Source organism: Massilia aerilata, assembly GCF_042656905.1.
GTDB lineage: Bacteria > Pseudomonadota > Gammaproteobacteria > Burkholderiales > Burkholderiaceae_D > Telluria > Telluria aerilata.
The window spans coordinates 283267-508010 of the sequence record NZ_JBHSMZ010000006.1; the positions used below are offsets into that span (position 1 = coordinate 283267).

General features: G+C 66.8%; 188 protein-coding genes, 4 tRNA genes and 6 pseudogenes (2 of these 198 only partly in view). 79 read left to right on the plus strand and 119 right to left on the minus strand.

What is annotated here, in order from left to right:
• From pheT to ACFPO9_RS10435, 7 genes are all read right to left on the minus strand, one after another.
• Positions 1-1484, minus strand: partial view of a phenylalanine--tRNA ligase subunit beta gene (gene pheT / locus ACFPO9_RS10405; protein ID WP_379770282.1) — the 5' portion only. It extends 943 nt beyond the left edge of the window; 1484 of the gene's 2427 nt are visible here — the first part of the coding sequence; the start codon lies at positions 1482-1484; its stop codon lies beyond the left edge, outside the window.
• Between the two features lie 158 nt (positions 1485-1642).
• The gene (gene pheS / locus ACFPO9_RS10410) at positions 1643-2662 is read right to left on the minus strand and encodes a phenylalanine--tRNA ligase subunit alpha (RefSeq protein ID WP_379770284.1); all 1020 of its coding nucleotides are present in this window, start codon (positions 2660-2662) and stop codon (positions 1643-1645) included.
• A gap of 140 nt (positions 2663-2802) precedes the next feature.
• Positions 2803-3162: a 50S ribosomal protein L20 gene (rplT, locus tag ACFPO9_RS10415; protein ID WP_047826396.1), complete on the minus strand. Its 360-nt coding sequence runs from the start codon at positions 3160-3162 to the stop codon at positions 2803-2805.
• Between the two features lie 23 nt (positions 3163-3185).
• On the minus strand, positions 3186-3386 hold the full coding sequence (gene rpmI, locus ACFPO9_RS10420) for a 50S ribosomal protein L35 (RefSeq protein ID WP_036228503.1): 201 nt from the start codon (positions 3384-3386) through the stop codon (positions 3186-3188).
• Between the two features lie 330 nt (positions 3387-3716).
• Entirely contained in the window at positions 3717-4268 is a 552-nt protein-coding gene (gene infC / locus ACFPO9_RS10425) for a translation initiation factor IF-3 (protein WP_379771008.1), read from the minus strand.
• 22 nt (positions 4269-4290) lie between these two features.
• Complete coding sequence (gene thrS, locus ACFPO9_RS10430) at positions 4291-6201, minus strand: threonine--tRNA ligase (protein ID WP_379771011.1); 1911 nt, start codon at positions 6199-6201, stop codon at positions 4291-4293.
• Positions 6202-6428: 227 nt separating this feature from the next.
• Positions 6429-6505 (minus strand) — tRNA-Val (locus ACFPO9_RS10435).
• Between the two features lie 149 nt (positions 6506-6654).
• Here ACFPO9_RS10435 and ACFPO9_RS10440 point away from each other — a divergent pair.
• The 3 genes from ACFPO9_RS10440 (at position 6655) to ACFPO9_RS10450 (ending at position 9242) form a co-directional block, all read left to right on the plus strand.
• The gene (locus ACFPO9_RS10440; RefSeq protein ID WP_379770287.1) at positions 6655-7572 is read left to right on the plus strand and encodes a cation diffusion facilitator family transporter; all 918 of its coding nucleotides are present in this window, start codon (positions 6655-6657) and stop codon (positions 7570-7572) included.
• A gap of 78 nt (positions 7573-7650) precedes the next feature.
• A complete protein-coding gene (locus ACFPO9_RS10445) occupies positions 7651-8631 on the plus strand; it encodes an NAD(P)/FAD-dependent oxidoreductase (protein WP_379770290.1) in 981 nt (326 codons plus the stop codon).
• An 11-nt stretch (positions 8632-8642) separates the two neighbouring features.
• Entirely contained in the window at positions 8643-9242 is a 600-nt protein-coding gene (locus tag ACFPO9_RS10450; RefSeq protein ID WP_379770292.1) for a hypothetical protein, read from the plus strand.
• 10 nt (positions 9243-9252) lie between these two features.
• On the opposite strand, the gene ACFPO9_RS10455 is transcribed toward ACFPO9_RS10450, so the two are convergent.
• Genes ACFPO9_RS10455 through ACFPO9_RS10480 form a run of 6 tightly spaced genes read right to left on the minus strand, consistent with a single transcriptional unit; the run spans position 9253 to position 15172 of the window.
• Complete coding sequence (locus ACFPO9_RS10455) at positions 9253-9879, minus strand: hypothetical protein (protein ID WP_379770294.1); 627 nt, start codon at positions 9877-9879, stop codon at positions 9253-9255.
• Complete coding sequence (locus ACFPO9_RS10460) at positions 9876-10817, minus strand: MlaD family protein (protein ID WP_379770297.1); 942 nt, start codon at positions 10815-10817, stop codon at positions 9876-9878. Before ACFPO9_RS10460 ends, ACFPO9_RS10455 begins: the two co-directional genes overlap by 4 nt.
• A 13-nt stretch (positions 10818-10830) precedes the next feature.
• On the minus strand, positions 10831-11634 hold the full coding sequence (locus ACFPO9_RS10465) for an MlaE family ABC transporter permease (RefSeq protein ID WP_379770299.1): 804 nt from the start codon (positions 11632-11634) through the stop codon (positions 10831-10833).
• Between the two features lie 13 nt (positions 11635-11647).
• Complete coding sequence (locus ACFPO9_RS10470; RefSeq protein WP_379770301.1) at positions 11648-13894, minus strand: RelA/SpoT family protein; 2247 nt, start codon at positions 13892-13894, stop codon at positions 11648-11650.
• Between the two features lie 5 nt (positions 13895-13899).
• Positions 13900-14250: a RidA family protein gene (locus ACFPO9_RS10475; protein WP_379770303.1), complete on the minus strand. Its 351-nt coding sequence runs from the start codon at positions 14248-14250 to the stop codon at positions 13900-13902.
• Between the two features lie 43 nt (positions 14251-14293).
• Positions 14294-15172, minus strand: coding sequence for an alpha/beta fold hydrolase (locus ACFPO9_RS10480; protein ID WP_379770305.1), 879 nt, complete (start codon positions 15170-15172; stop codon positions 14294-14296).
• A 147-nt stretch (positions 15173-15319) separates the two neighbouring features.
• Here ACFPO9_RS10480 and ACFPO9_RS10485 point away from each other — a divergent pair, with 147 nt between their 5' ends.
• Both ACFPO9_RS10485 and ACFPO9_RS10490 read left to right on the plus strand, forming a co-directional pair.
• Positions 15320-16114 carry a 3-hydroxybutyrate dehydrogenase gene (locus ACFPO9_RS10485; RefSeq protein ID WP_379771014.1) on the plus strand — a complete coding sequence of 265 codons (795 nt, stop codon included), beginning with the start codon at positions 15320-15322 and terminating at the stop codon, positions 16112-16114.
• A 3-nt stretch (positions 16115-16117) separates the two neighbouring features.
• Positions 16118-16498 carry a hypothetical protein gene (locus tag ACFPO9_RS10490; protein ID WP_379770307.1) on the plus strand — a complete coding sequence of 127 codons (381 nt, stop codon included), beginning with the start codon at positions 16118-16120 and terminating at the stop codon, positions 16496-16498.
• Here ACFPO9_RS10490 and ACFPO9_RS10495 read toward each other — a convergent pair.
• Positions 16495-17058 (minus strand): hypothetical protein, encoded by a 564-nt coding sequence (locus ACFPO9_RS10495; protein WP_379770309.1) that lies wholly within the window; start codon positions 17056-17058, stop codon positions 16495-16497. The genes ACFPO9_RS10490 and ACFPO9_RS10495 overlap by 4 nt on opposite strands.
• A 106-nt stretch (positions 17059-17164) precedes the next feature.
• Here ACFPO9_RS10495 and ACFPO9_RS10500 point away from each other — a divergent pair, with 106 nt between their 5' ends.
• The 3 genes from ACFPO9_RS10500 to ACFPO9_RS10510 all read left to right on the plus strand — a co-directional run bounded on the left by ACFPO9_RS10500 (position 17165) and on the right by ACFPO9_RS10510 (position 20947).
• Positions 17165-18472 (plus strand): metal-dependent hydrolase family protein, encoded by a 1308-nt coding sequence (locus ACFPO9_RS10500; RefSeq protein WP_379770312.1) that lies wholly within the window; start codon positions 17165-17167, stop codon positions 18470-18472.
• Positions 18473-18598: 126 nt separating this feature from the next.
• Complete coding sequence (locus ACFPO9_RS10505; protein WP_379770315.1) at positions 18599-19900, plus strand: dicarboxylate/amino acid:cation symporter; 1302 nt, start codon at positions 18599-18601, stop codon at positions 19898-19900.
• Positions 19901-19975: 75 nt separating this feature from the next.
• Positions 19976-20947 (plus strand): HDOD domain-containing protein, encoded by a 972-nt coding sequence (locus tag ACFPO9_RS10510; RefSeq protein WP_379770317.1) that lies wholly within the window; start codon positions 19976-19978, stop codon positions 20945-20947.
• A gap of 4 nt (positions 20948-20951) precedes the next feature.
• Here the strand turns inward: ACFPO9_RS10510 and ACFPO9_RS10515 are convergent, their stop codons facing one another.
• Together ACFPO9_RS10515 and ACFPO9_RS10520 are read right to left on the minus strand one after the other, a co-directional pair.
• The gene (locus ACFPO9_RS10515) at positions 20952-21752 is read right to left on the minus strand and encodes an SIMPL domain-containing protein (RefSeq protein WP_379770319.1); all 801 of its coding nucleotides are present in this window, start codon (positions 21750-21752) and stop codon (positions 20952-20954) included.
• Positions 21753-21773: 21 nt separating this feature from the next.
• A complete protein-coding gene (locus ACFPO9_RS10520; RefSeq protein WP_379770322.1) occupies positions 21774-24152 on the minus strand; it encodes an ABC transporter permease in 2379 nt (792 codons plus the stop codon).
• Between the two features lie 149 nt (positions 24153-24301).
• Here ACFPO9_RS10520 and ACFPO9_RS10525 point away from each other — a divergent pair, with 149 nt between their 5' ends.
• On the plus strand, positions 24302-24688 hold the full coding sequence (locus ACFPO9_RS10525) for a BlaI/MecI/CopY family transcriptional regulator (RefSeq protein WP_379770324.1): 387 nt from the start codon (positions 24302-24304) through the stop codon (positions 24686-24688).
• Positions 24685-25959, plus strand: coding sequence for a TonB family protein (locus ACFPO9_RS10530; protein WP_379770326.1), 1275 nt, complete (start codon positions 24685-24687; stop codon positions 25957-25959). Before ACFPO9_RS10525 ends, ACFPO9_RS10530 begins: the two co-directional genes overlap by 4 nt.
• 43 nt (positions 25960-26002) lie before the next feature.
• Here ACFPO9_RS10530 and ACFPO9_RS10535 read toward each other — a convergent pair whose 3' ends face one another.
• Entirely contained in the window at positions 26003-26653 is a 651-nt protein-coding gene (locus ACFPO9_RS10535) for a CoA transferase subunit B (RefSeq protein WP_379770328.1), read from the minus strand.
• An 18-nt stretch (positions 26654-26671) separates the two neighbouring features.
• Entirely contained in the window at positions 26672-27370 is a 699-nt protein-coding gene (locus ACFPO9_RS10540; protein WP_379770330.1) for a CoA transferase subunit A, read from the minus strand.
• Between the two features lie 97 nt (positions 27371-27467).
• On the opposite strand from ACFPO9_RS10540, the gene ACFPO9_RS10545 reads away from it, so the two are divergent.
• Positions 27468-28028 carry a LuxR C-terminal-related transcriptional regulator gene (locus ACFPO9_RS10545; protein ID WP_379770332.1) on the plus strand — a complete coding sequence of 187 codons (561 nt, stop codon included), beginning with the start codon at positions 27468-27470 and terminating at the stop codon, positions 28026-28028.
• Positions 28029-28032: 4 nt separating this feature from the next.
• Here the strand turns inward: ACFPO9_RS10545 and ACFPO9_RS10550 are convergent, their stop codons facing one another.
• The 4 genes from ACFPO9_RS10550 to ACFPO9_RS10565 form a co-directional block, all read right to left on the minus strand.
• Positions 28033-28530: a hypothetical protein gene (locus ACFPO9_RS10550; RefSeq protein ID WP_379770335.1), complete on the minus strand. Its 498-nt coding sequence runs from the start codon at positions 28528-28530 to the stop codon at positions 28033-28035.
• 71 nt (positions 28531-28601) lie between these two features.
• Positions 28602-29009 carry an acyl-CoA thioesterase gene (locus ACFPO9_RS10555; protein WP_379770337.1) on the minus strand — a complete coding sequence of 136 codons (408 nt, stop codon included), beginning with the start codon at positions 29007-29009 and terminating at the stop codon, positions 28602-28604.
• Positions 29010-29080: 71 nt separating this feature from the next.
• Positions 29081-29827 carry an alpha/beta fold hydrolase gene (locus ACFPO9_RS10560; RefSeq protein WP_379770339.1) on the minus strand — a complete coding sequence of 249 codons (747 nt, stop codon included), beginning with the start codon at positions 29825-29827 and terminating at the stop codon, positions 29081-29083.
• On the minus strand, positions 29824-30564 hold the full coding sequence (locus tag ACFPO9_RS10565) for an SDR family oxidoreductase (RefSeq protein WP_379771016.1): 741 nt from the start codon (positions 30562-30564) through the stop codon (positions 29824-29826). The genes ACFPO9_RS10560 and ACFPO9_RS10565 overlap by 4 nt, the downstream gene beginning before the upstream one ends.
• A 223-nt stretch (positions 30565-30787) precedes the next feature.
• Here ACFPO9_RS10565 and ACFPO9_RS10570 point away from each other — a divergent pair, with 223 nt between their 5' ends.
• Positions 30788-32464: an electron transfer flavoprotein-ubiquinone oxidoreductase gene (locus ACFPO9_RS10570; protein ID WP_379770342.1), complete on the plus strand. Its 1677-nt coding sequence runs from the start codon at positions 30788-30790 to the stop codon at positions 32462-32464.
• Between the two features lies 1 nt (position 32465).
• Here ACFPO9_RS10570 and ACFPO9_RS10575 read toward each other — a convergent pair whose 3' ends face one another.
• From ACFPO9_RS10575 to ACFPO9_RS10610, 8 genes are all read right to left on the minus strand, one after another.
• Positions 32466-34550, minus strand: coding sequence for a putative bifunctional diguanylate cyclase/phosphodiesterase (locus tag ACFPO9_RS10575; protein WP_379770344.1), 2085 nt, complete (start codon positions 34548-34550; stop codon positions 32466-32468).
• 99 nt (positions 34551-34649) lie between these two features.
• On the minus strand, positions 34650-35321 hold the full coding sequence (locus ACFPO9_RS10580; protein WP_379770347.1) for an amino acid ABC transporter permease: 672 nt from the start codon (positions 35319-35321) through the stop codon (positions 34650-34652).
• Between the two features lie 13 nt (positions 35322-35334).
• Complete coding sequence (locus ACFPO9_RS10585; RefSeq protein WP_379770349.1) at positions 35335-36141, minus strand: transporter substrate-binding domain-containing protein; 807 nt, start codon at positions 36139-36141, stop codon at positions 35335-35337.
• Between the two features lie 74 nt (positions 36142-36215).
• On the minus strand, positions 36216-36629 hold the full coding sequence (locus ACFPO9_RS10590; RefSeq protein ID WP_379770351.1) for a hypothetical protein: 414 nt from the start codon (positions 36627-36629) through the stop codon (positions 36216-36218).
• Between the two features lie 77 nt (positions 36630-36706).
• The gene (locus ACFPO9_RS10595) at positions 36707-37162 is read right to left on the minus strand and encodes a metallophosphoesterase family protein (protein WP_379770353.1); all 456 of its coding nucleotides are present in this window, start codon (positions 37160-37162) and stop codon (positions 36707-36709) included.
• A gap of 28 nt (positions 37163-37190) precedes the next feature.
• Positions 37191-37481, minus strand: coding sequence for a DUF378 domain-containing protein (locus ACFPO9_RS10600; RefSeq protein WP_379770356.1), 291 nt, complete (start codon positions 37479-37481; stop codon positions 37191-37193).
• An 82-nt stretch (positions 37482-37563) separates the two neighbouring features.
• Positions 37564-38220: a YcbK family protein gene (locus ACFPO9_RS10605; RefSeq protein WP_379770358.1), complete on the minus strand. Its 657-nt coding sequence runs from the start codon at positions 38218-38220 to the stop codon at positions 37564-37566.
• A gap of 114 nt (positions 38221-38334) precedes the next feature.
• Positions 38335-38853 carry a GNAT family N-acetyltransferase gene (locus ACFPO9_RS10610; RefSeq protein WP_379770360.1) on the minus strand — a complete coding sequence of 173 codons (519 nt, stop codon included), beginning with the start codon at positions 38851-38853 and terminating at the stop codon, positions 38335-38337.
• Between the two features lie 185 nt (positions 38854-39038).
• On the opposite strand from ACFPO9_RS10610, the gene ACFPO9_RS10615 reads away from it, so the two are divergent.
• Complete coding sequence (locus ACFPO9_RS10615) at positions 39039-40055, plus strand: sulfate ABC transporter substrate-binding protein (RefSeq protein WP_379770362.1); 1017 nt, start codon at positions 39039-39041, stop codon at positions 40053-40055.
• Positions 40056-40388: 333 nt separating this feature from the next.
• Complete coding sequence (locus ACFPO9_RS10620) at positions 40389-41351, plus strand: serine hydrolase (RefSeq protein ID WP_379770364.1); 963 nt, start codon at positions 40389-40391, stop codon at positions 41349-41351.
• An 82-nt stretch (positions 41352-41433) separates the two neighbouring features.
• Here ACFPO9_RS10620 and motA read toward each other — a convergent pair whose 3' ends face one another.
• The 5 genes from motA to ACFPO9_RS10645 all read right to left on the minus strand — a co-directional run bounded on the left by motA (position 41434) and on the right by ACFPO9_RS10645 (position 54568).
• Entirely contained in the window at positions 41434-42294 is an 861-nt protein-coding gene (motA, locus tag ACFPO9_RS10625) for a flagellar motor stator protein MotA (RefSeq protein ID WP_379770367.1), read from the minus strand.
• A gap of 113 nt (positions 42295-42407) precedes the next feature.
• Complete coding sequence (recD, locus tag ACFPO9_RS10630) at positions 42408-44366, minus strand: exodeoxyribonuclease V subunit alpha (RefSeq protein WP_379770369.1); 1959 nt, start codon at positions 44364-44366, stop codon at positions 42408-42410.
• A gap of 10 nt (positions 44367-44376) precedes the next feature.
• Complete coding sequence (gene recB, locus ACFPO9_RS10635) at positions 44377-48039, minus strand: exodeoxyribonuclease V subunit beta (protein ID WP_379770372.1); 3663 nt, start codon at positions 48037-48039, stop codon at positions 44377-44379.
• Entirely contained in the window at positions 48036-51467 is a 3432-nt protein-coding gene (gene recC / locus ACFPO9_RS10640; RefSeq protein WP_379770375.1) for an exodeoxyribonuclease V subunit gamma, read from the minus strand. Before recC ends, recB begins: the two co-directional genes overlap by 4 nt.
• A 71-nt stretch (positions 51468-51538) precedes the next feature.
• Complete coding sequence (locus tag ACFPO9_RS10645; protein WP_379770377.1) at positions 51539-54568, minus strand: CHASE domain-containing protein; 3030 nt, start codon at positions 54566-54568, stop codon at positions 51539-51541.
• A gap of 54 nt (positions 54569-54622) precedes the next feature.
• Between ACFPO9_RS10645 and ACFPO9_RS10650 the strand changes: the two genes are divergently transcribed.
• The gene (locus ACFPO9_RS10650; protein ID WP_379770379.1) at positions 54623-56692 is read left to right on the plus strand and encodes a prolyl oligopeptidase family serine peptidase; all 2070 of its coding nucleotides are present in this window, start codon (positions 54623-54625) and stop codon (positions 56690-56692) included.
• Between the two features lie 100 nt (positions 56693-56792).
• Complete coding sequence (locus tag ACFPO9_RS10655; protein WP_379770381.1) at positions 56793-57116, plus strand: helix-turn-helix domain-containing protein; 324 nt, start codon at positions 56793-56795, stop codon at positions 57114-57116.
• Here ACFPO9_RS10655 and ACFPO9_RS10660 read toward each other — a convergent pair.
• The gene (locus ACFPO9_RS10660) at positions 57091-57822 is read right to left on the minus strand and encodes a helix-turn-helix transcriptional regulator (RefSeq protein WP_379770383.1); all 732 of its coding nucleotides are present in this window, start codon (positions 57820-57822) and stop codon (positions 57091-57093) included. The genes ACFPO9_RS10655 and ACFPO9_RS10660 overlap by 26 nt on opposite strands.
• A gap of 378 nt (positions 57823-58200) precedes the next feature.
• Here ACFPO9_RS10660 and ACFPO9_RS10665 point away from each other — a divergent pair, with 378 nt between their 5' ends.
• Both ACFPO9_RS10665 and ACFPO9_RS10670 read left to right on the plus strand, forming a co-directional pair.
• A complete protein-coding gene (locus ACFPO9_RS10665; RefSeq protein ID WP_379770385.1) occupies positions 58201-63123 on the plus strand; it encodes a response regulator in 4923 nt (1640 codons plus the stop codon).
• Positions 63124-63145: 22 nt separating this feature from the next.
• Positions 63146-64000: a CheR family methyltransferase gene (locus tag ACFPO9_RS10670; RefSeq protein WP_379770387.1), complete on the plus strand. Its 855-nt coding sequence runs from the start codon at positions 63146-63148 to the stop codon at positions 63998-64000.
• Positions 64001-64116: 116 nt separating this feature from the next.
• Here ACFPO9_RS10670 and ACFPO9_RS10675 read toward each other — a convergent pair whose 3' ends face one another.
• On the minus strand, positions 64117-64740 hold the full coding sequence (locus ACFPO9_RS10675; RefSeq protein ID WP_379770390.1) for a glutathione S-transferase family protein: 624 nt from the start codon (positions 64738-64740) through the stop codon (positions 64117-64119).
• Positions 64741-64829: 89 nt separating this feature from the next.
• Here ACFPO9_RS10675 and ACFPO9_RS10680 point away from each other — a divergent pair, with 89 nt between their 5' ends.
• Positions 64830-67487, plus strand: coding sequence for a M1 family metallopeptidase (locus tag ACFPO9_RS10680; RefSeq protein WP_379770392.1), 2658 nt, complete (start codon positions 64830-64832; stop codon positions 67485-67487).
• Here ACFPO9_RS10680 and glpD read toward each other — a convergent pair whose 3' ends face one another.
• Positions 67488-69092 carry a glycerol-3-phosphate dehydrogenase gene (gene glpD / locus ACFPO9_RS10685; RefSeq protein WP_379770395.1) on the minus strand — a complete coding sequence of 535 codons (1605 nt, stop codon included), beginning with the start codon at positions 69090-69092 and terminating at the stop codon, positions 67488-67490.
• A gap of 84 nt (positions 69093-69176) precedes the next feature.
• On the opposite strand from glpD, the gene ACFPO9_RS10690 reads away from it, so the two are divergent.
• Positions 69177-69812: a phosphohydrolase gene (locus ACFPO9_RS10690; protein ID WP_379770397.1), complete on the plus strand. Its 636-nt coding sequence runs from the start codon at positions 69177-69179 to the stop codon at positions 69810-69812.
• 445 nt (positions 69813-70257) lie between these two features.
• Here ACFPO9_RS10690 and ACFPO9_RS10695 read toward each other — a convergent pair whose 3' ends face one another.
• Positions 70258-72351: an ATP-dependent helicase gene (locus ACFPO9_RS10695; RefSeq protein WP_379770399.1), complete on the minus strand. Its 2094-nt coding sequence runs from the start codon at positions 72349-72351 to the stop codon at positions 70258-70260.
• 18 nt (positions 72352-72369) lie between these two features.
• Here ACFPO9_RS10695 and ACFPO9_RS10700 point away from each other — a divergent pair, with 18 nt between their 5' ends.
• Positions 72370-72648 (plus strand): hypothetical protein, encoded by a 279-nt coding sequence (locus ACFPO9_RS10700; protein WP_379770401.1) that lies wholly within the window; start codon positions 72370-72372, stop codon positions 72646-72648.
• Between the two features lie 4 nt (positions 72649-72652).
• Here ACFPO9_RS10700 and ACFPO9_RS10705 read toward each other — a convergent pair whose 3' ends face one another.
• A complete protein-coding gene (locus ACFPO9_RS10705) occupies positions 72653-72841 on the minus strand; it encodes a hypothetical protein (protein WP_379770403.1) in 189 nt (62 codons plus the stop codon).
• A 131-nt stretch (positions 72842-72972) separates the two neighbouring features.
• Between ACFPO9_RS10705 and ACFPO9_RS10710 the strand changes: the two genes are divergently transcribed.
• The 11 genes from ACFPO9_RS10710 (at position 72973) to ACFPO9_RS10760 (ending at position 83578) form a co-directional block, all read left to right on the plus strand.
• A complete protein-coding gene (locus ACFPO9_RS10710; protein ID WP_230020996.1) occupies positions 72973-73149 on the plus strand; it encodes a hypothetical protein in 177 nt (58 codons plus the stop codon).
• A 45-nt stretch (positions 73150-73194) separates the two neighbouring features.
• On the plus strand, positions 73195-73788 hold the full coding sequence (locus tag ACFPO9_RS10715; RefSeq protein WP_379770406.1) for a chromate transporter: 594 nt from the start codon (positions 73195-73197) through the stop codon (positions 73786-73788).
• The gene (locus ACFPO9_RS10720) at positions 73785-74372 is read left to right on the plus strand and encodes a chromate transporter (protein ID WP_379770408.1); all 588 of its coding nucleotides are present in this window, start codon (positions 73785-73787) and stop codon (positions 74370-74372) included. The genes ACFPO9_RS10715 and ACFPO9_RS10720 overlap by 4 nt, the downstream gene beginning before the upstream one ends.
• Positions 74373-74406: 34 nt before the next feature.
• The gene (gene fghA / locus ACFPO9_RS10725; RefSeq protein WP_379770410.1) at positions 74407-75264 is read left to right on the plus strand and encodes an S-formylglutathione hydrolase; all 858 of its coding nucleotides are present in this window, start codon (positions 74407-74409) and stop codon (positions 75262-75264) included.
• A 155-nt stretch (positions 75265-75419) separates the two neighbouring features.
• Complete coding sequence (locus tag ACFPO9_RS10730) at positions 75420-75890, plus strand: Hsp20/alpha crystallin family protein (RefSeq protein WP_379770412.1); 471 nt, start codon at positions 75420-75422, stop codon at positions 75888-75890.
• Between the two features lie 17 nt (positions 75891-75907).
• Complete coding sequence (locus ACFPO9_RS10735) at positions 75908-76648, plus strand: phosphoribosyltransferase (RefSeq protein WP_379770414.1); 741 nt, start codon at positions 75908-75910, stop codon at positions 76646-76648.
• Entirely contained in the window at positions 76599-77846 is a 1248-nt protein-coding gene (locus tag ACFPO9_RS10740; RefSeq protein WP_379770416.1) for an SRPBCC family protein, read from the plus strand. Before ACFPO9_RS10735 ends, ACFPO9_RS10740 begins: the two co-directional genes overlap by 50 nt.
• A gap of 5 nt (positions 77847-77851) precedes the next feature.
• Entirely contained in the window at positions 77852-79180 is a 1329-nt protein-coding gene (locus tag ACFPO9_RS10745) for an erythromycin esterase family protein (RefSeq protein WP_379770418.1), read from the plus strand.
• A gap of 99 nt (positions 79181-79279) precedes the next feature.
• The gene (locus tag ACFPO9_RS10750; protein ID WP_379770421.1) at positions 79280-79777 is read left to right on the plus strand and encodes a (2Fe-2S)-binding protein; all 498 of its coding nucleotides are present in this window, start codon (positions 79280-79282) and stop codon (positions 79775-79777) included.
• Positions 79774-82056 carry a xanthine dehydrogenase family protein molybdopterin-binding subunit gene (locus tag ACFPO9_RS10755; RefSeq protein ID WP_379770423.1) on the plus strand — a complete coding sequence of 761 codons (2283 nt, stop codon included), beginning with the start codon at positions 79774-79776 and terminating at the stop codon, positions 82054-82056. The genes ACFPO9_RS10750 and ACFPO9_RS10755 overlap by 4 nt, the downstream gene beginning before the upstream one ends.
• 7 nt (positions 82057-82063) lie before the next feature.
• The gene (locus ACFPO9_RS10760; protein ID WP_379770425.1) at positions 82064-83578 is read left to right on the plus strand and encodes a tetratricopeptide repeat protein; all 1515 of its coding nucleotides are present in this window, start codon (positions 82064-82066) and stop codon (positions 83576-83578) included.
• A 1-nt stretch (position 83579) separates the two neighbouring features.
• On the opposite strand, the gene ACFPO9_RS10765 is transcribed toward ACFPO9_RS10760, so the two are convergent.
• From ACFPO9_RS10765 to ACFPO9_RS10775, 3 genes are all read right to left on the minus strand, one after another.
• Positions 83580-85613, minus strand: coding sequence for an alpha/beta hydrolase family protein (locus tag ACFPO9_RS10765; RefSeq protein ID WP_379770428.1), 2034 nt, complete (start codon positions 85611-85613; stop codon positions 83580-83582).
• Positions 85614-85685: 72 nt separating this feature from the next.
• Positions 85686-86291, minus strand: a complete 606-nt coding sequence (locus tag ACFPO9_RS10770) for an isochorismatase family protein (protein ID WP_379770430.1) — start codon at positions 86289-86291, stop codon at positions 85686-85688.
• A gap of 31 nt (positions 86292-86322) precedes the next feature.
• Entirely contained in the window at positions 86323-86655 is a 333-nt protein-coding gene (locus ACFPO9_RS10775) for a hypothetical protein (protein ID WP_379770432.1), read from the minus strand.
• A gap of 213 nt (positions 86656-86868) precedes the next feature.
• Here ACFPO9_RS10775 and ACFPO9_RS10780 point away from each other — a divergent pair, with 213 nt between their 5' ends.
• The 4 genes from ACFPO9_RS10780 to ACFPO9_RS10795 all read left to right on the plus strand — a co-directional run bounded on the left by ACFPO9_RS10780 (position 86869) and on the right by ACFPO9_RS10795 (position 93820).
• Positions 86869-88020: a pyridoxal phosphate-dependent aminotransferase gene (locus tag ACFPO9_RS10780; RefSeq protein WP_379770434.1), complete on the plus strand. Its 1152-nt coding sequence runs from the start codon at positions 86869-86871 to the stop codon at positions 88018-88020.
• Between the two features lie 71 nt (positions 88021-88091).
• Positions 88092-90278: a hybrid sensor histidine kinase/response regulator gene (locus tag ACFPO9_RS10785; protein WP_379770437.1), complete on the plus strand. Its 2187-nt coding sequence runs from the start codon at positions 88092-88094 to the stop codon at positions 90276-90278.
• A 90-nt stretch (positions 90279-90368) separates the two neighbouring features.
• Complete coding sequence (locus ACFPO9_RS10790) at positions 90369-92108, plus strand: vWA domain-containing protein (protein WP_379770439.1); 1740 nt, start codon at positions 90369-90371, stop codon at positions 92106-92108.
• A 74-nt stretch (positions 92109-92182) separates the two neighbouring features.
• The gene (locus tag ACFPO9_RS10795; RefSeq protein WP_379770442.1) at positions 92183-93820 is read left to right on the plus strand and encodes a Na+/H+ antiporter; all 1638 of its coding nucleotides are present in this window, start codon (positions 92183-92185) and stop codon (positions 93818-93820) included.
• A gap of 374 nt (positions 93821-94194) precedes the next feature.
• Here ACFPO9_RS10795 and ACFPO9_RS10800 read toward each other — a convergent pair whose 3' ends face one another.
• Positions 94195-94470 carry a hypothetical protein gene (locus tag ACFPO9_RS10800; protein WP_379770444.1) on the minus strand — a complete coding sequence of 92 codons (276 nt, stop codon included), beginning with the start codon at positions 94468-94470 and terminating at the stop codon, positions 94195-94197.
• A 504-nt stretch (positions 94471-94974) separates the two neighbouring features.
• Between ACFPO9_RS10800 and ACFPO9_RS10805 the strand changes: the two genes are divergently transcribed.
• Positions 94975-96120 (plus strand): DNA topoisomerase IB, encoded by a 1146-nt coding sequence (locus ACFPO9_RS10805; protein ID WP_379770447.1) that lies wholly within the window; start codon positions 94975-94977, stop codon positions 96118-96120.
• Between the two features lie 27 nt (positions 96121-96147).
• The gene (locus ACFPO9_RS10810) at positions 96148-97200 is read left to right on the plus strand and encodes an L-dopachrome tautomerase-related protein (protein WP_379770450.1); all 1053 of its coding nucleotides are present in this window, start codon (positions 96148-96150) and stop codon (positions 97198-97200) included.
• Here ACFPO9_RS10810 and ACFPO9_RS10815 read toward each other — a convergent pair whose 3' ends face one another.
• Positions 97201-97356 carry a hypothetical protein gene (locus ACFPO9_RS10815; RefSeq protein WP_379770452.1) on the minus strand — a complete coding sequence of 52 codons (156 nt, stop codon included), beginning with the start codon at positions 97354-97356 and terminating at the stop codon, positions 97201-97203.
• Between the two features lie 152 nt (positions 97357-97508).
• Between ACFPO9_RS10815 and ACFPO9_RS10820 the strand changes: the two genes are divergently transcribed.
• Complete coding sequence (locus tag ACFPO9_RS10820; protein ID WP_379770454.1) at positions 97509-98396, plus strand: AEC family transporter; 888 nt, start codon at positions 97509-97511, stop codon at positions 98394-98396.
• Here the strand turns inward: ACFPO9_RS10820 and ACFPO9_RS10825 are convergent.
• Both ACFPO9_RS10825 and ACFPO9_RS10830 read right to left on the minus strand, forming a co-directional pair.
• Positions 98382-99275, minus strand: a complete 894-nt coding sequence (locus ACFPO9_RS10825) for a pyridoxamine 5'-phosphate oxidase family protein (RefSeq protein WP_379770456.1) — start codon at positions 99273-99275, stop codon at positions 98382-98384. The genes ACFPO9_RS10820 and ACFPO9_RS10825 overlap by 15 nt on opposite strands.
• Positions 99276-99282: 7 nt before the next feature.
• A complete protein-coding gene (locus tag ACFPO9_RS10830) occupies positions 99283-99891 on the minus strand; it encodes a glutathione S-transferase family protein (protein ID WP_379770458.1) in 609 nt (202 codons plus the stop codon).
• 100 nt (positions 99892-99991) lie between these two features.
• On the opposite strand from ACFPO9_RS10830, the gene ACFPO9_RS10835 reads away from it, so the two are divergent.
• A complete protein-coding gene (locus tag ACFPO9_RS10835; RefSeq protein WP_379770460.1) occupies positions 99992-100885 on the plus strand; it encodes a LysR family transcriptional regulator in 894 nt (297 codons plus the stop codon).
• Here ACFPO9_RS10835 and ACFPO9_RS10840 read toward each other — a convergent pair.
• The 4 genes from ACFPO9_RS10840 to ACFPO9_RS10855 all read right to left on the minus strand — a co-directional run bounded on the left by ACFPO9_RS10840 (position 100878) and on the right by ACFPO9_RS10855 (position 105016).
• Complete coding sequence (locus ACFPO9_RS10840) at positions 100878-101828, minus strand: DMT family transporter (RefSeq protein WP_379770462.1); 951 nt, start codon at positions 101826-101828, stop codon at positions 100878-100880. The two genes, ACFPO9_RS10835 and ACFPO9_RS10840, sit on opposite strands and share 8 nt — an antisense overlap.
• Positions 101829-101896: 68 nt before the next feature.
• Positions 101897-102811 (minus strand): hypothetical protein, encoded by a 915-nt coding sequence (locus tag ACFPO9_RS10845; protein WP_379770465.1) that lies wholly within the window; start codon positions 102809-102811, stop codon positions 101897-101899.
• On the minus strand, positions 102808-103554 hold the full coding sequence (locus ACFPO9_RS10850; RefSeq protein WP_379770467.1) for a helix-turn-helix transcriptional regulator: 747 nt from the start codon (positions 103552-103554) through the stop codon (positions 102808-102810). The genes ACFPO9_RS10845 and ACFPO9_RS10850 overlap by 4 nt, the downstream gene beginning before the upstream one ends.
• Before the next feature lie 73 nt (positions 103555-103627).
• On the minus strand, positions 103628-105016 hold the full coding sequence (locus ACFPO9_RS10855; protein ID WP_379770469.1) for an FAD-binding oxidoreductase: 1389 nt from the start codon (positions 105014-105016) through the stop codon (positions 103628-103630).
• A gap of 122 nt (positions 105017-105138) precedes the next feature.
• Between ACFPO9_RS10855 and ACFPO9_RS10860 the strand changes: the two genes are divergently transcribed.
• The gene (locus tag ACFPO9_RS10860) at positions 105139-105672 is read left to right on the plus strand and encodes a hypothetical protein (RefSeq protein WP_379770472.1); all 534 of its coding nucleotides are present in this window, start codon (positions 105139-105141) and stop codon (positions 105670-105672) included.
• A 16-nt stretch (positions 105673-105688) separates the two neighbouring features.
• On the opposite strand, the gene ACFPO9_RS10865 is transcribed toward ACFPO9_RS10860, so the two are convergent.
• Genes ACFPO9_RS10865 through ACFPO9_RS10875 form a run of 3 tightly spaced genes read right to left on the minus strand, consistent with a single transcriptional unit; the run spans position 105689 to position 108101 of the window.
• Positions 105689-106435 (minus strand): SDR family NAD(P)-dependent oxidoreductase, encoded by a 747-nt coding sequence (locus ACFPO9_RS10865; protein ID WP_379770474.1) that lies wholly within the window; start codon positions 106433-106435, stop codon positions 105689-105691.
• Entirely contained in the window at positions 106432-107619 is a 1188-nt protein-coding gene (pncB, locus tag ACFPO9_RS10870) for a nicotinate phosphoribosyltransferase (protein ID WP_379770477.1), read from the minus strand. Before pncB ends, ACFPO9_RS10865 begins: the two co-directional genes overlap by 4 nt.
• Positions 107616-108101 carry an SET domain-containing protein gene (locus ACFPO9_RS10875; RefSeq protein WP_379770479.1) on the minus strand — a complete coding sequence of 162 codons (486 nt, stop codon included), beginning with the start codon at positions 108099-108101 and terminating at the stop codon, positions 107616-107618. Before ACFPO9_RS10875 ends, pncB begins: the two co-directional genes overlap by 4 nt.
• 200 nt (positions 108102-108301) lie before the next feature.
• Here ACFPO9_RS10875 and ACFPO9_RS10880 point away from each other — a divergent pair, with 200 nt between their 5' ends.
• Together ACFPO9_RS10880 and ACFPO9_RS10885 are read left to right on the plus strand one after the other, a co-directional pair.
• On the plus strand, positions 108302-109708 hold the full coding sequence (locus ACFPO9_RS10880) for a selenium-binding protein SBP56-related protein (RefSeq protein WP_379770483.1): 1407 nt from the start codon (positions 108302-108304) through the stop codon (positions 109706-109708).
• A 17-nt stretch (positions 109709-109725) separates the two neighbouring features.
• Positions 109726-110343: pseudogene (locus ACFPO9_RS10885) on the plus strand (hypothetical protein).
• A gap of 49 nt (positions 110344-110392) precedes the next feature.
• Here ACFPO9_RS10885 and ACFPO9_RS10890 read toward each other — a convergent pair.
• From ACFPO9_RS10890 to ACFPO9_RS10965, 16 genes are all read right to left on the minus strand, one after another.
• Positions 110393-110953, minus strand: coding sequence for a septal ring lytic transglycosylase RlpA family protein (locus tag ACFPO9_RS10890; RefSeq protein ID WP_379770485.1), 561 nt, complete (start codon positions 110951-110953; stop codon positions 110393-110395).
• Between the two features lie 66 nt (positions 110954-111019).
• Complete coding sequence (locus tag ACFPO9_RS10895; protein WP_379770488.1) at positions 111020-112702, minus strand: AMP-binding protein; 1683 nt, start codon at positions 112700-112702, stop codon at positions 111020-111022.
• Positions 112703-112805: 103 nt separating this feature from the next.
• A complete protein-coding gene (locus tag ACFPO9_RS10900; RefSeq protein ID WP_379770490.1) occupies positions 112806-114470 on the minus strand; it encodes a 4Fe-4S binding protein in 1665 nt (554 codons plus the stop codon).
• Positions 114467-114985: a DUF3306 domain-containing protein gene (locus tag ACFPO9_RS10905; protein WP_379770492.1), complete on the minus strand. Its 519-nt coding sequence runs from the start codon at positions 114983-114985 to the stop codon at positions 114467-114469. The genes ACFPO9_RS10900 and ACFPO9_RS10905 overlap by 4 nt, the downstream gene beginning before the upstream one ends.
• Before the next feature lie 7 nt (positions 114986-114992).
• A complete protein-coding gene (locus ACFPO9_RS10910) occupies positions 114993-115433 on the minus strand; it encodes a DUF3305 domain-containing protein (protein ID WP_379770494.1) in 441 nt (146 codons plus the stop codon).
• Between the two features lie 13 nt (positions 115434-115446).
• Complete coding sequence (locus tag ACFPO9_RS10915) at positions 115447-115980, minus strand: hypothetical protein (protein ID WP_379770496.1); 534 nt, start codon at positions 115978-115980, stop codon at positions 115447-115449.
• 19 nt (positions 115981-115999) lie between these two features.
• Complete coding sequence (locus ACFPO9_RS10920) at positions 116000-116449, minus strand: hypothetical protein (protein WP_379770498.1); 450 nt, start codon at positions 116447-116449, stop codon at positions 116000-116002.
• Positions 116446-117543, minus strand: coding sequence for a formate dehydrogenase subunit gamma (locus ACFPO9_RS10925; RefSeq protein WP_379770500.1), 1098 nt, complete (start codon positions 117541-117543; stop codon positions 116446-116448). The genes ACFPO9_RS10920 and ACFPO9_RS10925 overlap by 4 nt, the downstream gene beginning before the upstream one ends.
• Before the next feature lie 10 nt (positions 117544-117553).
• Positions 117554-117766, minus strand: coding sequence for a hypothetical protein (locus ACFPO9_RS10930; RefSeq protein ID WP_379770502.1), 213 nt, complete (start codon positions 117764-117766; stop codon positions 117554-117556).
• Positions 117763-118446 (minus strand): formate dehydrogenase FDH3 subunit beta, encoded by a 684-nt coding sequence (gene fdh3B, locus ACFPO9_RS10935; RefSeq protein WP_379770504.1) that lies wholly within the window; start codon positions 118444-118446, stop codon positions 117763-117765. Before fdh3B ends, ACFPO9_RS10930 begins: the two co-directional genes overlap by 4 nt.
• 43 nt (positions 118447-118489) lie before the next feature.
• Positions 118490-121324 (minus strand): formate dehydrogenase subunit alpha, encoded by a 2835-nt coding sequence (locus tag ACFPO9_RS10940; protein WP_379770506.1) that lies wholly within the window; start codon positions 121322-121324, stop codon positions 118490-118492.
• Between the two features lie 17 nt (positions 121325-121341).
• On the minus strand, positions 121342-121548 hold the full coding sequence (locus tag ACFPO9_RS10945) for a formate dehydrogenase (RefSeq protein WP_379770508.1): 207 nt from the start codon (positions 121546-121548) through the stop codon (positions 121342-121344).
• Between the two features lie 7 nt (positions 121549-121555).
• Positions 121556-122212 (minus strand): TorD/DmsD family molecular chaperone, encoded by a 657-nt coding sequence (locus tag ACFPO9_RS10950; protein WP_379770510.1) that lies wholly within the window; start codon positions 122210-122212, stop codon positions 121556-121558.
• Between the two features lie 93 nt (positions 122213-122305).
• Positions 122306-122428: a DUF2474 domain-containing protein gene (locus tag ACFPO9_RS10955; RefSeq protein WP_379770512.1), complete on the minus strand. Its 123-nt coding sequence runs from the start codon at positions 122426-122428 to the stop codon at positions 122306-122308.
• On the minus strand, positions 122428-123435 hold the full coding sequence (cydB, locus tag ACFPO9_RS10960) for a cytochrome d ubiquinol oxidase subunit II (RefSeq protein ID WP_379771018.1): 1008 nt from the start codon (positions 123433-123435) through the stop codon (positions 122428-122430). Before cydB ends, ACFPO9_RS10955 begins: the two co-directional genes overlap by 1 nt.
• A gap of 2 nt (positions 123436-123437) precedes the next feature.
• On the minus strand, positions 123438-124865 hold the full coding sequence (locus ACFPO9_RS10965; protein ID WP_379770514.1) for a cytochrome ubiquinol oxidase subunit I: 1428 nt from the start codon (positions 124863-124865) through the stop codon (positions 123438-123440).
• Between the two features lie 198 nt (positions 124866-125063).
• Here ACFPO9_RS10965 and fnr point away from each other — a divergent pair, with 198 nt between their 5' ends.
• The gene (gene fnr / locus ACFPO9_RS10970) at positions 125064-125834 is read left to right on the plus strand and encodes a fumarate/nitrate reduction transcriptional regulator Fnr (protein WP_379770517.1); all 771 of its coding nucleotides are present in this window, start codon (positions 125064-125066) and stop codon (positions 125832-125834) included.
• On the opposite strand, the gene udk is transcribed toward fnr, so the two are convergent.
• Complete coding sequence (gene udk, locus ACFPO9_RS10975; protein ID WP_379770520.1) at positions 125835-126491, minus strand: uridine kinase; 657 nt, start codon at positions 126489-126491, stop codon at positions 125835-125837.
• A gap of 177 nt (positions 126492-126668) precedes the next feature.
• Between udk and ACFPO9_RS10980 the strand changes: the two genes are divergently transcribed.
• Positions 126669-126944 (plus strand): hypothetical protein, encoded by a 276-nt coding sequence (locus ACFPO9_RS10980; RefSeq protein WP_379770522.1) that lies wholly within the window; start codon positions 126669-126671, stop codon positions 126942-126944.
• A gap of 198 nt (positions 126945-127142) precedes the next feature.
• Here ACFPO9_RS10980 and ACFPO9_RS10985 read toward each other — a convergent pair whose 3' ends face one another.
• Positions 127143-130724 carry a M1 family aminopeptidase gene (locus ACFPO9_RS10985; protein ID WP_379770525.1) on the minus strand — a complete coding sequence of 1194 codons (3582 nt, stop codon included), beginning with the start codon at positions 130722-130724 and terminating at the stop codon, positions 127143-127145.
• Between the two features lie 9 nt (positions 130725-130733).
• Positions 130734-131654 (minus strand): ABC transporter ATP-binding protein, encoded by a 921-nt coding sequence (locus ACFPO9_RS10990; protein ID WP_379770527.1) that lies wholly within the window; start codon positions 131652-131654, stop codon positions 130734-130736.
• Positions 131655-131863: 209 nt separating this feature from the next.
• On the opposite strand from ACFPO9_RS10990, the gene ACFPO9_RS10995 reads away from it, so the two are divergent.
• Positions 131864-132181, plus strand: a complete 318-nt coding sequence (locus ACFPO9_RS10995) for an EthD family reductase (RefSeq protein WP_379770530.1) — start codon at positions 131864-131866, stop codon at positions 132179-132181.
• 18 nt (positions 132182-132199) lie between these two features.
• Here the strand turns inward: ACFPO9_RS10995 and ACFPO9_RS11000 are convergent, their stop codons facing one another.
• The 7 genes from ACFPO9_RS11000 to ccoN all read right to left on the minus strand — a co-directional run bounded on the left by ACFPO9_RS11000 (position 132200) and on the right by ccoN (position 137930).
• On the minus strand, positions 132200-132736 hold the full coding sequence (locus ACFPO9_RS11000) for a pyridoxamine 5'-phosphate oxidase family protein (RefSeq protein WP_379770533.1): 537 nt from the start codon (positions 132734-132736) through the stop codon (positions 132200-132202).
• Positions 132737-132830: 94 nt separating this feature from the next.
• Positions 132831-133343, minus strand: a complete 513-nt coding sequence (locus ACFPO9_RS11005; RefSeq protein WP_379770535.1) for a FixH family protein — start codon at positions 133341-133343, stop codon at positions 132831-132833.
• Between the two features lie 10 nt (positions 133344-133353).
• A complete protein-coding gene (ccoG, locus tag ACFPO9_RS11010; protein ID WP_379770538.1) occupies positions 133354-134742 on the minus strand; it encodes a cytochrome c oxidase accessory protein CcoG in 1389 nt (462 codons plus the stop codon).
• The gene (gene ccoP, locus ACFPO9_RS11015; protein ID WP_379770540.1) at positions 134739-135662 is read right to left on the minus strand and encodes a cytochrome-c oxidase, cbb3-type subunit III; all 924 of its coding nucleotides are present in this window, start codon (positions 135660-135662) and stop codon (positions 134739-134741) included. Before ccoP ends, ccoG begins: the two co-directional genes overlap by 4 nt.
• The gene (locus tag ACFPO9_RS11020) at positions 135655-135822 is read right to left on the minus strand and encodes a cbb3-type cytochrome oxidase subunit 3 (protein ID WP_379770542.1); all 168 of its coding nucleotides are present in this window, start codon (positions 135820-135822) and stop codon (positions 135655-135657) included. Before ACFPO9_RS11020 ends, ccoP begins: the two co-directional genes overlap by 8 nt.
• Position 135823: 1 nt before the next feature.
• Positions 135824-136441, minus strand: a complete 618-nt coding sequence (ccoO, locus tag ACFPO9_RS11025) for a cytochrome-c oxidase, cbb3-type subunit II (RefSeq protein WP_379770545.1) — start codon at positions 136439-136441, stop codon at positions 135824-135826.
• Positions 136442-136472: 31 nt separating this feature from the next.
• Positions 136473-137930 carry a cytochrome-c oxidase, cbb3-type subunit I gene (gene ccoN / locus ACFPO9_RS11030; RefSeq protein ID WP_379770547.1) on the minus strand — a complete coding sequence of 486 codons (1458 nt, stop codon included), beginning with the start codon at positions 137928-137930 and terminating at the stop codon, positions 136473-136475.
• Between the two features lie 177 nt (positions 137931-138107).
• Between ccoN and ACFPO9_RS11035 the strand changes: the two genes are divergently transcribed.
• A complete protein-coding gene (locus ACFPO9_RS11035) occupies positions 138108-138506 on the plus strand; it encodes a TraR/DksA family transcriptional regulator (protein WP_379770549.1) in 399 nt (132 codons plus the stop codon).
• A 215-nt stretch (positions 138507-138721) separates the two neighbouring features.
• Here the strand turns inward: ACFPO9_RS11035 and ccoS are convergent, their stop codons facing one another.
• The 4 genes from ccoS to hemN are packed head-to-tail and all read right to left on the minus strand — an operon-like array spanning position 138722 to position 143472.
• Positions 138722-138862, minus strand: coding sequence for a cbb3-type cytochrome oxidase assembly protein CcoS (gene ccoS / locus ACFPO9_RS11040; RefSeq protein WP_379770551.1), 141 nt, complete (start codon positions 138860-138862; stop codon positions 138722-138724).
• Complete coding sequence (locus tag ACFPO9_RS11045; RefSeq protein WP_379770553.1) at positions 138862-141264, minus strand: heavy metal translocating P-type ATPase; 2403 nt, start codon at positions 141262-141264, stop codon at positions 138862-138864. Before ACFPO9_RS11045 ends, ccoS begins: the two co-directional genes overlap by 1 nt.
• Positions 141261-142040: a sulfite exporter TauE/SafE family protein gene (locus tag ACFPO9_RS11050; RefSeq protein ID WP_379770555.1), complete on the minus strand. Its 780-nt coding sequence runs from the start codon at positions 142038-142040 to the stop codon at positions 141261-141263. Before ACFPO9_RS11050 ends, ACFPO9_RS11045 begins: the two co-directional genes overlap by 4 nt.
• A gap of 1 nt (position 142041) precedes the next feature.
• Complete coding sequence (hemN, locus tag ACFPO9_RS11055) at positions 142042-143472, minus strand: oxygen-independent coproporphyrinogen III oxidase (protein WP_379770558.1); 1431 nt, start codon at positions 143470-143472, stop codon at positions 142042-142044.
• A gap of 161 nt (positions 143473-143633) precedes the next feature.
• Here hemN and ACFPO9_RS11060 point away from each other — a divergent pair, with 161 nt between their 5' ends.
• Positions 143634-143984, plus strand: coding sequence for an MmcQ/YjbR family DNA-binding protein (locus ACFPO9_RS11060; RefSeq protein WP_379770561.1), 351 nt, complete (start codon positions 143634-143636; stop codon positions 143982-143984).
• Here the strand turns inward: ACFPO9_RS11060 and ACFPO9_RS11065 are convergent.
• Positions 143981-145528 carry a methyl-accepting chemotaxis protein gene (locus ACFPO9_RS11065; protein WP_379770563.1) on the minus strand — a complete coding sequence of 516 codons (1548 nt, stop codon included), beginning with the start codon at positions 145526-145528 and terminating at the stop codon, positions 143981-143983. The genes ACFPO9_RS11060 and ACFPO9_RS11065 overlap by 4 nt on opposite strands.
• A gap of 210 nt (positions 145529-145738) precedes the next feature.
• Here ACFPO9_RS11065 and ACFPO9_RS11070 point away from each other — a divergent pair, with 210 nt between their 5' ends.
• The 3 genes from ACFPO9_RS11070 (at position 145739) to ACFPO9_RS11080 (ending at position 151726) form a co-directional block, all read left to right on the plus strand.
• On the plus strand, positions 145739-149764 hold the full coding sequence (locus tag ACFPO9_RS11070; protein WP_379770566.1) for a Pls/PosA family non-ribosomal peptide synthetase: 4026 nt from the start codon (positions 145739-145741) through the stop codon (positions 149762-149764).
• A 139-nt stretch (positions 149765-149903) separates the two neighbouring features.
• Positions 149904-150431, plus strand: coding sequence for a 4'-phosphopantetheinyl transferase family protein (locus ACFPO9_RS11075; protein ID WP_379770568.1), 528 nt, complete (start codon positions 149904-149906; stop codon positions 150429-150431).
• Between the two features lie 35 nt (positions 150432-150466).
• Positions 150467-151726, plus strand: a complete 1260-nt coding sequence (locus ACFPO9_RS11080; protein ID WP_379770570.1) for a metal-dependent hydrolase — start codon at positions 150467-150469, stop codon at positions 151724-151726.
• Positions 151727-151767: 41 nt separating this feature from the next.
• Here the strand turns inward: ACFPO9_RS11080 and ACFPO9_RS11085 are convergent, their stop codons facing one another.
• The 5 genes from ACFPO9_RS11085 to ACFPO9_RS11105 form a co-directional block, all read right to left on the minus strand.
• Complete coding sequence (locus ACFPO9_RS11085) at positions 151768-152781, minus strand: LacI family DNA-binding transcriptional regulator (RefSeq protein ID WP_379770572.1); 1014 nt, start codon at positions 152779-152781, stop codon at positions 151768-151770.
• Positions 152782-152848: 67 nt separating this feature from the next.
• Entirely contained in the window at positions 152849-154294 is a 1446-nt protein-coding gene (locus ACFPO9_RS11090; protein WP_379770575.1) for a glycoside hydrolase family 30 protein, read from the minus strand.
• A gap of 22 nt (positions 154295-154316) precedes the next feature.
• Positions 154317-157028: a TonB-dependent receptor gene (locus ACFPO9_RS11095; protein ID WP_379770577.1), complete on the minus strand. Its 2712-nt coding sequence runs from the start codon at positions 157026-157028 to the stop codon at positions 154317-154319.
• A 277-nt stretch (positions 157029-157305) separates the two neighbouring features.
• Complete coding sequence (locus ACFPO9_RS11100; protein WP_379770579.1) at positions 157306-158772, minus strand: glycoside hydrolase family 30 protein; 1467 nt, start codon at positions 158770-158772, stop codon at positions 157306-157308.
• Between the two features lie 148 nt (positions 158773-158920).
• Positions 158921-158991: transfer RNA gene (locus ACFPO9_RS11105), tRNA-Cys, on the minus strand.
• 79 nt (positions 158992-159070) lie between these two features.
• Between ACFPO9_RS11105 and ACFPO9_RS11110 the strand changes: the two genes are divergently transcribed.
• Positions 159071-159472, plus strand: a complete 402-nt coding sequence (locus tag ACFPO9_RS11110; RefSeq protein WP_379770582.1) for a hypothetical protein — start codon at positions 159071-159073, stop codon at positions 159470-159472.
• A 13-nt stretch (positions 159473-159485) separates the two neighbouring features.
• Here the strand turns inward: ACFPO9_RS11110 and ACFPO9_RS11115 are convergent, their stop codons facing one another.
• Positions 159486-160565, minus strand: a complete 1080-nt coding sequence (locus ACFPO9_RS11115) for a DJ-1/PfpI family protein (RefSeq protein ID WP_379770584.1) — start codon at positions 160563-160565, stop codon at positions 159486-159488.
• 99 nt (positions 160566-160664) lie between these two features.
• The gene (locus ACFPO9_RS11120; RefSeq protein WP_379770586.1) at positions 160665-161783 is read right to left on the minus strand and encodes a GlxA family transcriptional regulator; all 1119 of its coding nucleotides are present in this window, start codon (positions 161781-161783) and stop codon (positions 160665-160667) included.
• 41 nt (positions 161784-161824) lie between these two features.
• Here ACFPO9_RS11120 and ACFPO9_RS11125 point away from each other — a divergent pair, with 41 nt between their 5' ends.
• Both ACFPO9_RS11125 and ACFPO9_RS11130 read left to right on the plus strand, forming a co-directional pair.
• Positions 161825-162283 carry a FixH family protein gene (locus tag ACFPO9_RS11125; RefSeq protein ID WP_379770588.1) on the plus strand — a complete coding sequence of 153 codons (459 nt, stop codon included), beginning with the start codon at positions 161825-161827 and terminating at the stop codon, positions 162281-162283.
• On the plus strand, positions 162280-163524 hold the full coding sequence (locus ACFPO9_RS11130; RefSeq protein ID WP_379770590.1) for a cytochrome-c peroxidase: 1245 nt from the start codon (positions 162280-162282) through the stop codon (positions 163522-163524). The genes ACFPO9_RS11125 and ACFPO9_RS11130 overlap by 4 nt, the downstream gene beginning before the upstream one ends.
• Here ACFPO9_RS11130 and ACFPO9_RS11135 read toward each other — a convergent pair.
• Complete coding sequence (locus ACFPO9_RS11135; protein ID WP_379770592.1) at positions 163517-163768, minus strand: hypothetical protein; 252 nt, start codon at positions 163766-163768, stop codon at positions 163517-163519. The two genes, ACFPO9_RS11130 and ACFPO9_RS11135, sit on opposite strands and share 8 nt — an antisense overlap.
• A 125-nt stretch (positions 163769-163893) precedes the next feature.
• Here ACFPO9_RS11135 and ACFPO9_RS11140 point away from each other — a divergent pair, with 125 nt between their 5' ends.
• Positions 163894-166062: an FUSC family protein gene (locus tag ACFPO9_RS11140; protein ID WP_379770594.1), complete on the plus strand. Its 2169-nt coding sequence runs from the start codon at positions 163894-163896 to the stop codon at positions 166060-166062.
• 107 nt (positions 166063-166169) lie between these two features.
• Here the strand turns inward: ACFPO9_RS11140 and ACFPO9_RS11145 are convergent, their stop codons facing one another.
• Positions 166170-166571, minus strand: coding sequence for a response regulator (locus ACFPO9_RS11145; protein ID WP_379770596.1), 402 nt, complete (start codon positions 166569-166571; stop codon positions 166170-166172).
• A 153-nt stretch (positions 166572-166724) separates the two neighbouring features.
• A complete protein-coding gene (locus ACFPO9_RS11150) occupies positions 166725-166889 on the minus strand; it encodes a hypothetical protein (protein ID WP_230021207.1) in 165 nt (54 codons plus the stop codon).
• A 201-nt stretch (positions 166890-167090) separates the two neighbouring features.
• Between ACFPO9_RS11150 and ACFPO9_RS11155 the strand changes: the two genes are divergently transcribed.
• The 3 genes from ACFPO9_RS11155 (at position 167091) to ACFPO9_RS11165 (ending at position 168908) form a co-directional block, all read left to right on the plus strand.
• Positions 167091-167543 carry a response regulator gene (locus tag ACFPO9_RS11155; protein ID WP_379770599.1) on the plus strand — a complete coding sequence of 151 codons (453 nt, stop codon included), beginning with the start codon at positions 167091-167093 and terminating at the stop codon, positions 167541-167543.
• A gap of 85 nt (positions 167544-167628) precedes the next feature.
• The gene (locus ACFPO9_RS11160) at positions 167629-168213 is read left to right on the plus strand and encodes a sigma-70 family RNA polymerase sigma factor (RefSeq protein WP_379770601.1); all 585 of its coding nucleotides are present in this window, start codon (positions 167629-167631) and stop codon (positions 168211-168213) included.
• Positions 168210-168908, plus strand: coding sequence for an anti-sigma factor (locus ACFPO9_RS11165; protein WP_379770604.1), 699 nt, complete (start codon positions 168210-168212; stop codon positions 168906-168908). The genes ACFPO9_RS11160 and ACFPO9_RS11165 overlap by 4 nt, the downstream gene beginning before the upstream one ends.
• Before the next feature lie 18 nt (positions 168909-168926).
• On the opposite strand, the gene ACFPO9_RS11170 is transcribed toward ACFPO9_RS11165, so the two are convergent.
• The 4 genes from ACFPO9_RS11170 to ACFPO9_RS11185 are packed head-to-tail and all read right to left on the minus strand — an operon-like array spanning position 168927 to position 173045.
• Positions 168927-170048, minus strand: coding sequence for a HupE/UreJ family protein (locus ACFPO9_RS11170; RefSeq protein WP_379771020.1), 1122 nt, complete (start codon positions 170046-170048; stop codon positions 168927-168929).
• A 14-nt stretch (positions 170049-170062) separates the two neighbouring features.
• Positions 170063-171244 carry a tetratricopeptide repeat protein gene (locus ACFPO9_RS11175; RefSeq protein WP_379770606.1) on the minus strand — a complete coding sequence of 394 codons (1182 nt, stop codon included), beginning with the start codon at positions 171242-171244 and terminating at the stop codon, positions 170063-170065.
• A gap of 4 nt (positions 171245-171248) precedes the next feature.
• On the minus strand, positions 171249-171533 hold the full coding sequence (locus tag ACFPO9_RS11180; protein WP_379770609.1) for a hypothetical protein: 285 nt from the start codon (positions 171531-171533) through the stop codon (positions 171249-171251).
• A 15-nt stretch (positions 171534-171548) separates the two neighbouring features.
• Entirely contained in the window at positions 171549-173045 is a 1497-nt protein-coding gene (locus tag ACFPO9_RS11185) for a DUF4331 domain-containing protein (RefSeq protein ID WP_379770611.1), read from the minus strand.
• A 274-nt stretch (positions 173046-173319) separates the two neighbouring features.
• On the opposite strand from ACFPO9_RS11185, the gene ACFPO9_RS11190 reads away from it, so the two are divergent.
• Together ACFPO9_RS11190 and ACFPO9_RS11195 are read left to right on the plus strand one after the other, a co-directional pair.
• A complete protein-coding gene (locus ACFPO9_RS11190; protein ID WP_379770613.1) occupies positions 173320-174276 on the plus strand; it encodes an IS1595 family transposase in 957 nt (318 codons plus the stop codon).
• Between the two features lie 82 nt (positions 174277-174358).
• Positions 174359-174925, plus strand: a complete 567-nt coding sequence (locus ACFPO9_RS11195; protein WP_379770615.1) for a fasciclin domain-containing protein — start codon at positions 174359-174361, stop codon at positions 174923-174925.
• Positions 174926-174960: 35 nt separating this feature from the next.
• On the opposite strand, the gene ACFPO9_RS11200 is transcribed toward ACFPO9_RS11195, so the two are convergent.
• The 4 genes from ACFPO9_RS11200 to ggpS form a co-directional block, all read right to left on the minus strand.
• On the minus strand, positions 174961-175575 hold the full coding sequence (locus ACFPO9_RS11200) for a hypothetical protein (protein WP_379770617.1): 615 nt from the start codon (positions 175573-175575) through the stop codon (positions 174961-174963).
• Between the two features lie 31 nt (positions 175576-175606).
• Positions 175607-178087: a sensor domain-containing protein gene (locus ACFPO9_RS11205; protein WP_379770619.1), complete on the minus strand. Its 2481-nt coding sequence runs from the start codon at positions 178085-178087 to the stop codon at positions 175607-175609.
• Between the two features lie 86 nt (positions 178088-178173).
• A complete protein-coding gene (locus tag ACFPO9_RS11210) occupies positions 178174-179238 on the minus strand; it encodes a mechanosensitive ion channel family protein (protein ID WP_379770621.1) in 1065 nt (354 codons plus the stop codon).
• A gap of 12 nt (positions 179239-179250) precedes the next feature.
• Positions 179251-181554, minus strand: a complete 2304-nt coding sequence (gene ggpS / locus ACFPO9_RS11215; protein ID WP_379770623.1) for a glucosylglycerol-phosphate synthase — start codon at positions 181552-181554, stop codon at positions 179251-179253.
• Positions 181555-181907: 353 nt separating this feature from the next.
• Here ggpS and ACFPO9_RS11220 point away from each other — a divergent pair, with 353 nt between their 5' ends.
• From ACFPO9_RS11220 to ACFPO9_RS11240, 5 genes are read left to right on the plus strand one after another with little or no spacing between them, the layout of a single operon-like run.
• Positions 181908-182978: a hypothetical protein gene (locus ACFPO9_RS11220; RefSeq protein WP_379770626.1), complete on the plus strand. Its 1071-nt coding sequence runs from the start codon at positions 181908-181910 to the stop codon at positions 182976-182978.
• Positions 182971-184176, plus strand: coding sequence for a cation:proton antiporter domain-containing protein (locus ACFPO9_RS11225; RefSeq protein ID WP_379770628.1), 1206 nt, complete (start codon positions 182971-182973; stop codon positions 184174-184176). Before ACFPO9_RS11220 ends, ACFPO9_RS11225 begins: the two co-directional genes overlap by 8 nt.
• Positions 184173-185390 (plus strand): YbdK family carboxylate-amine ligase, encoded by a 1218-nt coding sequence (locus ACFPO9_RS11230; RefSeq protein WP_379770631.1) that lies wholly within the window; start codon positions 184173-184175, stop codon positions 185388-185390. Before ACFPO9_RS11225 ends, ACFPO9_RS11230 begins: the two co-directional genes overlap by 4 nt.
• Complete coding sequence (locus tag ACFPO9_RS11235; RefSeq protein ID WP_379770634.1) at positions 185387-186049, plus strand: response regulator transcription factor; 663 nt, start codon at positions 185387-185389, stop codon at positions 186047-186049. Before ACFPO9_RS11230 ends, ACFPO9_RS11235 begins: the two co-directional genes overlap by 4 nt.
• The gene (locus tag ACFPO9_RS11240) at positions 186025-187368 is read left to right on the plus strand and encodes an ATP-binding protein (RefSeq protein WP_379770637.1); all 1344 of its coding nucleotides are present in this window, start codon (positions 186025-186027) and stop codon (positions 187366-187368) included. The genes ACFPO9_RS11235 and ACFPO9_RS11240 overlap by 25 nt, the downstream gene beginning before the upstream one ends.
• 22 nt (positions 187369-187390) lie before the next feature.
• Here ACFPO9_RS11240 and ACFPO9_RS11245 read toward each other — a convergent pair whose 3' ends face one another.
• From ACFPO9_RS11245 to ACFPO9_RS11285, 9 genes and pseudogenes are all read right to left on the minus strand, one after another.
• Entirely contained in the window at positions 187391-188779 is a 1389-nt protein-coding gene (locus ACFPO9_RS11245) for an efflux transporter outer membrane subunit (protein ID WP_379770639.1), read from the minus strand.
• Positions 188780-188787: 8 nt separating this feature from the next.
• Positions 188788-190002, minus strand: a complete 1215-nt coding sequence (locus tag ACFPO9_RS11250) for an efflux RND transporter periplasmic adaptor subunit (RefSeq protein WP_379770641.1) — start codon at positions 190000-190002, stop codon at positions 188788-188790.
• A 437-nt stretch (positions 190003-190439) separates the two neighbouring features.
• Positions 190440-191039: a plasmid pRiA4b ORF-3 family protein gene (locus ACFPO9_RS11255; protein ID WP_379770643.1), complete on the minus strand. Its 600-nt coding sequence runs from the start codon at positions 191037-191039 to the stop codon at positions 190440-190442.
• 44 nt (positions 191040-191083) lie between these two features.
• Positions 191084-191767, minus strand: a pseudogene (tnpC, locus tag ACFPO9_RS11260) (IS66 family transposase); the annotation flags it as partial.
• 38 nt (positions 191768-191805) lie between these two features.
• Positions 191806-191886, minus strand: a pseudogene (locus ACFPO9_RS11265) (hypothetical protein); the annotation flags it as partial.
• Between the two features lie 80 nt (positions 191887-191966).
• Positions 191967-192230, minus strand: a pseudogene (gene tnpB / locus ACFPO9_RS11270) (IS66 family insertion sequence element accessory protein TnpB); the annotation flags it as partial.
• Positions 192227-192544: pseudogene (gene tnpA, locus ACFPO9_RS11275) on the minus strand (IS66-like element accessory protein TnpA); the annotation flags it as partial. The pseudogenes tnpB and tnpA, both read right to left, overlap by 4 nt.
• A gap of 245 nt (positions 192545-192789) precedes the next feature.
• Positions 192790-192911: transfer RNA gene (locus ACFPO9_RS11280), tRNA-Ser, on the minus strand.
• Between the two features lie 176 nt (positions 192912-193087).
• The gene (locus ACFPO9_RS11285; RefSeq protein WP_379770648.1) at positions 193088-195781 is read right to left on the minus strand and encodes a putative bifunctional diguanylate cyclase/phosphodiesterase; all 2694 of its coding nucleotides are present in this window, start codon (positions 195779-195781) and stop codon (positions 193088-193090) included.
• Positions 195782-195987: 206 nt separating this feature from the next.
• Between ACFPO9_RS11285 and ACFPO9_RS11290 the strand changes: the two genes are divergently transcribed.
• The 5 genes and pseudogenes from ACFPO9_RS11290 (at position 195988) to ACFPO9_RS11310 (ending at position 203977) form a co-directional block, all read left to right on the plus strand.
• Complete coding sequence (locus tag ACFPO9_RS11290) at positions 195988-197187, plus strand: efflux RND transporter periplasmic adaptor subunit (RefSeq protein WP_379770650.1); 1200 nt, start codon at positions 195988-195990, stop codon at positions 197185-197187.
• A gap of 12 nt (positions 197188-197199) precedes the next feature.
• Positions 197200-200378: pseudogene (locus ACFPO9_RS11295) on the plus strand (efflux RND transporter permease subunit).
• On the plus strand, positions 200365-201825 hold the full coding sequence (locus tag ACFPO9_RS11300; RefSeq protein ID WP_379770653.1) for an efflux transporter outer membrane subunit: 1461 nt from the start codon (positions 200365-200367) through the stop codon (positions 201823-201825). The pseudogene ACFPO9_RS11295 and the gene ACFPO9_RS11300 overlap by 14 nt, the downstream one beginning before the upstream one ends.
• A gap of 66 nt (positions 201826-201891) precedes the next feature.
• Positions 201892-202569: a winged helix-turn-helix domain-containing protein gene (locus ACFPO9_RS11305; protein WP_379770656.1), complete on the plus strand. Its 678-nt coding sequence runs from the start codon at positions 201892-201894 to the stop codon at positions 202567-202569.
• Positions 202562-203977, plus strand: coding sequence for a sensor histidine kinase (locus tag ACFPO9_RS11310; protein ID WP_379770659.1), 1416 nt, complete (start codon positions 202562-202564; stop codon positions 203975-203977). The genes ACFPO9_RS11305 and ACFPO9_RS11310 overlap by 8 nt, the downstream gene beginning before the upstream one ends.
• Positions 203978-204301: 324 nt before the next feature.
• On the opposite strand, the gene ACFPO9_RS11315 is transcribed toward ACFPO9_RS11310, so the two are convergent.
• Positions 204302-204398 (minus strand) — tRNA-Ser (locus tag ACFPO9_RS11315).
• A gap of 286 nt (positions 204399-204684) precedes the next feature.
• Here ACFPO9_RS11315 and ACFPO9_RS11320 point away from each other — a divergent pair.
• Positions 204685-204951 carry a hypothetical protein gene (locus ACFPO9_RS11320; protein WP_379771034.1) on the plus strand — a complete coding sequence of 89 codons (267 nt, stop codon included), beginning with the start codon at positions 204685-204687 and terminating at the stop codon, positions 204949-204951.
• Positions 204952-205214: 263 nt separating this feature from the next.
• Here ACFPO9_RS11320 and ACFPO9_RS11325 read toward each other — a convergent pair whose 3' ends face one another.
• From ACFPO9_RS11325 to ACFPO9_RS11340, 4 genes are read right to left on the minus strand one after another with little or no spacing between them, the layout of a single operon-like run.
• Positions 205215-206612, minus strand: coding sequence for a heavy metal sensor histidine kinase (locus tag ACFPO9_RS11325; RefSeq protein WP_379770661.1), 1398 nt, complete (start codon positions 206610-206612; stop codon positions 205215-205217).
• 4 nt (positions 206613-206616) lie between these two features.
• Complete coding sequence (locus ACFPO9_RS11330; protein WP_379770663.1) at positions 206617-207306, minus strand: heavy metal response regulator transcription factor; 690 nt, start codon at positions 207304-207306, stop codon at positions 206617-206619.
• Positions 207303-210392, minus strand: coding sequence for an efflux RND transporter permease subunit (locus tag ACFPO9_RS11335; RefSeq protein ID WP_379770666.1), 3090 nt, complete (start codon positions 210390-210392; stop codon positions 207303-207305). The genes ACFPO9_RS11330 and ACFPO9_RS11335 overlap by 4 nt, the downstream gene beginning before the upstream one ends.
• Positions 210389-211465 carry an efflux RND transporter periplasmic adaptor subunit gene (locus tag ACFPO9_RS11340; protein ID WP_379770668.1) on the minus strand — a complete coding sequence of 359 codons (1077 nt, stop codon included), beginning with the start codon at positions 211463-211465 and terminating at the stop codon, positions 210389-210391. Before ACFPO9_RS11340 ends, ACFPO9_RS11335 begins: the two co-directional genes overlap by 4 nt.
• A 288-nt stretch (positions 211466-211753) precedes the next feature.
• Between ACFPO9_RS11340 and ACFPO9_RS11345 the strand changes: the two genes are divergently transcribed.
• Together ACFPO9_RS11345 and ACFPO9_RS11350 are read left to right on the plus strand one after the other, a co-directional pair.
• Positions 211754-212410 (plus strand): DedA family protein, encoded by a 657-nt coding sequence (locus tag ACFPO9_RS11345; protein WP_379770670.1) that lies wholly within the window; start codon positions 211754-211756, stop codon positions 212408-212410.
• A gap of 65 nt (positions 212411-212475) precedes the next feature.
• Positions 212476-213069 carry a phosphatase PAP2 family protein gene (locus ACFPO9_RS11350; RefSeq protein WP_379770673.1) on the plus strand — a complete coding sequence of 198 codons (594 nt, stop codon included), beginning with the start codon at positions 212476-212478 and terminating at the stop codon, positions 213067-213069.
• A gap of 44 nt (positions 213070-213113) precedes the next feature.
• Here ACFPO9_RS11350 and ACFPO9_RS11355 read toward each other — a convergent pair whose 3' ends face one another.
• The gene (locus tag ACFPO9_RS11355; protein ID WP_379770675.1) at positions 213114-213500 is read right to left on the minus strand and encodes a hypothetical protein; all 387 of its coding nucleotides are present in this window, start codon (positions 213498-213500) and stop codon (positions 213114-213116) included.
• 141 nt (positions 213501-213641) lie between these two features.
• Positions 213642-214019 (minus strand): PepSY domain-containing protein, encoded by a 378-nt coding sequence (locus tag ACFPO9_RS11360; RefSeq protein ID WP_379770677.1) that lies wholly within the window; start codon positions 214017-214019, stop codon positions 213642-213644.
• A gap of 286 nt (positions 214020-214305) precedes the next feature.
• Between ACFPO9_RS11360 and ACFPO9_RS11365 the strand changes: the two genes are divergently transcribed.
• From ACFPO9_RS11365 to ACFPO9_RS11390, 6 genes are all read left to right on the plus strand, one after another.
• Complete coding sequence (locus ACFPO9_RS11365; protein ID WP_379770679.1) at positions 214306-215676, plus strand: TolC family protein; 1371 nt, start codon at positions 214306-214308, stop codon at positions 215674-215676.
• On the plus strand, positions 215673-216752 hold the full coding sequence (locus ACFPO9_RS11370; RefSeq protein WP_379770681.1) for an efflux RND transporter periplasmic adaptor subunit: 1080 nt from the start codon (positions 215673-215675) through the stop codon (positions 216750-216752). Before ACFPO9_RS11365 ends, ACFPO9_RS11370 begins: the two co-directional genes overlap by 4 nt.
• On the plus strand, positions 216749-219811 hold the full coding sequence (locus tag ACFPO9_RS11375; RefSeq protein ID WP_379770684.1) for an efflux RND transporter permease subunit: 3063 nt from the start codon (positions 216749-216751) through the stop codon (positions 219809-219811). The genes ACFPO9_RS11370 and ACFPO9_RS11375 overlap by 4 nt, the downstream gene beginning before the upstream one ends.
• 495 nt (positions 219812-220306) lie before the next feature.
• Complete coding sequence (locus ACFPO9_RS11380; protein WP_379770687.1) at positions 220307-222688, plus strand: hybrid sensor histidine kinase/response regulator; 2382 nt, start codon at positions 220307-220309, stop codon at positions 222686-222688.
• A 160-nt stretch (positions 222689-222848) separates the two neighbouring features.
• Positions 222849-223307, plus strand: coding sequence for a bacteriohemerythrin (locus tag ACFPO9_RS11385; RefSeq protein WP_379770689.1), 459 nt, complete (start codon positions 222849-222851; stop codon positions 223305-223307).
• 80 nt (positions 223308-223387) lie between these two features.
• Positions 223388-224744: the 5' portion of an aromatic ring-hydroxylating dioxygenase subunit alpha gene (locus tag ACFPO9_RS11390; protein WP_379770692.1), read on the plus strand. The gene runs 44 nt beyond the window's last position; 1357 of the gene's 1401 nt are visible here — the first part of the coding sequence; it begins with the start codon at positions 223388-223390; the stop codon falls past the right edge of the window.

The window sequence follows — 224744 nt, forward strand, 5'->3', positions numbered from 1 at the left end:
GGCTCGATCAGCATGGCGGACGGCGCCACCGGCGGCAAGGCCGGGATGTTCTCGAAGCCGTAGACGCGCGCGACTTCCTCGATCAGGTCTTCCTCGATCTCGATGTCGAAACGGTAGGAGGGCGCGGTGACCGTGAAGCGGCCGGCCTCGCGCTCGAACGGCAGGCCGAGGCGGGTGAAGATGTCGGCGACGGTGTCGTCGTCGATCGCCACGCCGATCACCTTTTGCGCGCGCGCGGTGCGGAGCAGGACCGGCTGGCGCTGCGGCAGGTTCACGACCTGGTCGTCGACCGGTCCGACTTTCGTCGACGGCGTGCCGCAGATCTCGACGATCAGCGCGGTGATGCGCTCGATGCGCTCCACGGTACCGGCATAGTCGACGCCGCGCTCGTAGCGGTGCGACGCATCGGTCGAGAAATTGAAGCGGCGCGCGCGGCCCTGGATGGCGCCCGGCCACCAGAAGGCGGCTTCCAGGTAGATGTCGGTGGTGTCCAGCGTGACGGCGGTCGAATCGCCGCCCATGATGCCGGCCAGCGACTCGAGCTGCTTCTCGTCGGCGATCACGCCGACCCATTCGTCCACTTCGATCGTGTTGCCGTTCAGGAGCTTGAGCGTTTCGCCCTTGCGGCCCCAGCGCACATCGATGCTGCCATGAATTTTGGACAGATCGAACACGTGCGAAGGCTGGCCCATTTCCAGCATGACGTAGTTGGAGATGTCGACCAGGGCCGACACCGAGCGCTGGCCGCTGCGTTCCAGGCGGCGCTTCATCCACTCCGGGGTGGCGGCGCGCGCGTTCAGGCCGCGGATCACGCGGCCGCTGAAACGGCCGCACAGGTCCGGCGCCGAGACTTTGACCGGCAGGATCTCGTCCAGGTTGACGGCGACGATGCGCGCGGCCGGCTGGCTCAGCGGCGCACCGGTCAGGGCCGACACTTCGCGCGCCACGCCCAGCACCGACAGGCAGTCGGCCTTGTTCGGGGTCAGCTTGATGGTGAACTTCTGGTCGTTCAGGCCCAGGTAGTCGCGGATGTTCTGGCCGACCGGCGCATCTTCCGGCAGCTCCATCAGGCCGCTGCTCTCTTCCGAGATTTTCAGTTCCCTGGCCGAGCACATCATGCCCTGCGACTCGACGCCGCGCAGCTTGCCGATCTTGATTTCGAAGGGCTTGCCATCGGCGCCAGGCGGCAGCACGGCGCCGGCCTTGGCGCAAATCGCCTTCATGCCCGCGCGCACATTCGGCGCGCCGCAGACGATGTTCAACAGGGTGCCCGTGCCGACGTCGACCTGGCAGACGTTCAGGCGGTCCGCGTTCGGGTGCTTGGCGACTTCCTTGACTTCGGCGACCACGACGTTCGAGAACGGCGGCGCGACCGCTTCCACCTCTTCGACTTCGAGGCCGGACATGGTGAGCAGGTGGGCCAGTTCGTCCGAATTCATCTTCGGATCGACCATGGAACGGAGCCAGTTTTCGGAGAATTGCATGTTGTTTTGCCCTTTGGCTGATCTTGAGTTTTCTTCTCAAATGGCCTCAGAAACCGTAGCGAGCAGGGCTCAGTTTCGTTCGAGAAGCGCAGCCGTACTTGAGTACGGCGAGCATCACAGGACGGAAATGTGCCCGCGCAGCAGGTTTATGAGGCCATTTAGTTGAACTGTTTCAGGAAACGGAGGTCGCCTTCGTAGAACAGGCGAAGATCGTTGATCCCGTAACGTAGCATGGTCAGGCGCTCGAGGCCGGAGCCGAACGCGAAGCCGATGTATTTTTCCGGGTCGAGGCCGAAGTTGCGCACCACGATCGGGTGCACCTGGCCGGCGCCCGAGACTTCCAGCCAGCGGCCCTTCAGGGGCCCGGAGCCGAAGGCGATGTCGATCTCGGCCGAAGGTTCGGTGAACGGGAAGTAGGAAGGACGGAAGCGCACCTGCAGGTCGTCGGTCTCGAAGAAGGCCTTCACGAAGTTCAGGTACACGCCCTTCAGATCGGCGAAGCTGATGTCCTCGCCGATCCACAGGCCTTCGACCTGGTGGAACATCGGCGAGTGGGTGGCGTCGCTGTCGACGCGGTAGGTGCGGCCCGGCGCGATCACCTTGATCGGCGGCGTGTGGGTGCGGGCGTAGCGCACCTGCATCGGGCTGGTGTGGGTGCGCAGCAGCAGCGGTTTGCCGGTGCTGTCCTCGCCCTCGATGTAGAAGGTGTCCTGCATCGAACGCGCCGGGTGGTTTTCCGGGCTGTTCAGTGCCGTGAAATTGGTCCAGTCGGTCTCGATTTCCGGGCCGTCGGCGACGTCGAAGCCGATCGAGCGGAAGATCTGTTCGACCCGCTCCCAGCTGCGCATGACCGGGTGGATGCCCCCCAGGGAGCGGCCGCGGCCCGGCATGGTGACGTCGATGCTTTCCGCATTCAGGCGCGCCATCAGCTGGACGTTCGCAAGATCTTCGCGGCGGGCCGTCAGCGCCTGTTCGATTTTTTCTTTGGCGGCGTTGATCAGGGCGCCCTGCGCCTTGCGCTGGTCCGGGTCGAGCTTGCCGAGGCCCTTCATCAGTTCGGTCACCTGGCCGGTCTTGCCCAGGTATTTCGCTTTTGCGTTTTCCAGCGCGGCAGCGTCTTGTGCGGCGCCGAAATCAGATTGGGCCGAGACGACGAGTTCTTCCAGCGACGAGTTCATGCTTGTTCTTTTCCTGTTTTGAATGGCGGGGAACGCCAGAATCAAAAACGGGGCATCGGTCCTTCAACCTTTGCCCCGTCCTTTGTGCGCCGCCGGCTTTGCAACCGGGCGACGCTGTACTTCTGCGTGCTAACTGCTGATTAGGCAGCCAGCTTGGTCTTGACGGTGTTCACGATAGCGGCAAATGCCGGCTTGTCGTTCACAGCCATGTCGGCCAGGACTTTACGGTCCAGTTCAATCGCGGCTTTCTTCAGGCCGTTCATGAAGGCGCTGTAGGTCATGCCGTGCGAACGCGAAGCCGCGTTGATACGGGTGATCCACAGTGCGCGGAAAACGCGCTTCTTGTTGCGGCGGTCGCGGTATGCGTACTGGCCAGCGCGCATGACTGCTTGCTTGGCAATACGGAATACTTTACTGCGGCGGCCACGATAGCCTTTGGCAAGTTCAAGAACCTTCTTGTGACGGGCACGTGCAGTAACCCCACGTTTTACTCGAGGCATAGTAGCTCCTTAGTGATGTGAGATTAGACGGCCGACGGCATCATGCGGTAGACGCTCTGGACGTCCGACGCATTGATGTTACGGGTGCCACGCAGCTGGCGCTTGTTCTTGGTGGTCTTCTTGGTCAGGATGTGACGCTTGAACGCCATACCCGATTTGACGGTACCACCCGGACGCACGCGAAAACGCTTCTTCGCGGAGCTTTTGGTTTTCATTTTCGGCATAGTCATCTGCCCTCTTAGAGGCAGCCTCATATGTAACAGGATTGCAGGTGGCAGCAACGCTGCTCTTGGATGCCTGCTTTCACTTGTTTCTGCAGCAGAAGCGAGTCCACTACAGTCTTGCATTCCCGCATCAATTGAGACGGGAACCGCAGATTATACCACAGGATTATCGGATCGTGGGCACGGGGTGCCCACCCTACAACGGGATTTCGTAGGGCGGGCACCCCGTGCCCGCGTTCGCGATCGGCAAAAACGAAATAGGCCAGGCCCGGGCCGCAGGCGCACCTGGGGCCCGGGCCTGGCCCGGCTGGTCTCACGGCGAAGGACGAATTATTTCTTCTTCTTCGGCGCGACGACCATGATCATCTGGCGGCCTTCCATTTTCGGGAACTGCTCGACCTGGCCATACGGCTCCAGGTCGGTGCGCAGGCGCTCGAGCATGCGGGCGCCGATGTCCTGGTGGGCCATCTCGCGGCCGCGGAAGCGCAGCGTGATCTTGGTCTTGTCGCCTTCCTCGAGGAACTTCACCAGATTGCGCAGCTTGATGGTGTAGTCGCCCTCGTCCGTACCCGGACGGAACTTGACTTCCTTGACCTGAATGATCTTCTGCTTCAGCTTCGCTTCGTGCGCGCGCTTCTGTTCCGAATACTTGAACTTGCCGTAGTCCATCAGGCGGCAGACCGGCGGAGTCGCATTCGGGGCGATTTCCACCAGATCGACGTTCGCTTCTTCAGCCAGACGAAACGCTTCGGCCAGGCTCACAATGCCCAGCGGCTCGTTTTCCACCCCGCTCAGACGCATTTCGGGATGGGTGATTTCGCCATTGATGCGATGTGACGACTTGTCAGTAGCTATGGTGTTTCCTTTTAAAGTGTGTTTGATCGGGCCGTCTCAAGGCGCAGAGTTACTTCGCCTTGGTTGCTACCTCGCCTTGGAGGCGTTCCAGCAGCGCATCGACGGACATGACGCCCAGGTCGACATTGCCACGCGCGCGAACGGCCACAGTGTTGGCATCCCGCTCTTTATCACCGACAACTAAGATGTACGGCAGTTTTTGGACGGAGTGCTCCCGGATTTTATAGGTAATCTTCTCGTTCCGCAAATCAGCGTGAACACGCAAGCCCGCCGCCTTCAGACGCGCTTCGACTTCTTTCACATAGGAAGCTTGCGCGTCGGAAATATTCAGGATGGCAACCTGCACCGGCGCCAGCCACAGCGGCAGCGCGCCGGCATAGTTCTCGATCAGGATACCGATGAAACGCTCCATCGAGCCGACGATCGCCCGGTGCAGCATGACCGGCACCTTGCGGGTATTGTCTTCGGCCACGTATTCGGCGCCCAGGCGGCCCGGCATCGAGAAGTCGACCTGCATGGTGCCAACCTGCCACGGACGGCCGAGGCTATCCTTCAGGTGATACTCGATCTTCGGGCCGTAGAAGGCGCCCTCGCCCGGCAGCTCGGTCCACTCCACGCCGCAGGCGCGCAACGCCGAACGCAGCGCGTCTTCCGCTTCGTCCCACACTTCGTCGCTGCCGATGCGGCTGTCCGGACGCAGGGCCAGCTTGACGTCGATGTTGTTGAAGCCAAAATCGTCGTACACCTGCATCGCCTGCGCATGGAAGGCGGTCACTTCGGCTTCGATCTGCTCTTCGGTGCAGAAGATGTGGCCGTCGTCCTGGGTGAAGCCGCGCACCCGCATGATGCCGTGCAGCGCGCCCGAAGATTCGTTACGGTGGCACTGGCCGAATTCGCCGTAGCGCAGCGGCAGGTCGCGGTAGCTCTTCATGCCCGAGTTATAGATCTGCACATGGCCCGGGCAGTTCATCGGCTTGAGCGCGTAGGAACGGTTCTCCGACTCGGTGGTGAACATGTTCTCGCGATAGTTGTCCCAGTGGCCGGTCTTCTGCCACAGGGTCACGTCCAGGATCTGCGGCGCCTTCACTTCGTCGTAGCCGTTCACCTGGTATTTCTTGCGCATGTACTGCTCGACCTGCTGCCACACGGTCCAGCCTTTCGGGTGCCAGAAGATCAGGCCCGGGGCCTCCTCCTGGAAGTGGAACAGGTCGAGCTGCTTGCCGATCTTGCGGTGGTCGCGCTTTTCCGCTTCTTCGAGCATGTGCAGGTACTGCTCCTGGTCTTCCTTCCTGGCCCAGGCGGTGCCGTAGACACGCTGCAGCATCTCGTTCTTCGAGTCGCCGCGCCAGTAGGCGCCCGCCAGCTTCATCAGCTTGAAGACCTTCAGCTTGCCGGTCGAGGGCACGTGCGGGCCGCGGCACAGGTCGGTGAAACCGCCCTGGGCGTACAGCGAGACGTCTTCGCCCGCCGGAATCGAGGCGATGATCTCGGCCTTGTAGGCTTCGCCGATCGACTTGAAATAGGCGACGGCTTCGTCGCGCGGCAGCACCTTGCGGCTGACCGGCTCGTCCTTCCTGGCCAGTTCCGCCATCTTCTTTTCGATCGCGGCCAGGTCGTCCGGGGTGAACGGGCGCTTGTACGAGAAGTCGTAATAGAAGCCGTTCTCGATGACCGGGCCGATGGTGACCTGGGCGTCCGGGAACAGTTCCTTGACGGCGTGGGCCAGCAGGTGGGCGGTCGAGTGGCGGATCACCTCCAGGCCGTCCGCATCCTTGTCGGTGACGATGGCCAGCTCCGCGTCATTCTCGATCAGGAAGGAGGTGTCGACCACCTTGCCGTCGACCTTGCCGGCCAGGGCGGCCTTGGCCAGGCTCGGGGCGATACTCGACGCCACCTGGGCCACGGTGACCGGGCCTTCGAATTGACGGCTGGAGCCGTCCGGAAGTCGCACATTCAGCATCATGATCTCCAATCGGCGCCGGTTGCGCCCGTTAAGATTAGTAAAATTGAAACGTAAAGCATCTGGACGAAAAAAAACGCGCACCAGGCGCGTTTTCATGTAGTGTCGTCGAGCTTTTTAAAGGCAAAAGCACACCATACCGCGTCTAGCGATTCCCCCACAACATCGTTGTAGTTCGCGGTGTCATAACCGTCGGTGCCTTTCTCGCTCTTATATCTGAAGTATTCTGGTGGGCGGTGCAGAATTCGAATCTGCGACCCCTTGGATGTCGACCAAGTATTCTAACCAGCTGAACTAACCGCCCGTGTGCAAGCATTATAGGGGCATGTCGGCAATTGTGCAAGGCAGCACGCAGGGTGGACGCGCGGCGCCCGACACGATGCATGGGAAACGGTGGGCAGGGCGTGCCCACCCTACTATACTGCCGCCTGTTCATCATCCACTATCGCGCACATGTCCAAGCACGCCTCCTCCGCCCACCTGCACGCCCACCTCGACGGCGATGCCCGCCACGGCCACGTCATCGAAGGGCGCAGCCAGGCCGCGATGGGATTCGCGCTGGGGCTGACCCTGCTGTTCGCGCTGATCGAAGTGGTGACCGGCTTCATGTCGAATTCTCTGGCCCTGATCTCGGACGCCGGCCACATGGTGACGGACGCCGCCGCCCTCGGCCTGGCGCTGATGGCCCAGCTGATCGCGCGCCGCCCGCCGTCGAGCCGCCACTCCTTCGGCTTCGTGCGCGCCGAGGCGCTGGCGGCCTTCGTCAACAGCCTGGCGATGCTGCTGCTGGTGTGCTGGATCGTCTACGAGGCGGCGCAGCGCCTGCTCAAGCCCGAATCCGTGCAAGGCGGCACCGTGTTCGTGGTCGCCGCCATCGGCGCCTGCATCAATATCCTGGTGGCCTGGGTGCTGACGCGCGGCGAGCAGAGCATCAACACCCGCGCCGCCCTGGTCAACGTGCTGGGCGACCTGCTCGGCTCGGTGGCCGCGATCGCCGCCGGCGCCATCATCCACTTCACGGGCTGGGTGCGGATCGACCCCATCCTGTCGATCTTCGTGTCGATGCTGATCCTGAAATCGACCATCGGCGTGCTGCGCGAGTCCTACCACTTCCTGATGGAGGGCGTACCGGAGCAGATCGATTACCTGGGCGTCGGCGCCGACCTGGCCGCCGTGCCGGGCGTGCTGTCGGTGCACGACCTGCATGTGTGGGACATGTCGCCGGGCGAACCGGCGCTGATCGGCCACCTGGAAATCGCCGACCTGAACGCCTGGCCGGAGGTGCTGCGCGCCGTGAAGCAGATGCTGCTCGACAAACACTCCATCGACCATGTGACGCTGCAGCCGGAAATCTCTCACGATCATTGCTAGGCGTGTCAGCGCCCTCCCACCCTGTGTCGGGGCGCGCGCCGATAGGACATCGTGGATGGGTATGTCGATAATCAGCACATGCCCAATCAAGAACAAGTTTACGACACCCTCATCGTCGGCGGCGGCCCCGGCGGCCTGACCGCCGCCATGTACCTGCGCCGCTTCACCCGCAGCGTCGCCCTGGTCGACAAGGGCAACAGCCGCCTGCGCCTGATCCCCGTTTCGCACAACTACCCCGGCTTTCCGGAAGGCGTGCCGGGCAACGTCCTGCTCGGCAACCTGACCGTGCAGCTGGAACGCTATGGCGGCGCCGTGATGCCGGGCGAGATCCTCGACCTGCGCCTCGAGGACGGCCTGTTCGTGGCCGACTACGCCGCCGAGGATGCGCCGGAAGGCGAGCTCACGCAGCTGCGCGCCCATACCGTGATCCTGGCCACCGGCGTGGCCGACGCCGGCCTGCCGATCGAGAGCTGGCGCGAAGCGATCGCCTTCGGCTCGCTGCGCCTGTGTCCCGTCTGCGACGGCTTCGACGTGATGGACAAACGCATCGCCGTCGCCACCGCCGAAACGAATCCGGTCGGCCACGCCCTTTTCATGCGCACCTTCAGCGAGGACGTCACCCTGTTCGAGCGCGGTTCGCCGTCGATGCTCGACGACGAGGACAAGCGCCGCCTCGACGCCGCCGGCGTGCGCCTGGTCGAATCGCCGCTGCTGTCGGTGACCCTGGACGCGTCCATGAAACCGGTCATGCACACCGAGGATGGCGAGGAATACCCGGCCGACGTGTTCTACCCGATGCTGGGCGAGAAAGCCCGCTCGGGCCTGGCCGCGAAACTGGGCGCGCGCACCGCGCAGTGCGAGGAGCTGGTGGTGGACGAGCACTACGCCACTTCGGTGCCCGGCCTGTACGCGATCGGCGACGTGGTGGTCGGCCTGAACCAGATCGCGGTGGCGACCGGCGGCGCGGCGCGGGCGGCGGTGCGGATCCACAACCAGCTGCCGCCCGCGCTGCGTCAAGCGCCGCCGCGGCCGGCGCAGGCCGGCTGGACCGCGAGCTGAGAAAGGCTTCCGTGCCCGGATCGATCCTGGTGTCGATCCTGGCGCGCCTCGCGCCGCTGTTCGCGTCCGGCGTGCCCTGGTGTGAATTCATGCGGCTCGGCTACTATAATGACTTGCCATTCCGGCATGATCACCGAGACGAGCCCATGAAGAATTTCCTGCTGTTCGCCTGCGCGGCGCTGTCCGCCGGCGCCGCCGCCGCCGACGACGCCGCCATCCTCAAATGCCGCGCCCTGCCCGACACCGCCAGCCGGCTCGCCTGCTACGACGCGATGCCGGTCGGCGCCGCCCCCGCTTCGGCGCCTGCGGCGGCCCTTGCTCCCGCCGCGGCGCCCGAGCAGAACTTCGGCCTGCGCCCGGTGGTCAAGAAGCAGAAAGACGCGGAGCCGGACGCGATCCGCAGCAGCGTGGTCGGCCGCTTCGACGGCTGGGCGCCGGGCACGATCTTCACCCTGGCCAACGGCCAGGCCTGGAAAGTCACCGACGACGCCGACGCCGTGCTGCCCATCATGCAGAACCCGAAAGTGGAGATCACGCGCGGACTGCTCGGCGCCTATTTCCTGCAGGTCGAGGGCCACGCCAACAGCGCACGGGTGGCGCGGATCAGGTAAGGCCGGCGCCTCAGTTCTCCGACGCCAGCGCGATGCGGCGCCTGATCTGCTGCGCCGCCGCCGCATCGCCGGCGGCCTGCGCGCGCTGCGCCTGCACCCCGAGCCAGGCCAGCAGCGGCCTGCGCCAGCCCTGGTTCGAGGCCGTGTCGACGGCGTTCGCGATGTCGGCCGGCGTAATTTTCCCCGCTTTCATCAAGGCCCCTGCCGCCACCAGGCGCGCCAGCGGGTCCTGGACGCCGGCCAGGCCGCCGGCGGCGAGCACCGCGCGGTGCTGCTCCGGCAGCAGGGCCGCATTCAACCCCTGCCACTGGCCCGCCAGATAAGCCGCGTAGGCCTGCTGGGCCGGGGTGGCGTCGGGCGCCAGCGCCGTATAGCCCGGGCAGTCGTAGACCAGGCTTGCCACGCGCGCGGCGCAGCGCACCAGCTCCACCTGCGCCACATTCTCGAAGCGCCCGGTGCTGGCGGTCTCGCGGCGGGCGCGCGCGAACTCGGCGTCGGCGGCCGCGCTGTCGCCGTGCAGCCAGGCGTCCGTGAAGCCGTCGAGGGCGCTCCTGGCGTTCGGCTGCCAGTCGGGCGGCTGGGGCTTGCTGGCGCAGCCGGCCAGTATCATCGCGAGCAAGAATGCGGACTTCTTCATGGCAGCTTGATCTCCTCATCGCGCTTGAACGGCCATTTGCGGTTGATCTCGTCGACCAGCCGGTTCACCTTGCGCAGGCTGGCGTCCACCTCGCCGCGCAGCCGGCCCAGGTCCTGGGTCGCGACCTTGGCGTTGGCGCCCACCGCCTGCGCCTCCACCAGCACCGCGTCGACCTTCTGCAGCGTTCCGCGGGCGTCAAGCAGCACGCCGTTCAGCTGCCGCACCGCGGCCTGGGTGTCGTCCATCACGCCGTTCTTGCCGAACACCCGCTTGTCGGTCTTGGCCAGAATGGTGTCGACGCGCTGCAGGGTCTGCAGCAGCTTCTTCGCTTCCTGGTCGCCGCCCAGGGCCGTGCCCAGCACCCCGTACTTGCCGGTCAGGCGGCCGCTCAGGGTCTCGACGTTGCCGAGGGTGTTGGCGATCGCCGAGCCCTCCTGCGTCATGTTCTGCAGGTTTTCCAGCAGCGTGCGCGCGGTGGCCAGCAGGCGCGGGATCTCGGCGGCGGCGTCGCCGCGCAGCACCGGCCGGCTGGCCTTGTCCGGCAGCGGCGGGTCGCTCAGAATGCCGCTGTAGGCGCGCAAATGGGTCTGGCCGACCACGCTGCTCTCGAGCGTGAAGACGCTGGTGGTGCGCAGCCACTTGGCGTCCGCGGTCGGGATATCGACCAGGATGTTGACCTTGGCGTCCTTGCCCAGATCGACCTGGCGCACGCGCCCGATCGGGAAGCCGGCGAACGTCATGTCCATGCCGGGGATTACGCCTTCGGAATTGTCGGTCACCAGCACCAGCTGCTGGGTGGGCTCGAACACACCGCGCGCATACATCACGTACAGGAAGAAGCCGGCGATCAGCGCGCCGATCACGATCAGCAGGATCACCGCCTTCGCTTCGACGTGCTTTGGCTCGTTGGGATGGTTGTCCGGGACGGTATCCGCCATGCGCAGTCCTTCGTTAGATATATTTGACGGCCAGCGAACTGGCCTCGATCAGCAGCAGCACGAACAGCAGGCGCAGCGCGCCCGGCTGCACGTTCGAGCGGTAGCGGCGCCGCTGGCGCAGCATGTCCAGGATCGCGGCGCTCGGGATCACGGCCACGGCCAGCCCGAACAGCACGGTCTTGAACACGAAGCCCAGAGTCACGGTGGGGTCGAACACGCGGCCCACGGTGCGGGTGTAGTCGCTCAGGCCCCAGGGCGACAGGCCATACACGTTCAGGTAGGCCAGCACCAGCACGATCACGGTGCTGACCATGGCCAGGCTCAGCACCGAAAAGGCGTTCGCGATCACCTGCGGCACCAGGTCGCGGCGCACGCGGCGCAGGGCCGCCTCGGCGGCATCGCCGGGCGCCACGCCTTCGGCCGCCAGGCCCATCGCATTGGCGTCGAAGGCCATGCCGGCGCGCAGGGCAGCGAACATCGCCGCCGACAGCGGGATCAGCTCCAGCACCAGCACCCGCACCATCATCTCCAGCGCGTAGCGCGACAGGCCGTAGCTCTGCGCCGTCACCAGCACGATGCGGATGATGACGAGGCTGATGAGCGCCGTCAGCAGCGTGAACCAGGGCAGCACCGCCCAGGTGCCGGCGTAGATGTAGCGCGAGGTCGCCAGCCGGTTGCCGCGGTGCCAGGTGGACGGCGACATCGCCATCACCAGCGCCACCGCGCCCAGGTGCAGCATCGCCCACCAGCTGTGCAGATAGCGGACGATGCGGACGCCCCAGTCGCGCGGCTTCAGGTAGATGAGCGAGGTGATCATGCACCCGGCCGCATCATGTTCGCCGTGCTTCCTGCACGCCGGAGACTTCACCGATCGCCGACAAGGCCTTCTGCAGCTGCGCGGTCGACCCGATCTCCGCCGTGAACACCATGCGCGCATGGCCCTTGGCGCTTTGCGTGTTCACGCCGATCACGTTGATCTTCTCGCGCGTGAGCACCTCGGAGATGTCGCGCAGCAGGCCCTGGCGGTCGGAGGCCAGGATGAAGATGTCGATCGGATAGACGGTTTCCTTGTCGGCGCGGCCCCAGTCGGTCTCGATCACGCGTTCCGGCGCCTTGGAGGCCATCTCGCCGAAGTTCTTGCAGCTGGCGCGGTGGATGGACACGCCCTTGCCGCGCGTGACGAAGCCGATGATGGGGTCCGGCGGCGCCGGCTTGCAGCACTTGGCCAGCATGGTCAGCATGCCTTCGCTGCCCACCACCAGCACGCCCGACTTGGCGCCCTGCTCCACGCTGGAGGCGCGGCTCTTGTTGACCACCGCCGCGTCTTCCGGCTGCGCGGCCTCGCTCGGGTCGTGCAGCGCGGCCTCGACGTGGCGCAGGCTGAACTTCTCCTTGCCGACCGCGATGAACAGGTCGTCCACCTTGGCGAAGCCGAGCTTGTGCGCCAGGGCCTCCAGGTTGACCGCGGTCTTCCCTTCGCGCTGCAGCGACTTTTCCACCAGCGCCCGCCCGTGCGCCAGGGTCTCGGCCAGTTCCTGCGCATGGAACCAGGCGCGGATCTTGGTGCGGGTCCGGCTCGAGACCGTGTAGCCGGGGCTCAGCCAGTCGCGCGACGGACCGGCGCTGCCGGGCGCGCCCTTGGCGGTGATGATCTCGCAGGTCTGGCCGTTCTTCAGCGCCGTGTTCAGCGGCACCATCACGCCGTCGATCCTGGCGCCGCGGCAGCGGTGTCCGACCTCGCTGTGCAAGTGGTAGGCGAAGTCGATCGGGGTCGCGCCCTGCGGCAGTTCGAGCACGCGCGCCTGCGGCGTCAGCACGAAGATGCGGTCGTCGAGCGTCGTGGACTTGAGCTTCTCGACCCACTCGCGCTGCTTTTCCTCGTCGCCGGCGCCGGTCACGGCATCGGCCACCTCGCTCTTCCAGGCCAGCAGCTGGCGCAGCCAGGCGATCTTCTCGTCGTACTGCTGGCTCTTGAAATTGGAGCCGCCCTCTTCCTTGTAGCGCCAGTGCGCGGCCACGCCGTACTCGGCGAAATTGTGCATCTCCTGGGTGCGGATCTGGACTTCGAGCGGGCGGCCGTCGTCGGCGGTGACGACCGTGTGCAGCGACTGGTAGCCGTTCGGCTTCGGCCGCGAAATATAGTCGTCGAATTCCTTGGGGATCGGGGTCCAGATGTTGTGGACCAGGCCCAGCACCGTGTAGCAGGTCTTGGCATCGGCGACGATCACGCGGAAGGCGCGCACGTCGTACAGCGCGGTGAAATCGAGCTCCTTGCCGCGCATCTTCTTCCAGATGCTGTAGATGTGCTTGGGCCGGCCGCTGACCTCGGCCTTGATGCCGGCCGCGGCAAGCTCCTTCTGCAGGCGCTCGATCGACGATTGCACGAAGCTCTCGCGCAGCATGCGCTTCTCTTCGAGCATCTTGGCGATGCGCTTGTAGGTCTCGGGCTCCATCATCCGGAACGACAAATCTTCCAGTTCCCACTTCAGCTGGAAGATCCCGAGACGGTTGGCCAAGGGCGCGTACAGGTCCAGCACCTCGCTGCCGTAGTTGCGGGTCATCTCGTCGAAGCGCTTGGTCTCGGCGAAATAACGCAGGGTGGTGACGCAGGAGGCCAGGCGCACCAGCACCACGCGCATGTCGCTGGCCATCGCCAGCAGCATCTTGCGCAAGGTTTCCACTTGGGCCATCGCCTGCTGGGCGGCGTTCTTGCCGCGTCCAACCGGCGCCTGGCTTGCGGTCAGGTCGCGCAGGCGGATCAGCTGGTGCACGCCATGCACCAGGTCGGCCACTTCCTTGCCGAAGCGGTCTTCGAGCGTCTCGGCGATGAGCGGCTCGACCAGGCACAACTCGAACAGCAGGCCGGCGATGCGGGTCTCGGCGTCGGAGCGCAGCAGCGCGAGCGTGACCGCCACCCCGAGCGAAAACTCGAAGGCGCTCTGGCCCGAGGAACCATGACGCTCGCCGTAGGAGACCTGGGCAAAATCCAGCGCCGCCTGCACCCGCGCCAGGTCTTCCGGCCCGAGGCCGTGGACCAGCTGGGTGGTGGCGTCGCCGAGTGCGGCAATCGAAACCATACGGCTTAAGGGAGCGCGGCCACGATCACGATCTCCACCAGGCAGGCGGGATTCGCCAGCTTCGCTTCGACGGTGGCGCGCGGCGGCGTGTGGCCCTGGGCGACCCAGCCGTCCCAGACCTCGTTCATGCCCGGGAAGTGCTCCATGCTCGAGATATAGATCTGGCAGCTGAGGATGCGGGTCTTGTCGCTGCCGACTTCCGCCAGCAGGCGGTCGACGTGGCCCAGCACTTCGCGGGTCTGGCCGGCGATGCCCTGGGTGGTGTCCTCGGCGATCTGGCCGGCCAGGTAGACGGTGCCGTTGTGGATGGCGGTTTCGGACAGGCGCTTGCCTACGTGCAGACGTTTGATTTCCATGATTATTTGCTCACTTGGGTTCCCGCCTGCGCGGGAACGACGTTTACGTTAATAAAAAATCCCTGACGATCGCGATCTGGTGCGCATGCATCAGGGTCGGCGCGTGGCCGACGCCGGGGATCTCGGCCAGCTGCGGCTTCGGTCCCCGCCTCGTCATCTCTTCGGCCGTCGCGCGCGACAGCAGGTCGGACAGTTCGCCGCGGATCAGCAGGGTCGGACAGCGGATCGCGTCGAAGGCGCCCCACAGCGCGGCCTGGTCCTGCCCGGCGCGCTCGGGCGTGATCGCGGCGAAAGGCTTGGCCAGGCCGAGGTCGTAGTGACGCACCCAGGCGCCGCCGGGCTCCTGCACCAGCACGTCGCTGGCCAGCTTGTGCCATTCCTCGTCGCTGTGCGGGCCAAACGAGCTTGACACCTCCTTCACGAAGCGCGCGCCTTCCTCGAAGCTGGCGAAGCGCACGTCCTGGCCGATGTACTCGCCGATGCGGGCCAGCGCGGCGCCGTCCAGCACCGGGCCGATATCGTTCAGCACCAGGCGGCGGATCGGGCTGCCCTCGAGCGAGGCCAGGATCATGCCGATCAGGCCGCCCATCGAGGTGCCGACCCAGTGCACCGTGCCGTCGTCGCGGTTGGCCGTCGCGCGCGCGATCAAGGTCACCATGTCGGCCACGTATTGCGGCACCACGTACAGATGCGGGTCGCGCAGGCGTTCGGAACGGCCGCGCCCGACCACGTCCGGGCAGACCACGCGGTAGCGGTCGCTCAGGGCGCGCGCCAGCGCATCGAAATCGTCGGCCACGCGGGTGACGCCGTGCACGCACACCAGCACGTTCGCATTCCCGGGATCGCCCCACTCCTTGTAGGCCATGCGATGCAGGCCGGCCGGCGAACTGCATTGCACGCTCTTCAGCCTCGGTTCGACCATGCCACCTCCTCCTCGATCATCGCGTCTTGAACGGCCGCCAACATTTTAACCGGCGGAGCGATTAGAATTCTACCAAGTCCGGCCGCTTCAGACCGACACAGCTTTCAATTCCCAACTTCTGACGATGAGGTAGTAATGAATTCCACCATGCAGTCAGCAATACTTCGCGGCAAGACCGCTCTCGTAACCGGCTCGACCTCGGGCATCGGCCTCGGCATCGCCCGCGCGCTGGCCGAACAGGGCGCGAACATCGTGTTCAACGGCTTCGGCGACGCCCAGCAGATCGAGAAGCTGTACACCGACATCGGCCAGGAATTCGGCGTGCGCACCGCTTACCACAATGCCGACATGTCCAGGCCGGACCAGATCGAGGCCATGATGGCCTTCGCGTCCGACAAGTTCGGCGGCGTCGACATCCTGGTCAACAACGCCGGCATCCAGCACGTCGCCAAGGTCGAGGACTTCCCGGCCGAGAAGTGGGACGCCATCCTCGCCATCAACCTGACTTCGGCCTTCCACACCAGCCGCCTGGCCCTGCCCGGCATGCAGCGGAAGAACTGGGGCCGCATCATCAACCTGGCCTCGGTGCACGGCCTGGTCGGATCCGCCGGCAAGTCGGCCTATGTCGCGGCCAAGCACGGGCTGGTCGGCTTCACCAAGGTCACCGCGCTGGAGAACGCCCATACCGGCGTCACCTGCAACGCGATCTGTCCGGGCTGGGTATTGACCCCGCTGGTGCAGAAGCAGGTCGACGACCGCGCGGCGCGCGACGGCATGAGCAACGAGCAGGCCAAGAAGGCCCTGCTGAGCGAGAAGCAGCCGTCCGGCGAATTCGTCACCCCGGAAGAACTGGGCGCGCTGGCCGTGTTCTTCTGCTCGCCGGCCGCCGACCAGGTGCGCGGCGTGGCCTGGAACATGGATGGCGGCTGGGCCGCGCAGTAAGGCATGACGCAGCGCCTCGACGAACAGGCATTGCAGGACGCCTGCCTGGACCTGGCCCGGGTCGTGCTGGCCGCTGGCCACGCACAGGTCTCGAACGACATCCTCGAGACCCTGGCCGACCGCTTCCACCGCGAAGTCGTCGACTTCGCCCCCGGCATCGCGCGCGCCGGCCGCGATCCGAACCTGCTGACGCGCGCCGTCCATTACATCATCGACGCGCATGCGCTGCCGCTGATGGGCACCGACATGACGTGGTTCCGGCAGGCGCTGGTGTGCCTGGTGGAGCTGGCGGCGCCGGGGATTGCGCTGTCCGACAAGGGCGGCGCCTTCCTGCGCGACGTGCAGCTGGGGGTCGAACAGTCGCTGGGGGACCTGGAGGGCTAGCGCGCCGGCGCTTCGGTCTTGCCCATCTCCTCGATCGCCTGCCGGTACTGGCGGGAGGCCTTGAGCCTGTCCATGTAGCGGATGCCGCGGCGCTTGTCCATGCCGATGTCGTAGGTCAGGCTGCCGCGCGCGCCGCAGTGGGTCCAGCAGCTCGACTCGCCCTGCGGACCGTCGCGATCGGTCAGGACCAGCTTGTCTTTCTCGATGCCGGCCCGGAGCACGCAGGGGACGTGGCCCTGGAGCGGCGGCTCGGGATCACGATAGACGAACTTTCCGCCCTCGAAGCGCGCCATGCCTGAAATCTGGCACTGGTGGCCGTTATAGAATTCGAGGTCGGCGCGCACGTAGATGTGGTCCGCGTCGAAAGGCACGATTTCTATCACGTCTTCCGCCTGATAAGGTTCATCCGCTTTGCCGGGCACGACCACCCCGCTCATGAAGCGGTGCTTGTAGACGCCCGCCATTTTGTCCATCAATTGCTGCGCCTCCTGCGCGGCCGCCACGGACGATAGCGCGCCCACGGCGCAGAGTGCGAATACGATGCGGTTCAGTGTCTTCATGGTCCGATAGCATACGCCTGCGCGCGGCCCGAAAGCTCGCCAATTCTCACCCGGGCTCCGCTATGATGAGGTCTTTCCAATGCACAATTACAAGAGGAAGACACCCATGCGGATCCGCCCCAGGCAGCTCGCCCTTTCCATCTTTACGGCCCTCGCCGCCCTTGCCGGCACGCAGGCCCAGGCCGCGCCGCAAGCGCCCGATCCGCGCCCGGTCCTGATCACAGCCGACAAGGTCTGGACCGGCGACGGCGCCGCGCACCAGGGCTGGAGCGTGCTGGTGGCCCAGGGCCGCATCCAGGCCGTCGGCCCGGCGGACAAGATGACGGTCCCAAGCGACGCCGAGCGCATCGCCCTGCCCGGCAAGACCCTGATCCCCGGCCTGATCGACCTGCACTCGCACGTGCTGCTGCACCCGTATAACGAAACCACCTGGGACGACCAGGTGATCAAGGAAGCCCCGGCCTACCGCATCGCGCTGGCCGTGCGCCACGCGGCCGACACCTTGCAGGCCGGTTTCACCACCCTGCGCGACCTCGGCACCGAAGGCGTCGACTACGCCGACGTCGGCATCAAGCGCGCCATCGAGGAAGGCCAGGTGCCGGGCCCGCGCCTGCTGGTCGCCACCCGCGCGATCGTCGCCACCGCCAGCTATGGCCCGGCCGAGCGCAGCTACCGCCCGGACATGGAGATTCCCTATGGCGCCCAGCAGGCCACCGGCGTCGACGAAGTAACGAAAGCCGTGCGCGAGCAGGCCTCGCACGGCGCCGACTGGATCAAGTTCTACGCCGACTACCGCACCGGCATCGACGGCAGCACCCGCCCCACTTTCACGCTGGAAGAGATGAAGGCGATGGTGGCGGCCGCCCATGTCACGGGACGCAAGGTGGCGGCCCACGCCAGCAGCGACGACGCGATCCGCCTGGCCGTGCTGGCGGGCGTCGATACGATCGAGCATGGCTACGGCGCCAGCGAAGCCACGTTCAGGCTGATGATCGAGCGCCGCACGGCCTATGTGCCGACCTTGACGGCGCCGGAAGCGGTCGGCGAATACTTCCAGAAGCATGTGCGCGGCGCTACGCCGACCCCGGGCATGCAGGAAGCGGCGCGCGCCTTCCGCCTGGCGCACAAGCTTGGCGTGATCATCGGCAACGGCAGCGACGTCGGCGTCTTCACCCACGGCACCAACGAGCGCGAGCTGGAGTGGATGGTGCGCCTGGGCATGACGCCGACGGAAGCCTTGCGCGCCGCCACCACGGTTGCCGCCGGCATCCTCGGCAAGAAGGACCTGGGCGCGCTGCAGCCGGGCAGCCTGGCCGACGTGGTCGCGGTGGACGGCGACCCGACCGCCGACATCGCGGCGCTGCGAAAAGTGGGCTTCGTGATGAAGAACGGCGCCGTGTACAAGCGGAACTGAGCGCCCCCTGACATTCAGGAAGCGTAGGATGGGTTATGCGTGCCGGCGTTGCGGTTTTCCACAATAGTCCGCCCAGATATTTTCAGTAATGATGACGGCACTATCATTTACTCATGAAGCCCGATCATGAAAAAACCATTCTATAAAGTACTGTATATCCAGGTCCTGTTCGCGATTATCGCCGGCGTCCTGCTGGGCATCTTCGATCCGGGCCTGGCCACCGCGATGAAGCCTCTGGGAGACGGCTTCGTCAAGCTGATCAAGATGATCATCGCCCCGGTGATCTTCTGTACCGTGGTCGCCGGTATTGCCGGCATGCAGGACATGAAGAAGGTCGGGCGCGTCGGCGGCAAGGCCCTGATCTACTTCGAGATCGTGTCGACCTTCGCGCTGGCGATCGGCCTGCTGGTCGCCAACCTGATCAAGCCGGGCGCCGGCTTCAACGTCAACCCGGCCACCATCGACACCCACTCGATCGCCCAGTACACCGACAAGACCAAGGCGCTGACCACGACCGACTTCCTGATGAACATCATCCCGAACACCTTCGTGGATGCGTTCGCCAAGGGCGAGATCCTGCAGGTGCTGCTGATCGCGATCCTGTGCGGCTTCGCGCTGTCGATGATGGGCGAGCGCGGCCGTCCGATCACCCGCGGCATCGAAGCCCTGTCGCACATGATCTTCGGCGTGGTGAACATCATCATGAAGGCGGCCCCGATCGGCGCTTTCGGTGCGATGGCCTTTACTATCGGCAAGTTCGGCGTGAAATCGCTGATCCCGCTGGCTTCGCTGGTCGGGTCCTTCTACCTGACCTGCGCGGTCTTCGTGATCGGCGTGCTGGGCCTGATCGCCTGGAAAACCGGCTTCTCGATCTTCCGCTACCTCGCCTACATCAAGGAAGAGCTGCTGATCGTGCTGGGCACCAGCTCGTCGGAAAGCGCGCTGCCGGCCATCATGCGCAAGCTCGAAAAACTGGGCTGCCCGAAATCGGTGGTGGGCCTGGTGGTTCCGACCGGCTACTCGTTCAACCTGGACGGCACCAACATCTACATGACCATGGCCGCCCTGTTCGTGGCCCAGGCCACCAACACCGACCTGACCCTGACCCAGGAGCTGACCATCCTGCTGGTGGCCATGCTGACCTCGAAGGGCGCGTCCGGCATCACCGGCGCCGGCTTCATCACCCTGGCGGCGACCCTGGCCGTGGTGCCGACCATCCCGGTGGCGGGCATGACCCTGATCCTGGGCATCGACAAGTTCATGAGCGAGTGCCGCGCCCTGACCAACATCATCGGCAACGGCGTCGCCACCATCGTCGTGTCGAAGTGGGAAGGCGAGCTGGACAAGGAGCGCCTGACCGCGGAACTGATGAACCCGACCACCGACGACGGTTCGCTGCGCACCCAGGCAATGCACGAGACCGCCTGATTCCTTTCGGATCAAGCATCCTCATGCAGACGCCGGGTTCGCCCGGCGTCTTTTTTTGCGGTTAGAATCCACCTTATGAAGAATTGGATCAACCGCTTGCGTGGCAATGCAGACAATACCCCCGCCACGCCGGCCGGCCCCCAGGCCGCCACAGCCGACGAGCAGGCCGCCGGCCTCGCCGCCGAGATCGAGTCCACCTATTACCGCTGGCTGACGGCGGCGCGCGCTTACACCGCCCCGGCCGAGGTCGAGACCCGCATCCTCGACGAAGTCCGGATCCTGGGCCTGCAGCCGGGCGAAGCCGCCGGCCTGGTGCCGCGCGTGCCCGAAGCGATTCCCGAACTGCTGGCCAGCCTGAACGACGGGGACGCCTCCATCGCCGAACTGGCGCGCCAGGTGGCGCAGGACGTGGTGCTGGTGGCGGAAGTCATCCGCGAAGCCAACAGCGCCTATTACCGCCCGATCGCCCCCGTCAAGAACGTCGAGGCCGCCATCATGATGCTCGGCCAGAACGGCTTGCGCATGCTGCTGGCGCGGGTCGCCTTCCGCCCCCTCATCAATATGCAGGCCGGCGGCTTCGCGCGCGAGGCCGCGCCCCAGGTCTGGAACCAGTCGGTCAGCTGCGCCCTCGCCGCCAGCCTGATGGCGCCGGGCCTGAGCACCGGCGTGTTCGAGGCCTACCTGGCCGGCCTGATGCAGAACGTCGGCCTGGTGGTGGCCTTCCGCCTGGCCGACCGCGTCTGCGACGATGGCCGCATCCCCGGCGCAAGCGGCTTCGGCGCCCGCCTGCTGGCCGGCAGCCGCCAGCTGTCCGCCGCCATCGCGGTGCACTGGAACTTCCCGCAAGAAGTCGCCCAGGCCATCGCCCAGGCCGGCGAACCGGGTGCGAACCGCCTGGCCGAAGCCCTGGCCCTGGGCGACCGCATCGCCAAGCTGCGCCTGCTGATCGACGCCGGGCTGCTGGCCGAGGACGACAGCCTGGTGACCGAGGGCCTGGACAACGTCCAGCGGCGCTGCCTGGGCAAGCTGGCCAAGCTGGAAGGCTGAGCGCTCAGGGCTTGTGCGCCGGACGCAGCTTTGCCGGCGCCGCGTTCTCGAGACGGTACACGACGTCCACCGACTGACCGAGCTTGAGCGCCTGCACCGCCAGGAAGGTGTCGCGGTCGATCTCGTCCGCGCGCTGGTTGCCGGTGCGGCGGCCGCCACGCGGCGCCTTGAACTCTTCGCGCTCCAGGCCGAGGCGGGTGCCGAGCTTCTTGAGCGCATCGGTCGTCATCGCCATGGCCGGACCGAGGCGGCGCCCGGAAGCCGCGGCCATCACTTCGGCACGGCGGCGCGCGTCCATGACCGCCTCGGTGACGAGTTCATCGTTGACCTTGTCCATCGTGCTGAGATCGAAGTCCGCGGCGAAACTGTCCACATTCGGCTTGCCCAGCACGCCGCCCGCGAGGCGCGGCCAGTTGGCGACATTGCGCACGTTGATCTTCACGGCGGCGCTCAGTTCGTACAGCGCCGCGCCATCCGGAGCGCGTTCCTTGCGCACGCCCTGGCGCACATCGCTCACCACCATGTCCTCCGGGTCGACGCTCAGTTCCTGCATCAGGGCGCGGACCTCGGCCACCCTGGCTTCGATCACGGCGCGCGCGGCAGCCGGATCGGCGTCCGCCGCGATGATCTGGAAGTCGAGCGCGGCGATGTCCGGCATTTCGACCCTGAACGAGTTGCCGATCACGTGCACGAAGGGATAGTCGGGAATGGTCGAGGCCGCGGCGGGGGCCGCCGGCAAGGCCAGCACGGCAGCGGCGAGGAAACCCGCGACGAGGATAGGCAGCAAAGGCTTCAGTTTCAGCATGAATACTCCATCAGTGAGAAATCATTGATCGCGCAAGGCCAGGGCCGGCGGCATCCGCATCGCCGCCACCGCCTGGCGCACGCAGCCGGCCAGCGCCACCGCGCCGACACCAAGGCAGGCCAGCACCAGCGGCCACCAGCCCATCGGCGCGCGCTCGACGAAGCCGGCCAGGTAGCGCTCGGTCCACAGCCAGGCCGGCGCCAGCGCCAGCAGCGCACCCGCGGCCAGGAGCGCCAGCCATTCGCGCGCGACGAGCAGGCCGATGTGGCGCGGCGTGGCGCCATGCAGCTTGCGCAGCACGAATTCGCGGGCGCGACGGCGGATCGTGTAGCTCGACAATACGTAGATGCCGAAGCAGGCCAGCGCGGTCGCCACCACGCTGGCCAGGGCCAGCAGCCTGGCCTGGCGCAGGTCGTCGGCGTAATTCGCGGCGAAGACGCCGGCCGCGCTTTCGACATTCGGGGCGTCGTTCGGGAAGTGGCGCATCCACAGCGCTTCGAGGGCGGCGCGCGCTTCCGGCAGCGGGCCGTGCACGCGCACCGTCAGCACGCCACCGCCCTCGTTCTGCAGGTACATGATCGGCCCGGGCTTCTCGCGCAAGGTAGTGAAGCGCAGGTCCGGGGCGATGCCGACCACCCGCTTGTCCTTGTCGACGATCTGGCCGACCGCCGCTTCCGGCGTGGCGAAGCCGAGCGCATAGGCGGCGCGCGCATTCAGCACCACGCCCTCCTCGCCCTCGCGCGAAAACAGCCGGCCGGCCAGCGGGTGCAGGCCGAAAACCTGGAAGAAGTTGGCGCCGACCTCCTTGCCCTCGATGGGGACGGTGCTGCCATCGCGCATCCTCACGCCAAGGGTGATCGTGACATCGTCGTGCCCGACCGCTTCCGACATCGCAGTCACGCCCTCGACCACGGGCAGGCGCGCCAGCTCGGCCTGGAAGGCATGCGCCGCGGCCCCCAGGCGCTCGCCGCGCTGGCCCGGCAGCTGCAGCACCAGCTGGGACGCGGGATCGAAACCCGGATCGGCCTGGCTCGCATAGTGCGCCTGCCACCACACGGACAGGCTGGCGGCCACCAGCCCGATCGCGGCCGCGAACTGCGCCACCGTCAGGATGCGGCGCAGGCGCATGCCTTCCAGGGTCTCGCCGTCGCGCCCGCCGAGCGCCGCGCTGGCCGGCACGCGCGCCGCCAGCCAGGCCGGATACAGGCCGGACAGCAAGCCGGTCCCGATGCCGATCGCGGCCATGAGAGCCCAGGCCCCTGGCCCGAAGGCGGCAGCCAGGGGCACCGCGACCAGCTCGGAAAACAGGGGCATGCTCAGCCAGGCCAGCAGCGCGCCGAGCAGGGTCGAGCCGGCGCCCACCAGCAGCGCCTCGGCCGCGAACTGGCCGGCCAGGCCGGCGCCGGAGATGCCGAGCGTCTTGCGCACCGCGATCTCGCGCCGGCGCGCGGCGGTCCGCACCGCCGCCAGGTTCACGTAATTGGTGGCGGCCAGCACCAGGATCAGCAGGCCGAGCAGGGCCAGGCCGCCGATCGCCGCCGGGTTGCCGTTGCCTGCGGCGCTGCCGCCGGCCGCCAGGTCCTCATCGAAATAGATGTTCGATAGCGGCGTCACGCCGATATTCGTCAAGGGCTTCGGCCGCCCCTCCTTGAGCGATGCCGGCAGGCTGGCGTCGCGCTCGGCGGCCACCGTGTTTTCCAGCGCCGCCTGCAGTTGCGCTGCCGTGACGCCCGGGGCCGGCCGCAGGTAGAGGCTCTCGCGCCGGGACCAGGCGTCCTGAGTGGACTTGGGCGCCGGATCCCAGCTGTGCCCGCCCTTGCCGAGCAGTGCGCCGAAGGCCGGACTGGTATTCGCCGGCAGTTCGTCGACGATGGCGCGCACGACGAAGGGTTTGCCGGCGATCGTCAGCACCTTGCCGAGCGCGTCAAGCGTGCCGAACAGGCGCTCGGCTTCGCCGCGGCCCAGCACCAGGGCGTCGGGGCGGGCCAGCGCGGCGTCGGCGTCGCCGGCGATGGCCCGCAGGCCGAAGAAGTTCAGGTAGTTCGCGTCCACCACGGACACCTTGAGCTGCACGAAACGCTCCTGGACCCGTGCGCCGACCTGCTGCGACCGGGCGCTGGTCGCCGCGCTCGCCAGCCCGGCCGCGACCGCCCTCCCCGCCAGCGGCGCCGGGCCGCTCGGCCCCCAGCTCGCGCGCGGGAAGAGGTTGCGGCGCTCCTTGACCACATAGATGCCGTCGGCGCCGGCGATGGCGTCGTTGTAGGTCCAGGCATAGCGGACCAGCCCGAACAACAGGAAGCAGGCGGCCAGCGCCACCGCCAGGCCCAGTACCGCGACGGCGGAATAGACGGGCTCGCGGGCCAGCAGGCGCCATGCGAGGCGCATGTTTCGTAACTTCATCGGCATCCTCGAAGATGTAGACAATGATGTCTATGCTATGCCGGTCGCGCCCGTTCAAGCAATAGCAATTCGATAAATATTTTTGTAGACAGGGCAATCTAGAAGGGCTAGTCTACGCGTGCGCATATCCAGCTTTACGAGGAACCGTCATGGCCAAATCCCCCGCCCCTTCCAAGCCGACCCCGGCCGAACTCGACCTGCTGCAGGTGCTGTGGCCGCTGGGCTCGGGCACGGCGCGCCAGGTCCACGACGAAATTCTCAAAACCCGCCCCGACGTGACTTACGCCACCGTGCTGCGCCTGATGCAGATCATGCATGCCAAGGGTTTGCTGATCCGTGACGAGAGCGAACGGTCTCACGTGTATGCACCGGCCCAGGCCCAGGAATCACTGCAGACCAAGCTGCTGAAGGACCTGGTGCAGCGCGCCTTTTCCGGTTCGGCCAAGGCCCTGGTGCTGGCCGCGCTCAAGAGCGGCATCTCGAAAAAGGAGCGGGAGGAAATCGAAGAACTGCTGAAGGGCGAGGACAAGCAATGAGCGCCCCGGCCCTGATCGCCGCACTCGGCTGGACCCTGGTCCATTTCGTCTGGCAGGGCGCCCTGCTCGGCTGCATCGTGGCCGTGCTGCTGACGGCCCTGCGCAATGCGCGGCCTGAAACGCGCTATGCGGTGGCCTGTGCCGGCCTGCTGCTCTGCCTGGCCTGGCCGGCCGTCGACCTGGCGCTGCTGCTGCAGTCCGGCACGGGCGCCGAGAGCGGCAAGCTGTTCCGTAGCGCCGGCGGCGCCATGGCAGCCGTGCAGGATGCATCCGGGATGCTGCCCTGGCTGGGCCGCAATCTCGGCTGGATCGTGGCCTTGTGGGCGGGCTGTGCCGGTGCGCTGAGCCTGCGCATGGCGGTCGGCCTGCTGTGGATCGGCCGCGCCGCGCGCATCCAGGCCCGCGATCCGGCCTGGCAGGCGCGCCTGTCGCGCCTGGCCGAACGCTGCGGCCTCGGCCGCGAAGTACGGCTGCGCGTGGTCGACGGCCTGGCCAGCCCGATCACCGCCGGCTGGTGGCGCCCCGTGGTGCTGGTGCCGGCCAGCCTGGTCGCCGGCATGCCGCCGCATCTGCTCGAGGCCCTGCTGGCCCACGAGCTCGGCCACGTACGCCGCCACGACTACCTGGTCAACCTGCTGCAGAACGTGATCGAGACCCTGCTGTTCTACCACCCGGCCGTGTGGTGGCTGTCGCGCCGCATCCGCGCCGAGCGCGAGCAGATCGCCGACGACTTCGCCGCCCGCCACCTGGGCGAACCGCGCCGCCTGGCGCTGGCCCTGTCGGAACTGGAAAAGCTGCAGTTTTCCAGCCACCACCTGGCGCAAGCCGCGAACGGCGGCGACCTGATGGGCCGCATCCGCCGCCTGCTGCAGCCAAGCGTGCAGGCCCTGAACTGGAAGGCGGCGATCCCGGTGCTGGGGCTGGCCGTGGTCTGCGCCGCCAGCGCGCACGCGCCGGTGAGCCGTGTTACGTCGCCCGTGCATCCCGCTGGCGTCAAGCGGCAGGCAGTCGTCGATTTCGGCAGCTGCCGCAAGCCGGAGTATCCGAAAGCCGACCTCGCCGCGGGGCATGTAGGCACGACGACGCTCGGCTTCATGCTCGACGAGCACGGCAAGGTCCTCGAGGCTTTCATCAAGAAGTCGAGCGGCCACGCTGGCCTGGACGAGGCCGCGCGCGGCGCCCTGGCCCTATGCAAGTTCCGTCCGGCGCTCGACAAGGGCGTGCCGGTCCGGACCGTGGTGCCTGTCCAATACGTCTGGACGCTGGAATAAGAAAAGCCGCCTGTCACGGCGGCTTTTCTCGGATCGCGCTTGCTTAGAGCGTGGAGACGTCCAGCTCGGCGGTAGTCGCTTCGACCACCTGCTCCTTGGTTACGCCCGGCGCCAGCTCGACCAGCTTGAGGCCGGTGTCGGTGACGTCGATCACGCCCAGGTCGGTGATGATGCGGTCGACCACGCCCACGCCGGTCAGCGGCAGGTCGCACTTCTTGAGGATCTTGTGGCTGGTCGAGCCGTCCTTGGCGGTGGCGACGTGCTCCATCAGCACCACCACGCGCTTGACGCCGGCCACCAGGTCCATCGCGCCGCCCATGCCCTTGACCATTTTGCCCGGGATCATCCAATTGGCCAGGTCACCCTTTTCCGAGACCTGCATCGCGCCCAGGATCGCCAGGTTGATCTTGCCGCCGCGGATCATGCCGAAGGAATCGGCCGAGCTGAAGTAGGCGGCGCCCGGCAGCGCCGTCACGGTCTGCTTGCCGGCGTTGATCAGGTCGGCGTCGACTTCCGCATCAAGCGGGAAGGGGCCGATGCCCAGCAAGCCGTTTTCCGACTGCAGGAAGACTTCGACGTCCTTCGGGACGTAGTTCGCCACCAGGGTCGGCAGGCCGATGCCCAGGTTCACATAGAAACCGTCCTGCAGTTCCTTTGCCGCGCGCGCGGCCATTTCATCACGAGTCCATGCCATGTCGTCTGTCTCCTGGTCTTAGGCTGCGCGCACGGTGCGCTGTTCGATGCGCTTTTCCGGCGTCGGGTTGTGAACGATGCGGTGCACGAAGATGCTCGGCAGGTGCACCTGGTCCGGATCGATCTCGCCGGTCTCGACCAGCTGTTCCACCTCGACGATGCAGATCTTGCCGGCGGTGGCGACGTTCGGGTTGAAGTTGCGCGAAGTCTTGCGGAACACCAGGTTGCCTGCGCGGTCGGCCTTCCAGGCCTTGACCAGGGCGACGTCCGGGTTCAGCGCGCGTTCCATCACATACATGTCGCCGTCGAATTCGCGGGTCTCCTTGCCGTCGGCGACGATGGTGCCGTAGCCGGTCTTGGTGAAGAAGGCCGGGATGCCGGCGCCGCCGGCGCGCAGCTTCTCGGCCAGCGTGCCCTGGGGCGTGAATTCCAGCTCGAGCTCGCCGGCCAGGTACTGGCGCGCGAACTCCTTGTTCTCGCCGACGTAGGACGCGATCATCTTCTTGATCTGGCGCGTGGCGAGCAGCTGGCCGAGGCCGAAGTCGTCGACGCCGGCATTGTTCGAGATGGCGGTCAGGTCCTTGACGCCGGAATCGCGCAGCGCGCCGATCAGCGCCTCCGGAATACCGCACAGGCCGAAGCCGCCCACGGCGATGGTCTGGCCGTCCTGGACGACGCCTTCGAGTGCGGACCGCGCATCTGGATAAACTTTATTCATACCCGTCCCTTTAGTAAGTGATCTGTACAGCAGAGTAGAATTCGAGAATAGAATAGCGCCCTGCAAAGCACAATACCGTAGAAATACCGCCCCATAAATGAGCGCATCATACGCCATCGATTACGAGATGATTTTCCAGCATGCGCCGGTCGGCATGTGCATCTCCGTCAACCGCATCATCCAGGCCTGCAACCACGCGCTGGCGGACATGTTCGGCTACGACTGCGCCCACCTGGACGGCAAGTCCTTCGAGGTGCTCTACCCCACCGAGGACGAGTTCCTGCGCACCGGCGACCGCATCGTGCCCATCATGAATGCGAAAGGCCGCTACTCCGACGAGCGCATCATGCGCCGCGCCAGCGGCGAACTGTTCTGGTGCCACGTGACCGGCCGCGCGCTCGATGCGAAAGAACCGCTGGGCGCCGGCGTCTGGACCTTCGAGGATGTGAGCGAGAAGCGCCCGGTGACGGCCGCGCTGACCCCGCGCGAACGCGAGATCGCGGCCCTGCTGGTCGAGGGCAAGACCAGCAAGGTGATCGCGCGCGAGACCGACCTGTCGCCGCGCACGGTGGAGATGCACCGGGCCAGGCTGATGAAGAAGTTTTCGGCCTCGACTTCGTCGGAGCTGGTGCACAAGCTGGTGGGGGTGGCGCGCTAGCGGCTCAGCGTTTTACGCCCAGGCGCGCCAGCACTTCATCGAGATCGACGAGATCGGCGTCGCCCGGCCTGGACGCTGCCGCACCCTTGAATTTCCATAGCCGCCTGGGATCGATGACTTGCTTGCCATCGCGTTCGATGACGGCCGCCCAGCCGACCCTGCCCTCTTCTTCGATGACCAGGACCGGCCCGCGGACTGCCGCGAAGAAAGGCCCGAATTCACCGCTGCGCGCCTTGAATTGCCGCGCCGCGTCGGATTCGCCCGCCAGAACCTGGTCGACCTTGAAGTCCATGGTCTCGCAGGCGCCGTTGCGCGACATGCACACGGCCCGCGATCCGTCGGCACGTTCGATCACCATCTGCGGACAGATGAGCGGGCAGTTCGGCATGCCCGAAGGCTCCAGCGTCAGGCGCTGGACATGGCCCAGGAGCAGCTGGGCCTCGGCCAAGGCCAGCGGAGATGCGCCGAGCAGGAGCGCGGCAAGCAAGACGGATTTCATCATCGGCGTTGTCCCTCGTTGTCGTGACACGCCATGCTACCCGAGCCGGGCAGCCTGAAAATCCGCGAATTGTTTCAAGCCTCCACGGCCGGTAGCTGGCTGCGGATGCGTTCCGGCAGCGCCACCGATTTCTCGGCCTGGAAATCGATCCACACGACCTTACCGCCGCCATGGGCATACACGGTCTCGGCCTTGCCATCCCCGTCCACCAGGCTGATCTCGTGCGTGACCTCGAAGCTCGATCGCCCCGGCGCGCCGGCATAGGTGCGGACCTCGATCTCGCCGGGATACTTGAGCTGCTTGATGAAGGTGCAGTAGGCGGTGACGATCACCGGGCCCTGCCCTTTGGCGTCGAACTTGCCGTTCAGGTCTTCCAGGAAGGCGATGCGGCCGGTTTCCATGTAGCGGAAATAGATGGTGTTGTTGACGTGGCCGAGCACGTCCATGTCGCCCCAGCGGATGGCCTGGCGCATGGTGTGCATTAACTTCCGGTTTGACTTCTCGATGTTCATCGTTGCCTGCTTCTGTTGAAAAAAACAGGCATTGTATGCTCTCAGCCGGGAGAATGCCCCCGTACGATGCCATCGACGATGCCGCAGAAGGCCGCCGGATCCTCGAGCATCATCAGGTGCCCGGCCTTCGGCTGCACCATGCTCCGCGCGGCCAGCGCCAACACCCATTCGGGGATGTCCCAGCCGGCTGCGGACAGCTCGCCGCCCAGCAGGTAGAGCGGCACGCCGCTGCCCAGCACGCGCCGCACGCCCTCCAGATACGAAGGCGAGCCGGTCACCTCCAGCACAGAGCGCGCCATCGCCTGGATGGTCGTATAGGGCTGGTTTTCCAGGATCTCGCGCGCCATGGCGATGCGCTCGTCGCTGGCTTCGATGCCGGTCCGCTCCAGCCAGCCCGCCGGATCGTCCTCCATGGCGCCGTACTCGAAGGCCCAGTCGGCCTCCGGCATGGCCGCGATGCGCGAGCACCAGAACGCATCCTTCAAGGTGAAATTGCCTTCCACGCTGATCAATCCGCGCACCAGCTCCGGCGCCTGTTCCGCCGCCAGCATCATGACCGCGCCGCCGACACTGTGGCCGAGCAGCCAGGCCGGCTCGCCGACTTCCTCGCGCAGCACGCGCGCGACTTCCTCGGCCTGCGCAAGGAGGTCGATGCCCAGGTCCACGCTGCGCTTCGCGCCATAGCCGAGCAGGTCCGGCGTGCGCAGGTCCAGTCCGGGCAGATACGCTTTCGGGTCGTAGTAGCTGCCGGAACCCAGCAGCCCGTGGACCATGACCAGCGCGCTCATTGAGCGGTCATGCCATCGTCGGCGGTGATGATGGTGCCGTTGATGAAGTGGGCTTCCTCGGCCGCCAGCAGCAGGAGCAGGCCGTCGAGGTCTTCCGGCTTGCCGATGCGGCGGCGCGGCAGCATCTCGATCAGCTTCTTGCCCTGCTCGGTATCGAAGTAATCCTCGTTCATCTCGGTGGCGATGTAGCCGGGGCAGATGGCGTTGACGTTGATGCCGTAGCGGCCCCACTCGACCGCCATGGCCTTGGTCATCTGGATCACGCCGGCCTTGCTCATGCAGTAGACGCCGATCTGCGGCAGCACGCGCAAGCCCGCCACCGAGGCGATGTTGACGATGCGGTGCTGCTTTTTCGGATCGCCCTTGGCGCGCTGGATCATGCGCTTGGCGCACTGCTGGGCCATGAAGAAGGCGCCGCGCAGGTTGGTGTCCATGATGTAGTTGTAGTCGTCCTCGGTGACGTCCAGCAGGCGCTGGGTGGTCGACACGCCCGAGTTGTTGACGAGGATGTCGATCGGGCCCGCCTCGGTCTCGGCATGGGCGATCGCCGCCTTGATGCTGGCGAGGTCGGTGACGTCCAGCGCCACCACGTGGGCGGCGCCGCCATCCGCTTCGATCTCCGCGCGCAATTCCTTCAGGCGCTCGATGCGGCGCGAGGCCAGCACCACCTGCGCCCCGGCCCCGGCCAGGGCCTTCGCGAAGCGCGCGCCGAGTCCGCTGGACGCGCCTGTCACCATTGCGATCTTGCCTTCGAAATTGACTTCTATGCCCACGTTTTCGCTCCCTTACTCAGTCTCACCGAACTATATTCTGTTGCGACGACATAATGATTACATACTTCACCCATTTCGCCGCGATTAGATTGCCGCATCTAATATCTGCCCTACAATAGCGCGCTGCGTTGCAATCATGAGCAAAAAAGTGCACACTCGTGCTTAAATTTTCTAACACAACTAAAACATGACTCAGCCCAACTCCCTCATCGAACAATACGGTCCGCGCGAAGCGATGGAATACGACGTCGTCATCGTCGGTGGTGGCCCCGCTGGCTTATCGAGCGCGATCCGCCTGAAGCAGCTGGCGGCGGAGCAAGGCCGCGAGGTCTCGGTCTGCGTTCTCGAAAAAGGCGGCGAGCTGGGTGCGCACATCCTGTCGGGCGCGGTCATGGATCCGCGCGCGCTGGACGAACTGTTCCCGAACTGGAAGGAACTCGGCGCCCCCTTGAATACCGCCGTCACCGAAGACCGCGTGCTGTTCCTGACCGAGACCAAGGCCTATCAGACCCCGAACTTCATGGTGCCGAAGGCCCTGACCAATCACGGCAACTACGTGATCTCGCTGGCCAACGTGGTGCGCTGGCTGGGCCAGCAGGCCGAAGCGCTGGGCGTGGAAATCTTCCCCGGCTTCCCGGCCGCCGAAGTCCTGTACAACGACGACGGTTCCGTCAAGGGTGTCGCCACCGGCAACATGGGTGTGAACCGCCACGGCGAGCCGACCGACGCGTTCCAGCTGGGCATGGAACTGCACGCGAAATACACGCTGTTCGCCGAAGGCTGCCGCGGCCACCTGGGCAAGCAGCTGATCGCCAGGTATGCGCTGGACAAGGGCAAGGACCCGCAGACCTACGGCATCGGCATCAAGGAGCTGTGGGAGATCGACCCAGCCCTGCACAAGCCGGGCCTGGTGGTCCACACCGCCGGCTGGCCGCTGGATTCCAGCACCTACGGCGGCTCCTTCATGTACCACCTCGAGAACAACCTGGTCGCGGTCGGTTTCGTGGTCGGCCTGGCCTACCAGAACCCCTACCTGTCGCCCTACGAGGAATTCCAGCGTTATAAGACGCACCCGGAAATCCGCAAGTTCTTCGAAGGCGGCAAGCGCATCTCCTACGGCGCGCGCGCGATCACCGCTGGCGGCCTGCAGTCGCTGCCGAAGACCGTGTTCCCGGGCGGCGCCCTGGTCGGCGACGACGCCGGCTTCCTGAACGTCAGCCGCATCAAGGGCAGCCACGCCGCCATCAAGACCGGCATGCTGGCCGCCGACGCCGCCTTTGCCGCACTCGGCGAAGGCCGCCAGCACGACGAGCTGGCGAGCTTCCCGGCCGCCTTCGAGCAATCCTGGCTGCACGAAGAACTGCACGTGGCGCGCAACTTCAAGCCGTGGATGAGCAAGGGCCTCTACCTGGGCACGCTGATGACCGGCATCGACCAGATCCTGTTCAAGGGCAAGGCGCCCTGGACCCTGCACCACAAGCACGCCGACCACGAATGCCTGCGCCCGGCGTCCGAGTTCAAGCCCATCGTGTACCCGAAGCCGGACGGCAAGCTGACCTTCGACCGCCTGTCCTCGGTGTTCATCTCGAACACCAACCACGCGGAAGACCAGCCGGTGCACCTGACGCTGAAGAACCCGGCCATCCCGACCGAGATCAACCTGCCGAAGTACGCCGGCCCGGAACAGCGCTACTGCCCGGCGGGCGTGTACGAGTTCGTGAAGACGGACGAAGGCAAGGACCGCCTGCAGATCAACGCGCAGAACTGCGTGCACTGCAAGACCTGCGACATCAAGGACCCGACGCAGAACATCGTGTGGGTCACGCCGGAGGGCGGCGGCGGGCCGAATTACCCGAATATGTAATTCAGCCGGTGCGGCGCAGGGCGAGCTTTTCCAGCGCCTGCGCCGTCATCGGATGCCCGAACATGTAACCCTGCGCATAATCGCAGCCGGCATCCGCCAGCAGCGCGCGCTGCGCCGCCGTCTCCACCCCCTCCGCCACCACCTTCAGCCCCAGCTTGTGCGCCATGGCGACGATCGCCTCGTACAGCGCCAGCTCCCCGCCCTCGCCGTCCAGCGTCTGCGCCAGCGAGGGGTCGATCTTCACGAAGTCGATGTCGTAGCGTTTTAAATGCGACAGCGAAGCGTAGCCGGTGCCGAAGTGGTCCAGCGCCACCTGCAGGCCCAGCATGCGGTATTGCGCCAGCCGCCCCAGTAGCGCATCGGCGCCGCCCTGCAGCGCGCCTTCGCTGATCTCGACCACGATGCTTTGCGGCGGCAGCGCCATCTCGCGCAGGTAGTCGAGCCAGCCCTGGTACTGGCCGCCGTCGCGCCGGAACTGCACCGGCGACTTGTTCACGCTCACCTGGAAATCCGCGGCGATGCTGCGCTGCCAGCACTGGACCTGGCGCGCCGCCTCGCGGAATACCCAATCGCCGATCTCGACGATCATGCCGCTCGATTCCGCGAACGGGATGAACTGGGCCGGGGCCAGCAGGCCGCGGGTCGGATGGCGCCAGCGCAGCAGGGCCTCGGCCTTGTGCACGGCCCCCGTGCGCAGCGAGACGATGGGCTGGTACAGGATCTCGAACTGCTGCTGGGCGATGGCCTCGCGCAGGTCGCTTGCGATCACCTGGCGCGCCAGCGCCGCTTCCTGCAGGTCCTGGGTGAAGTAGCTGTAGCGGTTGCGGCCGGCGTTCTTCGATGCGTACATGGCCTGGTCGGCGTGCGACAGCAGGTCCGGCAGCTCGCGCGCATCGGCCGGATACAGGGCGATGCCGACCGAGGCCGAGATCTCGGCTAATTCTCCTGCTAAGTCGAACGGCCGCGCCAGCGCATCGACGATGGACTGGGCGATGCGGTCGACGCTGCCGACCCGCTCCAGCCCGGACAGGATCACGGTGAACTCGTCGCCGCCCAGCCGCGCCAGGGTGTCGGTGGCGCGCACGCAGGCCTTCACGCGGCGCGCGGCCTCGGCCAGCAGGGTGTCGCCGACGGCGTGGCCGAGGCGGTCGTTGACTTCCTTGAAGTGATCGAGGTCGATGTACAGCAGGGCCACGAAGGTGGCGCCGCGGTCGGCCTTGCGCATCTCCTGGGCCAGGCGGTCGCGGAACATGTGGCGGTTCGGCAGGCCGGTCAGCTCGTCGAAGTTCGCCTGGTGCCAGATCCGCTCGGCCGAGGCGCGCTGGCGCGTGATGTCGGTCACCAGGGCCAGCGTGCCGACATAATTCCCGGCGACGTCGAAGATGGGCGTGGTGGCGGCGCTGGTCCAGAGTTCGCTGCCGTCGCTGCGGATGAACTTGAGTTCGACGCGCTCGCCGCGCGCATGCTGGCGCCGCACGTCGTGGGTCTCGAAGCGCGCGCGTCCCTCCTCGTCCATGAAGCGTACCAGCGGCTGCTCGAGCAGACCCTCGATCTCGCAGCCCAGCAGGGCCGCCATCTTCGGATTGACGAAGGTGATGAAGCCGAGCGCGTCGATCTCCCAGATGCCTTCGTCGGCGCAGTGGACGATGCGGCGGAAGCGTTCCTCGGAGCGTTCGAGCGCAGCCAGCTTGCCGTCGACAGGCTCGACCACGATGCGGCAGGCCTGGCCGCTGCCGTCGGCGCTGGCCAGCAGCACCACCGGGCCGGGCGCGCCATGGTCGGCGCAGGTCATCTCGATGCGCTGGCGGCGCGGCGCGCGGCTGTTGATGGCGGCTTCGAAGAAGATGTCGAACTCTTCGCGCCAGTTGCGCCGCACGAAATCGCGGAAGCGGTGCCCGCCGGCCGTGCCGCGCGGCACGCCGATCAGCTGGGCGCCGGCCACGTTCGCCTGCAGGATGCGGCCGTCGAAGGCCACCACGAAATAGCCGACCGGGGCCAGCAGGTAGAGTTCGTTGAAATGCGCCTGCTCCTGCTCGTGGCGCAGGCGCTCGGGGCTGACGCCGCTGTCGAGCTGTTGCACGTCCATGTCCATCTCACCTCGCTTGGCTTGGTTGAGTTGCCCGGATTCTATTGCTTTTTAGAAAAGCCTAGCATGGCGCAAAGACCTTGTCGATCCACTGAAGTTTTAGTGTTGCTGATGCGCCCGATTCAGGCGCCGCTCGGCGCGGCGCTGCAGGCCTTCGAAGAACAGGCTGAGTATCCAGTAGATGATGGCCGCTGCGACGTAGAGCGGCAATGGACGGAATGTGACGGAGATCAATTCTTTGGTGACAAGCATGAGCTCGGTCATGGTGATCACCGAGACCAGCGAGGTGTCCTTGATCAGGCTGATCAGGGTATTGCTCATCGACGGCACCGCCACCCGCAGCGCCTGCGGCAGCACCACGTGGCCGAGGGTCTGGCCCCAGCCCAGGCCGAGGCTGTAGGCGGCCCGCCACTGACCCTGGGCGATGGCCAGGATGGCGCCGCGCAGGCTTTCGGAAAGGTAGGCGCCGGCGTTCAGCGACAGGGTCAGCACACCCGCCGTCACCGGCGTGAATTCGATGCCGATGCTGGGCAGGCCGTAATAGACGACGAACAGCTGCACCAGCAGCGGGGTGCCGCGGAAGGCGCTGACGTAGACCGCCGCCGGCCAGCGCAGCAGCGCCCAGGGCGAGACCCGCATCAGGGCCGCCGGCACGCCCAGCACCAGGCCGCCCAGCATGGCCGCGACCGCCAATGACAGGGTCAGGCCGGCGCCGCGCAGCATGACCGGCGCGGACTCGCGCAGCAAGTCCAGCAGTTCCTGGAATTCCATCTGGACTTGGGGCTTAAGGCGCGCGGGTGGCGTCGACGCCGAACCACTTCAGGGAAGCGGCCTTCAGGCTGCCGTCGGCGCGGACTTCTTCGAGCGCCTTGTCGACCGCGGCGCGGAATTTCGGATTCCCTTTCTGGAAGGCGACGGCGGTGCGCTCGACCGCGCCCACGCGCGCGCCGGCGCGGATCGGCAGCTGCGAGGATTTCAGCAGGTAGCCGACCATCAGGCTGTCGTTCAGGGCGGCGTCGATGCGGCCGAAGGCGAGGTCCTGCAGGTTTTCAGGCGCCGCCGGGTAGCTCTTCACCTCGACGCCCGGCATGGCCTTGGCCTGCTGCTCGAACACGCTGCCCTGCCCGACCCCGACCTTCTTGCCCTTCAGGTCTTCCAGCTTTTTGTAGTCGATGCGCTCGTTGCGGCGCACGATCAGTTGCGGCGTCGAATAGGTATAGGGGGTGGAGAAATCGAAGGCCTGCTCGCGCTTGGGCGTGACGTTGACCTGGCTGATGATGACGTCGTACTTGCCGGCGCCCAGCCCGGCCAGGATCGAGGCCCACTCGGTGGTCACGAAGTCCGGCTTCAGGCCGAGCCTGGCCGCCACCAGCCTGGCGACGTCGACGTCGTAGCCGGTCAATTGGCCGGTCTTCGGGTCCTTGAAGTTGAAGGGCGGGTAGGTTCCCTCGAGGGCGATGCGCAGCGTGCCGCGGGCCTTGGCGTTGTCCAGCAGGTCGGCGGCATGGGCAGGCAGCGCCAGCATGGCGGCGGCCACGGCGGCGCCGGCCAGAATCTTCCTGCGGAAATTGTTAGGGGAACCCTTTTGCATCGCATTCCTTTCAAGCAGCAGAGCCTGATTTATAACCGAAAACACGATCATGCGAAAAGGGAATTATTCGCTTATCAATATAGCCTGCGGCTATGCTTGAAATTGTGGCCGGTGACGATCAGTGTGCTCTCGACCAGGGTCGACAGGCCCAGCAGCAGCTGCACCAGCTTGTCTTCCGGCAGTATCCAGACCTGGCCGGCCGGCTGCTCGGCATGCGTGGCGGCCATGATCAGGGGCGCGATCCAGCCGGCATCCGGCTCGACGTCGAGCAGCACGGCGTCGCCGGTGGTCTGCAGATAGACGTCGCCGCCCGGCGCCAGCGTGAAGCGGACGCCGACCCCGGTTTCCTGGGGGCCGATCATTTCCTGCATGGTGCGGTTGTGCGCATCGATCCAGAGTTCGACGTCCTGCGGGGTCTCCAGCGGGGTCCAGGGCACGGGGCGGAAACGGGGGCGCTCGGCGCTGTCCCTGGTCGAATCTTGGCTCATGAGGCTAACGGGTCTGATAATGGGATGGCAAGGCCGCACATGCTAAGCCATGGATGCCAGGGGGCGCAAGCACGGGTTCATGCGAGCGTCACCAGCCGCGCCGCGACCTGCCCGTTGTCGATGATGAGCTCGCCCGCCGCGATCGGCAGACTGAAACGTCGCCGCCCGGCGCTGCCGGGGTTCACGTACAGCACCCCGCCGCGCTCCACGCAGGCCGGCTTGTGCGAATGCCCGGATACCACCACCCGCAGGCCGGCCGCCGGCGGGTCGAGGTCCAGTTCCTTAAGGTCATGGATCACGTAGACCGGCACGCCGCCGGGCGCGATGCGGGCGGTAGCCGGGATGCTCTTCGCCCACGCGGCGCTATCGTTGTTCCCGCGCACCACGGTCAGGGGCGCGATCGCGGCCAGGCGCTCGAGGATCTCCGGGTTGCCGATGTCGCCGCCATGCACGATGTGGTCGCTGCCGGCCAGGAAATCCAGGGCTTCCGGGCGCAGCAGGCCGTGCGTATCCGAGATCAGTCCGATCCGCATGGCCCGCCGTGGCGTGTCGGCCGCCAACTCAAGCCGGCGTCCGGTGCCGGCCGATCCTGGTGGCCATCCAGATCGAGTACAGCGCGGAAATGCCGACCAGCACATAGACCAGGCGGGTGGCCGGGCTGCCGGCGCCGAACAGGCTGGCGACGACGTCGACGTCGAACAGGCCGACCATCGCCCAGTTCAGGCCGCCGATGATCAGCAGGGCCATGGCGATGTAGTCGACTGCGGACATCGCCGTCTGCCCTTCGCGCACGGTCGCCCGCCGCTCGGGCAGGTGCCGCCGTTCCATGGTGGGTGCGTTCATGGTTGCCATCGTGTCCTCCTTCGGAAAGTTTGACAGGCAAGCCACGATAGCAAAAATGGGCGCGGGCGTGCGCCGCCTAGCCGCTGAGGAATCAACCCTTCCAGGTACGGTTCAGGCCGGTATCGGCGTGTATCCAGCCGCCTTTCGGGCCGGAGCGGTAATAGAAGCCGACCCCGCCCTGGCGGAAGCTGCGCACCAGGCCGCCCAGCACTTCCTCGGTCAGCCCGGCGATGCGGATATCGGCCGCCTTGCCGGACATGTGCAGGGACTGGCGCGCGGCCGGTACGCCCTGCTCGATCAAGCGCTTGTTGGAATCCGGGGTGCGGTAGCCGGACAGGATCTCGAGCGGCTTGTCGAGACCGTAGCGCGCGACGAAGGCCTGGGAAGCCCACAGGGTCTCGATCAGCTTGGGATCGATGGCCATGCTGGCCTTGCCGTTCACGTCGCGCAGCAAATGGCACAGTTCCTGGTAGGCCGAGTCGATGACTTCGCCATCCTTCCAGTACAGCACTCTGGTGCGCTCGCCGCTGGCCGGACGCACCACGGACAGGGTGCGCGGCTTGACCCAGAAGTCGAGGTCGACCACCTGGGCGTCGAACAGGTCGGGAGGCGGGGCGATGTCGGTGTCGGGTTTCGCCTGGCTGGAAGTGCCGCGCGCAGCCGCGCCGGCGTCGATCAGCGGCGTTGCGACCAGCCCGAGTGCGGTAAGGCGCAAGCCGTGGTGAAGGAAATCTCTGCGGGAAGCCATAACAAACTCATCATTGGAACCCGCCTACTATATCTCAATAGATACCAGGAAAGAAGATGAGCACGTGTTAGCGAATGTTTCATGCAACACGGCGGAATTGATGCGGATTCCGGCTTATTTGCCGCTGCAGCTGCAATAACGCTTGCTGGCCGGCACTTCGACGGCATTCAGCTGCTTCCACAGGAAATCGCACTCGAGGCCGAAGCAGGCTTTATCCTTGCCGGCATTCACATAGCCGAGCCGCTCGAAAAAGCCGCTGCTCGAAGCCGGGCAGTGCATGTGCAGCTTGGCGATGTCCCAGGAGCGGGCGCGCGCTTCGACGGCCTGTACCATGGCGCGGCCTATGCCCTGCTGCAGTTGCCCCGGCATCACGTAGCACAGCGCCAGCTTGCCGGCCTGGGTCAGCAGCGCCATGCCGGCCAGTTGCTGGCCGTCGACCGCGACCACGGCGAAATTGCTGGGCGAGGAAAACCAGGTCGTGACGTTCTGCAGCGTCTTGTTGCTCAGCCAGGCCTGGAGGATGTCGGTACGCGCGCCGTGGTCGGCGGCGCAGCCTTCTTCGATCGAACGGCGCAGCAGCGCGCATGCTTCCGGCGCGTCGTTCGGTGTTGCCTGGCGGATGTCAATACCCATGTACGGTCGGTCTAAAAGCGGTGGTTCGGCAGGCCGGACTATAACCCAAAGCGTGCATTCGTGCTGCCCAGCCATGCGGTGGGCATGGACCGTCTAAGCATATGATGAAAATGTCCTTTTGTTCCGATATTTCTTCGTAGATGATGGCCCTGGTTTCCACAGGTCTCTACAAGGAAGAACAAACAATGGTCCGAACCCAATCTCCGCTGCGCCGCCACCTGCTGGCGCTTACCCTGGCGCTCGGCGCCGCCCTCCCCTTCGCCGCGCAGGCCGCCGAAGTCGAGCTGCTGAACGTCTCCTACGACGTCGCGCGCGAGCTGTACAAGGACGTGAACCCGGCCTTCGTCGCCGAATGGAAGAAAAGCACCGGCGAGACCGTCGTCATCAAGCAGTCGCACGGCGGCTCCAGCAAGCAGGCGCGCGCCGTCGCCGATGGCCTGGAAGCCTCGGTGGTGACCCTGAACCAGGCCAACGACATCGACATGCTGGCCGACCGCGGCCTGGTCGCCAAGGACTGGAGCAAGAAATTCCCGAACAACGCCTCGCCCTATTATTCGACCATGGTGTTCCTGGTCCGCAAGGGCAACCCGAAGGGCATCCATGACTGGGCCGACCTGGCCAAGGCCGGCGTCAAGGTCGTGATCCCGAACCCGAAGACCGCGGGCAATGGCCGCTACACCTACCTGGCGGCCTGGGGCTCGGTGCTCAAGAAAGGCGGCAACGAAGCCCAGGCGCGCGAGCTGGTCGGCAAGATCTTCAAGAACGTGCCGGTGCTGGACGCCGGCGGTCGCGCCGCCACCACCACCTTCACCCAGCGCCAGATCGGCGACGCCCTGGTGACCTTCGAGAACGAAGTCAACCTGGTGCGCGCCGAGTTCGGCGACAACTTCGAGGTGGTCTACCCGTCGATTTCCGTGCTGGCTGAAACCCCGGTGGCGATCATCGACAAGGTGGTCGACCGCAAGGGCACGCGCAAGCAGGCCACCGGCTACCTGAACTTCCTGTACTCGGAAGCCGGCCAGGCGATCGGCGCCAAGCACTACCTGCGGGTGCGCAGCGAGAAAGTCATGAAACAGTTCGCGGCCAATTACAAGCCGGTCCAGCTGTTCACGGTCGACGATGTATTCGGCGGCTGGCGCGCGGCGCAGAAACGCCATTTCGACGATGGCGGCGAATTCGACAAGATCTACCTGCCGAAATGAAGCTTCGTTAATAATGAATTGCAATAAGACTGTATAGATATACAGGATTTGCCACCAGAAAATAAAGCTGAGTCGCTTTTTAGAGATTTCTTTTAGAAAAATTTCAATTTTCCGTTCACAAATAAGGCCTTGCGATCACGCGAGGCCTTTTTTTCTTGTAGAATCTTTCCGTTGGTATTTGATTTTCCCCCGATGACATTGATCTATGTCATTGCATCGGTATTCTGCCAATAAATAGTTCCCATATAGCTGGCCGCTATTGGTCTAACTGAACGATTTGATGCTCCGCCGCCGTTCGGCGCCCGACCATTTAAACGTACCCCACACATACAAATGATCAAAAAATTCCTCGCTGCCGTGCTGATGACGATTTCCAGCGCGGCCGCCCTCGCCGTGCCTTTCGGATCGCAGTCGGTGCTGGTCGTCGAAGACGATACCGGCAAGGTCCTGTTCGAAAAGAACTCGGCCGCCGTCGTGCCCATCGCCTCGCTAACCAAACTGATGACCGCCATGGTCGTGCTCGATGCCCACCAGGACATGAACGAGCCGATCGAGATCGAAAAGCAGGACGTCGACATGCTCAAGCACAGCACCTCGCGGGTCCCGGTCGGCGCGACCATCCCGCGCCGCGACGTGCTGCAACTGGCCCTGATGTCCTCGGACAACCGCGCCGCCGCCGCCCTCGGCCGCACCTACCCGGGCGGCATGGACGCTTTCCGCATCGCCGTGAAGCGCAAGATCGCCGCGCTGGGCATGACCCAGACCGTGATCGAGGAACCGACCGGCCTGAGCCCGCATAACAAGTCGTCCGCGACCGACCTGGTCAAGATGGCGACCGCGGCCTCGAACTATGCCGAGATCACCCGTATCACGACCTCGTCGAGCGACCTCATCAACATCAAGGGCCGCGACGTCGAATACCACAACACCAACCGCCTGGTCGGCGCCAAGGGCTGGGACATCGGCCTGTCGAAGACCGGCTACACCCAGGAAGCGGGCCGCTGCCTGATCATGCGCATCAAGGCGGCCGGCAAGAACGCCACCCTGGTGCTGCTGAACGCCGGCGCCTCCTCGGTGCGCATCCTGGATGCCCTGAACATCCGCCGCCACGTGCTGGGCGACGCCGCCCCGGCCGCCACCAGCCCGGTGCGCGCACGCGTCAGCTCGCGCATCAAGGCCGCCGTCGGCGGTCCGCGCATCAAGGCTTCGGCCGGCGGCGCCCGCGTCAAGGCTTCGAGCGGCCGCACCAGCCGCTTCAAGCATGCGCCGGTGACGCGTCATCGCCGTCACCGCTGACCGGCTTCCCGGCCGATCGATCGGCCGGACACAAAAAAACCGCGACGGCACGCCTCGCGGTTTTTTTACGTCTGGCAAAAAATCAGCGTGCCTTGAGTTGCCGCACATGCCCTTCCAGCTCGGCGAAGCTCGGCCTTTCGGTGGCCGAGATGACCTTGCGCCCGAACTCGACCGCGATGGTCGGCGCATAGCCGTTCATGCTGGCCAGCAGCGTCACTTTCACGCACTGCAAGGCCTTGACCACTTCCTGGTGGCGGCGGTGCAGCAGGCTGGCGAGCGGCGCCACCAGTCCATAGGACAGCAGGATGCCGAGGAAGGTGCCGACCAGGGCCGCCGCGATCAGGCTGCCCAGCTCGGCCGGCGGCCGGCCGATCGAGCCCATGGTGTGGACCACGCCCATCACCGCGGCGACGATGCCGAAGGCCGGCATGCCGTCGGCCAGCTTGTGGATCGCCTGCACCGGGATGTCCGAGTCTTCCTGGTAGGTCTCGATCTCGCAGTCCATCAGGTTTTCCAGCTGGTAGGCATTCATGGTGCCGGATACCAGCAGGCGCAGGTAGTCGGTGATGAAGTCGAGCAGGTGGTCATCCGTCAGCACCAGGCGGTACCTGCCGAAGAGCGGACTTTCATAGGGCGCGTCGATATCGTCCTCGAGCGACATCAGGCCTTCGCGCCGCACCTTGGTCAGCACGTCGAACATCAGCGCCATCAGCGACATGTAGAGCTCGCGTGTGTAGCGCGAGCCGTGGAACAGCGTCGGGATGCTGTGCCAGGTCAGGGAGATCGCCTTGCGGTCGTTGGCGATCACGAAGGCGCCCATGGCGCCGCCGAAGATCATCAGCAGCTCATACGGCTGGAACAGCGCGGCCAGGTGCCCGTCCTGCAGCACGAAGCCGCCGAACACGGCCAGCATCACGACCGAAAAACCGACAAAGATCAACATGGCGCAGGCTCCAGAGTTCCCAGACTGCAACTTTAACATTGTTGCCATCAGGAAAGCAAAGACTGGCGCAAATTATCGTTTGCCCGTCGTTCCCGCGCAGGCGGGAACGACGCTTACTTCTCGATCATCCCTCGAAGCCCACTCGCCCTGTGCGTCCGCTTGCCGATCGCTTCGCCCAACACCCCCGGCACCGGCGTCAGCAAGGTAAACTCGCGGCTGGCCCGCGTGATCCCGGTGTACACCAGCTCGCGCGCCAGCACCGCCCCGCCCTCTTTCGGCAGCGCCAGCACCGTGTGCGCGAATTCCGAGCCCTGGGATTTGTGGACCGTCATCGCGTAGGCCGTCTCCACGTGGCGCAGGCGCGTGGCCAGCACGCTGCGCACCTTGTCGCCCTCCAGGAAGTACACGCGCAGCGAGCCGGCACGCGCCGGGTCGGCCAGGGTCAGGCCGATGTCGCCGTTGAAGACATTGGTCGAATAATCGTTGCGGGTCACCATGACCGGGCGGCCGACATACCAGTCGCCGCTGCGGCGGATCAGGCCGACGCCGTCGAGGCGCTGCTCGATCGCCGTGTTCAGGCCCTCGACGCCCCACTCGCCCTCGCGCACGGCGCACAGGATGCGGAAGGCCTCGAAACGCTGCAGCACCATGCGCACCCAGTCCTCGTGCGCGCCCGCCGGCCCTTCGCCCAGCAAACGCAGGTAGGGCCGGTAGCCTTCCAGCGCCAGCGCGATCGCGTGCTGCTGCTGGGCGTGCTCGATCCAGCGCAGCGCGTGGGCGACTTCGACGCCCAGGACGCCGCGCTCGCGCAGCACCGCGGTCGCGGCCTCGACGTCGCCGGCGTTGACGGCCAGCGCCAGCTGCCCGATCGGGCCGCCGAAGCGCCGGCTGTGGCGCAGCATGACGGTCTGCTGGGCCAGCGCGCCGCCTTCGTGCACGTACGCGGCCGGGATGTCTTCGCCGCTGGCCTCGCGCACGTAGTCGACCGTGGCGGCATTGTAATTGCCGGCCTGGGCGTCGGCGCACAGATCGCCCAGCACCGCGCCCGCCTCCACCGAGGCCAGCTGGTCCTTGTCGCCCAGCAGGATCAGGGTCGCGCCAGGCGGCAGCGCATCCAGCAGCGAGGCCATCATCTCCAGGTGGACCATCGAGGCTTCGTCGACGATCAGCACGTCGACGTCGAGCGGATTGCCGCGGTGGTGGGCAAAAGCACGGCTGTCCGGGCGCGCGCCCAGCAGGCTGTGCAGGGTGCGGGCGGCGCCCATGCGCGCGGTCAGCTCGCGCAGCGGCAACTGGTCGCCGACCTTGTCCGCCAGTTCGTTCAAGGCCTTGTCGATCGACTGCTTCAGGCGCGCGGCCGCCTTGCCGGTGGGCGCGGCCAGGGCGATGCGCTGGCGGGCGGCGTCCCGCGAGGTCGCGAACAGCAGCGCCAGCAGGCGCGCCACGGTATAGGTCTTGCCGGTGCCGGGGCCGCCGGTGATGATCGCCATCCTGCCGCGCAGGGCGATGGCGCAGGCCAGCTTTTGCCAGTCTGGTTTTTCCGCAGCGCGCTGCGAGGCGAACAGCCGGTCCAGCCATTCGCGCACGACGGGAACGTCGACCGGCTGGTGCTTGCCGGCGCGCTCGCGGACGCTGGTTGCGACCACGGTCTCGTCGCGCCAGTAGCGGCGCAGGTAGAGGCGGCCGTCGTCGCCATCGCCGTCCAGCACCAGCGGCTGGCCGTAATCGAGGTCGCCGACGCGCCACACCTGCTCGCAGCCGCCCAGCTGGGTGATCCAGGCTTTCGCATTCTTCGGCAGTGGCTTGATGGCGGCGGCCAGCTCGGTCCACTCTTCCGCGGGCAGGCCGAGCAGGCCGGCGGTGTCGGCGGCCAGGTCGGCCAGCAGCAGGCAGCTGTGGCCGCGCCCTTCGAGCTCGGACAGCACCAGGGAGGCCAGCAGCAGCGGCCCCGGCGCCGGCCCGAGCGAGGCCATGAAGCGGGCGAAGGCGCCGGACAGGCGGCGCAACTCGCCGGCCTCGGTCAGGCGCTCCACCTCGAGCCAGAAGATATCGATCCTGTCGGGGTCCAGCATATCAGTGTGTTTATTGGTCATTCGCCAGCAGCCCATCGAGTCCGTCGAGCAGGACCATGTCCGGCTCGATCAGGTAGCAGCCGCGCGTGGACGCGTTGCCGATCCCGCGCAGGAACAGGAACACGGCGCCGCCCAGCTGTTCCGCCGGGTCGTAAGCCTCGCCCAGGCGCGCGCGCAGCAGCCGGTGCAGAGCCAGCAGATAGATCGCGCCCTGGATGTCGTAGCGGTGCTCGGCCATCGCCGCCGCCATCGCCGGCCCGGTATAGGCGGCGTCGCCATACCCCAGCGCGTTCGACTTGTAGTCCAGCACCCAGTAGCGGCCCTGGCATTCGAACACCAGGTCCGTAAAACCTTTCAGCATGCCGTGCAGCTGGCGTTCCGGCAGGGTCGGACGCGGCGTATCGCCCAGCAGGCGCCGGCGGCACAGGCGGTCCAGCGCGCCCACATCCAGGCCGTGGCTGGGGAACCAGAACTCCATCTCCGGCAGCACTTCCTCGAGGTCCGACAGCGCGCACCCTACCGGTGGCAGCGGCTCGCTCACCAGCGCGTCGAGCCAGGCAATGGCGTCGTCCACGCGCTTGCCCCAGCCGGCCCGCTGGATGCGCTGGATGCGGCGCGGATAAACGTCGTCATCGTCCATTCGGCTGAAGCCTTCCTGCGCCATCCACTCCAGCTGCTCGTGCAGGAAGTTGCCGGGCGTGGCGCCGCGCGGGAAGCGGTGCCAGGGCGCGTCGTCGGCCTTCTGGACCTCGACCGTGCCCGGCTCCTCTTCTTCCAGCAGATTCTCTTCCTGCGGCCGGGTCGGCGCCGCCACCGTGTGGCGGGTCAGCGAGGTAAACGAGCCGACCGCCCAGTTGCGCTCGAACTGGCCGGCAAAGGACGGGGCCTCGACCAGCTCCGGACGCACGTCGGCGCGGACCAGCCGCGTGCAGCCGTCCGGCGCGTCCAGCGTGTGCAGCTCGATCGCATCCAGGCCGCCGCGCAAGGCTTCCCAGCGCGCCTGCATGGCGCTGGCCGGCACCGGTTCGCCGCCGGTCAGCAGATAGCCCAGCGCCGATTCGTGCAGCCGGTTCTCGCCATTGCGGCCGGCAGCCACCGCCGCCACGCCCAGCCACAGGAAATGCCGCGCGCGCGTCAGCGCCACGTAGAGCAGGCGCAAATCCTCCTCGATGCGGGCGCGGTCGACGGCCTTCAGCGCATCCTCGCTCAGGCCGAGGTCGATGCGCCGCTCGCCGTCCTCGTGCACGTACTCGAAGAAGGCGCGGTTGCGGCGGTCGGTCTTGCGCGCGGTGACGGCGAAGGGTAAATACACCAGCGGGTATTCCAGGCCTTTCGACTTGTGCACCGTGACCACCTTGACCAGCTCGGCGTCGCTTTCCAGGCGCAGCACCCGTTCGTCGCCGCCCTCGCCCAGTCCCTCGACCTGCTCGGCGAACCAGCGGATCAGGGCCTGTTCGCCATCCAGCTCGCGGCTGGCTTCCTGCAGCAGCTCGGCCAGGTGCAGCAAATTCGTCAGGCGGCGCTCGCCGCCGCTGGCGCCCAGCAGTTTGGCCGGCAGTCCCAGTTCGTGGATGAAGCGGCGCAGCATCGCCAGCACGCCCTGGCGCTGCCAGGTCTGGTGCAGGTTTTTCAGCTGTTCGACGCGCTCTTCCCAGGCCAGTTCGTCGCTCGACAAACGGGCCAGCTCGGGTAGCGGCAGCGCGCAGGTGGCGGTGGCGAAGGCGGTGCGCGCCAGCGTGCCGTCGAGCGGACTCGCGACCGCCTGCAGCCAGCGCAGCACGTCCACCGCTTCCTGGCTCTCGACCACCGAGTCCTGGTCGGACAGGTAGACGCTGGCGACGCGGCGCTGCACCAGCGCGCGCCGGATCGCCGCGGCTTCGCGGCGGTCGCGCACCAGCACCGCGATATCGGCCGGCATCAGGCGCTTGAAGTTTCCCTCGCCGTCCAGGAAGCCGGCCTGCGGGTCGTTCAGCAGGGTGACGATGTGCTCGGCGCAGTGGTGGGCGAAGAAGTCGCGGTAGTCGTCGGCGCGCAGGTCTTCGCGCGGCGTCGAGGCCACCGCCAGCGCCTGGAAGGGACCGTCGACGCCGACCAGTTGCTGCTTGCGCCCGGCCGCGTCCACCGCCTCGAAGGGCAGCGGATTCTCGCCCTCTTTCCTGAAACGGAAGGCGCCCGCCGCATAGCCCTGTTCGGCATGCTCGAACAGGCGGTTCACGGCCGCCACCACCTGCGCGGTCGAACGGTAGTTGGTGCCCAGCTGGTAGTGGCGCCCGCTGGTGTCCCGCCGCGCCGACAGGTAGCTGTGGATGTCGGCGCCGCGGAAGCCGTAGATCGACTGCTTGGGGTCGCCGATCAGGAACAGGCCATGCGTGGGGTCGTTCTCGAGCACGCGGTACAGCAGGTCGAAGATGCGGTACTGGTCGGGCGAGGTGTCCTGGAATTCGTCGACCATCGCGACCGGGAACTGGTCGAGGATGCGCTTGCGCAGCGCCTCGCCGTTCACGCCTTCGAGCGCATTTTTCAGGCGCGCCAGCATGTCGGCGAAACCGAACTGGCGCTTGCGGCGCTTCAGGTCGATCATGCGGCCCGCGATATTGCAGGCGGCGTGGCGCAGCAGCGCGTGCGCCATCGGCTCGATCTGGTCCAGCGCTTCCTTCAGCGCCGCGGTATGCGCGAAGCACGCCGGCACCTCGGCGCTGTAGCCCCTGGCGAAGGCTTCGGCAACGCCGTCCGGCGTCAGGCGGGTCCAGGCTTTTTCGCCGATCTCCGGCGCCAGCATTGCCGGGTCCAGGGCCCAGGCGCGCAGCCCCTCGAACCACTTGACCAGGGTGTCCGGCTTCATCATGTTGCCGTTCAGGCAGCGCGGGTTGGCCGCGCGCTGCGAGGCGATCCAGCTTTCCATCGCGTCCGCGCGCTCGCGCCAGCCTTCCTTCAGGCGCGCCAGCTTGCCCTTCTGCGCGCGTTCGACGCCGGCGATGACGGCGCCCAGCGCTTCCATGTCGTTGGGCCGGCCCTCCTCGTCCACGCAGTCCGGGCCCAGCAGCTCGGCGCGCTTGACCAGCTCGCGCGCCGCGCCTTTCAGCGCCTCGACGTCGGTCCACACGGCCAGCAGCGATTTCAGCGCATGGCCGCCCAGCGGGTAGACGTGCTGGCGCCAGTAGTCGTTGGCGGCGTCCTCGAACAGGGCGCGCTCGTCGCCGACCAGCTCTTCGTCGAACAGGCTGCCGCTGTCGAAGGCGTGCTCGCGCAGCATGCGCTGGCACCAGGCGTCGATGGTGAAGATCGCCGCCTCGTCCATGGTCTCGGCGGCCAGCACCAGGCGGTGGGCCGCGACCAGGCGCGCGGCCTCGTCCTCGTAGCTGCCGGCCAGGGCTTCCAGGTAGGGATCGTCGACATAGGTGTCGCCACTGAGCTCACCGCGGAAGAAGGCCGCGGCCTGCACCAAGCGCTCGCGCACGCGGTTCGACAGTTCGCGCGTGGCGGCGCGGGTAAAGGTCATCACCAGGATTTCGGGCGGCAGCAAGGGCCGGGTAAATCCCGTCTCGCCGCCGTGTCCGAGCACCAGGCGCAGATACAGCGCGGCGATGGTCCAGGTTTTACCGGTGCCGGCGCTGGCCTCGATCAGGCGCGAGCCGTGCAGCGGGAATGCCAGGGGCTGGAGCAGTTGGCTCATGCTTGCCTGCTCCCTTCTTCGGCGCCGAATTTCGTCACATGGACACTCTCGCGCAGCCAGATGGCGAGCGGGCCGTACAGGGACTCGGCGGCGCCCGGCCAGTCGCCGGCCGCGCGCAGCACGGCGAATTCCGGCCACAGGCGCGCCAGGCACGGGTCGTCGACTTCGCCATTGGTATCGTAGCCGCCGTCGTAGACCTCGCGCGCGCTGTTCTTGTCCGCCAGGTAGGCCAGCGCGGTCTTGCAGGCCACCGCCAGCGGACGGTCCAGGTTGGCGCGCCACAGCGCCACGATGTTTTCCAGCGCCGCAAGGGCGATGGCGGGATCGATCGCGTCCAGCCGCAGCGTGGCGTCGCGCGCCACCAGGTAGCCGGTGATGCGCTGGCCCATGGCGCTTGCCGCCAGCTGGCGCAGCCAGGGTCCGATCAGCTTGTCGCCGCGCGGCGCGCCCTTGCGGTCCAGGACCTTCGAGGAGATCTGCAGCAGCCACACGGTTTCGCCCTCGTTGCTGCGCAGCTTGTCGATCCAGTCGTCGAGCAGGACCGGCACGCCGTGGCGGCCGTTCAATTCGAGGCTGACCACCTGCTTGGGCGCCGCGGCCGGATAGCGCGCTCCCAGCGCCAGCCAGCTGCGCCGCACCGGCACCAGTTCCTCGACCAGCTGCTGCTGCCACTGCTTGCCGACCAGGCCGATCGGCAGCCTGCCCTCGCGTACCAGGCGCTGGGCGCGCAGGTCCAATACCTGGCGCACCTCGTTCTGCGCTTCCGGCGCGCCGCTGTCGTCCAGAAGTGCGTCTTCGAGGAAAAAGCGTTCGAGGGCGTCCAGCGAGAACGGTTCCTCGTCCTCGCCCACCACTTCGTTGGCGCCGAAGTTGACGCCCAGGCGGCGCCGGAAGAAGTAGCGCGCCGGCTGGCGCAGGAAGGACAGCAGTTCGCCGAGTTTGAGGCGGTAGCCTTCTTCCAGTTCGTAGGGCGGCAATGCCTCGTCGCCACCCGCGTCTTCGCCCGCGTCCTCGCCGGGCTTGTGCGCCGAGCGCCATTCGCCGGCATAGGTCAGCAGGCCGCCGCGCTCGAAATAACGGCGCGAGAAAGGCTGCAGCGCGTGCACCGTGGTGCGGTCCGGCAGGCCGTCTTCCATGTCCCAGCCCGCCTTCAGGTAGTCGCGCAGCTGCGAGACCAGCACCGAGGCCGGCTGCTCGGTGTTGTCGCGCACGTTGCGCCCGACCCAGCTCAGGTACAGTTTTTCGCGCGCGGCCAGCAGCGCTTCCAGCATCAGGTAGCGGTCGTCGTCGCGGCGCGAGCGGTCGCCGGGGCGGCCCATGCCCGGCAAGGCCAGCAGGTCGAAGTCGGACTGGTGGCCGCGGCGCGGAAAGTCGCCGTCGTTCATGCCCAGCAGGCAGACCACCTTGAAGGGCACGGCGCGCATCGGCATCAGGGTGCAGAAGGTCACGCCGCCGGACACGAACTGGTGGTTCAGGGCCGGCTGGTCGAGTTCCGCCAGCCAGGCTTCGCGCATCACGCCCAGCGGCACGGCTTCGTCGAACAGAGCGTTCTCGCAGATCTCCAGCCAGCACTGCAGCGCTTCCTCGAGCTGGTTCAGCATCATGCGGTCCTGGTCGTCGCGGGCGCGGAAGAAACGCGCCATCAGGGCGCGGGCGCGCTGGCCCCACTCGGCCGGCGTCAGGACCGCGTCCAGCTGCTCGCGCCAGGCCAGCAGGCTTTCCACCAGCTCGGCCAGGGCGCCGGCCAGGGCCGCGTCCAGCCCGCCGACTTCCGCATAGGGCTCGATCTCGCCGTAGCTCGGGCCGGCGCCGGTGGCATAGCCCAGCAGCATGCGCCGGATGCCGAACAGCCAGGAATTCTGTTCGCCCGCCGAGCCCAGGCCCAGGCCGGCGCGGTGCTTCTGGTCCAGGCCCCAGCGCACGCTGGCGCCTTCGATCCAGCGGCCCAGGGTCGGCAGGTCATCTTCTTCCAGGCCGAAGCGCGCGGCCAGCGCCGGCACGTCCAGCAGGTCGCGCACCTCGCTCTGGCGGCAGCGCTGCTGCGGCAGGCGCAGCAGCCATTCCATCGCCACCAGCAGCGGGTTCACGCTGCGGTCCTTGACGTCGCCGATCTCGAAGGGGATGTAGCGCGGGTCGCTGCGCTTGTGCTGGTCGAACACGGCGTGCACGGCGGCCGAGAAGCTGTCGATGTCCGGCACCATGACCACGATGTCGCGCGGGCGCAGGTCGCGGTCGCGGGCGAACCAGGACAGCAGCTGGTCGTGCAGCACCTCGACCTCGCGCTGGGCGCTGTGGGCGATGTGGAATTCGATCGAGCGGTCCTCGGGATCGGGCGCCACGTGCGGATGCTCGCTCAGGGGCAGCAGGTCGCGCACCGCCGCCTGCACCTGGGACAGCAGGGTGCCCTCGTCGCCCTCGTTGAACAGGTCGACCCGCATGTTGCCGAAGCGCGCGCCGAGCTCGCCGTCGAACTCGTCCAGCATGCGCACGAAGTCGCGGCCCTGGCGCCCCCAGCTGGCCAGCAGCGGGTGGCTGTGCGCGTGCAGTTCCTCGACCGGCACCTCGGCCAGGTTGCTGCCGTTGCGCGACTGGTGGCGGCGGTAGGCGGCGGTCAGCAGCTCGCGGCCCTCGATGATGTCGCCCCAGTGGAACTGGCAGGGATTCGGTACCGCCAGCAGCACCTGGGTATGGCGCGACAGGCCCGCCATCGCCTCGATGGTCTGGTAAGGCAGGGTCGACATCCCGAACAGCACCACGCGGCGCGGCAGCCGCAGCGCCGGCTGGCGCTCGTCCGCCACCGCGGCCATGAACTGCTGGTGGATGGTGGCGCGGCCCGACCAGCGGCGCTCGGGCGGCAGGCTTTCGTGGATCTCGCGCCAGAGCTGGGCCTGCCAGCACTGGTCGGGCGCCAGCGGCACGGGTTCGCCGCCCGGCCGGCGCAGCTGGTCAAGGCCCTGGGCCCAGTCGGTCAGCCAGTCGGCGCGGTAGACCTGGTACTGGTCGTACAGGTCGGACAGGCGTTCGGCCAGCTGCAGGCGGCGTTCGGGATCGCCGTCGGACAGGAAGTGGCGCAGCGGCGCGAACTGTTCCTTGGCCAGCAGCTCGGGCAGCAGGCGCATCAGGCGCCAGGTGAGCGCGTCCTTGTCGAAGGGCGAGCGGCGCGGCACCCGCTCCGGCCCCAGCATGCCGCGGTAGGCCTCCCACTGGAAGCGCGCCGGCAGCGCCACGCGGGTGGCTGCGCACACACCCAGCTCCTCGGCCAGCGCGATCTTCAGCCATTCGGCCACGCCGTTCGACTGCACGAGGATGATTTCCTCCTCGAGCGCGCCGAGCGGATTCGCGCGCAGCCAGTCGAAGACGGCGGCGCGCAGCAGTTCCATCTGGTTGCCGTGCAGGATGAGGAGGCCGGGAGAGATCGGAGAGCGCATGATGGGAGACTTCAAGTAGACCCCCGCAGCATACTACCAAGGGAGACTTCTCAACAAGATAAGGGCTGGGTTTATACCTTCTGATCCTGCTGGCGCGCCCCGAGTTCCGCGGCGATGTGGCGTTCCAACCGCGCCAGCAGCGCGCGCAGGCGTGCCGCGAGCGAACGCGCCTGCGCGATCGTGCCGCGCTCGCGCTGGGATTCGAGGTCGGCGCAGACGTCGCCGAAGCCCATCGCGCCCACGGTGCGCGCGGAGGACTTGATGCGGTGCGCGACCGCGGCGGCGCGCCCGACCTCGCCGGAAGCGAGGGCGCGGTCGATCTCCAGCAGGCCTTCGCGCGCGGTCTCCAGGAACATGAAGGCATATTTACGCATCTTGTCCGGATTGCCGCCGAAGGTTTCCGACAGCACCGCCATGTCCAGCAGGGCCGCCGCGGCCGCGGGCGGCGCCGGCGCGGCCAGCGCATGCTGCACGCTGCGCCCGACCGCGCGGGCGACGGCCGCCACCAGGGCCTCGGGCGCCACCGGCTTGGTCACGAATTCGTCCATGCCTGCGGCCTGGCAGCGCGCCTGGTCTTCCAGTCCGGCGTTGGCCGTCATCGCGATCACGCGGGCGTCCTTGAGAAGCACGTCGGCGCGAATGCGGCGGGTGGCCTCGAAGCCGTCCATCACCGGCATCTGCACGTCCATCAGCACGCAGTCGAAGGCGGCGCCCGGCGCGCGCATCAGTTCCAGCGCTTCGCTGCCGTTGCCGGCCACGACCACGCCGGCGCCGGCGTCTTCCAGCAGCTCGCGCGCGACCTGCTGGTTGAAGGCGTTGTCTTCGACCAGCAGGATGCTGCTGCCGGCCAGCGCGCCCGGTCCAGTGGGCGCGGCCGCCGGCGCGCCGGCCGGCGACGCCGCCCTGGCCGCATCGGCCAGGGCGGCAGTGAACCAGAAGCTACTGCCCTGGCCCGGCGTGCTCTCGACCCCGACCTCGCCGCCCATCAGCTCGGCCAGCTGCTTGCTGATCACCAGCCCGAGGCCGGTGCCGCCGTAGCGCCGCGTGGTCGAGGGGTCGGCCTGGTGGAAAGGCGTGAACAGATGCGGCAGCTCTTCGGCGGCGATGCCGATCCCGCGGTCGCGCACTTCGAAGCGCACCAGCAGGTCCGCGCCCGCGCTGCGCACCGTCCCGGCCCGCACCACGATCGGCCCCTGCTCGGAAAACTTGATCGCGTTCGAGGTGAAGTTCAGCAGCACCTGTTCGAGCCGCAGCGGATCGCCGCGCAGCGGGCGCCGCAGCTCGGGCGCGATCTCGAATTCGAGCGCCAGTCCACGCGCGGAGGCCGCTTCACCCAGCTGGCTGGCGAGATTGCGCATCAGCGCCTCCAGGGTGAAGTCCAGCAGCTCGAGCTCGATGCGTCCGGCCTCGATCTTGGAAAAGTCGAGAATGTGGTTGATGATGCCGAGCAGGTGCTGGGCCGAGTGGTGGATCTTCTGCAGGTAATCGCGCTGGCGCGGTTCGGCGGCCTGCTTGAGCGCCAGCCAGGACATGCCGATGATGCTGTTCATCGGCGTGCGGATCTCGTGGCTCATGTTCGACAGGAAGTCGCTCTTCGCCTGGCTGGCGGCATCGGCCCTGGCCTTCAGCTCATGCAGCTCGGTGACGTCGGTGGACACGCACAGCATCGCCGTCACGACGCCGTCGGCGCGCACCGGCACCTTCACGCTCCACAAGTGGCGCACGCTGCCGTCGGCCAGCCTGGCCTCGTTCTGCACCGAACGGCTTAGTCCCGTCTCCAGCACGCTGCGCTCGACTTCCCGGATCGCCTCGCTGGCCCCCGGCAAGTCGATTTCGCGGTCGCGCCGGCCGATCATCTGCTCGGCGCGCAGGCCGGCCGCCTCCGCCGTCTTCGCGTTCACGTAGCTGAAACGGCGCTCGCGGTCCTTCATGTAGACATAGGCGTCGACGTTGTCCAGCACCAGGTCGAGCAGCACGCGCTGCTCCACCGCCTGGCGCCGCGACCAGTACAGCTTCAGGAACAGCGCGTAGATCAGCAGCGTTGCGCCGAAGCCGGAAAGGAAGGCCAGGCGCGGGAACCAGGTGCCGAAGCCGTCGACCAGCTCGGCGCGGTCGGCCATGAAACGCGCCTTCCACAGCTTGTTCTGGAAGCGCACCGGCAACACCGTCTCGAACAGCTCGCTGGCTTCGGCGCGCGCCTGCGGGCCGGGCGTTTCGCCGCCGACGCTGTCGTAAAGCAGCGTGTCGACGGCCGTCACGGCCAGCGGACGCCCCGCGCCCTGCAAGTCCTCGGCCCCCAGGTACAACTGGAGCGCCACCGGATGGCGTCCCATGCCGTCCAGCGCGCGTTGCACCAGGGTGGGTATCGAAAAGCCGATGCCCACCGAGCCGACGTAGGCGGCGCGCCGCCCTTCGACGCTGCCCGGCACGGCGCCGCCGCGGTAGACCGGCAAGCGCAGCGTCAAGCCGAGCATGGGGCGCGGAACCGTCAACTTCAGCGGCCTGGCGGATGCGGACAGCTCCGCGCGGTCGCGCGCCTCCCCGAGATAGCGTGCGACCGCCGGCCCGTTCGCCAGCATATCGATCCCCAGCCGGGACGCCAGCATCGGCTCCATATAGGTCAGGACCAGATAGGCCGGGCGGCGGCCGGGCGGCCGGATGTCGAAGCCAGGATAGCCGAGCGGATCGACGCTGCGGTCGGCTCGCACCGCGGCCACGAAGGCGTCGCGCTGTGCGTCGAGGACGTGGGCGCCGTAATTGAGCGATTCGATCGCCGGAAAGTGCTGTTTCACATCGAGCGACGCGACATAGCGGTGAAACTGCTGGCGCGAGACCTCGCCGCCGTTGGCATCGAACAGCGCACCGAGGTTGCGCACCACCTGGGCATAGGATTGCACCGCGCCGTCGAGGCGCTGGCGCGCGCCCTGGGCGATGCTGTCGAAGCGGCGCCGGGCGTCGTCGTCGACGGTGCGGGTGGCGCCCAGGTGCAGGGCCGCGCCCACCATCAGCGCCAGCCACAGGCCCCCGCCCCACAAAGCGATGCGCACCGGGCCGTTGGCGCCGACGGTCTTCCCCATGTTGCGCGTGCTCGCTTCAGCCATGTCCGGTCGTGGTCGAATTTTCAATACTTGCTAGTATTACGCAATCGGCACCAATTGGCGAGAAGGACAGTATCGATGACACAGGCACAGGACCCCTATCTCTGGCTGGAGGACGTCGCCTCCGAACGCGCGCTCGGCTGGGTCGGCGCACGCAACGCGGACACCGAAGCCGAACTGGCCGCGGCGCCCGGCTACGCCCCTTTGCGCGCGCGCCTGAAGACCATCCTCGACTCGAAGGACCGCATTCCCTACGTGAGCCTGTACGAAGGCCGCTGCTACAACTTCTGGCGCGACGCCGGCCACGAGCGCGGCATCTGGCGCCGCACCACGCTGGACGAATACCGCAAACCGGCGCCGCAGTGGGAGACGGTGCTCGACCTCGACCGGCTCGCGCGCGACGAGAACGAGAACTGGGTCTGGGCCGGCGCCTCCTTCCTCAAGCCGCGGGGCGGGCGCTGCCTGGTTTCGCTGTCGCGCGGCGGCGGCGACGCCCACGTGGTGCGCGAATTCGACCTCGAAGGCCTGGCCTTCGTCGCCGACGGTTTCAATCTAGCGGAAGCCAAGGGCGGCGCCAGCTGGATCGATCGCGACGCCGTGTTCGTGGCCACCGACTTCGGCCCCGGCTCGATGACCGCTTCCGGCTACCCGCGCGTGATCAAGGCGTGGAAGCGCGGCACGCCGCTCGCGGACGCCCGCCCGGTCTACGAAGCCCGGGAGGATGACCTGTCCGCCTCCGCCTGGTTCGACTACACGCCCGGCCACGAGCGCCAGTTCGTGCAGCGCCAGATCGGCTTCTACAGCAGCGAACTGTTCGTGCGCGAGCCAGGCAGCGGCGCGCTGACCAAGGTCGACAAGCCCGAGGACGCGGATGCCTTCACGGTGCGCGACCAGCTGCTGGTCCAGCTGCGCTCGGCGTGGGAAGCGGGCGGCAAGCGCTGGCCGCAGGGCGCATTGCTGGCGATCGGTTTCAAGGAATTCCTCGATGGCGCGCGCGATTTCCAGCCGCTGTTCACGCCGACGGAGACCACTTCGCTGGACGGCATCGGCGTGACCCGCGACGCCATCCTGCTGACGGTGCTGGACAAGGTCAAGAACCGCATCGTCGAGCTTCGCCACGAGGATGGCGCCTGGCGGCGGCGCGAGGTCGCGGCGCCGGGCATGGGCGCGCTGGGCGTGTCCGGTCTCGACGAAATCGCATCGAACGAGTACTTCCTCACCGTGACCGACTTCCTGACCCCGAGCACGCTCTACCTGGCGCGCGCCGGCAGCGACGAGCGCGAGCTGCTGAAGGCGATGCCGGCCTTCTTCGACGCCGGCCCCTGCAAGGTCGCCCAGTTCGAGGCGGTGTCCACGGACGGCGCGCGCATCCCCTACTTCGTGGTGATGCGGAAGGACACGAGGATGAATGGCGCCAATCCGACCCTGTTGTACGGCTACGGCGGCTTCGAGGTCTCGCTCACGCCCTTCTACAGCGGCGTTACCGGCGAAGCCTGGCTGGCGCGCGGCGGCGTGTATGTGCTGGCGAATATCCGTGGCGGCGGCGAGTTCGGCCCGCGCTGGCACCAGGCCGCATTGAAGCATCGGCGCCAGCAAGCCTTCGACGATTTCCTGGCGGTGGCCGAAGACCTGGCCGCGCGCAAGCTCACCAGCCCGGAACACCTGGGCATCATGGGCGGCAGCAATGGCGGCCTGCTGGTCGGCGCCGCGCTGACCCAGCGCCCGGAACTGTTCGGCGCCGTGGTCTGCCAGGTGCCGCTGCTGGACATGCGGCGCTACCACCAGCTGCTGGCCGGCGCCTCCTGGATGGGCGAGTACGGCGATCCGGACGATCCGGAGCAATGGGCCTATATCGGCAAGTATTCGCCCTATCACCAGGTGGGGCGGCACAAGCGCTATCCGCGTGTGCTGTTCACCACCTCGACCCGGGACGACCGCGTCCATCCCGGCCACGCGCGCAAGATGGCGGCGCTGATGCAGGAACAGGGCCACGACCTGCTGTACTGGGAAAACACCGAGGGCGGCCATGCCGGCGCGGCCAACAATGAGCAGACCGCCACCATGTGGGCGCTGACCTATACTTTCCTGTGGCAAGAACTGACGCGAAAATCAAGCCCCAAAGCATGAGATTTGCGCTAGCTCAACTAGCGGAACAACACTTCCCCCTCTCTGTAGGGGAGTTCCTGGAGGAACTATCAATATTGCTAGGTCGCCGGATGAATGATGCATGGAATACTTGTCTTCCACACATCTTTACAACCTTTACGAAGGAGGAGCGGCGATGGCTAATGATTTCGTTACCGAAGCAAGCCTGCGGGAGCCCGAAGCAGGCAATGCAAAATTCCAGGCAGCGCTGGCTCCAACCGTCAGCGAACTGAAGAAGTACCGCATCGGCAAGCGGGAAAGTCAGGAGAAATTCTGGGGGCGCTTCGGCGTGACGCAATCGAGCGGCAGCCGCTTCGAGACGGGCCTGGCGATTCCAGCCCCGGTCGCCCTGCTGCTGAAGCTGTATGTGAACGGCAAACTCAACGATGGTGATCTTCTGGGGTAATCAGCCCCAGCGAGATCGCGCGCACGACCGCCTGCTGCCGGGTGTTGACGTTGAATTTCTGGCGAATATTGCCCATATGAAAATTCACCGTCGCCTCGGAGCAGCCGGTAATCTTTGAAATCTCCCACGAAGATTTCCCCGCCATTACCCAGTTCAAGACCTCGAGTTCGCGCGGCGTCAGCCGTGGCGCGGCTTCGTGCGTGGGAGGCGGACAAAAGCGCACGCCGGAAGCGAAGGCATGGTCGCGCACCAGGGCCAGTTCCGGCAGCAAGCCCACGACTTCGCAGGCAAACCGGCGCTCCGGGCCGGGGTCGCAGGCAAAGCTGAGCATGCCGAACTCTCCGTTCGGCCCGTGGATGGGAAAACTGACGCCGACGCGGAGGCCGTAGGCGCACCCCTCTTCATACATGGCGCGCTGGGCCGGGCTGCGGAAGGTGTCGGCCTGCCACACCAGCGGCAGCGTGCTCGCCAGGCAATGGCTGACCAGCGGGTCGACATAGGCGAGACGCTCGGCCTCGTAGCGGTCGCGCCAGGGCCTCGGATAATTCGTCTGGAAAAACGCATGTTCCAGGCGCGCATGGCGCGAACCCGACATCGCGAACAGGACTTTTTCGAAACCGTAGTGCCGGCCCAGGGAAAACAGCGCCTCTCCCCAGCTCGACGCCGTGTCGCAATGCATCAGCTCGTCAAGTTCGACGCTCATCATGGCTTACCCCGCGCTGTCAATATTCATTTCATACCCGCCATGCTAGATGAGTTGTAACTGAAAAGCACGAAAAATTATTCTTTTAATCATCTTCATCCCGGCAATCTCTGTGTAGAAGTTGTCGGATTGCTACAACAGAGGCTGTTGCAGCCTGGTCAATCGTGCGCCCCTCATTTTCGGATTTCGCTAAGCTCGCGCGGATTGTCTATCGAAAATTGCAAATGTGCAAGTTTATGACCGATGCGTAACAGTGTTGCCATTTTTTACTTGCCCTGGCTTGACTTGATCGAACACAAGAGTATCTTTACGAGTTTCTGACATTTAACAATACATGTCCGCCCCGCTCTACTTCTTCTCTACCTCGAGGAACCCAAGTCGATGAATAACATGACTGACATGGCTGAACAGCTGGATGTCAAGCTGCTGCTTTCCACGCTGATGGCGCTGAAAAAAGGCGACTTCTCCGTGCGCATGCCCTCCGACTGGACCGGCGTGTCCGGCAAGATTGCCGACACCCTGAACGACATCATCGAAACCAAGCAGAAAATGGTCGAGACGGTGACGGAAGTGTCGCGCGTCGTGGGCCGCGAAGGCCACTTGACCCAGCGTGCGGACGTGCCGGGCGTGGTCGGCGGCTGGTCGACCATCATCAGTTCCGTCAACACCCTGATCGACGACCTGGTGCGTCCGACGACCGAGATGGCGCGCGTCATCGGCGCGGTGGCGAAGGGCGACCTGTCGCAGACCATGGCCCTGGAAGTGGATGGGCACCCGCTGAAGGGCCAGTACCTGCGCGCGGCGACTACCGCGAACACGATGGTGGAACAGCTGTCCTCCTTCTCCTCCGAGGTGACGCGCGTGGCGCGCGAGGTCGGTACCGAGGGCAAGCTGGGCGGCCAGGCCTACGTCCCGGGCGTCGCGGGTACCTGGAAGGACCTGACCGACTCGGTGAACTCGATGGCGGGTAACCTGACCTCGCAGGTGCGTAACATCGCGGAAGTGACCACCGCGGTGGCGAACGGCGACTTGTCGAAGAAGATCACGGTGGACGTGCGCGGCGAGATCCTGCAGCTGAAGGACACCATCAACGTGATGGTGGACCAGCTGCGATCCTTCGCCTCCGAGGTGACGCGCGTGGCGCGCGAGGTGGGTACCGAGGGCAAGCTGGGCGGCCAGGCCTATGTGCCGGGCGTGGGCGGCACCTGGAAGGACTTGACCGACAACGTGAACTTCATGGCGTCCAACCTGACGGGCCAGGTGCGTAACATCGCGGCGGTGACGACCGCGGTGGCGAACGGCGACCTGTCCAAGAAGATTACCGTGGACGTGAAGGGCGAGATTCTCGAACTGAAGAATACGATCAACGTGATGGTGGACCAGCTGTCCTCCTTCGCATCCGAGGTGACGCGTGTGGCGCGTGAGGTGGGTACCGAGGGTAAACTCGGCGGCCAGGCGCAGGTGAAGGGCGTGGCCGGTACCTGGAAAGACTTGACCGACTCGGTGAACTCGATGGCGGGTAACCTGACCGGCCAGGTGCGTAACATCGCGGACGTGACGACCGCGGTGGCGAACGGCGACTTGTCCAAGAAGATCACCGTGGACGTGAAGGGCGAGATCCTGGAGCTGAAGAACACCATCAACGTGATGGTGGACCAGCTGAACTCCTTCGCGTCCGAGGTGACCCGCGTGGCGCGTGAGGTGGGTACCGAGGGCCGCCTGGGCGGCCAGGCGAACGTGCCTGGCGTCGCCGGCACCTGGAAGGACTTGACCGACGGCGTGAACTCGATGGCGGGTAACCTGACCGGCCAGGTGCGTAACATCGCGGACGTGACCACCGCGGTGGCGAACGGCGACCTGTCCAAGAAGATTACCGTGGACGTGAAGGGCGAGATTCTCGAACTGAAGAACACCATCAACGTGATGGTGGACCAGCTGTCCTCCTTCGCCTCCGAGGTGACCCGCGTGGCGCGCGAGGTGGGTACCGAGGGCAAGCTGGGCGGCCAGGCCTATGTGCCGGGCGTGGGCGGCACCTGGAAGGACTTGACCGATAACGTGAACTTCATGGCGTCCAACCTGACGGGCCAGGTGCGTAACATCGCGGCGGTGACGACCGCGGTGGCGCGCGGCGACCTGTCCAAGAAGATTACCGTGGACGTGAAGGGCGAGATCCTGGAACTGAAGGACACCATCAACGTGATGGTGGACCAGCTGTCCTCCTTCGCCTCCGAGGTGACCCGCGTGGCGCGCGAGGTGGGTACCGAAGGTAAACTCGGCGGCCAGGCGAACGTGTCCGGCGTGGCGGGTACCTGGAAGGACTTGACCGAGAACGTCAACCAGCTGGCGGCAAACCTGACCAACCAGATGCGTGCGATCGGTGAAGTCGCGACGGCGGTGACCCGCGGCGACCTTTCGCGTTCGATTCAGGTGGAAGCGCGCGGCGAGATGTCCTACCTGAAGGACAACATCAACGAGATGATCCGTAACCTGAAGGAGACCACGCAGAAGAACGCGCAGCAGGACTGGCTGAAGACCAACCTGGCGCGCTTCACCCGCCTGCTGCAGGGCCAGCGCGACCTGGGCGCGGTGACCAAGCTGATCCTGTCGGAACTGGCGCCCCTGATTACCGCCCACCACGGCGTGTTCTACATGATGGACTCGGAAGGCAACGATGCGCGCCTGCGCCTGATCGCCTCCTACGGCTACCGCTCCAGCCGCAAGCTGCCGACCTCCTTCCTGCCGGGCGAAGGCCTGGTGGGCCAGTGCGCGCTGGAGAAGACCCGCATCTGGTTGACCGACGTCCCGCGCGACTACATCCAGGTGTCGTCGGGCCTGGGCGCGGCGCCGCCGACGAATATCGTGGTGCTGCCCATCCTGTTCGAACAGCAGGTCAAGGCGGTCATCGAGATCGCCTCGCTGGACCGCTTCACCGAGACCCACCTGTCCTTCCTCGATCAGCTGATGGAATCGATCGGCGTGGTGCTGAACACCATCGAGGCGAACAGCCGTACCGAATCGCTGCTGACCCAGTCGCAGTCGCTGGCGCAGGAACTGCAGCAGACCAACCAAGAGCTGGCGGAGAAAGCGCGCCTGCTGTCCGAGCAGAACATCGAGGTGGAACGCAAGAACCGCGAGGTGGAACAGGCGAAACTGGCGCTGGAAGAGAAGGCGACCCAGCTGGCCCTGTCCTCGAAGTACAAGTCCGAGTTCCTGGCGAATATGTCGCACGAACTGCGTACGCCCCTGAACTCGCTGCTGATCCTGGCGCAGCAGCTGTCGGATAACCCCGAGGGCAACCTGTCGATGAAGCAGGTGGAATTCGCGAAGACCATCCACGGCTCCGGCTCCGACCTGCTGACCCTGATTAACGACATTCTCGACCTGTCGAAGATCGAGTCCGGCACCGTCACGCTGGACGTGTCCGAGTACCGCTTCTCGGCCCTGCGCAACTACGTGGACCGCACCTTCCGCCACATGGCCGAAGCCAAACACCTCGGCTTCGGGGTCGAGCTGGCGGACAACCTGCCGACCGCGCTGATGACGGATACGACGCGCCTGCAACAGGTCCTGAAAAACCTGCTGTCGAACGCGTTCAAGTTCACCAGCCATGGCCAGGTGTCGCTGAACATCAGCCTCGTGACCAGCGGCTGGACCGCCGACCACCCGCACCTGCTGCATGCCGATGCGGTGCTGGCCTTCTCGGTCAGCGACACCGGCGTCGGCATCCCGTCCGACAAGCTGCAGCTGATCTTCGAAGCCTTCCAGCAGGCCGACGGCTCGACCGCCCGCAAATACGGCGGCACCGGCCTGGGCCTGTCGATCTCGCGCGAACTGGCGCGCCTGCTGGGCGGCGAGATCCGCGTCGAATCGACGGTCAACATCGGCTCGACCTTCACGCTCTACCTGCCTTACAACCGCGCCGGTTTCATCAACTACGAGCAGACCCGCCAGCCGCAGCCGGCGCGCCTGGCGCCGCCGCAGCAGCCGGTCGCGCTGGCCGCTCCGGCCCCGGCGATGCTGCTGGAAGTGGAAACCGACACCGCGGTCGGCACGGCGCTCGCCGTGCCCGATCCCGCGACCGGCCTGGTCGAGTACGCGAGCATGCTGGACGACCGCGGCCTGATCGTGCCGGGCGACCCCTCGGTGCTGATCGTCGAGGATGACGAGCGCTTCGCCAAGACCCTGCTCGACTTCGCCCGCGAGAAGAACTTCAAGGGCATCGTGACCCACCGCGGCGACTCGGCGCTGTCGCTGGCGCGCGACTTCCAGCCGGCCGCGATCCTGCTCGACATCGACCTGCCGGACATCGACGGCCTGACGGTGCTGGAGCGCCTGAAGCGCGACCCGGGCACCCGCCACATCCCGGTGCACGTGCTGTCGGCGATGCGCGAGCGCGAGCGCGCGCTGCGCCAGGGCGCGATCAGCTATATCAACAAGCCGGTCAGCCGCGAGATGCTGCAGGAGGAATTCACCCGCATCCAGAAGTTCCTGATGGGCGGCAAGCGTTCGCTGCTGGTGGTCGAGGACGACATGGCCCAGCGCGAATCGATCGTCTCGCTGATCGGCGACTCCGACGTGCGCATCGTCACGGTGGACACCGGCGCCGCGGCGCTGGAGGCCCTGGCCGCCCAGCACTTCGACTGCATGGTGCTGGACCTGACCCTGCCGGACATCTCGGGCTTCGATCTGCTCGACCAGATCGGCAAGCAGCCGCTGCTGCGCGACCTGCCGATCGTGATCTACACGGCCGCGGAACTGGGCCGCAAGGAAGTCACGAAGCTCAAGCGCTACGCCAAGACCATCGTGGTCAAGGACGCCCGCTCGCCGGAGCGCCTGCTGGACGAGACCGCGCTGTTCCTGCACCGCTCGCACGCCAGCCTGCCCGACCTGCAGCGCCGCATCCTGGAAGAGATCCACGCGGCCGACGGCGGCCTGGCCGGCCGCAAGGTGCTGATCGTCGACGATGACCTGCGCAACATCTTCGCGCTGTCCTCGCTGCTCGAGCGCCAGCAGATGCAGGTCTTGTTTGCCGAGAACGGCCGCGACGGCATCGAGGTGCTGGAGAAGGATCCGAGCATCGAGATCGTCCTGATGGACATCATGATGCCGGAGATGGACGGCTACGACACGATGCGGGCGATCCGCCGCATCCCGAAGTTCAAGTCGCTGCCCATCATCACCCTGACCGCGAAAGCGATGAAGGGCGACCGCGACAAGTGCATCGCCGCCGGCGCCTCGGACTACATCACCAAGCCGGTGGATGTCGCCCAGCTGCTGTCGATGATGCGGGTCTGGCTCCATTGATGGCTGCATCGAGGGGGGCATCATGAATGCGTGGACCGGCCTTGCGGCCGGGCTCGCGATCGAGGAGCTGGAAACGGAGCTGCTGCTGGAAGCGATCTTCCAGCGCTTCGGCTACGACTTCCGCGCCTACGACCGCGCGGCGGTGCGCGCAAGGCTGAACCAGGCCATGCGCGCGGGCGGTGCGGCCACCCTGTCAGGGCTGCAGGAACGGGCGCTGCACGATCCCGGGGCAGCGTCAAGCCTGCTGCGCGCGCTGTCGGTGCCGCCCGCCCAGCTGTTCGACTGCGTCGGCCACGCGTCCCGCCTGCGCGGGGTGCTGGCGCCGTCGCTGCGCGGCTGGCCGGTGCCACGGGTCTGGCTGGCCGACTGCGCCGGCGTGGGCGAGGCGTGGACCCTGGCCATCGTGCTGGCCGAGGAAGGCGTGATGGGCAAGCTCGACATCCACGCCACCCTCGCCAACGAAGAGCTGGTGGCGGCGAATCAGGACGCCTGCCTGCCGCTGGCCGAGCTCGAGGAAGCGCGCCAGCGCCACCTTGACAGCGGCGGCCGCGGCGACCTGCTGTCCTTCTTCGAGATCGGGGATGGCGAGGACGGCAAATGCGCCCGCCTGCGCGCCGACCTGCGGCGCCGCATCACGTGGTCGCAATACAGCCTGGTGACGGACGCCTCCTTCAACGAGTTCCAGGCGATTTTGTGCTGCCACGCGCTGGGCGACTTCGGGCCGGTGCTGCGCCAGCGGGTGCTGCGGCTGTTCCATGACAGCCTGGCGCGGTTCGGGGTGCTGTGCCTGGACCGCACGCTGTCGGTGGCGGATGCGTGTGCGGGGACGTATCAGGCGATCGAGGGGGATCGGCCGTGGTATAAGCGGGTGGGATAATCAAGCACCGTCATTCCCGCGCAGGCGGGAATCCAAGTTCCGCAGGCGTTGCGTCAGCGCGTCCAACTTGGATTCCCGCCTCCGCGGGAATGACGTTTCAAGGCCACAGGCCGCGTTTACACCACCGCCGCACTCGGCCTTTCCGCCACCCGATCCCGCCAGGCCTGCAGGTGGCCAAACCCCTCCTCCCCCGCCCTGAACTTCATCAGCCCGCGCGCAAACTCCAGCGCGCAGAAGGCCGTGATGTCGGCAATCGTGAAGCGGTCCCCGGCAATGAAAGCCTGGCGCGCCAGCACGCCGTCCAGCCAACGCGCGGTGTCGCGCATCTTCTGGCCCTGCGAGGCGCCGAAGTCGGCGAACTGCGGCTGCTCCAGCGGCGCCAGGCCGGGATGCGTGTGGCGGATGCAGTTGGCGGCCTTCAGGAACAGCTGCAGTTCGGCGCGGCGGTCGGCCATTTCGATGAAGGCGCGCTCCTCGAAGCCCTCGCCCATCAGGTTGTGCTGCGGGTAGAGGCCCTCGAGATAGGTGCAGATCGCGCGGGTCTCGGCCAGTTCGCGGCCGTCGTCCAGTTCCAGCACCGGAATCTGCGCCATCGGGTTCATGCCGGTGAAGCCCTCGCTCCTGTGCTCGCCCTTGAACAGGTCGACCTGCACCAGCTCGATGCCGGTGATGCCCTTTTCGGCGATGAACATGAGCACGCGGCGCGGGTTCGGGGTACGGTGGCTGGTGTACAGCTTCATGCGTCCTCCTTGTAACGGTTGTACAGATTGACAGGGTAGCATCTTGAACGTAGATTCGCGGCTTGACCTTGCCCTTTTTTCGAGACCCCATGCACCGCAATCTGCTGTCCGCCGCCATCGCCCTCGCGTTCGCCGCCTTTCCCCTTCAACAAGCAGCCGCGGCCTTGACGCCGGCAGCGAACCAGGAAGCCACCACCCAGCTGCCGCGCGGCGTGATCCCCAGCCATTACGACATCGCGCTGGCGCCCGACGCCGCCAGGGGCCGCTTCGACGCCAAGGCCGTCATTACGCTGAGCGTCGCCAGGGCCACCAGCAGCATCACATTGAACGCGGCCGACCTGGGCTTCAAGGACGTGACGATCGCCCCGGCCGCCGGCGGCGCCGCGCAAACGGCCAGGTCCAGCATCGATGCCGACGCCCAGACCGCCAGCTTCGCCTTCGACAAGCCGCTCGCGCCCGGCCTGTACAAGCTCACGCTGGATTACAGCGGCGTGATCGGCACCCAGGCGGTCGGCCTGTTCTCGCTCGATTATCCCGGCAGCGATGGCAAGCAGCAGCGCGCCCTCTACACCCAGTTCGAGAACTCGGACGCGCGCCGCATGATCCCGTCATGGGACGAGCCGGCCTACAAGGCGAGCTTCACGCTGGAGGTCACGGTCCCGGCCGGCCAGATGGCGGTCAGTAACATGCCGGCCGCGCGCACGGAAACGCTGGCCGACGGCCGGCGGAAGGTGAGCTTCGCGAAGTCGCCGAAGATGTCGACCTACCTGCTCTTCCTCGCGGCGGGCGACTTCGAGCGCGCCACCGCGAAGGAGCAAGGCACCGAGCTGGGCGTGGTCACGCGCCGCGGCGCCATCGACCAGGCGAAATTCGCGCTCGACTCCTCGAAGGACATCCTGCGCGAGTACAACGATTACTTCGGCGTGCGCTACCCGCTGCCCAAGCTGGACAACATCGCCGGCGCCGGCCGCAGCCAGTTCTTCGGCGCGATGGAAAACTGGGGCGCCATCTTCACCTTCGAATACGCGCTGCTGTTCGACCCGGCCAGCTCGACCCAGCACGACCGCCAGGAGATCTTCGCCACCGCGGCCCACGAGATGGCGCACCAGTGGTTCGGCGACCTGGTCACGATGCGCTGGTGGGACGACCTGTGGCTGAACGAAGGCTTCGCCTCGTGGATGGAAAGCCGCATGACCGCGCGCCTGCACCCGGAATGGAATACCCGCCTGGGCACGGTCGGCAGCCGCGACGGCGCCATGCAGCGCGACTCGGTCGCCACCACCCACCCGGTAGTGCAGCACATCCAGACCGTCGAGCAGGCCAACCAGGCCTTCGACGAGATCACCTACCAGAAGGGCGAAGCCGTCATCCGCATGCTCGAAGCCTATGTCGGCGAGAACGCCTGGCGCAGCGGCGTGCGCAGCTACATGCAGGCCCACGCCTACGGCAATACCGTGTCCGACGACCTGTGGAAGCAGATCGAGAAGGCGGCCCGCAAGCCGGTGACGGCGATCGCCCACGACTTCACGCTGCAGCCGGGCGTGCCGCTGATCCGCGTCGGCGAGCCGGTGTGCAGGAACGGTTCGACCACGGTGGCCCTGGCCCAGGGCGAATTCGCGCGCGACCTGCCAGGGAAGAAGCCGCTGGCCTGGCGCGTGCCGGTGATCGCGCAAGTCGCCGGCAATGCGAAGCAGGCGTCGACGCTGGTGGCCGGCGGCAAGGGCAGCATCGTGCTGCCGGGCTGCGGCGCGGTGATCGTCAACGCCGGCCAGAGCGGCTATTACCGCACCCTGTACGCACCGAAGGAATTCGCGCGGCTGGCGCAGGCCTTCGCGACGCTGGCGCCGATCGACCAGCTCGGCCTGCTGTCGGACAGCTCGGCACTGGGCCTGGCCGGCCTGCAGCCGGCATCGAGCGCGCTGGACCTGGTCAAGGCCACGCCGGTGGGCGCCGACCCGCAGGTCTGGAGCCGCATCGGCCACGTGTTCGAGGGACTGCACTGGCGCTATGGGGACGACAAGGCGCGCCGCCAGCGCCTGGACGCGTTCGCGATCGCGCGCCTGGCGCCGGTGATGGCGCAGACCGGCTGGGAAGCCCGGAATGGCGAAGCCCCGGCCATCGCCAACCTGCGCGAGCAGCTGATCGACACCCTGAGCGAGCTCGGGGACCCGACCGTGATCGCCGAGGCGCGCCGCCGCTACGCCGCGATGGACAAGGATGCGTCCGCGGTGCCGGGCCCGCTGCGCAAGACGGTGCTGGCGGTGGTCGCCCAGCACGCCGACGCCGCCACCTGGGACGGCCTGCACGCCCGCGCCAGCGCGGAGACCAACCCGCTGCTACGCGACCGCCTGTACACGCTGCTCGCCATCGCCGAAGACAAGGCGCTGGCCCAGCGCGCGCTCGACATGGCGCTGACCGACGAACCTGGTCTCACCAACAGCGCCGCGATGATCTCGGCGGTGGCCCAGCGCTACCCGGACATGGCGCTCGACTTCGCGCTGGCGCACGTGGAGAAGATCAACCAGCGCGTCGACGCCAGCTCGCGCAGCCGCTACTTCGCGCGCCTGGCCATGGGGTCCTCGAATCCGGCGACGGTCGCCAAGCTGCAAGGCTACGGCCAGGCCAACCTGGCGCCGACCTCGCGCGGCGACGTCGATGCGGCGATCGCGGCGATCCAGGACCGCATCAAGACCAATGCGGCGCGGCTGCCGGAGATCGACGCCTGGCTGCAGCAGAACGGCGGCTGATCAATCCAGGGCGCGCATGAACGCGGCCGGTGCGGAAGCCCCGCGCCGCGCCGCCCATGCCGCCAGCCAGTCTTCCAGCCGGCGCGCGGCATCCGGCCGCTGCGCCGGCGGCACGAACAGTCCCAGCTTGGTGCGGCGCCACAGGATGTCCTCCGCGGTGTGCGCCCATTCGTGCTTGACCAGCCAGTCGGCCTCGATCTCGAACAGGCCCGGCACGATTTCCTCGCCGAGATCGGGCCGGCTGCGGTAATGGCCCAGCATCGCGCCCAGCCGGGTGCCGTAGGCGCGCGCATAGCGGGCCACCAGCGCCGGCGGCAGCGCGGCGTACTGCTGCTGGCGGGTGCGGGTCCAGGCCTCGAAGTCGCGCACCGCGCGGGCGCTGGGCTGCCGTCCGAACAGGTCGCCGCCCGGCAGGCAGGCCTGGCCGGTCCAGCCGGGCACGCGCCGCCCCAACGCGGGCGCGATCCAGTCCACGGCCTGCTCGGCCAGCTTGCGAAAGGTCGTTACCTTGCCGCCGAAGACGGACAGTAAGGGCGCGCCATTGCGGTCCGTTTCGAGCCGGTAGTCGCGGCTGGCGCTCGATGCATTCCTCCCCTCCTCGCCGATCAGCGGCCGCACGCCCGCATAGCTCCACACCAGGTCTTCCGGCCCGATACGCTGGACGAAGGCGCGGTTGACGGCAGCGCACAGGTAATCGACTTCCGCATCGCCGATCGCGACCCGGTCGATGTCGCCCTGGTAGTCGACGTCGGTGGTGCCGACCAGGGTGAACTGCCCCTCGTAGGGAATCGCGAACACGATGCGGCCGTCCGGCTGCTGCAGGATATACGCGCTGTCGTGGGTGAACAGGCGCGGCACCACGATGTGGCTGCCCTTCACCAGGCGCAGCGCGCGGGCGCCGGTCTTGCCGGTGGCCGTGCCGAGGAAGCTCGCCGCCCACGGGCCGGCCGCGTTCACGACGCAGCGCGCCTGCACCCGCAGCGCCTCGCCGGCGCCCTGCAGGGTGGCGGTCCAGCGCTGGGCCTCGCGCACCAGTTGCGTGCAGCGCGTGCGCGTCAGGATGGTGGCGCCGCGCTCGCGGGCGTCGATGGCGGCCAGCACCACCAGCCGCGCGTCGTCGACACAGGCATCGGAATAGGCGAAAGCACGGCTGAAGTGGGGCTGCAGCGGCGTGCCGGCCGGGTGCTCCCGCAGCGACAGCGCCTCCGAGCCGGGCAGGAAATCGCGGTGCGCCAGATGATCGTAGAGGAACAGGCCGGCGCGGATCATCCAGGCCGGCCGCATGCCCACGCCGGGCGCGTGCGGCATCACGAAGCGCAGCGGGCGCATGATGTGCGGGCCGCTTTTCAGCAGCACCTCGCGCTCGGCCAGCGCCTTGCGCACCAGGCCGAAATGGTATTGCTCGAGGTAGCGCAGGCCGCCGTGGATCAGCTTGCTGGACGCCGAGGACGTGTGCTGGGCCAGGTCGTCCTTTTCGCACAGCACCACGCGCAGCCCGCGTCCGCTGGCGTCGCGCGCGATGCCGGCGCCGTTGATGCCGCCGCCTACCACCAGTACGTCGCAATCGATGCGCCGGCCAGACCTGCCTCTTGCATGCTCGCTCATCCCGCCTCCCCATGTCCGCGCAGCAGTCAAGTGTAGTGTCCGCCCGGCCGCGGGTATTCGTCCATATCAATGTAGAATTCCCGCATGACGATACGCGCCTGGGTTCGCATGCCTTCCGGCAAGCGCCTCGACCTGCTCAATCCTACCCCATTCGACTGGGACGATGCCGACCTCGCCCTGGGCCTGGCCCGCACCTACCGCTGGGGCGGCCACTCGGCCTGGCCGCTGCCGCTGTCCGTGGCCCAGCATTCGATCTGCGTGATGCTGCTGCGCCGCGCCGCCGCGCCGGCGCCGCTGGCGCCCGTCATCGAATTGCGCGAACTGCTGCACGACGCCGAGGAAGGCTTGCTCGGCTTCGACGCCGTCTCTCCTCTGAAGCCCTTCCTCGGTGAAGGGTTCAAGGCATTGACGCGGCGCCTGGAGCAGATGGTCTTTCTGCGCTACGGCCTGCCGGCCTGGACGCCCACCGAACACGCGAAGCACAAGCGGGCCGACCGCCTGGCGGCCGCCAGCGAGGCCGTGCACGTGGTCGGCTGGAAGGTGGAGGAAGTGCGCAATACCCTGCGCATCCGCGCCGCCGTGCTGGAAGAAGACCCGCTGGCCGAGCGCTACCGTTGCCGGCCCTGGGAGCCCTGGCCACCGGTGATCGCGGCCGAGCGTTTCCTGCTCGAACTGGATCATTTGAAGCAGCGCATCGAGGCGGGAGAGGGTCATGGCTGAGGCTTTCGATGCCGCCATCGCCTTGGACGGCCTGCGCCGCCAGCGCGATCTCATGCCTCAATGAAAGAATCTTTCGCCCTGAGCTCCCAGATGAAATTTTCTTTCATGTAGAAATAATGCGCAGTCATGGCCATACAGAACAATTGGCCTTACGAAAATGCTAAGACCTTTCTCAAGATCAGCGCCTAAATCCTTGATTCCTCAGCTTTTATTTTCATATCCACAGGAAATGTGGATAACTGTGTGGACAAGCGCCTCTTGACAAGCCGGGAGCGCAGTATTGGTGCGGGTTTCAACAAATTGCCCGTTCAACAGGCAAATTTTAAGCCTATACAAATCAATGACTTACACCTGGCCTAGTTTTGTGAAGGATATGGCTATGAGGCAAATTCCTACAACTGTAGGACACGGGGGATAACTCATTCGGGCTAGCCGAAAACCGGCCTCATTTCCAGGCATTTCTTGCCCTGTCTCTCACCAGCATTCGCACCTCGTCCGGCATCGGCTTGCGGCTGTGCGGCGTGTCGGCGTTCACCCAGCTGCATTCCTCGAAATGCTTGAGCATGGCCGGGCTGATGAAGCGGGTGCGCTGGGCGTAGACGTGGCGGTCGCCCATCTGCGCCTGCTGCTTGATGAAGAAGCGGTTCGGCAGCACCAGGTGCAGCTGCTCCCTGGCGCGCGTCATCGCCACATAGAGCAGGCGCCGCTCTTCCTCGATGTCGTCGGCGCTGCCGGTGGCCATGTCGGACGGGATGCAGCCGTCGACCACGCTCAGCACGTGCACGGCCTTCCACTCCTGGCCCTTGGACGAGTGGATGGTCGACAGGATCAGGTAGTCCTCGTCCAGCAGCGGCGGGCCGGCGCGGTCGCTGGTCGCATCGGGCGGGTCCAGCGTCAGCTCGGTCAGGAAACTCTCGCGCGAGCCGTAGCCGCCGGCCAGCTGCACCAGCTGCTCGAGGTCGGCCGCGCGCACCGGGGCGTCGTCGTACAGGCGTTCCAGGTGCGGCAGGTACCAATTTTTCACCAGCTCGATGTCCATCGGCCAGCGCAGCCCTGGCGCGCGCAGCGTGCGGTACAGCGCCACGAAGGCTGCCCAGTCGCCTTGCGCGCGCGCCGGGGCCTCGAAGGCTTCCATGGCGGCGGCCGGCTCGGCGGACTCGCCCACCGCATCCAGCAGGCGCGCCGCGGTGGCCGGGCCGATGCCGGGAATCAGCTGGGCGACGCGGAAGCCGGCCAGGCGCCCGTTCGGGTTCTGGGCAAAGCGCAGCACCGCGAGGATGTCCTTGATATGGGCCGCTTCCAGGAACTTCAGGCCGCCGAACTTCACGAAGGGGATGTTCCGCCGCACCAGTTCCAGTTCCAGCGCGGCGCTGTGGCTGGCGGCGCGGAACAGCACCGCCTGCTGGGTCAGCTTTGTGCCGCTTTCCCTCTGCGCCAGCACCTGGTTGCAGACCCAGCGCGCCTGCTCGGCCTCGTCCGGGATCAGCACCAGCTGCGGCTTCGCCGTCGACACTTTATCGGTCCACAGCGTCTTCGCATGCCGTTCCAGCGCCGCCGCGATCACCGCGTTCGAGGCATCCAGGATGGGCTGGGTCGAGCGGTAGTTGCGGTCCAGCGTGATCGTGCGCGCCGGCTGCGAGAAGGCTTGCGCGAAGTCGAGGATGTTGCGCACCGTCGCGCCGCGGAAGGAATAGATCGATTGCGCATCGTCGCCGACCACCATCACCCCGCGCCCATCCGGCTTCATGCCCTGGATGATGGCGGCCTGCAGGCGGTTGGTGTCCTGGTATTCGTCGACCAGTACATGGTCGAACAGCGCGCCCAGCTCCGGCCCCAGCGCCGGGTCGGAGGCCATCTCGGACCAGAACAGCAGCAGGTCGTCGTAATCGAGCACGTTCTGCTCCTGCTTGGCGTCGACGTAGGCGCCGAACAGGCGTTTCAGCTCCTCTTCCCATTCGCCGCACCAGGGGAAGGTCGACTGCAGCACGTCGGCCAGCGAATCGCGGCTGTTCACCACCCGCGAATAGATCGCCAGGCAGGTTCCCTTCAGCGGGAAACGCTTCTGGCCGCCGGTAAGGCCGATGTCCTGGCGCACCATGCCCATCAGGTCTTCGGAATCGGCGCGGTCGTGGATGGTGAAGGAGGCTTCCAGCCCGATCCGGCCCGCGTACTCGCGCAGCAGGCGCGCGCCGATGGCGTGGAAGGTGCCGGCCCAGGGCAGCGCGGCCACCGCCTGCGCGGAGGTGCCGAAGATGCGCTGCAGGACGCCGCCGGCGCGCTGCACCATCTCGTTGGCGCCGCGCCGCGAAAACGTCAGCAACAGGATGCGCTGCGGGTCGGCGCCGGACTGGATCAGGCGCGCGACGCGGTGCGCCAGCGTATTGGTCTTGCCCGAGCCGGCGCCGGCCACCACCAGCAAGGGCCGCGGCGCCGCGGCGCCGACGTCATGCTCGACCGCCGCGCGCTGTTCGGGATTCAGGGACGCATAAGGGTCCGCGAGCGCGGGCTCGGCGAGGCTGGGGTCGGCGGTATCGGGCATGGGACGACAGTTCTGTGAATGGTAGAACTGTACATTTATCCAGTGAACTTACGCAAGCCAAATATGCCGGGAAGGCTTGTACAGATATCCACAAAAACTGTGGACAAACATGTGGAAAAACACCCCCTTGACATGCCGGAAGCAAGGATTGATGCGGCTTTCAACAAATTGCCCATTGCACGTGCAGCTTGTGAAGACCGCAAAATCAATGGTTTACGAAGTCAAGAGGCGCACAATTCGAATATTTTTGCAAGATGTGCGCAGGAAACTTTTGTGCATAACAAATGCGCTTGGTAAAGGCTCAACTAGCAATTGCCCGGCGGCGTTCCGGCTCGCCCAATACCCGTTCAATTACTTCGGAAGCAATGTCCTGCGAGCGCAGGAATTCGACGGCCGAGACGGTGCCCGAACGTCCCTGCAGGACAATGCCGCGGTCGACGATCTGGCGGCGGTGCGCGTCCTGGCGCTGGCTGGTGCGAATCTGGTCCATCGGTCCTCCCGGGCTGTCGGCGCGGCGGCTTGCCGCCCACGCAGTATCGCACACGCCGGCGCGCCCGCGTGCGCCGCCTCCGCGCGGCCCGGCCTAGAATGGTCGCGTCAACCACCACCAGCGAGGCCCCCATGACCACGACTCCCGATCCCGACATGAAACCGGGCGACGAAGCCGAACCGGGCACCCCGGGCGCGGGCGAGGACCTGTGCGAGACCTGCGGCGGCAGCGGCAAGCTCGCCGACGGCAAGCAGTGCCCGGAATGCGAAGGCACGGGCCGCGTGATGCGCGGCATCGGCGGCGGCTAACGCTCCGCATGGACAGCTGGTGGGGCGTGGCGCGATAATCGCGCCATGAGCAATCCGCCGCAACCATCGCCGGGAGAGTCCGCCTCTCCGCCCCGCCCGCAGTCCCTGTCCGATCTTTTTATTTCCTTCACCTGGCTGGCCCTGCAGGGTTTCGGCGGCGTGCTTGCTGTCGTCCAGCGCGAACTGGTCGAGCGCAAGCGCTGGATGACGCAGGAAGAATTCATCGAGGACTGGGCCGTCGCCCAGATCATGCCCGGCCCGAACGTGGTCAACCTGTCGCTGATGATAGGCGGGCGCTGGTTCGGCCTGCCCGGCGCCCTGGCGGCGCTGGGTGGCCTGCTGGCCCTGCCGCTGCTGCTGGTGCTGGGCCTGGCCGTGCTGCACGACCGCTTCGCCGACAGCCCGCAGGTGGCCGGCGCCCTGCGCGGCATGGCCGCCGTCTCGGCCGGTCTGATCGGCGCCGCCGGCCTGAAACTGGCCGTGGCCCTAAAGCGCAGCCCGCTGCCCATGCCCTGGTGCGTGGCCATCGCCACCCTCGGCTTCGTGCTCGTCGCGCTGCTGAAGTGTCCGCTGCTGTATGTATTGGGAGGGCTCGGCGGGCTGGGCTGCATCCTCACCTGGCGCAGGCTCGCGGCATGAGCGCGGCGCCCGCGACCCTGCATCTGGCCCTGGCCTGGTCCGACTGGCTGAACCTGTTCGGCCACTTCCTGCTGCTGTCGATGATGTCGATCGGCGGCGCGATCTCGACCTCCTCCGAGATGCACCGTTTCCTGGTCGAACAGCATGCCTGGCTGACTCAGGATCAATTCAACGCCGCGATTGCCCTGGCCCAGGCGGCGCCCGGCCCGAACGTGCTGTTTGTCGCCCTGATGGGCTGGCACGTGGGCATGAACGCCGGCAGCCTGGGCGCCGCCCTGTTCGGCGTGCTGGTCACCATGGTCGGCATCATGACGCCGTCCACCATCATCACCTACACCGCCGCGCGCTGGGGCCACCGCAACCGCGACCTGCGCGCGGTGCGCGCCTTCAAGCAGGGCATGGCGCCGGTGGTGATCGCCCTGCTGCTGTCGACCGCCTGGATCCTCGGCAGCGCGGCCGGCGCCGCCGGCTGGCGCCTGCCGCTGCTGGCGGTGGCGGCCGGGGTGGTGATCTGGCGTACGCGGCTGCATCTGCTGTGGGTGCTGGCGGCCGGCGCGCTGCTCGGGGCATTCGGATTGGTCTAATATTGCGTCATTGCTCACCTGACGAGAGAAGAAAATGACCGAGCTTGCCCAATTAAATGTGCTAAGCGAACACGCCTGCTTCGGCGGCGTGCAGCGCTTTTACCAGCACGCCTCGAGCGCGATCGGCCTGCCGATGCGCTTTTCCGTCTACCTGCCGCCCGGCGCCGAAGGCAAACGGCTGCCGGTGCTGTTCTACCTGGCCGGCCTGACCTGCACCGAAGAGACCTTCATGATCAAGGCCGGCGCCCAGCGGGCCGCAAGCGAGCTGGGCATCATCCTGGTCGCGCCCGACACCAGCCCGCGCGGTGCCGGCGTGCCCGGCGAGACCGACAGCTGGGACTTCGGCGCCGGCGCCGGCTTCTACCTCGACGCCACCGCCGAGCCCTGGTCGCGCCACTACCGCATGGAGAGCTACATCCTCGAGCTGCGCGAACTGGTGCTGGCCACCCTCCCCGCCGATCCGCAGCGGGTCGGCATCTTCGGCCACTCGATGGGCGGGCATGGCGCGCTGACCCTGGCGCTGCGCCACCCGGAACTGTTCCGCTCGGTCTCGGCCTTCGCGCCGATCGCCGCGCCGACCCGCTGCCCCTGGGGCCGGAAGGCCTTCGGCGGCTACCTCGGCGCCGACCAGTCCGCCTGGCGCGCCCACGACGCCACCGAACTGATCAAGGATGCGGGCCGCGCCGTCTTCCCGGACGGCATCCTGGTCGACCAGGGCCTGGCCGACAAGTTCCTCGCCGAGCAGCTGTACCCGGAAGCCCTCGAGGAAGCCTGCCGCGCCGCCGGCCAGCCGCTCGAACTGCGCCGCCACGCCGGCTACGACCACGGCTATTACTTCATCTCCAGCTTCGTCGAAGACCACCTGCGCTTCCACAGCCTCAATCTCGGCTGAGCCGGCGAATTCCCCCGAAGTGCCCGCCGGCTGGCGGGCATCAATATTGCCTGCACCCCGCTTGAAAAACGTTTTTGTCCGCCCTATAAAAAGAGTGGCGGCATGCTTTGCATCGCCCGTCATATCACTCATCCATTGCCAAGGGAGGTCTCATCATGAACCTGATCAGGAGAGGCAACAGCCCGCTGTCGACGCTTCGCGGCGGCCCCATGGACGACCAGTTTGGACGGATGGTCGAGAACATGCTCCAGGATTTCCTCGCACCGCTGGCCCAGGGCGCACGCTGGACGGACGATGGCCTGGCCATGCCGCGCCTGGACCTCAGCGAGACCGAAAAAACCTTCGAAGTGCAAGCCGAGCTGCCGGGCGTCAAGAAGGACGACGTCAAGGTCTCGATCGACGGCCAGCGCGTCACGATCGAAGGCGAATGTCAGCAGGCAAACGAACAGCGTCAGGGCGAACAGGTGGTGTATTCTGAACGTTCGACGCGCAGGTACCAGCGCAGCTTCACGCTGCCGTCCGAGGTCGACGACGCAGGCGCCGAAGCCAGGCTCGAAAACGGGGTCCTGATGCTGACGCTGCCCAAGAAACAGGGTGGCGCGGCCAAGCGTCTGACCATCCAGTAGCGAGGGCAAGAGCAGGCATGGCAGAGTTTCGCCGCTTCAAGGACCGCACCCAGGCCGGCAAGTTGCTGGCCCGGGACTTGCGCGAGTACGCGGGACGCGCGGACGCCATCGTGCTGGCGCTGCCGCGCGGCGGAGTGCCCGTTGGGTTCGCCATCGCACAGCGGCTCGCCATCGAACTCGATATTCTCCTCGTCAGAAAGCTGGGTTTGCCGAATCACGAGGAATACGCCATGGGGGCGGTCGGCAGCGGCGGCGTGTGCGTGCTGCAGCCGGGCGTGCCCGGCCTGATGGGCGTCACGGCCGAGCAGGTCGAGGCCGTGACCAGGCGCGAGCTGGACGAGTTGCAGCGGCGCGAGCGCGCCTACCGGGGCGCGCGCGCGCCGCTGGCGCTGGCCGGGCGCACCGCGATCCTGGTCGACGACGGTGTCGCCACCGGCTCGACCATGCTGGCGGCGATCCGCGTGGCGCGCGGCCTGGGCCCGGGCAAGCTGGTGCTGGCGGTGCCGGTGGCGCCGCCGCAGACCCTGGCCCTGCTCGAGCCGGAGGTCGACCATCTGGTGTGCCTGGCGGCGCCGCCCCTGTTCCGCTCCGTGGGCCAGTGGTACGACGCCTTCGACCAGACCAGCGACGAGGAAGTGCAGGATCTGCTGGCCGACGCCTGGCATGCGCGGACGGCCGAACGACAACAACCACATGGAGGACCGAATCATGCAACGACTGCCGACGACAAGCACGACGACGACGGACACCGGGCTTGAACTTGCCAAATGGCTGGGCGGCGCCGCCGCCGGCGCCCTGTTGATGTACATGCTCGACCCCGACCGCGGCGGCGCACGCCGCGCCCAGTCGGCCGCCGCCGTGCGCAACGCCGGCTCGCGCACTTCCAGCGCCCTCGGCAATGTCTGGCATGGCGCCAGCAGCCGCATGGGCGCTGCCGCCGACGATGCCATCGAAGCCGCGAAGCCGGACGGCAGCATCGGCTCGGCGATCTCGAGCGCGCTGTCGACCGCCAGGGACGCGATGAGCCGCGCCGCCAGCGCCGCCGGCGACCTGGCCGAGGATGCGATCTCGAAGGCAAAAAGCAGCGCCGACGAGCTGCACGACAGCGACACGTTTTCGACCGCGCGCAGCAGCGTGAGCAAGGCCGTGAGCCACGCCGCCGACAGCGCCGTCGACTTCTACGACGACACCCGCAAGAGCGCAGGCCGCCTCGGCAAGCGCATGGCGGAGGAAGTGCGCGGCGACGGCGAAGGCGCCTGGAGCCCGACCATGCGCAACACCGCGCTGGTGGGCGGCGGCCTGCTGGCCCTGCTCGGCGTGATGCGCCGTTCGCCGCTGAGCGCCGTGCTCGGCCTGGCCGGCGCCGCCCTGCTCGCGCGCGGCGCCGCCAACCAGCCGCTGCGCACCCTGGCCGGACGCGGCGCAGCCGGTCTCGGCATGGGCAAGGACCTGGCGCGCAAGCTGAGCATGGACCAGACCATCGACTTCGAAAAGACCATCCATATCGAAGCCTCGCCGGACGATGTCTACCAGCAGTTCGCCAACTACGAGAACTTCCCGCGCTACATGTCGCACGTCACTGAAGTGCGCGACCTCGGCCACCGCCGCTCGCACTGGAGCGTGAAGGGTCCGGGCGGTTCGAAGTTCGAATGGAATTCCGTGCTGACCGAACAGAGCCGCCCGAACCGCCTGGCCTGGCGCAGCGAAGCCGGCGCCGAAATTCCGAACAGCGGTTCGATCCAGTTCGAGCGCCACCGCGGCGGCACCCTGGTCACCGTGCGCATGTGCTATACCCCGCCGGCCGGCGCCCTCGGCCACGGCCTGGCCCTGCTGCTCGGTTCCGATCCGAAGTCCAGGATGGACGAGGACCTGGCGCGCATGCGGGCCCATATCGAGCGCGGTTCGCTGCCGCGCGAAGCCGCCCAGTCCAGCTGGACCAGCCGCTTCCTGCATTAAGCATCATGGCCAGCGTCGATCCCCTTGACGCCATCCGCGCCGCCGCCGTCCCCCTGAGCGGCGGCGCGCGCGACTACGACGCACTGCTGGACCTGGTCGGCGATGCCCGCTTCGTGCTGCTGGGCGAAGCCACCCACGGCACCCACGAGTTCTACGAGGAGCGCGCGCGGATCACCCAAAGGCTGATCGAGGAAAAGGGCTTCCACGCCGTGGCCGTCGAGGCCGACTGGCCGGATGCCTACCGCGTCAACCGCTACGTTCGCGGCCAGGGAGAAGATGGCGACGCCAACGCCGCCCTGTCCGGCTTCCAGCGCTTCCCGAACTGGATGTGGCGGAATACGGACGTTTCCACCTTCGTCGAATGGCTGCGCGAGCGCAACCAGAAACAGGCCGATGGCAGGCAGGTCGGCTTCTACGGGCTCGACCTGTACAGCCTGTTCACCTCGCTGCGCGAAGTGCTGGCCTACCTCGACAAGGTCGATCCGCAGGCGGCCAGGGTGGCGCGCGAGCGCTATGCCTGCTTCGACCACTATTATGAAGACAGCCAGCACTACGGCTATTCGGCCAACATGAATTTGTCCGCCTCCTGCGAGGAAGGCGTGATCGAGCAATTGAACCAGCTGCAGCAGCGCGCCTACGAGTACTCGCAAAAGGACGGCAGCGCCGACGCCTTCTTCCACGCCCAGCAGAACGCGCGCCTGGTCAAGAATGCCGAGGAATACTACCGGACCATGTTCCGCGGCCGCATCTCGTCCTGGAACTTGCGCGACAGCCACATGGCCGAGACCCTGGACGCCCTGGCCCGGCACCTGTCGACGGATGGCGAGCCGGCCAGGATCGTGGTCTGGGAGCACAACTCCCACATCGGCGACGCCCGCGCCACCGAGGTCGGCGAACTGGGCGAGTGGAACGTGGGCGAGCTGGCCCGCAAGGCCTACGACGGCCAGACCCGCCTGATCGGCTTTTCCACGTATGAAGGCTATGTGACGGCGGCCTCCGAATGGGACGGCCCGGCCGAGCACAAGCAGGTGCGGCCCGGCATGCCCGGCAGCTACGAGGAATTGCTGCACAACACCGGCATCGAACGCTTCCTGCTGCCCCTGCGCGGGGATCATCCGGCCCGCGAAGCCCTGATGCAGCGCCGCCTGGAACGGGCCATCGGCGTCATCTATTTGCCGCGCACCGAGCGCCAGAGCCATTATTTTTCGGCCCAGATGGCAAGCCAGTTCGACGCCGTGATCCACATCGACCGCACCACGGCGGTCACGCCCCTCGATGCGGGCGGCGGCTGGCATTCGGAGGAGCCGCCGGAGACCTATCCCGGCGGTTTGTAGGGCGCGGTACGCAAGATTTTCGTGGGCATGGAGTGCCCACCCTAGCTCCGTTTGGTTTACGATTGTGTTGTTATGTTCTGGCAATAACTTAAACAACACATGAGTAAATACACGTTGAACGTCAACGGCAAGGCGCAGCCGGTCGACGTCGAGGCCGATACGCCCCTGCTGTGGGCGCTGCGCGACACCATGGGCCTGGTCGGCACCAAGTACGGCTGCGGCGTCGGCGCTTGCGGCGCCTGCACCGTTCACGTGGACGGCCAGCCGGCACGTGCCTGCCAGCTGCCCGTGTCCAGCATCGGCAAGCGCAGGATCACCACCATCGAGGGACTCGACGCCAGGGCCGCGCATCCGCTGCAGCAAGCCTGGCAGGAACTCGACGTGCCCCAGTGCGGCTACTGCCAGTCCGGCCAGATCATGAGCGCGTGCGCCCTGCTCAAGCAGCATCCGCGCCCGACCGAGGCCCAGATCGACGAGGCCATGGCCGGCAACCTGTGCCGCTGCGCCACCTATGTCCGCATCCGCGCCGGCATCCAGCGCGCCGCCGACATCGCATCCAGCGCATCCGCCGCATCGACCGGAAAGGGCAGGAAATGAGCGCCCGCCACGACGATCTGCAATCCAGTGCGCGCCGCAGCTTCCTGCGCCGCTCCGCGGCCGGCGGTTCGCTGCTGGCGCTCGGCATGTCCGGCAATGGCGCCATCGCCGCCCTCGCCCACGGCCAGGACAAGGCAGCCGGCAGCGCGGCGGCCGCCGAATTCTCGCCCAACGTCTTCATCCGCATCGCCCAGGACGGCGTCGTGACCCTGGTGTCCAAGCAGCCGGAGATCGGCCAGGGCATCAAGACCTCGCTGCCGATGATCATCGCCGAGGAACTGGAAGTCGCCTGGTCCGACGTGCGCGTGGTCCAGGGCGACCTGAACCCGGCCTACGGTTCGCAGGGCGCCGGCGGTTCGACCTCGACCCCGACCAATTACGAAAACTTCCACCGCCTGGGCGCCACCGCGCGCACCATGCTGGTCCAGGCGGCCAGCCAGGCCTGGGGCGTGCCGGCCGCCGAATGCCGCGCCGAGCGCGGCGCGGTGCTGCACGAGGCCAGCAAGCGCCGTCTCGGCTACGGCGAGCTGGTCAAGGCCGCCGCCGTGCTGCCGGTGCCGGACGCCAGCGGCGTGCAACTGAAGGACCCGGCCGCGTATAAACTGCTCGGCACCCGCGTCGGCGGCGTCGACAACGACAAGGTAGTGTCGGGCAAGCCGCTGTTCGGCATCGACGTCCAGCTGCCCGGCATGCTGTATGCCGTCTACGTCAAGTGCCCGGTTCTGGGCGGGCGCCCGGTCTCGGCCAACCTGGAGGCGATCAAGGCCATGCCGGGCGTGAAGGACGCCTTCATCGTCGAGGGCAGCGACAACCTGAACGGCCTGCGTCCGGGCGTGGCGATCGTCGCCAGCAGCACCTGGAACGCGATCCGCGCGCGCAAGAAGCTGGCGGTGCAGTGGGACGAAGGCGAAGGCGCGAACCACAGCTGGTCGGGCTTCCTGGCCCAGGCCCAGGCGGCCAGCAAACAGCCGGGCGTGGCCACCATGCGCCACGACGGCGACGTCGAAACGGCCCTGGCCGGCGCCGCCCGCACCGTGGAAGCGGCCTACGTCTACCCCTTCATCTCGCACGCGAGCATGGAGCCGCAGAATTGCACCGCCGCGGTCGATCCGAAGGACGGCAGCGTGGAACTGTGGGCGCCGACCCAGAACCCGGGCGCCGGCCAGGCCCTGGTGGCCAGCACCTTCAACATCCCGAAAGAGAAGATCACGCTGCACATCATGCGCAGCGGCGGCGGTTTCGGGCGCCGGCTGTCGTCGGACTTCATCGTCGATGCGGTCGCCATCGCGCAAAAGATGAAGGCGCCGGTCAAGCTGACCTGGATGCGCGAAGACGACCTGCAGCACGACCACTTCCGCGCCGGCGGCTTCCACTTCCTGCGCGGCGGCGTCGACGAGCAGGGCAAGCTGGTGGCCTGGCATAACCACTTCGTGACCTTCGCCAACCGCGTCGAACAGAAGGAAAGCGACGGTAGCACCGGCAGCGTGCTGCGGCCGGGCAGCGGCGGCAGCCTGTCGGGCGACGAGTTCCCCGGCCGCTGGGCGCCGAACTGCCTGCTCGAACAAACCCCGCTCGAATGCCGCATCCCGATGGGACCGTGGCGCGCGCCGGGCTCGAACGTGTTCGCCTGGGTCTTCCACAGCTTCATCGACGAACTGGCGCATGCCGCCGGCCGCGATCCGATCGAATTCCGTCTCGAGATCCTCGGCGACAAGGACATGGTGGCCGGCACCGGCGAACGCGGCGTGCCCTACAACGTGGCGCGCATGCGCAATGTGCTCAAGGCCGTGGCCGAGAAGTCCGGCTGGGGCAAGCGCAAGTTCGCGCGCGGCCAGGGCGCCGGCGTCGCCTTCCACTTCAGCCACCGCGGCTATGTGGCGGAGGTGGCCGAGGTCACGGTATCGAAGGAAGGCCAGCTGAAGGTGGACCGCGTGGTGGTCGTGACCGACATCGGCGCCCAGATCGTCAACCTGTCCGGCGCCGAGAACCAGGTGCAGGGCTCGGTGATCGACGGCCTGTCCACGCTGATGTACCCGGCGCTGGACATCCAGCAAGGCCGCATCGTGCAGAGCAACTTCCACGACTACCCGCTGCTGCGCATGCCGGACACGCCGGCCAAGATCGAGACCCACTTCCTGAAGACCGACTACCCGGTCACGGGCCTGGGCGAGCCGGTGTTCCCGCCGCTGGCGCCGGCCGTCTGCAATGCGATCTTCGCCGCCACCGGCAAGCGGGTGCGCGAGCTGCCGCTGTCGAAGGCGGACCTCAGCTGGCGCTGAGCATGGAGTGCGCCTGGACCTGAACGCCCTGCTCCGCCAGGCCGTCGCCCTGCACCAGGAGGGCCGGCTGGAGCAGGCGCGCGTGCTCTACGGGCAGGTGCTGGAGCGCGATCCGAAGCAGTTCGACGCCCTGCACCTGAGCGGCGTGATCGAACGCCAGCACGGCGATCCCGCGCGCGCGGCGGACCTGATCCGCGCCGCGCTGCAAGTCGACCCGCAACAGGCCCGCGCCCACGCCAACCTGGGCGCGGCGCTGAACGACCTCGGCCAGCATGCCGCGGCGCTGGACAGCATCGATGCCGCGCTGCGCCTCGACCCGCGCTACGCGCTGGCCTGGAACAACCGCGGCAACACCCTGCGCCGCCTTGGTCGCCAGCCGGAGGCGCTGGACAGCTACGAGCGCGCGCTGGCCCTGCAAGCCAGCTACCCGGAAGCCTGGTGCCACCGCGCGATTGTCTTGAATGACCTCGGCCGCCATGCCGATGCCGCCGCCAGCGCCGAGCAGGCCCTGGGCATGCGCGCCGGCTATGCGGACGCCCTGCAGGCGCTGGGGAATGCCCTGCAGGCGCTGGAGCGCCACCCGGAAGCGGTGGCGGCCTACGACCGCGCGCTGGCCGCCGCGCCGGCGGCCCGGCAGGCCGAGATCTGGTGCGCGCGCGGCGCCGCCCTCAAGAAGGCCGGCATGCTGGAACAGTCCCTGGCCAGCTACGAACAGGCGCTCCGGTTGCGTCCCGATTACGCGATGGCCGAGCACTACCGCGCCAACGTGCTGCGCGCGCTGGACCGGCGCGAGGACGCGCTGCAGTCCTACCGCCGCGCGCGCGAACTGGGCGCCGACCCGGCCGGCATCGCCTTCGCGCTGGCCGCACTCGGCGACGGCGCGGCGCCCTCTTCCGCGCCCGCGGATTACGTCAGGGGCCTGTTCGACCAGTACGCCGGCCACTTCGACCGCCACCTGGTCGGGACGCTGGAATACCGCACGCCCGAGCTGTTAAGCGCGATGCTGCACGAACGCCTGGGACCGCAGCCGGCGCTGACGTCGGCGCTGGACCTGGGCTGCGGCACCGGCCTGTGCGCGCCGCTGCTGCGGCCGATGGCGCAGCGCCTGGCCGGGGTCGACCTGTCGGAAAAGATGCTGGACAAGGCCCGCGAAGGCGGGCTGTACGACGAACTGGCCTGCGCCGACATCGTGCCCTGGCTGGCGGGCCGGCGGGCGGAATGGCAGCTGGTGCTGGCGGCCGACGTGCTGGTGTATTTCGGCGAACTGAGGCCGTTGTTCGGCGGCGTGGCGCAGGCGCTGCGGCCGGGCGGGTGGTTTGCGTTTTCGGTGGAGTCGCTGGGCGCCGGCAGCGCCGAAGGCTACGCGATCACGGCCTCGAACCGCTTCGCGCACACCGAGGCTTACGTGCGCGCCTGCGCCCTCACCGCCGGCCTCGCGCTGGTGGAACGGCGCGAGGCCGTCCTGCGCAAGGAACACGGGCGCGAGGTCCGCGGCCTGCTGTTCCTGCTAAACCGCCCATGAGCTACTGGCCGGCTTTACCGATATTCTTCCGCAGGAAGGTTTCGACCCGTCCCCAGAAGTCGAGGCGCGTCTCGACCAGCTTCCAGCCATGGGCTTCGTCGTCGTACACCACCCACTCGACATCCTTGTTGCTGCGCTTGACGGCGTCGAAAAGCTTGCGGCCGTGATACAGCGGTACGCGCAGGTCGGCGCCGCCGTAGGCCAGCAGCAGCGGCTGGGTCAGGCGGACAGCCTGCTTCAGGGGCGAAGTCGCCGCGAACTGCGCCGCATCCTTCGCGGGGTCGCCCACCAGGGTCGGCATCCCATAGCGCTTGTAGGCGTCGGAGGTGTCGCTGTCGCGAGTCCAGGAGCCGGTGTAGAGCAGTTCGATGTCGGTCACGCCCACCCAGTCGATCCCGCACTTGTACAGGTCCGGGTCGCGGATCAGGCCCATCAGCGTGGCGTAGCCGCCATAGCTGGCGCCGGCAATGCAGATGCGCTGCGGATCGGCCATGCCCTGGGCGATGGCCCATCGGGTGGCATCGGCGATATCGTCCTGCATTGCCAGCCCCCACTGCTTCCAGCCGGCGCGGAAGTGGGCTTCGCCATAGCCTGTGCTGCCGCGGAACTCGGGCTCCAGCACGAGGTAGCCGCGCGAAGCCAGGAACTGGCTCTCGCTGTCCCAACCCCACTGACGCCCGCGCACGTAGGGCCCGCCGTGCACCAGCACGACCATCGGCAGCTTCTTGCCTGCGCTGTTGTTCGGCACCGTCAGCCAGGTCGGGATCGTCCTGCCGTCGCGCGCCGTGACGATCGTCAGGTCCTGCGCGGCCATCCGCGCCGGGTCGATCGCCGGGCGGCTGCTGCCGAGGCGGGAGAGCTTGCCGGTCTGCCTGTCGAACAACAGGAACACGCCGGGCTGGCGATCCGACCAGGACCGGACCAGCACGAAGGGCGTCTCGGAACGTAGGCCAACGCTCAACACATTGACGTGGCCTGGCAGCAGCCTGTCGACCGCCGCCTGCGCTTCCTTCATGGCGGGATCGAACCAGGCCACCCCGACGGTATCCGCGGTATAGCGTATGCCCAGCAGCTTGCCGGCGCTGACGACCAGTTCGCCGCTGAAGTCGAATGCTTCGAGGTCGACCAGCGGCCGCGCCGCCATCTTGCCGGTGGCGAGGTCGTAGACGAAGGGCGCCGCCTTGTCCCGGTGGGGACGTCCGACCACGTAGAGGCTGCCTTCAGGCGAAAACCCCAGCGGCGTGAACGCGTCCTTGCCGCCCAGGTAGGCGTCCTGCGTGGCGAGCTTGCGCCAGCGACCATCCTTTGGATCAAGGTAATGCAGCATCTCCAGCTTGCCGTCGACCGTGGTCGCCAGCGCAGGCCGGCCTTTGGCGTCCAGCCACCAGGCGCGCGCCCTGCCCTGTCCCGGCTCGGGCACGGGGTCCGTGCGGCCGCTCACGGTGTCGAGCCTGATCAGCTCGACCGCCTCGACCGAGTGGTCGCTGCCGAAGTGCACTTTCTCGACATAGACCCAGTTCGAATCCTGGGCGCCGGGCTGGTCCAGCATGAAAGTATTCCAGGGCATCTTCTCGCGCTCACTGGAAGCGCCGGAAGAGACGAAGCTGCGGCCCGAGACTTCCACCAGCTGGCGCCGCACGCCGCCGTCGATGTTCACGGCAAACAGGCCGGGCGCATAGCGCTCCTCGCCCGGGGCCGTGTTCTTGTCGCGCGAGTCGTAGAGCAGGCGCTCGTTGTTTACCCATTCGAAGTGGCCGACGTCGGCGTTCGAAAATCCGGCCACGACCTTGATGGACTTGTCGGCCAGGGTCACCACGCCGAGCTGGTCGTGGCCTTGTTCATTGTTGACCAGCATGGCAAGCCGCTTGCCGTCAGGCGAGAGCCTGGCATTGCTCATGCTGACATTGCCGAAAAAGGCGGCGATGGGGACGGGCTGCTCGCCGGCGGACGAGCTCGCCGCAGCCAGCAGGCTCAGGTGCAGTACGAAGGCGTAGCGCAGGACGGCCGCGCCCACACGAGAAAATCGGATGTGCATGATGAAAGATTAATAAGGACGCGGTATGGTAGCGCGTCCTTATTCATTTTCACAGCACAATGTTTTTGAGTATCAGGCCACCGACAACGCCGTCATCCCCACCTCACCCAGGCGCACCGGCACCGCGCCCCGCGCCACCATGCGGTCCATCGCCCGCCTGCCATCGCCCGCTTCGGCATCCACCGCGCGCATCGCCTCTGGCACGATGATGGCGTCGAAGCCCTCTTCCAGCGCATCGGTGACGGTGTTCAGCACGCAGTAATCGGTGGCCAGGCCGCACACGGTCACCCGCCCGACGCCGCGCGCCCGCAGCTCGCCCGCCAGCCTGGTGCCCTTGAAGGCCGAATAGGCATCCTGCGCCGCGGTGTCGGCCTTGGAGACGACGATGGCGTCGTCCGGCAGCGCCAGCTCGGCGGTGAACTCGGCGCCCGGCGTGCCGGCCACGCAATGCGGCGGCCACGGCCCGCCCTGGGCCGCGAACGAACAGTGGTTCTCCGGATGCCAGTCGCGCGAGGCGACGATGGGCAGGCCCTGTTCGCGGAACAGGCCGATCAGGTGGTTGATCGGCGCGACGACCTCGTGCCCGGCTTCGACGCCGAGGGCGCCGCCGGGGAGGAAGTCGACCTGCATGTCGATGATGAGCAGGGCGTCGCTCGGTTCGAGATGGATTGCGCTCATATTTTTCCCGTCAGCTTGAACACGTCGTCAATCAATGCCGGTGCGCTGGATCCGGATCCAGCGCCCCATGACGCGCCAGGATCGCCTCGGCACGCTGCGCCAGGCCGTCGTCGAGCGCATTCACGACCAGCATGCAATCGCGCACGTCGTCCTGCGCCGTCGGCGCGTAGGTATGCGTGTAGGCGGTCTTGCCCTTCACCTCGGGCCTGTCGCCGACGGTGAAATTGCCCTGCACGGCGCCGGTTTCATAAATGAGCATGTCGATTTTCACGTCGTCGGCCGGGACGCCGGCCGCCAGGAGCTCCTGGCGCGCCTGTTCGGCGGATGACAGCTGCTTGAACGTGCGAACGATCGGCTTATGCATGGCGTGCTCCAACAGTGATTCGGTCAGGCCCACCGTACCAGAAACGGCCACGGCGCGGCGCTCGCGCTGGCGCCGGCTTCCGGCCTGGATTGCCCGGAGGTTACATATGTGTCCCGTGCGTCATGAATTTTTAAAACTAGTACAATCAGGAAACACTCTGCCGTGCAAGACCAAATTTCCAGCAATATCAGATAGTTACGGAGACAGACCAGAATGCATATCTCGGCCAGGATCGCCAACTCCCGCCCCCTCGCTACCACCGCCATGCACGGCCGCGTCGAAAGCCTGCGCGCGGAAGGTGTGCCGGTCATCGACTTCTCGATCGCGATCTCGCACTTCCCGGCGCCGCGCCCGGTGCTGGACGCGGTCGCCGCCGCCGTCGAACGCGAGCGCACCATGCCGTATACCAGCGTGGTCGGCGCCCTCGACGTGCGCCGCCGCCTTGCCGCCAAGCTGGCGAAGGAAAACGGCATCGACGCCAGCGCCGACGAGATCATCGTCACCAACGGCGCCAAGCAAGCGCTGTACGAAGCGCTGTACACCATCACCAACCCCGGCGACAGCGTCCTGATCTTCAAGCCGCACTGGCCGGCCTACGTCGCCACTTCGCAGCTGCTGGGCCTGCGCCCCATCCTCGCCGAGTTGCCCGAGGCCATCACGCCACAGTTCCTGGACAGCCTGGAAACGCCCACGGTACTCATCATCAATAACCCGCACAACCCGACCGGCAAGGTGTACACTCGCGGCGAACTGGAACACATTCGTGCCTGGGTGGAACGTATTGGAGCAAAGGTCATCGTCGACGAAAGTTACGAGCACCTGATCTTCGATGGCGCACACACCAGCCTGGCGGCCTTGTGCGACTGGCGGAAGATCGGCGTCATTACCATCTTCTCGGCTTCGCAGAGCTACGCCATGATGGGCTGGCGGGTCGGCTTCGCGCTGGCCCCCGCCGAAGTGGTCAACGCGATGCAGACGCTGCAGGGTCCGATCACGGCCGCCGCGCCCCACCTGTCGCAGGTGGCGGCCGACGCCGCCTTCGCCACCGGCGCGCCCCACGAAATGATGGCGGAATACCGCCAGCGGCGCGACCTGGCGGTGAAGCTGTTTGCCGAGGTCCCCTGGATAGAGATGCACGCGCCGGCTTCCGGACCGTACCTGTGGGGGGACGTGCGCAGCCTGACGATGGACACCGTCGGCTTCGCCGAGCGGCTGATCGAACAGAAGAAAGTGGCCATCATGCCCGGCGACGCGCTTGGCGTACCGGGCTTTATCCGCCTGGGCTACATTTCCGACGACGTGGCGACGCTGCGCGACGGCATCCGCAGGATCATAGAATTTGGTGATGCCTACAAGGCAGTGTAAAGACAACGATGACATCTGGGTTGGGCCGTGGTAAAGGCCGATTTCGGCTGAACAGTTTGCGCAGCCGCTTGATGCTGCTGGTTGCGCTGGCGATCATGCCGCTTGCGGTGATGACGATCCTGTCGGGCGTCCGCGAGCGCGAGCACGCCATCAAGGCGTCCGAGGAAAACCTGCGCCGCCTGACCGGCATGGCGGCGGCCAACGAAGCCCAGTCGATCGAAGGCGCGCGCCAGATCCTGGTCGACCTGGCCAGCGTGCCCGACCTGATGGGCGATACCGCGAAGTGCACCTCGCTGCTGTCGGATGTCCTCGACCGCAACGAGGGCTTCGTCAACTTCGGCCTGATCCAGCTGAACGGCGACGTCACCTGCTCCGCAGTGCCCCTGCTGCATCCCGTGAACCTGGGCGACCGCAGCCACTTCCGCCGCGCGATTTCCGAACGCCGCTTCATCGCCGGCGACTACGTGTTCGGGCGCGTGATCAAGAAGCACACGATCAACCTCACCTACCCGGTCATCGACCGCAGCGGCAAGGTGCTGGCGGTGGTGTTCGCCGCGATGGACCTGGAAGGCCTCGACACCTTCATCAACGACATCAACCTGCCGCCGGGCTCCGTGCTGGCGACCGCCGATGCGCGCGGCAGCATCATCTCGCGCCGCCCCGACCCCGAGCGCTATTTCGGCACGCGTCTCTCGCCGGCCACGCTGGAAGCTCAGGCCACCGCCGGCCAGCGCGCCATGACCATCCGCGGCGAGGACGGCGTCGAACGCCTGCACACCTTCGCCCGCGTCGGCGCGCCGGCCCTGACCGACTACACCGTCACCATCGGCATCCCGACCGAGACCATCACTTCGGCCGCGCGCCACGACCAGCTGATGTCGCTGCTGGGCCTGGCCGCCACCACCATGCTGGCCCTGCTCGCGGCCTGGCTGGTCGGCGACGTGCTGATCGTGCAGCGCGTGCGCAAGCTGATGGGCACCGCCGAGCGCATCGCCGCCGGCGACCTCGACGCCCGCTCCGGCATCGATTACGCCCACGAGGAGATCGGCAACCTGGCCCAGGCGCTGGACCGCATGGCCGCCGCGCTGCAAAAGAAGGAATCGGCGCGCTCGCTGGCCGAGCGCGAGCTGCGCGCCGCCGACCAGCGCAAGGACGAGTTCCTGGCGATGCTGGCGCACGAGCTGCGCAACCCGCTGGCGCCGATCAGCACTGGCGCGCACCTGTTGAAGCTGCTGCACTCGGATAACGCCCAGATCACCCAGACCTGCTCGATCATCGTGCGCCAGGTCGATCACATGACCAGCCTGGTCGACGACCTGCTGGACGTCTCGCGCGTGACGCGCGGGCTGGTGTCCTTGTCGACCCAGGTGCTGGACCTGAAGCGCGTGGTCGACGACGCCGCCGAGCAGATCCGGCCGCTGATCACGGCGCGGCGCCACCGCCTGGTGGTCGAGCTGCCGACCAGCCCGGCCCACGTCAAGGGCGACCACAAGCGCCTGGTGCAGGTGGTCGCCAACCTGCTGAACAACGCGACCAAGTACACGCCGGAAGGCGGCACCCTGCGCGTGCGCCTGGAGGCCGAGGGCGATGACTTCGTGCTGACGGTGCTCGACGACGGCATCGGCATGGACCCTGGCCTGGTGGAGCGCGTGTTCGACCTGTTCACCCAGGCCGAGCGCACCCCGGACCGCTCGCAGGGCGGCCTGGGCCTGGGCCTGGCGCTGGTCAAGAGCCTGGTCGAATTGCATGGCGGCACCGTGCAGGCGGCCAGCGCCGGCCTGGGCAAGGGCTCGACCTTCACGGTGCGACTGCCGCGCTACACCCAGGACGTGGTGCTGGCGCCGCCACCCTCCGGCGAACCCCTGCCCGAGGGCGCGGTGCCGCTGCGCATCCTGCTGGTGGACGACAACGTCGACGCCGTGCACACCCTGCAGCTGTTCCTGCATTCGTCCGGCCACGAGGTCGAGGTCGCGTACTGCGCCGGCGATGCACTGGAGCTGGCCAGGTCCATGGCGCCGGACGTGTGCCTGCTCGACATCGGCCTGCCCGACTTCGACGGCAACGAACTGGCGCGCCGCCTGCGCCTGCTGCCGCAGGCCGCCGGCAGCACCCTGATCGCGATGACGGGCTACGGCCGCCAGCAGGACCGCGACGCGTCGATGGCGGCCGGCTTCGATCACTACTTGGTCAAGCCGGTCAATACGACCCAGCTGTCGGATATCCTGGCGGCGGCGGCCGAGGCCAAGGTCAAGGGCTGAGGCGGAAAAGATATTCAAGTTGTAACGGCGATTGCCAGTTCGATGGCTTTGTAGCAAGTTAGCGGCACAATAACTTCTACGAGGCCTTCGATGAAACCCGCAACCGCCGCCGCCGGCGCCTTACCGCTCGTCGCCCTGCTGCTGGCCGCCTGCAGCACCTCCACGCCGCCCGGGCAGGAGATCACGGTCGAGAAGACGGTGTCCGCGCAAGCGACGTCGTCCCGGGCCGAGTTCAATCGCGCGCCACCCGCGCCGACGGCGCCGTCCCCGGTCACGGTGACCGGTGCCGCCAACACCTATGCCTACAGCCGCGCACAGGCGCCGATGATGATCGCGCCGGCGCCGCCCTTCATCCCGCCCGGCTATGTGCCTGTCCTGCCCCAGGGTGCGGACAAGTTCCCGGACAAGGAAGCCAACAAGACGGTGCTGGTGAGCGAGCAGCCGGTCTCCACCTTCAGCACCGACGTCGACACCGCGTCCTACGCCTTCGTGCGCCGCACCCTGTCGGCGGGCCGCCTGCCGGCGCCGGACGCGGTGCGCGTCGAAGAGATGGTGAATTACTTCCCCTACCACTATGCCGGCCCGCGCAGCGCCGCCGAACCGTTCGCGGTGAGCACCGAAGTGCTGCCGAACCCATGGAAGGCCGGCACCCAGCTGCTCCACATCGCCGTGCGGGGTTATGACATCAAGACCGCGGCGCGCCCGCGCGCCAACGTGGTGCTGCTGGTCGACGTCTCGGGCTCGATGATGCCGCCCGACCGCCTGCCCCTGCTCAAGCAGGGCTTCCGCCTGTTCGCCCAGCAGCTACGGGACGAAGACACCGTCGCCATCGTCAGCTACGCCGACGGCACCCGGGTCGTGCTGGAACCGACCCCGGGCAAGGACAAGGGCAAGATCCTCGATGCGATCGACTCGCTGCGCGGCGGCGGCGGCACCGCGGGCGGCGCCGGCCTGCAGCGCGCCTACGAGATGGCCGAGCGCCACTTCGACGCCAAGGCGGTGAACCGCGTGATCCTGGCCACCGACGGCGACTTCAACCTCGGCATGACCGATCCGAAGCAGCTGGAACGCTTCATCGCCGACAAGCGCAAGAGCGGCGTCTACCTGTCGATCTTCGGCGTCGGCGCCGGCAACCTGAACGACGCGCTGATGCAGCGCCTGGCCCAGTCGGGCAACGGCAATGCCGCCTACATCGACTCGCTGCTGGAAGCGCGCAAGGCGCTCGGCGAGGAGCTGGGCTCGACCATGTTCCCGATCGCGAACGACGTCAAGATCCAGGTCGAATTCAACCCGGAGCAGGTGGCGGCCTACCGCCTGGTCGGCTACGAAACCCGGATGCTGCAGCGCCAGGATTTCAAGGACGACAAGGTCGACGCCGGCGACATGGGCGCGGGCCATACCGTCACCGCGATCTACGAGATCACCCCGGCAAGCGAAGCCGGCAAGCTGGCCGATCCGCTCCGCTACGGCAAGAAGGAAAAGGCGAGAGCAGCGGCCGGCAAGCATGGCGATGAGCTGTGCTTCGTGAAGCTGCGCTACAAGCTGCCGGGTAAATCGACGAGCCGCGAGATCGCGCACGCGGTGCACACGGCGGCGGCGCGCAAGAGCCTGGAGGCGGCGCCAAGCGACCAGCGCTTCGCCGTCGCCGTGGCCGCCTTCGGCCAGCGCCTGCGCGGCGAGCCGCAGCTGGCCGATTACGGCTACGACCGCATCGCCGAGCTGGCCAACACGGCGCGCGGCGACGATCCGGAAGGCTACCGCGCCGAGTTCGTGAAGCTGGTGCGCATGGCCGAGACCCTGGGCCAGGCCGGGACGGGCGGCCAGCCCTGAGCCCGGCCACGGGCTGGCGGACCACGCTCTTCCGTTCCATCCTTTATCATCGGGTTTTGATCAGGAGGTAGCGGATGGAATCGGTCGAAGTCGTCCTGGCGATGCTGCTGGCGGTGGTCGCCAGCGGCTGGGTGGGACGGATACTGCCCTTCGGCGTGCCGCTGCCGCTGATCCAGATCGCGCTGGGCGCCGTGATCTCGGGCGTGTTCCGCCATGGCGTCGCGCTGGAACCGGACATCTTCTTCCTGCTGTTCCTGCCGCCGCTGCTGTTCCTGGACGGCTGGCGCATCCCCAAGGTCGGCCTGTTCCGCGACAAGGGCACCATCATCGAGCTGGCCCTCGGCCTGGTGCTGTTCACCGTCGTCGGCGCCGGCTACCTGGTGCACTGGCTGATTCCCTCGATGCCGCTGCCGGTCGCCTTCGCGCTGGCGGCCATCGTCGCGCCCACCGACCCGGTGGCGGTGTCCGCCATCACCAGCCGGATCCCGGTGCCGCCGCGCCTGATGCACATCATCGAAGGCGAATCCCTGCTCAACGACGCCAGCGGCCTGGTGTGCTTCCGCTTCGCCGTGGCGGCCGCCGTCACCGGCAGCTTTTCGCCCACCAGGGCCGGCCTGACCTTCCTGTGGGTGGCGCTGGCCGGCATCGCCGCCGGGGTGTTCGTTACCTGGGCCGTGAGCCGCGCCCACGGCGCCCTGCTGCGGCGCTTCGGCGAGGACGACGGCATGCCGATCCTGATCAACCTGCTGACGCCCTTCGGCGCCTACCTGGCGGCCGAGCACATCGGCGCCTCGGGCATCCTGGCGGCGGTGGCGGCCGGCATCGCGATGAGCTATGTGGAGCTCAGCGGCTCGGCCTCGCCCTCGACCCGCATCCGCCGCAACGTCATCTGGGACACCCTGCAATTTTCACTGAACGGCGTGATGTTCGTGCTGCTGGGCGAACAGCTGCCGGACATCGCGCGCGAGGCCTTGCATCCGCCGGGCGGCGGCGCGCCCCTCGACCCGTGGTGGCTGGCGCGGAATGCGCTGGCGCTCAGCCTGGGCCTGGTGGTGCTGCGCTTCGTCTGGGTCTGGGTGTCGCTGCGCCTGACCATCCTGAACCGGCGCCGCCTCGGCCAGCAGGTGTTCAAGCCGCGCATGCGGCTGATCCTGGCCACTTCCTTTGCCGGCGTGCGCGGCGCGCTGACCATGGCCGGCGTGATGACGCTGCCGCTGGCGCTGGAAGACGGCTCGCCCTTCCCCGGCCGCCAGCTGGCGATCCTGCTGGCCAGCGCGGTGATCGTGGTCTCGCTGCTGCTGGCCAGCGTGGCCCTGCCGCGCCTGCTGCGCGGGCTGGAGGTGCCGCTTGAGCCCGAGGCCGAGCAGGAAGAGGACCGGGCCCGCCACGCCGCGGTGACGGCGGCGGTCGATGCGGTGGAACGCGCCGGCCGCGCCCATTCAGGCGAGCCGGACGCCGAGCTGCACGCGCATGCCTGGGGCACGGTGGCTGGCCTGTACCGCCACCGGCTGCGCAATATCCAACTGGGCAACGCCGCCGGCCCCGACGTCCAGGCGGCGCGCCAGGCCGAGCGCGACTACCGCTTGATTGCGCTGCGGGCCGAGCGCGATACGATCCTGCGGCTGGGGCGGCGAAGGGAGATTTCGGATGAGGTGGCGCGGAAGTTGCTGCGCGAGATCGATTTGGTGGAGGCGCGGTATCGGGAGTCTTGAAACCTGAAATGCGCAACTATCAGGGCGGCATTTGACGAGCCTGGCCATCTGCTCTAGATTCGGCTCGTCAATCGGGTATCGGCCGCAAGCTCCCGGCCATTACCTTGTTCCTAACTGGCGGGAGTCAGGGACATGCTTCCTCAAATGGGGAACCCGTACACCAGCGATACCTTGATTGCGGCGACCACGGACGCGCCCCATATCGCCGCCCTGGGACTGATGATCATCAGCGAATCCGGCGGCGTCATCGACATCGAGCAATGGGTAACCGGATGGGGAGCGCGTGGCATCGGTAGAGCAATGATCGCGTGGTTGAGGGAGTCCTTCCATCCGACCGCGATCAAGCTCATCGCCAAAAAGGACGTCAAACGCCACTACCGAAAGATGGGGTTCCAGGATGCATCCGCCGACACCGACCATATGAGCTTGCGTTTTTCCTTGTTTGACGCGCCAGCGGTTTCGGGAGGAAGCGCCGCGGCGCAAACGGCATCTTCGCTTGCGCCGCCCTCCGCTTCCCCATCGGCCGCCTCGGCGGGTGCAAGCCCGCCTTCGCCTGCCTCCTCGAGCGCGCTGCCATCGTCGCTGCCACAGTTGTTCGGCCCGATGTCGCCGCCATCGCCACCGTCTCCGACCGTTCGCCACGCGGCCACCGCGCCATCCCCACCGCAGGTGTTCCGCCCCGCGTCGCCGCCTCCGCCTCCGCCTCCGCCGGGATCGCCTCCGCCTTCGCCACCACCATCGCCACCGTCATCGCCTCCATCGTCGCCGCGAGGGCGCTAGCGAATTCGCCTGTCCAAAAAAAGCATTCGATTGCCCAGCGTTAAAAACGCATGGCGCCGGAAAGCGCATGGCGCCGGCGACTGGCCCCCTAAGAACCTATCCCAGTAGGAAGGAGGAAGTTGATGACGATGCATGGCAAGCGCGGGCCAGGCGCGAGGAGGCCGCATGGCGAGCCATGCAACGACGAGCAACGCCGCCCGCGCTTGTCAGGCGCGTCAGCAACGACTCATTCCCTACTGGGATAGGTTCTAAGTGCGCTCCCGTACGGTAGGCCGATTCGTGTGCAGCGTAGACTTTGCTCTCCTCTCGAGGGCACGCTAATCAGTCCCGGACTGATTGGCGTGCCCTACGCCTGCACCTCGAACGGGACCACCATGAAGAGCGAAATCGACCCCGAACAACGCGCCGCGGACGCCGGCGCGATACCGAACAGCGATCCGCCCACCGCGGCGAAGGCGGCCGGCCTGCGCTACGTCCTCGACGACCGCCCCGGCATCCGCCGCGAGCCGGAAAAGGACGGCTTTCGCTACCTCGACGCGCGTGGCGAGAGGGTCGACGACGAAGCGACCCTCAAACGCATCAAGTCGCTGGCGATTCCGCCCGCCTGGACCGGGGTCTGGATCTGCCCCCAGGCGAATGGGCACCTGCAGGCCACCGGGCGCGATGCGCGCGGGCGCAAGCAGTACCGCTACCACCCGAAATGGCGCGAGGTGCGCGACGAGGTCAAGTACGAACGCATGATCAAGTTCGGCAAGGCGCTGCCGCAGATCCGCAAGGAAGTCGACCGCGCCCTGAGTCTGCCCGGCCTGCCGCGCGAGAAGGTGCTGGCGACCATCGTCTACCTGCTCGAGGCGACCATGATGCGCATCGGGAACGACGAATACGCCCGCGAGAACAAGTCGTACGGCTTGACCACGCTGCGCAACCGCCACGTCAGGATCGACGGCAGCGAGGTGGAGTTCCGCTTCCGCGGCAAGAGCGGCGTCTACCACAACGTCAAGGTCAACGACCGGCGGCTGGCGCGCATCGTCCAGCGTTCGCGCGACCTGCCGGGCCAGGACCTGTTCGAGTACCTGGACGAAAACAAGGAAACGCACACGGTCAACTCGTCCGACGTCAACGACTACCTGCGCGAGATCTCCGGCGAAGACTATACCGCCAAGGACTTCCGTACCTGGTCGGGCACGGTGCTGGCCGCGATCGCGCTGCAGGAATTCGAGAAGTTCGATTCCGAGGCCCAGGCCAAGAAGAACGTCGTGCGCGCCATCGAGACGGTGGCCGAAAAGCTGGGCAACACGCCCTCGGTGTGCCGCAAATGCTATGTGCACCCGGCCGTGCTCGACTCCTACATGGACGGCACCATGATCGAAGGCCTGCTGGCGCGCGCCGAGGAAAAGCTGGCCGAGGACCTGCAGGACCTGCAGCCCGAGGAAGCGGCGGTGCTGGCGATGCTGCAGCAGCGCCTGGCGCGGGACGTGCCGGAACCGAAAAAGGTACAGCGCAGCCGCAAGGCCGCATGAACTCAACCCCTCAGGAAAGGAAGCACCATGTCAGGCAAGGCATCGATCGAACTGGTCGCGGAGTTCGGCCACCAGGTAACCGGCGTGTCGGTCTCGGAAACCAAGCGCATCTTCGTCAACTTCCCGCGCTGGACCGAGGACACGGCCATCTCGGTGGCGGAACTGAAGGACGGCGAAGTCATACCGTATCCGGACACAGAATGGAACGCCTGGCGCAACGCGAAGAAGGACGAGATCACGCCGAACGACCACTGGGTCTGCGTGCAGAGCGTGGTGGCCGACCAGCGCGGCAGCCTGTGGGTGCTGGACCCGGCGGCGCCGGCCCAGTCCCACCTGGTGGACAAGGGGCCGAAGCTGGTGCGCATCGACCTCGCCAGCGACAAGGTGGCCCAGGTCATCGCCTTCGACGAAGACGCCGCGCCGCAGGGCTCCTACCTGAACGACGTGCGCTTCTCGAACGACGGCAAGTACGCCTTCATCACCGATTCCGGCGTCAAGGGCGCGCTGCTGGTGGTCGATATCGCGGCCGGCAAGACCGCGCGCGTGCTGGACGGCCATCCATCGACGCAGATGAAGAAGGGCCTGAACGTCAAGGCGGACGGCAAGATACTCCGCCGCCCGGACGGCCGCGGCGTCGAGTTCTCGGCCGACGGCATCGAGCTCTCATCCGACGGCAAGTACCTGTACTGGCAGGCGATCAAGGGCGATGAGCTGTACCGCATCCGCGCGGACGCGCTGACGGGCGCCGGCCTTCGCGGTGAAGACGTTTCAGCGCAAGTCGAGCACTACGGCGTCAACGGGGTCAACGACGGCCTGCTGATCGCGCGCGGCACCGAAGACATGTACCTGACTTCGGTGCAGGACAACGCCATCAAGCTGCGTAAGCTGGCCGAAGGACCGCAGGCCGCCGCGCAGACCGTGGTGCAGGACGAGCGCCTGCGCTGGCCGGACACCTTTTCGCAGGGGCCGGACGGCACGATCTACGTGACGACCTCGCACATCCAGGACTCGGCCTTCTTCAAGCCGGATGCGCCGGCGGCGCTGCCGACGCAGTTGTGGCGTCTGAAGCGCGAAGCCTGATCAGCGACTGGTGACGAGCGGCGCAGCGGCGGCCTGGCCGTCGTGCGCCGGCGTATCGGCATGCGCCAGGCCGATGCTGGCAAGCGCCACGACGGCGACCAGCAGGGACAGGACGCGCAGGCGGCGGAAGCGGGTGGAAGGCAGGGAGTGTCTCATGTCGTTATCCTGATTCTTATATGTATCTGTGCAGCTAGCCTTCTAGCATACCAAGGTACATACAGAAAGAAATACGCGAAATGTAACGTGTATCTCGGAAGCAACACATCGTTTAGAATAGGGCAAGACCGACTCTTCCTGCGCCGATGTTCTTGACCCAATTGCTGCCGGTTTTCCTGCTCGCCGGCCTCGGCGCCCTGCTCGTGCGCCTGCCCTGGCTGCGCGCGTCCTGGCATGCGGGCGTCACCGAACTGACCGCCAGATTCCTGGTGCCCTGCCTGCTGTTCAGCAGCGCGTGGCGCACCGGCATTCCGCCTTCGCTGTCCTGGAAAGTCCTGTGCGCCTTCTATCTGCCGCTGGGCCTGCTGTTCCTGGCGGCGCGCTGGATCGCGCGGCGCGGCGGCGACGGCGCGGCCACGGCCCTGGCGGCCACCTACTCGAACACCGTGTTCGTCGGCGTGCCGGTGCTGGTGCTGGTGCTCGGCGACGACAGCCTGCGGTTCGCCTATCCGGTGATCGCCTTTCACAGCCTGTTCTGCTTCACGCTCTACCACCTGAACGAGGATGCGGCGCCGTCGGGCTGGCTCAAGCCGGTGCTGAACACCCTCGGGAATCCCATCGTCGCCGCGCTGCTGCTGGGTCTTGCGCTGAACCTGGCGCGCATCCAGCTGCCGGCGCCGCTGCTGCGCGCCCTCGACATGCTGGGCGGCGCGGCCCTACCCTGCGCGCTGCTGTCGCTGGGCGCCTCGGTGGCCTCGCTCAAGCCCGGCCGCTGGCGCGCGACCTTCGCCATCGTGCTGGCCAAGCTGGTGCTGCTGCCGCTGGGTGTGATGGCCTTGTCGGTGTTCGTGTTCGAGCTGCCGATGGCGGCCGCGATGGTGCTGGTCGTACTGGCCTCCTGCCCGGTCGGCATCAACGCCGCCTTCGTGGTCAAGCCGGGCGGCCCGGGCGCGCAGCGCGTGAACTCGGCGATCCTGCTGTCCAGCCTCCTGTGCGCGGCGAGCATGCCGGCCTGGCTGTGGGCGCTACGCCAGCTCTGAACCGAGCCCGAAGGCGCCCTGCCGCAGCACGCCGCGCACGACGCGGAAGCGCCAGACCCGTTCGACCGGCGGCTGCCGGTCCGGGTCGGCCGCGTTCCAGTCGATCTGTACGAGGCCCTGCAGCTGCAGCATGTCGCCGCTGTTGAAATCGGCCAGCACGATGGCGGCGCGCGGCTCGGCGATGAAATTTCCGAGCGTGTTGAAGTAACGGTTGCCGTTGTAGTCGGGGATCGCCAGCACGCTGCCGTCCAGCCGCGCGAACCCGGGCGGGCCGCCGCGATGCGAGATGTCGAGGCCCGCCGCCGCGCCATGTGCATCGGCGCCGCTGGCGCTGGCAACGAACAGGGTGCTGCTCGACGCCAGCAGTTCGCGCGCCCGCGCCGGCAGCGCGTCATCGAATACGGTCACTGGGCCGGCCTGGCGTAGCAGCGGCATCAACTCGCGCACCTGGATATAACGCGGGCAGTTACCGAAGGACTGCACCACGTCGACCGCGAAGCCGCCCTCGCCTGCCTGCGCGATCACACCGTTCAGGCGGTTGCGCCGGCGCGTGGCCAGGTCGATGCCGAGCAGTCCTGCCGGCGCCCCTTCTGTTAACCGCGCCCGTACCGGATCGCTCGGCGGCGGCATGGCGCCGACCACCAGCCGCGCCGGATCGGGCGAGTAAGCAAAGCCGGGCGGGCCCTCGACCAGGGTCGCCAGCGACCACCCTTCGGCATCCGGCACCGCCACGCAGACGAAGCGCAGCAAGGGAAAGAAGGCCCGGTGCTGCTCCGGCATGAAGGCGCGGATCGGCGCGGCGGCGGGCGCGGCGCCGGCCAGGCGCTGGGCCTGCAGTTCGCCGGCGTGGAAAGGCAGCTCGATGCGGTCTCCGTTCATGGCCGCCTCACGCATCCGGCATCGGCACGAAACCCGGCAGGGCCTGCACCCTTGCGATCCAGGCGCGGACCTGGGGATAAGGCGCGAGCGCGATGCCGCCTTCGGGCGCATGGGCGATGTAGGCATGGCAGGCGACATCGGCGATGCTCGGTTCGAGGCCGGCCAGCCAGGGGTGGGCGGCCAGCTCGCCGTCCATCGCACCCAGCACGCGCGCCGCAAGGCGCTGGCTCAGCGCCGGCGGCACCCCGGTATCGTAGAAGCGCGCGTTGATGCGGGCGCTGGCCGGGCCGTAGGCGATCTCGCCGGCCGCCATCGACAGCCAGCGCTGCACGCGCGCCGCCTGGAGTGGGTCCTCCGGCAGCCAGTTGCTGCCCGCCGCATAGCGCCTGGCGAGGTAGACCAGGATGGCATTGCTGTCCACCAGCGCCAGCTCGCCGTCTTCGAGCACCGGGATCTGGCCGAGCGGGTTCAGGCGGCGGAATGCGGGCGTGTCACGCACCGCGGCCGGGCTGTCGGCGAACTCGTACGGCAAGCCCAGCAGGTGCAGGAAGAGCATGACCCGATGCGTGTGGCCGGACAGGCGGGTGCCGTGGAGGATGCGTCGGGGCTGGTCCATGATGGTCTCTTTATCGGTGATGGAAGTCGCCATGCTAGGCCGATTGCACTACCTGGTGAATCCGGCATAATCGCAATACAGCATTTCATTAATCGCAATAATGGACAGACTCGACGAACTGCAGGTCCTGGTTGCCATCCTCGACACCGGCAGCATGGCGGCCGCCGCGCGCAAGCTGGGCCGCTCGCCGGCCGCCGTCACGCGTGTACTGTCCGCGCTGGAAGTGCGCGCCGGGGCGCGCCTGCTGGAACGCAGCACGCGCCGCCTGACGCCCACCGAGGCCGGCCTGCGCCTTGCCGAACAGGCGCGCCGCCTGCTGGCCGACTACGACGCCGCCCTGCTGCCGGAAGCCGCCGGCACGCCGCGCGGCCTGCTGCGCATCGCCGCGCCCAACGTGTTCGGGCGCAGGCACGTGGCGCCGGTGGTGACGCGCTTCCTCGCCGCGCAGCCGGCGGTGCAGGTCGAGCTGCTGCTGTCGGACCGGAACGTGGACCTGATCGAGGAAGGCATCGACGCCGCCCTACGCATCGGCGCCGTATCGAGCATGAGCGTGGTCGCGCGCCCGCTGGGGAAGGTAACGCGGGTGACGGTGGCCAGTCCCGCCTACCTCGAGCGGCGCGGCACGCCGCTCGAGCCGGCCGACCTGGCGCACCACGAGCTGATCATGTCGACCTCGGTGCGCAGCGTGGCCGAGTGGCGTTTCAAGGCGGGCGCGCGCGAGCACGTGGTGCGCTACAGCCCGCGCCTGCGCGTGAACGATGTCGAGGCGGTGCTCGGCGCGGCCTGCGACGGCTTCGGCATCGCCCGCGCCCTGTCCTACCAGGTCGAGCCGCTGCTGCGTTCCGGCGCCCTGCAGCGCGTGCTGGCCGGCTTCGAGCCCGAACCGCTGCCGGTGCAACTGGTATGGCCCAGCAGCCGCCACATGCCGCCGCGGCTGCGCGCCTTCGTCGACTTCGCGGTGGCGCAGTTCGCGGCCCTGGACGTGCTCAGGTAGGCAGGACGACGGTTTCCGGCGAGCGCTCGCGGTGCGCAGACGCGCAGCTCAGCACACCCGCGATCAGCAGCGCCATCGCCAGCCATTCCAGTCCGGTGGGCAGGCGCCCCTCCCAGATGAAGCCGTACAGCAGCGCGAACAAGGTCTCGAACACGATCATCTGGCCGGTCATGGTCAGCGGCAGCAGGCGGCTGGCGTGGTTCCACAGCGCGTTGCCGACCACCGAGCACAGGATCGCGACCGTGGTGACCACGCCGCCGAAATACCACCAGGCCTGCGCCGCGTGCTCGCCCGGGTTCAGTATGAAAGCCGGCACCGCCAGCAGCAGCGCCTGGGCCCCGGTGACGACACCCACCAGCAGGCTCCAGTCATGCGCCGAGACCCCATGCAGCCGGGTCAGCGCACGGCTGTTGCCGACCGCGTACAGGGTCCAGGACAGCAGCGCGCCCACCGCGCACAGCAGGCCGAGGAGCGAGCCCGCCATCGAACCGTGCTGCGGATTCGCCAGCGACTGCCAGCTGATGCAGGCCAGGCCGGCGACGCCCAGCGCCAGCGACGGCAGCAGGCGCAGCATGGGCGCGGCATCGGCGTCGCGCCGCCCGGCCAGCGTGACCGTTACCGGCAGCAGGCCGATGATCAAGGAAGTCATCGCCACCCCACCCAGCTGCACCGCGTTTGCCAGGAACACGTAATAGATGATGTTGCCGGCAAAGCTGAGCCAGCCCAGCGTGCGCCAGTCGCGCCAGCCCAGCATGGGCCGCACCCGGCGCCAGGACGGCGCCAGCAATGCGGCCGCGACCAGGCCGTAGGCCAGGTAACGGCCGGCCGAGAGCTGCAGCGGCGAAAAGCCGCGCGTCAGCTCGGGGGTGAGAAAGACCAGGCCCCAGAAGGCGCCGGCCAGGATGCTCGCGCCGATGCCGAGCCAGTGATTTCGTGTAAGCATATTCAGTAAAACCTCCCGAGCGGGCATGATGCGGGAAATGCTCGGCTGTTTCTTGACCTGGCCTCGCGCTAAATTGACCTGTCCTGCAGCGCGGCGTCCAGGCGGCGGAACAGGATCGCCGTCAGGCAGGCCACCGTGTCGATGGCGAGGCAGAATTCGCCCCAGGAGTCGCGCCGGTAGCCAGTCGAATACTGGAAATCCGGGACCACCACGCCGGGGTCGAATGCCGAAAGCCGAATCGGGAACAGGTCGGCGGACGTGATCCCGGTGCCCGGCCAGGTGATGGCAAAGCGGCAGCGCAGCTTGCCCCATGCGCCCTTGGCGAACGAATCGTCGAGCAGGCTGAAGACGTATTTGCCGTTCGCGGCAAGGCGCTGGAAATGGCTGAAGCGGCGGCTCGGCGCGACCAGCCTGAATCCTGCGGGCGCCAGGGTCCGCATGTAGCGTTCACGCAGCAGGGCCATGCGCACACGCGTATCCAGCGCGGCGAATTCCGGACGTTCGGGTTCGCCGGAGCTCGCGACGGCCTGGCGCCTGGCCTCCAGCCCGGCCAGCCACGCGTCATGCTGGGGCGTGCCGGGCTCGAACACGGTTTCCAGCCAGGCCTTGAAGGCGGGCTCGATCTGCGGCGACTGAATCAGCTCGCCGGCCGGCAGCAGATGCGCCTTGCTGCGCAGGTCCGCGATCAGCGCCGAGCGATAGCCCCAGGGCGCGGCATAGTGGCCACGCAGGATGTCGATCGGGCTGTCCAGCGCGGACAAATCCTCTTTTGCATATTCGCGCCAATAGTCGAGCAAGCCCTGCCTGCTGGCGACCCGGTCGGCCAGCGCCAGCTGCGCCTCGCGCACGATGGCGCCGGGACGGTCGTAGCCCTGCGCCGTCAGTTCGTCCCGGATTTCCTCGGCCTGTTCGGCAAGGGCCAGCATCGCCCGCGACAGTTCCCAGCGGTCCGCATCCGAGACCGGCGGCGGCTTGCGGCTCATGCCTGCGCGGACAGGTGCTGGCGCCGGTAAGCCGCCGGCGTCATCCCGATGGCCTTGCGCAGCGCCCGCGTCAGCGCGCTCTGCTCGGAAAAGCCGGCGCGCAGCGCGATCTCGGCGATCGGCGTGGCGCTGCCCGCCAGCCACTCGCGCGCCTTGTCGAGGCGGCGGCCGAGCAGCCAGGCATGCGGCGTGGTGTCGTGCTCTTCGCGGAACAGCGCGTGCAGGCGGCTGACGCTGCAGCCCAGCGCCTGCGCCATCGTTTCGATGGTCCATGGCTGCCCAGGCGCGGCTTCGATGCGCGCCATCAGCGCGGCCAGCTTCGAGACCGGGCGCGGGCTGCCGAGCGCCAGCGTATCGACCAGCAGCGGCACCCAGCCCTGCACCACCGAAGGGGGCGCGGCGCCGCTGCCGCTCATCAGCGCCATGAATTCAATCAGTTTTCGGGAGGCCGGGCCGAGCGGCGCGAACGGGCGCTCGAACAGGCGTTCGGCGGCATCCGGCGCGAGAGCCTGTTCGGCGATGTCGACGATGATGGAACGGTTGCCGGCATCGCCGTGCTGGGCATGCCAGGCGCCGGGCGCGACGAAACCGGCGCGCAGCGGGTCCAGTACGCCCTGCCGTCCCTCGACCTCGAGCAGCAGCGCGCCGCGCAAAGGGAGCACCAGCTGGCCGTAGTCGTGGCGGTCGGGCGCGGTGAATTCGCCATAGCTGCGCAGGTGGAGGTCGACGGTGGATGAAGCCATCGGGCTAGTTTAGCACCGATGGGTCCCGTGGCGCCGGCGCGGAGGCCGGCGCCACGGGCATCGATCCGACGCGTCATGCGTCAGGACGGATGTTGTGGTTGAAGCGGAACAGGTTGTCGGGGTCGTAGCGCTGCTTGATGCCGACCAGGCGCGCGTAGTTGGGACCGTAGGCCTCGTGGATGCGCGCGCCCTCGTCCTGGGTCAGGAAGTTGATGTAGACGCTGCCGGCGGCATGCGGCGCCGCGGCCGCGAAGAATTCGCGCGCCCACGAGACCACCTTGTCGTCGTCCGACGCTTCGATCCAGCGCCCGTGCACGTTCATCGCGAACTGCACGTTGCGGTGCGGGTAGGCGGTGTCGCCGGGCGCCCTGGCGTTGGCCTTGCCGCCGATCAGGCCGAGGAAGATCTCGCAGTGCGGCGTCGGCACCGCCCCGGCATAGCGCAGCACGACGTCGATGGCTTTGTCGGACAGGCGCGTGAAGTTGTGCGATTTCCAGTAGTTGCGCGCCCCCGGGGCCAGCAGCGGGTCGAAGGCCTTCTGCCAGGCTTCATAGGGCATCGCGCCGACGTGCTCGCCCACCGGCTGGCCGAAACTGCGGATCTGCTCGAGCAAGGGCGCCACAGCCTCGGGCGTCCTGGGCGAAAACACGGCCAGCGCGACGATCGCGGTGCCGTGCACTTCGGGCGCCAGGAAAGGCAGCGGCGGCGCCTGGCGCAGCACGGCCCAGACGCTGGCGTCGTCCGGCAGGACGTCGACGAAGTCGCGGTAGCGGCGCATCACCTCGCGCGCCTGCGCGGCCGGGAACACGACCAGCCCGGCCGTGACCTCGGGTCCGACCGGATGCAGGGCGAACTGGAACAGCGTGACCACGCCAAAATTGCCGCCGCCGCCGCGGATCGCCCAGAACAGGTCCGGCTCGTCCTGCGCGCTGGCCCAGTGGCGCTTGCCGTCCGCGGTGACGACCTCGGCGCCGACCAGGTTGTCGACCGCCAGCCCGTGCATGCGGCTCAGCCAGCCGAAGCCGCCGCCCAGCGTCAGGCCGGCGGCGCCGGTGGTCGAGTTGATGCCCAGCGGGACCGCGAGACCGCAGGACTGGGTTTCGTGGTCGACGTCGGACAGCAGCGCGCCGCCGCCGACCCAGGCCAGGCGCGCCCGTGGGTCGACGTGGACGTCGCGCATGGCGGACAGGTCGATCACCATGCCGTCCTCGCACAGCGCACTGCCGGCGATGTTGTGGCCGCCGCCCTTGACCGCCAGCGGCAAGCCGTTGTCGCGCGCGAAGTTCACGCTTGAAACCACATCGGCGGTGCCGGCGCAGCGCACGATCAGGGCCGGACGGCGGTCGATCATGGCGTTCCAGATCGCGCGCGCATCGTCGTAATTCGGGTCGCCCGGCTGCAGCACCGGTCCCCGCAGCGTGGCCTTGAATGCAGCGACCACTTCGTTCTTCATATTGGTCATCTTTCGCCTCCACTCGCCAGGGCGCCGGCTGGCGCCGTCCTATGCAGGATAGGTGCTGTGGGACGATGTGCAAGCGCTGTCTGCTGTCCAGCCAGGCTGCTATGATGCCGCAAGGAGAAAACATGCGGACCCAATCTACTTGCCTGCTCTTCGCCGCCGCTTTGCTGAGCCATGGACTCGCCCATGCCGGCGGCTACGAAGGCTGGCGCTTCGGCATGACCCACGAACAGGTCAAGGCGGTCGGCGATCCCTCGCGCTACTACGGCTTCAAGAACGGCGACCTGGGCGCCGGCAAGCAGCCCTTCGAAGGCGGCGACGCCCTGCTCTCGTTTTATTTCAAGGGCGACCACATGGAGCGGGTGATGTTGATCCCCTACATGGGCGACGATCTCAAACAGGGCCGCGAAGCCTGGCGCAAGTCGCTGGACCATCTGACGCGGGTATGCGGTGGTGTCGAATCGCCCTCGCTCGGCAAGGGTGCAGCCAAGCCCGAGGCGGTGATGGCGGCATGGGACGAGGCGGTGCCCTTGATGGCGCCCGGCGAACGGCACCAGATGGGTTGTTCGCCGATGCCTGGCGGAGAGCGAATCTGGGCTTCGGCGACACGTGGCGCCGGCACCCAGGTGATGGTATCCGTGAATTACGGCGAGCCGTGAACGCCGGCAACGACGCTCACAAACGCACCAGCCGCCCGCCGTCGACGCGCATCCCGGCGCCCCGGATGAAGGCGGCATCCTCGCCGCACAGGAAGGCGATCGCGGCGGCGACGTCGTCGGGGGTGCCGACTTCGGCCTTGTTGATGACTTCCGCGCCCGAACGCACGTTCGGGTTATCCCAGAGCATGGGCGTGTCGATCGCGCCCGGCAGCACGGCGTTCACGCGCACGCCCTTGGGCTTGCCCTCCAGCGCGGCCGAGCGCGTCAGCGACAGCAGCGCCGTCTTGGCCGCCGCATAGGGCGCGACCAGCGGCTCGGTCTCGACCGCGTGCACGCTGGAGACATTGACCACCGCCCCACCCGCTTTCATCTTGAGGAAGGCCTGCTTGATGAAGAGGAAGGCGCCGAGCAGGTCGACGCCCAGGATGCGCTGCCAGTCCTCGACGGCCTGGTCTTCGATGGCCTTGAAGATCATCAGGCCGGCGTTGTTGACCACGATGTCCCAGTGGCCGAACCTGGCGATCGCCGCATCGGCCGCGGCGGCGACCTGGTCTTCCCTGGAGACGTCGCAGACGATGGTGGCGATGCGGTCCGGCTCGGCCCCGGTGTCGAGCTGGAGCTGGGTGGCTGCGGCGTCGAGCCTACCCTGGTCGAGGTCGGCCAGCAGCACGCTGGCGCCCTCCCTCAGCAGCCGGCGCGCGGTGGCGAGGCCGATGCCGCCGGCCGCGCCGGTCACGATTGCGCTGCGTCCGTCGAGTTTCATATGTGCTGGTCGAATACCTGGCGTAAATAAGCGATGAAGGTCTCGTCCGTTCCCATGCCCTTGCCCGGACTGTCGGACAGCTTGGCCACCGGCTGGCCGTTGCAGCGTGTGAGCTTCATCACGATGTTGAGCGGCTCGTACTGGGTATCGTTGGTGAGCTTGGTGCCGATGCCGAAGCCCAGCTGCACGCGGTCGGCGAAATGCCGATACAGGCTCAGCGCCTTCGGCACCGTCAGCGCATCCGAGAACACCAGGCGCTTGGTACGGGCGTCGATGCGCAGCTTGGCGTAATGGGCGAGCGCCTTTTCGCCCCACTCGACCGGATCGCCGGAATCGTGGCGCAGGCCGTCGAACAGCTTGGCGAAATACAGGTCGAAGTCGCGCAGGAAGGCGTCCATGCCGACCACGTCGGTGAGCGCGGTGCCGAGGTCGCCGCGGTATTCCTGCACCCAGTCTTCGAGCGCCTTTTTCTGGAAGTCGCGCAGGCGCACGTCGAAGGACTGGAAGGCCTGCATGTATTCATGGGCCATGGTCCCGATCGGCACCAGGTTGAAGTTCTTTGCCAGGTAGACGTTCGAAGTGCCCCTGAAGAACTGCGGCAGCTCGCGCGCCAGGGTCGCCACGACCTCTTCGTGCCACTCGCCGGAAAAGCGGCGGCGCACGCCGAAGTCGAAGAAATCGAAGGGATTCAGGCGCTGCGGCTCGGCGTCGAAGGCGCGGAATTCCTCGACCTTCTGCGCCAGGCGCCTGCGTCCCTCTTCCAGCGCGGCGGCCTGGTCGAAGCGGCGGAAATACAGCTCGTTGACGATGTAGAGCACGAAGATCTCGAAGCCCATCACGTGCACGATGGGGCCGGTGGCGCGGATGCGCAGGTGCGGGCCGTCGGTCTCGACGCGGATGAACTTGCGCTGGAAGCGGAACAGGGTCAGGTAGTCGGCGAAATCGCTCTTGATGAAGCGCAGCGAACGCAGGTAGTCGACCTCGTCCTCGGTGAACATCATCTCGCACAGGTGGTCGAGCTCGCGCTCGATCTCGTCCTTCAGCTCGGCCAGCGGATAGGCCGGCGTGTTGCGGCACTTGAATTCATATTCGCCGATGGCGCCCGGATGCATGTGCAGGAAGGCCTGCCACATCGTGAACTTGTACAGGTCGGTCTCGAGCAGGCTGCGGACGACTGGCTTCATGAAGACCTTTCGCTTTTCTTGCGCGAGCGGCGCTTGGGCGCCAGCATGGTCCCGCTGCAGCCGGGCGTGCCGCAACGGCAGGCGAACTGGCGCTTGAGCGCCGGCGTGTGCCGCTCGTCGTAGATCAGCGCATAGTTGTAGTTGAGTTCCTCGCCCTCGTCGATGTCGCGCAGGGCGTGGATATAGACCCGGCCGTCTTCCTCGTAGGCTTCGCAGTTCGGTTCGCAGGCGTGGTTGATCCAGCGCGCATCGTTGCCCCGGCGCCCGCCGTCGATCACGTTGCCGTCGGCGAGGCTGAAATAGAAGGTGTGGTTGATCGGGCCGCCGCGCTCGGCAGCGCGCTCGGTCGCATGGTCCCAGCTGATGCGTTCGCCGCGGTATTCGATGATGCGTTCCCCGGCGCCTATCGGGCGCAAGGCGAACACGCCGTTGCCGTGGACCGGGGACTTCCTGACTTCGTAGTTTTTTGCGGATGAACTCATTGCGGATGCGTGGGCGATGGATGAACCAAGAGGATGCCTATTATTGACCGAAAAGCACTTTTGCGCCGCACGCGATCACCGATTGCAACTAAGCTGATCCTGCACAAAAGGTCTCAGCGTCGATCTTGACGGCGTCCCAACGAAGGCACAGCCTTGAAGGCTCGGCTGCTTTTCGCGCATCTCCTGAATGAGGAACCATCATGCTGCAGACCCTGCGTCCCGACCCCACGTTTCACCCGTCACCGCGCCTGGCGATGGAAGCGGAAGTTGAACACATCGCCTATACGGTGCTGCTGTCGCCGGATCGCTCGAAACCCGACGCCCTCGCCGTCATCGACGTCGATCCCGAGTCCGCCACCTACGGCAAGGTGATCGAGCGGCTCGACATGCCCTATCGAGGTGACGAATTCCACCACTTCGGCTGGAACGCCTGCAGCTCGGCGCTGTCCCCGATGTCGGGCCATGCGTTTCTACAACGCCGCTACCTGATCATTCCGGGCATCCGCTCCTCGCGCATCTACATCGTCGATACCCAGCCCGACCCGCGCAAGCCGAAGCTGGTCAAGACCATCGAACCGGAAGAGCTGCTGCGCAAGACCGGCTACTCGCGTCCGCACACCGTGCATTGCGGCCCCGAAGGCATCTACATCAGCACCCTGGGCGGCGCCGGCGCGGACGGCACCCAGGGGCCGCCGGGCATCGCCATCATGGATTGCGAGAGCTTCGAGATCCACGGCAAATGGGAAATCGAGCGCGGGCCGCAAAAGCTGCACTACGATTTCTGGTGGAACCTGCCGCGCGACTACATGGTGTCCAGCGAATGGGGCCTGCCGCCGCAGTTCGAAAACGGCATCGTCCCCGAAGACCTGCTCGCCAATCGATACGGCCACGCGGTGCATTTCTGGAGCCTGCGCGAGCGCAAGCACCTGCAGACCATCGACCTGGGCGCGAATCACCAGATGGCGCTCGAGATCCGTCCGGCCCACGATCCGACCAGAGAGTACGGCTTCCTGGGCGTGGTGGTGGACACGACCAGCCTGGAAGGCTCGATCTGGACCTGGTATCGCGAAAACGGCAGCTTCCATATCAAGAAGACCGCGGTCATTCCGCCCGAGCCGGCCGACGCCGACCGCTTGCCGCCGCTCCTGAAAGGCTTCGGCGCCGTGCCGCCGCTGATCACGGACATCGACCTCTCGCTCGACGACCGCTTCCTCTACGTGGCCTGCTGGGGCACCGGCGAGCTGCGCCAATACGATGTGACGGATCCCTTCAATCCCGTCCTGGCGGGCAGCGTGCGCATTGGCGGCATCGCGCAGCGGGCGAAGCACCCGAACGGCCGGCCGGTCGGCGGCGGCCCGCAAATGACCGAGATCAGCCGCGACGGCAAGCGGGTGTACTTCACCAACTCGCTGTACAGCAGCTGGGACACGCAGTTCTATCCGGACGGCGTGCCGGGCGTGCAGCTGATGTGCAGGGTCGGGGCGAACGGCGGCATCGAGCTGGATCCATCCTTCTACGTCGATTTCGGGCCTGATCATGCCGCGCACCAGATCCGGCTGCAGGGTGGCGACTGCTCGACGGATTCGTTCTGCTATCCGTCGGCGTGACGACGGGCGTGCTCTGGATGGCCGTGATCGGCCTTGGCCTCTACCATGGCCTGAATCCGGCCATGGGCTGGCCGCTGGCGGTCGCGAACGGCATGGCGGACCGGCGCGCTGCGTCGGTGTTCGCCACCCTGCTGCCGCTCGGCAGCGGGCATTTCGCCGCCATCGCCGTCGGGCTGGCGCCTTTCGCCCTGCTCGGCTGATATGTCGAATGGAGCCAGGCCATCCGCATCGGCGCCGGTTCAGCCGTGCTGCTGTTCGGCGTATTCAAGCTGCTTTACCGGCGCCATCCACGAATGCTGGCGCGCGTTGCGCCGACGCGGCTGGCCTGGTGGTCCTTTTTGATGGCGACCTCGCATGGGGCGGGTCTCATGCTGGCGCCTTTCATGCTCGGGCTGTGCGCGGCGCCTGGGCACCATGCGCCAGCGGCTGGGCTGGCGCGGGCGACGATGTGGGCGGCGCTTGGGGTCGCGGTGGTGCATACGGCCGCGGCCCTGCTCGCCGGGATCGCCATTGCCTGGATCGTGTATCGCTACCTCGGCTTGGGATGCTTGCGGCGCGCCTGGCTCAACCTGGAAGCGGTGTGGGGAATCAGCCTCGTCCTTGCCGGCGCGGCCGGGATCGGGTTGGCGCTCTAGTGCGCTCCCAGAACCGAGCGCCTGTGTTTCCGAGTAATGCACCAGCGGCTCATGGCAGAATGAGGTCGATCTCGACCAGTGCGCTGCCTTTCGCCGCATAGCCGAGCTTGGCTGCCGCCACGTACGATAGATCAATGATCCTGTCAGAGAGGAAGGGGCCGCGGTCGTTCACGCGAACGACCACCGTTCGGCCGTTCTCGAGGTTGGTCACCCTGACATAAGAAGGGATGGGAAGGACAGGATGCGCAGCCGTCAACTTCATCACGTCGTAGAGTTCACCACTTGCCGTCGGCAATCCGTGATAGCGGGTGCCGTACCAGCTTGCCACACCACGCGCATGGTAGAGCGCTAACTTGTTCATCGGCCGGAAGCTATTTCCCATAGCAACATAAGGCTTGAGCGTACCGGAGACAAACCGCTCCACCTTGGGTACCGGCTCCTTGACGGCATCGATCTGCGCCTGGCTTATGCCTTTTGGTGGACCATCGTTGAGGTAATAGCGCCCACCTGCTTTTGTTGGCTGAACTTTTGGTGTCGAGCAGGCTGCTAGAGACATCGCCAACACAAGGACCAGCCCTGGTCCTGAACAGATAGCTGAAATACTTCTCATCGTTCCTTTCCACACGTTTTCATCGCGCCGGACGCGCCGTCGACCTGACACCATTTCGGGTGAACATCAACTGACCCGGTCGAAATCTTCCTCGCGATACTCGGTACCGGTCCGCCCACCCGCCTGCTCCGCCTTGCGCAACTCGACCCGCCGGATCTTGCCCGAGATCGTCTTCGGCAGCTCGGTGAACTCCAGCCGGCGAATCCGTTTATAAGCCGACAGCCGCGCGCGCGCAAAAGCGAAAATGGCCCCGGCCAGCTCGCGGGTCGGCTCCACGCCCGGCCGCAAAGTGATGAAGGCCTTGGGCACCGACAGGCGCAGCGGATCGGGACTCGGCACGATGGCCGCTTCCAGCACGTCCGGATACTCGATCAGCACGCTCTCCAGCTCGAAGGGGCTGATGCGGTAATCCGAGGACTTGAACACGTCGTCGTTGCGGCCGACGTAGAAGTAATAACCGTCCTCGTCCACCGTGGCCGTGTCGCCGGTGTGGTAGTGGCCGCCGCGCATGACGTCGGCGGTCTTGGCCTCGTCGCCTTCGTAGCACAGCATCAGGCCCAGCGGCGACGGCGCCAGCACCAGCGAGATCTCGCCTTCCTGTGCCGGCTGCTCGTCGATGTCGAGCAGGGTCACCTGGTAGCCGGGCAGCGGGCGTCCCATCGAGCCCGGCTTCACGAGCTGGCCCGGCGGATTGCCGATCTGGCAGGTGGTCTCCGACTGGCCGAAGCCGTCGCGGATGCGGATGCCCCAGGCGCGCTCGACCTGCTCGATGACTTCCGGGTTCAGCGGTTCGCCGGCGCCGACCAGCTCGCGCAGCGGCGGCTTCCAGGCGCTCAAATCTTCCTTGATCATCATGCGCCACACGGTCGGCGGCGCGCACAGCGAGGTGACGCCGCAGCGGCAGATCACGTCCAGGCAGGCGCGCGCCGAGAAGCGCTCGTAGTTGTAGACGAAGATGGTGGCGCCGGCATTCCAGGGCGCGAAGAAGCAGCTCCAGGCATGCTTGGCCCAGCCGGGCGAACTGATGTTCCAGTGGACGTCGCCCTGCTTCAGGCCGATCCAGTACATGGTCGACAAATGGCCGACCGGGTAGCTCTGCTGGCTGTGCAGCACCAGCTTGGGTTTCGCTGTGGTGCCGGAGGTGAAGTAGAGCAGCAGCGGGTCGGTGGCCTTCGTCATGCCGTCCGGCGTGAATTGCGGGTCCGCCCTGCCGCTGTCGGTGAACGCGGTCCAGCCCTCGGCCGTGCCGCCGACCGCGATGCGGGTGTAGTCGCCGGCCAGCGTTTCGAACTTGTGCGTCTCGGAAGACTGCGCGATCACGTGGCGGATATGGCCGCGCTGCAGGCGGTCTTCGAGGTCGGCCGGCGAGACCAGCATGGTGGTCGGCACCAGCACCGCGCCCAGCTTGATCCCGGCCAGCATGATTTCCCACAGCTCGACGCGGTTCGGCAGCATCAGCAGCACGCGGTCGCCGCGGCGGACGCCCTGCTCGCGCAGCCAGTTCGCGACCTGGCTTGATCTGGCCGCCATGTCGGCGTAGCTGATCTTGCGCTCGCTGCCGTCTTCCTCGACCACCCACAGGACCGGGGTGTCGTTGCCCTTGGCCTGGACGTCGAAGAAGTCCAGCGCCCAGTTGAACTCATCGAGTTCGGGGGCACGGTAGTCGCGGTAGGCGGTGTCGTAGTCGAGGCGGTGCCGCTGCAGGAAGTCGCGCGCCTGGATGAAGCGCTCGTAAGGCGTCTGGGCCATGGTCGTCTCCTTTTATGTTCTAGTGCGAACATTTTGCCATGGCTTGGCGGTCGAGGTGCGCGAAGGTCCGCGTGGGCAGGTGGCGCCCACCCCACCGTCAGGTTCAAAGACGCTTGATCTCGCCGATGTTGACCTCGTCCTTCGGCGTCATCATGTCGATCACGCGGCAGTCGCCGCACATGCGCATGCGGTCCAGGTTGCCGGCGAAGGCCGGGTGCGAGGCCAGGCGCGCGAGCATGGTCTCGACCATCTTCAAGGTGCCGAAGGGCTTGCTGCAACGGATGCAGTGGAAGGGCTGGGTTTCGTTCAGCACCACGGTCTGCTTGCGCGTCTCCGTGAGGTTCATCCGCGGCGCCAGGCGGATCGCGTCTTCCGGGCAGGTGGTGGCGCACAGGCCGCACTGCACGCAGTTTTTCTCGACGAAGCGCAGCTGGGGCGCATTCTGGCCGTCCATCAGCGCGGAACTCGGGCAGACGCCGACGCAGGACATGCACAGGCTGCAGGCGGATGCGTCCACCGCCAGCGTGCCGAAGGGTGCCCCCACCGGCAGCGGGATTTCCTGCACGGGCGACGGCGCATGCTTCACCAGGTGGTCGAGCGCATAGTCGAGCGTGTTGCGTTTATCGGCCGCGATATTGAAGCCGGCGCGCTGGACCGGCCCCTGGCCGCGCGGCGCGTGCTGCAGCGCCACCGCCAGCTCGTCCGGGCTGCTGGCGCGCAGCAGCTGCAGGTGCGGACCGGCATAACCGAGGCCGTCGAGGATGGCCTGGACGATCTCCATCTGCTGCCCCAGCGCGGCCGCGTACTGGGGCGCTTCGGCCTCGGTCATGAGCACCGTCACGCCGGCCGCGCCATAGGCCAGTGCGCTGAGCCAGACGTCGATCCCGGTCGAGGCCGTATGGTGCAGCCCGAGCGGCAGCAGGCGGCCCGGGATGGCGTCCCCGGCCTGGGCCAGCAGCGCCGCGCCTTCCAGGCCGTGCAGCAGCAGGACCGGCTCCTGGCCGCCCGCCTCCGCATAGGCCTGCAGCACGGCCTTGATGCGGCCGCCCGTGTGGCTGGCCGCCGGGTAGGCATAGGAGATGGCGCCGGTCGGGCAGACCGTGGTGCAGGCGCCGCAGCCGGCGCACAAATAAGGGTTCACCTTGATCAGGTCGCCCGCCCCTTCGATGGCGCCGGCCGAGCAGATCTCGACGCAGGCATTGCAGCCGACCAGCTGGTTGCGGCTGTGCGCGCACAGCCGCTCCTTGTAGGCGAAATACTTCGGCTTTTCGAACTCGCCGACCATGTCCAGCAGCTGCTCGACGGCTTGCGTGCGTTCGGCTTCGTCCGGGCCGGGGAAATAATAGCCGTGCGGACGCTGGTGGGTGGCGATCCGCGGCGCGGCGCCGAGGTCCAGCACCAGGTCGAACTTGCCGTGCCCGGGGGCGCGGCCCGGGGCCTGCCAGGTGGCCTGGAAGGCGCCCAGCCAGCCGCTCAGCACGACGGCGCGCGCGTTGAAGACGGGGTAGATGCGCAGCGGCGGCCTGTCCTCTTCGTCGAGAAGCAGCACGGTCACGTTCAGGCCGCCGGCCAGGCGGTCGGCCCAGGGCAGGGCCTGGGCGCCGCTGCCGATGACGAGGGTGCGGCCGGTCGAATGGTAGCCGACCGTGTCGAGCGCCTCGGGCGGCTCGATGGCGCCGAGGGCGGCGACGGCGGCCACCCTGGCCAGCAGGTTCCTGGCCTCCTGGGCCGGACCGGCGCCCTGCCCTTCGATGAAACGGATATTCATTGTGTCTCTTGTTCAGGTGGTTGTTCTGGTTGTGGTTCCGCTTTTGCTTCCGCTGTTGTTTCCGGCACTGCGGGTTCGTCCTCGACCATCGTCATGAAGGTGCTCTTCGCGTGGTTCAGCGAGGCCAGCATCGCCTCGGACATGGGGCTGGGCTTGTTGTAGTCGTCGATGTAGACGTCCAGCCTGTCCATCACATTGAAATGCGGATCGGCGAACAGTTTTTTCAGGGCGCTGCGGCGCACGGCCTGGTCGACGCCGCGCGCGACGAAGCCGGAAAAGTCGGAATCGGCTTTCAGCGCGGCGACATCGTCCATGGTCGGCAGCGGGCGCTCGGCCGGCAAGGGCCGCGGCTCGGCGGCGCTCTCCAGCGGCGCCTGCACGGGCTCGGCGGCCGGCGCCGCAAACGCCGCCGCATTCAGGGGCGCCTCGGCGACCGGTTCAGGCGCAGGCGCGCGCCCTTCCCGAACCTCGTTCTTGCGGCGCGCCCAGCGGCGCAGGAAACCTTCGTCGGCCATGCTGTCCTTATCCGTGCTGCCGGCCGCGGCGCGGCTTGGGCTGGTAGTGCTCGCGCAGGTAGCTCGCCACCCAGGCGTAGATGTCGGCCGGCATGGTCACGCCGTCGGCGTTTTCGCCCGAGTCGAACATGCGCGTGCCTTCGACGTAGCTGACCGAGGCCCGTACCGGCATCGCCCGGCCATTCTCCATGCGCCATAGCACGAAGATCTTGGATTCCGGCGCCATCACGTTCTCGAAATAGCCTTCGTTCTCGTCCGTGTAGAGTTCCAGCTCCAGGCCCGAGACCAGGTAGTAGTCGCGCTCCGGCGCCTGGCTCAGCACCTGGACCGGCGGCAGATTGCCGCGGTCCGGCACCACGCCCACCGCTTCCCAGGCTTCGTCCGCCCACACGTGCTTGACGCTGCGGCGCTGCATCAGCACCGCGATCGGCATGCTGCCCATTTTCATTGTGCTGTCCCGTTCATTTCTTGCTCACGTCGGTCGGCGTGCCTTTCTGGACCGTCGGCTCGGCGTTTTTCGGCTGGGCCCTGGTCTGGAATTTCTTGACGTCTTCGCTCGGCGGGGCCGTGCCCAGTTTCTCGCTCTTGACCGCCGGATTCACGCCGGCCTGTCCGGCGGCCGTCGTGTTGCCGGCGCCCTGAGACCCCGCGGGGGCGGGGCTGGCCGCCCCGGCCGCGGTGACGGGCGCGGCGCCGGCAGCCGGCGCGGCGGCCACGACCGCCACCGCCGGATGGGTCTTCCAGCCTTCCCGGGCGGCGCGCGCGCGATAGTGGGCGGTGACCGCGTCCATGGACGCCGACAGGCTCAGCTTGTCCTGGGCGGCCTGTGCGTCGGCCTTGGCCTTCTTGTCGGCCGCGGCCTGCTGCTGGGCCGGGGTCGGCGGCGGCAGGGCCGCCCAGGCCACACTCGCGATCAGAAGGCCTGCGATCAGCAGCGCCGCCTTGAGCGCGGGATGCCGCCCTGTGTGCTGCCGGTTGAGTCGATTCGTTCTCATGACTGTGTCCTCCTTTGCGTCAGCGCCCCGGCGCCGCGCTGCTCGCGCCCGGGTCGCGGTGGGCGGCGGCCGGCTGCGGCGCCGGCGTGGCGTCAGGTTTCACCGGATTGTTGCCGCCGTCGCCGGACGGCTTCCCGGTGGCGCCGGTCTGCGCCGCGGCACCGCTGGACGGCGTCGACACGCCGTTGCTCGGCCCCTGCCCGGTCTCGCGCGTGCTGCCGCCGGTGCCCGCGCCGGCGGTATTGCCACCTGCGCCGCCGGCGATGCCGGGGGTGCCGCCCGCATAGGTCGCATCGGTCTTCGGTCCGCCGTTACGCGCCATGATCTGCCCGCTGGTGCCGCCGCCGGCCGTGACCATGGCCGGGAACTTGGTCTGGCGCATGGATTGGTCGCCGTGTCTGCTGCAGCCGGCCGCGCTCAGGAGCAGCGCGAGCGCACCCGCATGCATAAGAAAAACTGATGCTTTCATGGGCGTACTCCCGGCGGCACATTACCCGAAGGAAGATTACCCGATGCGCCGCCGGCGGGCGGATGATCGGGCGGCGGCACGCGCTTGTCGAAGGTGCCGACCGGCACGCCGGCCTTCACTTCGTCCAGCCAGACGCCGTGGTGGGCACGGGCCCAGGCTTCGTCGACGTCGCCGTGGCGCATCGCGTGGTAGGCGCCCGGCGTGCCCCAGGTGCCGATGTAGATGTGGCCCATGGCGGCGGCAATGTACAAGGTGGCGCCGGCCAGGTGCAGGTAGTTGGCGACCTGCAGCACGTAGCGGGTCTGGCCGAAGGCGACGAAGTCGAGGATCAGGCCGCTGATCGACATCACCAGCCCCAGCAGCGTCACGCCCAGCCAGAACCAGCTCTTTTCGCCGGCATTGAAGAAACCGGCCGGCACGTGCTCGTGGGTCAGCATGCCGCCGCCCTTCTTGAACCACATCCAGTCGATCCTGCGGAAGAAATTCCGGTGCAGGAAAGTGAAGAACATCAGCACCGAGCACACGATGAACAGGGGGCCGACGAAGTTGTGCAGGTACTTGAACACCCAGGCGATGAAGGCGAACACGTCGTGCCCGAGCAGCGGAATCAAGAGCTTCTTGCCGAACAGGATCACCAGCCCGGTCACGGCCAGGATGATGAAGCTGATCGCCGTCGCCCAGTGGATGTGGCGCTCCCAGGCGGTAAAGCGCTGGATGCGGCGCCCGGTGTCGGGGTCGGCGCTCAGCTTGCCGACCACCTTGGCGACGAGCAGGATAGCCAGCAGCGCCAGCACCAGGATGGCGCCGGACAGGGTCGCCAGCGGGCCGTTGCGCAGCACGCGCCATTCGTTTCCGCCGCGCTGGACGATGACGGTGCCCTCCTTATTGCCGTACTGGCCGAGGTAGTGGCGGTCGATGTGCACGCGGCCGGAATCCTTGGAGGCCAGGCCCGGCTCCGGCGCGCGCGCGTCGTGCTCGGCCTGCAGGATGGTCTGCTCTTCGGCATAGGCCGGCTGCGCGCGGTTGTTGGGCACGCCGGCCCAGGCAGACGACAGGCTCAGCGCCATGAGAACACTTAGGAAGAACGCTCGCATGCTCGGCTCCTCAGGGATTGGCCCGGTTGTATTCGTTCTGGTGCTGGTTGCGGTTGCTGATCGTGCCCCACCAGGACAGCCGGTCGCGGTGGAAGTGGGTCTGGAACGGCAGGTCGTCCTTCTTGCCCGCGTACTGGCCCTTGACCCAGTGCGGGTGCTGGTCGACCTCGAGGCAGCCGGCCAGCAGCGCCAGTGGAATCAATACGAGGAAGAGTCGCTTCATGTCGGCAGCCTCCCCTCGTCGTTCTGGGAATCCTTCAGGTTCTGGTTCTCGCGCGGCCCGTTGCCGGTGGCCTTGATGTCGCCGCCGCGCTTCGGTTTGCCGTAGGCGATCTTCCAGCCCCACAGTTCCGGGCCGTAGCCGCGGGTCTCGACGCGCTGGCGGTAGATGTCGGCGATCAGCCCCGCGTCACCGGCGACCAGGGCCTTGGTGCCGCACATCTCGGCACAGGCCGGCAGCTTGCCCTCGGCGATGCGGTTGCGGCCATATTTCTTGAACTCGGCTTCGGAGGTATCCGGTTCCGGACCGCCGGCGCAGAAAGTGCACTTGTCCATCTTGCCGCGGTGGTTGAACAGGCCGGTCTCCGGGAATTGCGGCGCGCCGAAGGGACAGGCGTAATAGCAGTAGCCACAGCCGATGCACTGGTCCTTCGAGTGCAGGACGATGCCATCCTCGGTGTGGTAGATGCAATTGACCGGACACACCGCCAGGCAGGGTGCGTCGGTGCAGTGCATGCAGGCCATCGAGATCGAGCGCTCGCCGGGAACGCCGTCGTTGATGGTCACCACGCGGCGCCGGTTCACACCCCAGGGCGTCTCGTTCTCGTTCTTGCAGGCCGTCACGCAGCCGTTGCAGTCGATGCAGCGCTCCGTGTCGCAGATGAACTTCATTCTTGCAGCCATAAAACCTCCTTGACTTGGATTCCCGCCTTCGCGGGAATGACGTTCAGGCGCGCACCAAACGGCACATCGACACTTTCGTTTCCTGCATCATCGTCACGGCGTCATAGCCATAGGTCCAGCCGGTGTTGACGGCCTCGCCGCGCACGGCCGGGGCGCCGCCTTCCGGATAATGCTTTTCGAGGTCCTCGCCCATCCACCAGCCACCGAAGTGGAAGGGCATCCACACCAGGCCCTGGGGCACGCGCTGGGTCACCATCGCCATCATCTTGAGGTTGGCCCCGGTCGGGGTCTGGACCCAGATGAAGTCGCCCAGCTTGACGCCGATCTGGGCCGCATCCTCGGGGTTCACCTCGCAGAACATGTTCTGCTGCAGCTCGGCCAGCCAGGGATTCGAGCGGGTCTCCTCGCCGCCGCCTTCGAACTCGACCAGGCGACCCGAGGTCATGATCAGCGGATAGTCCTTCGAGAAGTCGACCTGCTGCACCGACTTGTACAGGGTCGGCAAGCGCCAGAAGGCGGCCTTGTCGTCGTAGGTGGGGTACTTGGCCACCAGGTCGCGGCGCGGCGAGACCAGCGGCTCGCGGTGGGTCGGGATCGGGTCCGGGAAGTTCCAGACATTGCAGCGCGCCCGGGCATTGCCCCATGGCGCGCAACCGTGGGAAATGACCACCCGGATAATGCCGCCGGAAAGGTCGGTCTTCCAGTTCTTGCCCTCGGCGGCGACCTGCTCTTCCGGCGTCAGGTCGGACCACCAGCCCAGCTTCTTCATGAAGATGTGGTCGAATTCCGGATAGCCGACGTCCAGTTCGCTGTCCTTGTTGGTCGAGCCGTCGGCCGCCAGCAGGGTCTCGCCGTTGTGCTCGACGCCCCAGTTGGCGCGGAACGGCAGGCCGCCTTCGGCCACCGATTTGTTCAGGTCGTACAGGATGGGGGTGCCCGGGTGTTTCATCTCCGGCGTACCCCAGCACGGCCAGGGCAGGCCGTAGTAGTCGCCCTTGCACGGGCCGTCGTCGGCGCGCATGGTGGTCGGATTGAAAGTGTGCTTGTTCTGCATGTGCAGCTTGAGGCGCTCCGGCGAGCAGCCGGTGTAGCCGATGGTCCAGCAGGAGCGGTTGATCTCGCGGAGGATGTCCTCGATGACCGGCTCGTTATTGACCACCTTGATGTTCTTGCACAGTTGTTCCGCGAAGCCGAACTTTTTCGCGAACAGATACATGATCTCGTGGTCGGTCTTGCATTCGAACAGGGGCTGGATCACCCGCTCGCGCCACTGGATCGAGCGGTTCGAGGCGGTCACCGAGCCCTGGCATTCGAACTGCGAAGCCGCCGGCAGCAGGTAGACGCCGTCCTGGCGCCCGTGCATCGAGGCCGTCATGCTCGGATAGGGGTCGATCACGACCAGCATGTCCAGCTTCTGCATGGCCGCCTTCATGTCCGGCAGGCGGGTCTGGCTGTTCGGCGCGTGGCCCCAGTAGATCACGGCGCGCAGGTTGCTGGGCTGGTCGACGTACTGGTTGTCCTCGTTCACGGCGTCGAACCAGCGCGACACCGTGATGCCCGGCTTTTCCATCAGCTCCTTGGAGCCGAAGCGCGACTTGATCCACTCGTAGTCGACGCCCCAGACCGCGGCGAAGTGCTTCCAGGCGCCCTCGGCGATGCCGTAGTAGCCCGGCAGCGAGTCGCCGTTCGGGCCGACGTCGGTGGCGCCCTGCACGTTGTCGTGGCCGCGGTAGATGTTGGCGCCGCCGCCCGGCTTGCCGATATTGCCCAGCGCCAGCTGCAGGATCGACAGCGCACGCACGTTGGCGGTACCGACGTGGTGCTGGGTGATGCCCATGCACCAGACCACCGAGGAAGGACGGTTCTTGGCCAGCATCTCGGCCGCCATGCGGACGCTGGCTTCCGGCACGCCGGTCACGTCGGTGACTTTATCCGGCGTCCATTTCGCCACCTCCTTGCGCACGTCGTCCATGCCATAGGTGCGGGCGGCGATGTAGTCCTTGTCTTCCCAGCCGTTCTCGAAGATGTGCCACAGGATTCCCCACACCAGCGGGATGTCGGTGCCCGGGCGCACCCGCACATAGTGGTGGGCGAAGCGCGCGGTGCGGGTGAAGCGCGGGTCGACCACGATCATCTTCGCGCCCAGTTCCTTGGCGTGCAGGAAGTGCAGCATCGAGATCGGGTGGGCCTCGGCCGGATTCGACCCGATGAACATCACGGCCTTGCTGTAATGCAGGTCGTTGAAGGAGTTCGTCATCGCGCCGTAGCCGAAGGTCTGGGCCACGCCCGCCACCGTGGTCGAGTGGCAGATGCGCGCCTGGTGGTCGCAGTTGTTGCTGCCCCAGAAAGAGACCCATTTGCGCAGCAGGTAGGACTGCTCGTTGTTGTGCTTGGAGCTGCCGATCAGCATCAGCGCATCCGGGCCGGACTTCTGGCGCAGGGCCAAGAGCTTGTCGCCGATTTCGTTGATGGCCTGGTCCCAGGAGATGCGCTCGTACTTGCCGTTGACGAGCTTCATCGGGTAGCGCAGGCGGTGCTCGCCGAAGCCGTGCTCGCGCACCGAAGCGCCCTTGGCGCAGTGGGCGCCCATGTTGATCGGCGAATCGAAGGCGGCTTCCTGGCGCACCCAGACCCCGTTGCTGACCACCGCCTCCACCGAGCAGCCGACCGAGCAGTGGCTGCAGACGGTGTGCTTGATTTCGGTCTTGGGCGCGGCCGCGGGCGCCGGGTCGGCCGCGCTGGCCGGCTCGATCACGTTCAGCGGCAGGTGGCGCGCGACCGCCGCGGCGCCGGCCGTGACACCGGCGCCAGCCAGGAATTTGCGGCGCTTCAAGCCATTCCTCGTGCCGTTGTCACGCGTAGTCTTCACCATCGTCATGGCTGCTGCTCCTCTGTTTACCAGTAGGCGGCCGTCGCGTAGTAACGGCGGATGTGTTCGGTCTCGTGGTAGCCCCTGGGCTTGGCGGGTTCTTCCGGCGCGGGTGCGGGCGGCGCGGTCTCGGCGGCGCTGGCGCGGGCGGCCACCACGGCCAGGGCGCCCAGCGGCGCGGCCTTCAGCAGGCTGCGGCGGGCGGGGTCGGGAGTTTGTTCGTCCTTGGCCATGATGTCCTCATGCGGCAACGTTGGAATCGGCCGGCTGCCACATTGCAAACGCAAGGGCTTCGACCCCGAGGTAGGCGCCGATGAAGGCCGCCACCACTTTGTAGAAATTCGCAGCTTCGGCGCCGGCGATGTCGGCCATGCAGGCCGCGTACCAGGGCTGGATATGGGCCGTGAACAGGTGCTGCTGCTCTTCGAGCGGCTGGCGCGCGATGCCCGGCGCGCCGGTAATCAGGACGCGCATGGTCTCGCACAGGGCGCCCAGGTGGTCTTCGAGCTCGCCGACGCCGCGCGCCCGCGCGATGCCGAGGCGGCCCAGGTCCTGGCGCAGCTCGGCCAGCGGCACGTCGTTCAGGTGGCCCGCCACGTAGAAGGAGCCGTAGGGATTCAGGAGCGGATTGCCGGTGCTGATGAAGAGGGCCGAGAATTCGTCGGCGACCGCCGCCGCATCCATCACGCTGGCGGCCTGGCTCAGTTTCAGCCAGGCGTCCTCGAGAGCGATCCCGGCTTCGGCGAGGCCTTCGGCATGGATGGGCTCGGCGTCGGCCAGGGCCTTCAAGAGGCCGGCGTTCGGCGGCGCCAGCAGCAGGCGTGCGATCAGTGCGTAAAAATCGGCCCGCGCCTGGTCCTCATCGGACAAGGGCAAGGCAATCGTTTGTAAGGACACATTCTCCTGTGGCACTGAGCGGTTCTCCCGTTAGCAAATCTGCACTGAAAGTGTAGTCCCAGGGAACCCAAGAGGCGCGCACGGTTGAACTGCCTATTTCATGCCGGCCGCATGCATGAGCACCCGCAACAGCCAGGCGACGCCAGCCAGCGCCGCCACCCCGACCAGCCAGAGACCGATCATCCAGCCCAGCCTGCGCATCCAGAGCGTGTTCATCAGTGGTATCCCTCGGTGTCGATGACCTTGCCGCGAAACACATAATAGGCCCAGCCCGTATAGGCCAGGATCAGGGGCAGCACGATCAGCGTGCCGACCAGCGCGAAGCTCTGGGTGGCCGGCGGCGCGGCCGCTTCCCAGATCGTGATGAAGGGTGGGACGATGTGCGGCCAGATGCTGATCGCCATGCCCGTAAAGCCCAGCAGCACCAGCGCCAGCGCGGCGGCGAAGGGTTGCCAGGAGGGACTGCGCGCCAGGGACCATAGCAGCCAGACGAGGGAGGCGGCCACCAGCAGCGGCACCGGCGACAGGATCAGCAGGTTCGGGAAGCTGAACCAGCGCTCGGCCACCTGGTGCTGGGACAACGGGGTCCACACGCTGACCACGGCGATGGCCGCCAGCAGCAGCCAGGTGAAAGGCCGCGCCAGCTTGCGCATGCGTTCATGCAGCTCGCCGCCGGTCTTCATCACCAGCCAGGTCGCGCCCAGCAGCGCATAGGCGATCATGACGCCGCAGCCGGCCGCCAGCGGGAAAGGCGCGAACCAGTCCAGCGGCCCGCCCGCATAGCTGCGCCCCGACACCGGAATTCCGGAAAGAAAGGCGCCCAGCGATACGCCCTGGAAGAAGGCCGCCGTCATCGAGCCAGCGATGAAAGCCAGGTCCCAGACCGGCCGTTCGCGGTCGTTGGCCTTGAAGCGGAATTCGAAAGCCACGCCGCGGAAGATCAGCCCGAGCAGCATGAAGATCAGCGGCAGGTAGAGGCCGGGCAGGATCACCGCATAGGCCACCGGGAAGGCCGCCAGCAGGCCCTCGCCGCCCAGCACCAGCCAGGTCTCGTTGCCGTCCCAGATCGGCGCCACCGAATTCATCATCGTGTCGCGGTCGCGCCTGTCCGGCACGAAGGGATAGAGCATGCCGATGCCGAGGTCGAAGCCGTCCAGCACCACGTACATGAAGACGGAGAAGAAGATGATGCCGGCCCAGACCGCGGTGATGTCGATGTCCATAGTCATGTCAGGTTGTCTTCGTTGGCCGAGGCCTCGGCTTCCGGCACGGACAGGGGCCGCGCCGGCGTGCGCCCCCTGCCCGGCCCGCCCTGGGCCGCGCGCGTGGTGTCGAAGGCTTGCGGTCCCTTGCGCACCAGCCGCAGCACATAGGCGATGCCGACCCCGAACACGAACAGGTAAGCCACCACGAACAGCGCCAGCGACAGGGCCAGCGGACCGGCGGAGATCTTCGAGGCGGCATCCGCGGTGCGCAGCACGCCGTAGACGATCCAGGGCTGGCGCCCGACCTCGGTGGTGATCCAGCCGGCCAGCACCGCCAGCAGGCCCGCCGGCCCCATCCACATCGCCATCTTCAGGAAGCCGCGGCTGTCGTACAGCCGCTTTTTAAGCCGCAGCCACAGGCTCCAGGCGCCCAGCGCGATCATCAGCAGGCCCAGGCCGACCATCGCGCGGAAGCTCCAGAAGATAATCAGGGCGTTGGGCCGCTCGTCCTTCGGGAATGCCTTGAGGCCCCTGATCTGGCCGCCCCAGGTGTGCGTGAGTATCCAGCTGCCGACGCGCGGGATGCCGAGTGCGAATTTCGTTTCCTCGTCCTTCATGGAAGGGATGCCGAACAGCAGCAGCGGCAAGGGCTTGTCGCCTTCGTTTTCCCAATGCCCCTCGAGCGCCGCGATCTTGGCCGGCTGGTGCTGCAAGGTGTTCAGGCCATGCATGTCCCCGACCACGGCCTGGATGGGCGCGACGATCAGCACCATCCACATCGCCATCGACAGCATGGTGCGCACCGCTTCGTTGCCGCGGCCTTTCAGGAGATGCCAGGCGGCGGAGGCGCCCACGAACAAGGCCGTCGACAGGAAGGCGGCAATCGACATGTGCACCAGCCGGTAGGGAAAGGACGGGTTGAAAATGATTTTGAGCCAGTCGACCGGCACCATGCGTCCATCGACGATGGCATAGCCCTGCGGCGTCTGCATCCAGCTGTTCGAGCCGAGGATCCAGGTGGCGGAGATCAGGGTGCCGAGCGCGACCATGCAAGTGGCGAGGAAGTGCAGCCCGGGCCCGACCTTGGTCCAGCCGAACAGCATCACGCCCAGGAAGCCGGCTTCCAGGAAGAAGGCGGTCAGCACCTCGTAGGCCAGCAGCGGCCCGGTGATGGCGCCGGCGTATTCGGAAAAAAAACTCCAGTTGGTGCCGAACTGGTAAGCCATCACGATGCCGGAGACCACGCCCATGCCGAAAGTCACGGCGAAAATCCGCAACCAGAACTGGTACAGGTCGACGAAGACCTGGCGCCTGGTCTTCAGCCAGCACAGCTCCAGCACGGCCAGGTAACTGGCCAGGCCGATGGTGATCGCTGGAAACAGGATGTGGAACGACATCGTGAACGCGAACTGAAGGCGCGCCAGGTCCAATGCCGCCAAGCCGAACATGTGAGCTCCCCTTATTGTTGTGTACAGAATCTAGCACGCGCCGGGGTGCGCACGATTGCCAGGGTGGCAAGGCAGGCCTGCGGTCAAAATGCGACGTCATGTGAACAGGCGTTCAACTGTTCCGGCGGGAAGATGCACAGTCCTCGAACAGCGACCGTATAATCACGGATATTGACCCCCAACCGTCTCCACCGACCGATGATCCAGGCCATCAGCTTACCGACCGACGACAAACTGCTGAACGTGCAAACCCTGAAGGCCAGTTGCGCGGCCTGCAGCATGCACCAGCTCTGCCTGCCGATGGGCCTCGCGGATGCGGACATCGACCGTCTCGACAAGATCATCGGCCGCCGCCGGCGCGTGGCGCGCGACGAGCCCCTGTACCGCAAGGGCGATCCCTTCCGCAACCTGTACGCGGTGCGTTTCGGGCATTTCAAGACTTACCAGGTGAACGCCGCCGGCGAAACCCAGATCACCGGCTTCCAGATGGCCGGCGAACTGCTGGGCATGGACGCGATCAGCAGCGAATGCCACCACTGCGATGCGGTGGCGCTGGAGGACAGCGAAGTCTGCGAGATCCCCTTCGGCAACCTGGAAGAGCTGTTCGGCCAGGTGCCGACCCTGCTGCGCCACTTCCACCGCATGATGAGCAACGAGATCACGCGCGAGCAGAACGCCATGCTACTGCTCGGCAATATGCGGGCGGAACAGCGTTTTGCCGTCTTCCTGGTCAACAAGTCGGCCCGCTACGCGGCGCGCGGCTATTCGCCGACCCAGTTCGCCCTGCGCATGTCGCGCGAAGACATCGGCAACTACCTGGGCCTGACGATCGAGAGCATCAGCCGCCTGCTGTCGCGTTTCAAGAAGATGGGCCTGCTGACGATCGACAAGCGCGAGGTCACCCTGCTCGATCCGGCCCGCCTGAAGGCGCTGGCGGCCGGCACCGAGCAATGCAGCCCGATGGCCTGATCAGGGCTGTTCGAGTTTTCCGCGCTTTAACTCATCGATGACGCTCGCGACCTTGGTCGTGATGACGTCGACCGCCGGGCCGTTCGCGCCGTGCGGCAGGATGACGTCGGCGTGGCGCTTGGTCGGTTCGATGAACTGCTTGTGCATCGGGCGCACCGTTTCCAGGTACTGGTTGACGATGCTCTCGGTCGTGCGGCCGCGCTCGGCAATATCCCGCTGCATGCGGCGGATGAAGCGCACGTCCGGCGCCGTGTCGACGAAGATCTTCAGCGACATCATCTTGCGCAGGTCCGCGTCGTAGAGGGCGAACAGGCCTTCGATCACGATCACCGGGGCCGGCTTGACCGGTATGGTCTTGCTGGAGCGGTTGTCGATCGTGAAATCGTATTCCGGCATCTGGATCGTTTCGCCATTGCGCAGGGCGCGCACGTGCTGCACCATCAGCGGCCAGTCGAAGGCGTCCGGGTGGTCGTAATTCTGCCGGCGGCGGACTTCAGGGGTGAGTTCGGACTGGTCGTTGTAATAGTCGTCCTGCATGACGACCGACACCATCTCGGCGCCGAAGGAAGACAGCACCTGCTGCGTCACCGTGGACTTGCCGCTGCCGCTGCCGCCGGCCACGCCGATGACGAAGGGTTGGAAGGAATTCTGGTTCATCCCCGAATGATACCGGAGCGGGGCGCGAACTGACAGAGGCAGTCATTTGTTCATAAACTTTAAGCATGCACACTGGACAGGCCGTGCGGCATGTCCTACAAAGACGGCCGAAGCCCTCCTATGGTCGGCGCTGGCCCGCCTATCCATGATGGTCTTCCCTACTATTAGGAGATGATCATGAAAACAGTGCAAGGCCTCTTCATCGGCAGCATGATCGCCCTGTCCCTGGGGGCATGCAGCGCGACACGCACGAGCGGCAGCGACATGGACGCCAGTTCCGCAACGGGTTCGACCTCCAGCGGTTCCACAACCAGCGGCACAATGGAAGGCAACACGATGGGCACCACCGGCAGCCCGGGCACGGTGGGCGCGTCCGGCCAGGGCGCGGGGGCCACGTCGACGACCCCGCCGACGACGCCGCCCACGGACCCGCAGCCGACCGATCGGCGTTGAGTTTCTTCGCAATGCGAATGCCGGGCCGGACTGGTACCAGTCGTATCCCTGGATCCGGCAGCCTACCCGCCTGGCCGCCATCCGCCAGGCGGCGGTTCGAGCATCGACTTGATGAAGCCGAGGGCGTAAAGTCGCGGCGCCTCCCCTTCCGTGTGCCGGGCCGGTACGGGCCGGAGCGCCGGAGCGGCGCTCCAGCGATCAGTCGACGCTGACCTCCTTGCGATTATCGCGCGACACCCGGTCGATCATCTTGTTGTAAGGGTCGACGCCGACCTCGAAAGGCCGCGCCTTGACGGTCACGGTCAGCACCGGATTCGCGCCGCTCAGCACCCGCTTCTCCAGCAGCAGCACCTTCTCGTCCGCCTCCTTGGCCCCCCTGGCGCGCGCGAACACGCCGATCTCCACCGGCTCGTCGTAGGCGCGCGCCGTCTCCTTGCCCTTGCCGTCGGCCTCCATCTTCGCCAGGTGCAGCTTCATCGTCACGTCCCACTGGCCGTCAGGGCGCTTCTTGGCAGTGGCTTCCGTCACGCGGTTATCGTAGAAAACGATCTTCTCGAACAGGTCGGTGATCAGCGCCTGCTTGTCGGCCGGCGCTTCCTGGCGAATATAGGCGACCAGCTCGGCGGAGGTCGTGAACGGCGACTCCTGGTAGCCCTTGTCGACCAGGAAGCGCTTCAATGCGCGGTTCAGCGCTTCCTCGCCGATCTCGTCGCGCAGGCGGTAGAAGACGAGGCTGCCCTTGCGGTAGTGGATGTACTGCTGGTTTTCCACCCGCACCAGCGGCAGCTCCTCGATCGCTTCGCCGCCGCGCGAGCTGAGGTAGCGATCCAGTTCGTAGCGCAGGAAGCGGCGCATCTGGTGGCGGCCGTATTCCTTCTCCATCACCATCAGCGCGGAATACTGCGACAGCGATTCGATCAGCATGCTCGAGCCCTGCACGTTGGCGGCGGTCACCTGGTGGCCCCACCACTGGTGCGCCATTTCGTGGGCCGTCACGTAGAAGACGTAGTCGATGTCCTCCTTGTCGCGCAGGTCGGCGATGAAGCCGATCGATTCCGAGAACGGGATCGTGTTCGCGAACGACTGGGCGAAGCTGGCGTAGTTCGGGAACTCCAGGATGCGCACCTGCTTGTGCTGGTAAGGCGTGAACTGGGTCGTGTAGTAGTCCAGCGCCTTTTGCGTGGCCTCGATCATGCGGTCCACGTTGTAGCGGTGCTTGGGATCGTGGTAGATCTCGATCGGGATGCCGTGCCAGTCGCCCTTCTTGACCTGCCAGTTGGCCGACAGGTAGGCAAAGAAGGGCATCATCTTCCGGTCCATCTTGTACTGGAAGTAGTTGCGGCCGTTTTCCTTCCACGACTTCTGCAGGTAGCCCGGCGCCAGCGCGATCTGCTCGCCACTGGTCGAGACGACCGTCTCGAAGTCGATCCAGTCCGCGTCCGCGCCGAACATCGAGTTGGCGCGCGCCGCCTGGTCTTCCAGCTTGGCCATGCGCTCCGGCTCGCCCAGGCCGCGCTTGCGGCGTTCGTTGCGGTCGCCCAGCTCCTGGTCCGGCTGGTAGCCGATCAGCGGGAAGAAGGCGCGGTTGTTGAAGAAGCTGCCGTTGTAATTGATCGTGTCGGCTTCGCCGTTGTTCTGGAAGCCGGGCCGGCGCACGTCGACCGTGAAGTCGAGCGGCAGCCGCCCGCCCGGCGGCAAGGCCTGCGCCAGCTTGATGATGCGGAAGCCGAACTTCTTGTCATCCAGTTCGACCTTGTGCGCGGGCAGCCCGGACAGGGTGGTCTCGACGTCCGGATTGCACTGCAGGCGCAGGGTGTCGAGCGGCATGTTGGTCTTGTTTTGCAGGACATAGCGGCCCTTGATCGACACGCGGCGCTGGTCCGGGTAGATGTCCACCGCGGCCTTGACGTCGGTGATCTTCGGGTGCGGCAGGTCCTTGTACTTGCGATAGGTCTTTTCGTAGTCCGCGCGCTTGTCCATGGCCACGTCGCCGGCCTCGTAGTGCGCCAGGGTGTTCGTGTTGTGGAAGATCCAGCCGCCCACGCCGGCAAACGCCACCAGGCACAGGGCCAGCGCCACCCCGGACGCGCCCTTCAGGCGGCGGCCGGCTTCGCGCACGCGCGAGCGCCAGTCCAGCGACAGGCCGCGCACCCAGAAGGCCTGGGCCACGATCAGGGCCGCCACCGTGAACAGGCTCCAGTACAGCGCGAACCAGGCCCAGCCGGCGAGAAAGTGGCCATAGCCGTTCATGTCCGAGTACGGCGTGCGCGGCAGGCCGTCGAGGTTCATCAGGTTGTGATCCAGGTGCATGACGCCGGCCACGATCTGCGACACGATCAGCAGGATCATCAGCAGGTAGCCGATGAACTTGTTGTTCGTGATGACCTGCAGGAACACGGCGATCAGGCCCAGGAGGGCGAAAGGCAGGCCGGCAATCATGACGCCCTTCAGGTAGAGCAGTCCCTCGACCGGCGCCCCGCCCTTCACCAGCTGGATGCAGACAGCGGCCAGGCTGCCGGCCAGCAGGAAGGCCAGCACCACGCCCATCAGCGCCAGGCTCTTGGCCGCCAGCGGCGCCCAGTTCGGCACCGGCATGGCGTCGTTGACGTCGGCGATCCTGACCTGGCGCTCCTTGAAGATCAGCTCACCCGCGTAGAAGGTGACGATGATGAGCAGGAAGAAGTTGAAGCTGCCGCTCAGCAGCTCGACCATCAGGTGGGTCATCGGATAGACGTCGGTCCCGAACATCTTGCCCATCTGGGACCCGGCGCCGACCATGTTCAGCACGCCGAACAGCAGCATCACCAGGAAAGGCACGCTCTTGAACACCGCCACGGCGTCGAAGGCGAGGATGTGACGGCACTGGGTCCAGCGCGTGCCGGCCGTGAAACGGGGCTCGATGCGCGGCAGGGCGATCTGCGCGGGCACCGGTGCGGAGGCCGGCAGCGCCCTGGCCTTGCCGAACAGGCGCCTGCCGGTGCCGGCGCGCTGCGGCTTGAACAGGACCAGGGTCAGGCCGAACAGGGCCAGCGCAACCGCGGTCCAGACCGCGCGGTTGGCCAGCATGTAGCCGGCGATCGCCGGCAGCCCGGCATTGGCCTCGGCGGTGGAAAAATAACGGGTGGCGCGGCCCAGGGCGCGGATGCCGAAGGGGTCGGCCAGCACGGCGATCCATTCGTTGTCGATGTTCTGGGTGAACTTGCCGGCCACGATCCACAGCACGAAGAAGGCCAGCACGCCCACGTAGACCAGCATGATCGAGCGCGTGGTCGAGGCCAGCAGCATCAGCAGCGCGCCGACGAAGAACAGGTTGGGCACGACCAGCACGCCCAGCGCCCACAGGTAGGCGCTGCCGGGGAAAGGCCCGACGCGCTGCGGGTCGACCCAGGGCATTAGCGGGCCGATCATCATGCCGAGGACGATGACGGCGAAGATGAACAGGCAGGCCACCAGGCCGGCGGAGAAGCGGCCGACCAGGTAGTCGCGCTTCTTCATCGGCGTGGCGAACAGCATGTCCGAGATGCCGACTTCGCTGTCGCGCAGCACGGTGCCGGCGATGAAGATGGTCACCACGAACATCGACATCAGGCTGAAGGCGCCGAGCAGGTTGGCGACGACCACGGGCGCATTGCGGTTGACGTTGCCGATGCTGCCGCCGACCTGGACCGCATCGGTGGTGCTGGCGCCGAAGGCCAGCGCGCCGAGGACCAGCGCGCACACCCACAGCAAGGGCTGGCGCAGCTGGGTGCCCAGCTCGAAACTGAAGAATTCTCTCAACATGGCCGCTCCTTATGCCGTGACGGGCGCAGTCGGCGCGGCGGCGGCCGGCGCTGCCGCGCTACGGTCGGCGTTGCGGATCTGGAGGAAGTAGACGTCTTCGAGGTCCGGCTCGACGCTGGTGAAACCGTCGTCCGGCTGCGACTCGGCGTACACGTTGATCTGCGGCCGGCCCGCCACCAGGCGCGTCGACAGCACGTTGAAGCGCTCCTGGTATGCCGGCAGCGCTTCCTGGCTGACGGTGCGGCGCCAGACGCGGTTCTTCAGCGTGTCGATGGCGGCTTGGGGCTCGCCCTGCAGCAGCACCGTGCCCTTGGCGATCATCGCCATGCGCGGGCACAGGTCGGTCACGTCTTCGACGATGTGGGTGGAGAGGATCACCACCACCTGCTCGCCGATCCTGGCCAGCAGGTTGAGGAAGCGGTTGCGCTCATCGGGATCGAGGCCGGCGGTCGGCTCGTCGACGATCACCAGGCGCGGCGCGCCGAGCAGGGCCTGGGCGATGCCGAAGCGCTGGCGCATGCCGCCGGAAAAGCTGCCGAGCTGGCGCTTGCGCGCGTCCCACAGGTTGGTCTGGTGCAGCAGGCCTTCGACCGCCTCCTTGCGCTCGCCCTTGCCGCTCAGCCCTTTCAGCACGGCGAAGTGGTTCAGCAGCTTTTCGGCGCTGACCTTCGGGTAGACGCCGAAGTCCTGCGGCAGGTAACCCAGCTGGCGCAGCAGCCCTTCCTTGTTCTTCAGGACGTCGAGGCCGTTGAAGTGGATGCTGCCGCTGTCGGGATCCTGCAGCGTCGCGATGGTACGCATCAGCGAAGACTTGCCGGCGCCATTCGGGCCGAGCAGGCCGAACATGCCGTTCGGGATCTCGAGGCTGACATTGTTGATGGCCTTTACGCCATTGGCATAGGTCTTGTTCAGCTGCTTGATCGATAGCATGTGGGCCGCCTCCAAAAGTTGTCCAGGAATATTTCCTTTTGGATAATTTACCCTTAATCAAAAGCAATGCTCAAGTTATATTGCGATGAACTGCAGGATTCGACGTCTGAACGACGTATTCCTGATATATGCATGGGAACTTGAAAAGCGTGCGACATCGGCGCACGATGCCATGCACCATTTGCGCCAACCACAAGAAGGAGACGACGATGATCAAGGTAAGCGTGATGTACCCGAACGGCCCGGACGCGCATTTCGACGACGCCTATTACCGCGACCGGCACATGCCGATGGTGAAGCAGCTGATGGGGGATTACTGCAAGTTCTACACGGTCGACAAGGCGCTGGCCAAGGGCGCGTCCGACCCGAACGCACCCTACATCGCGATGGGCCACCTGTTCTGCGATTCGGTCGAGTCTTTCCAGGCGGGGTTCGGTCCGCATACGAAGGAAATCATGGGGGATATTCCCAACTATACGAACCAGACGCCGGTGGTGCAGATCAGCGAGGTGGTGGTGGGGCAGTAAGCCCCGCCGCCGGCCCGCTCAGAAGCGCAGCTGACCCTCGATCGAATCGTCGAGCGTCTTGCCGAGCGCCGCGCCGACCGCCACCTTGGCGCCGGCGATGGCATTGCCATGCTTGTTGTCCCAGTAGTAGCCGCGTTCCGGCACGAAGCGGATGACGGTGATGCGCGGGTCGTCTTCGCCCTCCGTGAACCAGGTGCGCAGCATGAAATTCCACAGCTCCTTGATGCGCGCACGGTCGGTCAGCACCTCGGCGCGCCCTTCCAGCTCGAGGAACCCGGCGTGGGCGCCGGCCTGGAAGTGAAGCGTCACCGCAGAACTGGCCGCCAGCTCCCGGTTCTTGTAGCTGTCGCTGGCGCTGAGGAACCAGAGATGGCCGGCATCGTCCACCTCGCGCACGCTCATCGGGCGCACGCCGCGGCTGGGGCCGATGGCGCCGTCGGTGCGGAAGAAGCAGGAGGTGGCGTCGTCCACCATGTCCTGCACGCGTTTTACGGCCTCGGCGCCATCGAGGTCGCGGCGGTTCTGTTCCGGCTGCTGCTTGTTGATCGAATCCATAGGGGTCTCCAAAGGCCGACGTGGCCGATGTCCGACTCTAGCGCAGCCCTCTCACGCGGTATGTGCAGCCGCGAACACAGCCGGCGACAATCGTTCAGGGCCGGTCGGCGACGATCGCCAGCGCCTGTTGCCGCGGCCAGTCCCAGCTCCGGGCCAGGCGCCAGTCGCGCCGCTTGCCTTCGACGACCACCTGCCAGTGGGTCTGCTCCAGCACCGGCAGCGAGACCGAAAACGCGCCGCCGGGGTCCGGCCTGACGAGCAGGCTCAGGTCGCGCTGCGGCAGGGTCGGGTGCGCCAGATGGACCGTGAACGGCGCCGCCAGCGGCCGGCCGAAGCTTTCGATGCGGCCGTTCAGGCGTCCGCCCTCGTAGCGCAGCTGCAGGGCCAGGCCCATGGCGCTGGCCACGCGGTCGCGGCGCAGGTCCTGGTTGATCGCCTTGCCCTGCTTGTAGTAGTCGTCGACCACCATGGCGTCCGGGTGGCCGAGCGCCAGCCAGGTGGCGAACGCGCCGCCCACCAGCACGGTGGCCGGGCCGATCATGAGGAACCAGGGCCAGCGATGCGTGTACCAGGGCGCGGCCTGGGTGGGAATCCGGGAGATGTTCATGGGCTTTCCATTATCTGGGAACGATGAAGACCGCTCTCTCGCTCACGCGCAGCGAGGGATCGTCCAGCGCGCTGAGGGTGAAGCGGATCGGATGCGAGCCGGCGGCCGCCTTGCCGGGCTTGACGCGCACGCGCACCGGCACCGCGCGCGTGGAGGCGCCGGCCAGTTCGACCAGGTCCTCGTCGGCGATGCCGGCGCTCGGGATGCCGTCCACCTCGATGCGGTACAGGTGCGCGCGCTCGGCGGTGTTCATCACCTGCAGGCGGTAGACGTTTTCGATCATGCCGTCCTCGACTTCGCGCCCCATGGCGCCGCGGTCGCGGATCACGTCGAGTTTCAAGGGGGTGCGCAGGGCCAGCGCGCCCGAAAACGCGGCGGCGATGGCCACGAACACGAGGCCGTAGCCGATCACGCGCGGGCGCAGCAGCCGGCGCTTGATCCGCGCCGCGGACCAGCGTCCGGCCAGCGCATTCTCGGTCGCGTAGCGGATCAGGCCAGGCGGCTTGCCCACCTTGTCCATCACGCTGTCGCAGGCGTCGATGCAGGCGGCGCAGCCGATGCATTCGTACTGCAGGCCCTGGCGGATGTCGATGCCGGTCGGGCAGACCTGGACGCACAGGCTGCAATCGATGCAGTCGCCCTTCCCTTGCGCGCGCGCCGCCGCGCGCGGCTCGCCACGCGCCAGGTCATAGCTGACGATCAGGGTGTCGCGATCGAACATCGCGCTCTGGAAGCGCGCGTAGGGGCACATGTACTTGCAGACCTGCTCGCGCATCCAGCCGGCATTGCCGTAGGTGGCGAAACCGTAGAACAGTACCCAGAAGGCTTCCCACGGGCCGAGCGAGAAGCCCAGCGCCTCATGGGCCAGCTGGCGCACCGGCGTGAAGTAGCCGACGAAGGAAAAGCCGGTCCATAGCGCCACCAGCCCCCAGGCCAGATGCTTGGCGCCGCGCTTGGCCGTCTTCTCCGCCGTCCACGGCTGACGGTCAAGGCGGATGCGCGCGCTGCGATTGCCTTCGATGCGGCGCTCGATCCACAGGAAGATCTCGGTGTACACGGTCTGCGGGCAGGCGTAGCCGCACCAGACCCGCCCCGCCACCGTCGTCACCAGGAACAGGCCGTAGGCGCAGATGATCAGCAGGCCGGCCAGGTAAATGAAATCCTGCGGCCACAACACCAGGCCGAACAGGTGGAATTTACGGGCGCCGAGGTCGAACAGCACCGCCTGGCGTCCATGCATCTGCAGCCAGGGCAGTCCGTAGAACAGGGCCTGGGTCAGCCACACGCAGGCCCAGCGCAGCGTGGCGTAACGGCCCTTCACCTCGCGCGGGTGGATCTCCTCGCGCGCCGCGTACATCTTGATGACGGTCTCCTTGACCGCCGGTTCCGGCGCATTCATTTCAGCTGGTCCTGGTTCGACAGGCTCCAGACATAGGCCGCCAGCACATGCGACTTACCCTCGCCGAGGAACTCGCCCCAGGCCGGCATGGTGTTGTTGCGGCCCTTGCGGATGGTTTCCATCACGGTTTCCGCGCTGCCGCCGTAGAGCCAGACCTTGTCCGTCAGGTTGGGGGCGCCCAGCGCGGGGTTGCCGTGCGCGTCGGCGCCGTGGCAGGCCGCGCAGGCGCCGAATTTCGGCTTGCCGAAGGCGACCTTCACCGGGTCCGCGGTCAGGCCGGACAGGCTGCGCACGTAATGCGCCACGTTTTCGACGTCAGTGTCCGAGCCGAGCGCCGCGCCCATCGGCGGCATCTGGCCGTTGCGGCCCTTCATGATGGTCTCCTTGATCACCGAGGGCTCGCCGCCGTAGAGCCAGTCCTTGTCGGTCAGGTTCGGATAGCCCTTGTTGCCGCGCGCATCCGAGCCGTGGCATTGCGCACAGTAATTCAGGAACAGGCGCTCGCCGATCGCCTGCGCCTGCGGGTCGCGCGCGACCGCCTTGATATCCTGCTGCAGGTACTTGTCGAACAGCGGGCCGTAGTCGGCGTTCGCCTGCTTGACCTCGAGCTGGTAGGCGCCGCTCGACTTCCATCCCAGCTTGCCGGCGTAGGCGCCGAGCCCCGGGTACAGCACCAGGTAGCCGATCGCGAACACGATGGTGAGATAGAACAGTCCCATCCACCAGCGCGGCATCGGGGTATTCAGTTCGGTCAGGTCCTCGTCCCAGACATGGCCGGTGGTCTTTTCGGGCTGGCCGTCGGCGCCGATCCGGACCTTGTGCTTCGATTGGGACCACAGCAGCAGGCCGCAGCCGGCAATCGACAGCAGCGTGATCAGGGCCACGTACCAATTCCAGAAACCGCTGGTGAAGTCAGACATGATCTTCGGCCTCCTGCTCGTCGGCGAAAGGCAGCGCCGCCGCCTGGGCGAAGTCGCGCTCCTTGCGCAGGAAGGTCCAGGCCAGGATGCCGGTGAAGGTGGCGAAGCTGATCACGGTCATGACGCGGCTTGCGTCATCGAAGAGGTATTGGAGTTCCATCTCAGTTCCTTGTCTTGATTTGCGTGCCCAGGCCCTGCAGGTAGGCGATCAGCGCATCCTGCTCGCTCTTGCCTTCCAGCTCGGCCGGCGCGTCCTGCACCTCCTTGTCGGAGTACGGCACGTTCAGGCGCCGCATCGCGCGCATCTTCGGCACGATCGATTGCGGGTCCAGCCTGGTACTGGCCAGCCACGGGTAGCCCGGCATGTTCGATTCCGGGACCACGTCGCGCGGGTTGTCGAGGTGGGTGCGGTGCCACTCGTCCGAGTAGCGGCCGCCGACGCGCGCCAGGTCCGGACCGGTGCGCTTCGAGCCCCACTGGAAGGGGTGGTCGTAGACGAATTCGCCGGCCACCGAATAGTGGCCATAGCGCTCGGTCTCGGCGCGGAAGGGACGGATCATCTGCGAGTGGCAGTTGTAGCAGCCTTCGCGGATGTAGATGTCGCGCCCGGCCAGGCGCAGCGCCGAATACGGCTTCAGGCCGGCGACCGGCTCGGTGGTCGATTTCTGGAAGAACAGCGGCACGATTTCGACCAGGCCGCCGAAGGAGATCACGACCAGCACCAGGCCGATCAGCAGCCAGGGATTCTTCTCGATCCACTCGTGGCTGAACTTTGTCATACCAATTTTCATGATGGGCTTCCTGATTTCTTTATGCGTGTTCGGGGACTGAGGTTCCAGCGGCCGGCTTGTGGGGCTGCAGTGAAGGAATGGGCGCATCGACGGACACGGTGCCGCGCATGGTCAGCCAGGTGTTGTACGCCATCAGGCACATGCCGCTCAGGTACATCAGGCCGCCGCCGAAGCGGATCACGTAATACGGATAGGTCGCCTTGACGCCTTCGACGAAGGTGTAGGTCAGCGTGCCGTCCGGGTTCACGGCGCGCCACATCAGGCCCTGCATCACGCCGGCAATCCACATCGCGGCAATGTAGAGCACGATGCCGATGGTGCCGAGCCAGAAGTGGGTCTCGATCAGCGCCACGCTGGCCATCTGCTTCTTGCCGGCCAGGCGCGGGATCAGGTAGTACAGCGAGCCCATGGTGATGAAACCGACCCAGCCCAGGGCGCCGCCATGGACGTGGGCGATGCCCCAGTCGGTGTAGTGGGACAGCGAGTTGATGGTCTTGATCGACATCATCGGGCCCTCGAAGGTGGCCATGCCGTAGAAGGACAGCGAGACGATCATGAATTTGAGGATGGGGTCGGAGCGCAGCTTGTGCCAGGCGCCCGACAGGGTCATGATCCCGTTGATCATGCCGCCCCAGGAAGGCGCCAGCAGGATCAGCGAGAACACCATGCCGATCGACTGGGTCCAGTCGGGCAGCGCGGTGTAGTGCAGGTGGTGCGGGCCGGCCCACATGTAGGTGAAGATCAGGGCCCAGAAGTGCACGATCGACAGGCGGTAGGAATACACCGGGCGCTCGGCCTGCTTGGGGATGAAGTAATAGACCATGCCGAGATAGCCGGCGGTGAGGATGAAGCCGACCGCGTTGTGGCCGTACCACCACTGGATCATCGCGTCCTGCACGCCCGCATACATCGAATAGGACTTCATGAAAGACACCGGCATCGACATGCCGTTCACGATGTGCAGCACCGCCACCGCGATGATGTAGGCGCCGAAGAACCAGTTGGCCACGTAGATGTGCTGCACGCGGCGCTTGAGGATGGTGCCGAAAAAGACCACCGCATAGGCCACCCACACGATGGCGATCAGGATCGCGATCGGCCATTCCAGCTCGGCGTACTCCTTGCCGCGCGTGAAACCCATCGGCAGCGTGACCGCGGCCGACACCAGCACCGCCTGCCAGCCCCAGAAGGTGAAGGCGGCCAGCTTGTCCGAGAACAGGCGGACCTGGCAGGTGCGCTGCACGACATAGTAGGAGGTGGCGAACAGGCCGCAAATGCCGAAGGCGAAGATGACGGCGTTCGTGTGCAGCGGACGCAGGCGGCCGTAGGTCAGCCAGGGGATGTCGAAGTTCAGCGCCGGCCAGGCCAGCTGGGCCGCGATCCACACGCCGGCCAGCATGCCGATCACGCCCCAGGCCACGGTGGCGATGGCAAACTGGCGCACGATTTTGTAGTTGTAGTTTAGACTGCTGTCCAAGATGCACTCCTGAATATGAAGAAATGAACGACATCAGGAGTGTGTGTTTCTGAACTTGAAAAATCCTTGATGTGAATCAAAATGTTCAGAATGGGATGCGGCAGGAGATAAAAGCGTCTAACAAAAGCCTCAGGGCGAGGCGCATCGTCGAAGACCCAAGCGTTGACAGGAATTCTCATGCCGCCCATCTCATCAGAACTGCAGGACCAGATCGGCAAGCGCCTGCGCAAGGATCGCGAGGACATGCTGGCCGCCATCCACGCCCGCACCGACGGCGACACCGACGACCGTCCGGCGATCTCGCCGATGGCCCACATGGGCTCGAACGACGACGCCCCGGCCGGCGAAATGCTGAGCCATAACGAGGAGCACCTGGCCGAGCACGAGTCCCATCTGCTGGCCGACATCGACGCCGCGCTCGGGCGGCTGGAAGCGGGCGGCTACGGGATCTGCGCCCGCTGCGGGATGGCGATTCCGGAGGCGCGGCTGGTGGCGACGCCGACGGTGCAGACCTGCATCGGATGCCAGGAAGAGATCGAGCGGGAGCAGCATACGGGGCGTGGGCCGTCGATGTGAGCCGCAGGGGGGCACCGCAGGGGTCACCGCAGGGGTCAGAGCCCGGTGTTGCTTTCAAAAGGGCTCTGACCCCGGAGTTGCTGACCCCGGAGTTGACCCCGGAGTTGCCGACGCTTGAACAGCACGGTATCTCCGCCGCCAACAACTCCGGGGTCAGAGCCCACCCGAGTAAACCGGGCTCTGACCCCTGCGGCTGACCCCTGCGGCCGAGGCAGCTAATCATCATCATGCAAGATCCGCAAAGCCGGCCCATCCAGATCCTCGAACTGGCCGCTCTCCGCCGCCCCGAAGAACACCCACACCGCAAACGCCACCAGGATCAGGCTCAGCGGAATCAGCAGGTACAAGGCTTCCATCAGTCCACCCTCCTCAGCCGCAAGGCATTCAGGACCACCAGCGCCGAACTGGCCGTCATGCCGATCGCGGACAGCCAGGGATTCAGCAGGCCGCTGGCCGCCGCCGGAATCGCCACCAGGTTATAGAGCATCGCCCAGCCCAGGTTCTGGCGGATGACGCGCGCGCAGGCACTGGCGGTCCGTATGGCTTCCTCCAGCGGCGCCAATCCTTCGCCAAGCAGCACGCAATCGGCGTGCAGCTGCGCCAGCTGGGCGCCCTGGCCCATCGCGAAGGAGACGTCGGCGCCGCCCAGCACGGCGGCGTCGTTGATGCCGTCGCCGACCATCGCCACCACCGCGCCGCCGGCCTGCAGGGCGCGCACGGCGTCCAGCTTGTCCTGCGGGAGCTGGCGGCCGCGCGCGTCGCGGATGCCGAGCCGGGCGGCCACCGCCCGCACCGCATCCTCGTCGTCGCCGGACAGCAGCAGCACGGTTTTTCCCTTCGCCTGCAGCGCGCGCACCAGGGCCGGCGCTTCCGGGCGCAGCGCGTCGACCAGGTCGAAGCGCGCCAGCCAGCGCCCGCTGCCGCCCAGCCAGACCGCGGTGGCGCCGGCGCCCGCGCCCGGCGGGGCAAGGCCGCCCGCCAGCCCGGCCACGAACGCGGCGCTGCCGAGACGGTAGCGCAGGCCGGCCACTTCGCCCTCGACACCCTGTCCCACCACGTTATCGATGTCCTGCGCCTTCAGCGTGATGGCCCCGGATGCGGCCGCCGCTTCGCGCAAGGCCGCCGCCAGCGGATGCGCGCTGCCCGCTTCCAGCGCCGCGGCGATGCGCAGGCAGCCGGCGCCGTCCACCATGCCCAGCGCCACGGCCTCGCGCAGTTCCGGGCGGCCGCGGGTCAGGGTGCCGGTCTTGTCGAACACCACGTGGGTGGCGCGCTCCAGGGTCTCCAGCACATGCGGCTTCACCGCCAGCACGCCGTGGCGCAGCAGGCGCTCCAGCGCCGCCGCCAGCGCGGTCGGCGTCGCCAGCGACAGCGCGCAGGGACAGGACGCCACCAACACCGCGATCGCCGCCGGCCAGGCGCGCGCTGGATCGGCGACCCGCCAGAACGCGAACACGGCCACGGTCAACACCAGCAGCACCAGCACGAACCAGGCGCCGACGCGATCGGCCCATCGCGCCAGCCGCGGCTTGTCCTGGCCCGCGCGTTGGCTCAGGCGCACCAGCAGCGCCAGGGTACTGTCGGCGGCGCTGCTGGCCACGCGCAGCGTCACCGCCTGCGCGACGTTGACGGCGCCGCCGGGCAGCTGTTCGCCCGGTCCGATGGCGCGGGTGCGGCTCTCGCCGGTCAGCAGGGCCAGGTCGATTTCCGTGCGGCCCTCGAGGATGACGCCGTCCGCCGCCACGGTCTGGCCCGGCGGCACCAGGATCACGTCGCCGGGGCGCAGGCGGCTGGCCGCCACCGTCTCCGCTTCACACGGCGCCGGCCAGGCGGCCAGCAGCAAGGCGGTGGCCGGCGCCGCGTGCTGCAGGCCTTCGAGGGCGCGCGCGGCCTTGCGGCGGGCGTCGAGCTCGAGCCAGCGGCTGCCGAGCAGCAGGAACACGAACATGGTGATCGAGTCGAACCAGACCTCGCCCTCGCCGCGCACCAGCGAAACGGCGCTGCCGGCGAAGGCGGCCAGGATGCCCAGCGCCACCGGCACGTCCATGCCGGGCAGGCCGCGGCGCAGGTCCAGCCAGGCGCCGCGCATGAAGGGCCAGGCGCAGTAAGTGACCGCGGGCAGCGTCAGCAGGAAGGAGGCCCAGCCCATCAGGGCCTTCATGTCGGCGTCCATGGTGCCGTCGGTGGCCAGGTAGACCGGGACGGCGTACATCATCACCTGCATCATGGCCAGCCCGGCCACGAACAGGCGCCGCAGCAGCGCCTTGCGGGCGCGCTCCAGCTGGGCGCCGTGGCGGGTGGCGTCGTAGGGATAGGCGGTGTAGCCGATCGCGCGCAGGGCAAGCAGGATGTCGCTGGGGCGGCAATTGGCGGCGTCCCAGCGCACGTGCAGGCGCTCGGTGGCGACGTTCAGCAGCGCCGACTGCACGCCGGGCAGCGCGGCCACGCGGCGCTCGATCAGCCAGACGCAGGCCGCGCAGCGCAGGCCTTCGACGGTGAACACGGCATCGCCGTTCAGTCCCATCTCATCGTAGAGCTTCAGTTCCGGCGCCTCGCCCGCGGCGGCCGGCGCGGCGTAGCCGGTGCGGCTGCCGTAGTAGTCGTCCAGGCCGGCGTCCGCGATGGCCTGGGCCGCCGCCGCGCAGCCGGGGCAGCACATGCTGCGCGGCGCGCCGCCGATGCTGACCCGCCAGCGCGCGCCGTCGACCGCCGCCTGGCCGCAGTGGTAGCAAGCCGCGAACTCGCTGATCGCGTTCATGCCGCCGCTCCCGGCGTGAGGCAGAGGGTTTCGAGCCAGCTGTGCGGCAGGCCGCCGGCGGCGCGCGCGAGGCCCAGCAGGCCGAAGCCCAGCACCAGCGCACCGCAGGCGAGGCGCACGCCGCGCAGGCGCAGGCCCGCGCGCAGGCGCGCGCCCAGCAGCCCGAGGCCGAGCAGCATCGGCAGCGTGCCGAGGCCGAAGGCCAGCATCGCCAGCGCGCCCCCAAGGGCGGAACCGGACAGCATGGCCGTCAGCAGCACGCTGTAGACCATCCCGCAGGGCAGCCAGCCCCACAGGGCGCCGGCCGCCAGCATCCTGGCCGGGCCGAAGGCGCTTCCATTCGACGGCCGCACATGCCGCAGCAGCGGCTGGACGCGGCGCCACAATATCTGGCCGCCCTGCTCCAGCCGCGCCAGGCCGCGCCAGACATCCATCAGATAAAGGCCGAGCAGCGCCAGCATCAGGTTGGCCATCCAGTAGCCGCCCGCCTGCAGCGCCGGCAGCCGGGACAGCGCACCGGCGCCCTGCCCGACCCCGCCCGCCAGCGCACCGGCCAGCATGTAGCTGCCGATGCGGCCGGCGTTATAGGCCAGCACGTTCAGCAGGGCGGGCCGCGCCGGCGGCACAAGCCGTACCGTGACCGGCACGGCCTGTCCGCGGGAAGGCGCCAGCGACAGCGCCCCCACGATCCCGCCGCACATGCCGGCGCAATGCACGCTGCCGAGCAGGCCGACCACGAACAGGGGAAACAGCGGCGGGAACAGCGCGACAGCCATCTCACACGGTCTTCGAGTAACGCGGGCCGGCGCTGGGCACGGCCAGGTAGCGGTCGAAGACCATGCACACATTCCGGATCAGCAGGCGGCCACGCGAAGACACGCTGATCCAGTCGCCGTTCACGCTCACCAGGCCATCGTCCTCCATCGCCTTCAGCTGCGCCAGCTCGGCGGCGAAATACTGGCGGAACACGACCGGGAAGGCTTGCTCGATCGTGGAGACCGACAGCTCGAACTGGCACATCAGCTTCTGGATCACGGTGCGGCGCAGGACGTCGTCCATGTTCAGGCGGGCGCCGCGCGCCACCGGCAGCTCGTTGCGGTCGAGCGCGTCGTAGTAGGCCTCCAGGGTCTTGACGTTCTGGCTGTAGGTCGCGCCCACGGCGCCGATGGCGGACACGCCGCAGGACACGAGGTCCGTATCGGCATGCGTCGAATAGCCCTGGAAGTTGCGGTGCAGGCGGCCCTGGCGCTGGGCGATGGCGAGGTCGTCGTCGGGCTTGGCGAAATGGTCCATGCCGATGTAGACGTAGCCGGCGGCGGTGAGGCGCTCGATGCACAGCTGGAGCATGCGCAGCTTGGCGTCGCTGTCCGGCATGTCTTCGTCGAGGATGCGCCGCTGCGGTTTGAACAGGTGCGGCAGATGGGCATAGTGGTAGACGGCGATGCGGTCCGGGTCCGCGACCACCACCTTTTCCAGGGTCGCGGCCATGGTCGTCGGGGTCTGCCTGGGCAGGCCGTAGATCAGGTCGATGCTGACCGAGCGGAAGCCGGCGTCGCGCGCGGCGCCGATGATGGCGCGCGTCTCCGCTTCCGGCTGGATGCGGTTGACGGCCTTCTGCACGTCGGCATCGAAGTCCTGCACGCCCAGGCTGATGCGGTTGAAGCCTTGCGCCCGCAGGCTGTGCACGCGCTCGGCGGACACGGTGCGCGGATCGACTTCGATCGCGTACTCGCCCACGTTGTCGGGGGCGAAGCGGAAGCAGCGGCGCAGGTGGTCCATCAGCTCGCCCATCTGCGCATCACTCAGATAAGTCGGGGTGCCGCCGCCGAAGTGCAGCTGCTCGATGTCGTTCATCCCCGCGAACAGCCGGCCCTGCATCTCGGTTTCGCGCTTCAGGTAGGCCAGGTAGGTGGCCGCCCGTTCGCGGTTCCTGGTGACGATCTTGTTGCAGGCGCAGTAGTAGCAGACCGTGTCGCAGAAGGGAATGTGCAGGTAGAGCGACAACGGGCGCGCATTGCCGCGCGTGCGGCGGTCGGCCACGGCGTGCAGGTAGTCGCGGTAGCCGAAGCTGTCCGAGAAGCGGTCGGCTGTCGGGTAGGAGGTGTAGCGCGGGCCGGACTTGCCGAGGCGGGAGAGCAGGCCGGCATCGAAATCGACGGTGGGCTGGAAGGCCAGGACCTTGGCCGGTACTTCGTACAACTGCGTCATGTGGAAACTCCTTGCGGACGCCGCCGAGGGGCAGCGTAGTTTAAGCAGGGAGTCTATTGATCCGGATCAGGAAAATCTTTGACGTGCATCAAAATTTTCCGAGGTCGCTTGAGCGTCGCGCTACTATGGATGCGTGCTTGACACGATAGGGAGTACAGCAAATGGATTTCGAAGCCGCCAAGCGGCTGTGCCGCACGTTCGCGGGCTGCACGGAGGACGTCAAATGGGGCGCCGACCTGGTCTTCTCGGTCGGCGAAAAAATGTTCGCGGTGACCGCCAACGCGGCGCCTGCCGAAGGCATCAGCTTCAAGGTCGACGACGACCGCTTCCTGGAGCTCACCGATCGTCCCGGGATCATCCCGGCGCCCTACCTGGCGCGCGCCAAGTGGGTTCATGTCAGCAGGGAGGCCGATTTGTCGGACCAGGAAGCCGCCCAGCTGCTGCGCCGGTCCTACGAGCTGGTGCACGCCAGGCTGAGCAGGAAGCTGCAGCGCGAGATCGGCGCCGCCTAGGCCGCCGTCTTGAACACCGACAGCGCCTGCACCAGGTGACTGGCCTGCCCGGCCACGTTGCCCGAGGCCGCAGCCGCCTCCTCCACCAGCGCCGCGTTCTCGCGCGTGATCCCGTCCAGCGCGCGCATCGCCGCATCCGCCTGCGCAATTCCCTCGTGCTGCTCGCGCGAGGCCAGCGTGATGCCGTGCATGATGCGCGCCGCGTCCTGCACCGAGGCCACCACTTCGCGCATGGTCTGCCCGGCCGCGCCGACGTACTCGTTGCCCTGCCCGACCTTGGCGACCGAATCCTCGATCAGCAGCTTGATCTCCTTGGCGGCGCCGGCCGAGCGCTGGGCCAGCGAGCGCACCTCGCCGGCGACCACCGCGAAGCCCCTGCCCTGCTCGCCGGCGCGGGCCGCCTCGACGGCCGCGTTCAGCGCCAGGATATTGGTCTGGAAGGCGATGCCGTCGATCAGGCCGATGATGTCGACGATGCGCGTGGCCGAGCCGCTGATCTGGCCCATGGTCGCGCCCACCTGCTGCACCGACGATCCGGCGCGCTCGGCCACGCTGGAGGCGGCGCCCACCAGGCCGTCGGCGCGCACCGCGCTGTCAAGGTTGCTGCCGGCCGCCGCGGCCACCTGGGCCAGGCTGGCCGCGGTCTGTTCCAGGCTGGCGGCCTGCGCCTCGGTACGGCGGGCCAGGTCCTGGTTACCGGCCGCGATGCCGCGCGAAGCCGCTTCGATCGAGGCGACGTTGGCGCGGACGTCGCCGACGATCGCGGTCAGGTTGAGATTCAGCTGGCGCAGCGCCAGCAGCAGGTGGCCGACTTCGTCGTCGCGGCCGGCGGGCGGCATGTGCGAGAGGTCGCCGCCGGCCAGGGCATGGACCGCGTCTTCGGCCTGCTGCAGCGGGCGCACGATGGCGCGCCGCAGTTCGCTCCAGGCCAGCAGCGTGAACAAAGCCCCGGCGCCGGCCAGCACCCGCCACAGCGTGCCGTCGACGGCCGTGGCCAGCGCCGCCAGCAGCGCGGACTGCGTGCCCAGCATCAGCGCAAGACGGCGGCCCAGCGGCAGGTTGCGCAGGCTCGCCACACGCGCCAGCCAGCCGGTGCGGACGGCGACGCCGCGCCGGATCGCCAGGCCCTTCGCTTTGCCGGTCCGCAAGCGGCGGTACAGTTCTTCGGCCTCCTTCACCTGCTCGCGCGCGGGACGGGTGCGCACCGACATGTAGCCGACCGTGGCGCCGTTTTCCTTGATCGGCACCACGTTCGCCACCACCCAGTAAAAGTCGCCGTTCTTGCGGCGGTTCTTGACCATGCCGGTCCACGGCAGGCCGGCCTTCAGCGTTCGCCACAGGTCGGCGAAGGCTTCCGGCGGCATGTCCGGATGGCGGACGATATTGTGGGCCTTGCCGATCAGCTCATCAAGCTGGAAGCCGCTGACCTCGACGAAGGTCGGGTTGACGTAGGTGATGCGGCCCTTGGTATCGGTTTTGGAGACGATGGACTGGCCATCCCGAAGATGGTATTCGATGCCGGTGACCGGCAGGTTGGTGCGCACGAGACTTCCTTTATTTCCATACAGCAACATCTGCTATGCGGATTGTATAGACCTCAGGCAATATAAATCCTTGATCTAGATCAAAAACGCCAGCGAATCGGGCGCCCAGGTAAAAATGCGTAAACGCGCTGCTGAACAATCGCGAAATGTTGTACGCTGCGCCCATGTGCCCGCTCTTGTTTGCCCCCTGTTTGCCCTCATCTGCCGTCGATGAATGACATTTCCTATCTGACACGGCATCCCGATGTCCTCTACGGCCCGCACCAGCCCGAACTGCTGCGCGACGAAATCCTGGCCGACCTGCTGGAAGCCAGCGCCCGCCGTACGCCGGAGCGGACCGCCCTGCTGACCGGCGAGCGGCGGCTCAGCTACCGCGAACTCGACCAACTGGCCAGCCTCGCCTGCTCGCGCCTGATCGAGGCCGGGATCCAGCCCGGCGACATCGTCGGCCTGTGGATGCCGCGCGGCGCCGAGCTGCTCATCATGCAGGCCGCGATCGCCAAGGCCGGCGCGGCCTGGCTGCCGGTCGACGAGGACACCCCGGTCGAGCGCCTGCTGGTCTGCATGGAGGATGCCGGTTCGCCGGCCCTGGTCAGCAGCGAGAGCATGGGCGAGCGCCTGGCCGGCGTCGACCGCCCGGTCCACACGGCCGAGAGCCTGCTGGCGCCCGCGCCGGCCGGCTATGAGCTCAAGCGCCGCGGTCCCGTGTCCGGCAGCGCACCCGCCTACGTCATCTACACCTCCGGTTCGACCGGCAAGCCGAAGGGCATCCTGATCGACCAGCGCAGCATCTGCCACTTCCTGCGCAGCGAAAACGAAGTGCTGGGCGTGCGCGCCGACGACACCGTCTACCAGGGCTTCTCGGTCGCCTTCGACATGTCCTTCGAGGAGATCTGGATCTCCTATCTCGTGGGCGCCACGCTCTGGCTCGGGCCGAAGGAGACGGCCGGCGATCCGGAAGCCCTGCCGCGCCTGCTGAACGAGAACGGCGTCACGGTGCTGCACGCGGTGCCGACCCTGCTGGCCCTGTTCGCCGAGGACGTGCCCAGCCTGCGCATCATCAACCTGGGCGGCGAGATGTGCCCGGAAACCGTGGTCGAGCGCTTCTCCAGGCCCGGCCGCCAGATGTTCAACACCTACGGCCCGACCGAGGCCACGGTGTCGGCCAGCCTGGCGCGCCTCGAACCGGGCAAGCTGATCACGATCGGCCATCCGCTGCCGAACTACGGGCTGCTGGTCATCTCCACGGACACGGAAAAGGGCCTGCAGATCCTGCCGCGCGGCGACACCGGCGAGCTGTGCATCATCGGCCCCGGCCTGTCGAGCGGCTACCTGGGCCGGCCCGACCTGACCGCCGAGAAATTCCAGCCGAATCCCTGGACCTCCGGCCCCGACGACCTGCGCCTCTACCGTACCGGCGACCTCGCGCGCATCGAACCCGACGGCCAGGTGGTCTGCCTGGGCCGCACCGACGACCAGGTCAAGATCCGCGGCTTCCGCGTCGAGCTGGGCGAGATCGAAGCCGTGCTGGCCCAGCAGGATGGCATCGGCACCACCGCTGTCCTGCTGCGCAAGGATGACGGCATCGACCGCCTGGTGGCCTATCTCGTGCCCGCCGCGGGGGCCACCGGCGAGCAGCTTGCCGCGCCAACGCTGCGCAAAGCCCTGGCCGAACGCCTGCCGCCCTACATGGTGCCGAGCCGCTTCGAAGTGCTGACGGTGATGCCGCGCCTGACCTCGGGCAAGATCGACCGCAAGGCCTTGAAGGCGACGGCCCTGAGCGCGCCGCTGCCCAGCGACGCCTTCGACTCCGACATGCCCGAGACCGCGGCCGAAGAAGCCCTGTTCGCGGCGCTGGCCCAGCTGTTCCCGGGCCAGCCGATCCGGCGCGAGCTGGACTTCTTCAGCGACCTGGGCGGCCACTCCTTCTTCGCCGCGCGCCTGGCGACGGCCCTGCGCAAGGACCCGGCCTTCGCCCACATGACGGTGCGCGACATCTACCAGAACCGCCAGGTCGGCGCGATCGCCTCCGTCCTCGACCAGGCCGCCGGCACCGCCCGCATCGAGCAGGACTGGACGCCGCCGCCATCCGCGCGGCGCTGGGCCTGCGGGATAGCCCAGCTGGCCGCGGTGCCAGTGCTGGTCACGCTGCGCATGGCGCAGTGGCTGGCGCCCTTCTTCACTTACCACTTCATGACCGGCGACCCCGGCGACTCGATCGCGCGCGCGATCGCGGCCTCGATCGGGGTGTTCCTGCTCGCCACCGTGATGGAGTTCGTGTTCGCCGCCGCCGGCAAATGGCTGGTGGCGGGCCGCTTGACCCCCGGCAGCTATCCGCTGTGGGGCATGACCTATTACCGCTGGTGGCTGGCGGACCGCCTGGTCGAGGCGGCGCCGACCTATCTGCTGGCCGGCTCCTCGCTGTACGGCTGGTGGCTGCGCCTGCTGGGCGCGAAGATCGGCAAGGACGTCGTGATCGGCTCGATGACCCTGCGTTCGCCGGACCTGTTCACGCTGGGCCACAACGTCAGCATCGGCAACGGCGTCAACTTCGAGAACGCGCGCGTCGAGCGCGGCCGCCTGCTGCTGGGTCCGATCCACCTCGATGACGATGCCTGCGTCTCGTCCTATGCGGTCCTCGAAGGGAACACGCGGGTGGGACGCCGCGGCCACCTAGAAGGCCAGTCGGCGCTGGCCGATGGCGTGGAAGTGCCCGACGGCCGCGTGTGGGCAGGTTCGCCCGCGCGCGACGCCGGCGCCTTCGACCCCTCGGCCCTGCCGCCGCGCCCGATCGCGAGCCGCGCGCGCCTGCTTGGCGAGGCCCTGTTCTTCGTGTTCGGCATCCTGCTGGTGGCGACCCTGTTCTTCATGCCGGTCTTCCCGAGCTTCGTGCTGATCGACTGGTTCGACGAGCGCGGCACCCTGGCATGGCTGCAGGCCAGCACCATCCACGGGCAGCTGATCCGCTACTTCGTGCTGGCCCTCCCCGCCAGCGCGGTACTGATCGCACTGACCATGCTGGTGTCGGCGGCGATCCGCTGGGGCTTCCTGCCGCGCCTCCAGCCCGGCCGCTCGGCCGTGCATTCGAACACCTACTGCAAGAAGTGGCTGGTCTCGCACATCCAGGAATCCAGCCTGAACGTCCTGCACGGCATCTACGCGACCGTGTTCGCGCCGTTCTGGTACCGCCTGCTGGGCGCCAAGGTGGGCCGCGACGCCGAGATCTCGACCGCGCTGGGCGTGGTGCCCGACATGCTGACCCTCGGCGACGAAACCTTCATTGCCGACGCCGTGATGCTGGGCGACGAACAGATCGACGGCGGCTGGATGACGATGGAGCCGACCGTGGTCTCGAACCGTTCCTTCGTCGGCAACGGCAGCTACATCCCGGACGGCACCGTGCTGCCCGAAGGCGTGCTGGTGGGCGTGCACACGCATGCGCCGGCCAACGAGCGCATGACGGGCGGCGACACCTGGCTCGGCTCCCCGCCCATCCACCTGCCGGCGCGCGAGCAGGTCAGCGGCTACCCCGAACACCTGACCTACCGGCCCTCGATGGCGCGCCGCCTGGGCCGCACGCTGGTGGAGGCCTTCCGCATCGTGGCGCCGCACGCGGTGGTGATCGCGGTCGGCTACACGGTGGTGCTGGACCTGATGCCGCTGGCCGGCGCCGGGCGCTGGGGCGAGGTGGTCTGGTACCTGGCCCTGATCGGCCTGGTCTACGGGATCGGCAACTACCTGTTCGTGCTGGCCTTCAAATGGCTGCTGCTGGGCCGCTACAAGAAGCGCGCGGAACCGATGTGGACGCCCTTCGTCTGGCTGTCCGAGGGCGTCACCAATATGTACGAGGGCATCGCCGTCCCCAACTTCATGCGCTACCTGCGCGGCACGCCCTGGCTGCCGCTGGCCTTCAACCTGCTCGGCTGCCGCATCGGCAAGGGCGTGTACATGGACACCACCGACATCACGGAATTCGACTGCGTCCACATCGGCGACCATAGCGAGCTGAATGCCCTATCCTGCCCGCAGACCCACCTGTTCGAGGACCGCGTGATGAAGATCGACCGCGTCGATATCGGCAGCAAGGTCTACATCGGCCCGCGCAGCGCGGTGCTGTACAGCGCCAGGGTGGGCGACAACGCGCGCATCGGGCCGCTGACGCTGGTGATGAAGGGCGAGCATATCCCGGCGGCGACCGGCTGGAATGGCTTGCCGGCGGCGCCGCAGCGGGATTGAGGAGCGGATGATGATACCGGTGCAGTGGCGGACCATGGGCGCTTCCCCGCCCCCGCCGGCGCATGGCGGCCAGGGGTTCGATGCTTCGGCCGGCTCTCGTCGGTTAGTTGCAAATTGTGATGAAACGGATGGCGTTGCCGTGATCGGCATCCAGGACCAGCCGGACCGCGAAGCGGCGCGCCGCGCGATCCGGGAAGCGATCGTGGCCGAACTCGCGGCCCTCGGCGGCCTGGCGCCGCATCGCATCGCCCTGCACACGCCGGAGGGCCAGCTTCCCTACGCCCTGCTCGACACGCCCTTGGGCCAGCGCCGCGCCTGGATCGCCATCAGCCACGACGGCGCGCTGTCGCTGGCCGCGATCTCCCTGCAGGGTCCGGTCGGCATCGATGTCACGCTGGTCATGGACATTTCGGACTGGGCGCCGGTGGCGCGCGACTACCTCGGACCGGAAGTGGCGGCGGCACTGGCCGCCCTGCCCGCCGCCGGGCGCGCGGAGGCTTTCGCCCGCGCCTGGAGCGAACGCGAGGCGCGCCTGAAATACCTGGGCCGCGAACTCATCGAATGGAGCGCGGAGGGGGATGCCGGACTGGCGGGCTGCCGCTGCCTGCCGCTGGCGCTGCCCGAGGGCTATGCCGGCGTACTCGCGCTCCCGCCCGACGCAGCCTGACAGCGCCGAGCTTGCAATAAGGGTAAGATTGCAGAATGGATAATCTTACCCACTCCGTCGTCGGCCTCGGCATCGGCGCCCTGATCGACCGCAGCCTCGCTGCCGAAGCGAACCCCGACAACGGCCGGATCCGCTCGCGCATGCTGCTCGTCATCGGCTGCCTGGCCAGCAATTTCCCCGACCTCGACCTGGTGCTGACGCCCCTGCTCGATCCGCCGCTGGGCTATTTGCTGCATCACCGCGGGCACACGCATACGCTGCTTGCCGCGCTGTTCGAGGCGACCCTGCTGCTGGCCCTGGTTTGGGCACTGTGGCCGGCAGCGCGGCGCCTGCAGGCGGCAAGCAGCCGGGCGCGCTGGGGCGCGGTGCTGGCCTCCTTCGGCGGGCTGGCCCTGCATATCGGCATGGACAGCCTGAACGTCTACGGCGTCCACCCCTTCTGGCCCTTCGACCCGAACTGGTATTACGGCGACCTGGTGTTCATCGTCGAGCCGGTGTTCTGGATCGCTTTCGGGGTGCCGCTGGCGGCCCTGGTGCGCAGCCGGCCGCTGCGCCTGCTGTGGCTGGCCGTGATCGCCCTGGCGCCGCTGGCCGCGACCCTGCTCGGATTCCTGCAATGGGGATCGTTCGCCGGCCTGTTGGCGCTGGGATTGCTGCTGGCCTGGATCCAGCGCCGCAATGACGAGCACCATGGCGAGAGCAGGTCCGAGCGCGGACGCATCGCGCTGGCCGCCGGCCTCGCGGCCTGCCTGGCCTGGGTCGGCGTGCAGGCGCTGTCGCTGCAGCAGGCGCGCGCCATCGTCGCCGCCGAAGTGAAACGCATCGATCCGGGCGAGCGCCTGCTGGACACGGCGCTTTCGGCCTACCCCGCGAATCCGCTGTGCTGGTCCTTCGTGACGGTGGCCAGGACCGGCGCGATGGGCGCCGGCACCGTGCACCTGCGGCGCGGCATGCTGAGCCTTGCACCGGGTTTGACGCCGGTGTCGCACTGCCCGGCGCGCATCGCCGGCCCGGCGCTCGAGGATGCGCCGCCGCAGCTTGCGTGGCAGGCGGAAGACCGCCAGCCGCTGGCGACGCTGCGGCAAACGGCCGCGCGCGACTGCCGGGTGAACGCCTGGCTGCGCTTCGCGCGCGCGCCCTCGCTGGCGGACGGCGTGGCGACCGATTTGCGCTGGGGCGAGCCGGGCAACCGCAATTTCTCGACCATGACGTATGCCGGCCAGGGCGCAAAGCCCTGCCCGCATCCGGTGCCGGGCTGGGGCTATCCGCGGGCGGACCTGCTGCAGGGACGCTGACGCCCCGCTGTGCAAGGCAGCCGGGCGCGGACGACGGTTTCCTATCCCCGGGCCGGCCGCGCGAGCGACGCCCTCAAACTCACGCTCACCGGAAAAGTCCGCGTCAGCGGCCGCTCGTAGCCATAGCAAAGATTGAGCAGCGCCGCGACCCCGCTGCGGGTCATCTCGCGCCAGGGGATGTGGACGGAGCTCAGGCGCGGCGCCGAGTAGGCGGCGCTGGGCACGTCGTCGTAGCCGATCACGGACACGTCCCGCGGCACGCGGATGCCGGCTTCGTGGAAGCAGGCCAGCGCGCCCAGCGCCATCTCGTCGTTGGCGCAGAACACCGCGGTGAACGGCCGGCCCGAAGCCAGCAGCGCCTGTGCCGCCGACCAGCCGCCGTCCGAGGAAAAGTCGCACTCCGCCATCCACAGGCCGGCGGTGTCGATGCCGCCCGCCTCGAGCTCCTGCATGAAGCCGGCGATGCGGTCGATATTGTCGGCCACGTCCGCGGGCCCGCCGATCACGGCGATCTCGCGGTGCGCATGGTCCAGCAGCGCGCGCGCCGCCAGCCGGCCGCCCAGGCGGTGGTCGACCGTGAAGCATTGTCCGGGGATGCTGTCGAAGCTGTGATTCAGCAGGACCAGCTTGCCGCGCCTGGGGCCGAGGGCCTCCAGGTCTTCTTCCAGCAGGGGGCTGGTGAGCACGATCACGCCGTCGCAGCCGCGCTCGAACAGGAAGCCGACGCCGTCGATCGCCTGCCGGCGCGCGCCTTCGCGCCCGATACCGAAGGCGACCATCATGTGCAGGCCGGCGCCGCGCAGTTCGGCGTCCACGATCTGCAGCATCGCCGTGTAGAAGGTGCCGGACATCAGCGGGATGTAGACCCCGATCATGCGGCTGCTGCCGTAGAGGAGCGAACGCGCCGCGTGCGAGGGACGGTAGCCCAGCGTGGCGATGGCCTTGCGCACGCGCTCCAGCTTCGCCGGCGACACCGAGCCCTTGCCGCGCACCACGCGCGACGCGGTGCCCAGGCCGACGCCGGCCAGGCGCGCTACGTCCTTGATAGTCGACACTGAGTTTCCCCTCCCCGGCCCAAGCATACTGCAAGCCGGGGCCGGGCGCAGCAGCTTTAGCAGGCCTTTAGCGGACCGCGGTCTGGATCGCGTGGGCCGGGATGTCGACCGCGACTTCCTGGCCGTCGACGACCAGGCGGTAGTGCTGCGGCTGCGCGGTCTTGTTCATCACCACCACCGCCAGGCTGCCATCTAGGTTGCGGAAGGCGGTCGCATCCAGCGTGCTGCGGCTGGTGGCGGCGCTCACGCGGCGCGCCTTCGGCCGGATGTAGCGGGTGAAGTGGCCCATGTAGGCGTAGCTCGGCGTATAAATCAGCTGGCCGTCGTCGCTCGCATGCAGCAGCGCGAAGCAGTAGTTGCCGACGTGGTTGGGACCGCCGCGGCTGTCGAGCAGCATGTTCCAGTCGACCCAGCCGCTGGAGCCGGCATTCAGGTCGGCCAGGATCTCGCTGCCGTAACGCTCGCCATTGGCCCAGGACTGCATCTGCGTGGGGTCGAAGTGCTCGATCGACGACTCGGTCAACAGGAAAGGCACGTCAGGGTATGCCTCATGCACGGCGGCCAGGTTGCGGTGCATGGGCTCACCCTTGGCCCATGTCTCGTACCAGTGGTAGCCGACGCCCCAGATATACGGGCGCGCCTTCTTGTCCGCCAGGATGTGGGCGGCGCGCTGCGGCAGCAGGTCGCGGTTGTGGTCCCAGACGATCACCTTCTTGTCCTGCAGGCCGGCGGCGCTCAGCGCGGGGCCGAGGTGGTCGCCGAGGAAGCGGGTCTCGTCCTCGGCGGTGTAGATCATCGACTCCCACTTCTGCTTGGCCATCGGCTCGTTCTGGATCGACAGGCCCCACAGTGGGATGCCGGCCTTTTCATAGGCCTTGACGAACTTGACGATGTACTGGGCCCAGGTGTCGCGGTATTCCGGCAGCAGGGTGCCGCCGCCGACCATGCTGCCGTTCGACTTCATCCAGCTTGGGGCGCTCCAGGGCGAGGCGAACACGCGCATCCGGGTGCCGTAGCCGCCGCCCGCCGCCAGCGCCTGGCGCATCAGCGGCACGCGGTACTTCATGTCGTGGGCGATGCTGAAGGAGGCCAGCGCACGGTCGCCGTCCTTCACATAGGTGTAGCTGCCGCTGCTGAAGTCCGAGCTGTGGATGGTGGTGCGCAGGACGCTGTAGCCCAGGCCCTGCTTCGGATCGAAGTAGGCGGCCAGGAAGGCCTTCTGCTGCGCCGGGGTCAGCTTGGCATAGGTCTCGGCGGTGGCGTCGGTGACGGCGCCGCCGAAGCCGAACACTTCCTGGAAGCTGCGCCGGGTATCCACGAACACCGCAATCTCGGTCTCCATCGGCTGCGTGGCCGGGCGCGCCGCGCCCAGGGCCTGCGGCACGAAGCGCTCGCCCGCGCCCTGGGCCGTGGTGTAGACCTGCCACTGGCTGTTGGCGGCCAGCGCCGTGCCGCCCGCGGCCGTCATCAGGGCGGCGCACAGCAGCCGCATCGCAAATCGTTTGGTCGTCAATGTCTTCTCCTTGTCGCGCCGCTTACAGCTTGTAGTTCAGGCCCAGCAGGATCTGGCGGCCGTAGGTCGTGTAGCGCTCCGGCGCGTAGGCGCCGCTGCTGAACGGGTCGCCCTGCATGGTCTGGTAAGGCTGGTTGTGCAGGTTGTTCGCCTGCAGCAGCAGGCCCAGGTTCTTGAAGCGGCCTTCCTGGAACTCGTAGCCGATCTGGACGTCGATCTGGCGCTCGGCGCGGATCTCGCTGAAGGCGCGCTGGGCGAACAGGCCGGTGACCTCGCCGCGGAAGGCGGAGCGGTAGCGTTCCGAGATACGCGCCGAGAAGCCGTTCTTTTCATAGAAGGCGGTCAGGTTCGCCACCACGCCGGACAGGCCGGGCAGCTTTTCCCTGGTCCCCGGACCGTTCGGGTGGATCGAGCTGTCGGTGCCGGAGGCGCTGGCCTGCAGGCCGAAACCATCCAGGCGGTTCCACAGCATGTTCAGCTGCATCGACGCGGTCAGCTCGATGCCGCGCACGAAGCCGCCCTGCCCGTTGGCCGGCTGGTTGATGGTGCCGATGCTTTGCAGCGGGACCACCGCGCTCGAATTCGGGAAGCCGGTGTAGTCGAACTCGCGCTGCTGGTTGTAGATATAGCTCTTCAGGTCCTTGAAGAAGTAAGCCGCCGACACGTAACTGCCCTTGCTGATGTAGTGCTCCAGCGAGAGGTCGTAGGAGTTGGCGCGCCACGGCTCCAGCTTCGGATTGCCGCCGCTGCCGCTCCACATGCGGGTGGTCTGGTCCACGCCCGCCTGGATGCCGGCGCGCATGTCGGACATGCGCGGACGGGCCACGGTCTTGGCCGCGCCGAAGCGCAGGTAGGTGTCGCCGACGTAGTTGCCGAGGTCGAAGTTCAGGTTCAGGCTGGGCAGGACGTCGTTGTAGGAAGAACCGCCGCGAATGTCCGTGATCACGCCGTTGTTGACCGCCTTGCCCTCGGCCTGCTGGTTGACGTGGACGTACTGGACGCCGGCATTGCCGCGCACCGGCACCTTGCCGAGCGCGGTGTCGATGCCGAGGCGGAGGTAGCCGAGGGTCTGCTTCTCGGTGACGCTCCAGTCCTGCTGGGCGACGTCGGTATCGACCGGCATCTTGTCGTAGTAACGGTCGATGGCGGCGATCGGATCGAAAGTCAGCACGCCCGGGATGCCGGCCCAGGCCAGCGAGGTGGTCGGCTGGATGATGTCGGAACCCACGGTCGTGATCGCGCGGTTGTTCTTCAGCGCGTACAGCTGCGACACGTCCTCGTGCGACTTCTCGCGCTGCGAGTAGCTCAGGCCGGCCTGGACGTCGCGGAAGAAGCCGTCCATTTCGTGCTTCGCGCTCAGCTTGGCGGCGCCCAGCGTGTCCTCGACGATCGGATGGTGCATGGTGGCGTCGTGGCCCCAGCCGCCGACGTCGGTCAGGCGGATGATGGCGGGATTCGTGAAATCCACGCTCGGGGTGAAGCGCGGCAGGCCGGCGCCCACCGGGATCTGGAACTGGAAGTTATTGTCGGTCACGTGCGAGCCGGCCGGACCCAGGCCGGCATAGGTCTCGGAGGTGGTTTCCTTGCGCTTGGCCGAGGAATAGGACAGGTCGCTGTCCAGGGTCCAGCGCTTGGCCAGCTTCACGTTGTTGTTGAAGCCCGCGGCGAACAGGTTGTCCTTGCGGCTGTTGTAGTCGTTGCGGACGATGGGTTCGAGGTTGACCAGCGCGCCGCCGGTCAGCAGGCGGGTGCCGCCGATGGTCTGGATCTGCGGGTTGCTGTAGGTGACGTCGCTCCACTGGTGCGAGTTCCACATCATGCCGCGCATGATTTCCTTCTGGTCGAACTGCGAGTAGTACAGGTCGAGCACCGAGCGCACATCGCGGTTCGGCTTGTAGTCGATCACCGCCATCAGGCCGTCGCGCACCTGCTTGCGCGAGGTGGCCGTGACTTCGGCGCCCTTCAGGCCGACCACGTCCTCGTTCCCCGGCGGCAGCTTGTTCTGGTCGCCCCACCACCAGGACTTGTATTCCTTCTGCTGGCCCGGCGAATCCAGGTGGGCATAGCCGACCGCGATGCCCAGGGTGTTGTTCATGAACTGGTCGATGTAGGAGATCGAGGCGCGGCCGCCGTTGTCCGACCAGCCGTTATTCAGCTTGCCGTTACCGTTGTGCTCACCGCGCAGGTTGACGGCGATGGTGCGGCCGCGGCGGTCCAGCGGGCGCACGGCGCGCAGGTCGATGGTGCCGGACAGGCCGGCCGCCGTCATCGCCGCATCCGGGGTCTTGTACACGGTCACGCCGCCGAGCAGCTCGGACGGGTACTGGTCGAACTCGGCGCTGCGGTCGTTGCTGGTGGACGTCTGCTCGCGGCCGTTCAACAGGGTCACGCCGAAGTCCGGCGCCAGGCCGCGCAGCGAGATCACCTGGGCGCGGCCGGCCACGCGCTGCGCGGTGAGGCCAGGCAGGCGCGCGATCGATTCGGCGATCGAGGTGTCCGGCAGCTTGCCGATGTCTTCCGCGGTGATGGCCTCGACGATGTTGTCGGCATCCTTCTTGATGGCGATCGAGCTCTCGATACTGCCGCGGATGCCGGTGACGACCACCTGCGAGGGCGCGCCGTCCTGGGTGCTGTCCTGGGCCATGGCGCCGCCACCCCACAGCAGCGCGGCGCAGGCGGCGGCGATCGGGGTGACGGACAAGGGATGGGCGCGGCGGGTGCTTGGGTGAGCCATGTTTCTGTCTCCTGAATGTTTTTATGGTGCGAGTATGGAAACGTTGCCAAACCAAGATCTTAAAAATGGAAACGTTGCCAATTCAGAGGGCACCCGTTTCCGCTAATCGGTTCGGCTCGGTAGTCAGCCTTCATCGCAGCTGGCCTCCCTGTCCAGTCCCCTGCCGCCCGGGATTGGAAACGTTGCCAAATGCTGTGTTGACATTATCAGCTTGCTCGAATTTCAATGTCAATAGTGAAGGTGCGTGTGCGCAACAGCTGACGCACCCTTCACACACTTATTTCCAGAGCAGCGTGGCCACGCTGGACCCCGGCAGCGTGTAGCGGAAGGAGGCCTTGCCCACCTTGACCGCGACCGTGCGCGCGGCGGCCTCGCCGTTCGCCAGCAGCAGCACGACGCCGCCGTCCGGATTGCGGAAGGCGACATTGGCCACACCCTCCGACGCTTCGCTGGAGGCGATGCGGCGCGCCCCCGGCAGCACGAAGCGGCTGGCGTGGGCCAGCGCGTAATACTCGACGTTGCGGGTGACGGTCCCCGTCTTCGAATCGATGGTGACGACGCCGCGGCAGTCCTTGCAGCCGCCCAGGTGCGGGCCGTCCTTCTCGTCCAGCGCCAGGTTCCAGAACAGGACGCCGCGCGCCCAGCCGCGGGTGGTGTCGATCACGAGGGTCTTCGTGAAGTACTGCAGGTTCTTGGCCCAGTCCGGCGACCAGCGCCCGCCCGAGCACTCGGTGAACCAGGTGTCCTTGGCCGGGAATTTGTCATGCACGGTCGCTTGCACCTCCGACTTGCCGGCGTAGCAGTGCCAGGCGACGCCGCTCACGTACTTTGCCGCCTGCGGGTCGGCCAGCACGGTGGCCGGCGAATCCGGCTCGTCCCAGTTGTGGTCCCAGTCGAAGATCGCGGTGCCGGGGTTGGCGCGCGCCAGCAGCGGGCCGAGATGGCCGCCGATGAAAGCGGCGCGCCTGGCCGGGTCGACACGCATGCCGGGATAGTCGCCGGGTTCGAAATGCGGCTCGTTCTGCAGCGTCAGCGCCGAGATGGCGACGCCCTCCGCCTTCATCGCATCGACGTAGCGGTTCAGGTAGCGCGCGAAGGCGTCGTAGGCTTCGGGCTTCAGCGAGCCCTTGACCAGGCTGTCGCTGCTCTTCATCCAGCCCGGCGCGCTCCAAGGCGAGGCCATCACCTTCAGCTGCGGATTGATCTTCAGCGCCGCCTTCACCGCCGGCAGCACGGTGTCGCGCTGGGCGGCGATCGAGAAGTGCCGGAGCTGCGGGTCCTTCTCCCCCGCCGGCATGTCGTCGAAGCTGTAGTGGGTACGCGAGAAGTCGGAGGCGCCGATGGTCAGGCGGGTGAAGGACAGGCCGATGCCCGGATTTTTTCCTTGTCCCCGGCCGAACAGCTCGCGCATCAGGGCTTCGCGCTGAGCCGGCTGCATCTTTTGCTGGATCAGCCAGGCCGAGGCGTCGGTGATGGCCGCGCCGAAGCCGGCGATCTGCTGGTAACTGGTGCCGGGATCGACCTCGATCACCGGCGTGCCGGCGGCCATCTTGACCATCGCGCTGCTGAAGCTGGCGTCGGCTTCGCGGGAGAGCAGCCTGGTCTGGTCGCCGGTGGTGAGCCAGGCCTGGACCGTCGGGCCCTCGCCTTTCTCCGGTGCGGCGGCGGCCGGCCATGCGCTGAACGCCGCGAGCAGCAGGATGGGGAAGGCGCTGCGCAGCCGCAGCCGGTTGGCGAGAGCCATGGTGTTCATCTCCTTTATGAATCGGCAATTGGAAACGTTGCCAAATTTGTGTCGAGAACTATAGCAGAGGTGTTACCGATGTCAACGCGCAAGTGGAAGGAGAAAAAGAAAAGCCCACGCGGCGGTGGGCTGATCGGGAATCCGTTTCAGGCGAGGACAGGAATCGAACCTGTCTACGCGGCTTTGCAAGCCGCTGCATAACCTCTTTGCTACCTCGCCGAAGAGAATGGTACGCGCGCGGCCGAAGCCGTCCATGCGGTGGCGCAAACGGAAAGCGCCGGCATGGCATACTTGCAGCATGAGCACCGATCACAAACTGACATTCGACGAATTGATGCAATTGGCGGCAGCATCGGCGGCGGTCACCCGCGCCTGCGGCTGCGCCATCGACACCTGCCGCGAGTGGACGCGCATCCCCGCCAGCTTCCCCGAGCAGCAGATGCGCATGCTCGGCACCCTGGTCGACGATCCCTACATCGAAGCGAGCTACGAGGAAGTCCATCCGGCCGGAACGAATTACTGGTCGGCCGAGGCGCCGATCGCCTGGCGGCATTATCCGTACAACCGCTGCAGCGTCCTCCAGTGCGGCGTGTGCGGACGCTGCTGCCTGAAGTATGTGGAAGCCGGCGGCTACTATGTCGAGCCGCGCATGCGGGCGCTCGATCCGCGCCTCCTGGTGGACGCCCCGGCCGCGGCCTGAGCGCCGGCCGCCATCACTTCGGTTCGGGATATTCGATTTCCAGCAGCACCAGCCGCAGCGTACGCTCGCCGTAGCGTGCGCCGATATCCTTCAGGGCCAGGTCGAGGATCCTGCCCGGCGGCGTCGCTTCCAGCGGCGGCAGCACCCGGTCCAGCTTCTCGATGCCGCCCACCCGGTCCGGCAGCAGCGTCAGGCCGCCGCGGGTCTTGACCGGCCCCGCCGCGTCGGCCACCGAGACGACGTGGCCGCGCAGGGTGGCGGCATAGGCCTCGACCTGCCACGCAAGCCCGATCTCGTCCACGCCCGGCGCCACGCGCACGCCCACCTGCTCGCTCCCGTGCAGCGCCTTGTTGCGGGCCGCGGTCACGCCATCCATGACACTGAATCCGAACGCATCGCTGTCATGGCGCGTGCTCCAGTCGGCGACGCCCAGGCGCTGCGCCAGCTCGTCGGCCCGTTCCTTGCCGGCGATGGCCGCGACCAGTGCGATCGAGACCGGCATCGCCGCCGTGATCCCTGCGCTCGAGACGATCTTGCCGTCGGCGACAAAGCGCACGTTCTTCAGCCAGCGCGTCTCGGGATACTTCTTGACGCGCATCTGGTGGGTGCTCCAGTGCCCGGTGGCGCTGTGGCCGCGCGTCAGCCCGGCGTTCGCCAGCACCAGCGAACCATTGCAGATGCTGATCAGGGTTGCGCCCTTTTTCGCCTGCGCCGAGATCCATGCGAGCAGGCTGGCGTCGTCGTTCTTTTCCATGGCCGGCACGATCACGTAGTCGGCGCCATCGGGAAAGCGCTGGTCGAATTCCTCGGTGCTGCGGTCGGCCTGGACGCGCAAGGGCGGGAGCGTCATCGGGCCGGCGGCGGTCGACACGCTCACCACCTCGGCGACGCCGGATTGGGACAGGACGCCGTAGGGAATCACGAAGTCCGACAAGACGGTGCCGCTGTTTTCGCCCACCACGGCGACCACCGGCCTGCTCCGGCCGAAGCGGTCGGCATAGGGCGCGATCTGGCCCGGCGGTTCGCCGGCATGGGCCAGCAAAGCGCACAAGGACAGCAAGACAAACAGCAGGGGGCGAACAAATCGTTTCATGGCCAGCTCCAGTTTTCAAAAGTGGAGCTACTGTAGGGCGCAATGCCCCGGCATACCAGACAGGATGCCGTCGATTACTGCCATTCGCGGCGCGGCCGCTCAGGCCTTGCGCCCGCCTGTGGAGCGAAAACGCTCGCGGAAGTCGGTGGGCGAGATATCGATCTGGCGCTTGAACGCGAGGCGCATGGTCTCGGCCGAGCCGAATCCGCAGCGCTCGGCGATCCGAGCCAGCGACAGCTCGCTGTCGGTCAGCAGGCGCCGCGCAGCGTCGACGCGCAGGCTCTCGACGTATTTTGCGGGCGCGACTTTCATCGTCTCGACAAAGCGGCGCGCGAAGTTCCGCGGGCTCATCGCCATCCGCTCCGCCAGGATCTCTACCGACAGCTCTGACGACAGGTTATCCGACATCCACTGGCCCAGGGCGAAGAAACGGTCAGGATTCTCGGCGTTCGCCTGCGACGCCAGCTGGACGCTGAATTGCGCCTGGCCGCCCGGCCGCTTCAGGAAGACCACCAGCGAGCGCGCCACGCGCATGGCCAGGTCGCGGCCGATACCCGCCTCCAGCAGTGCGAGCGCGTAATCGATGCCCGCCGAAATGCCCGCCGAGCTATGGCAGGCGCCGGCATCCACGAACAGGGCATTGCGCTCCAGTTCGACATCGGGGAAGGCCTGCGCGAACTCGTCGAAATGTGCCCAGTGCGTGGTCGCCCGCTGATGGCGCATCAGGCCGGTGGCGGCGAGCGGAAATGCACCGGTACAAATCGAACCGACCCGCCCCGACCTGCCGCACAGTGCGCGCAAGCCGCCGATGATTTTTTCGTCCCCGATCGCGTCGCGGGCGCCCGGCCCGCCGGCGACGAGCAGCGTATCCGCGCTCAGGCTCGGATCGTGGATCGAGCGGGTCGCCAGCAAGGCAATGCCGGAGGTCGTTTCGACCTGCCCGGCTTCCGGCGCGGCCAGGATGAATTCGTAAGGCGCGGGCCTTCCCTGCCCGCGCTCGATCGTATTGGCCATACTGAAGACGTCGAGCGGACCGGTCACATCCAGCATCTGCGCCGTCGGAAATGCGGCGATCACGATGCGGTGCGGCGAGCCTGCAAAAAATGTAGATCGCAATTTATCCCTTGACCGGTCGATGGTGGCGTTGCCCACATTTTGGCAGAAATCCCGGCCTTCTTGTCTCTCTCCGGGCATCGGCAGCCAGGAGAATTGCTGCACCGGGAAGCTATCCCGCCAATTTCAACACCCGAGGAAGCAAAATGAAAAACTTGGTACGACTTTTTGCCTGCGGCGTCGCCGTGATGGCCTTGAACGGCTGCTCGATGTTTTCGCCGCCGGCCGATCTCGACGTCCGCACGACCCGCCAGAGCGCGGAAGGAAAATACGTGGTGTCGATGCATCCGGTGCCAGCCACCGTCCCGCTCAACCGCATCCACGCCTGGGAGATCTCGGTGGCCACCGCTGGGGGCGAACCCGTCACCGGCGCGCAGATCGGCTTCGACGGCGGCATGCCGCAACATGGACACGGCTTCCCGACGCAGCCTCGCGTGACCGAAGAGCTGGGCAATGGCCGCTACCGGCTGGACGGCGTCAAGTTCAGCATGACCGGCTGGTGGGAAATGAAGCTGCGCATCCAGGCCGGTGCGGCGCAGGACCGGGTCACCTTCAACACGGTCGTCGCCGAGCCCGCGGCGGAGCGCAGCCTGGCGGCGCGATGAACACGGCCGCACGCTCCCTGTGCGCGCTGGCCCTGCTGCTGGCGGCCAGCCACTTCGTCACCGGCCGCGAGCTGGCGCCGGCCGCCGCGGAGGCCTGGAGCGGTGCGGAACTGGCGCTGCTGAAGTCCCTGCACATCGGCGCACTCGCTGCGCAGGCGCCGGATCCGTCCAACGCCTATGAAGGATCGCCGGCCGCGGCGGCGCTCGGCAAGAAGATCTTCTTCGACCCGCGCTTCAGCGCCAACGGGCGGGTCTCCTGCGCCAGCTGCCACGATCCGGGGCGCCAGTTCCAGGATGGTCGTCCGCTGGGCGTCGGCATCGCCACCGGCTTGCGGCGCACGATGCCGATCGCAGCCGGCAGCGCCTCGCCATGGCAGTTCTGGGATGGGCGCAAGGACAGTGTCTGGTCCCAGGCGCTCGGGCCGCTGGAGGACGCCAGGGAGCATAGCGGCAACCGGGTCGCCTACGCCCGTCTGCTGTCCCGGCATTACCGGCAGGAGTACGAAGCCGTGTTCCATGCCCTGCCCGACGCGGCCGCCCTGGCGGACAACGCCAGTCCGCTCGGCACGCCGGCCGAGAAGGCCGCCTGGGCCAGGTTGACCGAAACACAGCGCAGCGAAGTGTCGCGGGCCTTTGCCAACATGGGCAAGGCGATCGCCGCGTATGAAAAGACCTTGCAGCACGGTCCGTCCCGCCTGGACGGCTATATTGCCGCCACGCTGGCCCAGCCGGGCGGCGGCGAAGGCATGCTGGCCGCAAGCGAAAAGCGCGGGCTGCGCCTGTTCATCGGCAAAGCCCAGTGCATCACCTGCCATGCCGGCCCCCTGCTGACCGACCAGCACTTCCACAACACCGGGGTGCCGCCGCGCGACCGCTCGAATCCCGACCGCGGCCGCGCGGCAGCCATCGAAACCGTCATGAAGGACGAATTCAATTGCCTGGGCCCGTACAGCGATGCGCGCCGGCGCGACTGCGCCGAGCTGGAATTTATCGCAGCGGACGATCCGCACATGCTCGGCGCCTTCAAGACGCCCAGCCTGCGCAATGCGGCCCTGCGCCCGCCTTATATGCATGCCGGCCAGATCGCCACGCTGGAGGATGTGATCCGTCACTCCGCCAGGGCGCCCAGTGCGGCGGTGGGACACAACGAGCGCCGGCCGATGCCGCTGTCGGAACAGGAGGTCGCCGATCTGGCGGCCTTTCTCGGCACGCTCAATGGCGAGATCAGGGAACTTAAATAAAGGGCCAGGCCAGCACGCGCTTCACATGCAGCGCCGCGCGCAAGGCAAGGTAGCCGCTCGCGGCGCCGAAGGCCAGCAGGCAGCGCAGGTCGCCCATGGCGGCCAGCCAGACGCCGCCGACGGTGAGGAAGGCCACCAGTACGAGCAGCAGCAGCTCGATGCTGAGTAAAAAAACGGCGGCCTGGCGCCAGATGCGCCGCAGGAGCGCGGCGGCTTCCTGGACGGTCTTGATATTGTGACCCACGATCATCCCGGTCGGTAAATACGCTATTTTAGCTTTAAATTCATGAGCTTGCATGCGTAGCGCAGGCGCGCCATGGGGCTCCAGCTGCGGCGTTATAATCGGGATAACAGCTGCGATCCGATCCCATGCACTACACCCTCGCCCCCCGCACCTTCCTCTTCAGTCACTATTTCTACACCGGCCTGCGGATCGCCACCGGCATCGTCGGCCTTGCCTACCTCACCTACTTCATCGCCGGCCTGCCCAGCGCCATGGCGGTGGCGATCGGCGCGCTGTGCACCAGCCTGATGGACCTGCCCAGTCCCTTGCGCCACAAGTTCAACGAGATGCTGGCCGGTGTGCTGTTTTGCTCACTGGTGGCGCTGGTGGTCGGCCTGTGTTCGCCGGTGCCCTGGCTGCTGCGTAGCGTCATTGTCCTGGTCAGCTTCCTGGCCAGCATGATGGTCGTCTACGGACGCAAGGCGATGCCGCTGCAGTTCGTGGCCCTGTTCGTGATGATGCTGTCGAGCGAAGAGGCGGCCACGCCGCTGCAGGCCCTGCACCAGGGCGCGCTGTTCTTCCTGGGCGGCGCCGGCTACATGGCGTATGCGATGGTGGTGGTGTGGATCCTGCAGCGCCGCCTGAAGCAGCAGGTGCTGGCCGAGGCCCTGTATGAACTCGCGGCCTATACCAGCACCAAGGCGGGCTGCTACGACATGGCGCAGCCGCTGTCCGCGCAGATGGAGAAGCTGGTGCGCCAGCAAAGCACGCTGGCCGAACGCCAGCAGGCCTCGCGCGACCTGATCCTGCGCGGCAGGCCCGCGAAGGACGAGGAAGTGCTGGTGCAGGTGCATTACGCCATGTTCGACCTGTACGAACTGGTGCTCGCCACCCATACCGATTACGTGCTGCTGCGCCAGCATTTCGCCGGCGCCAGCGTCCTGCCGCTGCTGGGCGACTTGATCGGCAAGGCGGCGCGCGACATCGAATCGGTGGCGTATGCGATGACGCGCGGCCGGCCCTCGCAGCGGACCGTCGATTACGACGCGGAGCTGCGCACGCTCGCCGCGACCCTGCGCGCCCTGCCTCCCGGCGAAGGCGAAGCGGCGGAGGCCCAGGCCGTGCTGCGCGCCACCTCCAACAAGATCAGGGAGACGATCGCGATGATCGCGCGCCTGCACGCCGCCGGCCAGGCGCCGCAAGGCGCGTTGCCGATGCTGGCCGGCGCCGACCTGACGCCCTTCCTCACCCAGCAGCGCTACAGCCTCGGCATCCTGCTGGCCAACCTGCGCTGGACTTCGCCGACCTTCCGCTACGCGCTGCGGGTGGCGATGGCGATCTCGGTGGGCCTGGTCTCGAGCGAATGGCTGCCCTGGCAGACGCACGGCTACTGGATCGCCCTGACCATCGCCGTGGTGCTCAAGCCCAGCTTCAGCATCACCCGCCAGCGGCGCGCCGACCGCCTGGTCGGCACCCTGATCGGCTGCCTGCTGACCGCCGTGATCCTGCGCTTCGTCCACGCGCCGGCGATCCTGTTCGGCTTCCTGTTCGTCGCCACCGCGGCCGGGCCGACCTTCCTGTACGTGAAGTACCGCTACACCGCGATCGCCGCCAGCATGCAGGCGCTGCTGCTGATCGGCCTGACGGTGCCGCACGGCGCCGGCGCGATCGGCGAGCGCCTGCTGGACACGCTGCTCGGCACCCTGATCGCCACCTTCTTCAGCTATGTGCTGCCGAGCTGGGAGTACCAGGACCTGCCGCGCCTGGTGGACGAGGTGCTCGAGGCCAACCGCAAATACGTCGACGACGGCGCCGCCCTGCTGCTCGGCGCCGTCGCCGACGATTTCCATTACCGCGTCAGCCGCAAGCGCTTCATGGACAGCCTGGCGACGCTCAGCGGAGCGCTCGGACGCATGCTGGACGAACCGGCGGACAAGCGGCGCGCGCCCAGGGAGCTGAACCGCTTCACGGTGCAGAACTACCTGCTGGTGGCGCACATGGCGGCGCTGCGCCTGCTGCTGCGGCGCTACGCGGAGAACATGCCGCGCGCCGAGGTCGAGGCCATGCTGAGGAACGGGTTTGCCGCGGTGCGCGCCAGCCTCGGCGCGGCGCCCCAGGCGGTGGACAGCGCGCTCGATAAAGCGGCGCGCCAGGACCCGGCCTGGCCCGGCTGGGGTCCGCTGCGGCGGCGCCTGCGGATGCTGCGCCAGGATGCGGCCCAAGTGGCGCTGGCCAGCGCGGCGATCGGCCAGGCGCTGGGCCGGCCCGCCGGCACGCAGGCCGCGAAAGACGATGCGTCCTTACTCGGGCGCTGAAGAAGCGACGCTGCTCAGCTTCGCGTCCGCGATCACCCGTTGTTCGCTGTCGAAGAATTTCACCTGGCGTGCTGCGTCAACCGCGACAGGCCAGGCGCGGCCTGTCCTCAGACCACGGCCCTGGCCTCGAAATGCCGCTCGAGGAGTGCCCGGATCTGCGCGAAATCGGGTGGCTTCACCAGGTGCCGGTCGAAGCCGGCGGCGATCACGGCCGCGCGCGTCTCCTGGTCGTTCCAGCCGGTCAGCGCCAGCAGGAACACGTCGGCAAGCGCGGGCAGCTTCCTGAGCGCCGTCGCCACTTCGTAACCGCTCATCACCGGCATGCCCAGATCTAGGAAGATCACTTGCGGGAGGAAGGTCTGCGCCAGGGCGAGGCCTCGCGCGCCGCTATTGGCGGTTTCGACCGTGAAGCCGAAGGCCGTCAGCAGGGCTTGCATCATGAAGGCGGCATCGACGTTGTCGTCGATGAGAAGGATGCGCTTTTGCGCCTCGGCGATCGGGGAAGTCATGGATTAAGCGGCACTGTAGGTGCGATGAAGGAAGAAAGCTTAATCCTGCGGAGTCTGGGCAGGCGGGGAAATGCGGCTTACTTTACGTAAAGCAAGGAACCAGCTTAGCACAAAAAAGTTTTGACGCCAGGAAATTTTTAACGCGCCTGGGTGTCATTCCGTATCGTCCGCATCACGACGCTCGCCTATCCACTCGAGCCAGTTACAGCGCGGGCATCGGCTGGCCAGGATGGCGCCGACGAAGGTGGCGAGTCCCAGCACGAGTATGCCGGCATGCAGGAGGAGCCTGGGTTCGAAATCGTTGAACAGGTTCAGCATTGCACCACCTCTTCATCAATGTTTTCAATGTAATCCAGGACGACAAAAGACGCCATGGGCGCACGATTGACCTTATCCCAAGGGCGCCAACACATCAAACCTGCCAGAATTGCAACACCATATCCTTTATGGCAACAAATTCAAGCGTGATGTCTGGTAAATTCGTTAAAATAGCGTTTTATTTAAAACTGCGGGAACGACATGCAAGGCATCTGGAATACAGGCTGGGCGAGCAAGGACGGAAAGCCGCCCGGCGCCGCTCGGCGTTTCGATGAGGATGCCGGCATCGACGAGGCAGTCCCCGCCCTGCTGCGCAAAGTGCTGGTGGTCGACGACGAGCAGGACCTGGCCGACATGGCCGCCGCCCTGCTGGGCGCCCACGGCCTGGAAGTGGCGGTGGCCTATTCCGGTCACGCGGCCATGCAGATGCTTGCCGATGACAAGGACATCGACGCGGTCTTTTCCGATGTGGTCATGCCCGGCATGACCGGCTTGCAGATGGCGGATGCGATCCGGGAGATGTACCCGCGGGTGAAGATTGTGCTGGCCTCGGGCTATACGCTGCCTTCGCTGCTGGCGAATCGCGAGCGGCCTTATCTCTACACGCCCAAGCCGTACAAGATCGAGACCGTGCTGGCCCTGCTCCGGACCTGAATTGCATCCGAATTCGCATCCGCCACGTATAAAGACCTGCAGAGCCGCGCTACAATCCTGTCATTAATCCAATGACAAGGCCAGCGTGAGCAGGAACATCGACGAAAACGAGCACTTGCACCGCCTCCTTTGCGCAGTCGCGCTCGGGGACAGAGCGGCATTCCGCACGCTTTACGACACCAGCTCGGCGCGGCTGTTCGGCTTTGCCCTGCGCATCCTGAGGAAGGATGAGCTGGCGGAGGAAGCCTTGCAGGACGCCTTCGTGGCGATCTGGCACGCGGCGTCCAGCTACCAGGTGCACCTGTCGGCGCCGCTGACCTGGATGGCGACCATCGTGCGCAACAAGGCGCTGGACCTGCGCCGGCGCATGCACGCGAGCATGGAAACCGAGCTGGCGCCGCGCGACCATGACCTGGTCGAGGCCTTGCAGGATGCCGCCGCCGGTCCGCAGGAACGCGTGCAGCTGTCACAGGACGCGCTTGCGCTGGCCGGCTGCATGGAGAAACTGGCCGGGCGCCAGCGCCAGGCGATCGGCATGGCCTACCTGCATGACTTGTCGCACACCGAAGTCGCCGCCCAGCTCGGCCAGCCGCTGGGGACGGTCAAGACCTGGATCCGCCGCGGCCTCGAGCGCCTGCGCGACTGCCTGACGAAAGGAGGGGCTGCATGAATATCCGGAACAACGCGGTCCTGCGCGAAAGGCTGGCGGCCGAATACACGCTCGGCACCCTGCGCGGCCCCGCACGGCGCCGCTTCGAAACCTGGCTGCGCGGGGACGCGGACCTGCGCGTCCTCGTCGCCACCTGGCAGGGCCGCCTGGCGGGCCTGGCCGAAATGGGCCAGCCGGTCACGCCGCCGGCGCGCGTCTGGACCGGCATCGAGCGCCGCCTGCAGCTCTCGCCGGCGGCGCCGTGGTGGCAGTTCTGGCGCCTCGGCGCGGCGCGGCCCTGGGCCGGGATGGCGCTGGGCGCCGGCGCTGCCGCGGTGGTGCTGGCCGTGCTGCTGGCCGGACGCGGCGAAGCCCCGCTGCCGCGGCAGGTCGCCGCCCTGGCCGACGAGCAGGCACGCACCGCCCTCGTGGTGAGCGCCGACCCGGCGCGCAAGCGCCTGCATGTGCGTGTGGCGCAGGATGTGCATGTGCCGGACGACCGCACGCTGCAGCTATGGGCGATCGCCCGCGACGGCAAGCCGCGTTCGCTCGGCATCCTGCCTGATAACCGCAGCGCCGAGCTGGCGCTCGACCAGCGCGCCATCGGTCCGGACGTGATGCTGCTGGCAATCAGCCTGGAACCGAAGGGCGGCTCGCCGAATCCGGATGCGCCGACCGGGCCGGTGCTGTACAAGGGCAGCTGGACGCGGCTGTGAGCTGCCGGGGTGCGCGAATCACGCCAGCAGTTTCACGTCCAGCCCCCGTTCCGCCAGCCACACCAGGGCCAGCAACAGGATCAGCGAGGAGCCGGCGCCCAGCATGCCCCGGCGGTACAGCACCGTATTCCGCGCCAGGAAAGCCAGCGGCAGGAACAGCAGGACGATCGTCAGCTGCCCGATCTCCACGCCGGCGTTGAAGCCGACCAGCGACAGCAGCAGCGCGGCCCTGGGCAAGCCGAGATCCAGCAGCACGCTGGCGAAACCGAAGCCGTGGATCAGTCCGAAAGCGAACGCCACCGTCGCGCGCCGTCCGTGGAACAGCGGCCAGAGATTGTTCAGGGCCGCCAGCACGACCGAGGCGGCGATCGCCGATTCGACCAGGCGCGAAGGCAGGGTCACCACGCCCAGGGTCGCCAGCGTCAGCGTGATCGAGTGGGCCAGCGTGAAGGCCGTGACGATCCTGAGGACGTCGATGGCGGCGGCGCGGAAGGTCTCCCGGCCCTGCCAGCGGCCGTCGCGGTAGACCAGCACCGCCGGCAGCAGCAGCGACAGCAGGAACAGGATGTGGTCGAAGCCGATCCAGATATGCCAGATGCCGTGCCGGACGTAGTCGCCGAACTGGCGCAGCGCCGAGGCATCGCTCACGCGCAGCGTCTGCTGCGCGCTGTCCGGCGCGAAGATCGCGGTCGAGGTCTGGCCGCCATGGCGCAGCTGGAGCAGGCCCTTGTGCTGGGGGTCGATGTCGAACAGCAGCCGGTAATCGACATCCAGCGCGGCGACCTCGGCGGCGCAACTGCCCGTGAAGCGCAGCACGGCATAGGCGCCGTCGCTATGCTCGTCGAGCAGCATGGCGTTCATCTGCAACGGACATGGCGCGCCGGCGCCGGCGAGCTTGAGCCGGGCCAGCGCATAGGCGGCAATCGCGTCCTGGCGGCTTTGCACCTCGTTCCAGGTCAGTTCGCCGTTGCCGTCGCCATCCAGGCCGATGGCCATGTCGAGGTCGCGCAGCGCGATATCCCATTGTCCCCTGACCTGCCGCTGTTCGACGTCGAGGGTCAGGTAGCTGTCGCTCGGCTTGTGGGCCCAGGCCGGCGCCGCCAGCAGGAGCGCAGCGAGCCCGATCAGGGCCGCGAACAGTGTACGCACGGCGCTCATGCCGGCACCCGCAGGCGCGCGGCGGTGGCGGCGATGCGCCGGTCTTCGATGCGCGAGCTGCGCAGCCAGTCGCGCACCAGGCGCGCGGCATCAGGGTCGCCGCTGGCGAGCGCGCAGTCGGCCAGGATGCGCAGGTCGGCCGGCTCCTTCTGCACCGCCCAGTTGGCCTTGGCCAGGCGCACTGCGGCGGCCGCGTCGGCGCGCAGGGCAAGCTCGAAACGGGCCTGCTCGCGCCGGTGCACGGTATCGCCGCGCAGCTGCGCCGCATCGAAACGGGCGCCCAGGGCCGCGGTCTGTGCCGCCGCCTCGGGCGATTTCATCGCCGCCAGCGCCAGCGCGTAGCGCAGCAGCAGCGCATCGACCCTGGTCTTGTCCTTCAGCAGGCGCGCCACTTCTTCGGCGCGCCCATGGTTGAGCAGGAAATCGGCCCAGGCGCCCAGCAGGTAGCTGTCGGGCGCCTTGAACCCCAGCGCCTTGCGGAAGTGGCCTTCGGCGGCGGCGTCGTCGCCGGCCCGCGCCGCCATTTCGGCCAGCAGGGTCTGGACCCAGATGCCGATGTCAGGCGTGTCCGGCGGCCGGCGCGCCTGCAGCTCGAGCAGGCGCCGGTAGCTGACGGCGCCGTCGCCGGCGATGCTGCCGACGCTGGACAAACAGGTCTGCACCACCAGCGCCGGCGCGCGCGAGTACAGGCGCATGCAGCTGCCGCGCGCGGCGGCCAGGTCGCCGGTCACCATCTGCACCGTGGCGCGGGTGAGCCAGGCCTGCACGTTGTCGCTGTCGCGCTTGACCGCCAGATCGAGGTCGGCCAGCGCCGCCCCGAACTGGTGGGTGCTCTGGCGCAGGGTCGCACGCAGGACCAGCACCTGTTCGGGCGGCTGATTCTCCTTCCACCAGGGCGCCAGCGCGGCCTCGGCGTAACCGAGATAGCGCGGATCGCCTTCGATGCGCGCCTGCTCGATGTAGCGCCGGGCCAGCGTGGTCGCCAGTCCGAGGTCGCCCGGCTGCCGGCTCAGCTCACCCCGCAGGCGCAGCAATTCGCGCTGCACCGGATCGGCGCGGCTGGGCAGGCGCTCCACCACCTGGCTGCCGTCGGCCGGGATGTGGGGCGCGGCGCCGCACCACATCGAGGCCGACAGCAGCGCCAGCGGCAACAGCCTTCTGAAATCGGCCAGCCGCATGGCCTCAGGACGCCGGCAAGGGCTGGGGCTCGGTGTCTTCCGGCGCCGTGGCCGTCACGCCCTCGGTCGATGCCGGTTCCGCCGTGTCGCTGGCGGTCGCCACGATCTGGCTGACGTAGGCGAAGAAAGCGTCGGCCATGGTCGGCGGCGGATTCGGCGTTTCCGCCACCGGCGGCTTCGAGCCCATGTCGTCGTCGTCGCCGTGGTGGCAGGCGCCGAGCGTCATGGCCAGCGCGAGCCCCAGCACCAGGACCGGCAAGCGGCCCCGCTTCGTTTGCAGCTTCTTCATGATGGTCTCCTCGGCTTATTGATTACCCGGCAGCGGGGTATTCAGGTAGGGGAAGGCCGCCTTGAAGTCGGTTGCGGTCTTGCGCACGCCGTCGGTCAGTTTCAGGCCGCCGGCGGGTGCGTCGCCCGGCTTGCAGCCGACGCCGAGGGCATCGTTGGCGCCGGTCAGGACGCACAGCGCGCCCATCGCCACCCGCAGCGAGGCGTCGACCACGTCGTCGGCCGGACGGCGTCCGTTCGGGAAGCCGGCATTGTCGCCGCCTGCCACGCCGAGCTGGTTCTGCGACGCCTGCGGGGTCGGCGCGATGCTGGTGTTCAGGCGCAGCATCTCGGAAGCGACCACGTTCTTCGGCTGGTTCACGCCCGGCAGGCCTTTCAGGAACACGGTCACCAGGTCGTTGCGCGGGAAGTTGGTCGGCGCCTTGGCCGATGGGAACAGGGTCTCGACCACGGCCGGCAGCACCGGGTTGGTGACGTAGTTGATGAACTGCGCGTCATCCTTCGGCTTCGAGGTATTGAAGCGGTCCTTGTCGTCCATGCCGATGATGACTTCATTCACCAGCGGCATGCCGACGCGCGACACCTGCGACCAGGCCCCGCCCTCTTTCGCGGCATTGTTGATGCCCGAAGCCGGCGCCGGATTCAGCAGCCGTCCCTGGCGCATGCTGGCGGTGGCATAGGCCCCGATTACCGGTTCGCCGCCCGCGGTCAGGCAGGCGATCGGGATTTCGAGGGCGATCGAGCTAACGTTCTTGCCTTCCAGGTCGTTCTTGTTGCCGCTGACTTCAGCGCCGAGCGGGTTCAGGTTGAACAGGTCGAAGATCTTGCCGACCGCGATATAGAAAGGCTCCTTGCGCTGGCCGACGAACACGCGGCCGGTGCCGCAGCCCGGAATGTTCAGGTCGTAGATGTGCTGGTTGGCGTAGGTCTCGTAGCCGCCGGCGCCGCCGAAGGTCTTTTCGCCGATGTTGTCGACCGGCTTGTCGAACTCGCTCGTGCCGCCGGTGCCGGCCAGGCGCGTACGGGTTCCGCCGCGGCGGTCGCCCTTCACCATGTCGATGGTATAGGTTTCGCGGACGTTCAGCGAAGCCGGATTGACGCCGCTGATGGTCGACGAATTGATCAGCGGGATCATCACCTGCTTGCCGCCGATCGTCAGGGCCGTGTGCTTGGAGGTGTTCTTGAAGCGGAACTGGAAGGAGATGTCTTCCTTGGCGTCGCCGTTGTTATCGACGTGGATCTCGTACAGGGCGTTCTGGTCGAACTGGTAGAAGTTCGGGCCGCCCTGCGGATCCTGGAAAGGGATGAAGTTGGCGATCAGCGTCACATAGTCCTGGCGCCCGGAAGCGTAGCTGCGGAACATGTAGAAGTCGGTGCCGTCGACCTTGGGCGCATTGGTCAGGAACGGCGCTTCGCGGTGGCTGGAGGCCCCCGCCGGAAACGCCGCCGCCATCAATGCGGCGCCGGCCGCAAGCGCGGCCGCAGCCTTCATTCCTTGTTTACTCGTTGCCATTCTCATCTCCTTGATTTGATGTTATTGACGATTCGCTTGGTTATTAGAACGATAATCCCATCAAAACAGCCTGCGCACGATAGATTTAAGAAATATATTTGATTGAATTATCGGTGAGCTCTGCCAAATGCGGTCCGGGTGTTTCTTGGTTCCCAGTCCATATACGCAGGCGCGAGCGAAGCGGATTCAAAAATTTGGCGCTGATCGCGTTAAGTGTGGAATCATCTTGAACGGCTGAGGTCCAAGATCGACCTGAACCGAAGCCGGAGGCGCCATGCATGCCCGCACGTTCGACCACTTCCTCAAGCAGATTCCCGTTTTGACCCGGCGCCAGCGCGAACGCCTGCTGGCCCTGCTGTTGCCGGCAGCAAAGCTCGACAAGACCGTCGAGCTCATCGAACAAATGGCGGCGCCGCGGCTCGCCTGCCCGGCCTGCGGCTCACGCCAACTCTACCGGCATGGCCAGGCGCACGGCCTGCAGCGCTATCGCTGCCGCGGCTGCGGCCGTACCTGCAACGCGCTGAGCGGCACGCCATTGGCGCGTTTGCGCCACAAACAGCACTGGCTCGACTATCTGGACCGCATGCTTGACTCGCGCAGCATTCGGCGTGCCGCCGCCGAGCTCGGCGTGGCGAGCGCGACCAGCTTCCGCTGGCGTCACCGTTTCCTGGGACTGAGCAAGGAAGATCGGGCCGCCTGCCTCACCGGGATCGCCGAGGCGGACGAAATGTATGTGCTCGAATCCCACAAGGGCGCGCGACATTTACAGCGCGCGCCACGCAAACGCGGCGGCAAAGCGACAAGACGCGGCATCTCGAACGAGCAAATGTGCATCCTGGTCGCCCGTGACCGCGCCGGCCAGACCCTCGACTGGGTGCCCGGGAAAGGACCGGTGACGCGGGCGCAACTGCACGAGCATTTGAAGTCGCGGCTGGAACCCGACGTCCTGCTGGTCACCGATGCCCATGCCGCCTACCGGGCCTTCGCAGCCGAGGCGGGTATTACCCACCAAGCCGTCAATCCGAAAGCGGGGGTAAGGACGCGCGGCGCCATCCACATGCAAAACGTCAACGCCTATCACAGCCGGCTGCGCGCCTGGCTGCTGCCGTTTCGCGGTGTGGCCAGCCGCTACCTGGGCAATTACCTGGGGTGGCGCTGGGCGCTGGATGGCGGACGCATCGGCACATCGGACGCCTTCCTCAGAGCGGCGCTCGGCGTTTTCAACACGTAACGCGAACAGCGCCAAGTTTTTTGCATCCGGATCCAGGCCGGCCTTCGTATATGCAACACACCAAACACAAAGGAGATACGCCATGCACCGTAGCCAGCACGCCGCCATCGCCCTCATCGCCGGCGCCGTTCTCGGAATGCCACTCAGCGCAAGCGCCCACGAGAACACGACCATGGTCGGCGGGCAGCCGATGTACCCCAGCAAGGACATCGTCGACAACGCCATGAACTCGGCCGACCACAGGACGCTCGTCGCGGCCGTGAAGGCGGCGGGACTGGTCGACACGCTCAAGGGCAAAGGCCCGTACACCGTGTTCGCGCCGACCGACAGCGCCTTCGCGCGCCTGCCGGCTGGCGCGCTCGACGGCCTGCTCAAGCCGGACAACAAGGCGATGCTGGCCAGGGTGCTGAGCTACCACGTGGTGCCCGGCAGGTACGACTTCGCGGCGCTGCAGAGGGAGATCGTGAAACAGGGAGGGAAGGCGAAACTGGCGACCGCCAGCGGTGGCAGCCTGAGTTTCACGATGAACGGCAACCGCAACATCCAGGTCATGGACGAGGCGGGGCATAGCGCCAACATCAGCACCTACGACGTCGCCCAGGCCAACGGGGTGGTCAACGTGATCGATACCGTGCTCATGCCGCAGTAGGCGCGGCGGCCTGCAAACGCGTGCTGGGCCGAACCTCAGTCGTTCAGGCCGTACGCTTCCCAGCCCTGGGGCGTCAGTTTCACATACAGCTTTTCCTTCTGCTTGTGCTCGCCGTCGACGTTGCGTCCAAGCTCAGGGAAGGCCTCCTTGACCTGCGGCTGCCGGGCCCAGGCGGCCACGTCCGACAGCTTGTAGGTATAGATCACGGCCGACTCTTCCTGCCCGCTCTTCTTGACCGGGTCGGACCAGCGCAGGACCTTTTCCAGGGACTTGCGGCCCCAGCACAGCCGCGGCGCCCGCCCGGCCTTCTCGCGCAGGAAAGGCTTGGCGGCGGCGGCCATCGTGTAGCGCCTGACCTTGGTCTTGGTCTCCGGCAGGTCCACGTCTTCGCCCTTGGCCAGGCCCGCCGCTTCCAGCGCCGCCATCTGGCCGGCGACGCCGTCCGGGTACATCTTCTGCTGGCGCATGTCGACTTCGTAGACGTCGACCGGCCATTTGACGGGGTCGAGACACAGCTCGCCCTTCTTGTCGAAGTACTGGGTGACCGTCACGCCGAAGTTCTTTTCGTTGGCGGAGGTCTTGCTGTTGCAAGCGGACAGCGCGGCGGACAGGGTCACGCAGAGGACGAGGGAGATGGTGGTCTTGGTCATGGTGCGACGATTGTACCAAGGCTCGGGCTGTTCAAGCGCCCAGCTCGGCCGCAACCAGCCTGTCCATGTCGGCCACCGCCACCGGCGGACTGAGCAGGTAACCCTGACCGCAATTGAAGCCGAGGTGCTTGACGGCCGCCAGCTGGTCGGCCGTTTCGATACCGTCGGCGCAGACCGTGATCTTGACGTCGCGCGCCACCCCGACCAGCGCCGTCAGGATCGCGGATTCATTGTCGTCGCGCGACAAGCGGCGCACCAGCTCCTGGCCCGGCTTGACGATATCGAGCGGGAATTTCTGCAGCGAGGACAGGGCCGCCAGCTCGGCGCCGAAGTCGTCCAGGCCCAGGCGCACGCCGCGCTTGCGCATCTCGCGCAGTGTATTGGCAGGGAATTTCGGGTCCAGCAGCACGCTTTCGCGCAATTCCAGTCGCAGCAGCGAGGGCGGCAGCCCGGTGTCGTCCAGCACCTTGTTCAAGATCGCCAGGAAACGCGGGTGGCGCACCTGCTTCGACGAGACGTTCAGGGTCAGCGGCACCACCAGCCCTGCCCGCACCCAGCCGGCCTGGGCGGTGCAGGCGGTACGCAGCGCCCATTCGCCGACCGGCAGCATCAGGTTGGCATTTTCCACTTCCTGGATAAAATTAGCCGCGGTCAGCAGGCCCCGCGCCGGATGCAGCCAGCGGATCAGCGCCTCGATGCCGACGATGCGGCCGCTGTCGAGGTCGTATTGCGGCTGGTAATGCAGGCACAGCTCATCCTCGCGCAAGGCGCGCTGCAGCTCGCGCTCGAAGCGTTTGGCCTCCTTCGCAATCGTGCCGAGCGACTCGCGGTACATCTGGTAGTTCAGGCGCCCCTGGTTCTTGGCTTCGTACAGGGCCAGGTCCGCCAGCCGCAAGAGTTCGTCGGGCTCCTGCGCATCGTCCGGGAACAGGGCGATGCCCATGCTGGTGCCGCTGTAGACCTCGTGGCCATCGAGCTGGTAAGGGAGGCTCAGCTCGACGAGGATCTTGTCGGCCAACACTTCGGCCGCCGCCGCTTCCGACAAGTGGGTCTGGACGATCACGAACTCGTCGCCGCCAAGCCGCGCAGCCAGGTCGGTTTCGCGGATGTTGGCCTTGAGGCGGCGCGCGACCTCCTTCAGCAGCAGGTCGCCGGCATGGTGGCCGAGGGTATCGTTGATCGACTTGAAGCGGTCCAGGTCCAGCACGTGCACCGCCACCAGGTGCTGGTCGCGCTGGGCGTACTTGAGCGCGTCCTTCAGGCGCTCGTTGAAACTGGCGCGGTTGGCCAGGCCGGTCAGGTTGTCGTGGCTCGCCAGGTGATAGGAATACTCGACGGCGCCGCGCAAGGCTTCCTCGGATTTCTTGCGCGCCGTAACGTCCTCGACGATCGCAATCAGGCGCGGCCCATCGCCGCTGCCGCGCAGCGAGACCGTGACGTTCACCCACAGTTGCGAACGGTCCTTGCGCAGGTAGCGCTGCTCCGCCACCGTCACCGTCTGCTGGCCGGTCAGCAGCTTGTGGAAGTTCTGGATGGCGGTTTCCTGGTCGGCCGGATGGGTGATGTCCTGGTTCGCCAGGCTTTCCAGTTCGGCCAGGCTATAGCCGAGCATGTCCTGCAGGGTCGCGTTGGCGGCGACGAAGCGGCCGTCCGCCGCGCATTCGGCGATCCCGAGCGGCGCATGCTCGAAGGTCGTCCGGAACCGCTCCTCGCTGCGCCGCAGCGCTTCCTCGGCGTGCATGGCGTCGGTGATGTCGTAGAACAGGACGATGCCGTACAGCGGCTGGCCGGCGCTATTCCGCAGCATCTTCGCCGTCAGGCGGATCCAGCGCGTGCTGCCATCCTTGCGCAGCAGCCGCCGGTCGCGCTGGATTTCGATCGCGCCGGCGAGCAACTGGTCGGTGAACTGGCGGCTGCGCTCGCGCTCGTCGGGAGGCGCTAGTTCGAGATTGCTGCGGCCAACCAGTTCGTGCGGCGCGTAGCCGGCGATCGCCGCGAAGGCCTGGTTGACGTAGGTCCACTTGCCGCCCAGGTCGATGTGGCCGATCCCGACCGGCGCATTCTCGTATAACAGGCGGAAACGCTGCTCGCTCTCGCGCAGCAGCGCTTCGGCGTGCTTGCGGTCGCTGATGTCGTGCACGACCAGGCTGGCCATGGCTTTGCCGCCGTCGTCCGTGAACACCCTGGAGGCGACACGGGCCTGGAAACGCTCGCCGCCGCGGCGCACGAAGCCCAGCTCGGCCGTCATCTCGCCGCCCGCGGCGCGCCGCGCAAGCGCCTGCGCGACGCCGGGGTCCGTACTGTCGAACAAGTTGCCGAGGTCGAGCGCAAGCAGTTCCACCGTCGTATAGCCGAACAGGTGGCAGGCAGCCGCATTCGCCGACAGGATGCGCCCATCCGGTTCGGTCAGCAGCATGGCGTCGGAACAATGCTCGAACACTGCGCGATAGCGGGCTTCGCTTACCGTGCCGTCGAGGAGCCGTTCGTGATCGGGGACAGGTTCGTCTGGCATATGTGCGAGCTCAGGATGGCCCATCCTGCCATGATTAACTTGTCAATACAAGCAGCGCGCGCGACGGGCGCGCCCCGGGCTCCCTCCTAGGCTTTCATTTCCATCCCGCTATTTGCATTGGAAAAAAGCACGTTCTGGGTCGGAAGCGCGAAGGCGATCCCCTCCTGCTCGAAGCGTTCGAACAAGGCGATATTGATCGCCTGCTGCACGTCCATATAGACCCCGTAATCCGGCGTCTTCACGTAATACACGGTTTCGAACTCGAGCGAGAAGTTTCCGTAGGACTTGAAGTGGGCGCGGTCGAAGCTGGCCTGCCCTTGCGCCTCCACGGCGTCGCGCAGGATGGCGGGAATCGCCAGCAGCTGCTGTTTGCTGGTCGCGTAGGCCACCCGGATTTCAAACACCGCGCGGCGCGTCTCCATGTGCTTGTAATTGCGGATCCGGCTCTTGAGCAGGTCGCTGTTCGAGAACACCACCTGCTCGCCGCTCAGGCTGCGGATCCGGGTGGTCTTCAGGCCCACGTAGGCCACCGTGCCGAGGATGTCGTCGACGATGATGAAGTCGCCGACCATGAAGGGCTTGTCCAGCACGATCGACAGCGACGAGAACAAATCGCCGAGGATGTTCTGCAGGGCCAGCGCCACGGCGATGCCGCCGATGCCGAGGCTGGCGACCAGGGTCGTGATGTTGACGCCGAAGTTATCGAGGATCATCAGGACGATGAGCAGCCACAGCGCGGTACGCGCGACGAAGCCCAGCGCCGCGGTGGACGTGGTGCTGGCGGCGTCGTCGAAACTGCGGCGGTTGCGGTAGTGGTGCAGCCAGTCGCGCACGCCGACGTCGCCCCAGCGCGCGACCTGGAGCAGGAGCACGGCGATGGCCAGCCGGCCCAGCAGGAGCGCGGTCTTTTCCGGCAAGGCCAGCCATTGCGCCCCCGCGTACGCCCCCATCAGCAGCATGAACAGCGGATGGGTGGCGCCCAGGACCTTGACCGCCAGGTCGTCCAGGTAGGTGTCGGTGGTCTGCGCGAACCGGTCCAGCCGCCGCACGACCAGTCCCAGGCCGACGCGCAGCGCCGCGCTGACGGCAACCACGATGCAGATGGCGACCACCCACGCGGTGAGATCGTTATTGAGTATCCTGTAATCCATGTCTCTGCCCCCTTATGCCGCCCTGGCCTCGGTCATGGCCGCTGCGCCGGCGGCCTCCACCGCGGCGAGGAAATCGTTGCCCCAGCGCGTCACGTCATGCTCCGCGACGATCATCGCCATGCGTCCGGTGCGGTAGGCGCGCTCATCCTCCCCCATGGTCAGGGCCTGGTGCAGCGCACCGGTCATGGCCCTGGCATCGTAGGGATTGGTCAGCACCGCGCCATGCAGCTCGACCGCCGCACCGGCGAATTCGGACAGGATCAGCACGCCGGACTCGCCGGTCGCCTTCTTCGCGGCGACGAATTCCTTTGCCACCAGGTTCAGGCCGTCGCGCAGCGGCGTGATCCACGCCACTGCGCAGGCCGCGTAATGCGCGACCACCTCATCGAAGGGCAGCGAGCGGTAGAAGTAGCGCACCGGCACCCAGTTCAGCGTCGAGAAGCGGCCGTTGATCCGTCCGACCGTGCGGTCCACCTCGACGCGCAGGCTTTCATAGATCTCCATCCCCTGCGCGGCCGGCGTGATGATGTTCAGCAGAGTGACCTTGCCGATGTGTTCCGGGTGCTGTTCGAGCAGCCGTTCAAAGGCCTGCAGCTTTTCGAGCGTTCCCTTCACGTAGTCGAGCCGTTCGATCGACACGATGCCGGTCGCGCCGCCGAGGTAGTCGCGGATGTCGGCGGCCTGCCGGGCCACTTCCGGGCCCAGGGCCAGGCGCTCGATCAGGCCGGCGTCGGTACCGACCGGATGGGCGCCCAGGTGCACGCGGCGGCCGCCGGCGTCGATGGCGGTCGTCATGGTGTCGACCCCGAGCGCGCAGCCATAGGTCAGGAAGCGCGGCGCGCACGGCGCCGTGCCGGCGATATCGAGCGGCGCGAAGGAGCGCACGGCGTCGACGAAGTTTTCCACGTAGCGCGGAATGTGGAAGCCGACATAGTCGCACTGCAGCAGGCTGCCGATGATGTCGCGCCGCCACGGCAGGATATTGAAGACGTCGCTGGCCGGGAAGGCGGTATGGTGGAAGAAGGCGATCCGCAGGTCCGGGCGCAGCGGCCGCAGGAAAGCCGGCACCATCCACAGGTTGTAGTCATGCACCCAGACGGTGGCGCCCTCGCCCGCCTCGCGCGCGGTCTGCGCGGCGAACAGGCGGTTCACCTCCAGGAAGCGCTCCCAGTGCGCCTGCTTGAACTCGGCCTTGTCCGGGAAGGAGAAGATGATGGGCCAGAAGGCTTCCTTCGAAAACTTCTTGTAGAACACGTCGACATCGTCGGCGCTCAAGGGGATGCGCGCCGCCAGCAGGTTCGGATAGCGTTCGCGGTCGACATGGACGTGGGTGACGAATCCCTCGGGGTCACGGCTGGGTTGTTGCGACCAGGCGACCCAGGAACCGGCGCGCGCCCCGGCGAAGAAGCGCAGCAGGGTCGGCATGATCCCGTTCGGGCTGCGCGGAGGCCGATGGCGCAGCACGCCGTCCTCGACCACCTCGTCATACGGCAGGCGGTGGTACACCATGACCAGCTCCGCCGTTCCCGACGCCATCGCCGGCGCCGGGTCGTCCCTTGGCGCCAGCGCGCCATGGTGCGCGAGTCCCTCGAGGATGCCGTCGCAGCCCGGGTCGCCGGCGATATGCACCAGCGGACGCTTGCGCACGCGCTCGGCAAGCGCCGGTTCGGCACCGCCGACGACGATGCCGCGCAGGCCCGTTTCGAACATGGACAGATCGTTGAGGGTATCGCCGGCAACCACGATGGTCGCCGGATCGATGCCGGCCGCCGCGGCCAGGCGCAGCACCGCCGCCCCCTTGCTGACGCCGCGCGGCAGCACGTCGAGGTAGCAGCCGGCCGAAAGCAGCAGGTCGCAGCCCAGCGCATCGACGGCGGCGCGCAGCGCGGGCGTGACACTCTCCTCGCTGGCCAGGAAGGAGCAGCGGCGCTCTTGCGGCACGCTCTGGCGCTGCAGGCCCGGGAAGCCGGCCAGCGCCTTCAGCACCGCCTGCGAGCCCGGCCAGCGGGCGGCCACCTCCTGCTGCAGGTCCTCGACCGGGCGCAGGTCGCCGTGCACGATGGTGGCGCCGACGTCGGCGATGATGTAATCCGGCGCCGGAATCGTCGGGTCGCTCAACAGCGGCAGGATGGACTCGAGGCCGCGTCCGGTCACGAAAACCAGGCGCCTGCCGGCCTGTGCGGCGGAAAACAGCTCGCGCACCTGGCGCCTGCCTTCGACGCCGCCGGCCAGCAGCGTGCCGTCGAGATCGGTTGCAAGAACAAAATTATCAGGAGACAGGCGCGCGGCCAGTCTTTGCGGAAAAGCGATAGTCATCGTCTTCGTCCTTTCAGAGCGATGTGGGCGCAGGGCGAACGCAATCGGGACGGCGCAGCGGGTCTGCGCACGCACGGCGATTGCCAGGAAATGAAGACGCGGCCAGGCGGCGCCTGGGCGTCAGGCAGGGAATGCGGGATCCCCTCGGAGAAGCTTACATTTTAACAACTTTTATACATTTGCACGAATGCACTTCGTGCGAACCCGGCCATCCTAGTCAGCCATACTTAGCAAACCCTTAGCGCCTGGAAACGTTAGCGGCGCGGCAAGCCGCTAAGTTTTCGCTAAGTGTCAGTCCATACCATGCGCTGATCACGCTCATCAGTTGTTTCACCGGGCCCGAATCGACACACATGACATCGACAAAACGACCGACCATCCCGCTCGCCTGCCTGCTTGCCCTGCTTGCGGCGGCGGGCAGCCCGCCAGCGATCGCCGCCTCGGCGCACCGCCCTGCCGCGAAAGCGAAGGCGGACGTCGTCGGCGACTTCCGCGCGCTGGCCCAGCAAGATCCGTGGACCTGCGAGCCGCTCGCGAGCGCCGGGGCCGGCAAGGCATGGCCCGGCGCCGAGGCGTCCTGCGCCTGGCAGAACCGTTTGCAGATCCGGCGCTGGACCTGGCAGGACGGCGCCGCGCCGTCCTGCCTCAGCAGCCAGGCGCGCTGGTGGCATTGGGCCCAGGCCGGCTTGCAGCCCAGCGCGCCCCGCAGCGTCTGGGACCGGCGCTGGACCGCCCAGACCCTGCACCTGAGCGTCGGCGGCGAGGAGCGCCTGCTGATCCTGCGGCGCGACGCCAAGGACAGCTGGCAGGCCACGGAATGGCGCTGGAATCCGAATCCCCGCCCCGCGACCCGCCGCTGGCAGGAGGGCCGCTGGAAGCTGCTGCTGGAAGCGGCGTCGCAGCCGCGGTTCAGGAGCGCCGCCACGGACGGCGCCGACGCCGCGCGCATGCGGGCCATATGGCCCCGACTGCTCGGCGCGCGCCCGGGCGAGCTCGGTTCGCAGGGCCTCGCCCTCGAGTCGGCGGGTCTGTGCCTTCAGGCCAGCAATCCGCTGCCGGGCCAGACGAAGCTGCACCTGTCCTACAGCCCGAACGACAGCCGTCTCGAGCAGCGCGCCGCGATGCACCTGCAACTGAGCAGGCAATACCCGGAAGCGAAATGGCTGACCCAGTTCAAGATGCTGGACATGCCGGCCAAGCTGCCGAGCGGGGCCAAGTTCCTCGCCAGCTGGGTCGAGAACGGCCAGGTGATCGGCCAGCTCTGGATGCCGGCGAAAGGCGACGCCACCACCGTGCGGCTGCGGGTCACCACGCCCCTGCCGCAGCACCAGGGCGAGGTCATGGCCGCCGCGGGAAAGATCAAGCCGGTGGTCGAGCGCGAGCTCGAGGCGGTCGCGATGCAGTGGGCGGCGGCCTATGAATGACAGCTCCACCCTGCCGCTGTTTTTCTTTTCACCGCTGGCCATCATCGGCGCCGGCCTGTTACTGGCCCAGATGTTCGGCGTGCTGCTGCAGCGGCGCGGCGTGCCCCGGCTGTACGGCGCCGTCGCGGCCGGACTGATCCTCGGCATCAGCGGCTTCGGCCTGGTCGACACGGCGCTGCTGACCTATTTCCAGGAACTGCTGAATGCCGCCTCGGCCCTGGTGCTGTTCGAGGCCGGCCGCAAGATGGACCTGGTATGGCTGTGGCGCAGCCGCGCCCAGGGTGCGTCGCTGCTGCTGGGCTGCGTACTGCGCGGAGCCTGCGCCGTCGCGCTGCTGGTCCCGTTCGGCGTCAGCTGGAGCGAAGCGGCCTTCATCGCCTCCATCCTCATCGCCGTCAATCCGGTGGTGTTCACGTCGATGGTCGCCGACCATAACGCCAGCGGCGTCGCGAGCTATGCCGCCGCCAATGCGGTCGGCCTGAGCCAGCTGGTGGCGCTGGTGGCGCTGTCGATTTCCCTGGCCTGGGTCCGCAGCCACGGGGTGACGGACGAAGTGCCGTTCGCCGACCAGCTGCTGCACCAGGGCGGCAAGCTGCTGCTGGGCGCGGCGATCGCGCTGGTGTGCTACGGCGTGTACAAGGCGGCGTCCAGGATTTCGCGGGCGGAAGCCAGCCTGCGTCCGGGGATCCTGCTGGCGACCCTGATGCTGGACCTGGGCCTGTGCTCGGTGACGGCATCGAGCGCGCTGCTGTCGCTGCTGCTGATGGGCTTACTGCTGCGGAATGCGGAAAAGCGCGAGAACGTGTTCCAGGCCCAGCTCAGGACGGTGCAGGATATCGGCTATGCGCTGCTGTTCATGATGTCGGCCGCACTGGTCCAGTTCGACCAGGTGCTGCACTGGACGGTATTGCTGATGGCGGTGCTGCTGTTCGTCGCGCGGGCCGCGGTCACGCGCCTTGCCCTCGTCCCCGGACAGGCCTGGAGCGCGCGCAAGAAGCACGCGATCGCACTCTGTGCCTGCTCGCTGGTAAGCTTCAGCACACTGGTCGTCGACAGCTCGATGTCCAACGCCGCCTACCTGAGCGACACCGCAACCCGCCTGATGCAGGCCCTGCTGGCCCTGAACGTGCTGGTGGCGCCCGCGATTACCTGGGTCGGCCTGCGTCTGGCCGGCGAAACACATGAAGGGAGCGAATGATGACAGAAGCGACGACGATGTCCGGCAGCGAAGCCGCGCAGGCGCGCGCGGTGGCGGGCGCCGGCCCGGCCTTCCTGCCGCCCTTCGCCAACTCGCGCCTCGGCAGCATGGGGATCGAGCTGGAGCTGATGGTGCTGGACCGGCTCACCTACGACCTGCTGCCGGCCGCCCCCGATATCCTGCTCCTGCTCGACAAGCAGAAAAAGGACTGGGTGGCGACGCCCGAGATCACGACCTCGATGCTGGAAGTCGCGACCTCGGTGCTGGGCAGCTATCGCGAGGCCGCCGGGCAGGTCGAGGAAATCCGCACCAGCGTGCAGCGCGCGGCCTTCGCGGTGGGCGCGGCGATTTCCGGCGGCGGCGCCCACCCCTTCCAGAAATGGAACGAGCAGCGCATCTATCCGAAGGACCGCTACCGCGCGTCGGCCAAAAAATACGGCTACCTGGCCAAGCTGTTCACGGTGTTCGGCATGCACGTCCACATCGGGATGCCGAATGCCGACGAAGCGGTACGGGTGGGCGCCTGGCTGACCCAGCGCGCGCCGCTGTTCATCGCGCTGTCGGCCAATTCGCCGTGCTGGCAGGGCGAGGATTCCGGGTTCTGCAGCGCCCGCAGCAATGTGGTCGGGGCCTTCCCGATGAGCGGCATCATGCCGGCGGACGTGCGCAACTGGCAGGAATTCTCGGACCATTTCGATCGCCTCGCCCAGCACGGCATCGTCAACAGCATCAAGGATTTCTATTGGGACGTCCGGCCCAAGCCGGAATACGGCACCATCGAATTGCGGGTGCTGGACACCCCGCTGCACCCGGGCTACGCGGCGGCGCTGGCCTGCTATGCGAGGGAGCTGTGCATCGAAATGGCGCAACAGCCCGGCGCCTGGCCGGGCGGGAACGCGCGCGAGCTGTATAACTGGAACCGCTTCAACGCCGCCAAGGAGGGTGTCCAGGGCAAGTGGATCGACCCATGCACGGGCAAGGAGCACACCATCGAACAGGTGGTGCGCGACGACCTGGCGCGCCTGGCCGCGCGTTCGGACGACCCGGATTTCCCCGAGGCGTGCAAGCTGATCGACGAGCTGCTGCGCGACGGCGGGCAGGCGCGCTGGCTGACCTCGCACATGGCGGCCGGCGCCGGCATGAACGACCTGGCGCGGGTCGCCGCCGAGATCTTCGACCGTCCCTTGACGACCGGTGCGGGAGCCCGGCGATGAGAGTGCTGCTGGTGGAAGACGACCCCATGATCGGCAGCGTCGTCCAGCATGCCTTGCGCGACGCCAGCTACGCGGCGGACTGGGTGCGCGACGGCGAGGCGGCGCTGACGGCGCTGCGGACCCTCGAGTACGAACTGGTGCTGCTCGACCTGAACCTGCCGCGCATCGACGGGATGGCGGTGCTGCACGCGATCCGCAAGGCGCGCAACGACGTGCCGGTGCTGGTGCTCACGGCGCGCGAGGCCACCGAGGACCGCGTGGCGGGCCTGGACGGCGGCGCCGACGATTACCTGGTGAAGCCGTTCGCGATGAACGAACTGCTGGCGCGGATGCGCGCGCTGACCCGGCGCAAGGACGGCACCGCCAGCACCGTCCTCGGCAACGGCATCGTCGAACTCGATCCGGCAACGCACGAGGCGCGCATCGGCGCGGCGACGGTACGCTTGACGGCGCGCGAGTTCCCCCTTCTTCAAGCCTTGCTGGTGCGGCCCGGCGCCATCCTCTCCCGTTCGGACCTGGAGAATCGCGTCTACGGCTGGAACGAGGAAGTCGAGAGCAACGCGATCGAATTCCTGATCCACTCGCTGCGCAAGAAGCTGGGCAGCGACATCATCAAGAACGTGCGGGGCGTGGGATGGATGGTCGCGAAGGGCCGCTGAGGGCATCGCTGCGTTTCAGGCTGTCGCTGTGGATCTCGACGGCGATCCTGGTCGGCGCGGCCGTCGCCGGCGCCTATTCGTACATTGCCGCCACCGACGACGCCCACCGCAACCAGGACACGCAGCTGCGCCAGGTCGGTTACCTGATCAGCAGGCTGGACGCCGCCCCCAATTCGCCGAAGGCGCGCGAACGGGTGGGCGACGTCGACTTCGACGCCCGGATCGTGGTGCGCTTCATCGCTGCGCCAGGCGGTCCCCTGCCCCGCCCCGAGCGCCCGCCCAGCTTCTCCCCTGCCCTGCGCGACGGCCTGCAGACCGTCACCATCGGCAGGGAGACCTGGCGCGTGTTCGTGCGCACCAACGACAAGGGGGTGCGGGTCGCGGTCGCCCAGCAGACCGCGGTGCGCGACGCCGCGGCCCGTTCGAGCGCGCTGCGGACGGTCATGCCCATCCTGTTCCTGGGCGTGGTGCTGGTCATGATGGCGGCGCTGCTGGTGCGCACGATGTTCCTGCCGCTGCAGCGGCTTGCCGCCCAGCTCGGCGCACGGCGCGACCACGACCTCGGAGAACTCGACCGCGCCGAGCTGCCGTCCGAAGTCTGGCCCTTCGTCACCGAGATCAACAAGCTGATCGCGCGGACGGTACGCGCGCTGACGCTGCAACGGCGCTTCATCGCCGACGCGGCGCACGAGCTGCGCTCGCCCATGACCGCCATGTCGCTGCAGGCCGAGAGACTGGCGGCAAGCGAGATGCCCGGCGAGGCGCGCGAGCGGCTGGAGGCGCTGTCCGCGGGGCTGTCGCGCACCCGGATCCTGCTCGACCAGCTGCTGGCGCTGGCGCGCACCCAGGAGTCCGGAGACAAGCAGCTGACCCGGGTGCCGCTGAAGAAGGCGATCCTGGAATGCCTCGAAGACCTGGTGCCGCTGGCGGAAGCCAAGGCGATCGACCTCGGGATGGTCGGCGATGCGGATCCGCTGGTCGCCGGGCGCCCCATGGATATCCGCATTCTCGTCAAGAACCTGGTCGACAACGCCATCCGCTACACGCCGCCGGGCGGCAGGGTCGACATCAGCGTGGCGGACAGCGATGGCCACGTCGTTCTCGACATCGACGACACGGGCGCCGGCATCCCTGCGCACGAGCGCGACCGCGTGTTCGATCCGTTCTACCGCGTGCTTGGCAGCGGCGAGATCGGCTCCGGCCTCGGGCTGGCGATCACTTTATCGATCGCGAACCAGATCGGGGCCGCCATTTCGCTGACGGAAAAGCCCGACGGCACGCAAGGCCTGCGTGCGCGGGTGGTGTTTCCGGCTTGCTGAGCGGCGACCCGTCTCGCAGCGCTCAGGTGCTCGCATCCTGCCAGCCGCCGCCCAGCGCCTTGTACAAGGACACCGTCGCCTGCAGACGCTTGAGTTTCAGGATGCCGATATCGTTCTGCACGTCCGACAAGGCGCGCTGCGTATCGAGGACCGTCATCAGGTCCTCGGCCCCGGTCTTGTAGCGGATTTCCGCCAGGTCGTAGGCCTGGCGCGCCTGCTCCAGTTCGGCCGTCATCAGGCGCCGCTGTTCATCCAGGCTGCGGATCTGGCCCAGCGCCGTATCGACTTCCGACAAGGCGGCGATCACGGTCGCGCGATACACCTGGATCAGTTCCTGTTTGCGGGCGACGGCGAGATCGCGTTCCCGCTTCAGCCGGCCGCCGTCGAAGATCGGCGCGACCAGCGAGGCGCTGACATTGGCCAGCAGGTTCGGCGCATTCAGCAGCGACAGCAAGGCGCTGCTTTGCGTGCCCATCGCGCCGGTAAGGCGAATGCTGGGGAGCAGGTTCGCCCGCGCGACGGCGACGTTGGCATTGGCAGCGGCCAGGTTCGCCTCGGCGCGGTGGATATCGGGCCGGCGCGACAGCAGCTCGGATGGCAAGCCGGGGGACACCTCGGGCAAGCTGATCGTGTCCAGGCCCTGCTGGCCGACGGAGAAGGTCTGCGGCGTCTTGCCGAGCAGGACGGCCAGGGCCGCCTGCGCTTCACGCTCCTGCTGCACCAGGTCCGGTATCTTCGATTTCTGCTGCGCCACGGCGGAGCGCTGGCGCGCCAGGTCGAGCGAGGAAGCCGCGCCCGCGTTCTTCTGCGCCTCCACCAGGGCCAGGACATGCTCGGCGTTCGCGACGTGCCCGCGCGCGACGGCGAGCCGGTCGCGCAGGGACAGCACCTGCAGATAGGTCGATACGATGCCGCTGGTGACCGTCAGGGCCACGGTCTGGCGGTCGAAGCGGTTGGCCTCGAGCGAGGCTTCCGCCGACGCCACGCCGGCCTTGTTCCTGCCCCAGAAATCGACTTCGTAGGAGACCTGCACACCGCTGTCGGCGGAGGTGCTGGCGCTGCCGCTTCGCAGCGGCACCGCGCGGTTGGCGTCGCTGTAAAACGTTGCGTTCGGCAGCAGCGACACACCGGCGATGCGCGCCTCGGCCTCCGCCTGCCGCACGCGCGCGAGCGCGCCCGCGAGTTCCAGATTGCTGGACTGGCCTTCATCGACCAGTTGCGTCAGTTCAGGGCTGCCGAAGCGCTGCCACCAGTTCTTGTCGGGCCACGCCGGATGGTCCTGCGTTCCAGCGGCCGTCCAGCCGGCAGGCAGCTCGACCTTGGGCGGCGGCTCCGCGATCGGGGCGCGGCTGGCGCACCCCGCCAGCGCGGCGCAGGCCAGGAGAGTCGATGTCAAGGCGCGGTAGCGCATGGCCTGCCTCAGGAACCCGATGCCACGGCCGGCTTCGCTCCGGCCTCGAACGCCGCCGGCGCCGCAAGCCCGGCGGGCACCGGGCCGACCAGCACCTTGTCGCCCGCCACCAGGCCGGAAAGGATCTGCGCCTGCTGCGAATTCTGCAGCCCGACCTTCACCTTGCGGCTACTCACGCGCTGGCCGGCGTCCAGCACATTGACCTTGTACTGGCCGCTTTCGTCCGGCGCGCCCAGGCAGTTCGCCGGCAGCAGCAAGGCGTCGCGCGCCTGCGCGACCACGAACTGCACCTGCGCACTCATGCCGCTCATCAGTTCGTGATCCTGGTTCTTGACCTCGAACAGGACAATATAGAAGGCCTGCTTGCCCTGCTCGCCCGTGTCGTCGGCCGGGACGGGAATGACCTGGCGCAGCTTGCCCGACCAGCGTTTCCCGGGATAGCCGGGGGTCGTGAAACTCGCCGCCATGCCCGGCCGCAAGCGCGTCACATCGCTTTCCGCGACACGCGCGGCCACCGTCATTTCCGAGAGGTCGGCAATCCGCAGCAGCGGCGCGGCGGTCTGCGCAGCACCGAGCATTTGTCCCTTGCGCACGGCCAGCGACACCACGGTCCCGGCTATCGGCGCCTTGACCAGCGTTTTCTGGCGCGCTTCCTCGTCGATTTTCAATGTCGCTTCGAGCTCGTGGATCTGCGCGGTGATCGCATCGAGGCGCGCGCTGGCCGACGAGGCGTTCATCCGCGCCGATTCGAAGGCTTCCTCGCGGGTCGCGTTCTGCGCTTTCAGCTGGGTCTGGCGCTTGAACTGCAGCTGCGCGAAATCATGTTGTGCGCGCTGGTCGGCCAGCTCCGCCTGCAGCCGGGCCATCTGGGCGCGATTGCTTTCGACCTTGGCGGCTTGCTGGGCCGGGCTGATTTCGAGCAGGGCCTGGTCGGCCTGGACCGTGTCGCCGATGGCGACCGACACCTCTTTCACCTGCCCGCCGATTTGCGCGTAGGTGTCGGCCCATTTACGGAGCTGGAGCTTTCCCGCTGCCTCGACCGTTTGCTGGATGTCGCTGCGCTGCACGGTGACGGTGTCGAGCTTGAGCGCCGCGGCTGGGGCCGCGGAGGCTGCCGGCCCGGCCGCTTGCGCCAGGACCGGATCGGCGGCCAGCATCGCGGCCAGCGACAGCAGGGCCGCTGTCACGTGGCGGGAAATTGCGCGGCGCGCAGAACTGGCCAAGGGGGAGGTATTGTCTTGTTGATCAGCAGCCATGGAACGACATCGGCAAAATGCCGAGTATACACATACCGGCAAGCGGCTGGGCGCGCAGTCGAGCATGTAATGCATTATCCAGAACGGATGCGTCCAATCGGCCGCCTTCCTGAGCCATGCCGGGATGGCGTTCGTGCCGGCATCTGCCGGGTGAGCCTGCCAGACCGCGCCGGGACGTCGCGGGCGCCGGCCGGCCGGCCGGCCAGGCGGCGCAGACTGTGCAACATCGTTTTACGGTCGCGCGGCGCAGTCCCCCTGCCGGTGTGGCGTGGAGCAACCTTAACGATCTCCACTACTGGGAGCAGGAGCTGGAGCAGAGAGACGAAGGCCGCGTTTTTTTGGCAATCTGGTAATGCTACCGTCGCATGCACAAGGTAAGCGTAGCCCGAAAACCGTCTTGACGTTTATTTCTTTCCCCATCCGTTCGAGGCCATCCGCAACAAAGCCGCGTTGGCCGCACGTTTGTCAAACGCATTCGCATCGAAGGCGCCGCCTGCCCAGTCGAGCATTTCACGCGCCTCCTGGCTGCGGGGCCTGCGCTCGATAGCGTCGAGGAATTCGATATAGCCAGGCGGGCCGCCGACGTCTTCTGGAGGGCAGGCGCCGGCGCCGTCGATCACGGTGGCATACCCTAGTTTTTCGGGTACTTCAGTGATGCTTTCGACGTGGATCGTGTGCGTCCACGAATCGCCAAAATCGTACAGATAGATAAAGCGCTGGCCACGATAGACGAGGCGCCCCAGTTTGGCCTTGCGGTCGTCCAGCGGGCCCTGGCCTGGTGCCTCAATCAGGTCGAGCACGTACTCGTTGTCGAGCATGGCGTAGGTATCGTCTTCGATATCAAATTGATGCAGATGCGACGAGGTCCAGCCGAATGACGCCTGGAGGATGTGGTGCAGGTTACGCAGCGTGATGTCGGCATCGGCTCGGATGCGGCGCCAGACGGGCGGCGCAACATCATCGATGCTGACGTGGAGGGTGAGGATCTGAGTCGGTTTTGCCATGGACGGAAGTAGCTATGATTGAGTTGCCCGACGAGGCGAGCGGCTCAGGTGACGGGAGTGGCTGCCAGTCTATCAGCCAGGTTCCAGGGCAGGAAGTCACGCACTTGGTTGACGGGATGCTCAGCGATGCGTTCCAGCACGTGCCGCAGCCAGGCCTCGGGGTCGACGCCATTGAGCTTGGCCGTGCCGATCACGCCGTACATGGCAGCTGCGCGCTCACCGCCGCTGACGGCGCCGGCAAACAGGAAATTGCGCCGGCCAAGCGCGACGCCGCGTAGCGCCCGCTCGGCGGCATAACGGGTCAGAGCGGGCCACAGCTTGAGCGCGTACAGGATGGCGGCCGCCGTATCGGATTTGCGCGACAGCGTGGAAAGTGTGGCGTGCAGCCAGCGCTCCAGGTCGTCGAGCAATGGCCTAGCCCGCGCCTGCCGTCCGGCCAGGCGCTCGTCTGGCGGCTTGCCGCGGATGGCATCTTCGATGGCGTATAACTCTCCGATGCGGCGCAGCGCCTCGGCGGTCAAGGCCGATGGGCGCGCCGCATGCAGGTCGTAAAACTTTCGGAGTGCGTGCGCCCAGCATGCCGCTTCGACGACGCGTCCGCTCTCGTAGATGGCGTTGAAGCCCGCATAAGCTTCAGCCTGCAGCACGCCGGTAAAGCTCGCCAGGTGCGCTTGCGGATGCTCGCCCTTGCGGTCAGGCGAGTACGCTCTTCGCGCGGCAGGTGGGCCGGCAGCGGTTTGCGCTCGGCCTTCCTGCGCGGCGCCATCTCTACCGTCGCCTGGGCTTCGGCTACCGCTGCTTCGCCCTCCAGGTCTTCGAGCTTGAGTTCCAGCTGCTCGATTTGCAGGTCGAGCTTCTCGGAGCGACGGCCAGCACCAGCTTCAAGTGCGCGATCTCGGCGGTGCGGGTGGACAGTTCAGCAGACAGGTGCGCCACGCGCGCCTCGCTGGCCTGGGGCCAGACGAAGAGCCCGCGCTCGAGCCGTTTGCACAGCAGGCATAGACCATCGCCAGTTCACCACAGCACCTTAACCAGGTCACCGCGCCGGCCTCGGAACACAAATACGTGGCCGCTGTACGGATCTTCCTTCAGGGCCGTCTCCACCTTCGCGGCCAAGCCGTTGAAGCCCGAGCGCATGTCGGTCATGCCGGCCGCCAGCCAGATGCGGGTACCGGCGGGCAGCCCGATCATGGACGCAAACCTTGCAGTACCAGCGCCAGTGTCGCTGAATCAGGCGTGCCACGAATGCAGACTCTGGCCTGGCCCAACTGGATCTCAATGCTGCCGGCACCACCGGCATCGACGCCGGGCGGCTCTTTCGGCGCGGCTGTCACCGCCACCGGCAGGAACTGCGTCGTTGTGTCGAGCAAGCCGGCCCGCAATTGGCGTCGCCAGCGAAACAGCATGTTCGTGTTCAGCCCGTGTTGCAGCGCGGGCTGGGCGACTGACATCGACGCATCGCACGCTTGCGGCGCCAGCCGCCGCTTGAAGTCCAGCGGATAGTTCGTGCTGCGTCGCCGCTTCTTTTGTTCTGCTTAACCCACCAATTTAGTCCCCACCAAAAATAGTGGGGACTACTTTGCGTCTGAAGCTGCCGATTGTCTATACGGTGCTGAGCCGACGCTTACGTTCGGGTTGGCAGGGATTGTCAACGACCTGTAGGCCGCTGACAGGTGTGGTGCACCACAAATTCCATGTGGTGTCCAACCGGACTCAACTGGAAGTAAAACGCTGTCCTACTGGGAGAATTTGGAGGCGAGGACGGGAGTCGAACCCGTCTAGACGGCTTTGCAGGCCGTTTTCGGTCTTTACGAATCAATGAGTTAGGCGAGAACCGCAGTTTGCACCGCATGAGCTCGCTTAAACTCGGCCCGTCAGGATCACGGCTACTTAACGCTCCAGCTAGCCCTGCCCTTGTGATTGCCCTCAATTAATCCGCTTTTGACCTTGGATTCAACTGGTGAACGCAACACATTCGCGAAATGCGTGCCGGCCCTGCAGGCGACGGCCAATACCGTGATGTTTTGGGTTTGACCGGCGCAGACTGCTTACTGAGGCCGGCTGTCCAGTTCAGGCAACCAGCGCAAAGCCAGCTGCTCGGCAGTCATTGGTTTCCCGATCAGATAACCCTGGTATTGGTCGCAACCGGACGTGGCGAGGAATTCCCGTTGTTGTTCGGATTCCACACCCTCGGCCACGACATCCATGCCGAGACTAGCTGCCAATCCAATGATTGCGCACACGATCGTCGCGGCGTTCTGGGAGCCGAGCATATCGTGCACGAATGATTTGTCGATCTTCAGTTGATCGAACGGGAGGCGCTGTAGGTAGCTGAGCGAGGAACAGCCAGTCCCGAAATCGTCGAGCGCGAAGCAGATGCCATGCGCTTTCAGGACCGCCATCTTGGCAATCACTTCGTCCACGTCATGCAGCAGGATGCTTTCGGTCAGCTCCAGCTTGAGATGGCGTGGATCGACCCGATTGCGCCGCAACGCATGCAGCACCTGGTCCACGAAGTCGTCCTGGCGAAACTGGCGCGCACTGACGTTGACGGCGACACGCAGGGCATGGCCTGCGAGTGACCAGGATGCCAGCTGATCGCAAGCCTGTTCCATGACCCACTGTCCGATGCCCAGGATCAGGCCCGATTTTTCGGCCACCGGAATGAATTCGGCCGGCCCGAGCAAGCCGCGCTCGGGGTGACGCCAACGGACCAAGGCTTCAGCGCAGATCGTGTTGCCGGCTTCGTCGACGATAGGTTGGAAATAGAGCAGCAGCTCCTGGCGGCGCACCGCCTCCCGCAGGTCGTTCTCCAACCTGGCCTGTTCGTCCAGGCTGACCTGCAAAATGGGGGCGAAGAAGCGGAAGGTGTTGCGCCCTGCCGATTTCGCATCGTACATTGCCAGGTCGGCCTGTTTGAGCAGTTCTTCGGTCGAACGCGCCTGCCCGTCAAACAGCGTGATCCCTACGCTCGGCGTGATGTGCACCTCATGCCCTTCGATAAAGTAGGCCGCAGACACGCTCGTCAAGACCTTGTCGGCAACCAGTCCCGCGCGCTCGCCCGGCGTCCCGCCGAAATTGTCCAGGTCTTCGAGCAGGATGATGAATTCGTCACCCCCGAGCCGGGCGACGCTATCGGCGTCGCGCGTGACCGCAGTGAGGCGCAGCGCGACCTGCTGCTGCAGCCGGTCTCCCATGTCGTGCCCGAGCGTGTCGTTCAGGTTCTTGAAATTGTCGAGATCGATGAACAGGATCGCGCCGGAACGCCGGTGGCGCTCGCTCTTCACCAGCGCACGCGTGACCCGGTCCTGCAGCAGGCGCCGGTTTGGCAGGCTCGTCAAGGTGTCGTAAAAAGCCAGGTGTTCGATCTTCGCCTCCGCCTGCTTACGCGCGCTGATGTCCTGCCTGGTGCCGCCCAGGCGACGCGGGTAACCGTCGGGACCGCGCTTGACCACCTTGCCGCGGCTGTGGATCCATACCCATGAACCGTTGGCATGACGCTGCCGGTATTCGACCTCGAACGCAGTCAGTTGACCGGTCAGGTGACGCGCGAAACACTGCTCCACCTGCGTCCGGTCGTCGGGATGGACACCCTGCATGAAATCGGGATCGCTGTTGGCTTGCTCGACCGTGTAGCCCAACATGGCGGCGCCGCGGGCATCGAGCATGACGCGCTTGCCCGGCACCTCACATTCCCACAGTCCCAGGCCCGCGCCATCCAGTGCCATCTCGATGCGCTCCGCGTCCGCGGCCCGCTCGGCCTGGCGCTGCTCTGCCCATTCCTGCAAGGCGCTGCGCCGCCGCTGCACCATCAGCAGAACGGCGACGCTGGCCAGGGCCAGCACCAGCCAGGCGATTGCATACGCATAGCTTAGACGCTGGCTGGTCCTGAGCAGCTCCGCATGGTTGCGGCTGATCCCGACGACCAGGGTGCGATCCAGGCCGGTGACGGCCGGCAGCACGCTGCGCTGGACGATCATGCGTTCGTCGTGGCTATCCAGCGAGCGCCCTTGCATGACCGTCGTCAGCTTGCCGCCGTGGATATGCCGGCTGAAGAAGGAATTGCTGGAGACGGAAGCGAGGAAGCTGGTCTTCGTCAGCCTGGGCACGAACAGGATGCGCCGGCCGCCCTCCTCGGTGAGAACGCAATGCATGTCGGGCGCATACAGGACCGAATGCATGATGGTGTCGAAATAGTCCGGGCTCAGGACCGCGACCACCGCGCCGCCAACGGAAGCCGGCAAGGGCATGGCAAGCCTGACGTCGAAGATCTCGGGCATGGCTTGGGCCGGCAGGTCGAGGTAGACCCGTTCAGGGTCCCGCATGCCGGCCAGGCTCCGGCTCGCGGCGCGGAAATCGACCTGCCGCGCGTCATCACCGTCGTCGCGTTCGAGCACCTTGCCGTCGCGATCGACCACGAGCAATGCACGCACGCCCGGCAGGGCGCGCCGCAACACGCTCAACTCGATGTCGACACACCCTGCGCGGCACCCGGGTGCGAGCGCGGTCGCGCTTGCACGCACGCTGTCGAGGGCACTGCGCAGCCCCGCAAACTGGCGCCGCAGGTTGTCGTCGACGATCCGCGCCTGCGCGCCCATCCGGGCTGCTTCGCTCGCCTCGGCGCGCTCCTGCTCCGACCATGCGAAATACACACTGATCAAGGCACCGCATAAAAGGACCGCCGCCAGGGACAGCCATTCGGCTAACCGACGCTGCGGCGGCATGAGACGTGAGGTGGACATTTGCTCGGCTCCGGTACGGCTGAAGATGAAGAACTATGCAATCCGCCGGCTAAGCTCAGGGTTACCACGCCATTAATAATCGTTAACCTGACGGGCTGGGCAGCACATTAACAATCGTTCATGTCCTGCCAACCCGGGCTTAACCCGCGCCGGCGCACAGTAAGCGTGTTCTCAATCGGTGTCACTGCTCGTTATTGGAGTCCCTCATGCTTACGAAAAAAATGCATCAACCCGCGCCTGGCCTGGCCTGCCTGCTTGCAGCCGGTGCGCTCGCCGGCTGCGGGCAGCAGCAGCCGGCCAAGTCAGGCGCACCGCCCCAGGTCACGGTGATCACCGCCCAGCGCGACAGCGTGCCGGTCACGGTCGAGCTTCCCGGACGCACCTCGCCCTACTTGGTGGCCCAGGTGCGCGCGCGCGTCGACGGCATCGTGCAGCAACGGATCTTCCAGGAGGGCGCCGACGTCAAGGCCAACCAGCCCTTGTACCGCATCGATCCCTCACCCTACCAGGCGCAACTGCACAGCGCTCAGGCGGCGCAGCAAAAGGCCGAGGCGAACCTGGCCGCCACCCGCGTGCAGGCGCAGCGCTACCAGACCCTCCTTGCCGGCAATGCCGTTAGCAAGCAGGCCTACGACGACGCGGTCGCCGCGGAACAGCAGGCCGCGGCCGACCTCGCCGGCGCGAAGGCCAATGCTGCGGTGGCGGCCCTGAATCTTGGCTATACGAATGTCGCCGCACCGATCGCCGGCCGTACCAGCACTTCCCTGGTGACCCAGGGGGCCTACGTGCAGGCGAGCGCGGCGACGCTGCTGACCACCGTCCAGCAAATCGACCCGATCTACGTCGACCTGAACGAATCGAGCGTGGCCGGCCTGCAGTTGCGCCGCGACGTTGCCAGCGGCCGCGTCAAGCCGAACGAACTGGCGCAGGCCAAGGTGATGCTCACGCTGGAGGACGGCTCGCAGTACCCGCTGCCCGGCAAGCTCCAGTACACCGGCACCACGGTCGATCCGGGCACTGGCGCGGTCACGTTGCGCGCGCTGTTCCCGAATCCGAAATCGGTGCTGCTGCCCGGGATGTTCGTGCGCGCCCGTGTCCAGCAGGGGGTCAATGACCAGGCGCTGCTGGTACCGGTCCGGGCGGTCAGCCACGACCAGCGCGGAGAGGCCACGGCGCTAGTCGTCGGGCCCGGCAACAAGGTCGCGCAACGCACGCTCCAGGTCCAGGACATGCTCGGCGACGCGTGGGTCGTCACCGGCGGCCTGCGCGCGGGCGAGCGGATCATTGTGGCGGGCTTGCAGAAAGTTCAGCCGGGCATGCTGGTGCACGTGGTGAATGCCGCACCCCGCGCCGCGCTGGCGCAGGCCGACGCGCAGCCATCGACGGCCGCATCCGGCCAACAATAGGCGGACCAGACCATGTCAAAATTCTTCATCGACCGGCCGATCTTCGCGATCGTCCTCGCGATCCTGATCATGCTCGGCGGCGCCCTCACGATCTTTACGCTCTCGATCGAGCAGTTCCCGCAGGTGGCGCCACCGTCCGTCCAGATCGCCACCTCCTACCCCGGCGCTTCGGCCACGACCGTGCAGAACACCGTGGTGCAGGTCATCGAACAGCAGCTGAGCGGGATCGACAACCTGCTGTACGTCTCCTCGAACAGCGACGACACCGGCCAATCGACCACGACACTTACCTTCGCCAGCGGCACCAATCCCGACATTGCCCAGGTCCAGGTACAAAACAAGCTACAGCTGGCCACGCCCCTGCTGCCGGCCCAGGTCCAGCAGTCGGGCGTGCGGGTCACCAAATCCACGAATGCATTCCTAATGGTGATCGGTTTCATCTCGACCGACCACAGCATGAACAAATACGACATCGCGAACTATGTCGTCTCCAACGTGCAAGACCCGATCAGCCGGATCAATGGCGTGGGCAGCCTGAACGTGTTCGGCTCGCAGTACGCGATGCGGGTCTGGCTCGATCCGGCCAAGCTCAGCGCCTATGCCCTCAACCCCGCCGACGTCAGCGCGGCCCTGCAGGCGCAGAACGTCCAGGTGTCGGGCGGGCAGCTCGGCGGCAATCCCGCCGTGCCGCACCAGGAACTGAGCGCGACGATTACCGAGTCCACGCTGCTGCGCACGCCCGATGATTTCAACCGGGTCCTGCTCAAGGTGATGCCGGACGGCGCCCAGGTGCGGGTGCGCGACGTGGCGCGGGTGACGCTCGGCGCCGAGAACTTCAACATCGACAACAAGTACAACGGCCTGCCCGCCTCCGGCATCGGGGTCCAGCTGGCGCCCGGCGGCAACGCCCTCGACACGGCCGCCGCGATCCGCGCGCGCATCAAGGAACTGGAGCCCTTCTTCCCGCACGGGCTGAAGGTCGTCTACCCGAACGACGTCACACCCTTCGTCAAGATCTCCATCGACGAGGTCGTCAAGACCCTGATCGAAGGCATCGTGCTGGTCTTCCTGGTGATGTACCTGTTCCTGCAGAACCTGCGCGCCACGCTGATCCCGGCGATCGCGGTGCCAGTCGTCCTGCTGGGCACCTTCGGCACCATGGCCGCGCTGGGCTTCACGATCAACACCCTGTCGATGTTCGGCCTGGTACTGGCGATCGGCTTGCTGGTGGACGACGCCATCGTGGTGGTCGAGAACGTCGAGCGCGTGATGCACGAGGAGGGCCTGCCCCCCTGGCGGCGACGCGCAAGGCAATGGGACAGATCGGCAGTGCGCTGATCGGCGTGGCGATGGTGCTGTGCGCCGTGTTCGTGCCGGTGGCTTTTTCCGGCGGCACGGTGGGCGCAATCTACCGCGAGTTCTCGCTGACGATCGTGGCATCGATGCTGCTGTCGGTGTTCGTCGCGCTCTCGCTCACGCCGGCCCTGTGCGTCATGTTGCTGCGCCAGACGGACGGTGAGCAGAAGGCCAAACGTGGGTTCTTCGGCTGGTTCAACCGCAACTTCGACAAGGGACGGGACCGCTACGTGGGCGGGGTGCGCAGTATCGCCTTGCGCGCCGGCCGCTGGCTGGCGGTCTATGCGGCCATCGTCGCCGCGGTGGCGCTGCTGTTCATGCGCCTGCCGACCTCCTTCCTGCCGGACGAGGACCAGGGCTACCTGTTCGTCCAGGTCCAGACCCCGCCCGGAGCCACGCTCGAACGTACCGGCGCGGTACTCGACGACATCAGCACCTACCTGCTCACGGACGAGGCGGCGGCGGTCGACGCCACCTTCATCGTCAACGGCAAAAACAATGCGGGCCGCGGCCAGAGCCAGGGACAGCTGTTCGTGCACCTGCGCGACTGGAGCCAGCGCAGCGCGCCGGACCTGAGCGCCCAGGCGCTCTCCAGCCGCATCGCCAAGCACTTTGCCTCGTACAAGGATGCCATCATCTTTCCCACCAGTCCACCGCCGATCCGCGGCCTGGGCAACGGGGCCGGCTTCGACCTCGAACTGGAGGACCGAGGCGGGCTCGGACATACCGCCTTGTCGAAGGCGCGCGAGCAACTGCTCGATCTGGCGCGCCGCGACCCCTTGCTGGCGCAGGTGCATTTCAACGGCCAGGCCGACAACCCGACCTTCAAGGTCAACATCGACCGCGAGAAGGCCGAAGCGCTCGGCGTCAGCCCGGCCGACATCGACCAGGCCTTTTCGATCGCCTGGGGGGCGCGCTACGTCAACAACTTCCTGGACGTGGACGGCCGTATCAAGAAGGTGTATGTGCAGGCCGATGCGCCCTTCCGCATGAACCCGCAGGACCTGGGGCGGCTCTACGTGCGCAACAACCAAGGCAGCATGGTGGCCTTTCCGGCCTTCGCCACGACCCAGTGGACCTATGGCCCGCCGCAACTGCAGCGTTACAACGGCGTCGAGGCCATGGAAATCCAGGGACAAGGTGCGCCCGGCCAGAGCTCCGGGCAAGCGATGCTCGAAATGGAGCGGCTCGCCAGGCAGCTCCCTGCCGGGATCGGCGTCGAGTGGACCGGCACCTCATTGCAGCAACAACAGTCGAGCTCGCAGGCGCCGCTGCTGTACGGCCTGTCGATCCTGGTTGTCTTCCTGAGCCTGGCCGCCCTGTACGAGAGCTGGGCTATCCCGGTCTCGGTCATCATGGTGGTGCCGGTCGGCGTGCTGGGCGCCGTCGGGGCGACCATGCTGCTCGGCCTGTCCAATGACGTGTACTTCCAGGTGGGTCTGTTGACGACTATCGGGCTATCGGCCAAGAACGCGATCCTGATGGTCGAGTTCGCCCGGGAGCGGCAGGCGCAAGGCAGCACGGCGCTCCAGGCCGCGCTGGAAGCGGCCCATATGCGGATCCGCCCGATCGTGATGACCTCGATGGCCTTCGTACTGGGTGTGCTGCCCCTGGCGCTGTCGCACGGCGCGGGCGCATCCAGCCAGCACGCAATCGGCACCGGCGTGATCGGCGGGATGCTCACGGCGACCTTCGTCGCAACGCTGCTGATCCCGATGTTTTATGTGGTGGTCAGCGGGCTTGCCGCCAGGCTGCGGCGGCGCCCCGCTGCGCCGGCGCACGCCGCGCCGGCTGTCGAACTGCCTCTTGAAGGAGATTCACATGGCTCTCACTAAACACCTGACCGAGCACCTGGCCGGCGCCGCGTTCGCGCTGCTCGCCGCCGGCTGCGCCCTGCAGCCCGCCTATCAACGGCCGGCGCCGCCCGTGGCCGCCGCTTATCCCGACGGCCCGGCGTACCGGGCCAGCGCCGGCGCCGATGGACATACGCCCGACGAGATCGGCTGGCGCGACTTCCTTCCCGATCCGCGCCTGCAGCGCCTGGTCGAACTAGCCCTGCGGAACAACCGCGACCTGCGCGCCGCCGTACTGAACGTCGAGCGCGTCCGGGCGCAGTATCGCGTCCAGCAGGCTGCCCTGTTCCCGCAGCTGGGCCTTGGTGCGAGCGCCGCTGCCGGCAGCGTTCCGGGCAGCGGTCCGGGGAATTCCGGGTCGTCGCACGCGACGCGCTTCGGCGCCGACCTCTCCGCATCCTGGGAACCGGATTTCTTCGGGCGCCTGCACAGCCTGTCGAACGCGGCGTTCGAGCAGTACCTCGCCAGTGCGCAGGCACAGCGCGCGGCGCAGATCCTCCTGGTGTCGCAGCTTGCCGAGCAATACCTGACGATGCTGGCTTACGGCGAAGAGCTGGCGGTGACCGAGCGCACGCTCGCGGCAACGACCGCATCCTGGAAGATCGTCAAGCTCCAGTACGACACCGGTGTCGCGTCCGAGCTCGACTTGCGCCAGTCGCAGAGCGCGGTCGACCTCGCCGGCGCCAGCCATGCGGCCCAGCTGCGCTTGCAGGCGCAGGCGCAGAATGGCCTGGTGCTGCTGGTCGGCCAGCCGCTGCCGGCCGACCTGCCGCCGCCGCTCGGCCTGAATTCCCAGCGGATCCTCGCCGACGTGCCGGCCGGCCTGCCGTCCGACTTGCTGGCGCGCCGCCCGGACATCCTGGAAGCCGAGGCGCTGCTACGCGCGGAAACCGCCGATATCGGTACGGCCCGGGCCGCATTCTTTCCAAACATCAGCCTGACCGGAAGCCTGGGAACGGCGAGTTCGACCCTGGCCAGCCTGTTTTCCGGCGGCGCCGGCGCATGGACCTTCGCCGCCTCGCTGCTCGCGCCGATCTTCGACGGCGGGGCCAACCGGGCCAATCTCGACCTGGCCATCATCCAGCGCGACATCGGCGTGGCGCAATACGAGAAGGCGATCCAGACGGCGTTCCGCGAGGTGGCCGATGGCTTGGCCGCACGGGGCACCTATACCGACCAGCTGGCCGCGCTGCAGCGCAACGAGGCCGACCAGCAACGCCGGCTCGAACTGGCCAACATGCGCTACGCGAACGGTGTCGACAGCTACCTGAACGTGCTGACCGCGCAAACCGACCTGTACAACGCCCAGATCGGCGTGGTGACGACCCGCCTGAACCGCTTGATCAACCTTGTCGACCTGTACCGGGCGCTCGGCGGCGGCTGGCGCGCCCGCACCGGCGAGCCCGCCTGCCAAGCCGGGAATTCCTGACCCCGGGCGGGGTTTGTGCGAGCATACGAGAGCGGCAGCACGCCGCGGAAGATTTAGGTGGGCACCATGAAACTGTTGATAGTAGAAGACAACGAGCGGGTATCGCGCTTCCTGATCAAGGGACTCGGCGAAGCCGGGCACACGACGGATCACGCCGACAATGGCCGCGACGGCATGTTCCTTGCCGCGAGCGAACGCTACGACGCGATCATCATGGACCGCATGCTGCCGGGTGGCATCGATGGGATTGCGATCATCGACACCTTGCGCCGCACCGGCAACAAGGTCCCGATCCTGATCCTGAGTGCGCTGTCCAACGTGGATGAGCGCATCGAGGGCCTGAAAAGCGGCGGCGACGACTACCTGGTCAAGCCATTCGCGTTCGGCGAACTGCTGGCGCGGCTCGACGCCCTGGTGCGGCGCACGCAGCAAAGCCGCACCGAGACCACGCTGGCGGTGGCCGACCTGTCAATGGACATGCTATCGCACAAGGTGACGCGCGGCGGCAAGACGATCGCATTACAGCCGCGGGAATTCAAGCTGCTGGAATATCTGATGCGTCACGCCAACCAGGTGGTGACGCGCACCATGTTGCTCGAGAACGTCTGGGACTACAACTTCGATCCGCAGACGAACGTCATCGATGTGCACGTCAGCAAGCTGCGCCAGAAAATCGATACCGGCGGCCGCCAGCTGGTACGCACCATACGCAACGCCGGCTACATGCTGACAGCCGATGATTAAACGCTTTCGGTTTTCGGCACTTGGCGTCGCCGTCACCTTCACCTGCGTGAGCCTGGTCGCGCTTGCGCTGTTCGCATTGCCCCTATGGTATGCCTGGAACGCCACCATCGAGGACGGCCGGGCCGCGATACTGGAAAGCGATGTGGGGAGATTGAGCGAGACGTTCAGGAGGGACGGCGTCAAGGCGCTCGCAACCAGCATCGACACCGAGGCCGGGCTCAACTTTGGAGAGCGCATCCATATCCTCATGTTCCTCGCCGACCCCACGTTTCACAAGCTGGCCGGCAACCTGCCCGCCTGGCCGCGCGAGCTCGGCACCACCGGCCGGGTCCAGTACACCGCCATCCGCGTCGATCGGCGCGTCATCAGCGCCGCTATCCTGCGGCGCGACTTGCCTGGCGGTTACCACCTGCTGGTGGGCCGGGATGTTCAGCGCTTCGAACGGCTCGAGGACCTGTTCATCTATGGCCTGCTGGGTGCAGCCGGTACCGTTTTACTCGTGGGCGTCATTGGCGGCTGGCTGGTGCGCCGCACCCTGCTGGCCAAGGTCCAGGACATCAACATGGCGGCGCATGCAATCATGCAGGGCAAGCTCTCGCACCGCCTGCCCGCGCACGCCGGCGAGAGCGAATTGAACGCGCTGGTGGAAACGGAAAACCGTATGCTGGACCAGATCGAACTCCTGGTCGAAGGCATCCGCAACGTCTCCAATTCGATCGCGCATGACCTGCGTACGCCGCTGACCGAACTGCGCTCGCGTCTCGAGGAAGTATCCGTCACGCGGCCCGATCCGGAGCAGACCTACGCCGAGATTGAAGCAGCGATTGGCGACGTAGACCGCGTCATTGCGATCTTCAACGCGCTGCTGCGCATGGCCGAAATCGATACCGGCGTGCGGCGCGCCGGCTTCGTCGAGGTCGACGGCAGCAGGATCGCGGCCGAGGCCGCCGAGTTCTACCACCCGGTGGCGGAATTGAAAGGCGTGGCGCTGGTGTTCGTCCCGAAAGGACCGCAACGTCTTGCCGGCGACCCGCTGCTGCTGGCACAGGCGATCGGCAACCTGATCGACAACGCGCTCAAGTATGTATCGGAAAACGGCAGGATCCGCGTAAGCGTCACGCGTGTCGCCGGCGAAACGATAGCGATCACGGTGGCCGACGATGGTCCCGGCATTCCCGATGAAGAAAAAACAAGGGTCCTTGAGCGCTTTTACCGCGGCGACGCCAGCCGCGGCACGCCGGGAGCAGGGCTGGGACTCAGCCTGGTCGCCACGGTAGCCAAGCTGCACGGCGGTTCGCTGATCCTGGCCGACAACGACCCCGGGCTCAAGGCGACGCTGGTGCTGCCGGCACTGGCGGGCAATGATGTCGACGCAGACGCCAGATCCGGAAGAAGCGAGGGTCAATGAAGTGGCGCCTGGCCAGTAGTCCCTCGATCTGCATGCCGTACTGCTCGGCGGCCTCCCGAGTATCAAAGGTTGCTCACAGGTCCTTGGCAAGTAACTTGTGGGAGATGCGCAGCTGGAACCCGTACGGGTGCTTGATGATGGTAGCCATAGTCCGCGCATCGTATGCCCGGCGGGTGCGACGAGGGTTGGTGCTCATCGACCTTATGCCGCGCAGCCCAAGGACATAGATGACCTGTAGGCCGTCAACACGTGTGGTGCACCACACTACCATCTGGTTTCCAACCGGACGCAACTGCCAGCGAAACGCTGACTTACTGGGAGTAGTGGAGGCGAGGACGGGAGTCGAACCCGTCCTGACGGCTTTACAGGCCGTTTTTGGCCTCTCAAAATCAAAGAGTTAGCATAGGACCAAACTTTAGCCCCACATCAGTTCGCCTGAATGCACATGCGAACCTCATCGGTTGAATGCTCCTATCTCCTACTGCAGAGGCCGCTTTCGACCTGCTGTGTTGAAAAACTTGGCTCCTATCCCAAGCGGCAAAGAAACATCGGCAACTCGACTGTCCAGAACAGTGCGCGGTGATGCCTATCTGCGTAGTTTGCTTGTCCATGGTGGCAGAGCGGTTATCCGAACTGCCCAGACCAAGACGGATCGATTAAGCATTTGGGGGATGCGGACAGCGACGACGCGCCATCGGGCGACGGCCGTGGACACCGGTTCCACGGGCGCGATCGACACCGGCGTGGTCGGCACCTGGACAGTAACGCCCGACAAGGCGCTGGAATTCACGGTCACCGTGTCGTCGACGGGCCTGCTGAACTATTCGTCCATCGCCATGCACTGGGGCGAGACCTGCCAGAACGACGCAATCGAAGAACAAGTCAACATGGTGCCGGCGCCGGCCCCGCTGTCGCTGATGGCACTGGGGCTGGTTGCACTAGGTGCGACTAGGCGCCGCGTGAGAGGTAGTTGATTTTTTGGCGCCAGCAAGTTTCCAATGGTGGAGGTGGCGTAGCAGAAGAAAGAACTAGTCGTGTTCGTTTAGCATGCGTCGCTCTGCCTCGATATCAGCTTCGACATATGGAGCACGCCGCATCGGTGTGGCGGCAGTTGTAAGCAATCCGCATGCAGCGATCGGGTCTCAGGTCGGTTGCCGAGCGCAAGGATGTCGGCACGCTCATCCTCGACAAGGGTGGTGCGGTGTTCAGTTCGCAGCCGGTCGCCCTGCTGTGGGGTTCAGTACGGACGTTCTCCAGCTCGCGCCGGGAGGTCCGCTCGCACGGCAGCCGCAATCGGGAATACTAGGGTAAAGCAGGTGCCCTGCCCGCGGCGGCTGGTCACGCTGGCCGTGCCGCCGTGCAGTTCGACGATCGAGCGCACCACCGCCAAGCCAAGTCCGGTGGTCTCGGCCGAACTACGCGAAGCATCGGCCCGGTAGAAGCGGTCGAACAGGAACGGCAAGTGTTCGGGCTCGATGCCGGCGCCATCGTCGGTCACGGAAATCACCACTGCATCGCCCTGTCGTGCAGCGAGTAGACGCACCGTGCCGCCACGACCGGTATAGCGCAAGGCGTTTGCCAGCAAGTTTGACAGCGCGCGGCGCAGCAACAAGGGGTCGGCCGGGAGCTCGCAGGCGCCGCTTGCTTCCAGCTTGACACCGTTCTCCTCGGCCGCGATCTCGTAGAATTCGGCAAGCTTCCGAAACTCCACTGCCAGCGATACTTTCTCCAGGCGCAGCCCCTGCTCGGCATTGTCGGCGCGTGCCAGGAACAGCATGCTTGACACCATGCGCGACAGGCGCTCGCCCTCCTCGACCACGACTTCGAGGGTCTTCTGGTACTCGGCCGAATCGCGCGCGCGCGCAAGAGTCACGCTGGCGGCGGCGACCAGGTTGTTGATCGGCGAACGGAACTCGTGCGCCAAGTCCGACGAAAAGCGAGAGAGCTGCTCGAACGAGCGCTCCAGGCGCGCCAGCATGTCGTCAAAAGCCGTCGCCAGCTGCCGCAATTCAGCCGGCCAGGCATTGTTGGCGATCCGCGCGTGAAGCTGCTCGGCGTTGACCCGCCCGATCTCGGCGCTGATCGCACGGACCGGCGCCAGGCCGCGCCGTGCCAGGATCCAACCCATGCCTGCCGAGAACAGAATCGCCAGCGCCACCACGCCGATCAGCTTCTTGCCGTAGGCGCGCAACACCCGCTGGTCCTGCGACACGTCGAGCATGCCTCGCAGCTGTGCTCCGTTGCCAGCCAAGTGGCCGACCGGCACGCTCACTGTCAGCACGTGGCGCGCCTGCCCGTACACCGATGCGTTGGAGGAAGCGTCGCGCACGCGGCCATCAGCGCCAATCAGCTGCCAGGCAAAGCGACGGTAGGTGTCCTGGTACTCGACCCATTCGTGCTGCCAGTGGTTCGGCAGCTTCTTCTGCACCACGTCATCCAGCACCTCTTGCTGGATCTGCAGATCGGCCCTCAGCTCGGCCTCTTCCTTTTCGTGCAGCTGGTGCACCAGTTCCGAATACATCATCGCCGACACGCCGATCAGGACCACCGCGATCGCCGTCCCGAAGAAGACACTCATGCGCGCCGTCAGCGACCAGCGCCGCGGGCTGCCCAGCTTATTTGCCAACTTGCTCAATCGCTCAATCCCGGGCTTCGAGGACATAGCCGACCCCGCGCACCGTGTGCAGGAGCTTGACGGGATAGGGATCGTCGAGTTTGGTGCGCAGGCGCCGGATCGCGACTTCGACGACATTGGTTTCGGACTCGAAATTCATGTCCCACACCTGGTCCGCCAGGATGGTGCGCGACTGGACTTCGCCCGCGCGCCGGATCAACAGCGACAGCAGGGCGAACTCCTTGGGCGTCAGGTCCAGGCGCTCGCCGTTTCGGGTGGCCCGGTGCCGTAGCAGGTCCAGGCTGAGATCGGCCAGTTCGAAGGTGGTCGGCTCATGCGCTGCCGCGCCGCGATCGTTGCGGCGCAAGATCACACGGACCCTGGCCAGCAATTCGCTGAAAGCGAATGGCTTCACCAGGTAGTCCTCCGCGCCCAGCTCCAGGCCGCGAACGCGGTCTTCGACCTGGTCGCGTGCGCTCAGGAATAACACAGGCGTGGTGCGGCGTGCGCGGCGCGCGGTCTCGAGGATGGCCCAGCCGTCCAGCACCGGCAACATCACGTCCAGGATCGCCAGGTCGTAGTCGACGGTGAGCAACTGATGGAGTCCGTCCGGCCCGGTATGGGCGACGTCGACCACCATGCCCTCCTCGTTCAGGCCCTGGGCCAGGTAGGCGGCGGCGGTTGGCTGGTCCTCCACCAGCAGGATCTTGGTCATGAAATGGTTTCCGCGTGATGTACAGGAATGGCAGCCGGCCGGGGCGCCGCAAAGCGCTCGAACACCAGGTAGAGCACGGGAGTGATAAACAGGGTGATCAATTGCGAGAACAGCAGCCCGCCGACGATCGCGACCCCAAGCGGCTGGCGCAGCTCGGCGCCGCTGCCCAGGCCCAGGGCGATCGGCAACGCGCCCATGATAGCGCACAGGGTCGTCATCATGATCGGACGAAAGCGCGGGAGGCAGGCCTGCCGTACCGCGGCGCGCGCCGCCAGCCCGCCCTTGCGCTGGGCGTCGAGCGCGAAATCAATGATCATGATCGCATTCTTCTTGACGACGCCCACCAACAGCAGGATACCGATCATGGCGACGAAGCTCAGGTCCAGCCCGCACAAGCGGAGCGCCAGCATGGCGCCCACCGCGGCGGACGGAATGCCGAGCAGGATGGTGACCGGATGGACCCAGCTCTCGTACAGCACGCCGAGGATCACGTAGATCACGGCCACCGCGATCGCGATCAGCCACAGCTGGCTAGATTGCGACTGCTCGAACAGGGACGCCTGCCCTGCGTAGGCGCCGAAAACGGTCGCTGGCAGGCCGACCGCAGTCTTGGCCGCGTCGATCGCCGCACTGGCGTCCGACAGCGACTTGCCTTGAGCCAGGTCGAAGGAAATCGTCACCGCCGGCAACTGGCCCTGGTGGTTGATGGCCAGCGTGCCGGGACCGCGCCCTACCCGGCTGAACGCGCTCAAGGGCACCAGCGCCCCACTGCTGCTGCGCACCTGGATTTTCGACAGGCTGGTTTCGTCGCGCCGGAAACGGTCGTCCAGCTCCATGATGACCTGATAGCTGTCCTCCGGCGCATATATAGTCGATACCTGGCGTGTACCGAAGGCCGCGTACACGGTGTTGCGCACGCTGGCCATGTCGACGCCCATCGCCGCCGCCTTGTCGCGATCGACTTCGAGGCGCGCTTCCAATCCCTCGCGCTGGGAATCGGTGTTAATGCCGACAAACACCGGCGACTTGCCGAGCTCGGCGACCATCCTCGCGGCCCAGGTTTCCAGCGAGCCGGGGCTCACGGCCTGCAGGGTGTATTGATAGGTGCTCTTCGACCCGCGCCCGCCGATCTTCAGGTTCTGTACAGGGCTGAAGAACACCTTGACGCTCGGGAGGAAGGCGGTCTCGGCGCGGAAACGCTGCAGTACCTTCGCCATCGGCGGACGTTGGCCGCCGGGCTTGAGCGTGATGTACATGTTCGTGGTGTCATGGTCGACCTTGGAGGCGAGGTCGGACACGTAGGCGTCCTTCATCAGCACCGCCTCGATCCGGCGCAGTACGGCCAGCCGGCCTTCATACGACATGTCCTGGGGTGTATCGACGTTCGCTGATATCTGCCCGGTGTCCTCCTGCGGAAAGAAGCTCTTCGGCGCCGCGACATACATCCAGGCCGTCAAAACGAAAGTCGACAACCCTACCAGCAGCACTGGGGCGCGGTGTGCCAGCGCCCAGTCGAGGCCGCGCCCGTACCAGCCAAGCAGGCGTTCGAAGCCGCGCTCGAAGGCCGAGCTCCAGACCGGCGCCGAGCGCGCGCCATGGGACCGGTGCGCGCTCTTCACGAACATCGGCACCAGCAGCGGAATCAGGGTCAGCGACGCCGCCGCCGACACCAGCACCGCCAGCGCCACCACCAGCGCGAACTCATGGAACAGCAGGCCTATCGTGCCCGGCATGAACAGCACTGGAATGAACACGGCGACCAGCGAGATCGAAATCGACACCACGGTGAACGCCACCTCGCTCGTACCGCGCAAGGCCGCGTCGTAGGGGGCCATGCCCTCCTCGATGTGGCGCATGATGTTTTCCAGGACCACGATCGCGTCGTCGACCACTAGGCCGACGGCGATCGTCAGGCCCATCAGCGAAATATTATTCAGGCTCATGCCGAACGCGTACATCATGCCGAAGGTCCCGAGCAGCGACACCGGCAGGCTGATCGAAGGGATCAGCGTCGCCGCAAGCTGGCGCAGGAACAGCAGGATCACCAGGATCACCAGGGCGATCGTCAACAGCATGGTGAGGTTGACGTCATGGACCGAGTCGCGGATCGACAGTGAGCGGTCGTTCAGGACTGTCATCTTGACGGAGCCGGGCAACTGGCTGGCAAGCTTCGGCAACGCGGCGCGGATCGCATCGACCGTCGCCACGGTGTTGGCGCCGGGCTGGCGCTGGATTTGCAGCAGGATCGAGCTCTCGCCGTTGATGCCGCTGGTGTTCTGGTTGTTCTCCACGCTGTCGAGCACGGTCGCCACCTCGTCAAGCCGCACGGGCCTGCCGTTGACGGTGGCGACGATCACGCCGGCGAAGTCACGCGCCTTCATCAGGCCGGTCGTCATCTGGATGCTCATCATCTGGCGCCGCGTATCGAGCTGGCCCAGCGGCGCATTGGAGTTGGCTGCCTTGAGGGCCGCCGCCACGTCCGGCAGCGCGAGGCCGAGCGCGGACAGGCGGTCGGGATCGATTTCTATGCGTACCGCATAACGACTCTGGCCAGACACGTTGACCTGCGCGACGCCGCTGAGGGTCGAGAGGGCCGGCACGATCAGGTTATCGGAAAAGCCATTCAGGTCACTCAGGCGCAAGGACGGCGAGCTAAGGCCGATCAGCAGGATCGGAGCATCCGCAGGGTTCACCTTGCGGTATGACGGCGGTGTGGTCATCTCGGCCGGCAGCGAGCGCGAGGCGCGGAACAGCGCGGCCTGCACGTCGGCCGCGGCGGCATCGATGTTCCGGCTGGCGTCGAACTCGAGCGTGATCTGGCTTTCGCCCTGGATGCTGCTTGAGGTCGTCGCGATCAGCCCGGGAATCGCGGAGAACTGTTTTTCCAGCGGCGTGGCGACCGAGGTCGACATTGTCTCGGGACTGGCGCCGGGCAGGCGCGCCCCAACCTGGATGGTGGGCGTGTCGTAGGTCGGCAAGGCGGCCACCGGCAGGCGCAGCCAGCAGGAGAAGCCGGCCACGATGACGCTCAGCCACAACAACAGGGTGGCTATCGGGCGTTCGAGACAGAGCTGGGCGAACCTCATCGGGCGCCCGCCGTGCCGGCGTCCTTCGCCAACTGCACGGTCATCCCCGGCCGCAGGTTCTGGCCCCCTTCCAGCACCACGCGCTGTCCGCCGGCGATGCCGTCGACCACCGCTGCCTCGTCCTGGATGCGGAGCAGCCTGACCGGCTTGCTGCTGACCTTGTTGTTGGGGCCGACCAGGTAGACGAAACGCCCGCCCGGCCCATCCTGCACTGCCTGGGGTGGCAAGACCACGGCGCCGTGGCTCACACCCGCATGCACCACCACGCGTGCAAAGCCACCCGGCCACATGGTCTGGTCTGGGTTCGGGAAACTGGCCTTGAGGCTGATCGTCGCGCTGTCCTGGTTGATCGTATTGTTGACGAAGCTGAGCTGGCCCGTCGCGCCAGGATGGCCGTCGATCGACACAGCGACCGGCCCGGCGGCCCGCGCCGCCAGCAGCGCAGGGAGGTCCTGTTCCGGTAGGTTGAACTCGACACCGATCGGCGAAAACTGGGCGATGGTGACGAGCGGCGCCGCCGCGGCGGCCTGCACCAGGCTGCCAGGATGGACTACCACCGCGCCGGCCCGGCCCGAGATCGGGGCGACGATCCGTGTCCGTTTGAGCGTAGTGCGGGCGCTGTCCGCCTCGGCCCGCGCCGCGCGCGCCTGCGCCTCCAGCCCATCAACCTTGCTGGCGGCCGTATCGACCGCGCTGACGGCGATGAATTTGGCCTTCACCAGCTGCTCGGCACGGCCATGTTCGCGCCGCGCGTCGGCCAGCTGGGACTGGACCAGCCCGGTCTGCGCCTCGGCCTTGGCCAACTGGGCGCGCGCATCGCTGTCGTCGATGGTGAACAGCAGCTGCCCGTTGGCGATCTGCTCGCCTTCATGAAAATGTACGCCGACGACGGTCCCGCCCACCTGCGGACGCACGTCGACGAAGTCGAGCGCCACGATATGCCCCTGGGCCGGCAGGTCGACCGGTATGTCGACGGCCTTGGTTTCGGTGACGCTGACCAGTGGCGGCGCCTTTTTGGCCTTGTCCTGGTCGGCGCCGGAGCCCTGGCTGCAGGCGGCAAGGACCAGTAGCATCGCCAGTGAACAAAACGGAGCGAGGACAGGAGTCAAGGACTGGCGGCGATGGCGCATGAAAGGAATGGACGGGTGAGCGAACACGAAAGGGGGGACCCGTATTGTCACCGACGGCGCATGACGGAATCCCCCCTCGAATATTACATTTTTGTAAGCTTGTTCGTGCGTAGCTGCCTAGCCGCTATTCTTGTCGCTCCATCAATACATGACCAGGACGGTACACCGTATGCGCAGTTCCCCACGACAGGGCACGATTTCCCATCATCCAGACTCCCCGAAGCGGCCCGCATGACGGGCACCGTGATCGACTGGGTGCTGCACCTCGACACCCACCTGGCCGCGCTGGCCGCCAGCCACGGCACCCTCGTCTACCTACTGCTGTTCGGCGTGATCTTCATCGAGACCGGGGTCGTGATCCTGCCTTTCCTGCCGGGCGATTCGCTGCTGTTCGTCGCCGGTGCGCTGGCGGCCCAGGAGACCTTCAGCCTGCCCATCCTGGTGCCGCTGCTCGCGGTGGCCGCTATCGCCGGCGATGGCGCCAACTATGCGGTGGGCAGCCTGATGCGCAAGAAGGTGGCCAACGGACACAGGCTCCGCCTGATCAAGCCCGAATACCTCGAACGCACGCACGGCTTCTTCGAGCGCCACGGCCGCAAGACCATCGTCCTGGCGCGCTTTGTCCCCGTCGTGCGCACCTTTGCGCCCTTCGTCGCCGCGCTCGGCAGTATGCCCTACACGACCTTCCTGGCCTACAACGTGATCGGAGGCCTGCTCTGGGTCGGCGCGCTGCTGGGCGCCGGCTACGCCTTCGGCAACATCCCTTGGGTCGGCGCCCATCTGACCGTCGTCCTGCTGGGGATCGTCGCCCTGTCACTGCTGCCCGGGTTGATCGGCTGGCTCAGGGAACGATCCGGAACGAAGGTATCGGAGCAAAGCGGCAGCTGAACCCAGGCTCCATCGTCGAACATGAGAGGAACGAGATGAAGTGAAGGAAAACGATACTGGCGGTTTTGCTCACGGCAATTGGTTCGGGCAACGTGGCCCTGGCTGGTGGCGGCCCGCTGGGTAGCGACAGGCAGCTGGGCTACGACAACCAGGGTATCTGGAAGCGGAGCAATCAAACGGCCCTGCAAGGCGTATTGATCGGCGGCGAGGTTCTCGGTGCCCTGTGGGAAGGAAGCGATACACGGCTCGGCAAGACCTTTTACCAGGCCATCGACGCATCGGCCCTCGGGGCCGTATCGTCGGAAGTGCTCAAGCATACCTTCCGGCGTCTTCGGCCAAACCAGACCGACGACCCCGACCAGTGGTTCAAGCATGGCGGCCGTAGCTTTCCCAGCGGCGAAGTGACGCTCGCGGCCAGCGTCGTCACGCCCTTTGTGCTCGAGTACGCCCAAGATCATCCAGCCGCGTATGCGCTGGAACTGATTCCGCTCTACGACGCGGTGGCGCGCATGAAGGTACATGGGCACTGGCAAACCGACGTGCTGGCCGGCTGGGCCATCGGCACGGCAACGGGGTATTATGCGCATCGGCGCGCGCAATCGCTGACGGTCGGTGTTCTGCCGCGCGGCCTGACAGTCGGGTGGCGTACGAAGTTCTAGACCCAGGCCACACTCACTCTCTATTCGGTGACCTGACGCGTCAGTCAGGTCTTGCCTTGCAGCTTATCGAAGGTTTTCAGCAGGTCCGCCAATGCTGCCTTGCAATCGGCCTGGGCCAACGTATCGGCGCGCAGCGCCGACAACGCAGGATCGATGGCCTTTTCGAGGACATGCCAGTCATCGGCGGCCCTAGGTTTCAGTCCCGCCTCGGCTGCATCCCATTCGACTTCCAGATCCTTGATGCGCGCCTTCGCTGCTGGTAGCTGGCCCTTGGTTAGCCAGTAAATCCATGGGGTATAACGACGGGTGCCCAACTGTGTGAACAAGGCCACCGCCAGCATGGCAGCCATGACCGAACTCGTGATGCCCTGGCCCCAACCGGAATTGACCGTCAGGAAATCCGCCCCCGTGTCCCCCACCGTGGTGGACATGATCTTGATAACTCAGAACGAAAGCGTAATTTCAGGAACCTTATTGCTCCAGTCGGCCGATCTGGACGCAGGCAAGCTGAACATGACATTCTCTCCGAGCCGTACTGACGGGTTCGCGGACGGCGCTCCCGCGATGAACCCTTACTTCGACGCGGACTTTTCGGCCGCGCCCTCATTCTTCTCGGCCGCAAGCTCTTTCGCTTCCTTCGCAGCGTTTTCTTTTTCCATAGCTACAATTTTTCCCGTCCTGGCATCGACCTGTATTTCCGTAACGCCCTTCACAGTTGGCTGTGCGATGTCAAACGACCATATCAGTCGCCCGTGCTCCTTTTCTAGTTCCGAACTTTTCACCTCCCCGTGGGGAACTTTTGCAAGCGCGGTTGCTTGCGCCTGTGCCTGGCTGATCTTGGCCTGGGCCTGCAATGCCGCCTGTGACTCTTCAGCTGCCGATACGTCTGTCATCATGAATGCAGACGCCAACACTACCGAGGAGGCAAGAGCTTGATGGAATGCTTTCATTGTTTCTCCAGAAAAATGGGCTGTCCTAGACAGCGGGTTCGCACAACTTGGCCGCATGAAGAAGCCGACGCATCCATGGCGCCATCTTCACCGAAAAGGCATAACGGCGGCCCTCCCGCTTGATTACATTTCAGTAAGCTTATTCGTGCGCACCTTCCAGACGGCTATGCTTGCGCACCATTTAGAGACCCCGGGGCAGCGCGCCGCAATCATGCGCCCTTCGGTACCCGACAGACTACCCGCTGCCACTGCTTCACGGATGGCACTTGGCCGAGATTCACCATACATGCCCCGTCCTTACCTGTTGATCCCGCTGTTGATCCCCATTTTGCTCGGCGGATGCACCAGTTACCGGCCGCTGCCCCTGCCCGGCGAGTCGGCCAAGGCGCCTCCCCTGGAACGGATCACCGTCGACACCCGCAGCCTGCCCTTCCCCGCGCTGGCCGCACACGGCTTTGACGCTTCCGATGGCCTGGACCAGCTTGAAGCCGCGATCCTGGCGGTCGCCAACAACCCCGATCTGAAGCTGGCGCGCGACGACGCCGCCATCGTCCGCGCCCAGTCCTTTGCCGCCGGGCTGCTGCCGGACCCGCAACTGGCACTCAGCGGCGACCTGTCGAACACCCAGGGGCCGGGCTCAACCCGCGCCTACAGCGCCGGGCTGAGCTACGACTTCAACGCCTTGCTAACCCACTCCAGCGTGGTACGTGCTGGCCGCGCAGACGTCCGCAAGACCGACCTCGGCCTGCTGTGGCAGGAATGGCAGGTGGCGTCCCAGGCAGAACTCCTGCACGTCAAGCTGCGCTACGAGCGCAAGCAACTGGCTGTGCTCGCTGACACCGAGACCCTGTTCACCGACCGCGTCGGGCGCATGCGCGCGGCGCTCGCGCAAGGCCTGCTGGCCACTGATGCGATGCTGCCCAACCTCACCGCCCTCCAAGACGTCCAGCGCCAGCGCTTCGAGCTTGAGCGCCAGGCGCGCCAGGATGCTTACGACATGAACACCCTGCTGGGCCTCGGTGCCGGCACGACGCTGCGCCTGCAGGACAGTCCGGCGCAGACGGCACCCAGCCAGGCCGAGGTCGACGCCGCCGAGGCAGGCCTGGCGCAGCGCCGGCCCGACCTGCTGGCGCTGCAGGCAGGCTATACGGCCCAGGACGCGCGTTACCGCGGCGCGATCCTGGCCCAGTTCCCGGCGCTGAACATCGGCCTGACCCGCGCCCGCGATTCCAGCAATGTGTATTCGAAGGCGGTCGGCATCACGCTGACCCTGCCTTTCCTGAACCGCAACCGCGGGAACATCGCGATCGAAAACGCCACCCGCCAGCGCCTGCATGATGAGTATCAGCAGCGGCTGCGCGCCGCGCACGACGAGCTGGTGCGGATTCCCGACCTCTTGCGCCGTAACAGCGCTGCACTGGTCCAGGCCAATGCCAGCGTAGCCGAGCTGTCGGTGCTGCTGGAGCGCAGCAAAGTCGCTTACCGCGCCGGCAACGTCGACATGCTGGTGTATGCGAACGCACGCGCTGCCCTGCTGGCAAAGCAGCTGGAGCAGATCGCCCTGCGGCAGGCCGTGGCCGAGCAGCAGGTGGCGCTGCGCACGTTGCTGGGGCTCGATCCCTCGAATCCTTCCCTTTCACGAAAGCTTCACGAATGAACACTCGCCATATCGGTATCGGCGTCGCCCTGGCCGCCGTGATCGGTGCCGCCGCCTGGTGGCACTTTGGACCTGCAGGACCTGCGCAGCAACAGGACGCCGCCCAGCAAGGCAAGGACGACACCAGCGTGCTGGTCCAGACCGCAAGCGTCACGCGATCCAGTCTGGCCCAAACGGTCAGCGTGTTCGGCGAAGTCGCCGCCGGCAAGCCGGAATCGCTGAGCTTCGCCCAAGCCGGACAGCTGCTGCGGGTACCGCTGGTGGCCGGCCAGCAGGTCAGGCGGGGTGAACTGCTGGCGACCCTGGGCAGCGACCCTACCGCGCAAAGCAATTATGAACAGGCCAGCAATGCGGTCGGCTTCGCCCAGCGCGAACTGAAACGCAACGAGGAGCTGCTCGGCCTGCAGCTGGCGACCGCCTCCCAGGTCGACGCCGCCCGCAAGCAACTGCGCGACGCCCAGGCGAGCCTGGAGGCCCAGCGGCGCCTCGGCGGCGGCCAAGGCATAAGCCGGCTCGAGGCCCCTTTTGACGCCGTGGTGACGGCACTGCCGGTGGCCCAGGGCGAGCGGGTCCAGGCCGGCGCCGCGGTGGTGCAGTTGGGCCGGACCGACCGCCTGCGCGTGCTGCTCTCGCTCGAGCCGGCGCAAAGCGCGCGGCTGGCGCCCGGCATGCCGGTGAAGATCACGCCGCAGCAGGACGGTGCGCCGCCGATCACCGCGCCGATCACGGAAATCCAGCACATGGTCGATCCGAAGAACCAGATGGTCACCGGCATCGTTGATCTCCCCGCCGGCAAGACGCCGCAACTGCTGGTCGGCACACGCATGCAGGCCGCCATCGAGGCTGGCCGCCATGAGGCCTGGGTGGTACCGCGCCAGGCGGTCCTGAACGACGACGCCGGCGCCTTCCTCTACCAGGTCGCGAACGGCCACGCGCGCCGTGTCGCGGTGCGTACGCTCACCGAGAACGACAAGCAGTACGGCGTCGAGGGCCAGTTGGCCGCCAATCTGCCCGTAGTCGTGCTCAGGAATTACGAACTGAAGGACGGTATGGCCGTGCGCATGGGGTCCCGATGAGCATCGGCCACTGGACCCAGTCGCACCGCCGGTCGATCCTGTTCCTGCTGCTGATGCTGGCGCTGGCCGGCGTCGTGGCGGCGCTGCGGCTGCCGGTATCGCTGTTCCCGACGGTCGACTTCCCGCGTGCGGTGGTGTCGCTGGACGCCGGCGACCAGCCCGCCGAGCAGATGGAAATGCTAGTCACCCGCCCGGTCGAGGAAGCGGTGCGCCGCGTGCCCGGCGTGCGCTCGGTGCGCTCGACCACCAGCCGCGGCGCGGCCGAAGTCTCGATCAACTTCGACTGGGGGCGCGACATGGCCTCCTCCACGCTGCAGGTGAATGCGGCCATCGCCCAGATCCAGTCGCAGTTGCCGGCCAGCACGCAGGTCGCCACCCGGCGAATGGACCCGACCGTGTTTCCCATCATCGCCTATAGCCTGGTGTCGGATTCGCTGTCGCCGATCCAGCTGCGCGACTTGGCCGAATACCAGCTGCGACCCGTGCTGTCGAGCGTGGACGGGGTGGCGCGGGTGCAGGTCCAGGGCGGCGCCCAGGAGGAGCTGCGGGTGACGGTCGATCCGGCGCGCCTGGCTTCCCTCGGCCTGTCGCTGGACGACGTTTCGCGCACGCTGGCAGCGGCGAATGTCATCAGCGCGGTCGGCCGCATCGAGGATCATTACAAGCTCTACCTGGTGATCGCCAACACGCGCCTGTCCGAGTTGGCGCAGCTGCGCCAGCTGGTGCTGCGCAACGGCGCCGGCGGGATGATGCGGCTCGGCGACGTCGCCACCGTCGAACAGGCTACCGTGCCGGAGTGGACACGTGTGACGGCCGACGGCCGTGATGCCGTGCTGTTCTCGGTCTACCAGCAACCGGGCAGCAACAGCGTGCAGATCGCGCGCGACGTCAAGGCCAAGCTGGCCGACTACCGCGCGCAACTGCCGCACGGGGTCACGATCGCCAGCTGGTACGACCAGAGCGAACTCGTAACCGCCTCGGCGGGGAGCGTCCGCGACGCGGTGCTGATCGGCATCGGCCTGTCGGCGCTGGTACTGCTGGTCTTCCTGCGCAACCTGAAGGTGACGTTCATCGCCATCATGGTGGTGCCGGCGGTGCTGGCCTCCACAGTCGTGCTGCTGCATGTACTCGGGATGAGCTTCAACATCATGACCCTGGGCGGCATGGCGGCCGCGGTTGGCCTGATCATCGACGACGCCATCGTCATGATCGAGCACATCATGCGGCGCCTGCAGGGCGGTACGGCGCACCTGCACGAACGGGTGATGGACGCGGCGCTGGAATTCCTGCGCCCGCTGGCCGGCTCGAGCGCCTCGACCCTGGTGATCTTCGTGCCGCTGGCCTTTTTGAGCGGCGTCACCGGCGCCTTTTTCAAGGCCCTGTCGCTGACGATGGCGGCGGCGCTGTTCATTTCCTTCCTGGTGTCCTGGCTCGCGGTGCCGCTGCTGGCCGACCGCTTCCTGAAAGCCAAGGACGCCGAACCGGTGCCTGACACTCGCCTGGTGCGCTGGCTGCACCGCCATTACCGGCGCACGCTCCAGGCCCTGCTGACCCGGCCCTGGCTGGTGCTGCTGGGCGTGGCCCCGCTGCTGCTGGTGGGCTTTCTCGCCTTCCGCGCGGTCGGCTCGGGCTTCATGCCTGCCATGGACGAAGGCGGCTTCGTGCTCGACTACCGCAGCGCACCGGGCACCGCGCTGACGGAAACCGACCGCCTGCTGCGCCAGGTCGAGCAGATCGTGCGCGCCACGCCGGACGTGGCCAGTTATTCGCGCCGCACCGGCGCCGGACTTGGCGGCAGCATCAACGAGGCCAACGAAGGCGACTTCTTCATCCGCCTCAAGCCGGCCGGACGGCGTCCGGTGGCGGTGGTGATGGACGACATCCGCTCGCGCGTCGAGCACCAGGTGCCCGGCCTCGACGTCGAGATGGCGCAGCTGATGGAAGACCTGATCGGCGACTTGACGGCGGTGCCGCAGCCGGTCGAGATCAAGCTGTTCGGCGACCGCCCCGACCAGCTGGCCAGGGCTGCCGTCGACGTCGCCGCACGTCTGTCGAAGGTTTCCGGCGTGGTCGACGTCAAGAACGGCATCAACCCGGCCGGCGACGCGCTCGACGTGCAGGTCGACCCGGCCAAAGCCGCGCTCGAGGGGGTGGATGCCGACATGGTCACGCGCTACCTGGACAGTGTCCTGAGCGGCTCGGTGACGACGCGCCTGCCGGGCAGCGTCAAGATGGTCGGTGTGCGGGTCTGGGTGCCGAAGGCGCTGCGCAACACCGACTCGGACCTCGGCAAGATCCAGATGCGCGCGCCCGACGGCCACTTCTTCCCCTTGCACCGGGTCGCGCGCATCCGCGCAGTGACCGGCCAGGCCCAGATCGCACGCGAGAATCTCAAGCGCATGGTGGCGGTGACGGGACGCATCTCGGGCCGCGACTTGGGCTCCGTGATCGGCGATGTCAAGACCATGATGGCCCAACGCGGCGTGCTGCCGCAGGGAAGCTACTACGTGCTGGGCGGCCTGTACGAGCAGCAGCAGATCGCCTTCCAGGGTCTGCTCGCCGTGTTTGGCGCCGCCGCCGCCCTGGTGTTCCTGCTGCTGTTCATGTACGAGAGCTTCCGTGTCGCCCTGTCGATCCTCGTCACCGCCCTCCTGGCCGTGTCCGCGGTCTTCACCGGACTGTGGATCACTGGAGTCGAGCTGAACATCTCGGCGATGATGGGCATGACCATGATCATTGGGATGGTAACCGAGGTGGCGATCTTCTATTACTCCGAGCAGCAGGAGCTGGCGCACGGCGGGCTGCTTTCAGAGTCGCTGCTGGACGCCGGCGTGAACCGGATGCGGCCGATCGCGATGACCACGCTGGCGGCGATCCTGACCCTGCTGCCGCTGGCGTTCGCGCTCGGGCAGGGATCTGAAATGCAACAGCCGCTCGCCATCGCCATCATTTCCGGCCTGGTGGTGCAGCTGCCGCTGGTGTTGCTGCTGATGCCAGTCCTGTTCCACCTGATGCGTGACCGGAAGGCCCCCGGCACGGCAGCCCGACCGCGCACTTAAACGATTGCTATGATAACTATGGAGCGCTGCCGCTCGGCTTCCGTAACTAGTTCTGACAGCGCCCACCGCGCCGGCGAGCGCATTTAGAGGGCTGAAACTGGTCTACGTCGTTTGGCAAGGGCTACTTTGCTGTGCCTGGGCCGAGCAGACGAGCTGACCATTGGCTGAGACCGCTTCCGACCCGAAAGTGAATCGTGTGCACTACGTTGGCATCGCGAGCACCGGCTGACGTCAACGAAGGTTGAGCGTACAGAGACATGCGGCTCTGACAGCGGGCAGCAAATTTAGAATAAAGTCGGCCGTCAGGATTACGACCACTTGAGGCTCCAGGTAGCCCTGCCCTTGTGACTGTTCTCAATTTTTCCACGTTCGCCCCAAGAGCAGACATTTCGTGTACTCCGTTCGCATTCCGGGTGACTCTTGCGTCCCTTCGTGCACGTAAGCTAACGCATAGACCAGTACAATATAGTACCGCAGATCTAGAAAATTTCCACAATGCAAACGGCTTTCCCAGCGCAAAATTCGCGATCGAACGTACAAGGCGCGGTTGTCTTAACCGATCGCGGGTCAACCATGCGCCGGGCGATTCGTGAATATGATTGGAGCGCCACCGTTCTCGGGCCATTGACGGCATGGCCTGCCAGACTACGCGTCGTCGTTGACCTCATGTTGGATTCGGCCGAGCCCATGGTCGTATGGTGGGGACCTGAGTATCTGCAGATCTATAACGATGCGTACGCTGCCCGCGTCGGTATCAGTGCACTCGGACAGTCTGCTGCGAGCACTTGGCAACATGGGTGGGTCGCTATCGAACCCTTTGTCGACGATGTCTTCCGTAATGCCACATCCAAAACCTACGATGAATTTGCGTTTAGTATCGAACGCAACGGCAAGCTTGAGGAAGCTTACTGGACCTACTCGTTAACACCAATACGTGATGACGTCGACGTCGTGCAGGGCGTTCTATTGCTTTCAACTGAAATCACCGAGCGCATCCTCTTGGCCAGACGCCAGCAAACGCTCGATTTGCTGCGTAACGATCTTGCCGAAGTAAAAACGCTTGATCAGTTACCAGTAGTTTGCGATCATGCAGCCTTGCTCAATCCGACGGATTTGCATAGCGTGAAGCTGCTACCGCTTCATGTGGCGGCTGCTCCCCGTGAGACCATGACGTACGGGGTACGAGTCAAAGCGCGCGAAGTCGGAATCGACGTCGATCTTGCCATCGACTTCATGCCCTCTCCCGAGGTAGCGCTGGACAACCGCTACCTCACGTTTGGCGAGCAATTCAGCTTGCTTGTGGCAACTACCCAACAGCGCATCGAGAGCGAAGCACGTCGTCGCATGACCGAAGCTGAACGAGACAGGTTGTTGCTAGACGCGCCGGTGGGCGCGGCTGTCATGCTTGGCGAGACCCTGGTTTATCACCTCGTTAATTCTGTGTATGCGGCAGTTAGCGGACGGCCAGCTGAAGAGATGGTGAATAAGTCCTTTGTGGAGGTTTATCCTGAACTGCTGGGTTCTCCTGTGCATGAAAAATTTCAGGAGGTGTATCGGAGCGGCGAGCCCTTTATCTCCGAGCCGACGCTCGTGCAAATTCACCGCAATGGCGGCGCATTGGACAACCGGTATTTTACGTACAACCTGTCGCCACTGCGCACCCTTACTGGTGAGGTATTTGGGTTGATGGTGATTGCCGTCGATATCACCACCGAAGTAGAGTCCCGCAGCCACGTCGAACGATTGAACGTCGAGCTGCAGGCCGCCGCGCGTGCGAAGGACGAGTTTCTGGCGATGCTCGCCCATGAACTGCGCAATCCCCTCGCTCCCATCGGCGCAGCTGCCGAACTCCTGCAGATCATGGCCTTGGACGAAAAACGCGTGCGCCAGACCAGCCAGGTCATCGGCCGGCAAGTGCGACACATGACTGCGCTGGTGGACGATTTGCTCGACGTCTCACGGCTGACCCGTGGACTTGTCGACCTGGACCGGGCCCCATTAGACATCCGGCATGTGGTGGCCGATGCGGTAGAGCAGGTCACGCCACTGATCCAGTCGCGGCAGCACCGCCTCGCCTTGCACCTGCCGCCGCAGATGACCGTCGTCGACGGCGACAAGAAGCGCCTGATCCAAGTCGTGGCAAATATCCTTAACAACGCAGCGAAATATACGCCCGAGAACGGCAACATCGTATTGAGCGTCGAGGTACATGCGGACCATGTTGCGATCGAGATAGAGGACAACGGCATCGGCATGGAAGCCAGTCTGGCGGCGCGTGCATTCGACTTGTTTACCCAGGCGGAACGCACGCCAGACCGATCGTCGGGTGGACTGGGGCTAGGGCTAGCGCTCGTAAAGAGCCTCACTGAGCTTCATGGCGGCCGTGTCAGCTGCAAAAGTCCGGGACTGGGAAAGGGAAGCACGTTTTCCGTGTATTTGCCCCGACATATCGACAGTAAAGTCGAACGTAATGGCCCGCATGGCGACCGCACGAATGAAGAAGAAGCGGCTTCCCTGCGCATCCTGGTCGTTGACGACAACGAAGACGCGGCGGGCATGCTTGCCATGCTGCTTGAAGCTTTGGGCCATCAGGTTATGGTCGAACATTCTTCTAGCAAGGCACTCGCACGCGCCATGCAGTATGCGCCGCAAGTGTGTGTCCTCGATATCGGCTTGCCAGAGATGGATGGCATTGAGCTTGCCAAGAGACTGCGCGCCCAGCCTGAAACCGCCAACGTTTTGCTAATAGCAGTGACCGGCTACGGCCAGGATGAGGACCGTCGACGAACCAGGGCCGCCGGGTTTGATCATCACCTTGTCAAACCAGCCGATATCAAACAGCTTTCGGCCATACTTACAAACTTCAAAAAGGACTAGTTCAGAGTGCGCTTTGGGCCTATTGCGTTGAAAAACGCTAGGGCAAAAAGCGGTCTTGATGAACGAGGGCGCCTTTCGCGTAACCGACAATTTTTTTAGAGACACTTTCAAATAAAGTGTGTACATTCAGGATTCAACATCTTTAGTTTGAGCCTGCATCATGTCAGCCCCCTCCGAACAAGACTTTATCTGGACCGACCAGTTTCTGCTCGGTTACGGTCCGATAGACGCCACCCACCGCGAGTTCGTCGATCTGGTCGGGATGCTGCTGGCGGCGCCCGACGTTGAGCTCAGCCACCATCTCGACGCGTTTGCCGAGCATGCCGAGAGCCACTTCGGCGAGGAACGCCAATGGATGCTCGCCACCGCCTTCCCTGCAGCGCAATGCCATATCGACGAACACGAGGCGGTGCTGAGGTCGGTGCATGAGGTGCGCGCCCTCCTCGCCGGCGGCGGACATGCGGATACCTGCCGCGCCCTGGCGCGCGAACTGGCGCGCTGGTTCCCGGGCCACGCCGACTATATGGATGCGGCGCTCGCCCAGTGGATGGCGAAGCGTCGGCTGGGCGGCATTCCTGTCGTGCTCCGCCGCGGCAGCGCGCACCCGGGCGAGAAATAATTCGGGCATCCGAGCATCCTTTGTTGAACAAATTTCTGGTTTGTGTACAATTCAGAAGCAGGCAAACAAAGGAGACAACGATGCAGCATAATGCCGGAACTACACTGCGGGACGGGACCACGGTCTCGGACCTGATCAACCTCGAGACGCGTGAAGTCAAGGTTCGCGCCCTGTCCGATCCCGAGCTGTATGAGCTCGAGATGGAAAAGATCTTCGCCAAGACCTGGATCTTCCTGGGCCACGAAACCGAAATCCCAAACAAGGGCGACTTCGTCACCCGCGACATGGGTTCCGATGCGGTCATCGTCGCCCGCGACCGCGACAACGAGATTCACGTCTCGCTGAACGTCTGCCCGCACCGTGCAATGCGGGTGCAGACCCACGATGCCGGCAATACCAACGTCCACATGTGCATCTACCACGGCTGGGCCTTCAAGCCGAACGGCGACTTCATCGGCGCCCCGGTCGAGAAGGAGTGCATGCACGGAAAGATGACGCCGAAGGACCAGCTCGGCCTGAAGAAGGCGCGCGTGGCGCTGTACGGCGGCCTGATCTTCGCCACTTGGAACATCGATGGCCCCAGCCTGGAAGAATTCTTCGGCGACGCCAAATACTATTTCGACACCCTGTTCCTGCGCACCAAGGGCGGCTTGGAAGTCCTTGGTCCGCCGCAGCGTTTCCGCATCAATGCGAATTGGAAGACCGCCTGCGAGCAGTCGGCCGCGGACGGTTTCCACACCCTCACCCTTCACCGCTGGCTGGCCGAAGTCGGCCCGTATGCCAAGAAACCGGATGCCGAAGGCAAAGGCGCCGACCTGTCTCCTGAAATGTATGGCAGCGAAGTCTGGACCGACCACGGTCACGCGCTGCGCTGCATCGAACTCGATCGCAAGATCCTGCGCCTGACCGGCAAGAACCCGGCAGAACTCAGCCCGGTGGAAAAGCTGACCGCCTTGCCACCGCCCGGCATCACGGCCGAGATGGTGCCGGAGCTGCTGGAGCGCTTCGACGATGGCCAGCTCAAGCTGATGTCCTGGCGCCCGCCCCAGGTCGGCGGCTTCTTCCCGAACGGCCTGTTCGAATTCATCTACCTGCCGCAGCCGGACGGCACCATCGTCGGCGCCTGCGCCCTGCACGCCTACATTCCGAAAGGCCCGGACAAGCTCGAGTTCATGAACTGGATCTTCGCCGAGAAGGATACGCCGCCCGAGCTCAAGGCGCGCATGCTGCGCCAGTCGGTCCAGATGCTGGGCACCTCCGGCATGGTCGAGATGGAAGACTCCGATACCTGGCCGCACCAGACCGAAGTCGCCAAAGGCGCGATGAGCAAGACCATCACCATGAAGTACCAGGCGATGTTCGACCAGGGCGCTCCGGAAGGTTGGCCGGGTCCGGGCCATGTGGGCGACGGCTTCACCAAGGACGACACCCAGTGGG

What these genes read in the sequence shown, in the direction of transcription:
- ACFPO9_RS11115 (WP_379770584.1), bottom strand. Translation starts at nt 160,565, where the DNA reads ATGAAACGATTTGTTCGCCCCCTGCTGTTTGTCTTGCTGTCCTTGTGC.
- ACFPO9_RS10445 (WP_379770290.1), top strand. Translation starts at nt 7,651, where the DNA reads ATGCCCAATCAAGAACAAGTTTACGACACCCTCATCGTCGGCGGCGGC.
- ACFPO9_RS10910 (WP_379770494.1), bottom strand. Translation starts at nt 115,433, where the DNA reads ATGAAAATGGGCAGCATGCCGATCGCGGTGCTGATGCAGCGCCGCAGC.
- ACFPO9_RS10785 (WP_379770437.1), top strand. Translation starts at nt 88,092, where the DNA reads ATGCTGCTGGTTGCGCTGGCGATCATGCCGCTTGCGGTGATGACGATC.
- ACFPO9_RS11195 (WP_379770615.1), top strand. Translation starts at nt 174,359, where the DNA reads ATGCACCGTAGCCAGCACGCCGCCATCGCCCTCATCGCCGGCGCCGTT.
- ACFPO9_RS10575 (WP_379770344.1), bottom strand. Translation starts at nt 34,550, where the DNA reads ATGGACGTGCAACAGCTCGACAGCGGCGTCAGCCCCGAGCGCCTGCGC.
- ACFPO9_RS11050 (WP_379770555.1), bottom strand. Translation starts at nt 142,040, where the DNA reads ATGGCTGTCGCGCTGTTCCCGCCGCTGTTTCCCCTGTTCGTGGTCGGC.
- ACFPO9_RS10900 (WP_379770490.1), bottom strand. Translation starts at nt 114,470, where the DNA reads ATGAATATCCGTTTCATCGAAGGGCAGGGCGCCGGTCCGGCCCAGGAG.
- ACFPO9_RS10475 (WP_379770303.1), bottom strand. Translation starts at nt 14,250, where the DNA reads ATGGAAATCAAACGTCTGCACGTAGGCAAGCGCCTGTCCGAAACCGCC.
- ACFPO9_RS10830 (WP_379770458.1), bottom strand. Translation starts at nt 99,891, where the DNA reads ATGGACCAGCCCCGACGCATCCTCCACGGCACCCGCCTGTCCGGCCAC.
- ACFPO9_RS10690 (WP_379770397.1), top strand. Translation starts at nt 69,177, where the DNA reads ATGACGATACGCGCCTGGGTTCGCATGCCTTCCGGCAAGCGCCTCGAC.
- ACFPO9_RS10615 (WP_379770362.1), top strand. Translation starts at nt 39,039, where the DNA reads ATGGTCCGAACCCAATCTCCGCTGCGCCGCCACCTGCTGGCGCTTACC.
- ACFPO9_RS11225 (WP_379770628.1), top strand. Translation starts at nt 182,971, where the DNA reads ATGAATGACAGCTCCACCCTGCCGCTGTTTTTCTTTTCACCGCTGGCC.
- recC (WP_379770375.1), bottom strand. Translation starts at nt 51,467, where the DNA reads ATGCGCTCTCCGATCTCTCCCGGCCTCCTCATCCTGCACGGCAACCAG.
- ACFPO9_RS10510 (WP_379770317.1), top strand. Translation starts at nt 19,976, where the DNA reads ATGAAGAATTGGATCAACCGCTTGCGTGGCAATGCAGACAATACCCCC.
- ACFPO9_RS11095 (WP_379770577.1), bottom strand. Translation starts at nt 157,028, where the DNA reads ATGGCTCACCCAAGCACCCGCCGCGCCCATCCCTTGTCCGTCACCCCG.
- ACFPO9_RS10540 (WP_379770330.1), bottom strand. Translation starts at nt 27,370, where the DNA reads ATGAATAAAGTTTATCCAGATGCGCGGTCCGCACTCGAAGGCGTCGTC.
- ACFPO9_RS10780 (WP_379770434.1), top strand. Translation starts at nt 86,869, where the DNA reads ATGCATATCTCGGCCAGGATCGCCAACTCCCGCCCCCTCGCTACCACC.
- ACFPO9_RS11345 (WP_379770670.1), top strand. Translation starts at nt 211,754, where the DNA reads ATGACGGGCACCGTGATCGACTGGGTGCTGCACCTCGACACCCACCTG.
- ACFPO9_RS11305 (WP_379770656.1), top strand. Translation starts at nt 201,892, where the DNA reads ATGAAACTGTTGATAGTAGAAGACAACGAGCGGGTATCGCGCTTCCTG.
- ACFPO9_RS10675 (WP_379770390.1), bottom strand. Translation starts at nt 64,740, where the DNA reads ATGAAGCTGTACACCAGCCACCGTACCCCGAACCCGCGCCGCGTGCTC.
- ACFPO9_RS11130 (WP_379770590.1), top strand. Translation starts at nt 162,280, where the DNA reads ATGAACACGGCCGCACGCTCCCTGTGCGCGCTGGCCCTGCTGCTGGCG.
- ACFPO9_RS10480 (WP_379770305.1), bottom strand. Translation starts at nt 15,172, where the DNA reads ATGGTCGAACCGAGGCTGAAGAGCGTGCAATGCAGTTCGCCGGCCGGC.
- ACFPO9_RS11020 (WP_379770542.1), bottom strand. Translation starts at nt 135,822, where the DNA reads ATGGAACTCCAATACCTCTTCGATGACGCAAGCCGCGTCATGACCGTG.
- ACFPO9_RS11310 (WP_379770659.1), top strand. Translation starts at nt 202,562, where the DNA reads ATGATTAAACGCTTTCGGTTTTCGGCACTTGGCGTCGCCGTCACCTTC.
- ACFPO9_RS11235 (WP_379770634.1), top strand. Translation starts at nt 185,387, where the DNA reads ATGAGAGTGCTGCTGGTGGAAGACGACCCCATGATCGGCAGCGTCGTC.
- ACFPO9_RS10815 (WP_379770452.1), bottom strand. Translation starts at nt 97,356, where the DNA reads ATGAGACACTCCCTGCCTTCCACCCGCTTCCGCCGCCTGCGCGTCCTG.
- ACFPO9_RS11370 (WP_379770681.1), top strand. Translation starts at nt 215,673, where the DNA reads ATGAACACTCGCCATATCGGTATCGGCGTCGCCCTGGCCGCCGTGATC.
- ACFPO9_RS10600 (WP_379770356.1), bottom strand. Translation starts at nt 37,481, where the DNA reads ATGGCAACCATGAACGCACCCACCATGGAACGGCGGCACCTGCCCGAG.
- ACFPO9_RS10940 (WP_379770506.1), bottom strand. Translation starts at nt 121,324, where the DNA reads ATGACGATGGTGAAGACTACGCGTGACAACGGCACGAGGAATGGCTTG.
- ACFPO9_RS10875 (WP_379770479.1), bottom strand. Translation starts at nt 108,101, where the DNA reads ATGAGTTCATCCGCAAAAAACTACGAAGTCAGGAAGTCCCCGGTCCAC.
- ACFPO9_RS10645 (WP_379770377.1), bottom strand. Translation starts at nt 54,568, where the DNA reads ATGGCTGAAGCGAGCACGCGCAACATGGGGAAGACCGTCGGCGCCAAC.
- ACFPO9_RS10805 (WP_379770447.1), top strand. Translation starts at nt 94,975, where the DNA reads ATGAAGAGCGAAATCGACCCCGAACAACGCGCCGCGGACGCCGGCGCG.
- ACFPO9_RS11060 (WP_379770561.1), top strand. Translation starts at nt 143,634, where the DNA reads ATGGATTTCGAAGCCGCCAAGCGGCTGTGCCGCACGTTCGCGGGCTGC.
- ACFPO9_RS11100 (WP_379770579.1), bottom strand. Translation starts at nt 158,772, where the DNA reads ATGGCTCTCGCCAACCGGCTGCGGCTGCGCAGCGCCTTCCCCATCCTG.
- fnr (WP_379770517.1), top strand. Translation starts at nt 125,064, where the DNA reads ATGATCCAGGCCATCAGCTTACCGACCGACGACAAACTGCTGAACGTG.
- ACFPO9_RS10740 (WP_379770416.1), top strand. Translation starts at nt 76,599, where the DNA reads ATGCAACGACTGCCGACGACAAGCACGACGACGACGGACACCGGGCTT.
- ACFPO9_RS10515 (WP_379770319.1), bottom strand. Translation starts at nt 21,752, where the DNA reads ATGCTGAAACTGAAGCCTTTGCTGCCTATCCTCGTCGCGGGTTTCCTC.
- ACFPO9_RS11150 (WP_230021207.1), bottom strand. Translation starts at nt 166,889, where the DNA reads ATGCTGAACCTGTTCAACGATTTCGAACCCAGGCTCCTCCTGCATGCC.
- ACFPO9_RS10585 (WP_379770349.1), bottom strand. Translation starts at nt 36,141, where the DNA reads ATGCAAAAGGGTTCCCCTAACAATTTCCGCAGGAAGATTCTGGCCGGC.
- ACFPO9_RS11335 (WP_379770666.1), bottom strand. Translation starts at nt 210,392, where the DNA reads ATGAGGTTCGCCCAGCTCTGTCTCGAACGCCCGATAGCCACCCTGTTG.
- ACFPO9_RS10730 (WP_379770412.1), top strand. Translation starts at nt 75,420, where the DNA reads ATGAACCTGATCAGGAGAGGCAACAGCCCGCTGTCGACGCTTCGCGGC.
- ACFPO9_RS11255 (WP_379770643.1), bottom strand. Translation starts at nt 191,039, where the DNA reads ATGGCAAAACCGACTCAGATCCTCACCCTCCACGTCAGCATCGATGAT.
- ACFPO9_RS10565 (WP_379771016.1), bottom strand. Translation starts at nt 30,564, where the DNA reads ATGGTGACAGGCGCGTCCAGCGGACTCGGCGCGCGCTTCGCGAAGGCC.
- ccoG (WP_379770538.1), bottom strand. Translation starts at nt 134,742, where the DNA reads ATGAATGCGCCGGAACCGGCGGTCAAGGAGACCGTCATCAAGATGTAC.
- ACFPO9_RS10465 (WP_379770299.1), bottom strand. Translation starts at nt 11,634, where the DNA reads ATGATCACCTCGCTCATCTACCTGAAGCCGCGCGACTGGGGCGTCCGC.
- ACFPO9_RS10770 (WP_379770430.1), bottom strand. Translation starts at nt 86,291, where the DNA reads ATGAGCGCAATCCATCTCGAACCGAGCGACGCCCTGCTCATCATCGAC.
- ACFPO9_RS11045 (WP_379770553.1), bottom strand. Translation starts at nt 141,264, where the DNA reads ATGAACGCGATCAGCGAGTTCGCGGCTTGCTACCACTGCGGCCAGGCG.
- ACFPO9_RS10455 (WP_379770294.1), bottom strand. Translation starts at nt 9,879, where the DNA reads ATGAAGAAGTCCGCATTCTTGCTCGCGATGATACTGGCCGGCTGCGCC.
- ACFPO9_RS10485 (WP_379771014.1), top strand. Translation starts at nt 15,320, where the DNA reads ATGCAGTCAGCAATACTTCGCGGCAAGACCGCTCTCGTAACCGGCTCG.
- ACFPO9_RS10665 (WP_379770385.1), top strand. Translation starts at nt 58,201, where the DNA reads ATGAATAACATGACTGACATGGCTGAACAGCTGGATGTCAAGCTGCTG.
- ACFPO9_RS10905 (WP_379770492.1), bottom strand. Translation starts at nt 114,985, where the DNA reads ATGGCCGACGAAGGTTTCCTGCGCCGCTGGGCGCGCCGCAAGAACGAG.
- ACFPO9_RS11375 (WP_379770684.1), top strand. Translation starts at nt 216,749, where the DNA reads ATGAGCATCGGCCACTGGACCCAGTCGCACCGCCGGTCGATCCTGTTC.
- ACFPO9_RS10695 (WP_379770399.1), bottom strand. Translation starts at nt 72,351, where the DNA reads ATGCCCGATACCGCCGACCCCAGCCTCGCCGAGCCCGCGCTCGCGGAC.
- ACFPO9_RS10765 (WP_379770428.1), bottom strand. Translation starts at nt 85,613, where the DNA reads ATGCACATCCGATTTTCTCGTGTGGGCGCGGCCGTCCTGCGCTACGCC.
- ACFPO9_RS11365 (WP_379770679.1), top strand. Translation starts at nt 214,306, where the DNA reads ATGCCCCGTCCTTACCTGTTGATCCCGCTGTTGATCCCCATTTTGCTC.
- ACFPO9_RS10810 (WP_379770450.1), top strand. Translation starts at nt 96,148, where the DNA reads ATGTCAGGCAAGGCATCGATCGAACTGGTCGCGGAGTTCGGCCACCAG.
- ACFPO9_RS10705 (WP_379770403.1), bottom strand. Translation starts at nt 72,841, where the DNA reads ATGGACCAGATTCGCACCAGCCAGCGCCAGGACGCGCACCGCCGCCAG.
- ACFPO9_RS10735 (WP_379770414.1), top strand. Translation starts at nt 75,908, where the DNA reads ATGGCAGAGTTTCGCCGCTTCAAGGACCGCACCCAGGCCGGCAAGTTG.
- ACFPO9_RS10500 (WP_379770312.1), top strand. Translation starts at nt 17,165, where the DNA reads ATGCGGATCCGCCCCAGGCAGCTCGCCCTTTCCATCTTTACGGCCCTC.
- recD (WP_379770369.1), bottom strand. Translation starts at nt 44,366, where the DNA reads ATGCTGGACCCCGACAGGATCGATATCTTCTGGCTCGAGGTGGAGCGC.
- ACFPO9_RS10580 (WP_379770347.1), bottom strand. Translation starts at nt 35,321, where the DNA reads ATGGAATTCCAGGAACTGCTGGACTTGCTGCGCGAGTCCGCGCCGGTC.
- ACFPO9_RS10490 (WP_379770307.1), top strand. Translation starts at nt 16,118, where the DNA reads ATGACGCAGCGCCTCGACGAACAGGCATTGCAGGACGCCTGCCTGGAC.
- ACFPO9_RS11200 (WP_379770617.1), bottom strand. Translation starts at nt 175,575, where the DNA reads ATGACCAAGACCACCATCTCCCTCGTCCTCTGCGTGACCCTGTCCGCC.
- ACFPO9_RS10550 (WP_379770335.1), bottom strand. Translation starts at nt 28,530, where the DNA reads ATGATGAAATCCGTCTTGCTTGCCGCGCTCCTGCTCGGCGCATCTCCG.
- ACFPO9_RS10470 (WP_379770301.1), bottom strand. Translation starts at nt 13,894, where the DNA reads ATGGTTTCGATTGCCGCACTCGGCGACGCCACCACCCAGCTGGTCCAC.
- ACFPO9_RS10530 (WP_379770326.1), top strand. Translation starts at nt 24,685, where the DNA reads ATGAGCGCCCCGGCCCTGATCGCCGCACTCGGCTGGACCCTGGTCCAT.
- rplT (WP_047826396.1), bottom strand. Translation starts at nt 3,162, where the DNA reads ATGCCTCGAGTAAAACGTGGGGTTACTGCACGTGCCCGTCACAAGAAG.
- fghA (WP_379770410.1), top strand. Translation starts at nt 74,407, where the DNA reads ATGACCGAGCTTGCCCAATTAAATGTGCTAAGCGAACACGCCTGCTTC.
- ACFPO9_RS11205 (WP_379770619.1), bottom strand. Translation starts at nt 178,087, where the DNA reads ATGCCAGACGAACCTGTCCCCGATCACGAACGGCTCCTCGACGGCACG.
- ACFPO9_RS10845 (WP_379770465.1), bottom strand. Translation starts at nt 102,811, where the DNA reads ATGAGCCGCAAGCCGCCGCCGGTCTCGGATGCGGACCGCTGGGAACTG.
- ACFPO9_RS10840 (WP_379770462.1), bottom strand. Translation starts at nt 101,828, where the DNA reads ATGCTTACACGAAATCACTGGCTCGGCATCGGCGCGAGCATCCTGGCC.
- ACFPO9_RS10990 (WP_379770527.1), bottom strand. Translation starts at nt 131,654, where the DNA reads ATGCTATCGATCAAGCAGCTGAACAAGACCTATGCCAATGGCGTAAAG.
- ACFPO9_RS11285 (WP_379770648.1), bottom strand. Translation starts at nt 195,781, where the DNA reads ATGTCCACCTCACGTCTCATGCCGCCGCAGCGTCGGTTAGCCGAATGG.
- ACFPO9_RS10860 (WP_379770472.1), top strand. Translation starts at nt 105,139, where the DNA reads ATGCGGACCCAATCTACTTGCCTGCTCTTCGCCGCCGCTTTGCTGAGC.
- glpD (WP_379770395.1), bottom strand. Translation starts at nt 69,092, where the DNA reads ATGAGCGAGCATGCAAGAGGCAGGTCTGGCCGGCGCATCGATTGCGAC.
- ACFPO9_RS11155 (WP_379770599.1), top strand. Translation starts at nt 167,091, where the DNA reads ATGCAAGGCATCTGGAATACAGGCTGGGCGAGCAAGGACGGAAAGCCG.
- ACFPO9_RS11110 (WP_379770582.1), top strand. Translation starts at nt 159,071, where the DNA reads ATGAGCACCGATCACAAACTGACATTCGACGAATTGATGCAATTGGCG.
- ACFPO9_RS11220 (WP_379770626.1), top strand. Translation starts at nt 181,908, where the DNA reads ATGACATCGACAAAACGACCGACCATCCCGCTCGCCTGCCTGCTTGCC.
- ACFPO9_RS10595 (WP_379770353.1), bottom strand. Translation starts at nt 37,162, where the DNA reads ATGCGGATCGGACTGATCTCGGATACGCACGGCCTGCTGCGCCCGGAA.
- ACFPO9_RS10745 (WP_379770418.1), top strand. Translation starts at nt 77,852, where the DNA reads ATGGCCAGCGTCGATCCCCTTGACGCCATCCGCGCCGCCGCCGTCCCC.
- ACFPO9_RS10680 (WP_379770392.1), top strand. Translation starts at nt 64,830, where the DNA reads ATGCACCGCAATCTGCTGTCCGCCGCCATCGCCCTCGCGTTCGCCGCC.
- ACFPO9_RS11125 (WP_379770588.1), top strand. Translation starts at nt 161,825, where the DNA reads ATGAAAAACTTGGTACGACTTTTTGCCTGCGGCGTCGCCGTGATGGCC.
- motA (WP_379770367.1), bottom strand. Translation starts at nt 42,294, where the DNA reads ATGTTGATCTTTGTCGGTTTTTCGGTCGTGATGCTGGCCGTGTTCGGC.
- pncB (WP_379770477.1), bottom strand. Translation starts at nt 107,619, where the DNA reads ATGAAGCCAGTCGTCCGCAGCCTGCTCGAGACCGACCTGTACAAGTTC.
- ACFPO9_RS10610 (WP_379770360.1), bottom strand. Translation starts at nt 38,853, where the DNA reads ATGGGTATTGACATCCGCCAGGCAACACCGAACGACGCGCCGGAAGCA.
- ACFPO9_RS10545 (WP_379770332.1), top strand. Translation starts at nt 27,468, where the DNA reads ATGAGCGCATCATACGCCATCGATTACGAGATGATTTTCCAGCATGCG.
- ACFPO9_RS10505 (WP_379770315.1), top strand. Translation starts at nt 18,599, where the DNA reads ATGAAAAAACCATTCTATAAAGTACTGTATATCCAGGTCCTGTTCGCG.
- ccoO (WP_379770545.1), bottom strand. Translation starts at nt 136,441, where the DNA reads ATGACAAAGTTCAGCCACGAGTGGATCGAGAAGAATCCCTGGCTGCTG.
- ACFPO9_RS10535 (WP_379770328.1), bottom strand. Translation starts at nt 26,653, where the DNA reads ATGGCATGGACTCGTGATGAAATGGCCGCGCGCGCGGCAAAGGAACTG.
- ACFPO9_RS10670 (WP_379770387.1), top strand. Translation starts at nt 63,146, where the DNA reads ATGAATGCGTGGACCGGCCTTGCGGCCGGGCTCGCGATCGAGGAGCTG.
- ACFPO9_RS10790 (WP_379770439.1), top strand. Translation starts at nt 90,369, where the DNA reads ATGAAACCCGCAACCGCCGCCGCCGGCGCCTTACCGCTCGTCGCCCTG.
- thrS (WP_379771011.1), bottom strand. Translation starts at nt 6,201, where the DNA reads ATGCTGAATGTGCGACTTCCGGACGGCTCCAGCCGTCAATTCGAAGGC.
- ACFPO9_RS11360 (WP_379770677.1), bottom strand. Translation starts at nt 214,019, where the DNA reads ATGAAAGCATTCCATCAAGCTCTTGCCTCCTCGGTAGTGTTGGCGTCT.
- ACFPO9_RS10460 (WP_379770297.1), bottom strand. Translation starts at nt 10,817, where the DNA reads ATGGCGGATACCGTCCCGGACAACCATCCCAACGAGCCAAAGCACGTC.
- ACFPO9_RS10715 (WP_379770406.1), top strand. Translation starts at nt 73,195, where the DNA reads ATGAGCAATCCGCCGCAACCATCGCCGGGAGAGTCCGCCTCTCCGCCC.
- ACFPO9_RS11230 (WP_379770631.1), top strand. Translation starts at nt 184,173, where the DNA reads ATGATGACAGAAGCGACGACGATGTCCGGCAGCGAAGCCGCGCAGGCG.
- ACFPO9_RS10750 (WP_379770421.1), top strand. Translation starts at nt 79,280, where the DNA reads ATGAGTAAATACACGTTGAACGTCAACGGCAAGGCGCAGCCGGTCGAC.
- ACFPO9_RS11355 (WP_379770675.1), bottom strand. Translation starts at nt 213,500, where the DNA reads ATGTCCACCACGGTGGGGGACACGGGGGCGGATTTCCTGACGGTCAAT.
- ACFPO9_RS10660 (WP_379770383.1), bottom strand. Translation starts at nt 57,822, where the DNA reads ATGATGAGCGTCGAACTTGACGAGCTGATGCATTGCGACACGGCGTCG.
- ACFPO9_RS11330 (WP_379770663.1), bottom strand. Translation starts at nt 207,306, where the DNA reads ATGACCAAGATCCTGCTGGTGGAGGACCAGCCAACCGCCGCCGCCTAC.
- ACFPO9_RS10590 (WP_379770351.1), bottom strand. Translation starts at nt 36,629, where the DNA reads ATGAGCCAAGATTCGACCAGGGACAGCGCCGAGCGCCCCCGTTTCCGC.
- ACFPO9_RS11290 (WP_379770650.1), top strand. Translation starts at nt 195,988, where the DNA reads ATGCTTACGAAAAAAATGCATCAACCCGCGCCTGGCCTGGCCTGCCTG.
- ACFPO9_RS10720 (WP_379770408.1), top strand. Translation starts at nt 73,785, where the DNA reads ATGAGCGCGGCGCCCGCGACCCTGCATCTGGCCCTGGCCTGGTCCGAC.
- ACFPO9_RS11005 (WP_379770535.1), bottom strand. Translation starts at nt 133,343, where the DNA reads ATGAACATCTCCCGGATTCCCACCCAGGCCGCGCCCTGGTACACGCAT.
- ACFPO9_RS10620 (WP_379770364.1), top strand. Translation starts at nt 40,389, where the DNA reads ATGATCAAAAAATTCCTCGCTGCCGTGCTGATGACGATTTCCAGCGCG.
- ACFPO9_RS10930 (WP_379770502.1), bottom strand. Translation starts at nt 117,766, where the DNA reads ATGAAGCGACTCTTCCTCGTATTGATTCCACTGGCGCTGCTGGCCGGC.
- ACFPO9_RS11185 (WP_379770611.1), bottom strand. Translation starts at nt 173,045, where the DNA reads ATGGCAACGAGTAAACAAGGAATGAAGGCTGCGGCCGCGCTTGCGGCC.
- ACFPO9_RS11180 (WP_379770609.1), bottom strand. Translation starts at nt 171,533, where the DNA reads ATGAAGAAGCTGCAAACGAAGCGGGGCCGCTTGCCGGTCCTGGTGCTG.
- ACFPO9_RS11165 (WP_379770604.1), top strand. Translation starts at nt 168,210, where the DNA reads ATGAATATCCGGAACAACGCGGTCCTGCGCGAAAGGCTGGCGGCCGAA.
- fdh3B (WP_379770504.1), bottom strand. Translation starts at nt 118,446, where the DNA reads ATGGCTGCAAGAATGAAGTTCATCTGCGACACGGAGCGCTGCATCGAC.
- ACFPO9_RS11080 (WP_379770570.1), top strand. Translation starts at nt 150,467, where the DNA reads ATGGATAATCTTACCCACTCCGTCGTCGGCCTCGGCATCGGCGCCCTG.
- ACFPO9_RS11000 (WP_379770533.1), bottom strand. Translation starts at nt 132,736, where the DNA reads ATGGATTCGATCAACAAGCAGCAGCCGGAACAGAACCGCCGCGACCTC.
- ACFPO9_RS10825 (WP_379770456.1), bottom strand. Translation starts at nt 99,275, where the DNA reads ATGAACGGAGACCGCATCGAGCTGCCTTTCCACGCCGGCGAACTGCAG.
- ACFPO9_RS11070 (WP_379770566.1), top strand. Translation starts at nt 145,739, where the DNA reads ATGAATGACATTTCCTATCTGACACGGCATCCCGATGTCCTCTACGGC.
- ACFPO9_RS10710 (WP_230020996.1), top strand. Translation starts at nt 72,973, where the DNA reads ATGACCACGACTCCCGATCCCGACATGAAACCGGGCGACGAAGCCGAA.
- ACFPO9_RS11035 (WP_379770549.1), top strand. Translation starts at nt 138,108, where the DNA reads ATGCCGCCCATCTCATCAGAACTGCAGGACCAGATCGGCAAGCGCCTG.
- ACFPO9_RS10560 (WP_379770339.1), bottom strand. Translation starts at nt 29,827, where the DNA reads ATGAGCGCGCTGGTCATGGTCCACGGGCTGCTGGGTTCCGGCAGCTAC.
- cydB (WP_379771018.1), bottom strand. Translation starts at nt 123,435, where the DNA reads ATGGACATCGACATCACCGCGGTCTGGGCCGGCATCATCTTCTTCTCC.
- ACFPO9_RS10965 (WP_379770514.1), bottom strand. Translation starts at nt 124,865, where the DNA reads ATGTTCGGCTTGGCGGCATTGGACCTGGCGCGCCTTCAGTTCGCGTTC.
- ACFPO9_RS10995 (WP_379770530.1), top strand. Translation starts at nt 131,864, where the DNA reads ATGATCAAGGTAAGCGTGATGTACCCGAACGGCCCGGACGCGCATTTC.
- ggpS (WP_379770623.1), bottom strand. Translation starts at nt 181,554, where the DNA reads ATGACTATCGCTTTTCCGCAAAGACTGGCCGCGCGCCTGTCTCCTGAT.
- ccoP (WP_379770540.1), bottom strand. Translation starts at nt 135,662, where the DNA reads ATGTCTGACTTCACCAGCGGTTTCTGGAATTGGTACGTGGCCCTGATC.
- ACFPO9_RS10520 (WP_379770322.1), bottom strand. Translation starts at nt 24,152, where the DNA reads ATGAAGTTACGAAACATGCGCCTCGCATGGCGCCTGCTGGCCCGCGAG.
- ACFPO9_RS11300 (WP_379770653.1), top strand. Translation starts at nt 200,365, where the DNA reads ATGGCTCTCACTAAACACCTGACCGAGCACCTGGCCGGCGCCGCGTTC.
- ACFPO9_RS11380 (WP_379770687.1), top strand. Translation starts at nt 220,307, where the DNA reads ATGCAAACGGCTTTCCCAGCGCAAAATTCGCGATCGAACGTACAAGGC.
- ACFPO9_RS10605 (WP_379770358.1), bottom strand. Translation starts at nt 38,220, where the DNA reads ATGGCTTCCCGCAGAGATTTCCTTCACCACGGCTTGCGCCTTACCGCA.
- recB (WP_379770372.1), bottom strand. Translation starts at nt 48,039, where the DNA reads ATGAGCCAACTGCTCCAGCCCCTGGCATTCCCGCTGCACGGCTCGCGC.
- ACFPO9_RS10440 (WP_379770287.1), top strand. Translation starts at nt 6,655, where the DNA reads ATGTCCAAGCACGCCTCCTCCGCCCACCTGCACGCCCACCTCGACGGC.
- ACFPO9_RS10985 (WP_379770525.1), bottom strand. Translation starts at nt 130,724, where the DNA reads ATGTTGAGAGAATTCTTCAGTTTCGAGCTGGGCACCCAGCTGCGCCAG.
- ACFPO9_RS10495 (WP_379770309.1), bottom strand. Translation starts at nt 17,058, where the DNA reads ATGAAGACACTGAACCGCATCGTATTCGCACTCTGCGCCGTGGGCGCG.
- ACFPO9_RS10890 (WP_379770485.1), bottom strand. Translation starts at nt 110,953, where the DNA reads ATGAGAAGTATTTCAGCTATCTGTTCAGGACCAGGGCTGGTCCTTGTG.
- ACFPO9_RS10850 (WP_379770467.1), bottom strand. Translation starts at nt 103,554, where the DNA reads ATGGCTTCATCCACCGTCGACCTCCACCTGCGCAGCTATGGCGAATTC.
- ACFPO9_RS10835 (WP_379770460.1), top strand. Translation starts at nt 99,992, where the DNA reads ATGGACAGACTCGACGAACTGCAGGTCCTGGTTGCCATCCTCGACACC.
- hemN (WP_379770558.1), bottom strand. Translation starts at nt 143,472, where the DNA reads ATGACGCAGTTGTACGAAGTACCGGCCAAGGTCCTGGCCTTCCAGCCC.
- ACFPO9_RS11240 (WP_379770637.1), top strand. Translation starts at nt 186,025, where the DNA reads ATGGATGGTCGCGAAGGGCCGCTGAGGGCATCGCTGCGTTTCAGGCTG.
- ACFPO9_RS10955 (WP_379770512.1), bottom strand. Translation starts at nt 122,428, where the DNA reads ATGAACACGCTCTGGATGCGCAGGCTGGGCTGGATGATCGGTCTCTGG.
- ACFPO9_RS11145 (WP_379770596.1), bottom strand. Translation starts at nt 166,571, where the DNA reads ATGACTTCCCCGATCGCCGAGGCGCAAAAGCGCATCCTTCTCATCGAC.
- ACFPO9_RS11190 (WP_379770613.1), top strand. Translation starts at nt 173,320, where the DNA reads ATGCATGCCCGCACGTTCGACCACTTCCTCAAGCAGATTCCCGTTTTG.
- ACFPO9_RS10880 (WP_379770483.1), top strand. Translation starts at nt 108,302, where the DNA reads ATGCTGCAGACCCTGCGTCCCGACCCCACGTTTCACCCGTCACCGCGC.
- ACFPO9_RS10655 (WP_379770381.1), top strand. Translation starts at nt 56,793, where the DNA reads ATGGAATACTTGTCTTCCACACATCTTTACAACCTTTACGAAGGAGGA.
- ACFPO9_RS10980 (WP_379770522.1), top strand. Translation starts at nt 126,669, where the DNA reads ATGAAAACAGTGCAAGGCCTCTTCATCGGCAGCATGATCGCCCTGTCC.
- ACFPO9_RS11245 (WP_379770639.1), bottom strand. Translation starts at nt 188,779, where the DNA reads ATGCGCTACCGCGCCTTGACATCGACTCTCCTGGCCTGCGCCGCGCTG.
- ACFPO9_RS10795 (WP_379770442.1), top strand. Translation starts at nt 92,183, where the DNA reads ATGGAATCGGTCGAAGTCGTCCTGGCGATGCTGCTGGCGGTGGTCGCC.
- ACFPO9_RS10570 (WP_379770342.1), top strand. Translation starts at nt 30,788, where the DNA reads ATGACTCAGCCCAACTCCCTCATCGAACAATACGGTCCGCGCGAAGCG.
- ACFPO9_RS10895 (WP_379770488.1), bottom strand. Translation starts at nt 112,702, where the DNA reads ATGGCCCAGACGCCTTACGAGCGCTTCATCCAGGCGCGCGACTTCCTG.
- ACFPO9_RS10555 (WP_379770337.1), bottom strand. Translation starts at nt 29,009, where the DNA reads ATGCACACCATGCGCCAGGCCATCCGCTGGGGCGACATGGACGTGCTC.
- ACFPO9_RS10945 (WP_379770508.1), bottom strand. Translation starts at nt 121,548, where the DNA reads ATGGCCAAGGACGAACAAACTCCCGACCCCGCCCGCCGCAGCCTGCTG.
- ACFPO9_RS10865 (WP_379770474.1), bottom strand. Translation starts at nt 106,435, where the DNA reads ATGAAACTCGACGGACGCAGCGCAATCGTGACCGGCGCGGCCGGCGGC.
- ACFPO9_RS11210 (WP_379770621.1), bottom strand. Translation starts at nt 179,238, where the DNA reads ATGGATTACAGGATACTCAATAACGATCTCACCGCGTGGGTGGTCGCC.
- ACFPO9_RS11340 (WP_379770668.1), bottom strand. Translation starts at nt 211,465, where the DNA reads ATGCTACTGGTCCTTGCCGCCTGCAGCCAGGGCTCCGGCGCCGACCAG.
- ACFPO9_RS10775 (WP_379770432.1), bottom strand. Translation starts at nt 86,655, where the DNA reads ATGCATAAGCCGATCGTTCGCACGTTCAAGCAGCTGTCATCCGCCGAA.
- ACFPO9_RS10525 (WP_379770324.1), top strand. Translation starts at nt 24,302, where the DNA reads ATGGCCAAATCCCCCGCCCCTTCCAAGCCGACCCCGGCCGAACTCGAC.
- ACFPO9_RS11175 (WP_379770606.1), bottom strand. Translation starts at nt 171,244, where the DNA reads ATGCGGCTGGCCGATTTCAGAAGGCTGTTGCCGCTGGCGCTGCTGTCG.
- ACFPO9_RS10700 (WP_379770401.1), top strand. Translation starts at nt 72,370, where the DNA reads ATGGTAGAACTGTACATTTATCCAGTGAACTTACGCAAGCCAAATATG.
- pheS (WP_379770284.1), bottom strand. Translation starts at nt 2,662, where the DNA reads ATGAACTCGTCGCTGGAAGAACTCGTCGTCTCGGCCCAATCTGATTTC.
- ACFPO9_RS10755 (WP_379770423.1), top strand. Translation starts at nt 79,774, where the DNA reads ATGAGCGCCCGCCACGACGATCTGCAATCCAGTGCGCGCCGCAGCTTC.
- ACFPO9_RS11385 (WP_379770689.1), top strand. Translation starts at nt 222,849, where the DNA reads ATGTCAGCCCCCTCCGAACAAGACTTTATCTGGACCGACCAGTTTCTG.
- udk (WP_379770520.1), bottom strand. Translation starts at nt 126,491, where the DNA reads ATGAACCAGAATTCCTTCCAACCCTTCGTCATCGGCGTGGCCGGCGGC.
- ACFPO9_RS10920 (WP_379770498.1), bottom strand. Translation starts at nt 116,449, where the DNA reads ATGAAAGCATCAGTTTTTCTTATGCATGCGGGTGCGCTCGCGCTGCTC.
- ccoS (WP_379770551.1), bottom strand. Translation starts at nt 138,862, where the DNA reads ATGGAAGCCTTGTACCTGCTGATTCCGCTGAGCCTGATCCTGGTGGCG.
- ACFPO9_RS11140 (WP_379770594.1), top strand. Translation starts at nt 163,894, where the DNA reads ATGCACTACACCCTCGCCCCCCGCACCTTCCTCTTCAGTCACTATTTC.
- ACFPO9_RS10915 (WP_379770496.1), bottom strand. Translation starts at nt 115,980, where the DNA reads ATGAGAACGAATCGACTCAACCGGCAGCACACAGGGCGGCATCCCGCG.
- rpmI (WP_036228503.1), bottom strand. Translation starts at nt 3,386, where the DNA reads ATGCCGAAAATGAAAACCAAAAGCTCCGCGAAGAAGCGTTTTCGCGTG.
- ACFPO9_RS10925 (WP_379770500.1), bottom strand. Translation starts at nt 117,543, where the DNA reads ATGCGAGCGTTCTTCCTAAGTGTTCTCATGGCGCTGAGCCTGTCGTCT.
- ACFPO9_RS10855 (WP_379770469.1), bottom strand. Translation starts at nt 105,016, where the DNA reads ATGACCAATATGAAGAACGAAGTGGTCGCTGCATTCAAGGCCACGCTG.